Annotated in this window: 180 protein-coding genes, 1 tRNA gene, 1 other RNA gene, 2 pseudogenes and 1 riboswitch; of the genes and pseudogenes, 75 read left to right on the top strand and 109 right to left on the bottom strand. The window is 61.8% G+C overall.

The features are described 5' to 3' along the window. Positions 1 to 141, top strand: a pseudogene (locus tag Q7V31_RS11345) (IS5/IS1182 family transposase); the annotation flags it as partial. 100 nt (positions 142 to 241) lie between these two features. Here the strand turns inward: Q7V31_RS11345 and Q7V31_RS11340 are convergent. The 8 genes from Q7V31_RS11340 to Q7V31_RS11305 all read right to left on the bottom strand — a co-directional run bounded on the left by Q7V31_RS11340 (position 242) and on the right by Q7V31_RS11305 (position 8,886). Then, entirely contained in the window at positions 242 to 1,933 is a 1,692-nt protein-coding gene (locus Q7V31_RS11340; RefSeq protein WP_304734355.1) for an FAD-dependent oxidoreductase, read from the bottom strand. 112 nt (positions 1,934 to 2,045) lie between these two features. Beyond that, positions 2,046 to 2,501: a DUF3237 domain-containing protein gene (locus tag Q7V31_RS11335; RefSeq protein ID WP_304734353.1), complete on the bottom strand. Its 456-nt coding sequence runs from the start codon at positions 2,499 to 2,501 to the stop codon at positions 2,046 to 2,048. An 85-nt stretch (positions 2,502 to 2,586) separates the two neighbouring features. Next, positions 2,587 to 3,378: a 2-keto-4-pentenoate hydratase gene (locus tag Q7V31_RS11330; protein WP_304734351.1), complete on the bottom strand. Its 792-nt coding sequence runs from the start codon at positions 3,376 to 3,378 to the stop codon at positions 2,587 to 2,589. Positions 3,379 to 3,381: 3 nt separating this feature from the next. After that, positions 3,382 to 4,146, bottom strand: coding sequence for an HpcH/HpaI aldolase/citrate lyase family protein (locus Q7V31_RS11325; protein ID WP_304734350.1), 765 nt, complete (start codon positions 4,144 to 4,146; stop codon positions 3,382 to 3,384). 11 nt (positions 4,147 to 4,157) lie between these two features. Beyond that, the gene (locus tag Q7V31_RS11320; protein WP_304734348.1) at positions 4,158 to 4,991 is read right to left on the bottom strand and encodes a fumarylacetoacetate hydrolase family protein; all 834 of its coding nucleotides are present in this window, start codon (positions 4,989 to 4,991) and stop codon (positions 4,158 to 4,160) included. A gap of 41 nt (positions 4,992 to 5,032) precedes the next feature. After that, a complete protein-coding gene (locus Q7V31_RS11315; protein WP_304734346.1) occupies positions 5,033 to 5,935 on the bottom strand; it encodes a VOC family protein in 903 nt (300 codons plus the stop codon). Positions 5,936 to 5,947: 12 nt separating this feature from the next. After that, on the bottom strand, positions 5,948 to 7,405 hold the full coding sequence (locus tag Q7V31_RS11310) for an aldehyde dehydrogenase (RefSeq protein ID WP_304734343.1): 1,458 nt from the start codon (positions 7,403 to 7,405) through the stop codon (positions 5,948 to 5,950). Continuing rightward, entirely contained in the window at positions 7,405 to 8,886 is a 1,482-nt protein-coding gene (locus tag Q7V31_RS11305; RefSeq protein WP_304734341.1) for a 4-hydroxyphenylacetate 3-hydroxylase family protein, read from the bottom strand. The genes Q7V31_RS11310 and Q7V31_RS11305 overlap by 1 nt, the downstream gene beginning before the upstream one ends. A 168-nt stretch (positions 8,887 to 9,054) precedes the next feature. On the opposite strand from Q7V31_RS11305, the gene Q7V31_RS11300 reads away from it, so the two are divergent. Next, positions 9,055 to 9,873, top strand: a complete 819-nt coding sequence (locus Q7V31_RS11300) for a TetR/AcrR family transcriptional regulator (RefSeq protein WP_304734339.1) — start codon at positions 9,055 to 9,057, stop codon at positions 9,871 to 9,873. 223 nt (positions 9,874 to 10,096) lie between these two features. On the opposite strand, the gene Q7V31_RS11295 is transcribed toward Q7V31_RS11300, so the two are convergent. From Q7V31_RS11295 to Q7V31_RS11270, 6 genes are all read right to left on the bottom strand, one after another. Then, entirely contained in the window at positions 10,097 to 10,423 is a 327-nt protein-coding gene (locus tag Q7V31_RS11295; protein ID WP_293510573.1) for a 2Fe-2S iron-sulfur cluster-binding protein, read from the bottom strand. A 107-nt stretch (positions 10,424 to 10,530) separates the two neighbouring features. Next, positions 10,531 to 11,784 carry a cytochrome P450 gene (locus Q7V31_RS11290; RefSeq protein ID WP_304734332.1) on the bottom strand — a complete coding sequence of 418 codons (1,254 nt, stop codon included), beginning with the start codon at positions 11,782 to 11,784 and terminating at the stop codon, positions 10,531 to 10,533. 132 nt (positions 11,785 to 11,916) lie between these two features. Continuing rightward, the gene (locus tag Q7V31_RS11285) at positions 11,917 to 13,551 is read right to left on the bottom strand and encodes an NAD(P)/FAD-dependent oxidoreductase (RefSeq protein ID WP_304734329.1); all 1,635 of its coding nucleotides are present in this window, start codon (positions 13,549 to 13,551) and stop codon (positions 11,917 to 11,919) included. Positions 13,552 to 13,707: 156 nt separating this feature from the next. After that, the gene (locus Q7V31_RS11280) at positions 13,708 to 14,154 is read right to left on the bottom strand and encodes a PaaI family thioesterase (protein WP_304734327.1); all 447 of its coding nucleotides are present in this window, start codon (positions 14,152 to 14,154) and stop codon (positions 13,708 to 13,710) included. A gap of 51 nt (positions 14,155 to 14,205) precedes the next feature. Further along, the gene (locus tag Q7V31_RS11275; protein ID WP_304734324.1) at positions 14,206 to 15,339 is read right to left on the bottom strand and encodes a nitronate monooxygenase family protein; all 1,134 of its coding nucleotides are present in this window, start codon (positions 15,337 to 15,339) and stop codon (positions 14,206 to 14,208) included. 115 nt (positions 15,340 to 15,454) lie between these two features. Further along, positions 15,455 to 16,258 (bottom strand): FadR/GntR family transcriptional regulator, encoded by an 804-nt coding sequence (locus tag Q7V31_RS11270; protein ID WP_304734322.1) that lies wholly within the window; start codon positions 16,256 to 16,258, stop codon positions 15,455 to 15,457. Between the two features lie 166 nt (positions 16,259 to 16,424). Here Q7V31_RS11270 and Q7V31_RS11265 point away from each other — a divergent pair, with 166 nt between their 5' ends. Together Q7V31_RS11265 and Q7V31_RS11260 are read left to right on the top strand one after the other, a co-directional pair. Then, a complete protein-coding gene (locus Q7V31_RS11265) occupies positions 16,425 to 17,303 on the top strand; it encodes an alpha/beta fold hydrolase (protein ID WP_304734320.1) in 879 nt (292 codons plus the stop codon). Between the two features lie 88 nt (positions 17,304 to 17,391). Further along, a complete protein-coding gene (locus Q7V31_RS11260; RefSeq protein WP_304734318.1) occupies positions 17,392 to 18,132 on the top strand; it encodes an enoyl-CoA hydratase/isomerase family protein in 741 nt (246 codons plus the stop codon). Positions 18,133 to 18,198: 66 nt separating this feature from the next. Here the strand turns inward: Q7V31_RS11260 and Q7V31_RS11255 are convergent, their stop codons facing one another. From Q7V31_RS11255 to Q7V31_RS11225, 7 genes are read right to left on the bottom strand one after another with little or no spacing between them, the layout of a single operon-like run. Then, complete coding sequence (locus Q7V31_RS11255; protein WP_304734316.1) at positions 18,199 to 19,464, bottom strand: cytochrome P450; 1,266 nt, start codon at positions 19,462 to 19,464, stop codon at positions 18,199 to 18,201. A 46-nt stretch (positions 19,465 to 19,510) separates the two neighbouring features. Beyond that, positions 19,511 to 20,626, bottom strand: coding sequence for an LLM class flavin-dependent oxidoreductase (locus Q7V31_RS11250; RefSeq protein ID WP_304734314.1), 1,116 nt, complete (start codon positions 20,624 to 20,626; stop codon positions 19,511 to 19,513). A gap of 28 nt (positions 20,627 to 20,654) precedes the next feature. Further along, positions 20,655 to 21,833, bottom strand: a complete 1,179-nt coding sequence (locus tag Q7V31_RS11245) for an SRPBCC family protein (protein ID WP_304734312.1) — start codon at positions 21,831 to 21,833, stop codon at positions 20,655 to 20,657. A gap of 11 nt (positions 21,834 to 21,844) precedes the next feature. Next, positions 21,845 to 22,633 carry an enoyl-CoA hydratase/isomerase family protein gene (locus tag Q7V31_RS11240; protein ID WP_304734310.1) on the bottom strand — a complete coding sequence of 263 codons (789 nt, stop codon included), beginning with the start codon at positions 22,631 to 22,633 and terminating at the stop codon, positions 21,845 to 21,847. A 10-nt stretch (positions 22,634 to 22,643) separates the two neighbouring features. Further along, complete coding sequence (locus Q7V31_RS11235) at positions 22,644 to 23,801, bottom strand: acyl-CoA dehydrogenase family protein (protein WP_304734308.1); 1,158 nt, start codon at positions 23,799 to 23,801, stop codon at positions 22,644 to 22,646. An 8-nt stretch (positions 23,802 to 23,809) separates the two neighbouring features. After that, a complete protein-coding gene (locus tag Q7V31_RS11230; RefSeq protein WP_293507204.1) occupies positions 23,810 to 24,601 on the bottom strand; it encodes an enoyl-CoA hydratase-related protein in 792 nt (263 codons plus the stop codon). A gap of 11 nt (positions 24,602 to 24,612) precedes the next feature. Further along, positions 24,613 to 25,374 (bottom strand): SDR family NAD(P)-dependent oxidoreductase, encoded by a 762-nt coding sequence (locus tag Q7V31_RS11225; RefSeq protein WP_304734364.1) that lies wholly within the window; start codon positions 25,372 to 25,374, stop codon positions 24,613 to 24,615. 167 nt (positions 25,375 to 25,541) lie between these two features. Here Q7V31_RS11225 and Q7V31_RS11220 point away from each other — a divergent pair, with 167 nt between their 5' ends. The 5 genes from Q7V31_RS11220 to Q7V31_RS11200 all read left to right on the top strand — a co-directional run bounded on the left by Q7V31_RS11220 (position 25,542) and on the right by Q7V31_RS11200 (position 30,779). Then, complete coding sequence (locus Q7V31_RS11220) at positions 25,542 to 26,177, top strand: TetR/AcrR family transcriptional regulator (protein ID WP_304734302.1); 636 nt, start codon at positions 25,542 to 25,544, stop codon at positions 26,175 to 26,177. Positions 26,178 to 26,202: 25 nt separating this feature from the next. Beyond that, positions 26,203 to 27,069 (top strand): SDR family oxidoreductase, encoded by an 867-nt coding sequence (locus Q7V31_RS11215; RefSeq protein WP_304734299.1) that lies wholly within the window; start codon positions 26,203 to 26,205, stop codon positions 27,067 to 27,069. Between the two features lie 37 nt (positions 27,070 to 27,106). Beyond that, positions 27,107 to 28,747 (top strand): cyclohexanecarboxylate-CoA ligase, encoded by a 1,641-nt coding sequence (locus Q7V31_RS11210; RefSeq protein WP_304734297.1) that lies wholly within the window; start codon positions 27,107 to 27,109, stop codon positions 28,745 to 28,747. A 210-nt stretch (positions 28,748 to 28,957) separates the two neighbouring features. Beyond that, positions 28,958 to 30,223, top strand: coding sequence for a cytochrome P450 (locus tag Q7V31_RS11205; protein ID WP_304734362.1), 1,266 nt, complete (start codon positions 28,958 to 28,960; stop codon positions 30,221 to 30,223). 88 nt (positions 30,224 to 30,311) lie between these two features. After that, on the top strand, positions 30,312 to 30,779 hold the full coding sequence (locus Q7V31_RS11200; RefSeq protein WP_304734295.1) for a MaoC family dehydratase N-terminal domain-containing protein: 468 nt from the start codon (positions 30,312 to 30,314) through the stop codon (positions 30,777 to 30,779). A gap of 18 nt (positions 30,780 to 30,797) precedes the next feature. Here Q7V31_RS11200 and Q7V31_RS11195 read toward each other — a convergent pair whose 3' ends face one another. The 11 genes from Q7V31_RS11195 to Q7V31_RS11145 form a co-directional block, all read right to left on the bottom strand. Continuing rightward, a complete protein-coding gene (locus Q7V31_RS11195; RefSeq protein ID WP_304734292.1) occupies positions 30,798 to 31,787 on the bottom strand; it encodes a PdxA family protein in 990 nt (329 codons plus the stop codon). A 12-nt stretch (positions 31,788 to 31,799) separates the two neighbouring features. Then, positions 31,800 to 32,294 carry an aromatic-ring-hydroxylating dioxygenase subunit beta gene (locus Q7V31_RS11190; RefSeq protein ID WP_304734290.1) on the bottom strand — a complete coding sequence of 165 codons (495 nt, stop codon included), beginning with the start codon at positions 32,292 to 32,294 and terminating at the stop codon, positions 31,800 to 31,802. Continuing rightward, complete coding sequence (locus tag Q7V31_RS11185; protein WP_304734288.1) at positions 32,291 to 33,703, bottom strand: Rieske 2Fe-2S domain-containing protein; 1,413 nt, start codon at positions 33,701 to 33,703, stop codon at positions 32,291 to 32,293. Before Q7V31_RS11185 ends, Q7V31_RS11190 begins: the two co-directional genes overlap by 4 nt. Positions 33,704 to 33,766: 63 nt before the next feature. Next, positions 33,767 to 34,648, bottom strand: coding sequence for a VOC family protein (locus tag Q7V31_RS11180; RefSeq protein ID WP_304734287.1), 882 nt, complete (start codon positions 34,646 to 34,648; stop codon positions 33,767 to 33,769). 12 nt (positions 34,649 to 34,660) lie between these two features. After that, positions 34,661 to 35,488 (bottom strand): 3-(cis-5,6-dihydroxycyclohexa-1,3-dien-1-yl)propanoate dehydrogenase, encoded by an 828-nt coding sequence (gene hcaB / locus Q7V31_RS11175; RefSeq protein WP_304734286.1) that lies wholly within the window; start codon positions 35,486 to 35,488, stop codon positions 34,661 to 34,663. A gap of 54 nt (positions 35,489 to 35,542) precedes the next feature. After that, positions 35,543 to 36,112, bottom strand: coding sequence for a 3-phenylpropionate/cinnamic acid dioxygenase subunit beta (locus tag Q7V31_RS11170; protein ID WP_304734285.1), 570 nt, complete (start codon positions 36,110 to 36,112; stop codon positions 35,543 to 35,545). Beyond that, complete coding sequence (locus tag Q7V31_RS11165; RefSeq protein WP_304734284.1) at positions 36,112 to 37,491, bottom strand: SRPBCC family protein; 1,380 nt, start codon at positions 37,489 to 37,491, stop codon at positions 36,112 to 36,114. The genes Q7V31_RS11170 and Q7V31_RS11165 overlap by 1 nt, the downstream gene beginning before the upstream one ends. 75 nt (positions 37,492 to 37,566) lie before the next feature. After that, positions 37,567 to 38,319: a glucose 1-dehydrogenase gene (locus Q7V31_RS11160; RefSeq protein WP_304734281.1), complete on the bottom strand. Its 753-nt coding sequence runs from the start codon at positions 38,317 to 38,319 to the stop codon at positions 37,567 to 37,569. Between the two features lie 59 nt (positions 38,320 to 38,378). Beyond that, positions 38,379 to 39,989, bottom strand: a complete 1,611-nt coding sequence (locus tag Q7V31_RS11155) for an acyl-CoA synthetase (protein ID WP_304734279.1) — start codon at positions 39,987 to 39,989, stop codon at positions 38,379 to 38,381. 151 nt (positions 39,990 to 40,140) lie between these two features. Beyond that, entirely contained in the window at positions 40,141 to 40,533 is a 393-nt protein-coding gene (locus Q7V31_RS11150; protein WP_304734278.1) for a Zn-ribbon domain-containing OB-fold protein, read from the bottom strand. Continuing rightward, the gene (locus tag Q7V31_RS11145; protein WP_304734277.1) at positions 40,530 to 41,705 is read right to left on the bottom strand and encodes a thiolase domain-containing protein; all 1,176 of its coding nucleotides are present in this window, start codon (positions 41,703 to 41,705) and stop codon (positions 40,530 to 40,532) included. The genes Q7V31_RS11150 and Q7V31_RS11145 overlap by 4 nt, the downstream gene beginning before the upstream one ends. A gap of 146 nt (positions 41,706 to 41,851) precedes the next feature. Between Q7V31_RS11145 and Q7V31_RS11140 the strand changes: the two genes are divergently transcribed. The 7 genes from Q7V31_RS11140 to Q7V31_RS11110 all read left to right on the top strand — a co-directional run bounded on the left by Q7V31_RS11140 (position 41,852) and on the right by Q7V31_RS11110 (position 49,288). Further along, the gene (locus Q7V31_RS11140) at positions 41,852 to 42,598 is read left to right on the top strand and encodes an enoyl-CoA hydratase/isomerase family protein (protein ID WP_304734276.1); all 747 of its coding nucleotides are present in this window, start codon (positions 41,852 to 41,854) and stop codon (positions 42,596 to 42,598) included. A 17-nt stretch (positions 42,599 to 42,615) separates the two neighbouring features. After that, the gene (locus tag Q7V31_RS11135) at positions 42,616 to 42,954 is read left to right on the top strand and encodes a hypothetical protein (RefSeq protein ID WP_304734273.1); all 339 of its coding nucleotides are present in this window, start codon (positions 42,616 to 42,618) and stop codon (positions 42,952 to 42,954) included. Positions 42,955 to 43,021: 67 nt separating this feature from the next. Continuing rightward, positions 43,022 to 44,185 (top strand): acyl-CoA dehydrogenase family protein, encoded by a 1,164-nt coding sequence (locus Q7V31_RS11130; RefSeq protein ID WP_304734271.1) that lies wholly within the window; start codon positions 43,022 to 43,024, stop codon positions 44,183 to 44,185. Further along, positions 44,182 to 45,414 (top strand): CaiB/BaiF CoA-transferase family protein, encoded by a 1,233-nt coding sequence (locus Q7V31_RS11125; RefSeq protein ID WP_304734270.1) that lies wholly within the window; start codon positions 44,182 to 44,184, stop codon positions 45,412 to 45,414. Before Q7V31_RS11130 ends, Q7V31_RS11125 begins: the two co-directional genes overlap by 4 nt. 176 nt (positions 45,415 to 45,590) lie before the next feature. Beyond that, positions 45,591 to 47,165 carry an AMP-binding protein gene (locus tag Q7V31_RS11120; RefSeq protein WP_304734269.1) on the top strand — a complete coding sequence of 525 codons (1,575 nt, stop codon included), beginning with the start codon at positions 45,591 to 45,593 and terminating at the stop codon, positions 47,163 to 47,165. A gap of 18 nt (positions 47,166 to 47,183) precedes the next feature. Next, complete coding sequence (locus Q7V31_RS11115; protein ID WP_304734267.1) at positions 47,184 to 48,083, top strand: SDR family oxidoreductase; 900 nt, start codon at positions 47,184 to 47,186, stop codon at positions 48,081 to 48,083. 74 nt (positions 48,084 to 48,157) lie between these two features. Then, a complete protein-coding gene (locus Q7V31_RS11110) occupies positions 48,158 to 49,288 on the top strand; it encodes an acyl-CoA dehydrogenase family protein (protein WP_304734264.1) in 1,131 nt (376 codons plus the stop codon). Positions 49,289 to 49,363: 75 nt separating this feature from the next. On the opposite strand, the gene Q7V31_RS11105 is transcribed toward Q7V31_RS11110, so the two are convergent. The 7 genes from Q7V31_RS11105 to Q7V31_RS11075 all read right to left on the bottom strand — a co-directional run bounded on the left by Q7V31_RS11105 (position 49,364) and on the right by Q7V31_RS11075 (position 57,058). Further along, positions 49,364 to 50,563 carry an acyl-CoA dehydrogenase family protein gene (locus Q7V31_RS11105; protein WP_304734263.1) on the bottom strand — a complete coding sequence of 400 codons (1,200 nt, stop codon included), beginning with the start codon at positions 50,561 to 50,563 and terminating at the stop codon, positions 49,364 to 49,366. A gap of 91 nt (positions 50,564 to 50,654) precedes the next feature. Further along, a complete protein-coding gene (locus Q7V31_RS11100) occupies positions 50,655 to 51,842 on the bottom strand; it encodes an acyl-CoA dehydrogenase family protein (RefSeq protein ID WP_304734262.1) in 1,188 nt (395 codons plus the stop codon). Positions 51,843 to 51,949: 107 nt separating this feature from the next. Then, positions 51,950 to 53,035: an acyl-CoA dehydrogenase family protein gene (locus Q7V31_RS11095; protein ID WP_304734260.1), complete on the bottom strand. Its 1,086-nt coding sequence runs from the start codon at positions 53,033 to 53,035 to the stop codon at positions 51,950 to 51,952. 11 nt (positions 53,036 to 53,046) lie between these two features. Next, positions 53,047 to 54,240 carry an acyl-CoA dehydrogenase family protein gene (locus Q7V31_RS11090; protein WP_293507220.1) on the bottom strand — a complete coding sequence of 398 codons (1,194 nt, stop codon included), beginning with the start codon at positions 54,238 to 54,240 and terminating at the stop codon, positions 53,047 to 53,049. A gap of 44 nt (positions 54,241 to 54,284) precedes the next feature. Beyond that, complete coding sequence (locus tag Q7V31_RS11085; protein WP_304734257.1) at positions 54,285 to 54,701, bottom strand: Zn-ribbon domain-containing OB-fold protein; 417 nt, start codon at positions 54,699 to 54,701, stop codon at positions 54,285 to 54,287. 2 nt (positions 54,702 to 54,703) lie between these two features. Beyond that, a complete protein-coding gene (locus Q7V31_RS11080; RefSeq protein WP_304734255.1) occupies positions 54,704 to 55,873 on the bottom strand; it encodes a transporter in 1,170 nt (389 codons plus the stop codon). A 90-nt stretch (positions 55,874 to 55,963) separates the two neighbouring features. Next, positions 55,964 to 57,058, bottom strand: a complete 1,095-nt coding sequence (locus Q7V31_RS11075) for a zinc-binding dehydrogenase (RefSeq protein WP_304734252.1) — start codon at positions 57,056 to 57,058, stop codon at positions 55,964 to 55,966. 146 nt (positions 57,059 to 57,204) lie between these two features. Between Q7V31_RS11075 and Q7V31_RS11070 the strand changes: the two genes are divergently transcribed. The 4 genes from Q7V31_RS11070 to Q7V31_RS11055 are packed head-to-tail and all read left to right on the top strand — an operon-like array spanning position 57,205 to position 61,625. Beyond that, positions 57,205 to 57,774: a carboxymuconolactone decarboxylase family protein gene (locus Q7V31_RS11070; RefSeq protein ID WP_304734251.1), complete on the top strand. Its 570-nt coding sequence runs from the start codon at positions 57,205 to 57,207 to the stop codon at positions 57,772 to 57,774. A gap of 39 nt (positions 57,775 to 57,813) precedes the next feature. Then, a complete protein-coding gene (locus tag Q7V31_RS11065; protein ID WP_304734248.1) occupies positions 57,814 to 58,662 on the top strand; it encodes a MaoC/PaaZ C-terminal domain-containing protein in 849 nt (282 codons plus the stop codon). A gap of 19 nt (positions 58,663 to 58,681) precedes the next feature. Further along, a complete protein-coding gene (locus tag Q7V31_RS11060; RefSeq protein ID WP_304734247.1) occupies positions 58,682 to 60,727 on the top strand; it encodes an NADPH-dependent 2,4-dienoyl-CoA reductase in 2,046 nt (681 codons plus the stop codon). A gap of 58 nt (positions 60,728 to 60,785) precedes the next feature. Then, positions 60,786 to 61,625: an IclR family transcriptional regulator gene (locus Q7V31_RS11055; protein WP_304734245.1), complete on the top strand. Its 840-nt coding sequence runs from the start codon at positions 60,786 to 60,788 to the stop codon at positions 61,623 to 61,625. Here Q7V31_RS11055 and Q7V31_RS11050 read toward each other — a convergent pair whose 3' ends face one another. From Q7V31_RS11050 to Q7V31_RS11040, 3 genes are read right to left on the bottom strand one after another with little or no spacing between them, the layout of a single operon-like run. Then, complete coding sequence (locus tag Q7V31_RS11050; RefSeq protein ID WP_304734243.1) at positions 61,626 to 62,519, bottom strand: alpha/beta hydrolase; 894 nt, start codon at positions 62,517 to 62,519, stop codon at positions 61,626 to 61,628. 15 nt (positions 62,520 to 62,534) lie between these two features. After that, positions 62,535 to 64,217, bottom strand: coding sequence for an amidohydrolase family protein (locus Q7V31_RS11045; RefSeq protein WP_304734239.1), 1,683 nt, complete (start codon positions 64,215 to 64,217; stop codon positions 62,535 to 62,537). Positions 64,218 to 64,275: 58 nt separating this feature from the next. Then, positions 64,276 to 65,379 carry an amidohydrolase family protein gene (locus Q7V31_RS11040; protein ID WP_304734237.1) on the bottom strand — a complete coding sequence of 368 codons (1,104 nt, stop codon included), beginning with the start codon at positions 65,377 to 65,379 and terminating at the stop codon, positions 64,276 to 64,278. Positions 65,380 to 65,535: 156 nt separating this feature from the next. Here Q7V31_RS11040 and Q7V31_RS11035 point away from each other — a divergent pair, with 156 nt between their 5' ends. Next, positions 65,536 to 66,348, top strand: a complete 813-nt coding sequence (locus Q7V31_RS11035; RefSeq protein WP_304734235.1) for an enoyl-CoA hydratase-related protein — start codon at positions 65,536 to 65,538, stop codon at positions 66,346 to 66,348. A gap of 39 nt (positions 66,349 to 66,387) precedes the next feature. Beyond that, positions 66,388 to 67,476, top strand: coding sequence for an LLM class flavin-dependent oxidoreductase (locus Q7V31_RS11030; RefSeq protein ID WP_304734234.1), 1,089 nt, complete (start codon positions 66,388 to 66,390; stop codon positions 67,474 to 67,476). Between the two features lie 269 nt (positions 67,477 to 67,745). Here Q7V31_RS11030 and Q7V31_RS17360 read toward each other — a convergent pair whose 3' ends face one another. Then, positions 67,746 to 67,946 (bottom strand): DEAD/DEAH box helicase family protein, encoded by a 201-nt coding sequence (locus Q7V31_RS17360; protein WP_370690656.1) that lies wholly within the window; start codon positions 67,944 to 67,946, stop codon positions 67,746 to 67,748. 264 nt (positions 67,947 to 68,210) lie between these two features. Here Q7V31_RS17360 and Q7V31_RS11025 point away from each other — a divergent pair, with 264 nt between their 5' ends. The 8 genes from Q7V31_RS11025 (at position 68,211) to xerC (ending at position 73,658) form a co-directional block, all read left to right on the top strand. Next, positions 68,211 to 69,128 (top strand): PD-(D/E)XK nuclease-like domain-containing protein, encoded by a 918-nt coding sequence (locus Q7V31_RS11025; protein ID WP_304734233.1) that lies wholly within the window; start codon positions 68,211 to 68,213, stop codon positions 69,126 to 69,128. A 231-nt stretch (positions 69,129 to 69,359) separates the two neighbouring features. Then, positions 69,360 to 70,058 (top strand): hypothetical protein, encoded by a 699-nt coding sequence (locus Q7V31_RS11020; RefSeq protein ID WP_370690652.1) that lies wholly within the window; start codon positions 69,360 to 69,362, stop codon positions 70,056 to 70,058. An 11-nt stretch (positions 70,059 to 70,069) separates the two neighbouring features. Continuing rightward, positions 70,070 to 71,014: an AAA family ATPase gene (locus tag Q7V31_RS11015; protein WP_304734230.1), complete on the top strand. Its 945-nt coding sequence runs from the start codon at positions 70,070 to 70,072 to the stop codon at positions 71,012 to 71,014. Between the two features lie 39 nt (positions 71,015 to 71,053). Beyond that, positions 71,054 to 71,497, top strand: coding sequence for a single-stranded DNA-binding protein (locus Q7V31_RS11010; protein ID WP_304734229.1), 444 nt, complete (start codon positions 71,054 to 71,056; stop codon positions 71,495 to 71,497). A gap of 59 nt (positions 71,498 to 71,556) precedes the next feature. Then, a complete protein-coding gene (locus Q7V31_RS11005) occupies positions 71,557 to 71,742 on the top strand; it encodes a hypothetical protein (RefSeq protein WP_304734228.1) in 186 nt (61 codons plus the stop codon). Between the two features lie 325 nt (positions 71,743 to 72,067). After that, positions 72,068 to 72,379 (top strand): hypothetical protein, encoded by a 312-nt coding sequence (locus Q7V31_RS11000; RefSeq protein WP_304734227.1) that lies wholly within the window; start codon positions 72,068 to 72,070, stop codon positions 72,377 to 72,379. Between the two features lie 23 nt (positions 72,380 to 72,402). Beyond that, complete coding sequence (locus Q7V31_RS10995) at positions 72,403 to 72,630, top strand: hypothetical protein (RefSeq protein WP_304734226.1); 228 nt, start codon at positions 72,403 to 72,405, stop codon at positions 72,628 to 72,630. Then, positions 72,621 to 73,658, top strand: coding sequence for a tyrosine recombinase XerC (xerC, locus tag Q7V31_RS10990; RefSeq protein WP_304734223.1), 1,038 nt, complete (start codon positions 72,621 to 72,623; stop codon positions 73,656 to 73,658). The genes Q7V31_RS10995 and xerC overlap by 10 nt, the downstream gene beginning before the upstream one ends. Positions 73,659 to 73,754: 96 nt before the next feature. Here xerC and Q7V31_RS10985 read toward each other — a convergent pair. Both Q7V31_RS10985 and Q7V31_RS10980 read right to left on the bottom strand, forming a co-directional pair. Further along, positions 73,755 to 73,829: transfer RNA gene (locus tag Q7V31_RS10985), tRNA-Glu, on the bottom strand. Positions 73,830 to 75,193: 1,364 nt separating this feature from the next. After that, entirely contained in the window at positions 75,194 to 75,589 is a 396-nt protein-coding gene (locus tag Q7V31_RS10980) for a hypothetical protein (RefSeq protein ID WP_304734222.1), read from the bottom strand. Between the two features lies 1 nt (position 75,590). Here Q7V31_RS10980 and Q7V31_RS10975 point away from each other — a divergent pair, with 1 nt between their 5' ends. The 11 genes from Q7V31_RS10975 to Q7V31_RS10925 all read left to right on the top strand — a co-directional run bounded on the left by Q7V31_RS10975 (position 75,591) and on the right by Q7V31_RS10925 (position 85,757). Then, entirely contained in the window at positions 75,591 to 76,649 is a 1,059-nt protein-coding gene (locus Q7V31_RS10975) for an RluA family pseudouridine synthase (RefSeq protein ID WP_370690655.1), read from the top strand. A gap of 209 nt (positions 76,650 to 76,858) precedes the next feature. Beyond that, positions 76,859 to 77,821, top strand: a complete 963-nt coding sequence (locus Q7V31_RS10970) for a DNA cytosine methyltransferase (RefSeq protein ID WP_304734217.1) — start codon at positions 76,859 to 76,861, stop codon at positions 77,819 to 77,821. A gap of 151 nt (positions 77,822 to 77,972) precedes the next feature. After that, positions 77,973 to 78,767, top strand: coding sequence for a NaeI family type II restriction endonuclease (locus Q7V31_RS10965; protein ID WP_304734214.1), 795 nt, complete (start codon positions 77,973 to 77,975; stop codon positions 78,765 to 78,767). 2 nt (positions 78,768 to 78,769) lie between these two features. Then, positions 78,770 to 79,204, top strand: a complete 435-nt coding sequence (locus tag Q7V31_RS10960; protein ID WP_304734213.1) for a very short patch repair endonuclease — start codon at positions 78,770 to 78,772, stop codon at positions 79,202 to 79,204. Next, positions 79,204 to 79,536, top strand: a complete 333-nt coding sequence (locus Q7V31_RS10955) for a DNA-binding protein (protein WP_304734212.1) — start codon at positions 79,204 to 79,206, stop codon at positions 79,534 to 79,536. The genes Q7V31_RS10960 and Q7V31_RS10955 overlap by 1 nt, the downstream gene beginning before the upstream one ends. A 127-nt stretch (positions 79,537 to 79,663) precedes the next feature. After that, the gene (locus tag Q7V31_RS10950; RefSeq protein WP_304734210.1) at positions 79,664 to 80,083 is read left to right on the top strand and encodes a helix-turn-helix domain-containing protein; all 420 of its coding nucleotides are present in this window, start codon (positions 79,664 to 79,666) and stop codon (positions 80,081 to 80,083) included. A gap of 10 nt (positions 80,084 to 80,093) precedes the next feature. Further along, positions 80,094 to 80,471, top strand: coding sequence for a hypothetical protein (locus tag Q7V31_RS10945; RefSeq protein ID WP_304734209.1), 378 nt, complete (start codon positions 80,094 to 80,096; stop codon positions 80,469 to 80,471). A gap of 309 nt (positions 80,472 to 80,780) precedes the next feature. Next, positions 80,781 to 81,683 (top strand): RNA polymerase sigma factor RpoH, encoded by a 903-nt coding sequence (gene rpoH / locus Q7V31_RS10940; protein ID WP_370690654.1) that lies wholly within the window; start codon positions 80,781 to 80,783, stop codon positions 81,681 to 81,683. Positions 81,684 to 81,785: 102 nt separating this feature from the next. Further along, positions 81,786 to 82,022, top strand: a complete 237-nt coding sequence (locus tag Q7V31_RS10935) for a hypothetical protein (RefSeq protein ID WP_304734205.1) — start codon at positions 81,786 to 81,788, stop codon at positions 82,020 to 82,022. Positions 82,023 to 82,302: 280 nt separating this feature from the next. Further along, the gene (locus Q7V31_RS10930; RefSeq protein WP_304734203.1) at positions 82,303 to 83,472 is read left to right on the top strand and encodes an AI-2E family transporter; all 1,170 of its coding nucleotides are present in this window, start codon (positions 82,303 to 82,305) and stop codon (positions 83,470 to 83,472) included. A 50-nt stretch (positions 83,473 to 83,522) separates the two neighbouring features. Beyond that, positions 83,523 to 85,757, top strand: a complete 2,235-nt coding sequence (locus Q7V31_RS10925; RefSeq protein ID WP_304734202.1) for a spermidine synthase — start codon at positions 83,523 to 83,525, stop codon at positions 85,755 to 85,757. A 15-nt stretch (positions 85,758 to 85,772) separates the two neighbouring features. Here Q7V31_RS10925 and msrA read toward each other — a convergent pair whose 3' ends face one another. From msrA to Q7V31_RS10890, 7 genes are all read right to left on the bottom strand, one after another. Further along, entirely contained in the window at positions 85,773 to 86,420 is a 648-nt protein-coding gene (gene msrA, locus Q7V31_RS10920) for a peptide-methionine (S)-S-oxide reductase MsrA (RefSeq protein WP_304734200.1), read from the bottom strand. Between the two features lie 84 nt (positions 86,421 to 86,504). Continuing rightward, the gene (locus tag Q7V31_RS10915) at positions 86,505 to 88,052 is read right to left on the bottom strand and encodes a phospholipase D family protein (RefSeq protein ID WP_304734199.1); all 1,548 of its coding nucleotides are present in this window, start codon (positions 88,050 to 88,052) and stop codon (positions 86,505 to 86,507) included. A gap of 129 nt (positions 88,053 to 88,181) precedes the next feature. Then, the gene (locus tag Q7V31_RS10910) at positions 88,182 to 89,924 is read right to left on the bottom strand and encodes an inverse autotransporter beta domain-containing protein (RefSeq protein ID WP_304734197.1); all 1,743 of its coding nucleotides are present in this window, start codon (positions 89,922 to 89,924) and stop codon (positions 88,182 to 88,184) included. Positions 89,925 to 90,048: 124 nt separating this feature from the next. Then, complete coding sequence (locus Q7V31_RS10905) at positions 90,049 to 90,582, bottom strand: mismatch-specific DNA-glycosylase (RefSeq protein WP_304734196.1); 534 nt, start codon at positions 90,580 to 90,582, stop codon at positions 90,049 to 90,051. Between the two features lie 15 nt (positions 90,583 to 90,597). After that, a complete protein-coding gene (thiC, locus tag Q7V31_RS10900; protein WP_304734195.1) occupies positions 90,598 to 92,469 on the bottom strand; it encodes a phosphomethylpyrimidine synthase ThiC in 1,872 nt (623 codons plus the stop codon). 14 nt (positions 92,470 to 92,483) lie between these two features. Further along, the gene (locus Q7V31_RS10895) at positions 92,484 to 92,870 is read right to left on the bottom strand and encodes a hypothetical protein (RefSeq protein ID WP_304734193.1); all 387 of its coding nucleotides are present in this window, start codon (positions 92,868 to 92,870) and stop codon (positions 92,484 to 92,486) included. 27 nt (positions 92,871 to 92,897) lie between these two features. Next, a complete protein-coding gene (locus Q7V31_RS10890; protein WP_304734191.1) occupies positions 92,898 to 93,272 on the bottom strand; it encodes a hypothetical protein in 375 nt (124 codons plus the stop codon). Positions 93,273 to 93,324: 52 nt separating this feature from the next. Then, positions 93,325 to 93,450, bottom strand: a riboswitch (TPP riboswitch). A gap of 62 nt (positions 93,451 to 93,512) precedes the next feature. Here Q7V31_RS10890 and Q7V31_RS10885 point away from each other — a divergent pair. The 3 genes from Q7V31_RS10885 (at position 93,513) to Q7V31_RS10875 (ending at position 95,500) form a co-directional block, all read left to right on the top strand. Continuing rightward, positions 93,513 to 94,577 carry a nitronate monooxygenase family protein gene (locus Q7V31_RS10885; RefSeq protein ID WP_304734189.1) on the top strand — a complete coding sequence of 355 codons (1,065 nt, stop codon included), beginning with the start codon at positions 93,513 to 93,515 and terminating at the stop codon, positions 94,575 to 94,577. A 19-nt stretch (positions 94,578 to 94,596) separates the two neighbouring features. Further along, entirely contained in the window at positions 94,597 to 95,013 is a 417-nt protein-coding gene (locus Q7V31_RS10880; RefSeq protein ID WP_304734187.1) for an MAPEG family protein, read from the top strand. Positions 95,014 to 95,098: 85 nt separating this feature from the next. After that, positions 95,099 to 95,500: an MAPEG family protein gene (locus Q7V31_RS10875; protein ID WP_304734185.1), complete on the top strand. Its 402-nt coding sequence runs from the start codon at positions 95,099 to 95,101 to the stop codon at positions 95,498 to 95,500. A gap of 74 nt (positions 95,501 to 95,574) precedes the next feature. On the opposite strand, the gene Q7V31_RS10870 is transcribed toward Q7V31_RS10875, so the two are convergent. Continuing rightward, a complete protein-coding gene (locus Q7V31_RS10870) occupies positions 95,575 to 96,867 on the bottom strand; it encodes an adenylosuccinate synthase (protein WP_304734183.1) in 1,293 nt (430 codons plus the stop codon). A 188-nt stretch (positions 96,868 to 97,055) separates the two neighbouring features. Between Q7V31_RS10870 and Q7V31_RS10865 the strand changes: the two genes are divergently transcribed. Further along, positions 97,056 to 97,727: a pentapeptide repeat-containing protein gene (locus tag Q7V31_RS10865; protein ID WP_304734182.1), complete on the top strand. Its 672-nt coding sequence runs from the start codon at positions 97,056 to 97,058 to the stop codon at positions 97,725 to 97,727. Between the two features lie 10 nt (positions 97,728 to 97,737). Here the strand turns inward: Q7V31_RS10865 and Q7V31_RS10860 are convergent, their stop codons facing one another. Together Q7V31_RS10860 and Q7V31_RS10855 are read right to left on the bottom strand one after the other, a co-directional pair. Next, positions 97,738 to 98,223, bottom strand: coding sequence for a PAS domain-containing protein (locus Q7V31_RS10860; RefSeq protein ID WP_304734179.1), 486 nt, complete (start codon positions 98,221 to 98,223; stop codon positions 97,738 to 97,740). Positions 98,224 to 98,257: 34 nt separating this feature from the next. Continuing rightward, complete coding sequence (locus Q7V31_RS10855) at positions 98,258 to 98,749, bottom strand: PAS domain-containing protein (RefSeq protein ID WP_304734177.1); 492 nt, start codon at positions 98,747 to 98,749, stop codon at positions 98,258 to 98,260. Between the two features lie 156 nt (positions 98,750 to 98,905). Here Q7V31_RS10855 and Q7V31_RS10850 point away from each other — a divergent pair, with 156 nt between their 5' ends. Beyond that, entirely contained in the window at positions 98,906 to 99,490 is a 585-nt protein-coding gene (locus Q7V31_RS10850; RefSeq protein WP_304734175.1) for a hypothetical protein, read from the top strand. Positions 99,491 to 99,538: 48 nt separating this feature from the next. On the opposite strand, the gene serA is transcribed toward Q7V31_RS10850, so the two are convergent. Beyond that, positions 99,539 to 101,116, bottom strand: coding sequence for a phosphoglycerate dehydrogenase (gene serA / locus Q7V31_RS10845; RefSeq protein WP_304734174.1), 1,578 nt, complete (start codon positions 101,114 to 101,116; stop codon positions 99,539 to 99,541). Positions 101,117 to 101,192: 76 nt separating this feature from the next. Beyond that, positions 101,193 to 102,368: a phosphoserine transaminase gene (locus Q7V31_RS10840; protein ID WP_304734172.1), complete on the bottom strand. Its 1,176-nt coding sequence runs from the start codon at positions 102,366 to 102,368 to the stop codon at positions 101,193 to 101,195. A 224-nt stretch (positions 102,369 to 102,592) separates the two neighbouring features. Between Q7V31_RS10840 and Q7V31_RS10835 the strand changes: the two genes are divergently transcribed. Then, the gene (locus tag Q7V31_RS10835; protein WP_304734171.1) at positions 102,593 to 103,498 is read left to right on the top strand and encodes a DMT family transporter; all 906 of its coding nucleotides are present in this window, start codon (positions 102,593 to 102,595) and stop codon (positions 103,496 to 103,498) included. Here the strand turns inward: Q7V31_RS10835 and Q7V31_RS10830 are convergent. Together Q7V31_RS10830 and Q7V31_RS10825 are read right to left on the bottom strand one after the other, a co-directional pair. Beyond that, a complete protein-coding gene (locus tag Q7V31_RS10830; protein WP_304734168.1) occupies positions 103,495 to 104,088 on the bottom strand; it encodes a LysE family translocator in 594 nt (197 codons plus the stop codon). The genes Q7V31_RS10835 and Q7V31_RS10830 overlap by 4 nt on opposite strands. Positions 104,089 to 104,117: 29 nt before the next feature. Next, positions 104,118 to 104,915, bottom strand: coding sequence for a PhzF family phenazine biosynthesis protein (locus Q7V31_RS10825; protein WP_304734167.1), 798 nt, complete (start codon positions 104,913 to 104,915; stop codon positions 104,118 to 104,120). Positions 104,916 to 105,055: 140 nt separating this feature from the next. On the opposite strand from Q7V31_RS10825, the gene Q7V31_RS10820 reads away from it, so the two are divergent. Then, positions 105,056 to 106,486, top strand: coding sequence for a PLP-dependent aminotransferase family protein (locus Q7V31_RS10820; protein WP_304734165.1), 1,431 nt, complete (start codon positions 105,056 to 105,058; stop codon positions 106,484 to 106,486). Here Q7V31_RS10820 and thiD read toward each other — a convergent pair. From thiD to Q7V31_RS10800, 4 genes are all read right to left on the bottom strand, one after another. Then, a complete protein-coding gene (gene thiD / locus Q7V31_RS10815) occupies positions 106,475 to 107,302 on the bottom strand; it encodes a bifunctional hydroxymethylpyrimidine kinase/phosphomethylpyrimidine kinase (RefSeq protein WP_304734164.1) in 828 nt (275 codons plus the stop codon). The two genes, Q7V31_RS10820 and thiD, sit on opposite strands and share 12 nt — an antisense overlap. A 31-nt stretch (positions 107,303 to 107,333) precedes the next feature. Beyond that, the gene (gene glmM / locus Q7V31_RS10810) at positions 107,334 to 108,680 is read right to left on the bottom strand and encodes a phosphoglucosamine mutase (protein ID WP_304734163.1); all 1,347 of its coding nucleotides are present in this window, start codon (positions 108,678 to 108,680) and stop codon (positions 107,334 to 107,336) included. 161 nt (positions 108,681 to 108,841) lie between these two features. Further along, on the bottom strand, positions 108,842 to 109,651 hold the full coding sequence (folP, locus tag Q7V31_RS10805) for a dihydropteroate synthase (RefSeq protein WP_304734161.1): 810 nt from the start codon (positions 109,649 to 109,651) through the stop codon (positions 108,842 to 108,844). 42 nt (positions 109,652 to 109,693) lie between these two features. Next, positions 109,694 to 110,314 (bottom strand): TetR/AcrR family transcriptional regulator, encoded by a 621-nt coding sequence (locus Q7V31_RS10800; RefSeq protein WP_304734160.1) that lies wholly within the window; start codon positions 110,312 to 110,314, stop codon positions 109,694 to 109,696. Between the two features lie 168 nt (positions 110,315 to 110,482). On the opposite strand from Q7V31_RS10800, the gene Q7V31_RS10795 reads away from it, so the two are divergent. Further along, positions 110,483 to 111,751, top strand: a complete 1,269-nt coding sequence (locus tag Q7V31_RS10795; RefSeq protein WP_304734159.1) for a cytochrome P450 — start codon at positions 110,483 to 110,485, stop codon at positions 111,749 to 111,751. 11 nt (positions 111,752 to 111,762) lie between these two features. After that, entirely contained in the window at positions 111,763 to 112,086 is a 324-nt protein-coding gene (locus tag Q7V31_RS10790; protein WP_304734158.1) for a 2Fe-2S iron-sulfur cluster-binding protein, read from the top strand. A 66-nt stretch (positions 112,087 to 112,152) separates the two neighbouring features. On the opposite strand, the pseudogene Q7V31_RS10785 reads toward Q7V31_RS10790, so the two are convergent. The 20 genes and pseudogenes from Q7V31_RS10785 to Q7V31_RS10690 form a co-directional block, all read right to left on the bottom strand. Next, positions 112,153 to 112,592, bottom strand: a pseudogene (locus Q7V31_RS10785) (aquaporin); the annotation flags it as partial. 76 nt (positions 112,593 to 112,668) lie between these two features. Continuing rightward, positions 112,669 to 114,576: an ATP-dependent zinc metalloprotease FtsH gene (gene ftsH, locus Q7V31_RS10780; RefSeq protein ID WP_304734157.1), complete on the bottom strand. Its 1,908-nt coding sequence runs from the start codon at positions 114,574 to 114,576 to the stop codon at positions 112,669 to 112,671. A gap of 175 nt (positions 114,577 to 114,751) precedes the next feature. Next, positions 114,752 to 116,083 (bottom strand): tRNA lysidine(34) synthetase TilS, encoded by a 1,332-nt coding sequence (gene tilS, locus Q7V31_RS10775; RefSeq protein WP_304734156.1) that lies wholly within the window; start codon positions 116,081 to 116,083, stop codon positions 114,752 to 114,754. 40 nt (positions 116,084 to 116,123) lie between these two features. After that, the gene (ybgF, locus tag Q7V31_RS10770; protein ID WP_304734153.1) at positions 116,124 to 117,041 is read right to left on the bottom strand and encodes a tol-pal system protein YbgF; all 918 of its coding nucleotides are present in this window, start codon (positions 117,039 to 117,041) and stop codon (positions 116,124 to 116,126) included. Between the two features lie 161 nt (positions 117,042 to 117,202). Beyond that, positions 117,203 to 117,697, bottom strand: coding sequence for a peptidoglycan-associated lipoprotein Pal (pal, locus tag Q7V31_RS10765; protein WP_370690651.1), 495 nt, complete (start codon positions 117,695 to 117,697; stop codon positions 117,203 to 117,205). A gap of 341 nt (positions 117,698 to 118,038) precedes the next feature. Further along, positions 118,039 to 119,313, bottom strand: a complete 1,275-nt coding sequence (tolB, locus tag Q7V31_RS10760) for a Tol-Pal system beta propeller repeat protein TolB (RefSeq protein ID WP_304734358.1) — start codon at positions 119,311 to 119,313, stop codon at positions 118,039 to 118,041. Positions 119,314 to 119,495: 182 nt separating this feature from the next. Then, positions 119,496 to 120,305, bottom strand: coding sequence for a hypothetical protein (locus Q7V31_RS10755; RefSeq protein ID WP_304734152.1), 810 nt, complete (start codon positions 120,303 to 120,305; stop codon positions 119,496 to 119,498). A gap of 9 nt (positions 120,306 to 120,314) precedes the next feature. Beyond that, a complete protein-coding gene (gene tolR / locus Q7V31_RS10750; RefSeq protein ID WP_304734149.1) occupies positions 120,315 to 120,773 on the bottom strand; it encodes a protein TolR in 459 nt (152 codons plus the stop codon). 3 nt (positions 120,774 to 120,776) lie between these two features. Beyond that, positions 120,777 to 121,502 (bottom strand): protein TolQ, encoded by a 726-nt coding sequence (tolQ, locus tag Q7V31_RS10745; protein WP_304734148.1) that lies wholly within the window; start codon positions 121,500 to 121,502, stop codon positions 120,777 to 120,779. Between the two features lie 250 nt (positions 121,503 to 121,752). Next, on the bottom strand, positions 121,753 to 122,226 hold the full coding sequence (locus tag Q7V31_RS10740; RefSeq protein ID WP_304734147.1) for a YbgC/FadM family acyl-CoA thioesterase: 474 nt from the start codon (positions 122,224 to 122,226) through the stop codon (positions 121,753 to 121,755). Next, positions 122,223 to 123,272, bottom strand: coding sequence for a Holliday junction branch migration DNA helicase RuvB (gene ruvB, locus Q7V31_RS10735; protein ID WP_304734145.1), 1,050 nt, complete (start codon positions 123,270 to 123,272; stop codon positions 122,223 to 122,225). The genes Q7V31_RS10740 and ruvB overlap by 4 nt, the downstream gene beginning before the upstream one ends. After that, positions 123,269 to 123,880, bottom strand: a complete 612-nt coding sequence (ruvA, locus tag Q7V31_RS10730) for a Holliday junction branch migration protein RuvA (protein WP_304734144.1) — start codon at positions 123,878 to 123,880, stop codon at positions 123,269 to 123,271. Before ruvA ends, ruvB begins: the two co-directional genes overlap by 4 nt. Further along, positions 123,877 to 124,404, bottom strand: coding sequence for a crossover junction endodeoxyribonuclease RuvC (ruvC, locus tag Q7V31_RS10725; protein ID WP_304734143.1), 528 nt, complete (start codon positions 124,402 to 124,404; stop codon positions 123,877 to 123,879). The genes ruvA and ruvC overlap by 4 nt, the downstream gene beginning before the upstream one ends. Positions 124,405 to 124,504: 100 nt before the next feature. Then, positions 124,505 to 125,251, bottom strand: a complete 747-nt coding sequence (locus tag Q7V31_RS10720) for a YebC/PmpR family DNA-binding transcriptional regulator (RefSeq protein WP_304734142.1) — start codon at positions 125,249 to 125,251, stop codon at positions 124,505 to 124,507. A 206-nt stretch (positions 125,252 to 125,457) separates the two neighbouring features. Beyond that, a complete protein-coding gene (locus Q7V31_RS10715) occupies positions 125,458 to 125,601 on the bottom strand; it encodes a hypothetical protein (protein ID WP_304734141.1) in 144 nt (47 codons plus the stop codon). Continuing rightward, positions 125,598 to 126,413, bottom strand: coding sequence for a TIGR00282 family metallophosphoesterase (locus Q7V31_RS10710; protein ID WP_304734140.1), 816 nt, complete (start codon positions 126,411 to 126,413; stop codon positions 125,598 to 125,600). The genes Q7V31_RS10715 and Q7V31_RS10710 overlap by 4 nt, the downstream gene beginning before the upstream one ends. Positions 126,414 to 126,415: 2 nt before the next feature. Next, complete coding sequence (locus Q7V31_RS10705; RefSeq protein WP_304734139.1) at positions 126,416 to 127,006, bottom strand: 5-formyltetrahydrofolate cyclo-ligase; 591 nt, start codon at positions 127,004 to 127,006, stop codon at positions 126,416 to 126,418. A gap of 27 nt (positions 127,007 to 127,033) precedes the next feature. Then, positions 127,034 to 127,190: non-coding RNA, 6S RNA (ssrS, locus tag Q7V31_RS10700), on the bottom strand. Between the two features lie 69 nt (positions 127,191 to 127,259). Then, the gene (locus Q7V31_RS10695; RefSeq protein WP_304734137.1) at positions 127,260 to 127,619 is read right to left on the bottom strand and encodes a cell division protein ZapA; all 360 of its coding nucleotides are present in this window, start codon (positions 127,617 to 127,619) and stop codon (positions 127,260 to 127,262) included. A gap of 25 nt (positions 127,620 to 127,644) precedes the next feature. Next, positions 127,645 to 127,911, bottom strand: coding sequence for a DUF4164 family protein (locus Q7V31_RS10690; protein ID WP_304734135.1), 267 nt, complete (start codon positions 127,909 to 127,911; stop codon positions 127,645 to 127,647). 288 nt (positions 127,912 to 128,199) lie between these two features. On the opposite strand from Q7V31_RS10690, the gene tkt reads away from it, so the two are divergent. The 11 genes from tkt (at position 128,200) to Q7V31_RS10635 (ending at position 139,478) form a co-directional block, all read left to right on the top strand. Next, positions 128,200 to 130,248 (top strand): transketolase, encoded by a 2,049-nt coding sequence (gene tkt, locus Q7V31_RS10685; RefSeq protein WP_304734133.1) that lies wholly within the window; start codon positions 128,200 to 128,202, stop codon positions 130,246 to 130,248. Positions 130,249 to 130,275: 27 nt separating this feature from the next. Then, positions 130,276 to 131,283: a type I glyceraldehyde-3-phosphate dehydrogenase gene (gene gap, locus Q7V31_RS10680; RefSeq protein WP_304734132.1), complete on the top strand. Its 1,008-nt coding sequence runs from the start codon at positions 130,276 to 130,278 to the stop codon at positions 131,281 to 131,283. Between the two features lie 18 nt (positions 131,284 to 131,301). Continuing rightward, positions 131,302 to 132,510 (top strand): phosphoglycerate kinase, encoded by a 1,209-nt coding sequence (gene pgk / locus Q7V31_RS10675; protein ID WP_304734131.1) that lies wholly within the window; start codon positions 131,302 to 131,304, stop codon positions 132,508 to 132,510. Positions 132,511 to 132,546: 36 nt separating this feature from the next. Then, complete coding sequence (locus Q7V31_RS10670) at positions 132,547 to 133,566, top strand: class I fructose-bisphosphate aldolase (RefSeq protein WP_304734130.1); 1,020 nt, start codon at positions 132,547 to 132,549, stop codon at positions 133,564 to 133,566. A gap of 61 nt (positions 133,567 to 133,627) precedes the next feature. Next, positions 133,628 to 134,299: a thiamine phosphate synthase gene (gene thiE / locus Q7V31_RS10665; RefSeq protein ID WP_304734129.1), complete on the top strand. Its 672-nt coding sequence runs from the start codon at positions 133,628 to 133,630 to the stop codon at positions 134,297 to 134,299. Further along, entirely contained in the window at positions 134,296 to 135,378 is a 1,083-nt protein-coding gene (locus Q7V31_RS10660) for a tetratricopeptide repeat protein (protein ID WP_304734128.1), read from the top strand. Before thiE ends, Q7V31_RS10660 begins: the two co-directional genes overlap by 4 nt. Positions 135,379 to 135,519: 141 nt before the next feature. Continuing rightward, positions 135,520 to 136,083, top strand: coding sequence for an elongation factor P (gene efp / locus Q7V31_RS10655; protein WP_304734127.1), 564 nt, complete (start codon positions 135,520 to 135,522; stop codon positions 136,081 to 136,083). 19 nt (positions 136,084 to 136,102) lie between these two features. Next, positions 136,103 to 136,906 carry an inositol monophosphatase family protein gene (locus tag Q7V31_RS10650; RefSeq protein ID WP_304734126.1) on the top strand — a complete coding sequence of 268 codons (804 nt, stop codon included), beginning with the start codon at positions 136,103 to 136,105 and terminating at the stop codon, positions 136,904 to 136,906. 132 nt (positions 136,907 to 137,038) lie between these two features. Further along, positions 137,039 to 137,446 (top strand): OmpA family protein, encoded by a 408-nt coding sequence (locus Q7V31_RS10645; RefSeq protein WP_304734125.1) that lies wholly within the window; start codon positions 137,039 to 137,041, stop codon positions 137,444 to 137,446. 37 nt (positions 137,447 to 137,483) lie between these two features. Beyond that, complete coding sequence (locus tag Q7V31_RS10640) at positions 137,484 to 138,449, top strand: flagellar motor protein MotA (RefSeq protein ID WP_304734123.1); 966 nt, start codon at positions 137,484 to 137,486, stop codon at positions 138,447 to 138,449. Positions 138,450 to 138,455: 6 nt separating this feature from the next. Next, positions 138,456 to 139,478 (top strand): peptidoglycan -binding protein, encoded by a 1,023-nt coding sequence (locus tag Q7V31_RS10635; RefSeq protein ID WP_304734121.1) that lies wholly within the window; start codon positions 138,456 to 138,458, stop codon positions 139,476 to 139,478. On the opposite strand, the gene Q7V31_RS10630 is transcribed toward Q7V31_RS10635, so the two are convergent. Both Q7V31_RS10630 and Q7V31_RS10625 read right to left on the bottom strand, forming a co-directional pair. After that, the gene (locus Q7V31_RS10630; protein ID WP_304734119.1) at positions 139,479 to 140,582 is read right to left on the bottom strand and encodes a strictosidine synthase family protein; all 1,104 of its coding nucleotides are present in this window, start codon (positions 140,580 to 140,582) and stop codon (positions 139,479 to 139,481) included. It abuts the gene before it with no gap. A gap of 25 nt (positions 140,583 to 140,607) precedes the next feature. Then, the gene (locus tag Q7V31_RS10625; RefSeq protein WP_304734118.1) at positions 140,608 to 142,476 is read right to left on the bottom strand and encodes an ABC transporter transmembrane domain-containing protein; all 1,869 of its coding nucleotides are present in this window, start codon (positions 142,474 to 142,476) and stop codon (positions 140,608 to 140,610) included. Between the two features lie 290 nt (positions 142,477 to 142,766). Here Q7V31_RS10625 and rpmE point away from each other — a divergent pair, with 290 nt between their 5' ends. Continuing rightward, a complete protein-coding gene (gene rpmE, locus Q7V31_RS10620) occupies positions 142,767 to 142,991 on the top strand; it encodes a 50S ribosomal protein L31 (RefSeq protein ID WP_304734117.1) in 225 nt (74 codons plus the stop codon). A gap of 72 nt (positions 142,992 to 143,063) precedes the next feature. Here rpmE and Q7V31_RS10615 read toward each other — a convergent pair whose 3' ends face one another. Both Q7V31_RS10615 and Q7V31_RS10610 read right to left on the bottom strand, forming a co-directional pair. Next, positions 143,064 to 143,651: a DUF1465 family protein gene (locus Q7V31_RS10615; protein WP_304734115.1), complete on the bottom strand. Its 588-nt coding sequence runs from the start codon at positions 143,649 to 143,651 to the stop codon at positions 143,064 to 143,066. 324 nt (positions 143,652 to 143,975) lie between these two features. Further along, on the bottom strand, positions 143,976 to 144,176 hold the full coding sequence (locus Q7V31_RS10610) for a DUF1192 domain-containing protein (protein WP_304734114.1): 201 nt from the start codon (positions 144,174 to 144,176) through the stop codon (positions 143,976 to 143,978). Between the two features lie 91 nt (positions 144,177 to 144,267). Here Q7V31_RS10610 and Q7V31_RS10605 point away from each other — a divergent pair, with 91 nt between their 5' ends. The 3 genes from Q7V31_RS10605 (at position 144,268) to Q7V31_RS10595 (ending at position 146,943) form a co-directional block, all read left to right on the top strand. Further along, entirely contained in the window at positions 144,268 to 145,266 is a 999-nt protein-coding gene (locus Q7V31_RS10605; protein WP_304734113.1) for an NAD(P)H-quinone oxidoreductase, read from the top strand. A 179-nt stretch (positions 145,267 to 145,445) separates the two neighbouring features. Further along, positions 145,446 to 146,006, top strand: coding sequence for a lipid-binding SYLF domain-containing protein (locus tag Q7V31_RS10600; RefSeq protein WP_304734112.1), 561 nt, complete (start codon positions 145,446 to 145,448; stop codon positions 146,004 to 146,006). Positions 146,007 to 146,205: 199 nt separating this feature from the next. Then, complete coding sequence (locus Q7V31_RS10595) at positions 146,206 to 146,943, top strand: DUF1013 domain-containing protein (RefSeq protein ID WP_304734111.1); 738 nt, start codon at positions 146,206 to 146,208, stop codon at positions 146,941 to 146,943. A gap of 259 nt (positions 146,944 to 147,202) precedes the next feature. Here Q7V31_RS10595 and Q7V31_RS10590 read toward each other — a convergent pair whose 3' ends face one another. The 3 genes from Q7V31_RS10590 to Q7V31_RS10580 form a co-directional block, all read right to left on the bottom strand. Beyond that, complete coding sequence (locus tag Q7V31_RS10590) at positions 147,203 to 148,012, bottom strand: SDR family NAD(P)-dependent oxidoreductase (protein WP_304734110.1); 810 nt, start codon at positions 148,010 to 148,012, stop codon at positions 147,203 to 147,205. Between the two features lie 240 nt (positions 148,013 to 148,252). Further along, positions 148,253 to 150,154, bottom strand: coding sequence for a propionyl-CoA synthetase (locus Q7V31_RS10585; protein WP_304734109.1), 1,902 nt, complete (start codon positions 150,152 to 150,154; stop codon positions 148,253 to 148,255). Between the two features lie 71 nt (positions 150,155 to 150,225). Then, on the bottom strand, positions 150,226 to 150,681 hold the full coding sequence (locus Q7V31_RS10580) for a hypothetical protein (protein ID WP_304734107.1): 456 nt from the start codon (positions 150,679 to 150,681) through the stop codon (positions 150,226 to 150,228). 571 nt (positions 150,682 to 151,252) lie between these two features. Between Q7V31_RS10580 and Q7V31_RS10575 the strand changes: the two genes are divergently transcribed. After that, the gene (locus tag Q7V31_RS10575; RefSeq protein WP_304734105.1) at positions 151,253 to 152,878 is read left to right on the top strand and encodes an acyl-CoA synthetase; all 1,626 of its coding nucleotides are present in this window, start codon (positions 151,253 to 151,255) and stop codon (positions 152,876 to 152,878) included. Positions 152,879 to 153,195: 317 nt separating this feature from the next. Here the strand turns inward: Q7V31_RS10575 and Q7V31_RS10570 are convergent, their stop codons facing one another. After that, positions 153,196 to 153,375 (bottom strand): YdcH family protein, encoded by a 180-nt coding sequence (locus tag Q7V31_RS10570; protein ID WP_304734103.1) that lies wholly within the window; start codon positions 153,373 to 153,375, stop codon positions 153,196 to 153,198. Positions 153,376 to 153,483: 108 nt separating this feature from the next. On the opposite strand from Q7V31_RS10570, the gene Q7V31_RS10565 reads away from it, so the two are divergent. Then, complete coding sequence (locus Q7V31_RS10565; protein WP_304734102.1) at positions 153,484 to 154,119, top strand: UbiX family flavin prenyltransferase; 636 nt, start codon at positions 153,484 to 153,486, stop codon at positions 154,117 to 154,119. Then, a complete protein-coding gene (locus tag Q7V31_RS10560; RefSeq protein ID WP_304734101.1) occupies positions 154,116 to 154,322 on the top strand; it encodes a YdcH family protein in 207 nt (68 codons plus the stop codon). Before Q7V31_RS10565 ends, Q7V31_RS10560 begins: the two co-directional genes overlap by 4 nt. Before the next feature lie 206 nt (positions 154,323 to 154,528). Here Q7V31_RS10560 and Q7V31_RS10555 read toward each other — a convergent pair whose 3' ends face one another. Continuing rightward, a complete protein-coding gene (locus Q7V31_RS10555) occupies positions 154,529 to 155,248 on the bottom strand; it encodes a GGDEF domain-containing protein (RefSeq protein ID WP_304734100.1) in 720 nt (239 codons plus the stop codon). A gap of 163 nt (positions 155,249 to 155,411) precedes the next feature. On the opposite strand from Q7V31_RS10555, the gene Q7V31_RS10550 reads away from it, so the two are divergent. The 4 genes from Q7V31_RS10550 to Q7V31_RS10535 all read left to right on the top strand — a co-directional run bounded on the left by Q7V31_RS10550 (position 155,412) and on the right by Q7V31_RS10535 (position 159,018). Beyond that, entirely contained in the window at positions 155,412 to 156,533 is a 1,122-nt protein-coding gene (locus Q7V31_RS10550; RefSeq protein ID WP_304734099.1) for a pectin acetylesterase-family hydrolase, read from the top strand. A 133-nt stretch (positions 156,534 to 156,666) separates the two neighbouring features. Beyond that, entirely contained in the window at positions 156,667 to 157,206 is a 540-nt protein-coding gene (gene purE / locus Q7V31_RS10545; RefSeq protein ID WP_304734098.1) for a 5-(carboxyamino)imidazole ribonucleotide mutase, read from the top strand. Further along, entirely contained in the window at positions 157,203 to 158,306 is a 1,104-nt protein-coding gene (locus tag Q7V31_RS10540; protein WP_304734097.1) for a 5-(carboxyamino)imidazole ribonucleotide synthase, read from the top strand. The genes purE and Q7V31_RS10540 overlap by 4 nt, the downstream gene beginning before the upstream one ends. Before the next feature lie 94 nt (positions 158,307 to 158,400). Next, positions 158,401 to 159,018, top strand: coding sequence for a PAS domain-containing protein (locus Q7V31_RS10535; RefSeq protein WP_304734096.1), 618 nt, complete (start codon positions 158,401 to 158,403; stop codon positions 159,016 to 159,018). 1 nt (position 159,019) lies between these two features. On the opposite strand, the gene Q7V31_RS10530 is transcribed toward Q7V31_RS10535, so the two are convergent. Further along, on the bottom strand, positions 159,020 to 159,706 hold the full coding sequence (locus tag Q7V31_RS10530) for a COQ9 family protein (RefSeq protein ID WP_304734095.1): 687 nt from the start codon (positions 159,704 to 159,706) through the stop codon (positions 159,020 to 159,022). Then, entirely contained in the window at positions 159,696 to 160,289 is a 594-nt protein-coding gene (gene def, locus Q7V31_RS10525) for a peptide deformylase (RefSeq protein WP_304734094.1), read from the bottom strand. The genes Q7V31_RS10530 and def overlap by 11 nt, the downstream gene beginning before the upstream one ends. A 178-nt stretch (positions 160,290 to 160,467) precedes the next feature. Between def and rpsU the strand changes: the two genes are divergently transcribed. Continuing rightward, on the top strand, positions 160,468 to 160,698 hold the full coding sequence (gene rpsU, locus Q7V31_RS10520; RefSeq protein ID WP_304734093.1) for a 30S ribosomal protein S21: 231 nt from the start codon (positions 160,468 to 160,470) through the stop codon (positions 160,696 to 160,698). A 66-nt stretch (positions 160,699 to 160,764) separates the two neighbouring features. Here the strand turns inward: rpsU and Q7V31_RS10515 are convergent, their stop codons facing one another. Both Q7V31_RS10515 and Q7V31_RS10510 read right to left on the bottom strand, forming a co-directional pair. Further along, positions 160,765 to 161,769, bottom strand: a complete 1,005-nt coding sequence (locus Q7V31_RS10515) for a carbon-nitrogen hydrolase family protein (protein ID WP_304734092.1) — start codon at positions 161,767 to 161,769, stop codon at positions 160,765 to 160,767. Positions 161,770 to 161,781: 12 nt separating this feature from the next. Then, positions 161,782 to 162,162, bottom strand: a complete 381-nt coding sequence (locus tag Q7V31_RS10510; RefSeq protein WP_304734091.1) for a hypothetical protein — start codon at positions 162,160 to 162,162, stop codon at positions 161,782 to 161,784. A gap of 150 nt (positions 162,163 to 162,312) precedes the next feature. Here Q7V31_RS10510 and Q7V31_RS10505 point away from each other — a divergent pair, with 150 nt between their 5' ends. After that, positions 162,313 to 163,050: a TrmB family transcriptional regulator gene (locus Q7V31_RS10505; RefSeq protein ID WP_304734090.1), complete on the top strand. Its 738-nt coding sequence runs from the start codon at positions 162,313 to 162,315 to the stop codon at positions 163,048 to 163,050. 3 nt (positions 163,051 to 163,053) lie between these two features. Here Q7V31_RS10505 and Q7V31_RS10500 read toward each other — a convergent pair whose 3' ends face one another. The 12 genes from Q7V31_RS10500 to Q7V31_RS10445 all read right to left on the bottom strand — a co-directional run bounded on the left by Q7V31_RS10500 (position 163,054) and on the right by Q7V31_RS10445 (position 173,381). After that, positions 163,054 to 163,530 (bottom strand): GNAT family N-acetyltransferase, encoded by a 477-nt coding sequence (locus Q7V31_RS10500; RefSeq protein ID WP_304734089.1) that lies wholly within the window; start codon positions 163,528 to 163,530, stop codon positions 163,054 to 163,056. Between the two features lies 1 nt (position 163,531). After that, complete coding sequence (locus Q7V31_RS10495; protein ID WP_304734088.1) at positions 163,532 to 163,882, bottom strand: DUF6614 family protein; 351 nt, start codon at positions 163,880 to 163,882, stop codon at positions 163,532 to 163,534. A gap of 73 nt (positions 163,883 to 163,955) precedes the next feature. Then, a complete protein-coding gene (locus Q7V31_RS10490; RefSeq protein WP_304734087.1) occupies positions 163,956 to 164,333 on the bottom strand; it encodes a DUF4345 family protein in 378 nt (125 codons plus the stop codon). Positions 164,334 to 164,424: 91 nt separating this feature from the next. After that, positions 164,425 to 165,828: an NAD(P)(+) transhydrogenase (Re/Si-specific) subunit beta gene (locus tag Q7V31_RS10485; protein WP_304734086.1), complete on the bottom strand. Its 1,404-nt coding sequence runs from the start codon at positions 165,826 to 165,828 to the stop codon at positions 164,425 to 164,427. Positions 165,829 to 165,841: 13 nt separating this feature from the next. Beyond that, entirely contained in the window at positions 165,842 to 166,255 is a 414-nt protein-coding gene (locus tag Q7V31_RS10480; RefSeq protein WP_370690653.1) for an NAD(P) transhydrogenase subunit alpha, read from the bottom strand. After that, positions 166,159 to 167,292, bottom strand: a complete 1,134-nt coding sequence (locus Q7V31_RS10475) for a Re/Si-specific NAD(P)(+) transhydrogenase subunit alpha (RefSeq protein ID WP_304734084.1) — start codon at positions 167,290 to 167,292, stop codon at positions 166,159 to 166,161. Before Q7V31_RS10475 ends, Q7V31_RS10480 begins: the two co-directional genes overlap by 97 nt. Positions 167,293 to 167,438: 146 nt before the next feature. Continuing rightward, positions 167,439 to 167,588 (bottom strand): aa3-type cytochrome c oxidase subunit IV, encoded by a 150-nt coding sequence (locus tag Q7V31_RS10470; RefSeq protein ID WP_304734083.1) that lies wholly within the window; start codon positions 167,586 to 167,588, stop codon positions 167,439 to 167,441. A 151-nt stretch (positions 167,589 to 167,739) separates the two neighbouring features. Beyond that, complete coding sequence (locus tag Q7V31_RS10465) at positions 167,740 to 168,720, bottom strand: alpha/beta fold hydrolase (RefSeq protein WP_304734082.1); 981 nt, start codon at positions 168,718 to 168,720, stop codon at positions 167,740 to 167,742. Continuing rightward, the gene (locus Q7V31_RS10460) at positions 168,717 to 169,160 is read right to left on the bottom strand and encodes a PaaI family thioesterase (RefSeq protein WP_304734080.1); all 444 of its coding nucleotides are present in this window, start codon (positions 169,158 to 169,160) and stop codon (positions 168,717 to 168,719) included. Before Q7V31_RS10460 ends, Q7V31_RS10465 begins: the two co-directional genes overlap by 4 nt. Positions 169,161 to 169,210: 50 nt before the next feature. After that, entirely contained in the window at positions 169,211 to 170,605 is a 1,395-nt protein-coding gene (locus tag Q7V31_RS10455; protein ID WP_304734079.1) for an AarF/ABC1/UbiB kinase family protein, read from the bottom strand. Continuing rightward, positions 170,602 to 172,380, bottom strand: a complete 1,779-nt coding sequence (locus Q7V31_RS10450) for a M3 family oligoendopeptidase (protein ID WP_370690650.1) — start codon at positions 172,378 to 172,380, stop codon at positions 170,602 to 170,604. Before Q7V31_RS10450 ends, Q7V31_RS10455 begins: the two co-directional genes overlap by 4 nt. A 158-nt stretch (positions 172,381 to 172,538) precedes the next feature. Continuing rightward, positions 172,539 to 173,381 (bottom strand): OmpA family protein, encoded by an 843-nt coding sequence (locus Q7V31_RS10445; RefSeq protein WP_304734076.1) that lies wholly within the window; start codon positions 173,379 to 173,381, stop codon positions 172,539 to 172,541. Between the two features lie 339 nt (positions 173,382 to 173,720). Here Q7V31_RS10445 and Q7V31_RS10440 point away from each other — a divergent pair, with 339 nt between their 5' ends. Next, positions 173,721 to 175,253, top strand: a complete 1,533-nt coding sequence (locus tag Q7V31_RS10440; protein ID WP_304734075.1) for a sigma-54 dependent transcriptional regulator — start codon at positions 173,721 to 173,723, stop codon at positions 175,251 to 175,253. 390 nt (positions 175,254 to 175,643) lie between these two features. On the opposite strand, the gene Q7V31_RS10435 is transcribed toward Q7V31_RS10440, so the two are convergent. After that, on the bottom strand, positions 175,644 to 177,384 hold a 1,741-nt coding region (locus tag Q7V31_RS10435; protein WP_304734073.1), incomplete at its 5' end, for a type I restriction endonuclease subunit R.

Below are 177,384 nucleotides of genomic sequence, written 5' to 3'. Positions count from 1 at the left end.
CTGGTCGAGCGCTTCTTCAACAAGCTCAAGCACTTCAGGCGCGTCGCCACGCGCTTCGACAAGCTCGCACGCAACTTCCTCGCTGCGGTCGCCATCGTTTCAATCCGGATATGGGCCCGTGCTTATGAGTCCACTACCTAGACGCCGCACAGCTTCAAGTCGGCGCACGTGCGTCTTTGGGCTTACGCCAACCTTGGACCATGCGGGTTGGCAAATTCCAGGTCAAACAAACCGAAAAACGTCAGATGTGTCCGGCGCCTTTCATGGCAGCAATGTAGCCAAATGTCATGGCCGGGCCGATGGTCGCGCCAGGTCCAGGATAGGAATTCCCCATGACGGACGCCGTGCTGTTCCCCGCCGCCCACAGACCCTCGATAACTTCTCCCGACTGCGAGACAACCTGTCCGAACTTGTTAATAACAAGCCCACCGCGCGTGCCGATATCGCCGGGATAGAGTCGTATGGCGAAGAAAGGAGCTTTCGTCAACGGTGCCAGATTCGGATTTTTGAAAAAGGGATCGCCGTACATCCGATCATGCGCGCTGTCGCCTCTATGATAATCCTCATCAACGCCGGTCTCGGCGAGCTTGTTGAATCGCTCCATTGATTTTACGAGACGGTCCGCCGGAACGCCTATCTTCTCCGCAAGTTCTGCAAGGCTTGGTGCCGAAACCACGTCACCACTCTCACTCCACCGCTTCGGGAGGGGCTGGCGCGGCATATTCGAGGCGATCATATAGTAATCCTTGTACGCCTTATCGAGGATGAGCCATACCGGCACGCAGGACGTGCCTGCCCCGTTGTGCATTTCGTAAATCCTGGTGACCACGTCGCAATAAGGTGCCGCCTCGTTTACGAAGCGATCACCTGAGGAATTCACGATCATGGATCCCGGAAGCGAGCGCTCGAGAACGCAGAAATGTGGATTCTCGTTGGCGTTTACGTGACTGACCGGCCCCCACCAGGCATCGTCCATCAGATCGAGCCGGGCACCAATGCTCTCGCCGGCGCGAATGGCATCGCCCGTGTCGCTTTCGGCGGCAAGCGACCATTTCGAGCTTGTGGGATGCGGAAGATAGCGATCGCGCATTTCCTGATTGTGGGCGAAGCCGCCGGCGGTCAGCGCCACGCCGCGCCGCGCCTTGTATCGAAGCGTCTTGCCGCCCTTCGACACCTCGGCGCCGACGACGCGACCGTTCTCCATCACCACCGACGTCAGGCCCGTATTCACTTCGAATGGAATGTTGGCACGCAATATAGAGTAAAAGAGCCGACCGGCGGTGCCCTGTCCCGCCGTCATCACTTTTTTGCCAAGCAGCCTGTTCGCGATCGTGTTGAAAGCCGCCTTCATGAACTTGCGTTTTCCGTCCCAATGGTGGCGCATCCGGGCGACCGAAAACAACTCGAACAGCAGGAGGCCTGCGTAATGGGTGCCCGACAGAACCGGCGGGCGGAAATATTTCTGATTGGCGCCAAGCAAAGTCCCGTTGAAGGGAACGGCTTCCAGGGCGCGGCCTTCGGAGAAGCCGCCAGGCGCTTCGGGATAATAGTCCGAGTATCCCTTGCTCCAGATGAAGCGCGTTTCAGTGTGATCGCGCAGGAACTCGATCATTTGCGGACCGTATTTCACAAACGATTCCTGAACTTCCGAGGGCACGCGATTGCCGACCGTGCTGGCCATGTAGGTCCTGGCGCGTTCCTCCGAGTCCGGCAGCCCGCCCTCGTGCACCAGGTAATTGTTGGGAATCCAGACCACGCCGCCTGATCGCGCCGTGCTGCCGCCCATATAGGGCGACTTTTCGATCACCAGCGTATCAAGACCCAGATGCTTGGCCGTCAGGGCTGACACCATTCCGGCACCGCCGCCGCCCACGACCAGCCAGTCCACCTCTTTGTCCCAGCGAATGCCGGCTCCCGCTCCATTGTCAGCCACAAGTGTCCTCCCTCAATTTGTCCGACGCACAGAAAGCCGATGCCACCCGCATTTCCCGGCACCGCATGAAAGGCTGGCGGGGGAACCCGCCGCCTCGCTCCGGGCGCATGTTTCAATCGTGCGCCTGCTCGTAAACCTGATACTCGATGCCGCCCGGGTAAACGCGCCCCTCGCCGACACCCAAAACCCTGTTCAACCATTTGTATTTTTCGGCACCCGTCTCGAAACGCAGCTGGCTCAAAAAATACGAGTCGCCGATTTTCGTTTCGCCGCCACTGAGTGCCGCAGTCACAAATTTTTCGTTGTAATCAAGAAAGCCGGTATAATGAACATAGATGTGTGCGCCATCGTTCGTCTGCAGAACGATACGCACGTCGATATGCCCCAAATTCTCGGAATCGATAAGGATCCAGTCGGCACCACTGCTGCAAACGGTGCCCGTGAGTCGCTTGCCCTCGAACGCGCCCCCCGTAATGTTGGCGACAAGCCGCTTGCCTTGCGTCGTGTCGCCGATATCGAATGGCGAGGCGACAAGAACGTGAATTTTCATCAAAGGGACCAGCTTCATGTGGTTTTAATCCTTATACAGATTTATATAACCCGGACTTGCGCGACACTTTTTCTATTTTGGACAGTGACCGGCCGTCCACAATTCAGATAAAACTCGCGGACAGATCGCCCAATCCCTGGTCGAAGCGGCACAAAACATCGTCGCCGGCCTTAACGGGAATTGCCCGCACAAAAGACCCGGTAAGCACCACCTGACCCGGCTCGAAAACAACGCCGAATTCGCCGAGCTTGTTCGCAAGCCAGGCGACGGACGTTACGGGATTGCCCAGAACCGCCGAGGCTTCGCCCTCGACTTCCGGCTTGCCGTTCAACTTCAACTCGCCATGCACGCGCCGCACGTCGATCGCGTCAAGCCTCCTTGGGTTGGCACCCAGCACGACACCGCCGCAGGCTGCCAGATCGGCCACGGTGTCGATGATGCCGAAACCAGGCTCCGGCATTACGCGGAAATCGACAATCTCGATCGCCGGGACAACAAAATCGGTCGCCCGGAGCACGTCTACGGGCAGCACACCCGGCCCCTCGAGCGCGTGCTTCATGACGAATGCGATTTCGATTTCGATCATCGGGCGGAAAAACCGGCCAGCGTCGATCGGCGTCGCTTCGGGCAGGAACATGTCGTCGGTTATCGCGCTGAAATCCGGCTCCGAAGATCCTGCCATTTCCTGCATCGGTTTCGACGTAAGCCCAACCTTGTAGCCCCTCACCTTGGCACCCGCATCAACCTTGCGGCGCACGAACTCTTCCTGAACCAGATAGGAGTCCTCGACGGTCAAGCCAGGATAGGTTCCGGTCAGCCGCGGCAGCGGCTTGCGTGTCTTGTAGACGTCGAAAAGCTTGTCGACGATTTTTGTTCTTGTCGCGCTATCCAGCATTTCTCATTCCAGTTTTTTCACGATTCTGAGGCTTGCCATGCTCGCCGAAGTGAGCGCCGCAATGTCTGTCGTAACCGAGACCATCTGAAACCCTTGCGTGACGCGTAGCGGCGCGACGGCCGCATTCGACAGGACGGCTACCGCCTTGCCGTGCCGCCGACAGGCGGCGACAATGGTCTTTATGGCGTCGTCGAAAATCGGCTTTCCGTCATTGTCTCCCGGCGGCAGGCCAAGCGCGACCGAAAGATCGAAGGGCCCCACCAAGACGGCGTCCACACCCGGCAAGCTGACGATTTCATCGACCTGATCAAGCGCGGAGCGCGTCTCGATCATCGGAATGACGACAACACGGTCGTTGGCAGTCAAGGCATAGCCCGCGCCGTCGCGCGTTCCGACACGTACAGGCCCGAAGCTGCGGCGCCCAACTGGCGGATAGCGGCAGGAGTCGACCAGACTCCTCGCATCGTCGGCCGTCTGAATCATCGGAGCGACGACACCAAGGGCGCCCGCATCCAGAACGCGACCGACGATGCCCGGCTCGTTCCAGGGCACCCGTACAATCGCTGGAATTCCGCGAATGTCGGCGGCGCGGATCATATCAAGCGCCTGTCCATAGTCCATGCAGCCATGCTGCATATCGACGAGTATCCAATCGAAGCCAAGCGACGAAATAGCCTCGACGCCGAGCGCGCCGGGCATCATGCACCAGGCGCCAAACGTCACCTCTCCAGCCGCCCAACGCGATTTCAGAGACAAGGCTTCCGCCATTTTTATATCCCTCAGAACTGCCCGAGCGCGACGCGGCGGACGGCGTCGGTGTCCGTCGGCTCGTGCCCGACCTTGTGGGTGGGCGCCGGCACTTCCTGCACCGTGTTGGTGATCTTACCGATACCCGTCACCTCCACTTCGACGACGTCGCCGGGGTTCATCGGACGCGAATTGGCGGGCGTGCCGGTGAGCACGATGTCGCCGGGCAGGAAAGTGATGTGGCGGGAGAGATCGGCGAAGATGTAGTCGATCGGGAAGGTCATTTCGCTTACCGGCCCGTCCTGCACCACCTTGCCGTTGATATAGGTGCGGACGCTTTCCTTCCGAATATCGACACCGCGCACGATGCCCGGACCGACGGGGCAGAAGCCATCCTGGCCCTTCACGCGGAGCATCGAGCCCGCATCCGTGTCGCGGAAGTCCTGTGCGCCGACATCGTTGGCCGGGGCGAAACCCGCAAGGCAGTCCCACACTTCATCGGGCGCGACATTGCGCATGGGCTTACCGACGATGGCCGCGATCTCTCCTTCGTAATTGAGATACTGGCAATCGGCGGGCCGGTTGAGGAAACCGCGATGCGAATTGAGTGTCGTCAGCGGCTTCTGGAAGTAGGTTGGCGTGACGAGCGGCGGCGCCTTGAACTCGACGCGGCGCGAATCGTAGTTCAGATGGATGCATATGATCTTCGTCGGATCGCAGGGCGGCAGATAGGTCGCGCTCGCTTCATCCACCGTTCGCCCGTCGCCGAGACGGAGCGTGCCGCCTTCCTCCGGTTTAACCCATACCGGCGTTCCCTGATGCAGGATGCGCCGCCATTCCCCGCGCGGACCTTCGAGAACCGACATATCTTCCTCTCCTGTTTTCTTTTCTGTTTCGAGTTCGCGCGTCAGACTTCCATCAGGCCCTTCTTCATTACGGCCTCGTCAGGTTCGTGGCCGTAAGTATCGCGCTGGTAGTATTCCGATTGGTGCGTCGCTTCGCGCGCCCCCCAGCCCACTTCGCACATCCAGCCGGACGGGTTCATGAAATAGAAAGAATACATATGGTCGTTGGCATGGCGGCCCGGTGCCATCGGGACGGGAATACCCGCCTTGCGCACGATCTCGTAGGCAAGACCGACATCGTCCAGACTCTCGACTTCGATCATCAGATGATTGATGCGCTTTTCGCCGGGCGGGCCGAAAGCCACCGTATGGTCGCGCGTATTGCAATGCATGAACATGAGGTCGAAAGGCTTGTCGAGGCCGGGAAAGGGAATCCGGTATTCGATGCCGCCGCGCATGCCGAGCAGCTTGTAGAACTCGTAGGTCTTTTCGAAGCCGACCGTTTCCTTCTGGATCAGATGGCCGAGGCCGCCGTCGCCCGTCTTGAAGCGGCCATGCATGCGGCGGCCCGGATGGAAGGGCTTGTCCGCCTGGACCTGGGGGCCATGAAAAATCTCGATCGGAAACCCGCTCGCATCCTTGAGCTTCATGATCTCGAGAACGCGGCGGTCTGCCGCTTCCGCCTCGGAACCGATACGCACCTCCACTCCCGCGCCGGTGAGCTTCCTGTGCATCTCGCGGAACTCCTCGACACCGGCGACGCGGAAGCCGAGATAGTTCAGATCGTCCGTTCCATCTTCCTCGAGAATGAAGCGGTGATGCCAGTAGTCCATCCGCAGATAGCAGCGGCCTGGCTCTCCCTCATCTACGACTTCGAGTGCCAGGATATTCGTGGCGTAATCCTTCCACGCCTCGAGGCTTTTGACCCCGAGGCCCATATAGCCGAGCTCCGTAACCTGAACCATGATTGCCTCCCCTCAGGCGAACGATCCCTTGCGGACCGATATGTTTTTTATGTCGGTGTAGAAATCGAAGCTCCAGACGCCGCCTTCGCGGCCGATGCCCGAGTCCTTCGAGCCACCGAAAGGTGCCGCGAGGTCGCGGATGAAGAAGCAGTTGACCCAGAAGGTTCCGGCGACGACCCGCGAGGCAATATCCATCGCCCGTTTCTCGCTGCGGCTGAAGAGTGTGCCTGCGAGGCCGTAGCGCGTGTTGTTGGCAAGTGCGACAACCTCGTCGTCGGAGGAAAAACTCTGCCAGGTGAGTACCGGGCCGAAGACTTCGCGCTGCGCGATTTCCAGTTCGGGGCTCACACCGGCAAAGAGCGTCGGTTCGAAATAAAGCTCGCCGAAATTCGCGCGGTTCCCGCCCCAGAGCGGCACCGCGCCGTCCGCCTTCGCGCGCTCGACGAAGCCCGCGACGCGCTCGAAATGCTCCTTGTGGATCAGGGGCCCGACGCGCGTATCCTTGTCGCGCGGATCGCCCACCACCATGTGGCTTGCCGCACTGCGCACCTTTTCGAGAAATTCCTCCTCGATCTTCTTTTCCACCAGGATGCGCGTGCCCGCGAGGCAGACCTGACCCGCGTTCATGTATTGGGCGGCGACCGTCTGCGCCGCCGCGTCCAGATCGGCATCGGCGCAGACGATGAAAGGCGACTTGCCGCCCAGTTCCGCACTCATCGGCGTGATCGAACGCGCTGCCGCCTGACCGATGAGTTTTGCCGTATCGGTCGAGCCGGTGAAGCTGATGCGGTCGACATCGGGATGGTTCACCAGCGCGTCGCCCGCAACCTCGCCGATCCCCTGCACGACATTGAGAACTCCCGGCGGCAGGCCCGCTTCATGCGCGATGTCGGCCATGAGCGAACAGGTGAGCGGCGCCCATTCCGGCGGCTTCACGACGATGGTGTTGCCGGCGGCAAGCGCCGGGCCGACTTTCCATGTCGTCAGCATCAGAGGCGCGTTCCACGGCGTGATCAGCACTGCGACGCCCGCCGGATCGTATTTCACATGGTTCACGACTTCGGGCGAGTCGATCGTATGGCCATCCAGCGTCGTCGCCCAGTCGGCGAAGAACTCGATGTTCTGCGCCGCGCGCGGCACCACGCGATGAACGTTGCCCATGAGGAGCGAGCCATTGTCCATCGTCTCGACGGCCGCGAGTTCGTTTGCGCGCGCCCTTATGCCTTCCGCGAATTTCTTCAGGATCGGCAGCCGTCCCTTGGGACCGAGGGCCGCCCATGCCGGAAAGGCTTTCCGTGCCGCGGCCACCGCCGCATCCGCCTCTGCCTTGCCGCCCGCCGAGATGTCCGCGAGATGCGAGCCGTCGATGGGAGAGAAGTCGGCGAATTTCCGCTTCGAAGCGACGCGCTTTCCGCCGATCCAGTGATCCGCCGAAACCTCGACGCCTGCAACTTTCACGATACCGGCCATCACACCGCCTCCACGAGACGACTTCCGGATTTTTTCCCGACTTCGATGTCTTCCGTCAGGAAGCGGTCCACCAACTCGTTGGCGCGCGCGCGGTCCCCAAACAGATGGGCCATCTGATAGTTGCGGGCCGAAGAACCGAGATAGAAGCGTTCGTACTGAAGATTCCGACCTGCAAGACCCGTACCGACGAAATCCCAGGCGAGCCGGAAGACGCGCGCGCGCTGCTCGGCACCCACGTCGCCGGCACCGCGCAGATAATGATCGATGAGCGGACGGAGACCGGCATCGTCGAGCTGAGCGCGGCTCGGCGCAGCGAAGACATTATGCGATCCGATGAGCTGGATGATTTCGCTGACCCGCGCCATCCATCGCGGCATCGATGCGCGAAGGGCGGAAAAGGGCTGGGCGTCCGGCAGCCAGACGCCATTGCCATAGTCGGTAGCCCCGTCTTCGGCGGCCTTCAGACAGGCGCGCGTCAATTCGGCATAGCTCCAGATTTCGCCGAGCATCTCCCATGTCTGCGGCTTGACGTCGTTGATCACCTCGGTCATCCGCGAGGCGAGACCCCAGGCGAATTCCAGTTTCGTCAGTGCCCGGACCGTCGTCTGCTGCATGACGTTCGGCCACCAGCTGCGCATCATGACCGAGTTGTAGACGGCAGTGTTGCAGTTGACGTGTATCCGGTCGCGCGGCACCTCGACATTGTCGAAGATCACGAAGGCGTCCTGCTCGTCGAACCGGGTCGAGATCGGATGATCGAAAAAATTTCCGCTTTTGGAAAATGAATCCCGGCAGATGAATTTGAGACCCGGGGTGGACATCGGAATGCAGAAGGAGATCGCGTACTCGTCGCAATCGGGCGGCAAGGGATGAGACGGATAGACCGCGATCTCGTCGGCGAAGGGCGCGAGCGTCGCGAGGATGCGCGCACCACGCACGACGATACCGTGTTCGGTTTCGCCGACCTTGCGAAGGGCCACATCGTTGCCGGGTTGCGGCGCGTCGCCCTGCGCCTTGTCGATGGTCGGATTGACGATCGTATGCGTCAGCGAAATATCATTGCGGCGCAGGAACTTCTGATAGTTGACGAGATTTTCCGCGCCTTCCTCGTTGCCGTTGACGGCCCATTCCTCGGCGCGGCCCGCGAAGCCCGCATAGGTCACGTTCATGTAGTCCGGCGTACGGCCCATCAGGCCCACCGAATAGGCGGCGATTTTCTCCAGCCCCGCGCGACGGCGCGCCAGATCCTGCCTCGAGCGGGGGATCATATGGCTGACATTGATCTTCTCGCCCGTTTCCGGGTCCGGCATCAGGCAGGCGTCGGCCTCCTTGTGCTGGAGATCGTAGACAGCGGCGACACCGCGCGCCGCGCCCGCGAATGCGGGATCGCGGGCGACGTTCTCGATCTTGCGGTCATCGACCCAAATCTCCCGGGGTTGCTTGAGGCCTTCCAAAAACTGCGCGCCCGTACGTGCCGGCATGGCTTCCTCCCTTTATACTTGTCTTGACATCCGGCCGGAATGGCATGGCCGGCACATCCGCCAGCAGCCACCCATATTTTATATACACTCATTTATGAGTAGAGTCATATATTCCATGCATTGCACAAACCTGTCAACCGGCCCGGTTTGCCGACGAATGGCGCATGAATGGTCAAGATACTTGCCGCGCCGCCAAATACTCTGGCAGAAAGGGCCTGGCAGCAGTTTGGCGCAGCCTTGCTACAATCAGGACATGCGATGGACACATCTTCAAAAGCAGGCAAGCAAGCCGGTGCCAAATCCGCAAAGAGGGAACATCCGCAGACGGGTGGGCGAAGAGACCGCAACAAGCGGGAAAAGGTCGCGCGCATCACGGCGGCGGCCCGCACTCTGTTTCACGCCAAGGGTTATACGAAAACGACCACGCAGGAAGTGGCGGAAGCTGCCGATATCGGAGCTGGTACGCTGTTTCTCTATGCCAAATCAAAGGAAGACCTCCTCATCCTGGTTTTCAAGGATGAAATGAGCCAGCTGATAGAGGAAGTGTACGGAACAATTCGGAAGAATGCCTCGTTGCTCGATCAAACGGAGTCATTGTTCGACGGGTTTATTGAATATCACAGGCGCGATGTTGTCATTGCCCGCGCGCTAATTCGCGAACTCAGCTTCTCCGGCAACCCCGGGCGCCGGAAAGACGTGCTCACCATTCCAGAAGCGATTATCGAAAAGCTTGTCCATTTCGTCTCAGCGGCTCGGGCGCGCGACGAAATTCGCGCCGATATCGATCCGGCCGAAGCAGCGCGATGCCTGTTTGCTATCTACTATCAGCAGCTGCAAACCTGGTTGGGGACCTACGTCAGCCACAGCGCCTTCAAACAAAACATGCATGTACTTCTCAAATTCGTGATCGACGGAATGTCCGTAGGCGTCATACGCAAAACAGAACCCTCGCGAAATAAGCGAGCGTCGCGGACCGGGAAAAGATGAGAACAGGCTCGTCGTACCGACGCTGTTAACCCAGGAAAACCAGCACCGCCGAAGGCGAATGAGTTTGGCGAATTCAGCGTTCCAATTCTGCCGACTTTCGGGATCAGCGCGAAGACGAGGTTTGGTTCGGAGGACCACTCTCGACCCAAGGTGCAGTCGACGCCCGTCTTTCAAGGGCGGAGGATCGGGGGGAGAAACCTCGAAACCCGCGCGCCGACTGCGACTAGTGCTGACCGTCAGGTATTCTCAACGTGAGACCGTCGAGATCGTCGGTCATGGCAATCTGACAGGCAAGGCGGCTGTTTTCCGTCGAACCTTCGGCAAACTGCAACAGGTTGTCTTCCATGCCGCCGGGCTCGGCCATGCCGGTCCGGTCGATCCACGCGGCATCGACATGCACATGGCAGGTCGCGCAGGCGCACTCGCCCCCGCAATCGCCGTCGATGCCCGGCACACCGTTGTTGACCGCCGCATCCCTCGCGGTCGTGCCGCTCTTGACCGCGATGGGAAATTCGGTGCCGTCCGGCTCGATGAAAATGACTGTGGGCATTTTTTACTCTTGTCGATCATGCTGGATGAAACAGCGGGTGGATCCTTTCCGTGACGAAACGTAGGCGCCGTTTCATCGCGAAATAACGCGCCAGACCGGACCCGGCTCTAATGCGCGTGCAGTTTCACCGGCAAATGGGTGAACCCGCGGATGAAGTTCGACAGTGTCCTCTCGGGCGCACCGACAATCTCAACCTTGCTGAAGCGCTTCAGGACTTCTTCCCAGATGATGCGAAGCTGCAGTTCCGCCACGCGGTTCCCCATGCAGCGATGCACGCCGAAACCGAAGGAAAGATGGTGACGGGAATTTGGACGGTCGATGATGAATTCGTTCGGGCGGTCGATCACCTCGTCGTCCCGGTTGCCCGACAGGTACCACATGACGACCTTGTCGCCCTTCTTGATCTTCTTGCCGCCGATTTCAGCGTCCATGAGCGCCGTCCGCCGCATATGCGTCAGCGGTGTCTGCCAGCGGATGATCTCGGGGATCATTTTCGGGATGAGGCCCGGATCGGCCATGAGCTTACGATATTCCGCCGGGTTCTGATTGAGTGCGAGCACCCCGCCGCTAATCGAATTGCGCGTGGTATCGTTGCCGCCGACGATCAGAAGCATCAAATTCCCGAGAAACTCAAGGAATGGCATGTCCCGCGTCGCCGGCGCATGCGCCATCATCGAGATCAGATCGGACTTTGCCGGCTCGTTGATGCGTTTGTCCCACAGATCCTTGAAATAGTACGCACATTCGAGAAGTTCCTCGCGGCGCTGTTCCCAGGACGAAACCACGCCTGTTTCAGGCGTGGCCGTTGCCACGTCCGACCAGCGGGTGAGCCTGCGCCGTTCCTCCCAGGGAAAGTCGAACAACGTCGCCAGCGTCATCGTCGTCAGCTCGACGGACACCGTGTCGACCCAATCGATCTCTTCGCCGATGGGAAGCGAGTCGAGAATAAGCCCCGCGCGCTCGCGGATGATGGGCTCCAGCAGAACAAGATTGGACGGCGCGACCGCCGGGCTCACCGCCTTGCGCTGCGCATCGTGCTTGGGTGGATCCATCGCAATGAACATTTCGAGTTCAAGTGCGCTCTCACCTGTTTGCATGTCCTGGATGGCGATGCCGCCTATCTTGGCTTCGGAGGAGAACGTCTGGTGGTTCACCTCGACCTGCATGATGTCGTTGAATTTTGTTATCGACCAGTAGGGGCCATAGGCGCTCTCGGGGCAATAGTGGACAGGGTCCTCCCGCCGCAGCCGCGCGAAGTAGCTCCCGATCGTGTCGTTTTGAAAGAGCTTCGGATCGCTGACATCGATCTGAGACAGCGGGACCGTCGAAACCGGATCGCGCACCAATGTGTCAGTCGTCATCTCTCTGTCCTCCCGGTCGGCGTCTGTGCGGCATCCATCCGTCATGGCGCATGCGATGTCTTCATATGAATTTATTATAATAGATAATGGGCAATTCGGTGTCAAACGCTCTTGGTCGCCGCTGCGGTTCCGTTAATCCAAGACGAATCCCTCATAACCCTTGGACGCGGCGGCATTGCACTGGTCCATATAAATGGGCATGCCGGGGAAATTCAGAAGCTGTCGCGGCTTTCCCGGAATGTTGGCGCCCATATACCAGGAATCGGCGCGGGGAAAGAGCGTCATGTCGGCTATGGAGTTCAGGAGTTGCGTCCATCCCTCCTCCGCCTGAGCGGTCGCCTCGATCCGTCTCCTGCCCTTTTCGCGCATATACCTGAGGCAGTCGACGACCCATTCGCCCTGCACTTCGGCGCATGTCGGGCCGTTGCAGAATCCGGAGGGACTCTGCGGACCGTAAAGAAAAAGCATATTCGGAAATCCCGACGTCGCGAAACCGAGATAAGTACGCGCTCCTTCGGTCCATTTTTCCTTGAGCGTCACGCCGTCCGTTCCGCGTATATCGATCTGGGTCAATCCGCCGGTCACGGCGTCGAACCCCGTCGCCAGGACGAGCATGTCGAGTTCAACCAGGCCATCCTTCGTGCGCACGCCTTCGGGAACCACTTCCTCGATCGGCGTCTCGCGCACATCGACCAGGCTGACATTCTCCCGATTGAACACTTCGTAATACCACTGCTCCAGCGAGGGACGTTTGACGCCGAATGGGTGGGGCGGCTCCATCGGCGCAAGTTTGTCAGCCAACGCCGGATCCTTGATCCGGGCGCGAGTCTTCTCGCACCAGAAATCGTACATGGTACGGTTTGCTTCCTCATCCGTCAGGATGTCGGCAAATCCGCCGATCCAATAGTGGAAGCCGCCTTTTTGCCAGAGCTTTTCGTAGAGCGCTCGGCGCTCTTCTGGCGGCACTTCCAGTGCAGACCTTTCGTCCCTGAGAATGTCGAATCCGCCGAACGTTTCGCGCCGCATGCGGAATATCTCCGGATAATCGGCCTTCATCCGCTGCTGCGTCTCGACGTCGAGCTTTCGCTGCTGCATCGGCAAAGCGAGGATCGGCGTGCGCTGGAACACCGTCAGGTGCGCCGCGTCCTTGCTGGCTTCCTGCACCACCTGAACCCCACTCGCTCCGGTTCCCACGACACCAACCCGCTTGCCTGCAAAACTGGAACCTTCCTGGGGCCACAATCCTGTGTGCCACGATTCTCCAGTGAAGCTTTCAAGACCCTTGTAGTTCGGAATATAGGGCTTCGATGCAAAGCCGGTGCAAAGAATGAAGAACCGGGCGCGCACGACGTCGCCGTCGGTCGTACGGATAACCCAATGATTGCGCGTCTCGTCGAATTCCGCCGCGCTGACGCGCGTGCTAAACCTTATGTCGCGGCCGAGGTCGAGTTTCTTGTCGACGTAGTGGAAGTAGCGGCGCAGTTCATCCCAAGCAGGAAATCTCTCGGTCCAGTTCCAGTCACGCCACAATTCCTCGATCGAATATTCATAAATCGGAATATGGGAATCGACGCGCGCGCCGGGATAGCAGTTCCAGTACCAGATGCCGCCCATGTCGGCGCCGGCCTCGAACAGGCGCACCTTAAAACCTTCCTGGCGCAAGCGATGCAACTGGTAGATGCCGTTGAATCCCGCTCCGACAATGAGCGCATCCAATATTTCGGCATCGTCATTTTTTTGCGTCTGGCCGGATTGCACCAAACTCATGGAAACCACTTCCCTTCATATCTATCGAATGCTGCCTGGACCTGCGGCGACCTTCCCCGCCGCGAAGAGGCCGGGCTCGTCCCAGAATTTGTCCGGCGAGCAATCTTCCTCACGGCGCCGGGACCGGAAAAAAGCAAGGCTCCCTGCAGGAGTTGTCTATGCAGGCCTTGGATCACGAATGAGAACGGTACCCTGAGCCGCACAACAGGCACGGCCTTCGTTCGTCACGTCGATCCGGACGACGGCTGTAGATTTTGTCATCGCGATCAGCTCGGCCACCGCTATCACCTTGCCCGATGATACCGGCGCCAGCAGATTGAGCTTGAACTCCGTCGTCGCCGCCCATTGTCCTTTCCGCATATGCGGATAACAAACGCAGCCCAGAACATGGTCGCACATCGCAGCCAACACCCCGCCATGCATGTTTCCGATCGGCGTCAGCAACCGGTCGGAGACGTCCATCTCGGCGGTCAGCTTGCCCGGTTCGATATGCGTAATACGAACCCCCAGAAACTCCGGCAACCCCTTCATTGAATTGCTGGCGTTGATGAAACCCCGTGCGATTTCCTGGTTGAACTCCGGCAGCTTTGCAACAATTGTCATCTCGTTTTCTCCGAAACCTTCAATGGTACCCAAGGCGCGCGCAGCCGAGTCTTACAGATAGATATTTGCCCTGCCCAGTGAGCTTTCGGCGCTTTTCACGAGATCGGCCATGACTTCCGCAGCCGGCCTCACCTTGTGAATGAGACCCATGCCCTGCCCCGCGAAACCGGGAGCGATATCTTTCCGCTTTACCGCCGCCGCCGCCGCCAGCACCGGCATCGCAACCATGGGCTGGAAGGGCATGGGCAGCGGCTCCAGACCTGCCTCGGCAAAAGCCTCGGACCATTTGTTGCGAATGATGCGGGCCGGCTTTCCGGTGACGGTCCGGGAAACAAGCGTATCGCCGTCACCCGACTCGACAATCGCGTCCTTCTGGAAATCCTCGATGCCGGCCTCATCGGTCGCGAGAAACGCCGTACCGATCCAGGCGCCTTCGGCGCCGAGCATCATGGCCGCCGCGATGCCGCGCCCGTCGGAAATGCCGCCCGCGCCGAGTACGGGAATGCGACCCGCAATCGCATCGACAACCTGCGGGATGAGCGCCATCGTTCCGATGGGTGAATTGTGCCCGCCCCCGTCATGGCCCTGCGCGACGATCAGATCGATGCCGGAATTGACCACCTGCAGGGCATGCTTCACCGCGCCGACGACCGCCATCACCTTGGTGCCGTTGGCGTGGAGCCGATCAAGCCAAGGCCCCGGATTGCCGAGACCCGCCGCATAGACAGGAACCCGCTCCTCAACCACAACTTCCATTTGCGCTTCGAAGAATTCTTTCGAAAACAGCGGCGCGTTCGATTTGGACGAACGGTGAGCTTCCTCGGATGCCCGCGCCCTGGATTTCAGCGGCGGTATGTTTTCCTTCTTCATGAAATCTTGCGCGAATTTCTGGTACTCAGGCAGCAAATCCATCGGAGACGGACCAGCCTTGCCCTTATAGGCTTCCCTGCGCACGGAGGCTGGCAGCAGGGTGTCCACACCAAACGGCTTGTCCGTAAGCGACCGCGTTTCCCGAATCCATTCACGCAGTTGATCGGGAGAGCAAGCAGCCGCGCCGAGCACACCAAGGCCACCCGCATTCGATACCGCCGCCGCAAGCCGTGGAACGCTCGCGCCGCCCATACCGGCCAGCAAGATCGGGTATTTGATGTTCAGAATATCGCATACTCGGCTATGCAGGGTCACAGCTATCCTCCCATCCGGCGGCTTCATTGGCCGCGTTATTTATGATCATAAATTATCGATGTCCGGGGAGCGGCGCAAGTGTCGCAAAAACGACGTTGGCATCGCGAACACTCGCCTAGCATTTCCGTCGGGGAACCCGCGGCATACTCAGGTCGTCAGCATCCTGCCAACGCACGATTTTGGACATGATGTCGGGATGATGAGCCTCCAGATACTTGTCGGATCGGCTTATGAATCGGGACATTTCGGTGAAAGCGAGGTCTGGATTGCGATCTTCAATCGCCTTGAGAAGCCGCCCGTACGCCTTGATCTGATAGTCGCGCTCACCCTCCGTATAAGTTATGCCGACTTCCGACGCATTCGTGATGTTGTGAAGCGAACCGATCAAGAATCCGATCAAGGGGTTGCCGGACGCCCAGGCAAGCAGGTCGTGAAAACGCCTGTTCTCCTCCGCATAGGAGTCACAAGAAACAGACAACGTCTTCAATGTGGCCAATGACGTATTCAGCTTGCCGATATCCTCATCGGACGCACGCTCTGCCGCAAGCGACGCCATGGTCGGGCCCACCGCCTGCCTCACTTCAATCAGTGAACGGAACGTGGTGCCGAGAAACTGGAGCAGCAACGCCATCGTGCTGGCAAAATCTTTCGGCCGCGGCTCCTGAACGATCGGCCCGCCGCCGGGACCGGGCCGCAGGAAAATGATTCCCTGCAATTCGAGAAACCTGAGCGCCTCCCGCAAGGTCGCGCGGGCCACTCCATAGCGCACGAGCATCTCCTGTTCAGGCAGCAAGCGATCTCCGATCTCGGCGCCTTGCTGCTCGATGTCTTCGACGATCCGCCGCGCAACTGTGAGGGCACGCTTGCCGGACCCTTTCGGAAACCGGCTGGTTCGTGAAACGGACAAGGTCGCTTTCATTTCAGATACCCACAATCTTCATTATCAAGGACAATCGCCTCCGATCAAGGAACGGCTGGTGAGAAACCCGCCTACAACACCATCGTCCGTGTTTGCAACACGCCATTGATTCATCATAATGGATTTCGACCCTTAGTACACATACGAAACCATTGGAATAAAGCATATGACGTCCGCAAACCGGACCTTGTTCACCCTTGTTCAGAATCTCAAAATCGCGGCGGAGGCATTCGGTCCCGACCAAGGGCGTCCGGTTCTGCTCGCCCATGGCGGCGGGCAGACACGCCATGCATGGCAAGCCTGCGGCAAAACATTGGGAGAAAACGGTTATTACGCCCTCGCCGTCGATTTGCGCGGGCACGGCGAAAGCGACTGGTCTCCGGATGGAGACTACAGAATGGAGCGTTTCGCGGAAGATATCCTCGACATCGCGGACGGTTTCCGTGTGCCCCCCATCCTGGTCGGCGCGTCTCTCGGCGGCATCGCGGGCATGATCGCGCAGGGAGAATATGCGAAAGCCGGACGGCGCGGGTTTGCGGCGCTGATCCTCGTCGACATCACCCCTCAGATGAACATGGAGGGGGTTCAAAAAATTATCGGATTCATGTCGGAGAATCTGGAAGAAGGCTTCGCCTCGCTTGAGGAAGCAGCCGATACGATCTCGCGCTACATGCCCGGCCGGACTCGCCCCAAAGACCTGAGCGGACTGGCGAAGAACCTTCGCCGCAGGGAAAACGGCCGCTACTACTGGCATTGGGACCCGCGTTTCATCACCGGCACGCAAAAGCCACAAGGCAGCCGAGAACCCGAACGCCTCGAAATAGCGGCGCGTTCCCTGAAAATACCGACGCTCCTCGTCCGGGGCCGCGACAGCGATCTGGTGACGGTCGAAGCGGCGCGGCAATTCGCCGAAATTGTTCCTCATTCCGAGTTTGTCGATGTCGCAAATGCGGGCCATATGGTCGCGGGCGACAAGAACGACATATTTACAAGCGCCGTTCTGGATTTTCTGACGCGAATGGCACCCGCCGCGAGCGCATCGTAGCCAACCCAAGCGGGCTCATTCACGCGTGTGCGTCTTCGACAGATGAAGACGCCATAAAAAAGATCGAGAAGAGGAAGGGAGAAAGCCTATGTCGAATCTGGTTCTTCGCAAGGACAGCGGGCGCATTTGCACGCTGACACTCAACCGTCCGGAAACCTTGAACGCACTCAATGTCCCTCTGTTCGAAGAATTGCGCGGGCATGTCGATACGCTTCGCGGACAGGTTCACGAGGTGGCATGCGTCATCATCACGGGCTCGGGTAAGGCTTTTTCAGCCGGCCACGATCTGAAGGACATCCAGAAAGGCGAGCGCCCGCCGGAGCCGCATTTCCAGGCGAAGACCATTCAGGCGCTGGCCGAACTGCCGCAACCGGTCGTCGCCTGCGTCCGCGGACATTGCTACACCGGCGGACTCGAACTTGCGCTCGCGGCCGACATCATTATCGCCGCGCGCTCCGCCAAGTTCGGCGACACGCATAGCAAGTGGGGGCTGAGCCCGCTCTGGGGCATGACGCAAAGACTGCCGCGTCGCGTCGGGCTGTCGAGGGCCAAGCAGATGATGTTTACCTCCGATATTTTCGCGGCGGAGACGGCGGAGCGCATGGGACTGGTCGACATTTGTGTCGACGATGCCGAGCTGGAACAGGCGACAAACGACCTTGCTCAGCGTATCGCCGCCAATTCGACCTACAGCAATCAGGTCAACAAAGGCCTGCTGGACGCAACCGACGGCATGACCGGCCAGGCAGGGCTGGCCTACGAACTCGCGCACAGCCCCGGCGCCTGTTTCGACGCACGCGAACGGGTCGCCTCATTCGGAAAAAAATGACGGTGGGCCACTCGCCGCGCCGCCAGCGACCTTATCGACGGGTGGAAGTTTTCCACCCGTCTGGGTTCAGCCCGGGATTCTTACCGGCAAGGCCTCATAGCCCTTGATGAAGTTGGAAAAGACCCGCTTTGGTTCGCCAACCACTTCGATCGGCCTGTCGGGCCAGCGTTTCAGGATTTCTTCCCAGACGATGCGGAGTTGCATTTCCGCCAGCCGGTTGCCGACGCAGCGATGGATGCCGAAGCCGAAGGACAGGTGCTGGCGCGGTCTTTGACGATCGATGATGAAGCGGTTCGGCTCATCGATCGCTTCCTCATCCCGGTTACCCGAGACATACCACATGACGACCTTGTCACCCTTCTTGATCTGCTTGCCGGCCAACTCGGTATCCTGGAGCGCGGTGCGGCGCATATGGGTGAGCGGTGTCTGCCAGCGAATGATCTCTGGGACCATAGTTTCGACGAGTGCGGGGTTGTCCCGCAATTTTTTGTATTGGTCCGGATTCTCGTGAAGCGCGAGCAGACCGCCAGTGATTGAATTGCGGGTCGTGTCGTTGCCGCCCACGATCAGGAGAAAGACATTCCCCAGATACTCTGTCGGGCTCATGTTTTTAGTCGACTCGCCCTGAGCCAGCATTGTAATGAGGTCACTGCCCGGATCGGTCGCGTTGACACGCTGGTTCCACAACTCAGTGAAACATGCACCACACTCAAGAAGCTCTGCTGCGCGCGCCGCCTCTCCTTCCGGAGTTTTGAAAGCTTCCTCCGAGGTTGCGACGTCAGACCAGCGGGTGAGTTTTCGACGATCTTCCCAAGGGAAGTCAAATAGGGTGGCGAGCATTTGCGTCGTCAGTTCGATAGACACACGGTCCACCCAGTTGAAGGTCTCATTGATCGGTAGCGCGTCGAAAATCCTACCAACACGCTCGCGGATCGTCCCTTCAAGCTTAGCCAGATTCGCCGGCGCAACAATTGGACTCACAACCTTGCGTTGCATATCGTGCTTGGGCGGATCCATCGCAATGAACATTGGAAGCCCCAAGCCGGCATTGCCGTCGCGCAACGTTATTCCGCCAAGCCCAATGTCGGACGAATAAGTGCTGTGGCTCGTCTCCACCTGCATAATGTCCTTGTACTTCGTCACGGACCAGAACGGCCCATAGTCACTCTCGGCGCAGTAATGCACAGGATCCTCACGACGCAGCCGTTCGAAATACGGCCACATCCGATTGGACCTGAAGAGCTCCGGGTCGCTGACGTTGATTTTGTCGAGCGGAACGGCATATGGATCGTCCGGGGATTGGATGCTCTCGGCTACGTTTACACTGCTCATGATCTTATCCTCGCTTGTGGATGAATATTCACCGGCGTAATCACTCCTATTCAGCCGCGACCGACACGCGGTCACGAATGCCGCCGACGCTTCCGTTGACTTCCTGACGCTTCAGACGCGGCAAAATCTTTTCCGCGAAAAGTTTCATGTTTTTGGTGGCAAGCTCCTGTGGCATGCCGCCATAGCTGAAAATGGAGATCAGCCCGGCCGCATCGACCCGCTTCTGGTTTTCCATGATCTGTTCAAAGACCTGATCCGGTGTCCCCCAGATTTGAAGCTTCGCCAGGAAATCAACAAACTCGTCGACACCGTGTTTCTCAATGTTGTTGGCAAGAGCACCGTAATACTCATAGCCCTTGATGTCCGCGAGCCCCTTGTTATGAAATTCATAATGCTTCAGGGCCGAACGGCTGTATCCCCTTATGTATTTTTCGTACATCTCCCGAGCGACCGATGCGTCCTCATGACAGGCGATGAAACTGGCGATGATCGGCTTGGGCGCCTCGGCCCCGTTTATCTCCCTGTAGATTTCCCGATAGTTGTTGAGTTCGGCGACCGTCGTTTCCCAAGGCTTCTGAGCGATGATCAGAATGCCGATGCCGAGCCGCGCCATGATGCGCGCCGACTCCGGCGAAACCGCCGCCGCATAGGTCCGGCCGCGGAAACTCTGGAACGGAAATGGCCTGATGGCCGTTCGCGGCTGTTTGTAAAACTGTCCGTTCGCCTCGATATAACCCGTTTCGAAGGCGTTCAGAATTGCCTCCGCGTATTCGACGAAGCGTTCGCGGGATTCGCCCATGTTGATGCGGAATCCCTCGAACTCGATCCGACCGAGACCACGACCGACGCCCAGAATAGCGCGGCCTTTCGAAACATGGTCGAGCACCAGCACTTCTTCCGCGAGACGGACGGGATCGTGCCAGGGCAGCACCATCACCATCGAGCCGAGACCGACCCTGTTGGTGCGGCCAGCCATGTAGGTGAGGAACTGCGCCACGTTCGGGCACATTGTGTATTCGTCGAAATGGTGTTCCGCCGCCCAGATGGAATCGAAGCCAAGCGGCTCGGCCATGTCGGCCATCGCGATTTCATGGGCGTAGACGTCCTGGTCGGTATAACCGCCAGCGAGGTTCTGGAAGAACGTGCTCATGCCGACATGCATGGGAATCCCCTTTTTGTTCAATTCCGCTTCACGCGGCGTCGATCCCGAGCGTTTTCTTGATCGACCTGTGGAAATGCGCGAGAGCCGGCTCGTTGGCGCCGAAAGTCACGAACTCTTGTGCGCCCGAGTGAAAATCGCGCTGGATATTTTCCGCCAGCGGAAAATCCTCCTGCTGCACCGTCGCCATCAGCAAGTCCATGTTTTTGGTCCAGTACTTTCTGGCCTTGTCGGTGACGGCGGGTTCGGGCGTATAGAGAGAGACGTGCATTTTCGATTCATCCACGCTGTCGCCCGGATAAACCCGCCACGTCTCCAGATGATCGCCCTGCATGATGAAGACCGTATTCGGAAAGAGCACGTATACGAGGGCGGAGTGGCGAATCAGATCCCACTCGCTTTCCGGTCTCTGGCGCAACGCATCGATCGTCTTGCGGGCGCCAATCATGCGCAGATTTCGCGCCATGCCGTCGAACGTGCCGAGGTTCGAGTGCAGGATCGGCGCGATCGTGTTCTTGTGCAGCGTACTCAGATGGTAGGTTTCGAGAAACGTGTCGATCACGAGCTTCCAGTTAAGGCGGGCCCGGAGAACGCGCGTCTCGTAGTGGCTGTAGCACACAAGACCAAACGCGGCGAGATCGTCCGCCATGCCCGCTAGGTGGCTGTCGATGTCGATCGACCCGCCGGGCGCCGGCATGACCCAGATCATGCCGTATTTCTCCACCACCGGCAGAGACCTCAAGCCGTTGCTCGTTTTGTCGACGCTCTCGAAGCCCCGCTCGAACGGTATCGACCTCAGCCTGCCGCTCCGGTCGTAGGTCCATGCATGATAGGGACACCTGAACACGGCCTTGCCGCTGCCGCAGCCCGACGCGACGCGCGCGCCGCGGTGACGGCAGACATTGATGAAAGCATTGACCTGCCCCGCTTCATCCCGCACCGCCAGGATCGGCACGCCTGAAAAATCGTCGGTTACATAGTCGCCGGGATTGGGCAATTCGCAGCTCAACCCGATCAGGAGTGGCTCATTCCGGAACAGCACCTCCTGTTCTCGGCCAGCCTGGTCCGGACTGGTGTAGTCGCTGACATGATGATGATACACAGCATCGCCCATCGCGGTCTCACCCGCGTCAAGATAGCCGAAAATCTTCCGCAACTGTTCGACCTGGGCTTCGTGTTTCATAATCACGCATCTCCCGACGATGTCCACTTGATTGTCCGTTAACGGAATAATGGTTTCCGACGCCCTCGGAACGCCGCCAGACCTTCCGAAACATTTTCGCTCATCAGCGCGTCTACGACCACGCTCCGTTCCATATCCAGACCCTCCTGGAGTGATCCATCGAGCCCGTTCCTGCAAAGCTGCTTCATGGCGGCAAGGCCGTCCGGATTTTTTTTGGCGAGATCGGCGCAATAGGCTTCCGCCTCTCTGACAAGCGCACCGTCGTCAACGACATTGTTCACAAGCCCCCAAGCCAGCGCCTCATCCGCCTTGAGCCATCGGCCGCTGAACATCAGATCAAGGGCACGCCGCGAGCCGACGATGCGCGCGAGACGCTGCGTGCCGCCCCAACCCGGTACGAGACCGTAACGAGCATGCTGGCATCCCACCTGCGCTGACTGACCAGCAAAAACCACGTCACATGCCATCATCAATTCAAGCCCGCCCGCAAGACACAGACCGTTCACCGCGGCAACAATCGGCAGAGGCGAGAGTTCAAATCGGCGCAGGACTCGCTGACCGTCAGTGATAAACGCGCCCAGCCGACCCCGCTCCCTGCGGACGTCGAGCACCTCGTCGAGATCGGCGCCGGTGCAGAAATGCTTTCCACGCGCAAGCAACAGTACGGAACGAACCTTCCTGTCGTCCTCGAACCTTGCGAGAGCCTCGTCGAGACCGGCGATGACGGCCGATGAGAGGCAATTGAACCTGTCGGGCCTGTTGAGCGCCACGATTCCGATGCCGTCTTGTATCCCGGTCTGAACCGGGGCTTCCGTGGCGCTGGTCATGTAGCCTTCCTCACGCATAAGGCACGGCCACTCGACCGACTTTCTCGCGCGAAATGATCATCTTCTGGATTTGCTCGGTACCGTCGCCGATCTGCAGCCCCATCACATCGCGTAATCTCTGCTGATGGGGCAGATCAGTGCTGTAACCGCCATGCCCGTGCGTTAGCAGGCAACGGTGGATGACCTGGAAAGCCGTCTTGGGCGCCCACCATTTGCACATCGCGGCTTCGGCGGTGTGCGGCAAATCATTGTCGCGAAGCCAAAGCGTCTTGTAGCAAAGCAGACGCGCTGCCTCGAGCAACGTCTGAGCTTCGGCCAACGGTTCCGTGACTCCCTGATATTTAGCCAGCGGATTGCCGAAGGCTACGCGCTCGGTCACATATTTCCAGGTCTCCTCCAGCGACGCGAAGGCGGGAGCCAGACATTGCAGGCCGATCAGCGCACGGGAATAGTCGAACCCCTGCATCACCTGCCGGAAGCCCTCCCCCTTCGTGCCGACCATATGACGCGCCGGCACCTTCACATTATCGAAGAATACCGAGCCGCGGCCAACAGCCTTCGAACCCACATCGTCGAAACTCGAACACGTGATGCCGGGCGCGTCGAGCGGTGCGAGAAAGGCCGACACGCCGCCGGCGCCGGGATTGTTTTCATCCGTGCGCGCGAGCACAAGAATGTGATCGGCCTGCTCGGCCATCGAGATCGAGGTTTTTTCCCCCGACAGGACGTAGCCGTCACCGTCGGCGCGCGCCTTCGTCTGCAGATGTGCCGCGTCGGAGCCGCCTCGCGGCTCCGTCAGACCGAGCGCGACGATCGCCTCGCCCGAGCAAATCCGCGGAACGATTTCATCGGCGACTTCAGGTCTTGCATGCGCTGCGACGATCGATCCCATAAGCGAGCCAAGGAGCTGGACATAACCGACGCTAATGTCGCCGCGCGATATTTCCTCGATAATAATGCCGGTCGTGACGCTATCGAGACCGGGCGCACCAAGCTCTTCGGGCAGGTCGGCGCCGATCAGACCCAGTTCGCCCATCTCCCGGATGAGCGCACGGTCGATCTTTCCGTCGATCTCGCGCGCCCTGTAGCCGGGCGCAAGCCGCTCACGCGCAAATCGTGCCGCGGTGTCGCGAATGGCTTCCTGGTCGGACGTGAATGCAAAGTCCAAGATGCCACCTATTTCATATGCTTGCGGAATTCCGGCTTGCGCTTTTCATTAAGCGCCTTGACGCCCTCTTTCGACTCCGCCGAGTTGTAGTAGAGGCGGAGCGCCTGCATGCCGAGACCGCCAATGCCGCGAATATTGTCGCTGTCGGCGTTGAACGATTTCTTGGCGATCGCAATCGCCGTCGGGCTGCGCTCCACAAGCTCGGCGCACCAGGCGTCCACTTCCTCATCCAGCTTGTCGTCGGGAACGACCGCATTGACGAGACCCATCGCCAGCGCCTCGCGCGCCGGGTAACGCCGGCACATGTACCAGATTTCGCGCGCCTTCTTCTCCCCGACCACGCGGGCGAGATAGGCGGTACCAAAGCCCGGATCGACGGAGCCCATCTTGGGGCCCACCTGTCCGAAGACTGCGCTCTCGCCCGCAATCGTCATGTCGCACAATGTCGCCAGAACATTGCCGCCACCGATGGCATAACCGCGCACCTTGGCGATCACTGGTTTCGGCACGTCGCGTATGACCGTGTGCAGTTCCTCGACCGGCATGCCGATGGTTCCGCGCGTCTCGCCGTCGCCATAGGCGCCATCGTGATCCGATTGATCGCCGCCGGTGCAAAACGCCTTGTTGCCCGCCCCGGTCAATACAATCGCGCCGATTTCTTCGTTCCAGCCCGCTTTCAGGAAAGCATCGATCAGTTCAACGCAGGTGCGGGGGCGGAACGCGTTATAGACCTTCGGACGGTTGATCGTAATGGTCGCGACGCCATTTTTTTCTTCGTAAAGAATGTCTTCGTAGTCCATGGAAATCCCCGTTAGCCGTGCATGGAGAGACCGCCCGAGACGCTGATCGTCTGGCCAGTGATGAAACTCGCATCGTCGCTCAGAAAAAACGCGACCATGCCCGGATAATCGTCCGGCTGCGCCAACCGGCGCATCGGGATCGCCTTGGTGAGCGCCTCGGTCAGACGTCCGCCGCCCGATGCGTCCACGGATGCGAGCAGCGGCGTGTCCGTCGGACCCGGACATATCGTGTTGAACGTAATACCCTTCTTGGCGAATTCTCGCGCCATCGTCTTCATGAAGGCGATGATGCCGCCCTTGGCCGCGGAATAAACCGCCTCGCCAGACGAGCCAACACGGCCCGCATCCGATGAGATGCTGACGATCCGACCGGCACCTTGCTCAGCAAGCTTGCGTGCAACGACATGAGTGAGGTTAAGCGGCCCGTACAGATTGATGTCGATCACTTTTTTCCAGAAATCGGGCTCTGTCTGGATAAAGGGTCTTGCCTCGTCCCATCCGGCATTGTTCACCAGCCCATAAATCGGACCAGCAGCTCCTTCAAACGCGTCGACTGCCCGCGCCACGGTCGCATAGTCGATGATATCGACCTTATATGCCCAGGCTGCGCCGCCCTTTTTACGAATTGCTTCAGCGGTGGCCTCGGCGCCCTTCCCGTTCATGTCGAAGATGGCAACTTTGGCACCCTCCTCGCCAAGCCTGAGTGCAATTGCTTTTCCGATACCGCTCGCGCCGCCGGTGACGATGACCGGTTTCAGATCGAGTCCTCGCATGTTTCCCTCCTCCGTCACTGCGACGCTTCAGACATAAATTTATTATGTCATGGCAACGGCAGTGCATTTTTTCTAACACTAGTTCGATTTTAAATGGGGTGCAATATGTTTCGAACGCATGTTAGATTTTAGACCATTACCACCAAGCAAGCCTTGATGGAGCATTCGTGACGACCGAGCAGAGTAAATCCGACATAAGCCGCGCGAGAATACTGGACGCCGCCGCAAAGACGTTTCGTCAAAAAGGCTATGCGGCGACGACCTTGATCGAAATCGCCAGAGCCGCCGATATGCAGGCGGGAAGCCTCTATTACCATTTCGGTTCGAAGGACGAGCTCCTCGAAGAAGTTCTGGACATTGGCATGAGGCGGGTTCACGAAGCTGTCGAGGAAAGCCAAGAGCACCTACCCCCAGGCTCATCGCACCGCGACCGAATTCGCGCTGCCGTCGAAGCGCATCTCACCACGCTGCTGAAACTCGACGACTATACATCCGCGAATATTCGCATCTTCGGACAGATCCCCGAAGACGTGCGGCGACGCCACATCAAACTGCGTGACGCCTACGCCGAACTCTGGCGGCGCATACTTGCCAAAGCTCAGAAGTCGAGAGCGCTGCGCAGCGACATCGACCTTGGTCTCGTGCGCATGCTGCTCATGGGTGCGCTCAACTGGTCGGTTGAATGGTACCAGCCGGGCAGGACGTCCATACAGACGATGGCAGACCATATGTGTCTAATGCTGTTCAGCGGAATCGGAATAGACGAAACGGCACGAAGCAGTGAAGACGAAACTATTGCGTGACGGAAGTTTTCGAGGGACGACGCACATGGAAGCCCAAAACACCCATTTCGGTTTTTCCGATGATGAACTGAAGGCTCTGCCTACGGTCTATCGCGCAGATCTCTTCTCCGGAAAAACGGTAGTGGTTTCCGGTGGCGGAAGCGGCTTCGGCAAGGCCATAGCCTGCCTCTTTGCACGGCTGGGCGCGAACGTCGCTATATGCGGACGCAACGAAGAAAGGCTTGCCGCGACGGTTGCGCTTCTGGAAAGAATGGGTGCTCGCGTTTTCAGCGCCTCGCTGACCATACGGGATCCTGATCAGGTCAACCATTTCATCGACGATGTCTGGAACAAGTTCGGCGCGCTTGACGTTCTCATAAACAATGCCGGCGGCCAGTTTCCGCAAATGGCCCTCGACTTCAAGGTCAAGGGCTGGAATGCCGTCATCGACACGAACCTCAACGGTTCCTGGTACATGATGCAAAGCGCCGCGCGGCAATGGGTCGAAAGAAAAAAACCCGGCTCGATCGTGAATATCGTCGCCGACATATGGCGCGGAATGCCCGGCATCGCGCACACCTGCGCGGCGCGCGCTGGCGTTATCTACCTCTCCAAATCGGTTGCAGTCGAATGGGCGCCCTATCGCATCCGCGTCAACTGCGTCGCGCCTGGCGTCTGCGAGACGAGCGGCTTCAAACAATATCCTCCCGAAGGCCTGAAGACATATCCGGAATCGAACCCCATGCTGCGCGTTGGGGACGCTCATGATATCGCAGAGGCGGTCGCCTACCTCGCAGCGCCCAGCGGTAAATTCATCACCGGCGAGGTACTTACAGTCGATGGCGGCGAACAGCTTTGGGGCGATCCGTGGCCTCCCGGGCGGCCAGATTATTTCCAGCCGAAAAGCACTTAAAGATTCCTAACAGGCTTGCCCAAGGGGAAAGACGACGATGTTCAATCCAATTCTGCCCGACGAGCGCGTCAAGGCAATGAATATCGGCAGATTTTGGCCAGGCAAGCTCATCACCGACTATCTGGATCGCTGCATCGCTGAAGTGCCGGACAAGACAGCGGTCGCCGATTTTAATTCAACGACAAACAAGGAAACCCGCCTCAACTATCGCGACTTCGGAAAGATCGTCGATCGCATCGCCATCGGCCTCGCAGAGCTCGGTGTGGAAAAAGGCGATGTCGTGTCCTGCCAGCTTCCGAACTGGTGGCAGTTCACCGCACTATATCTGGCTTGCGTGCGGATCGGCGCCGTGATCAATCCGTTAATGCCGATTTTTCGCGAACGCGAACTGTCCTTCATGCTGGGCCTTGCGGAAAGCAAGGTGCTCGTCATCCCGCGCGCCTTTCGCGGCTGCGATTACCCTGCCATGGTGACCAACATCCGAGCCGACCTGCCGTGGCTGAAGCATGTGCTCGTCATCGGCGGCGACGGCGAAACCAGCTTTGAGAAAGTCCTTCTCGATACGCCGTGGGAGCAGCGGCGCGACGCCGGCCGTCTCTTCGCGGCGCGACGGCCAGATCCCGACGACGTAACGCAATTGATGTATACGTCCGGTACGACCGGCGAGCCGAAAGGCGTCATGCATACGTCGAATACACTGCTCTCCAATATCCTCATCTGCGCCGAGTGCCTCGGGCTTGGCAGGGACGATGTGATGTTCATGGCATCGCCGATGGCGCACCAGACAGGCTTCATGTACGGACTGGTAATGCCCATTCTGGTCGGAGCGACCGCCATTCTGCAGGATGTGTGGGAGCTGAAGCGCGCCTCCGCGTCAATCGCCCGGGAAGGCATCACCTTCACCATGGCGTCAACACCATTCCTGTCTGATTTGACCGAAACGGTGGCGGCGGACGGGAGCGACGTATCCCGTTTGCGCATCTTCCTGGTGGCAGGCGCGCCCATCCCCCGCGCGCTTGTCGAGCGGGCGCGGCAAATCCTCGGGACGAATATCGTGTCGGCCTGGGGCATGACCGAGAATGGTCTGGTAACAACGACGCGCCTCGACGACCCGGACGACAAGGCGATCAATACCGACGGACGCGCGCTGCCCGGTATGGAAGTCCAGGTGGTCGACAGCGATAACAGGCCCCTGCCCGCCGGCGAGGAGGGCATGCTCAAGGCTCGCGCCTGTTCGACTTTTGTCGGTTATCTCAAAAGACCGGATTGGTACAATCACGACGCGGAGGGCTGGTTCGATACAGGCGACCTCGCGCGCATCGACGGCGAGGGCTATATCCGGCTGACCGGACGCTCCAAGGACGTCATCATCCGCGGCGGCGAGAATATTCCTGTGGTCGAGATCGAAGGCCTGCTCTTCCGTCATCCCGACATTCAGGATGTGGCGATTGTCGGCGTACCGGATGAACGGCTGGGCGAACGGGCATGTGCGTTCATCGTACCGAAGCCCGGCCGCGAGGTTGGCTTGCGCGAGGTGGTCGCCTTCCTCGAAGAGCACAGGATGGCGAGGCAATATCTGCCGGAGCGGGCGGAAATCGTCGGCGAACTGCCTCGAACGCCGAGCGGAAAGGTGCAGAAGTTCAAACTGCGCGAGATCGCCGTCGCCCTGCCGGCCTGACATTCCACAGGCAGCCGAGGCGGAAGGCCGGCAACATGCGTGTGACGGACTGTTCGGAAAGTTCCTGCCGACCCCGCATCGCCGCCCGAAGAATGCAACCTGACAAGCCGTGGGAATATGCTTATAATGAATCGACAGGAGCAAAGTCGGCCAACCGGCCCCATATGTCACGCATTCGCAGGCTTCTGGAAACGCAATGGAGACGCCGTCATGAGTGAAACTCTGGTTGCCGCTCGAGATAAGTCGATTGCAGATGCCTACGCGATCCCGCTTGAAAAGATCAATGTCAGCAATCCGGAACTCTTTAGGGCGAATGCGATCTGGCCGTATTTCGAGCGGCTGCGCCGCGAAGATCCGGTCCATTACTGCAAGGACAGCGAATACGGCTCGTTCTGGTCGGTGACAAAATACAAGGACATCATGCATGTCGACACCAACCACGGCATCTATTCATCCGAAGCAACATTGGGCGGTGTTGCCTTGCGAGACCAGGAAGAAGGGTTTTTCCTGCCCATGTTCATCATGATGGACCCCCCGAAGCACGACGCGCAGCGCAAGGTGGTGAGCCCGATCGTCGCGCCCGGAAATCTGGCAAAACTCGAAGGCACGATCCGCGAGCGCGCCGGCAAGATTCTCGATTCGCTGCCGATCAACGAAACGTTTAACTGGGTGGACCGCGTGTCGATTGAGCTGACGACGCAGATGCTCGCCACTCTTTTCGACTTCCCTTGGGAAGAGCGCCGGAAGCTCACCCGCTGGTCGGATGCCGCCACCGCCGGCACCGCCTTCGGCGACGAGGAGGCCGAGAAGGCCCGCAGGAATGAATTGCGCGATTGCGCCGCCTACTTCACCGAGTTGTGGAATCAGCGCGTCAACGCGACCGAGCCAGGCAACGATCTCATCACCATGCTGGCCCAAGGCGAAGCGACGAAAAACATGGGGCCGATGGAGTATCTGGGGAATATTCTTCTCCTGATCGTCGGCGGCAACGATACGACCCGCAACTCGATCACCGGCGGCTTACTGGCACTGAACCGGAACCCGGATCAATACAAGAAGCTGCGGGACAACCCGGCGCTCATCGAAACCATGGTCCCCGAAATCATCCGTTGGCAGACACCCTTGTCGCATATGCGTCGTACCGCGCTTCAGGATACAGAGCTTGGCGGCAAGCAGATCAAGAAGGGCGACAAAGTCGTCATGTGGTACGTCTCTGGCAACCGGGACGAAGAGGCAATCGAAAACGCCAACAGCTTCATCATCGACCGCAAGCGTCCCCGCCAGCACCTGTCCTTCGGCTTCGGCATCCATCGCTGCGTCGGCAACCGGCTGGCAGAAATGCAACTCCGCGTCGTCTGGGAAGAAATCCTGAAACGCTGGCCCGACAAACCGATCGAAGTGATCGGCGAACCCGAGAGGGTTTTTTCAAATCTGATCAATGGCTACTCGAGCATGCCGGTCAGAATTCCAGGCTGAAGCAAAACATCGGAACGCATTTTCCGGCATCAGTCACAGGATTTCGCGGGTGGGACCGTGTCACCGCCGCTACCTGCAAGGAGAGGGCATGCGAAAGATAGGCCTCGGCATGTGCTGGAACGACCTCACGGTCGGCGAGGAATTCCGCACCATCGGCCGGACGATCACCGAAACCGACCTGGTCAATTTCATCAACACGACGGGCATGGTGGAAGTGCTCTTCACCGATGTCGAATATCTCAAGGCTCACGGCCCCATGAACGGTCGCGTGGTGCCCGGCGCGCTGGTCTATTGCATGGCCGAAGGTTTACTCGTCCAATCAATGATGCAGGAAACGGGCCTCGCCTTTCTGCACATGGAATTCAACGTCAAGGGACCTACCTTTGTCGGCGACACAATTCATGTAGAATGCGAAGTGCTTCAAGCGCGAGCGACATCCAAGGGGCGCGGTCTGGTGCGCACCAGCAACCGGATCGTGACCCAACGGAACGAAACGGTGATTGAATATACGCCCTTGCGAATGATAGCTGGCCGGTCCGACGCCTCCCGAACATAAAATCCGGCGTCCGGCCCGTCAGCGTTCTTCGGGAAATCCCCGGCCTGCGGCGAGAGAGGCCGCCGTGCGCATGGCGCTTAGCATCATCGCCGGATCGGCTGTGCCCTTGCCGGCAATGTCATAGGCTGTTCCATGCGCGACCGTCACATGCAGGTAGGACGGCCCGAGGATGATGGCACAATTGCCGGAAAAGCCCCATGTCTTGACCGCGATGTGTCCCTGATCGTGATACATGGCGAGGACGATGTCGTAGCGACCTTCGACGCATTGCCGGAACACGGAGTCGGGACTTACGGGCCCTTCGACATCGACGCCTTCCGCCCTCGCCCGCTCGACGCCGGGCGCGATGGCTTCGCGGTCTTCTTCTCCCATCGCGTGAGGGTTGAGGCCCGCGACGACAATCCGTGGGCGGGCAATCCCCCAGTTCCGCATCGCGCCATCTATCTGCCGCAAGGCAAGCGCCACGAGATCGGGGCTGATGATGTCGCAAACCCGCCGGAGCGGAATATGGTCGGTCAGATGCGCGACGCGGAGCGGTCCTGTCAGCAGGACAAGATAGCTTTCGCCCGGTGTCGGGCTAACGATGCCCGGCACCTTGCGGGCAAGTTTGAGGGAGGTGGAGCTAATGGGTCCCATGACGCCGGCTGCGATGGCACCGCCGGATGCAAGGGCGCCCATTTCGTCGAGCCACAGCGCCGACGCCTCCCCGCCGCGTACAGTATCCTCCGCGAGGGGCAGTTCGGACGCTTTCAAGGCGCCTGAATCGATAATGTCGACGATGGCGGGGTCATCGCTCAGATCGTCGATCGAACGGGTCACCCGCACGCTGCACGGCACGCCGGTGATTTCGATCGCGCGCTCCATTGCAGCCGCGCTGCCGATCAGGACGGGAATGGACAGTTCATGCACATGGCCGGTCGCGAGGGCGCGGGCAATCACCTCGGGACCGACCCCTGCCGGATCTCCGATCATCGTGCCGATAATGGGTCGCGCTTGCTTGCTGTTCACGTCCTGCTGTCCTCAGACGTTGTAGACATCGATCATCGTGTCGGCGAGGTCGTTCAGAACGACGGTCTTCTTCCGGGCGATAAGCCAGGCATCGCCGTGTTCCGCCAGATCGTAGTCCGCCCATCCGTAGTAGGCGAGGGTCCGATCCTCGCGTACCGACTGAACCGTCCAGGAGGTCCGCGCATGGACACCGCCTTCCCGCCTCTCGACGGATAGCAGCGTAAACATGTGGCAGGTCCGCATGAGCGGCATCGTCGCGGATGACCTGCGCGATCGAATGCGGTAGATGCGATCCTCCAGACCGGCTCGGCTTGGATAGTAGATCAGCGAGATTTCGTTTTGCGGATCGACTGTAAGTTCTCCGTCATCGTCCCATGCCGGCAACCAGTATTCGGCGTCCTGGCGATAAAGCGCCAGCCACTCGTCCCATTTCCGCTCATCGAGGTAAAGCGCTTCCCTGCCAAGAAATCGCTCCACCGAAATCCAGCACCGCTCGCCGCTCGTCATTCGGCGGCCTCCGAATAATCGTTTTCGCGTGTGAGGAACGCTTCCACTCGCTCCTGTGCGATCGCGCGTTTCATTCGCTCGATCCATTCCTTGTGCATGGTCACGAAAAGTCCTTCATCGGCGACATTGACGCTGCTCATGGTCGCGTCGACGTTAAGCCCCTTGCCAAACTTCCCCGGCCCTTGAACGCCTCTCGTCGCTCCGCGCGACAAGTCGTTATAGCGGCCGCCATCGCGGCCATATGCGATCTGGCAATTGTTGAACTCCGTCAAATCGTCAGGCGTGGCCATGCCGCTGGCATTGAAAAAATCTTCATACTGTCGAATGCGCATTGCGCGCGCCCGCGCGCTTTCGCCGACCGGCGCGATGCAATATGTCGTGATTTCCGTTTCATCGACCGAGATCGGACGCACGATGCGGACTTGCGTGCTGACCTGGTCCATCAGGAATACATTCGGAAACAAAAGAAGATTTCGCGTGGCTTCGGTCATCCACCGGGTGCGCTCCTCGCCGAATTTCCGCTTGTACTGATCGACAAATTCAAAATTGGGCCGGGAGGCAGAACTGGCAGACGCGTTCCAGATCAAAGCGTGTCCGTGATCGAATGAGAAAAAACCGCCCTGATCCGTCTTCATCCACGCGGATACGTTTGCGCTCTTCGTAGGGTTCGTTGAACCGCCCGTCATCCGGTTTGTGACGGTCAACAGGTAGTTGGAATGCACGGTCGGCACGTGATACCCGTCGAGACCGTTCTCGGTCTGCATCTTCCAGTTGCCACGATAGGTATACCGCCCGACCCCCCGCACGATTTCGAGCTTCCCTTCCGGCGACTGGTCCACCATGAGGTCGATGAAGGTCTTCGCGCCCGCAAGGTAATCGTCCAGCGGAGGCACGTCCGCCGAAAGGCTGGCGAAAACGAATCCCTTGTAGGATTCCAGGCGTCCGACTTCGCGGAGGCCCAGATCGCTCCGGTCGAAATGTTCCGGATACGCCCCATTTTCCTCATCGGTGACATTCAGCAGCGTGCCATCGTTGCTGAATGTCCAACCGTGAAAAGGGCATGTGAACGTCGTTCGTCTGCCCCGTTTTTCCCGGCATAGCCGCGCCCCTCGATGCGTGCATGCATTTATAAAGCATTTCAATTCGCCCGATCGGTTCCGGGTCAGAAGCACGGGTTGACGACCGATTGTCAGGGTTAGAAAGGCGCTTTCGTTGGCAAGCTGACTTTCATGGGCGAGAAACACCCAGTTGCGCTCGAAGATGTGCTTCATCTCGAGCTCGAACAACTCAGGATCGGTGAATATGGCGCGGTCGAGCATGAAGCGCCCGGTCGACGTGTCCTCGACAAGCCACGAATCGAGGCCGTGGCAAATACGATCGAATGAGTTACTCACACCGGACATACTCATAGCGCTTCCTCCCTCGCCGTTTGGCCGGTCGTGAGACCGGCACGCGATTGTCTCTCCGCTCCGTCAGGCCACCGGCACATGGCCCCAGGTGCTGATCTTTTCGTGCGACACCACGCTCCAATCTTCGTCATCGACCGTGCGGGCGCCGGTGCCGAACTCGACTTCGAACCCGGAAGGCGTTGCCGCGTAAAACGAAACCATGTGATCGTTGGTGTGTCGGCCTAGCGTGTTGCGCAAAGGGACGCCGTAGCGCGTCACCCGATCGAGGGCGAACCCCACATCGTCGAGCGACGCGACCTGAAGCATGAAGTGGTGGAGCTTCTTGCCGCCCGGACCCATCGTGGGGCCCAGCGCGACAGTATGGTGACGCCGGTTGCAATGATAGAATTCGAGGCTGATGGTCAGTTCGCCCGAAATGGGAATGTCGATCGTGTCGGACAGCTTGAAGCCCAGAATGCCGGAATAGAAGCCACGCATTCGGGGCAAATCCGGCGTCATCAGAACGATATGACCGAGCCCCTGATCGCCGGTGACGAATCCCGAGGCGACACAGCCCGAACGGAAGGGCGTGTCGAACTTTTCCAGCGGACCGTAGAAGATTTCAACCCGCAGCCCATCGGGATCTCGACAAACAACCAGGTCCTTGACGCCGCGCTGCTTGCGCAAATCTGCCGTCGCCTCTTCAATGGCGACACCGCCTTCTTGCAGCTTGCCGCGGATCGCCGCCAACGCGTCCGCATTCGCCACTTCGAATCCGGCATAGGCAATGTCGTCCGCATCGCCGCGGTGAGCCGCGATGCGCCAGGCCCGGTCGTCGTTGCGGAATTTAATCGTGTCGGCGTCTTCGGACGCAACCCCGAGACCGAGGAAATCCGCGCCGAAACTCTTCCAGCGCGAAAGGTCGCTGACACTCAATCCAAGATAGCCAAAAGACGAAACCTGCATCGGACGATCTCCTCAGATATATTTTTCGACCAGAGCATGACCAGCAGCGGCGGCCCCGATCCCGCGTATGCCAATGCCGCAATCGGTCATGAGAATTCCGCCCGTCGAGGGAATCGAATCCGAGCGTGACGCGAAATGGACATAGGAGCCGGCATATTCTTCCGGCGTCGGCACGCTTCCTATCGCCATCATCGCGGCGGCGTTGGCCGGCAGGTCAAGTTGGTCGATGGTCATAGTGTCGAGCCCCAGGCTCCGTGGGCCCCTGAGTTTGGTGTGAATGGGGCCCGGTGCGACGCCGTTGACCCGAACCGCCGGTGCGAGTTCGAAAGCAAGCTGATGGATCAACCCGACGACGGCATGTTTCGATGCCGTGTAAAGCGGCCCGCCGCCGCCCGGATAAAACCCTGCATTGGACACCGTGAAAATCAGCGACCCCCTCGATCGGACGAGGGACGGAAGCGCCGCCTTCGCCAGATTCAGATAACCCTTGACGTTGACGCCGAAGATTTCGTCGAAGGCGCCGCTCAAGCTTTCGGTCGGTATGTTGTCGAGCGGCGTCGAATAGTCCCACAACCCCGCATTGCCGATGGCGCAGTCGATCTTGCCGAAACGCGCAAGCGCCTGCCCGGCAGCCCTCTGCATGTCCTCGATGTTCCGCACGTCGCCCGATACGCATTCGAGCATGTCGCGGCGGCCGTTCTGCATCTCCGCGAACTTGTCTTTCGAATTGTCCACAACGGTGACCAACGCGCCTTCGGAAATGAACCGCTCGACGATCGCGCGCCCCAAGCCGGTTGCGCCGCCGCTGATGAGAACGCTTTCGCCGGCGAGCCTCTTCATCGAAAACACCGGCGCGATGTTGACCTGCGATCGCTCATGATTTTCCGCGCTCCGCTAAAAAATGTTGCTGAGGTTGGGCGAAAGCAGCACGGTCTGCTCCAGATAGATATGCCGCTTCGCCAATCGGAATTGCGAGCCGACCCGCCGCAAGACATCCTGCCTGCGTCCTCTCCAGCCGTCTTCCTCCGATTCAAGCCGTGTGCGGTAGAGATGGAAGTTGGCTTCGACGGTGATGTCGTCCCCGTGCATGGCGATCAGCCGCACATTGGTGACGAAATGCCGAGTGCGGGAAGGCGGGTCTTCCGACCACGCATAACCCACCGCCATTTTCCGCACCCGCGCGGTCAGCAGTTCCTTGTCATCGTCGAAGAACGCCATCTGGCCGATTTCGGTAAATTCGTTTTCGGTATCCTTGGCCGTCGTCGTGCGGCGGATCGGCATCCAGTAATGAATGTCGTCGGTCAGCAAATCCAGCCACTCGGCAAACCGGCGCTCGTCCAGAAGCGCTGCCTCCTCGTAGAGGAACTGCTCGACTTCGTATTGCAGCCGCACCTTCGCGTCGAGGCTTTCGGGCAACCCGTCGGGATTGCGAGTTCCGGCGTTGCTTTCGCTTGCGATCCGCATCAGATCCTCCCACGCGGTTCGGCCGCATGATTGGCGATCAGAGCCGGCCAGTCTTCCGCTTCCATCCAATCCGCCCAGGAGCGGTAGAGCCAAAGCTGGGCGTGCTCGTTGATGACCGTCTCGACGCGAGACTGACCGGAGGGGTCCACTTCCACCATGTCCTGCCCCTTGCCCATTGCGAAGTTCAGGGGGCGGCGGCTGCTCGTCATCGTTTCGCGGCAGGTGCGTGTGCTGTGATTCCAGTTTTCTCCATCGTCCTGCTCCAGCAGGCCCGCGGGGCCGAAGAAATGCGTGGCCATGCGGACCACTTTGCGCTTTTGCTCCTCCGGTGCATTCTTGTCGACGAAAGTGAACCACCAAAGCTCCGTGACCGCCGGGCCGCGGGGCACGCGAAGGCAAAGCTGCGTTCCGCCGGTCGATACCCAAAGGTTCGGAAAAATATTCGGGTGGCCGCGGGATTTTATCCCTACCGGGCCAAGCGTCTCGGCGGCGCTTTCCGTGAAGCGCCATGACTGTCCGGGCAAAGAGTCGAACACGGCTCTTCGTTCACTGTCAGAGAGAGCGGCGAGCGCCTCTTCTTCCGCCATCGTAATCTTCGGACCGCTCACCGCGTGCCCATATTCGCCGAGCATCACCATCTGATCGGCGGGATAAAGAAGTTTTTCGTCGAAGAAGCCCGAACGGATCGCCGAGGCATGACTGATCTTGGGATGATACCAGTCGAACAGGTTGTCGACCGCGAGCTTCCAGTTGCAACGAATGCGGTTCTTCTGAACCCCCGGCACCGCCACAAGCTCGCGATCAGTGCCCATGAGGTCGAGACCGAGCTTGCCAACCCAACCAAGATAATCGTCGAGATCGGGCGACTGCGGATCGAGCGTCGCAAAAACAAAGCCCTTGTAGCTCTGGACTTTTGCCGCTTTCGATATACCCCATTCCTCGCGCTTGAGGCCACCGCGATAGAACTCGTCAAGGCCCGGCACGCCGATCAGATCGCCGTTCAGGTCGAAATTCCACCCGTGATAGGCGCACATGAACGAGCGTGTCTTGCCCTGTTCGGCGCGGCAGACTGTGTTTCCGCGATGCGGGCAGGTGTTTATCAGCACCTGGATAACGCCTTCCCGGTCGCGAACGGCGATCACCTGATCCTCGCCGATGTAGTTCATGAAGAAGCTGCCGACTTCCGGCAACTGGGACTCATGACACATGAAATTCCAGGCACGCCCGAAGATACGCTTCAGCTCATCCTTGTAGATCGCCTCATCGGTGAAAATCTTGCGGTCGACCAGACCGTGCTCGACGTCGATGAAATCAGACGGCGATCGGGCTTTTTCGACTGCCCGCAGGCCGGTTTCCTCGCGCCATTTCTCGTTCTTCATCAAACTCCCTCCCCGTTTCAGCGACAAACCCGCCTCGACATTCAATGAATTCAGAGTCCATCGCGTCGCAATGCATCACATGGTCGTGTAGCCTCCGTCGACGACAACCTCGGAGCCGGTCATGTAGGACGACTCGTCGGATGCCAAAAACAGGACCGCATAGGAAACCTCGACCGGTTCGGCGGGCCTGCCAATAAGCGTGGCGCTCAGGACCTGTTTGGCGACATCCGCATCGCCGAGAAGATCCTTTGTCATATTCGTGCGAATGATTCCCGGATGCACGGAATTCACGCGAATCTTGAAAGGCGCATAGTCCACAGCCGTCGATTTCGTCAGCAAACGAACGGCGCCCTTCGATGCCTGATACGCCGCCGTGGCGGGCGCACCGATCAGTCCGTAGATCGAGGAAATATTGACGATCGAGCCGCCACCGGCCGCCTTCATCGCGGGCAATATGTATTTTGTGCCATAGAATACGCTTTTAACATTGACGTCGAGAACACGTGCGAAGTCTTCATTCGAGGTATCCTGCACAGCAGAAAAAACGAGGATGCCGGCATTGTTCACGAGGATGTCGACGCGTCCGAAAGTGGACATAGCCTGCTGTGAAATCCGCTCCCAATCCGACACGCTCGACACATCGTGCCTGAAGAATCGTGCCTGCCCACCGTGATCGTTGATCTCCTCGACCACGGCGTTGCCGCCCTTCTCGTCCATGTCGGTCACGATCAGCGTTGCGCCTTCGCGCGCAAGCAGCAAGGCGTGGGAACGCCCCATGCCATTGGCGCCGCCCGTCACAAAGGCGATTTTCCCGTCTACCCGTCCCATGTAGTCCTCCCGTTGCGGATGCCGCGCGCCGTCTCCGGCACCGTCACTCAAATCGTCGTCTAGGCAATCCCAAGCTCGCGTTTCGCGAAATCGGTAACGCCCTTGTAGTCGGCCTTGCCGTTCGGCGCGCGAAGAGGTGCGACGCCCACCAGAATGCGCTTGGGCGTTTTGTAACCGGCGAGGTGCGAGCGGACGTGCTTGCGCAAATCCTCTTCGTCAAACTTCGCGCCGGTCGCCAGCATAACGATGCCGGTGACGGCCTGACCCCATTTCTGATCGGGCACGCCGACGACAAGCGCATCCTCGACGGCGGGATGTGTCTTCAGAACTTCCTCGATCTCCTCCGGGTAGACCTTCTCGCCCGCCGTGTTGATGCAGACGCTGCCGCGTCCCAGCAATGTCAGGCTCCCGTCCTTTTCCACAACGCACCAATCGCCGGGAATGGAATAGCGGGCCCCGGCGATGGTCTTGAAGGTCTTGGCGGTCTTTTCCGGATCCTTGTAATAACCAACGGGAATCGGGCCCCCCATGGCGATGATGCCCGGCTTGCCGCTGCCGGGTTCGACCGGCTGATCGTTTTCATCGAACACGCGGCACCGGCCGCCGATCTGGAACTTGGCGGTCTTGACCTCGCCGGCGCTGGTCATGATCGAACTGCCGAAACCGAGCCCCTCCGAGGCGCCGAAGGAATCCATCAGAATGACATTGGGTAAATGTCTGAGCAGACCGCGCTTCACTTCCGTGCTCCACATAACGCCGGAAGAAACGATCGAGACGACGCTGGCCAGGTTGTATTTTCCGGGCGCCTCGTCGAGCGCCGCCAGCATCGGCCGGGCGAAAGCGTCACCGACGATCGCCAGAGAATTGACGCCACGGCGCGAAACCGCGGACCAGAGTTCATGCGCGTCGAGAGTGGGGCTCTCCAGCGTGACGATGCAGCCGCCGCTCATCATATTACCGATAGCCGTAATGAAGCCGGTGCCGTGCATCAGCGGGCAGGCAGGCATCGACTTGGGGCCAGGACCGGAAGTCTTGATAAATTCGACCAGTTCGGGGAGCGTCTCCGGAATCGGACCCAATGCGCGAAGCGTGGTGAGTTGAGCCTCCCGCATGTCGTCGTGACGCCACATCACGCCTTTGGGCATGCCCGTCGTGCCGCCCGTATAGATGAACAGCAGATCGTCCGGCGAACGCTCGATGTCAAGCGGCGCGCCATCTCCGCCGGTGACGACCTTTTCGTAATTTTCCGCGAAGGGGGCAGAGGATCCGTCTTCGTTCACCTCGATGAAAGTGGCGACTTTCGTCAGCCGGTCCTTCAGTTCGACGATGATGTCCCGGAACTCGGAACCGTACACGACCGTTTGCGCGTCGGAGTCATTGAAGATGTAAAAAACTTCGTCCGCCTTGTAGCGGTAGTTGATGTTGACATGGACAAGACGGCTCTTGAAGCAGGCCGCCATGGTCTCGACATATTCGGGCCGGTTTCGCATATAGAACGCGACCTTGTCGCCGGGTCTGGCGCCGCGCGCGATCAGCGCGCGCCCGAGATTGTTGGATCTCCGAGTCGTTTCCCCCCATGTGATCACCCGATCGCCATGAATAAGGGCGGGCGCATCCGGCGGCAAAACCGGCGCGATACTGTCAAGAATATCACCGAAATTCCACGTCATATAATCCTCCCTGAAAAATCCGCTCCTCGCGGGTCGGCTTCTTGCAATCGAGCCGTTCCGTCCTTAACCGTCCCTGTCTCAACCGGCCCGTTGCCGAATGTTCCGGCGAGGGATCGAGCCCGCCGGAATGCCGGTCAACGAAAACGCCGCATCATGCGGACGTGAACACCGGCAGCGCGTATCCGTCACCGGCCTCGGAGAATTTAACCCTGACTTTCTGTCCAATCCGAATCCTGTCGATTTCGCAGTCGACGATATTCGTGAGCATCGTGACCCCTTCGTCGAGCGTAACATAGGCGATGACATAAGGCGGCTTGGCTTGCCGCGTGACCGAATAGCTGTAGATCACGCCATTGCCCGATGCCTCGACAAACGCCGTGTCATCCGAGAAGCAATGCGGGCAAATAGTCCGCGGATAGTGGTGCGCCTTGCCGCAGGCGTTGCAGGTCCGGATCAGGAGCTGCCCCTTGGCAGCGCCTTCCCAGTAGGGCTTGCTCTCGGAATTGACTACAAGGTTAATCTTGCTTTTCTGGTCGGTGCTCATGCGTCTTCACTCCCGAGAACAACGGTTGCGCTGCCCATACGCGATCCCAGAAGCCCGCCGGTTCCATGCGCCAGTGCAATATCGCAATTGCGAACCTGAACCTTCGGATGAGCCTCACCGCGAACCTGGCGGACTGCTTCAAGAACCTTGGTCATGCCACCGCGATTGCCCGGGTGATTGTTGCACAATCCTCCGCCATCCGTGTTGAAGGGCAACTTGCCGACGCCGGAAATCAAGTTGCCGTCCGAGACGAACTTCCCGCCCTCACCTTTTTTGCAAAAACCCAGATCTTCGAGCGTTTCCAGCACTGTAATGGTGAAGGAATCGTAGATAGAGGCGTATTTAATGTCGGTGGGCGTGACGCCGGCTTCAGCGAAAGCTTTGGGCCCGCTCCAACACGCGCCGGAATAGGTCAGATCGACCTGGCCCGCCGCGAGATGCTTGGGCGCCTCACCGGCGCCGAGAACCTTGACGCGGGTACGCTTCAGCGACTTCGCCACTTCCGGGCTCACCATCACAATGCCGCCGCCACCGTCGGTGATGACGCAACAGTCGAGCCTGTGCAACGGATCGGCAATCATCGGTGAATTGACAACATCCTCCACGGTCACAACGTCGTGGAGCCTGGCTTGTTCATTGTGCTGGGCGTGGTGGGATGCGGCGACCTTGATCCATGCGAGCTGCTCGCTGGTGGTGCCGTATTCGTACATATGCCGCATCGCACACATGGCGTACATATTTGTGACGTTGGGGCCATAAGGCATTTCGAACGGAAAGTCCGGCGCTTGCTGGTTGTAGTAACGGACGGGCTTGCCTTCTTTCGCATCGGCAACCGGCCGGCCGGCCAGCGTGATCAGCGCCACATTGCAATGCCCCGCAGCGATGGCCTGCGCGGCGTGATTGACATGGACGATGTAGGAAGACCCGCCGGTCTCCGTGCTGTCCATATGACGCACATTATTGAGACCCATATATTCGATCATGTTGATCGGGCCCAACCCGGGCGCGTCGCCAGCGCAGAAATATGCGTCAACATCGTCCTTTGAAAGACCTGCGTCCGCCAGCGCGCCCTTCGCGATCTCGGCGTGAAGTTGCGGCAGTGTCTTGTCCAGCGCCGCGCGGCACGGATGCTCGTAGATGCCGACTATGTAGGATTTTCCGTTGATACCCATCCCTATTCCCTTATCATGATTTCCCTATTGCTTAGCGCATTCATGAGGGAAACGTCCAGCCCGTCCACGAAAGGCGGAAGCGGCGGTTACGGCCGATCGGAAGAACAGGTCGAGCGAGCGAGGGAAGGAGAAACGGATTGGGGACGGTGAAGATTGAAAACGCGGGCGGCGTCAGGACCATCACGCTTGCACGCGCCGACAAGCGCAATGCCCTTGACGGAGGAATGCTCGAGGGCCTGACCGCCGCCTTTCGGAAGACGCCGGCCGAGGAAGAACGCGTCACCGTTATTCGCGCCGAAGGCTCCGTGTTCTGTTCTGGCCTCGATTTGCGCGTGCGAGACGCGGGAACGCTCGGGGCGGTATCCATCGAAACGATGCTGCACGCGATCGAGACCTATCCCTTGCCCGTGGTCGCAGTCGTTCAGGGCGATGCGATCGCAGGCGGCAATGAACTTGCGCTGCACTGCGATTTTGTCATCGCCAGCACGGACGCACGATTTGGCATGTCGCTCGCCAATATCGGCCTCGCCCCCACCTGGTTCTTGGCGAAGAAAATTCTCGAAGTCGCCGGGCCGGTCGGTGCGCGGGAAATGCTGTTGCTGGGCGACCTGCTGACCGCGCACCGGATGTACGAACTCGGACTGATAGCCCGAATCGCGCCTGCCGCCGGACTGGAGGAAGAGGCCTCGAAGATCGTCTCCCGACTGGCCGCCAATGCGCCTCTTTCCTTACGGGCCATGAAGGCGGTGCTGGTGCGCGCCATGACTTTCCGCGATGGCATACCGCATGAGGATATAGACCGGCTTGTGCGCGCCGCGGGAGACAGTGCCGACACGCGGGAGGGCATTACCGCCCTCCTCGAGCGCCGGACGGCGGTTTTCAAAGGCCAATAGAAAAGGCGACAAGACTCATGTCCGTTCGAATGAAAAAAGCCTGGCAGGAACTTACGGCCGCCAACGTCGCGGCGCTCGGCGGCGAGCTTGGCATCTACCAGATCGCCGACGAAAATGAACATGTCTTCCGCATCGGTTTCGCAGGCGGGCGTTCCCTTTTCGGGTTGCGGGGTGAACTCCTCAAGGCGCTGGAAGAACATCGCGGCCGCCGCACTTTCTTCCGCGTCGAAATAAATTGCCAATACATGAGCCGTTACGAGGAACTTCTGATGGTCCATATGGCCGACTACGGATCGCTGCCGGCGGGAAACGCCTTGGAAGGCAACCGCAAAATCGGCCGGCTGAGCATTGGCTGAGGGATCCGAAACGACGCGAGAAAGTACAAGGCCGCGAAGGCCGGACGACAGCAAGGGAAGGAAGATCATGGATTTTGCCATGACGGACGAGCAGCGGCTCATCGTCGAACAGGTACGGCGCTTCGTGCGCGAGGAAGTCGCTCCCCTTGAAGACAAGCTCGATCCCGACGAGAGTCGGCTCGGTCCCGACGATTACGCGCGCCTCGTCGCGAAGGTGAAGGACATGGGCCTGCACGGCCTCGGCGTTCCTCCCGAATACGGCGGCCCAGACATCGATACCGTCACCATGACGCTGATCGCGATCGAGATTTCGCAGCATCGCGCAGGCCTATATTCGCCCTGCTACGGAAGTTTCGGCGGCGCCGGGCTCGCCCACCTTTACGAGGCGAGCGAGGATCTGAAAAAGCGTTATCTCTATCCGACGCTGAATGGCGAGAAACACGGCTTTTTCGGACTGACCGAACCGTCCGGCGGCTCCGATCCGGCGCGCGCCATACAAACCCGGGCTGTCAAGGACGGCGATGACTGGGTCATCAACGGCGCGAAGATTTTCATCTCCGGCGCGGACAAGGCAGAATACGGCATCGTTTTCGCACGGACCGATGCGGGCAAGGGCCGCAACGGCATTACCTGCTTCATCGTCGATACGGACACGCCCGGGTTTCACGTCCGCCGCGTCGTCCACACGCTTCGATCCGCCTATTATGCGACGGAGCTTCAGTTCGAGAACATGCATGTGCCATCAGCGAATGTGCTGGGCGAGGTGAACAAGGGATTCGCAATCGCCAACGACCGGCTGAGCCGACAGCGCATTCCTTATGCGGCCAGTTGCATAGGCATCGCCATCAAGGCGCAAGCAATGTGCGTCGAGTACGCCAAACTGCGCGAGACTTTCGGGGCGCCTCTCGCCACACGGCAGGCCGTGCAATGGATGGTGGTGGATAACGAAATCGACATACGCACCGCCAGGTGGGCAACGCTGGACGCCGCCTGCAAGGCGGATCGCGGCGAGCCCTTCCGCACCGAGGCCGCGATGGCAAAACTTCTCTCCACGGAAGGCGCCAGCCGCGTCGTCGATCGCGCCATCCAGATTCACGGCGGCTACGGCGTCACCAAGGATCTGCCGCTGGAGCGCTGGTACCGCGAGATGCGGATCCGGCGCATCGGCGAAGGGCCGAGCGAGGTGCAGCGCCTGGTCATGGCTCGCGATCTTTTCGGCGCATCGCTATGACGACGGCGGACCCGGCCATGGACGACGATGAAGCGAGACCGCAGCCGCTGCAAGGCGTGAAGGTGATCGATCTGGGTCAGGTCTATCAGGGTCCCTACGCCGCCTTCCTGATGGCGAAAGCCGGAGCCGATGTCATAAAGGTTGAGCCGCTCCACGGCGAGCCGGTGCGAATACGCGAGGCGCTGGGCGGCGGGGCGTCGCTGCCGATGGCCATGCTCAATTCCAACAAGCGCGCCATCACGCTCAATCTGAAGAGCCCGCGGGGATGCGACCTTCTCAAGGCTCTCGTCAGCCGCAGCGACGTCCTGATCGAGAATTACGCTCCGGGTGTCATGGACCGCCTCGGCGTGGGCGCGAAAACGCTGTTCGAGGTCAATCCGCGCCTCGTATACGCCTCGGCGACGGGCTACGGCCTGTCAGGGCCGGAACGGGACAGCCTCGCCATGGACCTTACCGTTCAGGCGGCATCCGGCATCATGAGCGTGACGGGATTTCCGGACGGACCGCCCCTGAAAGCCGGCCCCGCGGTCGCCGATTTCATTTCCGGCACCCATCTTTACGGTGCGATCATGACGGCGCTGTTCGAACGCGAACGGACGGGTCGCGGCCGTATGGTAGAGGTAGCGATGATCGAAACCATCTATCCGGCGCTTGCCTCCAACCTCGGCATGATCCAGTCCGATCCAGGGCCGCCGCCGCCGCGCACCGGCAACCGGCATGGCGGCCTCGCGATCTCGCCCTACAACGTCTACCCCTGCAGGGACGGACATGTCGCGATCATTTGCCTGGTCGAAGCCCACTGGACGAACCTGCTCAAGGCCATGGGGCGCGGGGAACTGAAGGACGATCCGCGCTTCATCGACAACGCCGCCCGCGTCACGCATATGGACGAGACGGACGCCGTCGTCGAGGAATGGACGAGAAACCTGACGCGCGCCGAGATTTTCGAGGCATCGCGCGCGTATCGCCTGCCCACCGCGCCGGTGCGCAATCTCGTCGAAGTGATGAACAGCCCGCACATGCACGAACGCGGCATGCTGCAATGGATCGACCACTACAGTCTGGGACACATCGTGGTACCGAACAGCCCCTTGCGGTATCACGGCACGCCGCAGATGATGGGCGCCTCCAACGCGACGCTCGGCGAGCATAATCGCGAAATTTACGGCGGCGTGCTGGGGCTCAGCGACAGCGAAATCGACGCCCTGGTGGCCGGCGGCATCATCTGACGTCGAGGCAAGCTGATCTTTCGCATCAACGCGCGGGAGATTTCACGGCTGCTTTCAGACCATCGACAGCATCCCGCAAAACATTATAATGGTTTAAAAAGCCAATCGGATGATTGAACCATCCGAAGCTGGCCTCTCGTGCCGGCAACCGGGGATGAGCGCTTCAGGGAGGAACCATGACAGCCGCGTCAAGCCTGTCGTTCGAGAATGCCGCATCGAAGGGAATGATCGTCGCCTGGCACGCAGCCCAGGCGCCGGATCGGCTCGCGGTTTCATCCGAAAAAGGCAATCGCAGTTTTTCAGAGTTGAATGCACAGGCCAACCGGCTCGTCGGGGCGTTGCGGGGCGCCGGCCTCCAATCCGGCGACGGTGTAGCGCTTCTTTGCATCAACCGTCCCGAATTCGTCGAGACTGTCATGGCCTGTCAACGTGCCGGCTTCCGGATGACCCCCGTCAACTGGCATCTCACGCCAGCGGAAGTCGCCTATATCGTGGACAATTGCGAGGCGAAGGCTTTTATCGCGGATATATGGCTTGCATCCTCGGCGACGCAGGCCGCCACTGCGGCATCCGGTCTGCGCATCAAGCTCGCCGTGGGTGGACCAATCGAGGGTTTTGCCTCTTACGACACGCTGGTCGCGCGCGAGTCCGGCGCGAATATCGACGATCCCATCATCGGCAGCCAGATGCTCTATACGTCGGGCACGACCGGTCATCCGAAGGGCGTCTACCGGGGCAGCGCGCCGACGGCCTCGTCGCTTTTCAGCAAGATGATCGAGACGGCGCGGTTCAACAACGCCACGGACCTGGCGGTTGTGACGGGGCCGCTCTATCACGCTGCGCCGCTGTCCCTCAATCTCCTGCTTCCGCTCTCGGCCGGCGTCGGCGCGATACTGATGGACAAGTGGGATGCGGAGGAAATGCTTCGGCTGGTCGATAGGCATCGCATCACGCATACGCATGTCGTGCCGACCATGCTTCACCGCATTCTCCTTCTTCCGCCGGAGGTCCGGGCCAAATACGACATCTCGACGCTGAGGTGGATCCTCCACGGGGCGGCACCCTGCCCCGTGCATGTGAAGCGGGAGACGATCGAGTGGCTCGGTCCGGTTGTCTTCGAGTATTACGGCGCGACGGAAGGCGGTGGCGTCTTTATTCATCCGGACGAATGGCTGGAAAAGCCAGGTTCGGTGGGCAGGCCGACGGAGGGTGTCGTTCTGCAGATTCAGAACGAGAACGGCAAGGAATTGCCGCGGTGCGAGATCGGCACCGTCTATTTCAAGGCGCCGGAAACCGGCCGGTTCGAGTATTTCAAGGCACCGGAAAAAACCGCGAGTGTCTATCGAGGCGATTTCTTCACCATGGGCGACATGGGCTATGTCGATGAGGACGGATTCCTGTTCCTGACCGGCCGCAGCGCCGAGGTCATTATTTCCGGCGGCGTCAACATCTATCCCGCCGAGATCGACCAGGAGATCCTTCAGCACCCCTCTGTCAAGGACGTGGCCACGGTCGGCGTGCCCAACAAGGAATGGGGCGAAGAAGTGAAGGCGGTCGTTCAGCTCAATGAAGGTTACGAGCCGGGCGAGGCGCTGGCCAAGGACATACTCGATTTCGTCGCGACGCGGCTGGCGGCCTATAAACGCCCCCGGTCCGTCGATTTCGCGGATGATCTGCCGCGGCTGACGACGGGCAAGATCGTGCGGCGGACGGTTCGCGACAGATACTGGCAAGGCGAAAAGAAAATATAACGGGACGGGAGAAAGCTGATGGCTGGATTGTGCAAGGACCGCGTCGTCATCGTGACGGGCGGCGCCAGAGGTATCGGGCGGGAGCATTGCCTGGAATTCGCGCGTCAGGGCGCCAAGGTGGTGGTGAACGATCTCGGGGGCGAGCGGACAGGCGAGGGCCGCTCGAGCGAACCCGCCGAGGCGCTGGCGAAGGAAATCCGGGCCATGGGGGGCGAGGCGGTCGCCAATGGCGATGACGTGTCCGACTGGGACGGCGCCAAACGGATGGTCGATCAGGCGATCTCGACCTTTGGCGGCCTCGACGTGCTCGTCAGCAATGCCGGCATTTTGCGCGACCGCATGCTGACCAACATGACGATCGACGAATGGGATGCGGTCATCAAGGTTCATCTGAGAGGCACGTTTTGCCCGGCCCACCATGCCGCGAACTACTGGCGGGCGCAGGTAAAGGCCGGCAAGACGGTCGACGCCCGCATCATCAACACAACCTCCGTTTCGGGCCTGCTGGGCAATCAGGGACAATGCAATTATGGCGCGGCCAAGGCGGGCATTGCCGCTTTCACGATCACGTCGGCGATGGAGCTTGCGCGCTACGGCATCACCGTGAATGCGATCTCGCCGGGCGCGCTTACCCGGATGACGGAAGACCTCGGCTATGCCGTGGCGGTGCCCGAGGGTGAGTGGAACCCTCGCGATCCGGCCAACATTGCGCCTATCGTCGTCTGGCTCGGAAGCAGTGAGTCGAAAGACGTAACCGGCCAGGTCTTCGAATCCACGGGCGGGCGGCTGACGGTCTTCGAGCGCTGGCACCGCGGGCCGGCCATTAACCCGAAGCGCCGTTTCGATCCGGCCGAGCTTGGTCCGGTTGTCAATGACCTCCTCAGCAAGACGAGACCGCCGGACGCGATCAGCGGCTGACGGCGATACCAGCAACCATATCGAACCGGGCCGTCAGGCCAAAGACAAACACCAAGCAAGGATGAATACCGACAATGGATTTTTCGTTCAGCGAGGAGCAGACCCTGCTGCGCAATTCGGTGCAGAGCCTGCTCGCCGACAAATATGACTTCGACACACGCCGCAAGATCGTGAAGTCGGCCGAAGGCTGGTCGCCGGCCATGTGGAAGCAGTTCGCCGAGCTCGGCCTTCTGGCCGCGCCCTTCTCGGAAGAGCTTGGCGGCCTTGGCGGCGGAGCGATCGAGACCATGATCCTCATGGAGGAGTTCGGCCGTCACCTTGTCGTCGAGCCTTTCGTCGAGACGGTCGTCCTCGCCGGTGGCTTCCTCCGCGAAGGCGGCTCGAAGGCGCAAGCCGAGGCGCACATTCCCGGCATCGTCGACGGCTCGACGGTCTGGGCCTTCGCCTATGCCGAGCCGCAGGGCCGCTACAACCTCGCCGATCTCGTTACCACGGCGAAGAAGGACGGCGCCGGCTACGTCATCAACGGCTACAAGGCGGTCGTCATCGCGGCACCCTGGGCCCAGAAGCTCATCGTCACCGCCCGCACGTCCGGCGGCCAGCCCGACCGCGACGGTGTCTCGGTCTTCATCGTCGATAAAAACGCCGCTGGTGTTTCGACACGCGACTATCCGACGGTCGATGGCCGCCGCGCCTCGGAGATCACCTTCGAGAACGTCAAGGTCGGCCCTGACGCGCTGATAGGCACCGAAGGCAAGGGTCTCGCCCTCGTCGAGAAGGTGACCGATCAGGCGATCGCGGCACTTTCGGCCGAAGCGGTCGGCTGCATGGGCGAATTGAACAAGGCGACGGTCGAGTACTGCAAGACGCGCAAGCAGTTCGGCGTGCCGATCGGCAAGTTCCAGGTGCTGCAGCACCGCATGGTCGACATGTTCATGGCTTATGAGCAGTCCGTGTCGATGACCTATATGGTCAATCTCAAGCTTTCCGAGAGCGAATCCGAACGCGTGAAGGCGGCGGCGGGCGCCAAGGTGCAGATCGGCAAGGCCGGCCGCTTCGTCGGCCAGCAGGCCGTGCAGCTTCACGGCGGCATGGGCATGACCGACGAGCTCAATGTCGGTCACTACTTCAAGCGCCTGACGATGATCGACACCCAGTTCGGCAATGTCGACCACCAGCTCAGGCGCTACTCGCAGGCCGCCTGAGCCCGAAGGATTGGCGGACTGACATAAAAAAGGGCCGCATCCCGGATGCGGCCCTTCGCATGTCCGGATGGTCCGTCAAAGTCCCAGGACGGCCTTTGCGATGACATTGCGCTGGATTTCGTTCGAACCGCCATAAATCGAAGCGGCGCGACCGAAATTATAGGCGCTTGTCACGCTCACCGCATAGGCGGGCCCGACGGGTGCTTCATTGGCGATTCCAGTCAAATGTTCCCTCTGGAATGGCATGGCGTAGAAGGCGGCGGCTTCGACGGCAAGCTCCGACAACGCTTGCTGAACTTCGGTCCCTACAATCTTCAAGGTCGAGGAAGAGGGGCCAGCGGGACGGCCCGCCACCTCCTCCGCAACGATCCTCAGATTGGTATATTCGAGACCCGTGAGCTTCACCTCGATTTCGGAGAGCCTCGTCATGAATGCCGGTTCGTCCGCCAGCGCCGCGCCATCGCCAAGCCTTTCCTGTCTCGCGATTTTCCTGAGGTGCGCGATCTTGCGCTTGGACTCGGGAACACCTGCAATGCCAGTGCGCTCGTTGACGAGCAAGAACTTGGCGTAGGTCCAGCCCTTGTTTTCATCGCCGATGCGGTTCGTCACCGGTACCTTGACATCAGTGAAAAAAACTTCGTTCAAGTGATGCAGGCCGTCGATGGAAATGATCGGCTTCACCTCGATGCCGGGCGTCTTCATGTCGATCAGAAGGAACGAGATGCCTTCCTGCTGTTTGGCGGTCTCATCCGTTCGCACGAGACAGAATATCCAATCGGCTTCATGGGCATAGGAAGTCCAGATTTTCTGGCCGTTGACTATATAATGGTCGCCTTGACGCACAGCCCTGGTCTTCAGCGAAGCCAGATCCGATCCGGATCCCGGCTCCGAATAACCTTGGCACCACCAGACATCGCCGGTAAGAATGCCCGCCAGATGCTGCTTTTTCTGCGCTTCGTTGCCGAAGGTGTAGATCACCGGCCCCACCATGGACAGGCCGAATGGAGAAAGCCGCGGTGCATTGGCGAACGCCATTTCCTCGTTGAAAAGGAACTTCTGCATCGGCGTCCATCCGGTGCCGCCATACTGCCTGGGCCAATTGACCGCTACCCAGCCTTTCTCGTGGAGGTCCTTCTGCCAGCGCCTGAGCGCACCGCGCTCGCCAGACGCGCCCACTGTGTCTCTCTCCGCGAGTTCCCTGGGCAGGTTTTCCGAAATAAATCGACGGACTTCCACGCGGAAGGCTTCGTCCTCTTTCGTAAGCTCGACATCCATCTACTGACCTTTCGCGGCAACGATCCGGGTGTTTACATTTTCATTATAATGAATTTATCCGAACGGGCAAAAACCGAATTGTCCACCGCTTTCAAAGATTAAGGATCACCCTGGCGATGACGTCGCGTTGAATCTCATTCGATCCACCATAGATGCTCGCGGCGCGGCCGTAGCCGTAATCCGCCCACACGTTCCTGGCATGGGCAGGGCCTATACCCCGTGCGTTGACGTCGCCAGGCGGGGCTCCTTGCTCGAACGGTTCGATATAATAGCCGACGGCTTCGACGGCAAGTTCGCCCAAAGCCTGCTGAACCTCGCTACCGACGATCTTCAGCAGGGACGATTGCGGTCCGGCCGCCGCATCGGCGAGAATCCGCAGATTCATGTATTCGAGACTGGTGAGCTTGACTTCTATCCCAGCGAGTTTGCGCTGGAACGCGGTATCGTCCATCAGCGCCTCCCCATCCGCGTTCCGCTCCGCTCGTGCTATCGCCCTGATATGCGCAGCCTTCTTCTTGGACTCGGAGACGCCGCCGATACTCGTTCTTTCATGGACAAGCAGGTACTTGGCGTAGGTCCAACCCTTGTTTTCCTCGCCTATGAGATTTTGTACCGGCACCTTGACGTCGGTAAAAAACACTTCGTTGAGATGGTGCAGACCGGCGATCGAGATAATCGGACGCACTTCGATACCGGGTGTCCTCATGTCGATGAGCAGGAAGGAAATCCCTTCCTGCCGCTTGGCGCTCTGTTCGGTGCGCACCAAACAGAAAATCCAGTCGGCCTCATGCGCATAGGACGTCCATATTTTCTGGCCGTTGACGACGTAATGATCGCCGTCGCGCACCGCCATCGTTTTAAGCGAAGCGAGATCGGAACCGGCGCCCGGTTCGGAATAGCCCTGGCACCACCAGACATCGCCCGAAAGTATGCCCTGCAAGTGGCGGCTCTTCTGTTCGGCGTTGCCGAAGGTGTAGATGATCGGGCCAACCATGGTCAGCCCGAAAGGCATCAAACGCGGTGCATTGGCTCTGGCGATTTCCTCGTTGAATATAAACCGCTGCGTCGCGTTCCATCCCGTGCCGCCATACTCCTCGGGCCAGGCGGGCGCGGCCCAGCCCTTTTCGTAAAGCGTCTTGTGCCAGCGCTTGACCACGCTTTTGTCGGTCATCACACCCAGGGTCGGCGAATCCGCACATTCCGGCGGAAGATTCGCCGCGATAAACCCGCGAACCTCGTCGCGAAATGCCTCATCCTCCGGTGTGAAGTCGATATTCATGCGTATCTTCTTATTGCCGGGCCGGTGGAAATATTCCCGCGCCGCTGTGCGTCGCGGCAACACGCATCGACAGCTGGATCTATGCTTCCCAATATCCTGGTCGCGATCTAGGCAGCCCAGCCCTGCAAGCGCGCGGCTTCAAGACGAACCAACTCCGGCCCGCCCAGCAACTGCCGGTCGAGCCCAATCCGCTTGAACCAGTAATGCAGGCCCAGCAAATCGGTGAAGCCCATGCCGCCATGAACCTCCGTTGCGGTGCGCGCGACGAAGCGGCCCACTTCCGACAGGTGGCTCTTGGCATGACATGCCATGAGGCGCGCGTCGCCGGGCACTTCATCCAGCGCATGGGCCGCATACCACACCAGCGAACGCGATGGTTCGAGAGCGGCCGCCATCTCGGCGCAGAGGTGCTTCACGGCCTGAAACGACCCGATCACACGGCCGAACTGCTTGCGCTCTCCCGCATAAGCCACCGCCTTTTCGAGCATCATCTGACCCGCGCCGAGAGTGTCGGCTGCAAGCATGACCCTGCCGGCATCTATCATCCGCGCTACCGCGTCGGCGCTGGATCGTGGCAAGGGCTCGGCCGCAACCCGATCGAAGACAAGCTCGCCAACCGATCGGGTCTTGTCGATGGTGTTGAGCGCCCGCCGCGACAACCCCTTCGCATCGGGCAGAACGAGATGGAGTCCATGGTCGCTGTCGGCCACGATGTAGAAATCGGCCTCAGCCCAGTCGATCACGAAGAGGGACTTGCCCGTGAGCTTTCCATTCAGGGCTTTCACGCCCGCATCTTCGCGGATGCCGATTTTTTCCGTGATGGCCACGCCTGCGACAATCTCACCCGCAGCGATCTTCGGAAGCCACTTTTCCTGTTGAGCCTCGCTGCCGGCGAGCATCAGCGCGAGCGGCGCCATGACGGTGGTCCCGAGAAAGGGCAGAGGCGCCACATGCCGTCCGATCATCTCGTAAACGATCGCCGCATCGAGAAACCCCAGACCCATGCCGCCAAAATCTTCCGGGATCAGCATTCCGGGGATGCCCAGCTCGCTGGCGCCCGCCCACAGGGACCGCTGAACGGTATGCGTGTTTCCGGCGGCAAGGCGCACCTTGTCGAGCGGCGCATTCTGTTCGAGAAAACGGCGGACGCTGTCCTGCAACAGGCGCTGCTCTTCCGACAATGCAAATTCCATCGGATGAATTCCTATTTTGCCAGCTTCGGTTCGCGCGGCATACCGAGCCCACGTTCCGAAATAATGTTTTTCTGAATCTGCGCCGTGCCGCCGCCGATGATGAGCCCAAGCTGAAACATGTACCCCCACTGCCACGAGCCGTGACTGCGCAGATAGGGGCTGTCGTCGTAAAGAACGCCAAACTCTCCCATGACGTCGATCGCGAGCGCCGATATTTGATGGGTAAGTTCGCAGGATTGAAGCTTCACGATCAGACGCGCCAAGCCGGGGTCCTCACCCCTGCTCGCGCTGGTCAGCAGCCGGAGCCCATTGAACTTCATGGCGGCAAGTTCCGCCTGAAGCCTTATCAGGCGGTCCCGGAAAATCGGATTGTCGATGGCCCGCTGCCCGTCGACGGTCTCCTCGCGCATCAGATCGACAAGGGCCTGGAACCTTGTTTCCATGGCGGCCGGATCGCCCAGCATTCCGCGCTCGTATTTCAGCGTTGCGTTGGCGACGAGCCATCCCTGCCCGCGCTGGCCGACGATCTGCGTCTTCGGTACGCGCACATCCGTGAAGAAGACTTCATTGAATTCGGCATGGCCCGTCATGGTAGTGAGCGGACGGACTTCGATTCCCGGCGTCTTCATCGAGAAGATCAGATAAGAAATGCCTTCATGCTTGGGTTTATCAGGCTCCGTGCGTACCAGACAGAAAATCATGTCCGCCTCGTGCGCGGTGCTGGTCCATATCTTCTGGCCGTTGATGACGAAATCGTCGCCATCTTCAGTCGCCTTGGTCTGAAGGCTGGCGAGGTCTGAACCTGAACCCGGCTCGGAATATCCCTGGCACCAGACCACCTCGCCGCGAAGCGTCGGCTTCACCCATTTTTTCTTTTGCTCCTCGGTGCCAAGTTCCAGAAGCGTCGGCACCAGCATGGAGATACCCTGGTTCTGCAACGCAGAAGGTACACGAGCGCTGGAAAATTCCTCCGCGATGATACGCGATTCCAGAATGTCCGGCTTGGCGCCATAGCCGCCATAGTCTTTCGGAATCGTCCGCGCCGCATAGCCGTGCTGGATCAACAGTTGCTGCCAGGAACAGGCTTCAGGAGACGGACGCCCGGCGGCGCCAAGGCCCCTCGGCGCCTGATCCTTGTGTTTTGTCAGGAACGCCCTGACCTCTTCCCGGAAAGCCTCGTATTTGGGGCCGTATGCTAGATCCATTCCAGATCTCCGATGCGTCGATGGCGATTGGCTCTACTTTTATTTCAGGCAGGCTTGAAACACGGAAGCTTGAATCCGTCGCCGATGTCCTTGAAGACAAGGGTCACAGGCATGTCGAGTTTCACCGCCTCCGGGTCGCAGTCAAGCAAGCGCGTCGCCATGCGGACGCCTTCGTCCAATTCCACGACCGCAGCTATATAGGGCACGTCGCGGGCGAAAGCCGGATGAAAGGGCTGGTAGGTCACCGTCCAGGAAAAAATGCGGCCGCGCCCGCTGCTCGGCTTCCACTCGTAATTCGGCGAGCTACATTTTGCGCACATGTAACGCGGCAGGAACCGCCATGTATCGCAATAGCTGCATTGTTGAAAACGCAGGACGCCGTCCTGGCAAAGCTTCCAGAATTCCGCGTCGACCGGATCGACAGTCGCGGGCTGAGGATATTTCGGTTGCTGAATTTCCATTTTTACCTCCTCAAAATCGCGAGGCTGCCATCGCCCAGATCACCCCATCCGGTCACGAGTCCGATTTCAGCGTCCGGAATTTGCCGCTTGCCCGCATCTCCGCGCAATTGGCGTGTCGCCTCAAGTACATGATTGAGGCCCCACACATGCGCCTCGCTCAAAAGACCGCCATGCGTATTGAGCGGAAAATTGCCGCCGAGTTCGATCTGTCCATCCTTGACGAAATCGAGTGCGCCGCCCGGCTCGAAATAGCCCAGGGCTTCGAGTTGCAGTAGCACGACATAGGTGAAGCAGTCATAGACCTGCAGAAAGTCCATGTCCTTCGGCGTCACACCGGCCATGGCGAAAGCGCGCGGCGCGGCATAGCTCAAACCGATCTTGAAGGGGTCCGGCCGCGACGGAATATCGTCGGCAGGATAAGGATGGCCCTCGGCCGCGCCGGAGATATAGACTGGCCTGTGAGGCAAGTCCTTCGCCCGCTCGGCGCTCGTCACCACGACGGCGCAGGCCCCATCCGTTTCGAGACAGCAATCGAATAAACGGAACGGGGAGGACACCATGCGCGACCGCATGTAGTCATCCATCGTCATCGGTTGGCCGCAGGTCAGGGCGCGGTCGTTGAGCTGGGCATGCTTGCGGCACGCCATCGCGATCCAACCCGTCGCCTCGGGGCTGACGTTGTAAAGTTTCGAGTGCCGCGTCGCGAGCCAGGCATACATCTGCACCGGCAACAGAACGCCATAGGGAAGATAGTAACCCCGGATGGTCGAAGTCAGCGTGTTCATATTCATCGGCCGGCTTGGCGGCACCCCCGCCTTGGGACGCAGCGCCGAATAGCCGTTCCAGCCGAGCGTGACCAGCACGTTGTCGCAGACGCCGGAGGCCACGGCCATGGCGGCATTCTGCAACGCCGTGGTCGGGCTCGCGCCTCCCATGTTGACCGTCGAGGCATATCGCAGCACATCGACGCCGAGGTTGGCGGCCAATTCCTCCGACGTTGTATAGACGGGCGGCGGCACCATGCCGTCAATGTCCCTAGGCTTCAGCCCCGCATCCGCGATGGCCCGCCTGGCGGCATCGAGCATCATGGCCACGGCCGTCTGGTCCGATCCCTTTACATAACTGGTCTCGCCGATCCCGACGATCGCGGCCTTGTCGCTGAAATTCTTCACGAATCTGCCCTCATCATCCTTGTTCCCCGCACGCGGCTTTTTCGATGAGCGGCCGCCGGCCTTCCATTTGAAAAATATCCTGTGGACTGATCAAGTCACCGGAATGAGACATGAATGGACGGATTCCTGTCCCTCGATCTGGCGCGCCAGCGTCTTGATCGCCAGTTCAGCTTCCTCAAGCTCGAAATTATGAGTATGCATGAGTTCAAGAGGATATTTGCGGCGCTCGATCATCTCGATCGCCTTCTTGTATCCCGACGACGTAACGCCGATTGCGCCTTTGATGGTGATTTCCTTCATGACGATAAGGTCGGACACGAAGTCGGAGACAGGCTTAAATCCCTTGACGCCGGCAAGGACGACCGTTCCGCCCATACGTACACAATCCAGCGCATCACGAACCGGCTGAGTCGCGTAGGACGTGACTTCAACGATGACGTCCGCGCCCTTTCCGTTTGTCAGCGCCCGCACGCGATCGACAACATTTTCGTTCTGCACATCGATGATGTGATCGGCGCCAAGAGCGAGCGCCATCTGGAGCTTGTTTGAATCGGCCGCAAGTCCTGTGACTATGATCTTTCCCGCGCCGGCTTCACGCGCGGCAACGACGCTCGCGAGCCCGCGCTGTCCGGGCCCAAAAATCAAAACGGTATCGCCAACCTGCGTCTGCGGAATCTCCACCGCCCAGCGAAAGCCTGCGCCCAGCGGATTGAACATGACCGCCAGCTCCGCCGGAAGGTTCTTGTCCATCTTGTGAAGGATCGTGTTGGGCGCGAGATACATATATTGCGAATAGGCGCCCCAGAGACCCGGCGCCTCCGTAAGCGGAATATATGAGTAGATCTGGCGGCGGTCGCAGAGGTGATAATGTCCGCCGACACAGGTGTCGCAGCAATGGCATGACAACATCGTCTCGATGGCGACCCGGTCGCCGACATCGACACCCCAGCGCCTGGCAGCCTTGTCGCCGATCGCCTCGATGATTCCGAGAGGTTCATGCCCCGGAATCACCGGCATCGGAGTCCGCAAGGCCCCTTCGTATTGTTCGTAATCGCTGCCGCAAATGCCGCAAGCTTCGATACGGAGGATAGCGCTGTCGTCGGCGATCTGGGGGATGGGCAAATCGCGGGCTTCGAGTTTGCGCGGAGCCGTCTGCACCATCGCCATCGATTTTTTCGGCAACATTTTCAACTCCCCGTTTCGTGTCGGCACCGACAATGCGTCGATAACACATATATATTTTTTAATGCCTGTATGTGTTATACAGGTTCAAAAGCAAGATGCGAAGACCTAAACTTCCGGCTTCGCCAAATTTGGGAGGATTAAAAATAATGGCTGACGAAACACCCAGGGTTCCCCTGCTGTCTGTGGCGGATGCGGCAGCCGCGGCAGCGAAAGCCGGCATATCCGAACAAATGGCGCCACTCAGCGTCTTCCGGGTTTTGCTCCGACATCCCGATGTAGCGCGCGAGCTTGCTTCGACGCTGACCACCCTGCTTTTCCAAGGCAACAAGCTCGATGCGAGACTGCGGGAACTCATCATCATGCGCATCGGCTGGAAAACGAAATCACTCTATGAATGGACACAGCATTGGCGGGTCGCCCGTATGCTGGACATTCCGGAAGCGGATCTGGTCGCGACGCGGGACTGGAAAAATGCCTCCTGCCTGTCCGACGCCGACCGCGCCATTCTCGCCGCGACCGACGAGACGCTCGACGGCGGCATGATTTCGGACGCCACCTGGGCCGCATGTGCCGCGCACCTGAAAACGGCCGAAGAACGTATCGAACTGGTTGTCGCCATCGGCAACTGGACGCTTTTCTCGCAACTGCTCAAGAGCCTGAAAATCCCGCTTGAGGATGGCGTCGTCGCCTGGCCGCCGGATGGCAAGAAGCCTTGAGCGCAGGAGAAATAACAATTCAAGAGCAGGATCGGGACAATGAGCGGAAAAAAGACGATTTCAAAGGATCTGGTCGGCATGACGTTTCCGGCCGTCGATGTGGAGTGGTCTGACAAGGACACGATACTCTATGCACTTGGCGTCGGCGCTCGTCCCGCCGACGGGCTTGATTTCATTTACGAAGGCCGGGGACCGAAAGTTTTGCCGACTTACGCCGTCATCCCCGGCGGGCGAGGGCTCGCCGGGCTGATGAGTGGCGTCGAGATGAAGTTGGAAATGCTGCTGCATGGCGAGCAATCCGTCGAGTTGCTGCGTCCCTTGCCCTCATCGGCCAAGATCAAGATAACGGGACGCGTTTCCGAGGTTTGGGACAAAGGCAAAGCGGCCGTCATCGGGGTTGAGAGCACAGGTTCCGACGAAAGAGGACCACTCTTCAAAACTCATGCGACGCTATTTGTGCGCGGTGCCGGCGGATTCGGCGGAGAGCGCGGGCCGTCAGGCGTCGACTCGGCACCGCCGGCCCTGACGCCTGACGCCGTCGTCGAGGACGTGACGCGCCCCGAGCAAGGGGCGATCTACCGCCTCTCGGGTGACCGCAATCCGATCCACATCGATCCGGATTTCGCCAAGTTGGGCGGCTTTGAAAAGCCCTTTGTTCACGGGCTTTGCACATATGGCTTCGTCGGCCGCGCGGTCCTGAGCGAGCTTTGCGGCAACGATCCCGCCCGCTTCAAATCTCTCAGCGGGCGCTTTGCCGCTCAGGTCCATTTCGGCGACACCATAATAACGAAAATGTGGAAAGCGGGCGACGGCATCGCTATCGTGCAGGCCGAAACCCAAAACGGCAACGTCGTCCTGTCTCAGGCCAGGGCGACATACAAGTCCTGACGGACGGAAATTGGTCAAAGTGAAAAAGATATCAAACCACTTTGCTCATCTGCTTGAGCCGCTCGATCTGGGGTTTACGACACTCAGAAATCGCGTGTTGATGGGATCGATGCACACCGGCCTCGAAGAGATGCCGGACGGCTTCGAGCGGCAGGCCAGGTTCTTCGCAACACGGGCCAGAGGCGGCGCCGGAATTCTTGTCACCGGCGGCATTTCGCCGAACAGGGCGGGAAGGCTCGCGGAGCGCGCGTCGGTCATGACTGAAGACCTCGTTGAGGGTCATCGTGTGATTACGCACGCCGTCCACGACGAAGGCGGAAAGATCGCTCTCCAGCTCCTGCATGCTGGCCGCTACGGCCGGCACGCAGAACTGGTGGCGCCCTCCGCAGTCAGATCCCGCATCAACCCGCTTACGCCCCGCGCCCTGAGCGATGAGGAAATCCTTCAGACTATCGAGGATTTCGGCACCGCCGCGGCGCTCGCCCGCGAAGCCGGATACGACGGCGTTGAAATCATGGGTTCGGAGGGCTATTTTCTCAATCAGTTCACTGCGGCGCGTACAAATCAGCGCACAGACGACTGGGGCGGTTCGGCTGAGAACCGGCGACGCTTGCCGGTTGAGGTCGTGAGGCATGTCCGCAAGCATTGCGGCCTGGACTTCATTGTCGTCTACCGGATATCCGTCCTCGATCTCGTCGAGGGGGGAAATTCCTGGCCGGACGTCGCCGCCCTTGCAAAAGATGTCGAGGGGGCCGGAGCGAACATCCTCAACACCGGCATAGGCTGGCATGAATCGCGTGTGCCGACGATCGCTCATATGGTGCCACGCGGAGCTTTCACCTGGGCGATCAAGCGGCTCAAGGCGGAAGTCGCGATACCTGTGGTCGCTTCCAACCGGATCAATACGCCCGAGCAAGCGGAGCAACTGATTGCGGACGGACAGGCCGACATGGTTTCGCTCGCGCGTCCGCTATTGGCCGATCCCGATTTTGTCGCGAAGACGGCATCAGGCGCATCGTCGAACATCAATACTTGCATCGGCTGCAATCAGGCCTGCCTCGACAATGCCTTCACCGGACGGCTGACAACCTGCATGGTCAATCCTGCGGCATGCCGGGAAGTTGAATTCAAGATCGTGCCAGCAGCCAGAGGAAAGCACATCGCGGTCCTTGGCGGCGGCCCGGCGGGTCTTGCCTGCGCTGTGACCGCAGCCAAACGCGGCCACAAGGTGGCGCTATTCGAAGCCGACATCGAAATCGGCGGTCAGTTCAATCTGGCGCGACGGATTCCCGGCAAGGAGGACTATGCCGAGACCATCCGCTATTTCAGGAACCGGCTCGACGAACTGGGCGTCGAGGTTCGTTACGGTCGGCCGGCTTCGCCCGCCGATCTGGAGAGCGGAGGATTTGACGAAATCGTCGTCGCAACCGGCGTTCGCCCACGCCGTCTCGACATTCCGGGTGCGGATCACCCGTCGGTCCTGACCTATGTAGAGGCAATCACAAATCCCGCACACGTCGGCGCCGAGGTTGCCATTATCGGTGCCGGCGGCATCGGCTTCGACGTGGCGGCGCTCCTCTCGCACCCGCATGGCGCGCACGATCCGTCACAGCCCGATATCGAGAGATTTTCCTCCGAGTGGGGAATTGATTTGAGTTATACGCAACCGGGCGCATTGCTGGCCGCCAATCATCAATGGCCGTCTGTCCGCAAGGTTCATCTTCTCCAACGCAAGGCGCGCGACAGTTTCGGCGCTGGCCTGAGCAAGACGCGGGGATGGGCAAACTTCCTGGAGGTGATGTTCCGCGGCGTTACGATGACCGGCGATGTAACCTATCTGAAAATCGACGACGCCGGGCTCCACATCGAAGCAGGCGGCAAACCGCAGACGTTGAAAGTCGACACGATTGTCGTCTGTGCCGGACAGGAATCGGCGGACGACGCGTTGTCGTTCGCACGGTCCCTAGGCAAACCCGTTCATGCAATCGGCGGCGTCGACAAGCCGCAGCAACTTGATGCGGTCAGGGCGATTGAGGACGGCACGCGCCTCGCGCTCTCTCTTTGAGGAAACAAATGAAAAAACGAGGGCGCGGCAAGAGACCATATGAAATCAGAGTTGTCGCATGAACACTAACATCCTCAAATCCGAACTACCCTCGGCGGCAACGGTAAAATCCGCGACCCGCGTTCTGGAGATTTTCGAGTATTTCGACGAAGTCAGACGCCCGGTGACGATTCAAGACGTGGCGCAGGCGCTGAGTTATCCTCATTCCAGCACCGCAGCTCTTTTGAAGAGCCTTGTCAGCCTCGGTTATCTGGAGCACGACGACCGGGGCAGGACTTTTTTTCCGAGCATCCGGATATCTCTGCTGGGAAACTGGGTGGAGGCCGAGGCGTTACCGATCCGGAATGTTCAGCGCCTTATGAGACGGCTTTCGGCCGATACGGGGTGCACGATCATCCTTGCTGCGCGTCTGGGAAACCATGCTCAATATGTAAAGGTGATTCAAGGCACGTCGCCCATCCGCTTTCATGTCAAGCCAAGCACCAGGCGAATGCTCGCTTTTTCGACGATTGGCCGCGTTCTGCTCAGCGAACTTCCCTTGCTCGAAGCGAGACGTTTGATTCAGGACGCCCTTGCCGCCATGCCGGAGCGGCGGGCATCGACGCAGGAGATCGAAGACGAACTGCAAAGAATCAGAAAACGCGGCTTCGCGCTTTACAGCGATCTCGTGACTCCGGGGGCCACCATGCTGGCGATGCCCATTCCGACGGGTCCGTCCGGACGTCCGGTCGCCATCGGAATAGCCGCTCCCAAAGAGTATTTTCGCAGTCGCAAACAAACATTCGCAGAGTTATTGAAAAACGCCATCGCCGAGCACATTTCACAAAACGGTCAAAGCCCTAAGGAGACCCTCGGCGACGTGGACCAGCTCGAAGGCGACGATGATATAGCGCCGTAATCATCCGAGCTTTGTATTCAGGAAGCTGGCCATCTCGTCGATCGCCGCCCGGCCTTCGCTCAAGACCGGCGCAAACCAGTGCCAGACATGAATCATGTTCGGCCAGACATGGAGATCGGCGGATACGCCGACTTCTTTCAATCTATCGGCCAGTAAATGGCTATCCGAGAGCAAAACCTCCGAACTGCCGACCTGAATCAGGAATGGCGGCAATCCCTTGAGATCGGCGTATACTGGCGATGCTAGAGGCATCCTGCGCGGGGTTGAAGTACCCAGATAGGCCGCCGTCCATAGCTCAAGATCGGCATGGCGCACCATCGGGTCCACATTCGCCTTCGCGCCGTAAGATGCGCCTTTATTTTCAAGATTGGCCCAAGGCGAAATACAAACGGCTGCGGCCGGAAGTCTGAGACCGGCATCGCGCGCCGCAAGAAGCGTGGCGACCGTCAGACCGCCGCCAGCCGAATCTCCTGCCACGGCGAGCTTCGCCGGATCGACACCCGTCTCGATTAACCAGCGATAAGAAGCAAGTGCATCATCGACCGCAGCCGGAAATGGATGCTCTGGCGACCGTCTGTAGTCGATCAGCAGAACCCGGCCATTCAGGGCAAGAGCTATATGCGCCGCAAGATGGCGATGCGAGTCGAGAGAACCAAGCGCATAGCCCCCTCCATGCAGATAGAGCAAAACCCGCTTGCCGGCGCCGGCAGCCGGTGCCAGCCATTCGCCGGGAACCCCGCCGGCGGAAACCGGCGTGACTGTCACGCCTTCGGGAAGACCGAATGCTTTTCCGGCCTCGTCATACGAGGTACGAAAATCCTCAAGAGAACGAGCCTCCTCGGTCACAAGGCCCGTAAGCAGCTGACGAACGATAGCAAGTTCCTCAAGACTCATTTTTGCACGCCCTCCTCAGGCCGCCGCGCCATGTCGCAACAGGCGGCCTGGCAAACGACCTTCGGCGCCCAACACGTCGACGCCATTGCGCCGGACCAATGTCCCGTTGACGACGACGGCCGAAATGCCCGAAGCATCGGAAATCAGCCGGTCTTCGCCAGCAGGCAGGTCGTAGACTCTGCGAAGGGAACTTGCGCCAACCGTTTCGGCGTCGAAGATCAGGACATCGGCGGGCATTCCCACAGCAAGGCGACCGCGATCCTTGATGCCGAACACCTCGGCGGGCCGCGATGTCAGCATCCGCACCGCCTCCTCCAGCGTCAAGACGTGCTTTTCACGGACCCATCTCCCGAGAAGATGGGTGGAAAAACACGCATCGCAGAGTTGGCTCGCATGCGCGCCTGCGTCCGAGAGGCCAAGCACCGTGCAGGAATCGCGCAGCAACGTTGCCACCTCATCTTCGTCCGCGTTCGCGACAGGCAGACGGAACCGCGCTTGCAGATCGCTTTGAATCGAAAGATCCAGCGCAAGATCGATCGAGTTGCATCCTAGTTCTGCGGCTACGTCGCTCACCAGCCGTTCCCCGAACTCCGGCCGATCCGGACAATGAGCGATGACCGCTTTGTCCCATGCATTGAGCATCGGGCCACGCATCGCGTCCCGGAATCCCGACCGGAAAGAGTTGTCGGCGTAAAGCCTCAGTTTTTCCGCGCGGTCGGCTTTGTTCACCGGCGCGAAGACCGGCATGCTCTGGAACAGAAACGGCTGTTCGAATCGAAATTCAAAATTGAGCGGCCTGCAGGTGACCTGCGGAAATACTGCGTAACCAGCCGATTGAAGTTCGTTTGAGCGCGCCAACTGCTCGGCTGCCGAGCCGACATTCAGCACACCGCCACCGCCCAGCAACGCCGTCCAACTGACATGGCGGCCGGAAACGCGGTTCAATTCCGCGAATTCGTCGAACGACAACTCCTTGCCGACGGTGGCCTGTATCACGCCTTCGCCCGCCTCGCCCAGCGCCGACGCGATCTCCCGTATCTCGCTGAACTCCGCCAGCCGGCTTGGAACCGGCCGCCCCTCATAGCCTACATGCGTCGGCGATTTCGAAGTCGCATAGCCGAGCGCGCCTGCCTCCAGTCCTTCACGCATGATGCCCTTCATGCGCCTGACCTCGTCCGGCCGCGCCGCCCGTTCGGTGGATTCAGGTCCGAGGGCATAAAGGCGCAGCGGCGTATGCCCCAGAAGAACGGCCACGTTGATCAACGTACCCTTCTTTTCCACGACATCGAGATATTCGGGAAACGTCTCGAACCCCCAATCGTCGCCGAGACCGGCCTCAAGCGCCTTGACGCTCATGCCCTCGACATTCTCGAGCGTCCGCAGAATAAGGCTGCGGTGCTCCTTGCGCGTCGGTGCGATGCCGAAGCCGCAATTGCCCACCACGACCGTCGTCACACCGTGCCACGGCGAGATCGACAGCTTCCTGTCCCAAAGAAGTTGCGCATCGTAATGCGTATGGATGTCGACGATGCCGGGAGCAACCACCTGCCCCCGGGCATCGATAGTCGTCCTCGCACCGGCGGGGGCGTGTCCCATGGCCACAATTTTGCCGTCGATAATACCGACGTCTCCGGCATAACCCGGAGAGCCGGTGCCGTCCACGATGAATCCGCCCACGATCTTCAGGTCGTAGTCCATGAAAACGCTCTTTCTATGAATCGCAAATCATCAAGCCAGCACGTCCGTATACGGAGCGTCAAACGGCAAGCTTGTAGAGTTCCGCGACGTTGTCGTGGCATATCCAGTTGCGTTCCTGCACACTCAGATCTTTCGTGTGCTCTTCGAGCATCGCTTGCGACCAGGGCCAGGTCGAATCCGAATGCGGGAAGTCGTTTGCCCACATCAGGCGGCGAACGTTGCACATATCCTTCATTCTGAAGGCAACCCAGTCGTCCTGGAACGTCACATAGATGTTGTCGCTGAAATATTCGCTCGGCATGCGCTTGAGCGGCGGCGCCTTCATCCAGTAGCGATGACGCTTGTAGGCATGGTCCATGCGATACATGTAGTGCGGAACCCAGCCCGCATCGGCCTCGACGCAGACAAGCTTGAGGTTGGGGAAGCGATCGAAGACGCCGCCGAATATGAAGGTACCCATCACGTCCTGGCAGCCGCGAATGATCGACAGGAAGCCGTTGATACGCGGTCCCCGGACCTGACCCGAAAGACTGTCCGATTTGCCGGTCAGGATGTGGAACGAGAGCGGCATGCCGCACTCGACAGCGGTCGCCCAGACCTTGTCGTATACAGCCGAATCATAGTCCTCGACGGCGGGGTTTCCGGGCATCATCACGCCCTTGAAGCCCATCTCCTTCGCATGCCTGATCTCCGCAACGCCATCTTCCGGCGACCGCATGGAAACCTGCGCAAGACCGTAAAGACGGTCAGGCGCCTCCGCGCAGTATTCCTGCAGCCAACGATTATAAGCGTCGAAGCAGGCTTTCTTGTAGTCGAAGTCGGGATGGTTGCAGATCACCATTCCGACCGTTGGATAGATGAATTCGGCCGCAACGCCGTCCTTCTCCTGGTCCGCGACGCGGAACTTGGCGTTCCAGCCGCTCTTCCATAGATCTTCGAAAGCGACGCCCTCTGTCGTGATCTCCGCCGGGTCCTTGCCGGCGGCGGCCACCAGCCCCATTGGAACCGGAGACCCCATGCCATCGACGATGAAAGCGTCGCCGACCTTGTCGATCCGCTTGATGCGCGGCGCGCGATCGCGGAATTTGGGATCAATGTAGTCAACATAGCAATGCGGAGGTTCGGTGATGTGCGAGTCCGCGGATATGGGCTTCTTGATCATTGGCTCTCCCCATGTCGCATCTGGCTTCGAGGCCGCGACTTTTTAATCTTGAAATTCCTAATCATGAATATTCGCTAGCCGATTAACCCCGAGTCAAGATAAATTCATATCTATGCGATAAACAACACATATGTGTTATTTGGAGGAGGCACGAACATGACGGCCGAACCGGCCTTGCTCGAAAAAAGAGGCCACATCGCCCTGGTCACACTCAACCGTCCGGAAGCGCGCAACTCGTTCAGTCCGGAAATGCTGGTCAGGCTTGCCGGTCATTGGGAAGATGTGCGCGACGATGTGAATATCCGCGTCGCTATCGTCACCGGCGCCGGAGACAAGGCGTTTTGCTCCGGCGCGGATCTCGGTCAACTCATCCCGCTCATAAATGGCGCACGCAAACCGCAAAACGAATGGGACCGGAAAATTCTGGATGACCCGAATATCCTGGCCAAGGGCTTGTTGCGCACATTCGATGTGACTAAGCCGGTCATCGCCGCGATCAACGGCTTTGCCGTCGCGGGCGGAATGGAGCTGGCGCAAGGAACTGACATGCGTATCGCCGCGGATACCGCGAAGCTCGGTGTGCAGGAAGTCAAATGGGCGATTTTTCCAGGCGGCGGCTCAACGGTGCGCCTTCCGCGCCAGATACCTTATGCAAGGGCGATGGAACTGCTGCTCACCGGCGATCTGATCAGCGCACAGGAAGCCTACGATCTGGGATTCCTGAATCGCGTCGTTCCCCAGAAGCAGGTGCTCGACGCGGCATTCGAACTCGCGGAGAAGATCGCCGCGAATGGGCCAATCGCCGTTCAGGCGATTCGCAAATCCGCCCGCGAATGCCTGGGACGCCCTGAGAACGAGGCGATGGGTATGGAGTCGCGTTTCGCAGCGCCCGTGTTCAAGACCGAGGATGCGCGCGAGGGGCCCAAGGCATTCATGGAGAAGCGCAAGCCGAACTATAGAGGCCGCTAATACCAAAAATAGAAATCATAACAAGAGGGAGACACTCCGATGCAATTCGGCGTTCAGATGGTGTTTCAGAATTTCGACAGGGCCAACTCCGGCGTAACCGACGGCCAGGTCTATGACGAGGAAATCCGCTTGGGGCTTTTAGCGGAAGAACTCGGCTTCGACGCATTGTGGCCCGTCGAGCATCATTTCGAGGACTATTCGTTTTGTCCCGACAACACCCAGTTCCTGAGCTACATGGCGGCGCGCACCAAACGTATCAAGCTGGGAACCGGCGCCGTCATCCTTCCCTGGAATGTGCCCGTTCGGATCGCGGAAAAGGTTGTCCTGCTGGATCACCTTTGCCAAGGCCGAACACTCTTCGGGATGGGGCGCGGCCTGGCGCGCAAGGAATATGCCGGCATGGGCGTGAACATGGACGAAGCGCGCCAACGCTTCGATGAAGCAAGCCCGATGATCATCGACGCTCTCGAGACAGGTTTCATCGAAGGGAGCGGCCCCTTTTATCCGCAGAAGCGGATCGAAATCCGTCCCAATCCGCGCGGCTCCTTCAAGGGGCGCATCTATCAGGTCGCCATGTCGCCGGAATCCGTTCTTCAGTGTGCGAGGGCAGGCGCGCGGATGGTGATCTTCGCTCAAAAGCCATGGGAGGCTCAGGCCGAGGCCGTCAAGGAATACAAGGCTGCGTATAAGACGCAGCACGGCAACGACGCACCGCCGATCATGATATGCGACTTCACCTATTGCGACACCGATCCGGCTCGCGCCAAGGAGCTGGGACAGAAATATGTGACCAACTATCTGCTTTCGGTACTCGATCACTATGAACTGGCCGGCGAGCATTTTAAAGACGCCAAGGGCTACGAGTCCTACGCTCAGGCCGTCGACGCCATTCGCGCACTCGGCAAGGAGGGAATGGCCAAAACCTATCTTGATGTCACGGCCTGGGGGACGCCCAAGGAAATCGTCGAGAAGTTCGAATATCGCAAATCGCTTCTGGGCGAATTCGACATCAATCCCTGCTTCCTTTTCGGCGGCATGAGCTACGAGGAGGCAGCCGAAAGCATGCGTTCGTTCGCCAGACACGTCATACCGGCGCTGAAAAAGAGCAGCAAACGCAAGGTGGCTTGACGCGATTGTTTCCGGAGGTCGCCCCCGTCTCGGGGAGTTGATGGACTTACGTGTTGGTCCCGCTATGACGCCATTGCGGAGAACATGACGGTTAACGGACTGGCACAGCAATTCTCAACGCCGTGAGATCGTGATCCATCCACTTCCTATCGATTGGTTTTCATCGTATGCCCGCTTTGGTCTTGCGATGCTTCTTAGCAACGTAGAGCGGCCTACGGCGAGCGCGACATCCTCCCGCTTCCAGTCGCCGGCCCGCCGGTCGGCCGCGCTCAATATCCGGCCGCTGCGACGCCCCGCTCTATGCCGAGCGCCCCCAGGCGATTTGAGACTTTCCGGACCAGCTCTTTCCTATGCACGACGACAAGCACCCGCCCGTCGCACTCGACCGCAAGCTGACACATAGCAGCAGGGAGCATCGTTCTTCCTGATCCGGTCGACGGGACATAGCACACACGCCGTGAGCTCCGGATTGCATCCCGACATCGCGCTCTTGACAGTCGTGAAGCACGATAGCCGACCTCCCGACCTCCCCGGATTTGAAGTGACCCTCCGCAGCAGCAGGATCGACCGCGCTGGATATCGCCCGGCTCCGGCGGGAAGTACCAGCTTGGGGAAACACGCTTCCAGAGCAGACATGAGTTCGGGTGCGACGGTCCACTACGAACGCGCGCTCGTGAGCGAGCGCGTTCGAGCGGACCCTAGTCCCCCGGCGAAAACGAAATGGGAGTTCAGAAATGCAGAAGATCATCGAAACGTCAGGGATGAAAACTGTGTCTGAGCCCGGCGTCTATGCCGGCCTGGATGCTGCGGACTATCACTCGCAGCTCACGCCAGAGCCGTCACTGTCGAGCTCAATGGCCCGGACGCTGGTCAACGAATGTCCTGCCAAGCTTTGGCACGGCTGCTATCTGAATCCGGACCACCAGCGCGAGGAGAAGGCACACTTCGATATCGGACAGGCCGTCCATCTTCTCTATCTCGAAACGGAGAAATTCGCAGCCGCCGTCGACGTGATCGACGCCGACGACTGGCGCAAGAAGGAAGCCCAGACACAGCGCGACGAAGCGCGCGCCGCCGGCAAAATCCCGCTGCTGGCCAGAACGGCGGCGGAAATTCGTACGATGCGCGCGGCGATTCTGGCACATCCCATCGCCGGGAAGGCGTTCGCGGGAGAAGGTCACAGCGAGCTCTCGCTCGTTTGGCGTGACAAGGAAACCGGAGTTTGGCTAAAGGCCCGTCCCGACTGGACGCCAGTGAGCTTCTCGTTCATCGCTGACTTGAAAACGAGCACGACAGCCAACCCGGCCGACTTCTCTCGCAAGGCGTATGGGCTTGGCTATCACATGCAAGCGGCATGGTATCTCGATGCCTGCGAAGCCGTGATCGGCACGCGGCCGAAACACTTCTGGTTTGTTGTCCAGGACAAGAGCGCACCGTTTCTCTGTAGCGTCGCCGCGTTCGACGAAGACGCGATCGCCGCCGGTCGCGCCCTCAATCGACAGGCGGTGAGGCAATTCGCTGATTGTGTCGAGCGCGACGACTGGCACGGCTATCGACAGGACGCCACGCCTGACCGGGACACGGCTTTCATACTCACGCTCCCCGCATGGGCGCAGCGCGACGTCGACAGCACGCTTCACGCGGCCGATTGACGATGACGGTCCTCATCAACACCCCCACATGGCTTGGCGAGTTCGAGGCAGGGGCCTTCTTCCTCACGAGTCGCGAGACCGGCCTGACGCTGGCCATGAGGAAAAGGGGGATCGCGGGCGAGGTGCGTGAGTGTCTTTTGACTCACGCACCCGACCGCGTCGCGGAGACATATAGCCGGATCCTCGGTCCGGCCGCGAGATGGGAGCGTGTCTACAAGCGGATTCCAGCGCATGGAGAGACACATGAAGGTTCTGATCGGCTGCGAAACAAGCGGTCGGGTCCGCCGCGCCTTCGCCGCGCTCGGACATGATGTCTGGTCTGTCGACATCCTCCCCAGCGAAGACATGAGCAATCGCCACATCGTCGGCGATGTCCGTGATTATCTCGACGACGGCTGGGACCTTTTGGCCGTCCTTCACCCGCCCTGTACGAGGCTCTGTAACTCGGGCGTGCGCTGGCTTTCCGTTCCGCCGCCGGGGCGAACTGTTGAGGAAATGTGGGATGAGCTTGCCGAAGGCGCGGCACTGTTCTCAGCATGCTGGAACGCGCCCATCGAGCGTGTAGCGGTCGAAAATCCGGTCATGCATCGGCATGCGAAAGAGCGGATCGAGAATTTCCAGCCGGCCGCGCAGACAGTCCAGCCCTGGTGGTTTGGCGATCCCGCCTTCAAGGGAACCGGCCTCTATCTCCGCGGCCTCCCGAAGCTCAAGCCGACCAGAAAACTGACGCCGCCGGCACCCGGCACAGCGACCCACCGCGCTTGGTCCCATATCCATCGTGCGGCACCCGGACCGGATCGCTGGAAAGAGCGCAGCCGAACCTTCCCCGGCATCGCCGCGGCCATGGCCGAGCAGTGGGGCGGCTATGCGCTCGAAGCAGAGGCAAGCAGAGCGCAGAGGAAACACGAAGCCGCCACGGCGGCATACTAAGGGAGTTCGATATGACGTTCGAGAAAGCTACGCGGCAGTCCACACACCTGATCGTCTCATTCTCGGGTCCGAGTGGATACGGCAAGAGCCTTTCCGCCCTCCGCTTCGCCCGCGGCCTGGTCGGCCCCGAGGGGAAGATCGGGTTCATCGACACCGAGTCCGGGCGCAGCGGGATGTATGCCGACGAGTATGACTTCCATGTCTCACATCTCCGCGCTCCCTTCACGCCCGATCGCTACATCGAGAAAATCAGAGCGGCCGAGGATGCCGGATTCGATGTCCTGGTCATCGACCAAGCATCGTTCGAGTGGGACGGCGATGGCGGCATGCTGGAGTTCGCGGATGGTCAGAAGACAAGCGGTGGCCGCGCATTGTCGGGCGAGCTGAAATGGCTCGAGCCGAAGAAGCGGCACAAGAAGTTCATCAACGCCCTCCTCGATTCGCCCATGCATATCGTTGTCTGTCTCCGTGCGAAGCCGGAATACGAACGCGTTGTCCTGAACGGCAAGGAAAGCATCGTCTTCAAGTGCTGGGCACCGATCCAGCAGCCCCATTTCCTTTTCGAAATGACCGTCTCCGCGATGCTTCACGACGGCGGTTTGCCTGACCTCGCAAAATGTCCAGGATCGCTGCGCCACGCTTTCGACGCTGCGGCGCCCATCGACGAGGAAACCGGCCGCAAGGTCGCGGCGTGGCTCGGAGACGTTCAACGCGATCCGGAGCTGGAGAGGCTCACGCGACATGCCGGGGATGAAGCCGAGAGGGGTATCCAGGCGCTTCAGGAATATTGGGGGACGCTGACGAAAGAGCAGCAGCTCAAGCTGAAGCCGAGGCTTGAAGACTACAAAGCCCGTGCCAGGGAGGTCGACGGCGGCGCCGAACAGGCGGCGAACGAAAACCGCCCGGATCTGGAAGATCCGTTCGGAAACGCAGGGCGTGCGGCGGCGGCTGAATGAAATTGAAGCCACCGCTCTCAAATAGAAAAGGAATGCGAAATGTCAGGCAGTGTTAACAAGGTAATTCTGGTCGGCAATCTGGGCGCGGACCCGGAAATCCGCCGCACGCAGGACGGTCGCCCGATCGCCAATCTGCGTCTCGCGACGTCGGAAAGCTGGCGCGACAAGACGAGCGGCGAACGCCGCGAAAAGACCGAGTGGCACCGCGTCGTCGTCTTCAACGAAGGCCTCTGCAAGGTCATCGAGCAGTACGTCAAGAAGGGCTCGAAGGTCTATCTCGAAGGCTCGCTGCAGACCCGCAAATGGACCGACCAGTCGGGCCAGGAACGCTACGCGACGGAAGTCGTGCTTCAGGGCTTCAACGCCGTCCTGACGATGCTCGACAGCAAAGGTACCGGCGGTGAGGCACCGCAGCAGTCTGGCGCACCGGCGCATGACGAAGCGCCCGGGAGTTTCGAAATGGAAGACGAGATTCCGTTCTGAATCAGATGGTCCCGGGAAACCGGGACCATATCCTTTGTATGAAACAGGGAGATCGCATCATGGAAGAATTCTGCTGGAAAGAAGAGCACGCGGCGTTCATCGAGACGCTCGCGCCGGGGCTTCGGCCGCTCGGCAGCGATGACCGCATCACGCGATGCATCAGGCTTCTTGGCGAGGCGTTGAGCGAGCACACAGAGATCGCAGCGATGCGCCGCGGCGGTTTCGTATCTCTACAAGAGGGCTGAAGACCCTTCGACAGAATACGATTTGGCCGCTGTCTATCAACGTGCCGCCCGCGTAACGGACAGGCAGCTACAGCTGCTCGCGGCGGAGCGTGGGCTCGAACTGCAGGCGCAGAAAAGCGCGCGAAGCAGGTCGCGAAGCTCGGCAAAAAGTCTTTCAAGCGCTTGGAAGCGTCATCAACTCGCTATGTATCGAGATCGAGCTGTCCGCGCGTTAAGCAGAAGTTAACCGCGAAACAACCGGGGCCTGATTTTTCTTCATCACTTTTCTGAGTGTCGGATCCATATGTTTTTCTCCACCGTTGACCCACCGTTGAAGGAGAAGAAGATGGGTATCACACAGGGCAACAAAGAGTTGCTGAGCATCTACGACCACGTCTGCTTTGAACTGCTCGGGAATCTGAGGCAGGACGATCCGTGGGAACTGATCGTGAAGACAGACAACTACGCGATGGCCTTCGACTCGTCGAGCCGACGCGAGCTCTTTCTGGCAATTGGCATTGTGCTGCCGCAGCTTCCGCCTCGTTCGGTCGCAGCCATCACGATTCACTGCGGCATGCAGCTGGGCACAGACCCGCAGGATTTTCATGACGTATGCCTTGCCGAGGTCAGGGCGGCGATCTCACCGGCAGCAGAGTAAATCGAGGCGCGCGGAGGTATCACATGAGCACGAACGCATGGACTCCGCGCGGCCTTCGGGCGCCAGAAGCTGCGCTCTACATCGGGGTCGGCAAATCGAAGTTTTTCGAGCTTGTCGCGGCTGGGAAGCTTCCGAAGGCGAAGAAAATCGACGGCTGTGTCGTCTGGGATCGGCTTGCTCTCGACGCCGCATTCGATACGCTGGGCGAGGAAAGCTCTTCAGAAAATCCTTGGGATAGCTTATGCGCGTGAAACTGAAATATGTCCTCTGCGACAAGGACCGGCACGGCAACCGCCGGTATTATTTCCGCCGCGATCGCTCGCGACCGATGGTCCGGCTCCGCGGCGAGCCTGGGTCTGACGAGTTTCTTCGCGCATATAACGAGGCCCTTGCCGGTAACTCGGCAGTGAAGAAATCGGCGGAAAGACTGCCGACAGATTCTCTCGAATGGCTGGTCAGGAAATACTACGGCAGCGCAGAGTTCGAACAGCTCGATCCGGGCACGCAGCGTACCCGCCGCAGGATACTGGAGGCAGTTTGCCGGCAGCACGGAAGCAAGCCCTATGCGCGGATCGAGCCGAAGCACATCCGTGCGCTTCGCGATGAAAAGAGCAAGACGCCCGAGGCGGCGAACAGCCGTCTGAAGGCCTTGAAGCAAGTTTTCAAATGCGCGCTGGCGGAAGGCCTGGTTGAAAAGAATCCGGCGGCCGAGATCCCAAAACTGAAAAGCAAGGGCGGCGGCTGGCACAGCTGGACGCTCGAGGAAGTCGAGCAGTTCGAGGCCCGGCACCCTGTCGGAACCAAAGCCCGCCTTGCCCTGGCATTGCTCCTCTATACGGCACAGCGCCGATCGGACGTGGTGCTGATGGGCCGGCAACATGTGAGGGAAGGCTGGCTTACCCTCACGCAGAGAAAAAATCACAAGCGGGCACCGGTGACGATCTCGATACCAGTCATTCCGGACCTGCAACGGATTTTAGACGCCTCGCCGACGGGGCGCCTCACGTTCCTTGTCACTTCGTTCGAGAACGGCTTCACCGCAGCCGGCTTCGGCAACTGGTTCCGCGAGCGATGCGACGAGGCCGGCTTGCCCCGTTGCTCGGCGCACGGGCTTCGTAAAGCTGCGGCCGCTCGCTTAGCGGAAAATGGCTGCTCGGCGAGCGAAATCATGGCGATCACGGGCCACCAGACTCTGGCCGAGGTGCAGCGCTATGTCGCCGCCGCGCAGCAAAAGGTCATGGCGAAAAGCGCCATGAAGAAGTTCAGTCGCGGGGAATAGCGAGAACACAGCGCGAAGGAAAATGGTCGCACCAGATTTTGAGTGCGACCATTTTCATTCTGAAAGGCGCAGAAAACAACGAGTTTTTGGATTGGGTGGTATCCCCTAGGGGAATCGAACCCCTGTTTTCGCCGTGAGAGGGCGACGTCCTGACCGCTAGACGAAGGGGACGGAGCAGGCGGCGCTCCTTCTATGACGGTTCGGAAAGCCGCGCAAGCCCTCCCCAAAAAAGCCTAGGGCACCGACCCTAATATCACCCGCTTGCACTGCGTCATTCGACCGCACCCGGCGATAAAACGCGGATTTTCGCTCCGCATTGTTCCAAATTACGCAGGGTATATCAATGACTTACGGTGCGTTTCAGACGCATCGCAAGCTATGTGAATTTATTGCAACGCACAAAAAATCCCGTTGACAATCTGTCACGGAAGTCCGATATTCAACTCACGAAACGCCGGTCGACCTCCTCCCCGACCGTCGTCTTCAGATTACCGCCAGCGCCATCCTCCCTCCTCCCCCGGCGCTGGCGGTCCCTCCCCTCCCCCGAAAATCCGAATGATTTCAGACGCTTGACCGCAGAATGCCGGCGCTTGCGCGGCACAATCTGGCGGCTGACTGTCATCGTTCTGTCACAAATCTCCCCCCGCGCCGGAAAACCGAGCGCGGCCAAAGGCTTGCGGCCGATTCCGCGGCGCGCGCACACAGCGGCGCAGCCGCAGACCCCCCCTCTGTCACGGAACTGTCATAAAACTGTCACAAATGCCGATGCGGGGCCGGCCGAGGGCGCGCGAAAAAAAGTAATCCCCGGTTTCGGAGGCACTTATCCCCGGGGGGGGCGGATGCGGGGTGCGGCGGACGGCGAAAAAGATATCCCCGGTTTTGACGACCATGCCGCTTTGGCCGCCGCGACCGCGATGCGCGCGGGCGGCGAAAAAACTTATCCCCGGGGTTCGGGGTGGCCGCGAAGAAGAGGAAGAGAAGGGACTCACGCAGAGGCGCAGAGACGCAGAGGGGTCGAAGGCGCGGACCGGATGTCGCGACACCGCAAGCGCCGGCTGTGCGGCGCCGCCGAGAAATTTGCACGCGGAGACGCGGAGGCGCGGAGAAGAAGAATTTCACGCGAAGGCGCGAAGACGCGAAGAAGAAAGAAGGGACTCACGCAGAGGCGCAGAGACGCAGAGGTGCTGTGCCCTTGAGTCCGGCTGTGCCGGTATCGTTTCAATGATTGCGCCTGCGGCGCGAAGAATCTTCCGGCGCGAAGCGCCATCAAACCTTCTTCGCGTCTTCGCGCCTTCGCGTGCAAAATTTCTCAGCCGTGTCGCACAGCCGGCGCTTGCGGTGTCGCGACATCCGGTCCGCGCCTTCGGCACCTCTGCGTCTCTGCGCCTCTGCGTGAGTCCCTTCTTCCTTCTTCTCTTTCCGCGCCTCCGCGTCTCCGCGTGCAAAATCTTTCAGCCGCGCCGCGCGCTCGGCGCTTCCGGCTTGCTCCCGCCTTCACTCGCAATGACGGTTGTTTCTTCTCGCCGTCGCCTCGCCTACTCCCGCGAGGCGAAGCCGGATTGGGGAACGAGGTGGATGCGGCCGAGCTCCTGGCCGCTGCGGGCATGGAGGATCAGAATGCTTTCGGCGCGCTCCGACGCCAGGTGAACGGCCAGCCGGTCGCCATCGAGCGGCACGATTTCGCGGACGCGCTCGCCCGGCGCGACGGCGACCTCCGAGACGCCGAAGCGCCCGCCCGAAGGCGCGGCCACGCGCTCCTCGCCGCCGAGCGTCGAGGCCCGATTGGCGATGGTGACCACGACGACAAGGAAGCCCAGCACCATCAGCGCCCCGAGGCCGGCGACCACGAATTTCAGCCGCCGGATGTTTTCAGGCGTGTTGAGGCCGGTGGGCGGCGGCAAATCGCGTCCCGATGTTGTATCCTCGCCCATGATGAAAAACGCTCCTGACCTCGAAGACATGCATGTGGTGACCGTGGCGGCCGAAGCGGCCGGCGCGCGGCTCGACAAGTATCTTACCGACACATTGCAGGACAAGGAAGGAAGCGCCGCGCCTTCGCGCGCGCGCCTGCGGCAATTGATCGAGGAAGGCCATGTGACGCTGGAAGGCCCCGGCGCCGGCGCCAGGCCGGTGGCCGAGCCGGCGCGACGGGTGAAGGAAGGCGAGCGCTGGCGCGTGGTGCTGCCGCCGCCCGTGGCAGCAAAGCCGGAGGGACAGGCGATCCCGCTCGAGATCGTCTATGAGGACGACGCGCTGATCGTGGTGATGAAGCCGGCGGGGCTTGTGGTGCATCCGGGGCCCGGCAATGCCGACATGACGCTGGTGAACGCGCTGGTCGCGCATTGCGGGGAAACGCTTTCCGGCATCGGCGGCGAGCGGCGGCCCGGCATTGTCCACCGGCTCGACAAGGAGACGAGCGGGCTGATGGTGGTGGCGAAAACCGACCGCGCGCATAAGGGCCTCTCGCTGCAATTCGCCGCGCATGGCCGCGACGGCAAGCTCGCGCGCGCCTATACCGCGCTCACCTGGGGCGTGCCGGCGCCGAAGCGCGGCACGGTGGACGCCAACATCGCGCGCGCCGCGCATAACCGCGTCAAGATGGCGACGGTGACGCCGCGCGATGCCGAGCAGAAAAACGACAAGCGCGGCGGCCGCATCGCCATCACGCATTACGCGGTGAAGGCGGCATATGCCGGCGGGCTGGTGGCGCAAGTCGAATGCCGCCTCGAAACCGGCCGCACCCACCAGATCCGCGTCCACATGACCGCGATCGGCCACCCGTTGCTGGGCGACCCGACCTATGGCACGGGGATGAAAAGCCGCAAGTCGAAACTCTCCGTGGACGCACAAATCGCGCTGGAGCGTCTCGGGCGCCAGGCGCTGCACGCGCATCACCTGGGCTTCGAGCATCCGGTGACGGGGGAGAAGATGAGCTTTGATGCGGAACTGCCGGCGGATATGCGGGCGTTGGTCGAGGCGTTGGAGGGGTGAGGGACGGTTTAATCCGTTCACAGAGTTCTGCTTTGGCAAGATATGGAAGGAGCAGTAACCTTGGCGCCCCTCACAAAATTTTTCTCTCCCGCCCCATAAATCGATGTTGCATTCTCGGCAAAGAAAGAACAAAATAAGAACAAATTTCGCCGGTGACTCTGTTCTTCATCACCTCTAGATTTAGCGGACACGAGGGGAAAACATCCAACATGTTGACATCGATCGAGCTATGCGCAGGCGCGGGCGGCCAAGCCCTCGGTCTTGAAATGGCGGGATTCGAGCACGAAGCATTGGTCGAGATTGATCCTCATTGCTGCGCAACCCTCCGGCACAACCGGCCTGAATGGAACGTGCAGGAAGAGGATTTGAAGCTCTTCAAGGAACGGGCGTCTGACTACAAAGGTGTCGATCTGGTCGCTGGCGGGCTTCCCTGCCCGCCCTTCTCGGTAGCAGGCAAGCAGCTCGGCGCACGCGACGAACGCAATCTGTTTCCGGATGCGCTCGATATCATTGATGCCGCACGCCCCAGAGCCGTCATGATTGAGAATGTTCGCGGATTCTTGGATCCGGTATTCAAGGAATATCGTGAAGAACTGAGAATCCAACTCAAGAAACTCGGTTACGTCACGGACTGGAAGCTGTTGAACGCGTCGGATTTCGGCGTCCCTCAGTTGCGGCCCCGCGTTGCCATCGTTGCGATTGAAGCAAACCGTTTCGAGGCGTTTGAATGGCCCGGGATCATGCCACACAGGGCCAAAACCGTCGGCGAAACACTGGTTGACCTGATGGCGGCGGGCGGGTGGCGGGGCGCAAAGACATGGGCGGCACGTGCCAGCGAGATTGCGCCGACCGTCGTTGGCGGCTCGAAGAAACACGGAGGGCCGGACCTTGGCCCCACCCGTGCCAAGAAGGCATGGGCCGCGTTGGGCGTGAACGGCATGACGATTGCCGATACGGCGCCAGAGCGGGATTTTGTCGGCATGCCGCGTCTCACCGTTCCGATGGTGGCCCGGTTGCAGGGCTTTCCGGATGACTGGCATTTCGTTGGCCGGAAAACGGCTGCCTACAGGCAGGTTGGAAACGCTTTTCCGCCGCCCGTCGCTCAAGCGGTTGCCGGAAACATACTGGCTGCATTGCAAAGCAATAGCCGCGCCCGGCGCCGCACTGCTTAAGCAAGCCCGTCAGGAACCGCTGGGATTCCTCTTTTGCGCCATATAGCTTTGGCGCATGAAGAATGTCCCTCCGAGCTTGGTCCAGCGAGGCCACCCCGACCATACAAAGCTGAGCGCCGTTGCAGAGGAGATTTTGCAACGGGCAGGAGGCTTGGATGCACTGAAAATCGAAATTCCGAAGATGCTACGGGGCTGCATCGACGACGTCATTCAGACGCCCAAGACAGGCCGGAGATCATACGAAGAGCTCGAAAAGACCGAAAAGACTTATATCGGCACTCGTGTGGAGATCATGCTCCGCGCGCTTCTGAGTCTACCGAGAGGGCGCCTAGATACGGTGGTCGCCGGATACGACGCCGACATCAAGCATACGATGGGTCCCAACTGGATGATCCCATCGGAAGCGGTAAATCACATATGCATCCTGGTCGCTGCCGACGAAGTGCAGGCTAAGTGCTATTTGGGGCTGGTCGTAGCCAAGCCTGAATACCTGACCGCCGGCGGCAATAGAGACGCAAAGAAGAGTCTTTCGAAGGTGGGATTTTCGCACATTCTGTGGCTCCTCTGCGGAGAACCCTATCCCAAGAATTTCTGGCGGACGTTGTCACCGAAGACAGCGACCGAAATCTTTTCCGGCGCAAGCGGCAATGATCGTGTTGTCGCGCTCTTTCGCGCAGTTCAAGAGACGGCAATTTCACGCGATGTAGTCGATGCCGTGGCACGGCAGAAGGACTTCACACGGCGAATCCGGGCCGATAGCGGCCGGGGTGCTCGCGACCGCCTCGCAGATGAAGGCATTCTACTTCTTTGCGGAACGATGAAACCGCAAAGAGATCTGATTGCCCGCTTAGGGCTACGCCTGAACAGTAGAGGCGACTACATCTCATACCGGGTTACCAGCAAAGAAGAGAAGGCGGCTGCAAGGAAGGCTGGCTTCAAGGTCTGATTATGGCGGACAAGATCAGCCCCGAACGCCGCAGCGAAAACATGCGGCGGATTAGAAGCAAGGATATGAAGCCGGAAATGGCCGTCCGGCGCCTCGTTCACGGGATGGGCTACCGCTACCGGCTTCACCGGAAAGACCTGCCGGGAAAGCCCGATCTTGTTTTTCCCTCACGGAAGAAGGTGATCTTTGTACACGGATGTTTCTGGCACCAGCATGATGATCCAAAGTGCTCTGATGGACGGCCGCCAAAGTCGAACACGTCGTACTGGCATGAAAAGTTCAAGCGAAATGTGGAACGAGACGCTGAGCACAAGAAGTTGCTTCGGGCTGAAGGCTGGAAATGCCTCATAGTGTGGGAGTGTGAAACAAAGAATCTCGACAAGCTTCGTAAAACCGTCAAACACTTCCTTGGCGCCATTCTTCGTCGAGATCAATGATGAGACCAAATTTGACCTGCGATGCCAGCGAAACGATCGTTGCGCGGCTGCGCCGCGAGCCCGCTTTCGCGCGCGGGGCTCTCGCGGAAGCGGTGACGGTGTTTCTCGGCGGCGAGCCGGAAGTGGCGCGGCTGATGCTGCGCGACATCGTCAACGGCACATTGGGCTTCGAGAAACTTTCCGACCTCACCGGCATCCCGCCGAAAAGCCTGCACCGCATGCTGTCCGCCCGGGGCAACCCGGGCATGGACAATCTCGCCGCGATCTTCGAGGCGATGACGGGGCATTTGCGGGTGGATGTGGAAGCGCGGGCGAAGAAGAAGGCGGCGTGAGGGGCAGCCGCGTGCAGGCGCTGGCGGATTTGGATTCGGCCGTCTGGATTGCTTCACTTCGCTCGCAATGACGCCGATGGGTTGATAGAAAGTCGTGGATGGCCCGCATAAAGCGGGCCATGACGAAATGGGGAGAGATGCCCTGACAAAACGAAACGCCGAACGGCGCAAAGCCGAGAAAGTGCTGCGGATCGGGATTGCCTCGCGTGCCGAAATGCGGGCGCGAACGCTGGCCATTGCGCGGGGCACGCTGAAGCCCGCGCCGTCCGATCCGAAGGTCTGGTTCAGCTCGCTTGAATCGCTGGCGCAGGTGCTCTCGAGCAAGAATCAGCTTCTGCTGGAAACGATCCGCAAGGCGCGGCCGGGCTCGTTGAAGGAACTGGCCGAACTGTCGGGCCGCGCCGAGGGCAATCTCTCGCGGACGCTGCGGACGATGGCCCGCTACGGGCTGGTGCGCCTCGACAAGGCCGACGGTCGGCGGATCGTGCCCGAAGTGCCGTGGGACCGGGTGGCGCTCGATATGGCGCTGGAGCGGAACGCGGCGTGAGGAGAACAGAATGGCTTTGACGCATCTCATCGATTCATATTGCGCGGCCTGGTCCGATGCGGATGCGGGGCGGCGGCGGGCGTTGCTGCTGCCGGTCTGGAGCGACGGCGCAACCTACACGGACCCGACCGTCCATGCCGTTGGCGCGGAAGAACTGCTCGCGCATATCGCCGGCGTTCAGGACAAGATTCCCGGCGCGCGTATTTTGCGGACAAGCGACGTGGATGTTCATCACGGGATCGCACGCTTCGCGTGGAAATTCACGATGCCGGATGGATCGTCGCTGCCCGAGGGTCTGGACATCGCCTTCCTCGATGCCGGCGAGAGCCGCATTACGCGCATCATCGGGTTTTTCGGTCCGTTGACAGGGTCGCAATCCGCACCATGACCGGACCCGGCCGTGGGCCCGGCGTGCGGCCCGGGCGCCCCTTTCCGGCCTGAAACCCCCCTTTTATTCGCCGCCGCCGCCCCCATATGACTTTTCCGCGGGCGTTTTGTCGCGGGCTGGCCGGGGGGTCTTCACATCAACTTGTCCCCGGGTACCTGAGCGATTTGCTATGATATTGGCTTGGCAGAGCCGAGAGACACGAGACGAAGGGGTTCGATGATGGCCGAGGACAAGGCGACCAAGGCGGAAGGCAAGCTGCCCGCCAAAACGGCGGCCAAGCCGGCCGCCGGCAAGGTGCCGGGCAAGGCCGTGGCGCGGCTGGCGCCGGCGCCCAACCCCGAGGGCTCGCTGTCGCGCTACCTGCAGGAAATCCGCAAATTCCCGATGCTGGAGCCGCAGGAGGAATACATGCTGGCCAAGCGCTGGCGCGAGCACGAAGACGCCGAGGCCGCGCATCAGCTGGTGACTTCGCATTTGCGCCTCGTCGCCAAGATCGCCATGGGCTATCGCGGCTATGGGCTGCCCATCGGCGAGGTGATTTCGGAAGGCAATGTCGGGCTGATGCAGGCGGTGAAGCGCTTCGAGCCCGAGCGCGGCTTTCGGCTGGCGACCTATGCGATGTGGTGGATCCGCGCTTCGATCCAGGAATATATCCTGCGGAGCTGGTCGCTGGTGAAAATGGGCACGACGGCGGCGCAGAAGAAGCTTTTCTTCAACCTGCGGAAAGTGAAGGGCCAGATCCAGGCGATCGAGGAGGGCGACCTCCATCCCGACCAGGTGAAGACGATCTCCGAGCGCCTCGGCGTCACCGAAGACGAAGTGATCTCGATGAACCGGCGCATGTCGGGCCCGGACAATTCGCTGAACGCGCCCTTGCGGCAGGACTCGGAGACCGGCGAGTGGCAGGACTGGCTGGTCGACGACACGGCCGACCAGGAAACCGTGCTTGGCGAGGAACAGGAACTCGACCAGCGCCGCGAAATGCTGGCCGCCGCGATGGAAACGCTGAACGAGCGCGAGATGCATATTCTGACCGAGCGGCGGCTGAAGGACGAGCCGGCGACGCTGGAAGACCTTTCGCAGGAGTACGGGATTTCCCGCGAGCGCGTCCGCCAGATCGAGGTGCGCGCCTTCGAGAAGCTGCAAAAGGCGATGAAGGCCGCCATGCGCGCCGAAGCCGACGACCGCCGCGAGGCGCTGGCGGATTTTTGATCCGCGGGCGGGCCTTTCGCTCTTTCTCCGGGCGATGTCCGTGGCACATGGCAAAGTGAAGATTTTGCACGCGGAGACGCGGAGCCGCAGAGAAGAAAGAGATTGGTTCACGCGAAGACGCGAAGACGCGAAGAAGAAAGCGATTGCGCCTTCGGCGCGAAAAAATCAAATCGTCATTGCGAGCCCACGGGTATCGCCTTTGGCGATCCCGAGGACAAGCTCCGCGAAGCAATCCAGAAAGCCACAAACTCTGTGTTTGACGCTTTCTGGATTGCTTCGTCGCTGACGCTCCTCGCAATGGCGTCCTTGTTTATGGGATTCCATACCGCTGACGCGTAGCAGCTTCTTAGGCGCGCAGCGCCAGATTCTTCCCTTCTCTGCGGCTCCGCGCCTCCGCGTGAACCCTTCTTCTTCCCTTCACCCCGCGCCATCCACCGTGAGCGGAGAACCCCTCCCCAAACGGACTTCGTCCGTTTGACCCTCCCCCTCTGCTTGTTCGCCTTGGCGGACAAGCCGCCAAGGATGGGGGAGGGTGGAAGAGAAAGCCGCGCCGCCGTTAATCGCGCCGTGCGCCGCGAATTGCGCTATGGTCGCCCCGGGGCGGATTGAGGACCGAGGGATGACGGAACAGGATCCGCAACGCGGCCGGGAGGCCGGGACCGCCCTGCCGGGCGGCGCGGCGGCGCGGGCGCTGACCATGCAGCCCGAAACCTCGCTGGCGGTGCTGGCGGTGCTGGCCCTTCTCTACACGGCATATCTGGCGCAGAACCTGGTCGCGCCGGTCGTCGCGGCCGTGATCGCCAGCTTCATCTTCATGCCGCTGTTGCGGGCCGCGCCTTTCCGCTTCCTGCCCGAAGCCGTCTCGGCCGCGCTCGTCGTGCTGGCGCTGACCGGCACCTTTGCCGGCGCCGTCTACATGCTGGCCGAACCCGCCGTCGAATGGGCGACGCGCATTCCGGCCGCGATCGAGGAGGCAAAGCAGCGCGCGCCCGAACTGTCGAAGCCGGTGGAGGCGATGCGCGAGGTCTCGCGCCAGGTCGAGGAGTTGACCAAGGATGTCGACGCGCCACAGGAAGTCGTCATGCGCCAGCCCGGCCCGATGGCGCAGATCATCGACGTGGCGAGCCAGAAGGGCACCTCCTTCGTCATCTTCATCGTGCTGCTCTATTTCCTGCTGGCGACCGGCGAGATGCTGCGCGACCGCATCATCCGCTCGGCCCGGCGCCTGACCGACAAGGAAAGGGCGCGCCGCCTCCTGCTCAGCATCGAACGCGAAATCTCGACCTATCTGCTGTCGATCACGCTGATCAATGCCGGCCTCGGCCTCGCCGTCGGCCTGGCGCTATGGGCGCTGGGGATGCCGAACGCGCTGCTCTGGGGCGTGGCGGCGATGCTGCTCAACTATATTCCCTATGCCGGGCCGCTGGCCGGCATCGCCCTGATGGGTTTTGCCGCTTTCATCACCTTTGACAGCCTGTTGCAGGCGCTGGCGGTGCCGCTGATCTATTTTCTCTGCAACCTTGTCGAGTCGCAATTCGTGACGCCCTCGGTGCTGGGACGGCGGCACACGCTCAACGCGGCGGTGGTTTTCATCTCGATCGTGTTCTGGGGCTGGATGTGGGGCGTGATCGGCGCGGTGCTGGCGGTGCCGATCCTGGTCATTCTCAATACCGGCTTCGCGCAGGTGGAAGGCTTGCGGAAGTTCAGCCATTTCATCGATGGCCGCCCGCAGCCCTCGCCGCTGCCGCTGCCGGACACCGACGAAATCACGGCGGCCGGCGGGCTTTAAGGCCAAATTAACAACGTTTTGTTCAGTTTTGGGCCGCAGAATCGGCGGCCATGAACATCGCCGCCGCCTTTCTGCCGCGCCTTGCCGCGCCCGCCGCCACGACCGCGCTTTATGCCGCGACGCTGGCGGGCTCGGCCGTGCTGATTTTCTGGGTCCAGCCCTTTTTCGCCCGCGCCCTGCTGCCCCATGCCGGCGGCGCCGCGGCGGTCTGGCTGGTGGCGCTGGTGTTTTTCCAGGGCGCGCTGCTGGCGGGCTATCTCTACGCGCATCTGCTGCGCCTCTATGTGCCGCTGAAGGGCCAGATGGCGCTGCATCTGCTGCTCATCGGCATCGGCGCCGCGTGGTTTCTGCCGCCGGGGATCGGGCCCGATTTCGCCCTCGATATCGCCGCCGCGCCGGCGCGCGCGCTGATCGTCACGCTGATCCTTCATCTCGGCCTTCCCTTCGCCGTGCTCGCGGCAACGGCGCCGCTGCTGCAGCACTGGTTTGCCAGCCGCGACCATCCGCAGGCGGACAATCCCTACTGGCTTTATGCGGCAAGCAATGCCGGCTCGCTGGGCGCCCTTCTCGCCTATCCCTTTCTGATCGAGCCGGCGCTGACGCTGGGCGCGCAAGGCCGGCTCTGGAGCGCACTCTATTTCGCCGTCGCGGCCGCAACCGTGCTGGCCGGGCTGGCCGCGCTGGCCGCGCCGCGCGGCGCGGCGCCGGAGGTCGTGGCGGTGGCCGAAAACCGCCGCGGGACCTCAGCCGAACGCGCCGGCTGGCTTGTCCATGCGGCGCTGCCGACCGCGCTGCTGGCCGCCGTGACGACGCATCTGACCACCGACATCGCCGCCTTCCCGCTGCTCTGGGTGCTGCCGCTGGCGCTTTATCTCGCCACCTATATCGCCGCCTTTGCCGGCTGGCCGGCGCGGCTCGCCCATGCGCGGTGGGCGGCCGGCCCGGCGCTGGCGCTGCTCGTCGTCTCGACGTGGTTTGCGAAAACCGGCCTCGGCTGGCTGCTGGCCGCCCATCTGCTGGCCTTCACGGCGCTGGCACTGTGCTGCCATGCGGTGCTTTATGCGCGCCGCCCGGCGCCGGCGCGCCTCACCGAATTCTACCTGTTCCTGGCGCTTGGCGGCGTCTGCGGCACCGCGGGTGCGGTTTTCCTGCCGCCGCTGATCTTTTCATGGCCGCTCGAATATCCGCTGCTGATCGCCGCCGCCTGCCTGTTGCTGCCGGACCGCATGACGGCGGTGCTGACCAGCCGCAAGGGGGCGCTGCGGCTGGCCGGTGCGCTGGGCGCCACTGCCCCCGGCATTCTCGCCATCGCCGCGCTGCCCGATCCGGGAGGGCTCGAGGCGAGCGGAAGGACGCTGCTCTTTGCCGCCATTGCCGCGATTGCCGGCCTCTGCTTCCTGCTGCTGTCGCGCTTTCCGCCGCTACTGGCGGCCGTGCTGCTGGCCGCCTGGTTCGCCGGCCCCGATCGCGGCGCCGATACCGGCACGACGGTGTGGAGCGGGCGCAGCTTTTTCGGCAGCTACACGGTGACGGCCGACCGCACCCATGGCGGCTTCCATTTTCTGAGCGGCACCACGGCGCATGGCTTCGAGCGCCAGGACCGGACGCGCGAAAGACCCGAACCCGCCACCTATTACCACGCGCGCGGACCGCTGGGTCAGGCGATGCTGGGGCTCGGCCCCCGCTTCGGGACGATCGGCGTTGTCGGCCTCGGCATCGGCAGCATGGCCTGCCATGCGCGGCCCGGACAGGACTGGACCTTCTATGAAATCGACCCGCTGGTGGCCGAACTCGCCCGCGACCGGCGCTTCTTCCACGCGCTCGAGGCCTGCACGCCCGAGGCGCGCATCGTCATTGGCGACGGAAGGCTGAAAACCGCCGCCGAACCGGCGGGGCATTTCGACCTGCTGGTGATGGACGCCTTTTCGTCGGACGCCGTGCCGGTGCATCTGCTGACGCGCGAGGCCTTCGCGATCTACGGACGAGCGTTGAAAGAAGACGGCGTCATTCTGGTCCATGTCTCGAACCGCTATCTCGACCTCGCGCCGGTGGCGGCGCGGGCGGCGGCGGAAGCAGGCTTCGCGGGCCTCGAACAGGATTTCGACCCCGGCCCGGCACGCGCGGGCGAGGTCATGGCCGATGCCTCACGCTGGCTGGCGCTGGCGCGCAACGCCGACACGCTTGACGCCCTCGCCGCCACGGGGCCATGGACGCAAGTGCGCGGGCGGGACAAGGCGCCGCTCTGGACCGACGACCATGCCAGCCTTTTCGGGGCGCTTTACTAGCAGTGGAAGACGCGCTTACGCCGTAATCCCGACCGGACAGGAAATCCCGAGGCCGCCCAGGCCGCAATAGCCATTGGGGTTTTTCGCCAGATATTGCTGGTGGTAGTCCTCGGCGAAATAGAATGCCGATGCGTCGAGGATTTCGGTAGTGATGCCGGGGAAGCCGCGCTTTTGAAGCTCGGCCGCGTAAGCCGCGCGCGAGGCCTCGGCGGATTTGCGCTGCACTTCGCTCGTCACATAGATGCCGGAGCGATATTGCGTGCCGACATCATTGCCCTGACGCATGCCTTGCGTCGGGTTGTGGCTTTCCCAGAACAGCTTCAGCAGCGCCTCGTAGGAAATTTTCGTCGGGTCGAAGACGACCAGCACCACCTCGTTGTGGCCGGTGCGGCCCGAACAGACTTCCTCATAGGTCGGATTGGGCGTGAGACCCGCCGCATAGCCCGCCGCCGTCACGAGGACGCCCGGCGTCTGCCAGAATTTGCGTTCGGCCCCCCAGAAGCAGCCAAGACCGAAATACGCGGTCTCGCTGCCCGCCGGATAGGGGCCTTTCAGCGCCGCGCCATTGACGAAATGGCGGCTGGCGGTCGGGATTTCGAAGTCGCGGCCGGGAAGTGCCTCGCCGGGCGCGGGCATTTCGGTCCTCTTGCGCAGATTGAACATCGGCAAACCTCCCTTCAGGGGGCGGAGATGGGGCAGGCTTATGATGTAGGTCAGCTTAAGGCTGCCGGCCAGCCCTGTCAGCCCTCAGAGCAAATGATCGATCGGCAGGAAATAGCCGATCCAGGTCAGGATCTGCGCCATGATGCCGGCATTGGGCTCGCTGTCGTGGCGAAGCGGCGGGGTTTGATCGTCATCGTACCAGACGAGGCGGCGCGGCGGTTCGAGCGCAACGCGCCAGCTGTTGACCGGCGCCATGTCCCAGGCGATCGCCTCGAGCACCCGCGCGGCCAGCAGCGGGCTGTCGATCAGGATGCCGATTTCCGAATTGTAGAGAATGGAGCGGTGGTCGAGATTGAACGAGCCGAGAAAGACATAGCGCCGGTCGAAGACCAGGGTCTTGGGATGCAATGTGGTCTTTTCGGGCACGATGCCGAGCTGGGCCATGCCGCGGGCGTTCTGCGGCACGTTCTTCAACTCGTAAAGCGCGACATCGTGGCGGAGGAAGCGCCGCCGGTCGCGTGCGTAGCCGTAATGGACGATCGAGGAATCCGTCGAGGCGAGCGAATTGGTCTGCAGCACCATGCGGACGCCGCGCGCCCTGGCTTCGGCCAGCGCCGCCTCGCGCGGCTCGGTCAGCATCACATAGGACATCTGGACGACAACCTCTTCCTGCGCCGCGCCGAGCTGTGCCAGCAGCACCGTCTCGATTTCTGCCACCGGCAACTGCGCCGGTTCGGCAAAGACCGGGCCCGGCGATGTCAGGGCCAGCATCGCCGGCGCCCAGACGAAGCGGCCGCGCAGATCGTTGAATTTTTCGGCAAGCGCCGCCCCGTCGATGCGGCGCGGCAGCGGAAATTCATCAAGCGTCAGGTCCGGCGCCTCGGCCCAGACCGTGCCCGCATTGACGGAGGAGGCATCGTCGCGGGCAAAATCGCGGGCCGGCACCGCATGCGGATCGTTCCAGAAGGCGTCGAAGCTCGCCGAGATATCCCGCGTCAGCGGACCGGCGACGACGACATCGCGGTCGAGAAAATAATGGTCCGCGTCGAGACCGAAATAGGCATCGTTGACATTGCGCCCGCCGACAATGGCAAGCGTGTTGTCGACCGCGACGATCTTGTTGTGCATGCGCTGGTTGAGGCGCGAGAAGTCGAACACGAGTTCGGTGTAGCGCCGCAGATTGGAGCGGAAAGAGCTGCGAAAGGCATTGTAGATGCGCACTTCGACATTGGGATGGCGCGCGATCCGCTTCAGCGGCGCGGCCGCCTCGTCGATGTGAAAGCCGTCGACCAGCGCCCGCACGCGCACGCCCCGATCGGCCGCACGCAGCAGCGCCTCGCTGATCGCCCGCCCGCTGCCATCGAAATGCCAGATGTAATACTGGATGTCGACGGTGCGCGTCGCCGCCTCGATGGCGGTCAGCCGCAGGTGATAGGCGTCAAGCCCGGTTTCGAGAAAGAAGAAGCCGGAACGCCCCGCGGCCGCTTCCTCCGGCACCACAAGCGTCTGCCAGAGCGGCGTTGTCTCAGGCGCGGGGAGCGCCGTCACCGGCGTGTCGAGCGCCCGCATCGGCGCTGCCGCGCAGCCGCCGAGACCGAGTGAGATCGCGATCAGAAAGCCGGCAAACCTCATTCATTTCCCTGCGGTCCGGTGACGTCCTGCCGACTATGGCAAGCCTAGACCGGCAGCAGGGCCCTGTCAGCCCTGGTCGGACGGCGCGCCCGCTGAATTCGGCGAGCGCGCCGGCGTAAGGCTTTCCCGCTACGGGAAGATCGATACGCAATCCGGCAGAGACACGCCGGCCGGCAGGACAGACCCGAAGCTGGCACAAATTGCAGGTGGCGGACCTTCATTGACGCCCAACATAATCTGGATCATGCCGGGATCGAGGTCGATCGTTGGAGCGAGGTCAAGCCCATTCAACGTTACGCCATCGACATCCGGGGTTTCCACAAACTCCAAAGGCGTCGTAAGGGAAGTTACCGTCGCATACCTGGAGAAATGGCTTCCGGAGAGATTAACGTTGTCGACGGCCAGCCCATCGAACACAACATTCTTTGCCACGAAATCCGTGATAACGGAAACAATCAAAGCGCCGCCGTAGGAGATATCGACATCCTCGAAGCGGAAATTCGTTATCCGCACACCATCTGGACCCAACAGGAAAAGACCATAAATCTGGCCGGCATTCGCACCCGGATCGAAATTACTGCCCGTGATCGTAACATCCGTAATGGCGATATTCTGAACGGGTGCGGGATCTGACGGAAACAGGCCACCGTCCAATTCCGTATAGATGGAACCGCTGTCGATCGTGACGTTCTCGAGAACGGTGTCGGTCCGCATACCGACAACGACCCGATCGAGGGTCGGCCGCGTGCCTGACGGTGTCCATGTGATAACCGAACCTGTCGTCGGATCGACAAGATTGATCGTGCCGCCGCCAGCGCCGAGAAGCGTCTGGCCGGTTTGCAGGATGGCATCTGCGGAACTGCCGATGAAGCCGGCCGAGCCGTCGGCCACTACGACCGAATCGGCACCGGCCGCGACAAGCTCTGCTGCGAGATCGTCGCCCGCGCGAACCACGATACCGGACGCGACAGAACGACCTGTTGCCTGATTGACGGCGACGACTGGCGCACCCAATCCGCCGCCGGTAACAACATCAATGTCACGGAACACCGGGTCCGTCATCCTATTGGCAAACTGGCGCCCCGAGGACCGGTCCGACCACCCTCCCAACGGGATACGAAGGCGAACGCTGAAAAAACCTTGGGAGCCGCGAACATTGTCGTCTTGAACTTCCGCACCGAACCACAGTTCGGTCGACGCCGGAAGGAAGGCTCCCATATCGAGGACACGCGCTTCCGCGCGCGCGCGCGGTCCCGAGACGTTTCCATAGCCGTTTTTCTCGAAGTGGAAGCCACCCGCAAAGGCCCGCAACTCCAGATTATCAAGGCCGAGCGGAAGTTTGACGCCCACCTCTCCGTCGAAGCCCGACAAGGCCGCCTCGAGATTGGACCTCACCAAGAGCTGAGATCCGGAGATCGACGCAACGCCACCGCTCGTCGCCTTCTCCGCACTGTCCGCGATATAGGCGTTCGCGCGCATATCCCAATGTTCCGACAAATATTCGGCACCGACGACAAACTGGTTGAAATAATTGTCGGTCGGAGATCGCCGCCTGTCGAAGAAAGCATAGGCGCCAACGAGGCTATCCGAAGTCAGCAGATGGCGCACGCCACCGCCAATGTTTGCTTCCCTGCTATCCTGATCGTCGAGACGCGTAATGAGATTGCCGAAGATGAGCGTGTCGCTGGATTGCCAAAGCGGCGCGAAGATACTCACCTCGCCAAGCGACCGATCGGTTCCGAGCTTGCCTTCGGCGTCCACCCAGCCGCGCCATCTTGAGGATTCTGTCTCGTCAGCTATAGCGACATCCGCCGTCGCGACACACGCCCCCAAAATCGCAGCAACCCACGCCGCGCAACGCACCCGCTCCATCTTATTAGCTCCCCCCGATTACAATCCCCATTTTACCTTTGACAACGACAGCGCAGATGTCAACCGATAACCTCGGAACGACAATCCTTGCCGTCATTGCCCGCCGGGACCCGCGCTCAAGGCCCTATCCCGCCCGCCCCAGAAACGCCGCCAGTTCCTGCCATGGCTCCACCGACCAGTAACGCGTGGCGGCGCCCGACGGCGAAGTCAGGACGAAGATTTCCGAGCGCTTGTGGGGGCGCGGTTGCCGGCCGAGCGCGAGGCGCCCGGTGGGCTGACCCAGAAAAACGCTCGCTGCCTTCTTGCTGGTGAAGGCGATGGCGCGGGGGCGGCAGCGGTCCATCGCCGCTTCGAACCGCGGCACATCGAACTGCTCGGGGTCGATTTCGTGATCCATGCCGGAAGCGAGCTTGGCCATGTCGGTGAAACCGATGCCGAGTTTCACAAGGTCGGAAAACTCGTGCGGCGCAAATAGGCGCGGCGTCAGCCCGACATCGAAGAGCGTGCGCCAGAAGCGGTTGCCGGGATGGGCGTAATAGGCGCCGACCGCGGCCGAGCGACGCCCGGCCGCGGTGCCGACAAAGACAAGGTCGAGGCCGGGCATCAGAACGTCGGGCAGCTTTTCCCGGCTGATGGTTTTTCGCCAGCGATTGGGCATGGGCGAACCAGCCCCCTACTCCGCCGCCTTGCCCGACAGCGACTTGTTGGCGGCCTTGTTCGCAACGTCGGCTTCCTCGAGATAAATCTCGCTTCCCGAATTGCGGAACTCTGACGCCTTTTCCGCCATGCCGCTTTCGGCATAGTCGCGCACTTCCTGCGTGATTTTCATCGAGCAGAATTTCGGCCCGCACATCGAACAGAAATGAGCGACCTTGTGCGCTTCCTTGGGCAGCGTGCGGTCGTGGAACTCCTTGGCGCGTTCGGGATCGAGCGCGAGGTTGAACTGGTCCTCCCAGCGGAATTCGAAACGCGCGCGGGAAAGCGCGTCGTCGCGCAACTGCGCCGCCGGATGGCCCTTGGCGAGATCGGCGGCATGCGCCGCGATCTTGTAGGTGATGACGCCGTCCTTGACGTCCACCCTGTCCGGCAGGCCGAGATGTTCCTTCGGCGTCACGTAGCAAAGCATCGCGCAGCCGAACCAGCCGATCATGGCGGCGCCGATGCCGGACGTGATGTGGTCGTAGCCCGGCGCGATGTCGGTGGTGAGCGGCCCGAGCGTATAGAAAGGCGCACCGCCGCAATGCTTCAATTGCTTGTCCATATTGACCTTGATCTTGTGCATCGGCACATGACCCGGCCCTTCGATCATCACCTGGCAGCCTTTGGCCCAGGCAATCTGCGTCAGTTCGCCCAGCGTTTCGAGTTCGGCGAATTGCGCCTCGTCATTGGCATCCGCAATCGAACCCGGGCGCAAGCCGTCGCCCAGCGAGAACGACACATCGTATTGTCGCATGATGTCGCAGATCTCGGCGAAGTGCTCGTAGAGGAAACTCTCCTTGTGATGCGCAAGGCACCATTTCGCCATGATCGAACCGCCACGGCTGACGATGCCGGTGACGCGCTTCGCGGTGAGCGGCACATAAGCCAGCCGCACGCCCGCATGGATGGTGAAATAATCGACGCCCTGCTCGGCCTGCTCGATCAGCGTGTCGCGGTAAACCTCCCATGTCAGGTCTTCGGCAACGCCGTCGACTTTTTCCAAGGCCTGATAGATCGGCACGGTGCCGATGGGGACCGGCGAATTGCGGACGATCCATTCGCGTGTGTTGTGGATGTTGCGACCCGTGGAGAGGTCCATCACATTGTCGGCGCCCCAGCGGATCGCCCAGACCATCTTGTCGACTTCTTCGGCCACCGACGAAGTGATGGCCGAGTTGCCGATATTGGCGTTGATCTTGACCAGGAAATTGCGGCCGATGATCATCGGCTCGAGTTCCGGATGATTGATGTTGGCCGGAATGATGGCGCGGCCGGCGGCAACTTCAGCGCGCACGAATTCCGGTGTGATGAATTCCGGGATATTTGCACCGAAGCTCTCGCCTTCGGCGAGCTTGTGGGCGGCATTGGCGAGTGCCTGCTTGCGGCCGATATTCTCGCGTTCCGCGATATAGGCCATTTCGGCGGTGACGATGCCGGCTTTCGCGAACTCGTATTGCGTCACCGGTTGGCCGGGAAGGCCGCGGCGCGGACGGTTGGCGACCGGGAAGGCGCGGGCGAGATGCTTTTCGCCAACATTGCCATTGTCTTCGGGCTTCACCTCGCGGCCGTCATAAAGCGCCGTGCCGCCGCGCGCCTCGATCCAGCTTTCGCGATGGCGCGGAAGGCCTTTTTCGACGTCGATCTGCGCCGTGGGGTCGGTGTAGGGCCCCGAGGTGTCGTAGACGCGGACCGGCGGTTCCTTGGCGGAAGGGTGCAGCGCGATTTCGCGAAGGGGGACTTTCAGATCGGGAAAGCCGTCCGGCGCGGTGAAGATTTTGGTGCTGGCGGGAAGCGGGCCGGTGGTGACGTCGGGGCGCGCATCCTTGCGGGGGGCTTGAATGTTCATTGGGATACCGTTGTTCAGGCGACGTAGCCGAAAAAGGAAAGAATGGAGCCGAGGACGATCGTGACGGCACCACCCACGGTGAGCGAGGCCGGGTTGGCGAGCATGTGCGTGCCGAGCCGCGTCACCTCCTGTGGAAAGAGCAGCCGGAAAATGCCGCCGAGAAGCGCAATCCAGCCGAACAGCGTGACGATGACCGGCCAGCCCGCCACCCAGACATTGTGCGTCAGCACGATGGCGAGACCGGGCACGAAAGCGAGAAGGCCGGCGATATAGATGAGCGCGCGGCTGGCGATGAACTCCTGCGCCATGGTCCGGTAGGCGTCACGGTTGACGATCATGCCGATGCCCATCACGAGCAATGTGGGGCCGAGAAGCTGGGCGAGAAACACCGAGGTCCGCATGGGGTTGCTCCTTTCGTGTTGCAACGTTCAGGCAACACGTTGCTTAAGCGCGACGCTGGCGACGAGACCGGCGAGCGACAGCGCGAAGATGACGCCGATAATGGCGGTCAGGAAATCGAAGGGAATGTTGGTCGTGGCCGCCGCTTCCGCCGTCGGCTCGATCAGCTTGCCGAAAAAGCTCGGATAGAGCATGCCGGCGGTGGCGCCCCAGGCGCCGGCAAAGGCGGCGCGGCGCGCGATCGTATCCTTCGCCATCAGAAGCGCGGTAACGACCAGCGGTATGCCGATGAAGAAATCGTCGAGAACGAAGACCAGCGGGCGGCCCATGCCCCAGCTTCGGAAAAGCTCGCCGCCCATCAGCAACAGCCCGAGGAACGCCGCCAGAAAGCGCCAATAAATCATCTTCTCCCTCCCTCAAACTGAAGGGCCATGAGAAAAAGGGCGGAAACGCGAATGGCGACAAGGCTCCCGTCCCTTCGCCGGCATGACCCGGATCAGGTTCTAAGGGTCCGGCTGTGTGCGCCATCTCAGCCCAACCCCCATTTTACGCAAACCGGGTTGGACACCCCTCGGAATGGATCGAGTGTGACTCCGCGGGCGTTTAAGGTAAAGGGTAAGCGGGGCCGAAATCGGAGAAAGACCATGAGAAGCGCCGACCGCCTGACACACCTTCTCGAAATCGACCTGCCGATCCTCCAGGCGCCGATGGCCGGCGCCTCGACGGCGGAACTGGCAGCCGCCGTGTCGAATGCAGGCGGGCTCGGCGCGCTCGGCACCGCGATGATGACGCCCGCGCAGGTGCGCGAGGCGGCGGCGGCGCTGAGATCGCTGACCAACAAGCCGTTCAACCTGAATTTCTTCGTCCATGCGGAGCCCGACCTCGTCGACTATGACGGCGCGGCCATGCGCGGCGCGCTGGCCCCCTACTTCGCCGAACTGGAACTCGGCGAGGTGCCGGAACCGGCCTCGCCGGCGCCCGCCTTCAACGACGAGCTGCTGGAACTGGTGCTGGAACTGCGGCCCCGCGTCGCGAGCTTCCATTTCGGCCTGCCCTCGGCCGACGCCGTGGCAGCGCTGAAGAAAGCGGGCATCGTCATCCTCGGCAGCGCAACGACGGCGGCCGAAGCCCGTGCCCTCGAGACAGGCGGTGCCGACGCCATCGTCGCGCAGGGACACGAGGCCGGCGGTCATCGCGGCACGTTCCTCGATCATGTCGATCTCGGCACGGTCGGCACCATGGCGCTGGTGCCACAGGTTGTGGACGCCGTGGGGTTACCGGTGATCGCGGCGGGCGGCATTGGCGATGCACGCGGCGTGGCCGCCGCCTTCATGCTGGGCGCCGCCGGCGTGCAGCTCGGCACGGCCTATCTGGCCTGCCCCGAGGCAAGCGTTCACCCCATTCACCGCAAGGCGCTGGCCGAGGCCTCCGATCACTCAACCGTCGTGACCAAGCTCTTTTCTGGCCGCCCGGCACGCGCCATCCGCAACCGGCTGACGGAGGAACTCCGGCCGCTCGAAGGAAGCGCCGCGCCCTTTCCGGCGCAACGGCCGCTGGTGGCGCCGTTGACAAGCGCCAGCGCCAGGACAAATCGTGCCGAATTCATGCAACTCTGGTCGGGACAGGCGGCGGCCCTTTCCAAACCCGAACCTGCCGCCGAGAAGACGGCCCGCCTGATGCGCGAGGCGCGGACGCTTATGCGCGAATGACGCAGAGGAGTTGATACCCATGACCGTCGAAATCGCCATGCTTTTCTGGGCCGCCGTGCTGGGCCTGGTGCAGGTCGGGCTGCAAAGCCTCACCTTCAAGAAACAGGTGGGCAACGCCTATACGGTGGGCGCCCGCGATGAGCCGCTGCCACCGACCGGGCTTGCGGGCCGCATGGAACGGGCCCTGCGCAATTTCCTCGAAACCTTCCCGATATTCGCGGCGGTGATTCTCGCCGTCTACGCGACCGAACGCTCGAATCAGTGGAGCGAGATCGGCGCACAGATCTATTTCTGGGCGCGGTTGGCCTATGTGCCGGCCTATGCCGCCGGCCTGCCCTGGGTCCGGACCCTTATCTGGCAGATCGCCACCATCGGCATTGTGCTCTGCATGGTGCCGCTGTTCGACCGGGCGCTGCTCACGGTACTGATGGAGTAGCCTCCAAAACGGGCGTCTCGCCCCGACTCACTTTCATCGCTAGGATTCGCCCCGGTGGCAACACAACCAACTGGGGAGGAAACCCATGACGGTGGAACTCTGGTCGCTCGTATGGGGCGGCGCGCTTCTTTTCATTCTGATCGCACTTTCGGCCAACGCCAATGTGTCGGCGATGGGGATGCCCTGGGGCATCGGCAATCGCGACCAGCCCGCGACGACGACGGGCTGGGGCGCACGGGCGCGGCGCGCCTATCTCAACCATCTCGAAAACCTGCTGATCTATGCCTGCTTCGCGGTGCCCGCGCATCTGGCCGGCATCAGCACCGAACTGACGGTGCTCGGCGCGCAAATCTTCCTGATCGCGCGTATCGCCTATGCGGTCATCTATGTCGCTGGATGGACGGTGTTGGGCATCCGCACCATCGCCTGGCTCGGCGGCGTGGTCGGCTACGCAATGGTCTTCATCGCGCTCTTGATGAACGCCTGACGCAAGACCGTAGACGGAAAAAAGAAGGGCGCCGGAAATCCTCCCGGCGCCCTTTCTCTTTTGTGCGGCCCCGGTCAATCCGCAAACGGATCGGTCATCAGGATCGTGTCCTCACGGTCTGGCGAGGTCGAAAGCAGCGCCACCGGCGCCTCGATCAGCTCTTCGACGTAACGCACATATTTGACCGCGGCGGCCGGCAACTGCGCCCAGGATCGCGCGCCCTGCGTGCTGTCGCTCCAGCCTTCGAGCGTTTCGTAGATGGGCGTGACCTTTGCCTGCGCGTCCATGCCGGCCGGCAGATGATCGACGCGCTTGCCGCCGATTTCGTAGGCCGTACAAACTTTCAATTCGTCAAAACCGTCAAGCACATCAAGCTTCGTTAGCGCGATGCCGGTGATGCCGCCGGTCTTGATCGCCTGCCGCACCATGACCGCGTCGAACCAGCCGCAGCGTCGCTTGCGCCCCGTGACGGTACCGAATTCATGTCCGCGCTCGCCAAGACGCTGGCCGACGGCATCCGTCAGTTCGGTGGGAAACGGCCCCTCGCCGACGCGCGTCGTATAGGCCTTGGTAATGCCAAGCACATAGCCGATGGCGCCGGGGCCGACGCCGGAGCCGCCGGCGGCCTGACCGGCAATCGTGTTGGAGGAGGTGACGAAGGGATAGGTGCCGTGATCGACATCGAGCATGGTGCCCTGCGCACCCTCGAACAGAATGCGCTGACCCTGGCGCTTGGCCTCGTCGAGAACGCGCCAGACCGGCGCCACAAAAGGCAGCACGCGCGGCGCGATTTCCATCAGCGCCGCAACGATCGGCGCGGCTTCGAGCTCGTCGAGGCGGTTGCCGCGGCGCAGCGCGTTGTGGTGTGCGAGCAGGCCCTCGACCTTGATGGCGAGCGTGGCCGGATCGGCAAGATCGACGACGCGGATGGCGCGGCGGCCGGCCTTGTCCTCATAGGCCGGGCCGATGCCGCGCTTGGTCGTGCCGATCTTCACGCCGGAATTCGCCCCTTCGCGCATCTCGTCCAGCTCGCGGTGAACCGGCAGGATGAGGACGGCGTTTTCCGCGATCTTGAGGTTGTCGGGCGTGACGACGACACCCTTGGAGGCGATCTCGTCCACTTCCTTCGCAAAGGCCCAGGGATCGAGCACCACGCCATTGCCGAGAATGGAAAGCTTGCCCTTGCGCACAATGCCCGAGGGCAGCAGCGAGAGCTTGTAGGTGACGCCGTCAATGACGAGCGTATGGCCGGCATTGTGCCCGCCCTGGAAACGCACCACCACATCGGCGCGCTCCGAAAGCCAGTCCACGATCTTACCCTTGCCCTCGTCGCCCCACTGGGAGCCGACAACCGCCACATTTGCCATTTGATTCAATGCCTTAGAGAGTGGGTGCCCGGTCCGGCGCGGCCGCTTGCGCGACCCCCCAGACAAGCCGAAAGCCCCCTTGACCTTTCGGGCCGGGGGCTTTGGCATTGTCTAGCGGATCGGGCGGCGGAAGGCTAGAAAGAAAGCACATTCACGCAGCACATGCGGATTCATCCAGACTGGTATCCATGAGCATTCTCTCAACGACAAGGCGCCTCGCCGCCAGCCTCGCCCTTGTGGCTGGCATCGCGTTTCTCCTTCCCTCCGCTATGGCACAGCCGACAGCGGAGGTCGAAGCGCGCGCGGCCAAGATCATCGCCGACCAATACAAAGTCATCATCAACTGCGAGGGCTGCAACCTTGCCGGCGCCAATTTCGACGGGCAGTTCCTGCGTCTCGCGGCGCTCGAAGGCGCGAACATGAGCGGTGCGACCTTCCGCGACGCCGACCTGACCGGCATCCACCTGACCCGCGCAAATCTCGCCGGCGCCGATTTCAGCGGCGCCAACATGGCCGGCGCGGTGCTGACCAATGCCGATCTTCGCGGTGCGAACCTCTCCGACGCCAGGCTCGATGCGGTCCGCGTGCACGGCGCAAACTTCACCGGCGCCAATCTCCAGCGTGCCAATCTGCGGATGCTTGAGTATGTCAAACGTCTGACCTTCGCGGGCGCTGACGCGCGCGACGCGATTTTTCGTCATGCCTTTCTGGGTGGCGTCGACTTCAACGGCACCGACCTGCGCGGCGCCGATTTCACCCGCGCCACCGGCCTCACAAATGCGCAACTTGCCCGCGCCTGTGGCGACGAGCGCACAATATTGCCGCCCGGCCTCTCAATTCCGCGTTGCGGCGGGAGCTAGGCGGCGCGCCCTAGACCGCCAGCGGCCGATAATCGAGGCGTTCGGGCAATCGCTCCGAACGCGCGATGAAAATCGCGCCGCGCAAGATCATGTTGATCGTACCATCAGGCCCCAGAATCGGCATCTCAATCGCTTCGGTGGTCAGCCAGTGCTGTTTGTACCAGTCAAGCCGGGCGCGGCGGCGGTAGGGCCGGACTTCGGTGACAACGGTGCGAAGTCCCTCGAATATGTCGGCGGCGGCCTCGCCATAGAGGTCGGCATCGACCCAGCGGCCCGTCACATCGCGGCCCATGCGCTCGGCGAGTTCCGTGCCGACAAGCCGATGACGAAATCCCACCGGTTCCGAAAACACATCGATCAGATTGACGATCGGCATCAAGGTAAAGAGTTCCGTCGGGTCGAAGTCGGCGCGCGACGGCGCAGGGCGGTCGCCTTTTTTCTCGCGCCAGATACCGTAGAGTTCGGCCAGACGGTTATCCCAGAAGAGTTCGTCCATCGGCTTCTCTTTTCGTGTCGCTGTGTCAACGCGTTCAATGTAGCGGCAGAGGCGCGATGACATAGTGATCGGGCGGCGGATTCTTCGGCGACGAATAGCTGACGCCGCGCAGGATCATGTTGACCCGGCCGTTCTCGTCGACAAGCGGCAGCTCCATCGATTCCATCGTCAGCCAGGATTTCGAATGCCAGGTCATCGGCGAGCGGCGGCGATAGGGCCGGGCCTCACGCGCGACCTGCAACAGCGATGCGAAGACGCGATCCGCCGCTTTCCCGTAGAGGTCGGCATCGACCCAGCGCCCGGTCGCGTCGCGACCCAGATATTCGACAATTTCAGTGCCAACAAGGCGGTGGCGAAAGCCGGGAGGATCCCAGTTCACATCGAGGAAATTGACGATCGGCAGGAAAGGTTTGATCTCGGCCGGATTGAAGTCGGCGCGCGTGGGCGCGGGCCGGCCGCCCTTTTTTTCGAGCCAGTAGTCGTAAAGCCGAGAAAGCCGCCTGTCCCAGAAAAGGTCCGCCGTCACTATTACCCCCCGATCCCGATACGCGGGAAATCAGAATACCCTTGTATAAGTCTTGGACCGCTATGGTTAAGGGAGAGTTACCGGATACGCTCGGGTTCGCCCGGGACAGGCCGGACCGAAACGGAATTTGTGACCGGGCATGTCTGGGAGGGCGTTTTGGGCGAGAAAATCGACGAACTGACCGGGCGCATCCGCGCATTGGAACTCGAGCTCGAGGCGGAAATCGCACGGCAAGGTGCCGCGCTTCGATTTGGCCTGGAACACGGGCGCGCCGTCTTCGAGGAAGAAGTCCTGCGCCGCCATCGCGAGCTTCGAACGCGCCTGCTCCGCTACATTCTCAACGCGAAGCCGCTGACCGTCCTGACGGCACCGGTCATCTATTCGCTGATCGTGCCGCTGGTGCTGCTCGACATATGCGTCAGCATCTATCACGCCGTCTGCTTTCCCGCTTATGGCATCGAGAAGGTGAAGCGCAGCGATTACCTTGTCTTCGACCGCGGCCACCTCGCCTATCTCAACGCGCTCGAAAAGCTGAACTGCGCCTATTGCTCCTATGCGAACGGGCTTATTGCCTATGTGCGCGAGATCGCGGGCCGCACCGAAGCCTATTGGTGCCCGATCAAGCACGCGAAGAAGGCGGCAGGCGCGCATGAAAAATATCTCGGCTTCGTCGCCTATGGCGACGCCGAGGCTTATCGAAAGCGGATCGAGGAACTCGATAACGCCATAAAAAAGAAATAGGCGGCGCCCTGGAAGGTGCCGCCTGGTCTCTTCGCCGGAGCGAATTCCTCAAAAGCTCAGCGACTTCACCTGCACGACATGCGGCAGGGCCTGGATTTCGGCGAGGACTGACGGCGTGACGTCGGCATCGACCTCAATGAGGCAGATGGCATCGCCACCGGCCTTTTCGCGGCCAAGGTTGAAGTTCGCGATGTTGATGCCCGCCTTGCCGAGCAGCGAGCCGAGCGCCCCGATGAAGCCGGGCTTGTCCTGGTTGGTCACATAAAGCATATGACTGCCCAGCGCGGCTTCCATGTTGACGCCCTTGATCTGGATGAGGCGCGGCATACCACCCGAGAACACGGTGCCCGCGACCGAGCGTTCCTGACGCTCCGTCTTCACGCTGATCTTGATATAGGTTTCGTAGGCGCCCTGCTGCTCGCGCTTCACTTCCGTGACCTTGATGTCGCGGTCTTTCGCGATGACCGGCGCCGAGACCATGTTGACGTCTTCGAGCTGCGGCTTGAGCAAACCGGTCAGCGCCGCGTTGGTGAGAACGCGCGTGTTCATCTCGGCGACATCGCCCGCATATTCGATGGTGACGGCCGAAATGCCCGTCTCCGTGAGCTGGCCCGCGAAAGAGCCAAGCTGCTGCGCGAGCGTGAGATAGGGCGTCAGCTTCGGCGCTTCCTCGGCCGACACCGCCGGCACGTTGATCGAATTGCTGATTGCGCCGGTGAGCAGGTAATCAGCCATCTGCTCGGCAACCTGAAGCGCAACGTTCTCCTGCGCTTCATTGGTTGAAGCACCGAGATGCGGCGTGCAAATGATCTGCTCCATGCCGAAAAGCGGGTTGGATTTTGCGGGCTCTTCCTCGAACACGTCGAGCGCCGCGCCGGCGACATGGCCGCTCTCGATCGCCGATTTGAGATCCGCTTCGACGATCAGGCCGCCGCGCGCGCAATTGACGATGCGAACGCCCTTCTTGCACTTGGCGAGGTTTTCGGCGTTGAGAATGTTGCGTGTCTTGTCGGTCAGGGGCGTGTGCAGCGTGATGAAGTCGGCACGCTTCAGAAGCTCGTCGAGCTCAACTTTCTCGACACCGAGATCGCTGGCGCGCTCGGGTGTCAGGAACGGATCGAAGGCGACGACCTTCATGCGAAGGCCAAGCGCGCGGTCGGCGACGATGGAGCCGATATTGCCGCAACCGATGATGCCGAGCGTCTTGGCGGTGACTTCGACGCCCATGAATTTCGATTTTTCCCACTTGCCGGCATGGGTGGAGGTGTTCGCCTGCGGAATGTCGCGCGCAAGCGCGAACATCATCGCAATCGCATGTTCGGCTGTCGTGATCGAATTGCCGAAGGGCGTGTTCATGACGATGACGCCGGCGGCGGTGGCGGCCGGAAGATCGACATTGTCGACGCCGATGCCGGCGCGGCCGACGACCTTCAACTTCTTGGCGGCCGCAAGCACCGGCGGTGTCACCTTGGTCGCCGAGCGGATCGCGAGACCGTCATAGTCGCCGATGATCTTGATCAGTTCGTCGCGGTCGAGGCCGGTCTTGACGTCAACTTCGACGCCGCGATCCTTGAAAATCTGCACGGCAGCGGGAGAAAGCTGGTCGGAAATCAGAACCTTGGGCATGAATGCCTCCTGGTTGAATGGCCGTCCGGCCCGCGAGCATGGCTCACCGGACCGGCAGCTCAATGAACGAAATTGGTCAGGCCGACGACTGCAGCGACGCCTTGGCCTCGGCATAGGCCCAGTCGAGCCATGGCATCAACGCGCGCATGTCGCTCGTCTCGACGGTCGCCCCTGCCCAGATGCGAAGCCCGGCTGGCGCATCGCGATAGCCGGCGATGTCGTTGGCGACGCCCTCCTTGTCGAGCAGGTCGGCGATCTTCTTAGCGAAGGCAACCTGATCGTCATCGCTCAGCGCGGTCACCTTCGGGTCGACAATCTTGAGGCAGACGGACGTATTGGAACGGGTGGCGACATCCTCGGCGAGAAACTCCGCCCAGGGTGTGCGGTTGACCCAGTCGGCGATGACCGCCGCATTGGCATCGGCGCGGCCCATCAGCGACTTGAGGCCGCCGATCGACTCCGACCAGTTGAGCGCATCGAGATAGTCCTCGACGCAGATCATGGACGGCGTGTTGATCGTCTCACCCTTGAAGATGCCTTCAATGAGCTTGCCGCCCTTGGTCATACGGAAAATCTTCGGCATCGGCCAGGCGGGCGTGTAGCTCTCGAGACGCTCGACGGCACGTGGGCTGAGGATCAGCATGCCGTGCGCCGCTTCGCCGCCCAGCACCTTCTGCCAGGAATAGGTGACAACATCGAGCTTCGGCCATACGAGGTCCTGCGCGAAGGCAGCGGACGTTGCATCGCAAATCGTGAGGCCCTTGCGGTCGGCGGGAATCCAGTCGGCATTCGGCACGCGAACGCCGGATGTGGTGCCGTTCCAGGTGAAGACGACGTCATTGTCAAAATTGACCTGTGTAAGGTCGGGCAGCTTGCCGTAGTCGGCCTTCAGCGTGCGCGCGTCCTTCAGCTTGAGCTGTTTCACGACGTCGGAGACCCAGCCTTCGCCAAAGCTCTCCCAGGCGAGGAGGTCGACGCCGCGCGCACCCAGCAGCGACCAGAGCGCCATTTCAACGGCGCCGGTATCGGAGGCGGGCACGATGCCGATGCGATAGTCGGCGGGCACACCGAGGATCGCACGCGTCTTTTCGATCGCGTCGACCAGACGGGCCTTGCCCGGCTTGGAGCGATGGCTCCGGCCGACGAGGGATTTTTCAAGATTCTGGATGGTCCATCCGGGGCGCTTGGCGCAGGGGCCGGAGGAGAAGTGCGGATTGGCCGGACGCACAGCCGGACGCTCAGTGGCGGTCATTTGCAACCTACCCTTTCAGATAGCTGCCCCTCGGTGGGGAGGGGTGTCCCGCCGCCGCGTATAGGCTTGTCCCGACGCGAAGTCAAATGACGGCCGGGTCGGGATGCTGCGGCCGAAAATCGCGGCAGACCCCTGAAAAACGCAGAATATCCTGCAATTGACAGCAGCGGCCATGCCCGCGAAGAGTGAAACGGCTATCCCTTTCCGTCTTGAGGATGCACGCCTTGCCCGCCCACCGCCTGTCTCACTGGCTGCTTCTGACCTGCCTCGTGATCCTTTGGGGCTCGGCCTTCGCCTTCGCGAAAATCGCGGTCGAGACCGTGGCGCCTGAATGGACCATGGCCGGGCGGCTTTTGACCGGCGCGGCGCTGCTGCTGACCTGCCTGCTCGTCGCGGGGACGCGCCTGCCGCGGAACGGCCGCGCCTGGGGCTGGCTCATTGCGCTGGCGCTTGTCGGCAACATTGCCCCCTTCTTCACAATCAGTTGGGGCCAGCAGCACATCTCGTCGGCGCTGGCGGGCATCCTGATCGGCTTCACGCCGCTGGCGACGCTGTTGATTGCGCGCGCTTTCGTGCCCGGCGAATTCATCACGCCGTTCCGGCTCGCGGGCTTCATCGTCGGCTTTGCCGGCCTTGCGATCGTGGTCGGGCCGGGCGCGCTGCTCGACGTCGTGACGGCGTCGGGCGGCGACGCGCGTCTTGCACAAGGGGCCGTGCTGGCCGGTGCATTCTTCTTTGCCTGCAACAACGTGATGGCCCGTCTCGTGCCCGACATGCCGCTGCTGGCGAAATCTTCCGGCGTGATGCTGGCCGGCGCGCTGATGGGCACGGTGATCGCGAGCACGATGACACCGCCCACCGCGTTGCTGGAGGCGAGCGCCGCATCGCTGCTCGGCGTTGCGGGGCTCGGCATCTTCTCGACCGGCCTTGCCGCCATCGTCTTCTTCCGCCTGATCGACCGTGCCGGGCCGACATTCGTGTCGCTGACGAACTATCTGGTGCCGGTTTTCGCGGCGCTGACCGGCTATCTCGTCTTCGGCGAGGAACTGCGCGCCGGCGTTCTCGGCGGCTTTGCGCTGATCCTCGCCGGTATCGCCTTGAGCGAGTGGCGGCACAACAACGGCCGCTAGACCAGGAACGCCGCCGCGACGCTTGCGACCATCAGTAGCGACGCGGCAAGAGCAGTCATGCGCATGACGCGTTCGCTGCGCACATAGGTTCGAATCGCATCGCCGCCGAGACCCCAGAGAGATGTCGCCAGCATCATCGCGGCCATCGAGACGGCACCCAGCGCCGCTGCCTGGGGCGCGTAAGGCGCGGCCGGCGAGACAAAGGCGGTGAAGACCATCACATTCTGCACATAGGCTTTCGGATTGACGGGATGGAGCAGAAACCCAACCCAGAAGGATGGCGCGGCCTCAAGCACCGCCCCGCCGAATCCTGCCCGCGCAAGCTTCCAGCCAAGCCAGCAGATATAGGCGAAGCCGAGAAACTTGAGCGCGAGAAAGACCTGCGGAGCGGCGACGAACAGTGCGCCGAGACCAAGTGCACCCGCACCAATGACGAAAAATCCGCCTGCCCAGATGCCCAGAAGGTAAGGCAGCGCACGGTCGAGGCCGACCGACGCGCCGACGGAGAGAAGACTGAGATTGGCCGGGCCCGGCGTGAAACTCATCGTTGCGATGAAGAGCGCGCCGAACAGCAGAGCTTCAGTGAGCATGACTGGACCGCCATGAGAGGAAAAATGGATCAGAAGGAGATTTCGGCCTTCATGTAGTCGGCGCAGCGGCCACGAATGATGACGCGCTCGCCGGCATCGAGGCAATAGAGTGTGCCGCCGCGTTTCGAGATTTGCCGTGCAACGAGATCGCTCTTGCCAAGCTTCTTCGCCCAATAGGGCACCAACGTGCAATGCGCCGAACCTGTGACCGGATCCTCGTCGATGCCCTGCGCAGGCGCGAAATAGCGCGAGACGAAATCGGCTTCCGAGCCTTCCGGCGCCTGTGCGGTCGCGATAATGCCGGTCTTGATTGGCGCCATGATACGGCCAAGCGCAGCAAAATCGGGAGTAAGCGCGGCGACCTCTTCGACCGTGGCAAACACGGCCATCAGCTTCGAGGTCTTGAGCCAGACCAGCGGCTTGCCACCTAGCGCCAGGGAGATGTCCGCGGGCGCGGGATAGGGTTTCGGCATTTCGCCAGGAAAATCCATGGCGAGAAGATCGCCGTCGCGCACGACGGTGAGCCGTCCGCTCAGCGTTTCGAAATGCAGCTCCGGCTTCACATGGCCGAGATGCGAAAAAAGGACATGCGCCGAGGCGAGCGTCGCGTGGCCGCACAACGGCACCTCGACCGCCGGCGTGAACCAGCGCAGGCGGTAACTATCGCCTTCCGGCACAAAGAAAGCCGTTTCGGAGAGATTGTTCTCTGCGGCGAGCGCCTGCAGCATCGCGTCGTCCGGCCAACTTTCAAGCGGCACGACGGCCGCCGGATTGCCTTCGAACACGCGGTCCGCGAATGCATCGACTTGATAGAGAGCTGCTTTCATCGTCTTTGTTCCGTATTGTATGGGTACAATTTGAGCCAGATGAACCAAAATCTTGCTTTTTGACTCAAAAATGCCGATATTGTGACTGATTTTGGAAGATGATCCACGTCCTATATGGATTCAATGAGTTTATTGTACCCATGACAATTTCGTTTTTCGCTCCAGCCGACATCGCCGCCCGTCCCGGCCCCCGCTACAAGGCCATCGCCGACGCGCTGAGCGAAGCCGTGAAGATGGGGAGGGTCACGCCCGGCACCAAGTTGCCGCCGCTGCGCGATCTCGCCTATCGGCTGGGCGTGACGGTCGGCACTGTATCGCGCGCCTATGCCCTGGCCGCTCAACGCGGCGAAGTGACCGGCGAAGTCGGACGCGGGACCTATGTACGCAAGCGCAACGCAAGAAACGACGCGGCGGGGGGCGTCGGCGCAGCAACGTTTCACACCGTACCCGATGAGACGCAGGCGGCGATGAAGGCGGCGCTGCCCGCGCCTGTCGGCCAGAAGGAAATTCTCGGCGTGGCGATGCGACGCTTGCTTGATGCGCTGCCGGACATGCCCGGGCGTTCGCCATTCAACAGCTACCCGCCCGTCGGCGGCGCACCGCATCAGCGCGCGATGGCGGCGAAGTGGGTCGCGCATGGCGATTTCGCGCCCGATGCCGACGAACTGATGATCTGCTCGGGTACGCAACAGGCAATCCTGACGGCGGTTCTTGGCACGACAGAATCCGGCGATACAATTCTGACCGAAGCGCTGACCTACACCGCGATGGCAAACCAGGCGGCGTCGGTGGGACGGCGCGTCGCGCCGGTCGACATCGATGAAGAGGGCCTTGTGCCGCAATCCCTCGACCGCGCGGCGCGCGAGACGGGCGCGCGGACGGTCTTCGTCGTGCCGACGCTGCACAATCCGACCAGCGCCGTGATGAGCGAGCGGCGGCGGCGCGACATTGCCGATATCGCGGAGACGCGTGGCCTCGCCGTCATCGAGGACGATATCTACGGCAAGCTGGTGGACGACCGCCCACCGCCCATCGCCCGTTTTTATCCGGAAGGTACCTGGTATGCGACGAGCCTCGCCAAGACCGTGGCCTGCGGGCTGCGGGTCGGCTTTCTGAAACCGCCCGTCGCACACATCGAACGTGCCCGTGCCATCCAGTACGGCTTCGGCCAGACTGTACCGCCGCTGATGGCCGACCTTGCGGCCATGCTGATCGAAAGCGGCGACGCCGACACCCTCACGATGCGTCAGATTGCGGAAATGCGCGCGCGCCATACGATGCTGCATGAAGCGCTGCCGGGCCACGACATCGCGACCCGCGACACCGCGCCCTATGCCTGGCTCGCCCTGCCCGACGCATGGCGCGCGCATGCCTTCGTTGAGGCGGCGCGAACGCGCGGCCTCGCGCTCGCCGCCGGGGAGGATTTTATGGTCGGGCGGACGGATCGTGCCTCGCGGCATGTGCGCCTCGCGCTCGGCCAGCCGCTGACACGACAGGAACTCGCCATCGGCCTTGGCATAATCGCGGAGCTGCTGGCGGCCGGCCCGATCTCAAGCTCGCTAGTGGCGTGAAGGCTCGGCGTCCTCGCCGAACGCAGCATGGAAATTGAGCGGGCCGTTGCCGCGGCCGAAGCCGGGTGCGGTGCGGATCGCCTCATGCACATAGTCGCGCGCCGTTTCGACGGCGAGCGAAAGTTCGATACCCTGTGCCAGCAAGGCCGCGATGGCCGAGGCAAGCGTGCAGCCCGTGCCATGCGTGTGCCGCGTCTCGATCCGCGGCGAGGAAAAGACCTGGATCGTCTCCTGCGTCGCCAGCACATCGAAAAGCGTTGCGCCTTCGAGATGCCCACCCTTGACGAGCACGGCGTCGCATCCGAGCCCCAGCAGAGCGTCCGCCGCCGCCTTCTGACCGTCCAGATCGGCGATGCGGCGGCCGGTCAAGGCTTCGGCCTCCGGCACATTGGGTGTGACGAGCGTTGCAAGCGGGACAAGCATTTCCTTCAACGCCGCAATGGCGGAACCTTCGAGCAGCGACGCCCCGCCCTTCGCCACCATGACCGGATCGACAACGAGGAACGGCACTTCGGCATGTTCGCCAAGTTCGGCGGCCACCGCCTCGACGATTTCCGCGCTGTGCAACATACCGGTCTTGACGGCGTCGGCACCAATGTCGTCGAGCACCGCCCTCATTTGCGCCCGCACGATGTCGACCGGCACCTCGTGGATGCCGTGCACGCCGAGCGTGTTCTGAACCGTGATCGCGGTGACGGCCGTCATGGCAAAACCGCCCATCGCCGTGACGCTCTTGATGTCGGCCTGGATGCCGGCGCCGCCGCCGGAATCAGAACCGGCCACGATCAACACGCGGCCTTGAGGAAGTGAACCCATGAAAAGAACGTCCCGCTAATGCCAGCTGCCGTCAGGCGGCATTATGCTCGATCGCGGAGACAATGTCGTTGACGACGGCCCTGACCAGCCCTGCGTCGTCGCCCTCGCCCATAACGCGGATCAAGGGCTCGGTACCCGACTTTCGAATAACGAGGCGTCCGGTCTTGCCAAGGCGCGCCTCGCCGTCGCGGATTGCCTCTTCCACTTCCTTCTCCCGAAGCGGTTCGCCGTGCTTGAAGCGAACATTCTTGAGGAGCTGTGGCAACGGATCGAACAGATGGCAGAGCTCACTCACGGGCTTGTTGCCGGCCTTCAGGACCGCCAGCACCTGCAAGGCCGCAATGAGCCCATCGCCGGTGGTCGAGAAGTCCTTCAATACGATATGGCCGGACTGTTCGCCGCCGACATTGTAGCCATGCTCGCGCATATATTCGACCACATAGCGGTCACCAACCTGTGTGCGCACAAGACCGAGGTCGAGCGACGCAAGGAAGCGTTCGAGACCGAGGTTGGACATCACCGTGGCAACGACGCCGGGTGCCGAAAGCGTACCCATTTGCTTCCAGTGTCGCGCGATCAGCCCCATGATCTGGTCGCCGTCGATGATCTTGCCGTTCTCGTCGGCGACGATCAGACGGTCGGCGTCGCCGTCGAGCGCGATGCCAATATCCGCCCGGCGTTCGCGCACGGCGGCACACATGCGGGCAGGTGCGGTCGAACCACAGTCGTCATTGATGTTGAAGCCGTTGGGATCGGTGCCGACCTGCACGACTTCCGCGCCAAGCTCCCACAGAACGGCAGGCGCAACCTTGTAGGCCGCGCCATTTGCGCAATCGATGACGATGCGAAGCCCCTCCAGCGTCTGCTGCTTGGGAAAACTATGCTTCACATGCTCGATATAGCGCGCCTGCGCATCCTCGATGCGCTTGGTGCGGCCGAGATCGCGCGAACCTGCCAGATTGTCAGCAAGGCCATTGTCCATGTGATGCTCGATCGCAAGCTCGACCTCGTCGGACAGCTTGAAACCGTCGGGTCCGAAGAGCTTGATACCGTTGTCCTCGAAGGAATTGTGCGAGGCCGAAATCATTACGCCCAGATCAGCGCGAAGCGAGCGCGTCAGCATCGCGACGGCCGGCGTCGGCAGTGGCCCGAACAGAAAGACGTCCATGCCCATCGATGTAAATCCGGCAGTGAGCGCCGGTTCGATCATGTAACCCGAAAGCCGCGTATCCTTGCCGATCACGACACGATGGCGATGGTCGCCGCGCCGGAAAACACGGCCCGCGGCCATGCCGATGCGCAACGCGGTCTCCGCGGTCATGTGACCGGTATTCGCCTTGCCGCGAATACCGTCGGTACCGAAATACTTGCGCGACATCAGTCGAATGGTCCTTGCGCCTTGTCTCTTCAATTCCGGCCTGCCAGCGCCCCCCAATTCGGACCCCGACATGCCCCCTCAATAACCGCAATACGCAGCATATGTGGCGGATATTAGAATTCTATGAGCCCATTGCAGTTAACGTTTTCTTGCCAAATCTTTCATCCTTGGCCTTTCAGGGCACCATAGACAGTTAATGCGTCAGCCAAGGGGCGCGGTTCATGCGTCCGGATGTAGTCTGCGCCGCCGATCGCCGCGAGCAATTCGGCCGCGAGGCTGGCGGGTCCCGCCTCCTGCGGCGCCCGGCTGGTGACGGCGCGCAGGAAGGATTTCCGCGAAACCGAGACCAGCAGCGGCAACCCGAAGCGGGATTTGAGCTCACCGAGCCGCGCCAGCACCTCAAAAGACGTCTCAGGCTTCGGCCCAAGGAAGAAGCCCATCCCGGGATCAAGGACCAGACGGTCCCGTGCAACGCCGGCCCTTTCGAGCCGCCCGATCCGCTCCTCGAAGAAGCGGCAAATGCGCTCGACAATGTCGCCCTCTGGCGCGGCGCGCCGGTCCGCATTGCCGCGTTCCTGAATCGAATGCATCAGGATCAGGCGTGCGCCAGATACCGCCAGCGCCGGGTGAAAATGCGCGTCGTCGAAGCCCTGAATGTCGTTGAGGTAGCGCGCGCCATGCGCCAGCGCATAGGCCTGCGTTTCGGGCCGGAAACTGTCGACGGACAGCACAAGCTCTTCATTCGCCAAGGCCTCTATGACAGGTGCGATGCGGCGGATTTCCTCTTCGGCCGGCACGGGCGCAGCGTCGGGATTGGACGAGGCAGGCCCGATATCAATGACATCAGCGCCATCGGCGATGAGCTGCCTTGCGTGAACGATGGCGGCGTCGGCGGCGAAATAGCGGCCGCCATCGGAAAAGCTGTCCGGCGTAATGTTTAGAATGCCGAATATCTGTGGGCGCTGGAACATAGCTGAGTTCTAGCACGGGCTATCATGGCCCGCGAGCGGCGCTCAAACGGGCGCTGCCTCAACGCCCATACCCATCGCCGCTCGAACAAGGTGATCGATCACCGCCTCGAATTCGCTGGATGTTGCATCCGAGAACTGCATGAGCGCCACTGTGTGCCCGCCGCCGAGATAGACGCGCGCCGCCGCTTTCACATTGAGACCCTGCGGAATGACCCCTTCCCGCTTGCCGCGCTCCAGAACCTTTCGGGCAATACCGTGCAGCCGCTCCAGCACATCCATGTAGCGCGGCCAGACATCCGCACGCACGCCGGTGCTCCAATCGAGCCAGACCTTGATCATGTCAGGCTTGTCCTTCGCATCGCGCGCGAAATTGACGGCGAGCTCAGTCAGCGCCTCAGACACGGACTTCGGTCCACCAAGTGACCGCGACACGATCTCGATGAGATAGGTCTCGACCTCGCCCAGAACCGCCGTCACCAGATCCTCCCGTGTGCGGAAATAGGAATGAACGGCCGGCACCGAGACCCCCGCCCGCTCCGCGACATGGGAATGGGTGGCACGGGCGACACCATGTTCGGCAAAGGCCGCAAGCGCACATTCGAGAAGTTGTGAGCGGCGGACCTCCGGCGCAAGCCTGGTGCGTGCGGATCTGGCGGTTGTCACGGCGGGCAGTCTCCTTCGGGAATCGGCGGCTTTCCAAGGCAAGTATAGACGGATCGGGCCGGAGCAACCCGCTGGCGGATAGGTCATATCAACTCATATTGACTCTTTGCTCAATTGTTATTGATATTATACTCAATAACAAGGATGAGGCCACCGGGAGGAAACGCCATGACCGCACTTGCATCCGCGACCACCACTGCGACGGAGGCCGACAGCCTCCCCCTCGACCGGATTGACGTGAGCCGGGCCGACCTTTTCGAACGCAATGTCGAGGGCGACTATTTCCGCCGCCTGCGCCGGGAAGACCCGGTGCATTATTGCGCCGAAAGCACCTATGGGCCTTATTGGTCGGTGACGAAATACAACGACATTATGGCCGTCGACACAAATCACCAGGTCTTCTCCTCAGAAGCAGGCTATGGCGGCATCGTCATCGACGACAACATCCAGAAAGGTGGCGATGACGGGCTTCAGCTGCCGAACTTCATCGCCATGGACCCGCCGCGCCACGACGAACAGCGCAAGGCGGTAAGCCCCATCGTCGCGCCAGGAAATCTGGCGAAGCTGGAAGGCACGATCCGCGAGCGGGTCTGCCGCGTTCTCGACAACCTGCCGGTCGGTGAGGAATTCGATTGGGTGGACAATGTGTCGATTGAATTAACGACGCAAATGCTGGCAACGCTGTTCGATTTTCCTTTCGCCGAGCGTCGCAAACTGACGCGCTGGTCGGACGTCACCACCGCCGAACCCGGCGGCGGTATCATCGACAGTTGGGGACAGCGCAAAGGGGAACTCCTCGAATGCGCCGGTTACTTCCAGAACCTGTGGAACGAACGCGTCAACCTGACGGAACCCAAATCCGATCTGATTTCGATGCTCGCCCATTCACCTGCGACGCGGAACATGAAGCCCGAGGAATATCTTGGCAACGTGCTGCTGCTGATTGTCGGCGGCAATGACACGACACGGAACTCAATGACGGGTGGCGTCTATGCGCTCCACCAAAATCCCGCGGAAGATGCAAAGCTTAGAAACAACCCCGCGCTGATCGACAGCATGGTACCGGAAATCATCCGCTGGCAGACGCCGCTGGCCCACATGCGCCGCACGGCGGTTGCAGATGCCGAGCTCGGCGGCAAGACCATCCGCAAGGGCGACAAAGTTGTAATGTGGTACGTCTCCGGTAATCGCGACGAGACGGCGATCGACCGGCCAGATGAGTTTATTATCGACCGTCAACGGCCGCGCCAGCACCTCTCCTTCGGCTTCGGTATTCACCGCTGCGTCGGCAACCGGCTCGCGGAGATGCAACTTCGCATTCTGTGGGAAGAAATCCTGCAACGCTTTAGCCGCATCGAAGTGTTGCGCGAACCGGAGCGAGTCCGCTCCAACTTCGTACGCGGCTATGCAAATCTGCCCGTGCGGCTGCACGCCTGAAGGAGACGGAAATGACTGTCGTCAGATACATCGAAGCAAACGGAACCGAACACAGGGTCGAGGCCGAAAACGGCATCTCGGCGATGGAAGCCGCGGTGAAGCACAGCGTGCCCGGCATCGACGGCGATTGCGGCGGCGCCGCTGCCTGTGCCACCTGCCACGTCTATGTCGACCCCGAATGGCTTGCAAAAACAGGCCCCGCGGCAGACGGCCTCGAAAAGAGCATGCTCGAATTTGCCGAAGACGTGCGGGAGACGAGCCGCCTCGCCTGCCAGATCGAGGTCACCGGCAAGCTTGATGGACTGGTGCTGCGATTGCCGGACAGACAGCACTGAACGATCCGCAATGGACGCAAAAAAGGGAGGCCGGCGGCCTCCCTTTCCATTTCGATGTGGGCGAACCTAGTCCGCCTTGCCGAGCCATTTGTAGACGACGCCTGCCAGGATCGCGCCCGCGATGGGCGCTACCCAGAAGAACCAGAGCTGATCGATCGCGACGCCGCCTTCAAGGATTGTCGGACCGGTGCTGCGCGCCGGATTGACCGAGGTATTCGTGACCGGAATGCTGATCAGATGGATCAGCGCCAGCGCAAGGCCAATCGGAATGCCCGCAAAGCCGGCAGGGGCGCGCTTGTCCGTCGCGCCCAGAATGACGATCAGAAAACCGAAGGTGAGCACGACTTCGATAATGGCCGCTGATTGCAGGTTGTAGCCGCCGGGAGATTTCTCCGCATAGCCGTTGGCGGCGAGCCCATTGACGCCGATGTCGTAGCTCGCCTTGCCGACGCGATGAGATAGAGAATCGCCGCCGCCATGATCCCGCCCAGCAACTGAAAAACGATCTAGGGCGCGCGGCAAACAAAAAAGGGAGGCTCAAGCCTCCCTTTCCGATCTCCATTCAACGTCCGGCGGCCCGGCTCAGGTTCCTTGCGGCGCCGGCGGCGCCCCGATGGGACCCGTTGTCGGCACGGAAGAAACCGGGCCCACATCGGCTTTTTCGGGTTCACCGCGCTCGCGCACCGGCAACTCACCCTTCAGAAGGCCGATGATCTCGTCGCCCGAAAGCGTCTCGAATTCGAGCAGACCCTTGGCGATCGTGTGCAGATCGTCGATACGTTCGTTCAGGACCTTTTTCGCTGTCTCGTAACCTTCTTCAACGATGCGGCGTACCTCGGCGTCGATCTGGCGCTGCGTCTCCTCGGACATATTCTGGTGGCGCGCCACCGAGTGACCGAGGAACACTTCTTCCTCGTTATCCTGATAGGCAAGCGGCCCGAGCTTGTCGCTCATGCCCCAGCGCGTGACCATGGCTTTCGCCAACTTGGTCGCCATCGAAATATCGGACGAAGCGCCGGACGTCACCTTGTCATGACCGAAGATCAGCTCTTCGGCAATACGGCCGCCCATGGCAACCGCGAGGTCAGCCTTGAGTTTGGCGCGCGTAACCGAAAGTTGGTCGCGTTCCGGCAAGCGCATCACCATGCCGAGTGCACGGCCGCGCGGAATGATCGTCGCCTTGTGGATCGGATCGGAGTCCGGCATGTGCAGCGCAACCAGCGCGTGGCCGCCCTCATGATAGGCCGTGAGTTTCTTTTCCTCCTCGGTCATCACCATCGAGCGGCGCTCGGCGCCCATCATCACCTTGTCTTTGGAGTCCTCGAAATCGGCCATGGTGACAAGACGCTTGCCACGCCGAGCCGCCATCAGTGCCGCCTCATTGACGAGGTTGGCAAGGTCGGCACCCGAGAAGCCCGGCGTCCCGCGCGCGATGGTGCGAGGCTCGACATCCGGCGCCAAAGGTACCTTCTTCATATGGACCTTGAGGATCTTTTCGCGGCCGATGACATCCGGGTTCGGCACCACGACCTGCCGGTCAAAACGGCCGGGGCGCAGAAGTGCCGGGTCGAGAACGTCCGGGCGGTTGGTCGCCGCGATCAGGATGATGCCTTCATTGGGCTCGAAACCATCCATTTCGACCAGCAGCTGGTTCAGTGTCTGCTCGCGTTCGTCATTGCCGCCGCCGAGGCCGGCGCCGCGATGACGGCCGACCGCATCGATTTCGTCGATGAAGATAATGCAAGGTGCATTCTTCTTCGCCTGCTCGAACATGTCGCGCACACGGCTGGCGCCAACGCCGACGAACATCTCGACGAAATCGGAGCCGGAAATCGTGAAGAACGGTACATTCGCTTCGCCGGCGATCGCGCGCGCCAGAAGCGTCTTGCCGGTGCCGGGCGGGCCGACCAGCAGCACGCCTTTCGGAATGCGGCCACCGAGGCGCTGGAACTTGGCCGGATCGCGCAGGAAGTCGACGATCTCGGTGAGATCATCCTTGGCTTCATCGATACCGGCGACATCGTCGAACATGACGCGGCCGTGGCGCTCGGTCAGAAGCTTGGCCTTCGACTTGCCGAAGCCCATGGCCTTGCCGCCACCGCCCTGCATCTGGCGCATGAAGAAAATCCAGACGGCGATAAGGAGCAGCATCGGGAACCAGGAAACGAGAACCCCGAGAAGCGACGGAACGTTCTCGTCAGATGGTTTGGCGGTGATCTGAACACCCTTGCTGTGCAACCGTTCGACCAGCGCCGGATCGGCCGGCGCGATCGTCGAGAAGCGGCGACCGTCGGCATATTGGCCCGTAAGCTTGTCGCCCTGAATCGTAACCTCGCGCACCGTGCCCGCTTCAACGTCGGACAGCAGTCGCGAGTAATCAATCGCGGTTGACGTGCTGCTCTGCGGCGCCGGACCCTGAAAAAGGTTAAAAAGCGCGATCAACAGCAGCGCACCCAGCACCCAGACGGCGAAATTCTTGAAATTGGACAAAGGTCTTACCTTCTCTACCTGACGACAGGCTCAGCGATGCAGAGGATGTGCCAAAGACAACCCTGCCCTCGACCGTTTCTAATCTATGAGAAACATAGTGACCATATAAAGGTTTACCAAGGCCTTTGGACTGATTTCCCGGATGTAGCATCAACCGCGCCAGGGATGGCAAGCCTCAGACTTGGGCAAAAAATTCGCAAGACGCCAAGGATGCACGCGCCTTCACTTCAGCAGCGAGCGTCCCCAGATGGGGCGCGGACACAAGCGATTCCCCGGCCCAAAGCGCCGGCAAGGCCATCAGCACAGCTTTGGGAGCGAGCGGCGGCACCCAACCTGCCGCATCCAGCGCCGAAAGCCCTTCGATGCCGAGCGCGCGCACATCAAGGTATGGATGCCCTCCCCCGGCCTCCAGCCCCACCTTGAAACGGTTGTCCCATGTGCCGCCCTCGCCCGGCGCAAGCCGCAGGGTCGGTGTCTTCCGCACAGCCGCCATTTCCCGCACGGCCAGAAGCCGCCCGCGCGTCAACGCAAATTTGACGCCATTGAGCGTCCGTCCCCGGCCCAGCGTCCGGTCGAGCAGCGCCGCCTCAATTGCCGCCAAACCTTCCATGCGCGGACCATACGCACGCCCGCTCACGGCTTTTAGAATGGCGGCAAGCGCCCGCAGGCGAGTTTCGGACGGCGCAGCGGCGAGCCCCGCCGCATCCGCCTCGACATAGCCAAAGGGGAAGAGAACCGCATGCGTGGCCAGCAGCGCCTGAACCTGCGTCTCAAGCACCTCTCTCGCGCGCGCCATCCGTCGCGCCGTGCCGGCAAGACCGGCAGCATCGAAGCCAAGTGCCTCAAGGACATGCATTGCCTGACGGATTTTGACGCGATCAAAACGGTCGTTCTCGTTACTTGGATCGAGAATGGGCTCAAGCCCGCTCTGGGCCACGGTCGCAGCAAGGCGGCCGCGCGGCAGATCGAGCAGCGGCCTCAACAGACGCACCGGTGGATCGCCCGCATCAAGCACCCGCGCCGACGGCATGGCCGACAATCCATCGACGCCGCTGCCCCGGCGCAGGCGCAGCAAAAACGTTTCGGCTTGATCCTCGAGATGATGGGCAACGAGGAGGTCGCCACACCCCCGTTCGCGACATGCCGCTGCAAGCAACCGGTAGCGCGCCTCACGTGCCGCCGCTTGAATACCGCTTTCTGGCTTGTCTCCTCCCCAGTGCACAATGTCGTGCGGAATGCCAAGTGTGGACGCCAGCCGACCGGCCGTCTCCGCGTCGACCGCTGAACCAGCGCGGAGGCCGTGGTCGACAGTCAGTGCAAAAAGGCGCACCCAGGGATGACTTCGAACCCATCTGGCGGCGAGGATCAGCAGCGCCAGCGAGTCCGGCCCTCCGGAAAACGCGACCGCAATGGTATTTGACGGATTGTGCGGGAGCAACCGTTCGGCAAACTCGCCAAGCTGGATCGGAAGGTGACCAGACGACGCCAGATCTTCTTGAACGCGCATCGGGCTTTTTCCTTCTGCGAGTTGATCTCCGGTCGGCAACTCAGCAGCCAGCCTTCTCACGCTCCAGCTTGTTGCGCGCAACAACGGCAGGCGAGGCTTGCGGGAATCGCGAACCGAGCTCGCTCCAGACCGTGCAGGCGGCGTCCTTGTTGCCGAGCGCGGCGAGGCTCATGCCGAGCTTGAGCAGGCTATCAGGCGCCTTGTTGCTCGACGAATAGGTCGTATAGCCGGTCAGAAAGGCATCGCCCGCCTCCTTATGCCGGTTCTGCGCGTAATAGGTCTCGCCGAGCCAATACTGCGCATTGCCCGCCAGCGTGTCGTTCGGGTGAAGCCGCAGAAATTCGACAAACGCGGCGCGCGCCTGATCGTACTGGCCGCGCTTCATCAGATCGATGGCAAAATCGTACTGCACCTGAGGCGTTCCATTGGGAAGCACGGCGGCAGCAGGTGTCGATACCACGGGGGTGGCACCCAGCGAACCTTCGGCCGAGGCCGGTCCGGATCCGGCCGCACCCTCATCGCCGCCGGATGCCGTGGCGGCACCTGGCGCCGAACCGCCACCCTGCGCATCCTGAAGGCGCAAGTCCATATCGGCCTTGAAGAGCTGCAGTTCCCGATTCATCTGTTCGAAGCGATGTCCCATCTCTTCAAGGCCACCGTTGAGCCGGCGAACCTGTTCTTCGAGCTCGAAAATTCGCGACTGAGCGTCGGCCGATCCGGCGGCGCCACCGCTGAGCGGCGTGGGAGTGCCTGTGGAGGTGCCGCCGCCATAATTCTGCCGCTGCAGATCGGTGATTTCACGCTCGATCCGATCGAGCCGATTGCCGACCGCGCGCATGTCGACATCGCTGCCCGACTGGGCGACCGCCGCATCGGCGGCAAGCAGGGAAAGGCCGATCAGCGCGGACGCCGAAATGGTCCAAAGGACGTTATTTGTCCGCCGAATACCAGGATGCAATCGAACCTCCAGCGCCTGTCTCACTCCACCCTCCGCATCCTAGCCGCAACTAAGACAAAATTGGGGCGCCCTCACCCGGGCGTGGAAAACAAGGAAGCGCCCTTCCGCAATCGGCGGAAGAGCGCTTCCAGGAACTTAGCCGCTTTCGACGATAACGCCGACTAGCTGCCGACGCCGGAGGCAACGACCGTCACAGCACGACGGTTCTGGCTCCAGCAGTTGTCGTTGGAGTCGAGGCAGACCGGGCGCTCTTTACCGTAGGACACGGTGTTGATGCGACCGCCATTGACGCCGAGGCTCACGAGATAATCCTTCGCGGCGTTGGCACGACGGCCACCGAGCGCGAGGTTGTATTCGCGCGTGCCGCGCTCGTCGGCATGACCTTCAAGCGTGAAGGTCAGGTTCGGGTAGAGCTGCATCCACGCCGCCTGACGCTGCAGAGTGGCGCGGGCTTCGTCGCTGAGCGACGAACGGTCGGTGTCGAAGAAGACGCGGTCGCCAACATTCGCGACCAAATCTTCCGGCGAACCGGGGGTGATGGTGCCGGCGCCAGAGGACGATCCGCCGGTATCCGTGGCGGTCGAGCTGCAAGCGGCCAACATGAAGAAAGCAGCGGCCACAGCGGCAATCCGCAGGCCAGCGTTCGGGGACTTCATTCGGGTGATCTCCTTTTGATCTCAGCGGCCATGGCGCCTCAGCGCTCAATCGATTTGCTACTTTTGCACGAGACACCCCGCGACAAAACAGGCGATGCCCGATTTATCCAGAGAAAACCGCGTGCAACTTATCACTGGTTCCAATAGCCCGGAAGCAGCTTGCATCGCCCACAATTGGCCGACGCTGGGGGTTGCTGTACCGCAACACCCTGTGTGCCACAGCCCTGATAATGACGCAATAAGGGCCAATCACTCTGCGACTTTTCGGTCAAGCTTACGTGACATTTTTGCATCATATTTTAAGCGCCGGGGCTTCGCAGCGCATTAAATCCATTCCTCGATCACTGGATACGGGGAGACCAGGCCGGATCGGAGGCAAAGGTCGGGGTCGGCACCGGACGTTCGTTGTGACCCGTCACATCGACCGACCAGAGGCTCGGCCCGCCTTGCGCGCCCCGCGTCTCGCGGAAGAACATCAGCACGCGCCCATTGGGCGCCCAGGTTGGTCCTTCATTGTGAAAGCCCTCCGTCAGCACCCGATCGCCTGTTCCATCGGGACGCATCACCCCGATCACAAAGCGACCGCCCGAGATTTTGGTGAAGGAAATAAGATCTCCACGCGGCGACCAGACCGGCGTTGCATAGCTGCCCTGACCAAAACTGATGCGCCGCTGGTTGGAACCATCCGCATTCATTACGTAAATCTGCTGCGAGCCGCCGCGGTCGGACTCGAACGCAACCTGACGACCGTCCGGCGAATAGCTGGGCGACGTATCGATGGCGGCTGTGTTCGTGAGCCGCGTCACCTGCCGGCTACGAAGATCCATCGTGTATATATCTGCATTGCCGCCACGTTGCAGGCTCATGATGATTTTTTGACCATCCGGCGAGAACCGCGGCGCGAAAGTCATGCCGGGGAATTCGCCGACGACTTCCTGCTGGCCGGTCTCAATATCAAGCACATAGACGCGCGGCGCATTGTTGCGATAGGCGAGATAGGTGATTTCCTGCGAGTTGGGACTGAAGCGCGGCGTCAGCACAAGTTCATTGCCCCGCGTCAGCATGCGCGGGTTGTGGCCGTCCTGATCCATAATGGTCAGGCGTTTGACTCGATTGTTCTTCGGTCCTGTCTCCGAAACATAAACGATGCGCGTATCGAAATATCCATCCTCACCGGTCAGGCGTTTGTAGATGGCGTCGGATATCAGATGCGCGACACGCCGCCAGTTGTCGGGCGTCGTAAAGAACTGAAGACCGGTCAGCTGTTGCTCGGCGTAAACATCCCAAAGCCGAAATTCAACACGGAGGCGGCCATCGGATTCCATGCGCGCCTGTCCGGTGACGAGTGCCTGTGCCTCGATAATGCGCCAGTCACCGAAGCGCGGCTGAACGTTGATATCGTCGAGTTTCTCGATGAAGGATGCCTTGGGCAACGGCCGGAAAAGACCGGACCGTTCAAGATTGTTTGTCACAACGCCGGCGATATCCGCCCCGACCGAACCCTCCTGTCCGGGTGTACCCAGGAAATCGACAATCGCAATCTTCAGGGGATCGACGGTCCCCCTGTCGATGTCGATCTCGAGCGCTGCATGAGCGGCACCGAACGGGAGCGCCATTGCCAATACGAATGCGAGCGAACGTGCCGCGATGAAACGGACGGCCCTTGCCCAGAGCAAGACACGGTCAGCATTGCGAAATTCATACATCGCGGTTTCTCCTGAAAAAGGAACGTTCATTCGGCGTCTCGTCGTTCCGTCAATGATCACCGACGGTCGTCTCCGCCCTGCTTGCGCTGGCGTCACATCATTCCGCTCAAATTGAAGTTCAGATTCATCTCACGCCAGTTCTGGTACTTGTTGAGCGGCAGAAAAGCATAGGGCGCGCACTGCAATACCGCGCCGACCGCACGTTCGGCGAGCACCCGCGAACCGGCACCACCTCCGGCGCGCACAACCTGCGGACGCCCGACAACCGAACCGTCCTGGTTGAAATTGGCGCGCACAGTCGCAAAAAGCTTGTCGGCATCCGCACTTCCAACGAGATCGCCCACATTATAGCAGCGCGACACGGCTTGCCTCACGGCATCCATCTCGCTGAGCGAGATTTGCATTGTCGGGTCGTCCGTATAGTCCGCCGTCACACTCTCCTCAACCTTCGGCGCAGGCTGCGGCTTGGCTGCCGCCTCAGGTGCCTTGTTGAGCAGGGCCGCAATTTGCGTCGGATCGAATTTGCGCTCCGGCGGCTTCGGCGGCGCCGGCTTCTCGACCTTCTTCTCAACAGGCTTCGGCGGCTCTTTCTTTTCCACGATCTTTTCCGGCAGAGGCTCCGGTTCCTGCTCAGGGGGCGGCGGCGGCGCGGGCGGCGGCGGCGCGGGCGGCGCATCGGCCTTCGGCCGCTCGATCTCCTTCGGTGGCTCGGGCTCGTCGACCGGCGGCTTTTCGACCTTCGGAAGACGCTTGAGGTTTGTCAGCTCATCCACAGTAATGAGGTCAACAGGCAGCGCGCGCGTCTCCACCGTGGGCAATTCCTCGGGGGACGGAAGGGTCGCCAGCGCGATTGCCACTACAAGGCCATGCGCAGCAACCGAAAAGAATACCGAATTGCGCATTCTCGCCGTTTATCTCTCACCGGCTCCGCGCGCCGGCTTGGTTTCAGACTCCGTAACAAGAGCAACGCGGGAAAATCCAGACGAACTGATGACGCCCATAACCTTCATTACCTCCCCATAGGGAAGCGAACCGTCGGCGCGCACAAAAATGCGCTGCTCATATCCGTTCTCCGCAATGGCCAGCAGCTGCGGCACCATGGCGTCGATCTCGGTCGGCGTCTCCTGCACAAAGATCGCGCCGCTGCCATTGAGCGTGATCGTCAACGGTTCATTGTCGCCCGAAATCGGTGCCGCCTGCGTTTTCGGCAAATCCACCGGTACGCCGACGGTCAATAACGGTGCCGCGACCATGAACACGATCAGCAACACCAGCATGACGTCGACAACCGGCGTCACGTTGATCTCGGCCATCGGCGCTCTGGCAAAACGGCCGCGCCGCGCGCTCTTGTTGCCAACCGACATGCCCATGGCTCAGCCTCGCTCGTCGAGCTGCCGCGACAGGATCGCGGAAAACTCGTCGGCAAAGCTCTCCAGGCGCCCGCCAATGCGCGACACCTGATTGGAGAAGCGATTGTAGAAAATAACGGCCGGAATGGCGGCCAGCAGACCAAGCGCCGTCGCAAAAAGCGCTTCGGCGATGCCCGGCGCCACAACGGCAAGATTTGTATCGCGGCTGATCGCAATCGACTGGAAGGCATTCATGATGCCCCAGACGGTGCCGAAGAGGCCGATAAAAGGCGCCGTCGCGCCGACGGTCGCCAGAAACAGAAGCCGGCCTTCGAGATTCACCATCTCGCGACTGATCGTCACCTGCATGACCTTGTCGACACGTTCCTTGAGGCCGATGAACGAACTTGCGGCAATATCCTGCGAACGGCGCCATTCACGCATCGCGGCGATGAAAAGCACGGAGAACGGATGCTGCGGCCGATGCCCCATTTCCTGATAGAGGTCGTCGAGCGATCGCCCCGACCAGAAGATGCGTTCGAACTGATTGGCGCGCCGCTCGATGCGGGCAAATCGCCACCACTTGTCGAAAATGATCGCCCACGACCAGATCGAGGCGAAGAGAAGGCCCAGCATCACGAGCTTGACGACGATGTCGGCCCGCAGGAACAGTCCCCACATGGAGAAGTCCATGGCGGCGGTATCGACCGTCGTCTCGGTGATGATCTGGGCAGTGGTGACGGGATCCATCGGATTGCCTCTCCGTGCTAGCGAACTCGATGCAGGAAGCGGCACATCGCAGACGCGGCATCCGCATCCGGGCATCTATGCCCGCCGCGCCTCGCCGTTGAATGTGTGCCCCCGAATTGAGGCCGAAGTTAGTCTGTCAATTATGTCATTACCGTGGCGCGTTTCCGGATTACGACTGCCCCCTCAAGAGGTTAGCGACGCGGTGTTGCGGGGCGACAACATCTTGGGCAGGTAACTATTACAGTCAGGTTTAATTGTCTTCGGCGGCAACAAACGGCGCCAGTGCCTGTTGCACTTGAGCCGGCAGGCGGCGGGGCCGGCCACCGCCATCGAGACAGGCCGCGACGACCCGCGCCCGCCAGATCGGCTCCGGTTCGGCACCCTCGAAAAATCGCAATATCGTCTGCTCGGCCTCAATTCTCGCGCCGCTGGCTCGCACATATCGGGTCCGCACTTCAAGTCGGTCATCAATGCGCGCCGGCCTCAGAAAGTCGATTTCCATACGATAAACCGCGAAGGCAAGTGGCTCCGCACCATCAAAAAGGCTGGCGTGGTGAACGCCTGCAAGCCGAAGAAAATCGGATCGGCCGCGCTCGGCAAAGCGCAGATAGTTGGCGTGGTAGACAATGCCCGAAAAATCTGTGTCCTCGTAGTAGACCCGGACAGGCAGGCGATGCGTCTGGCCGTCGATCCGGCCGGCGAGGTCTGGCCACTCGTTTGTCATTTACCGCCACCGCTCTCGCCGCTGTCGAAAAACGCCCCCTGCCCCACCGGTCCTGACGGCGGCGCAATGCCGAGATGAGCGAACGCGGCAGCAGTCAGCATCCGGCCGCGGGGTGTCCGGTTCACCAATGCCTGCTGGATGAGATAGGGCTCGATGATTTCCTCAATGGCGTCGCGCGGTTCGGAAAGCGCGGCGGCAATCGTCTCGACTCCGACAGGCCCGCCCGAAAAACCGACGGCAATGCAACGGAGATAACGGTGATCGAGAGCATCAAGCCCCAGCTCATCGACTTCGAGGCGTCGTAATGCCTTGTCGGCCGCTTTCGCGTCGATGGACGCAACCCCTTCGACAGCGGCGAAGTCGCGGACCCGGCGCAGGAGCCGGCCGGCGATACGCGGCGTCCCGCGCGCACGGCGCGCGACCTCATGTGCACCGTCGGACGTCATTTCGATGCCCAGCACGCCGGCGCCACGTCGTACAATGCTTTCAAGCTCGGATATCTCGTAGAAATTCAGCCGCACCGGAATACCGAAGCGGTCGCGCAACGGTGTCGTCAAAAGCCCGGTACGCGTCGTTGCGCCGATCAGCGTGAACGGCGCCAGTTCAATCCGGACAGAGCGTGCGCCGGGACCTTCGCCAATGATCAGATCGAGTTGAAAATCCTCCATTGCCGGATAGAGGATTTCCTCTACGGCGGGCGCCAGCCGGTGGATTTCATCGATGAACAAGACATCGCGAGGTTCAAGATTGGTAAGGAGCGCGGCGAGATCGCCAGCCTTGGAGATGACCGGCCCTGATGTCGCCCGGAAATTGACACCAAGTTCGCGCGCCACGATCTGCGCCAGCGTTGTCTTGCCGAGGCCCGGCGGGCCGGCGAAGAGCACATGGTCGAGCGCCTCGCCACGCGCCCGCGCTGCTTCGATGAACACCGAGAGGTTCTCTCTGGCCCGTGCCTGCCCGACGAAATCGGCGAGCACTTGCGGTCGGAGTGAGCGCTCAAGCTCATCTTCCTGCCGTTTGGCAGCGCCAAGAATGCGTTCCGTCATCGCGCCAGCTCCTTGAGGCCCTGCCGGATCAACGCTTCGGCACTGGCATCCTCGTCAAGGCGCCGCGCCGCCGACGAAACCGCGCCAGCTGCCTGCGCTTGCGGATAGCCCAGATTGACGAGCGCCGACACCGCATCACGCATCGGTTCGGAGGCAGACGCTACATCGCCGCCAGCACCGTTGAGAACAGCGGCAAGTCCCGTCCCCGCCGGCGTCTTGTCCTTCAACTCGGCCACGATACGCGCCGCGACCTTTGGACCGACCCCCGGCGCGGCCGACACCGCCTTCTTGTCGTCCAGCGCAATCGCGCGCGCAAGGTCGGCGGGAGTCAGCGCCCCAAGAACACCAAGCGCAACACGCGTCCCTACACCTTGCACGCCCAGCAACAGCCGGAACCATTCACGTTCGTCGTCAGTTGAAAATCCAATCAGGCGGATGGCTTCGTCGCTCATCTTGGTCTCAATGGAGAGCGTCAAGGGACCACCGCGCGCCGGCAACGTGGAGAGCGTCCGCCGCGAACAGGTGACATGATAGCCGACACCACCAACGTCGATGACGACCCAGTCCTCGCCCGTCGAGTCGACAATGCCTTTGAGTTTGCCGATCATCGAGAGGCTCCGGCTCGCAGAAGCGCCGCCGCAATACGCTCGTCGGCGCCACCCCAATGCGCATGGCATATGGCGATCGCAAGCGCATCGGCGGCATGTTCGGTGTTCGGCTTCGCGCCGGAAAGAAGCATCTCGACCATTAGTGCAATCTGCATTTTTGTGGCATGGCCGGCGCCGACCACCGATTTTTTGATCCGGTTTGGCGCATATTCGGCGACCGGCAGCCCGGCCCGAGCGACGACCAGAAGCGCAATGGCCCGAGCCTGGCCAAGCTTCAGTGCCGCCGCCGCATCGCGCGCCACAAACGCCTGTTCAACTGCCGCCGCAGTTGGCGCATGGTGAACAAGCACATCCAGCAGACCTGTCTCAATCTCGACCAGCCGCTGCGCCAGCGACGATCTGGCATTTGAAACGATGGTGCCATTGGCAAGGTGGACGAGCCGAGATCCGGCAACCTCGATCACGCCCCAGCCGGTTGCGCCGAGGCCCGGATCGATACCGAGGATTCTGAGCGATGCCGACATAGGCGGCTGTCCTCCAAACAGACAAGCAGCGAGCGTCTGCCGGGTTCATATCCGCGACGGGAGCAGGAATGAATGCCTTGAACCAATCCCGGGGGACGACTTAGGCCGACATCTTCTCCAGCACCGAATCGGACATCTCGAAGTTCGCATAAACCTGCTGCACATCGTCGTTGTCGTCCAGCGCTTCGAGCATCTTCAGCACCGTCTCGGCCTTCTCATCGTCAAGGCCTATGGTGTTTTGCGGTTTCCAGACGATCCGGGCAGAGCGCGGTTCGCCAAACCGAACCTCAAGGGCCTTCGCGACCTCATGCAGTGCATCGGGGGCACTGTAGAGTTCATGGGCGTCGTCGCTCGACTGACAATCGTCGGCGCCAGCGTCGATAGCCGCCTCGATCATGTCGTCGGCGCTGGCAACGCCGGCTGGATATTCAATCAGGCCGAGCCGGTCGAACATGAAGGACACCGAGCCGGTTTCGCCGAGATTGCCACCGTTTTTGGTAAAAATCGCCCGCACCTCACCGGCCGTCCGGTTGCGGTTGTCGGTCAGGGTTTCGACAATCACGCCGATGCCGCCCGGCCCGAAGCCCTCGTACCGGACTTCTTCATAGTTCTCGCCGCCCTGGTCCGAACTACGTTTGACGGCCCGCTCGATATTGTCCTTGGGCATGTTTTCGACCCGTGCCGCTTGAATAGCGGCGCGCAGGCGCGGATTATACTCAGGATCCGGCAAGCCCATTTTGGCCGCCACGGTGATTTCCTTGGCAAGCTTGGCGAACATCTTGGCGCGCTTTTTGTCCTGCGCGCCCTTGCGGTACATGATGTTCTTGAATTGTGAATGGCCGGCCATTCCGTCTCCCAATATCCGTCGATGCAAGCGGGATTCGGGCGCACTTATAGAAGCCGCCTCGATCAAAATCCACTGCCCGTCCAAATGATAAAATACACCAATAAACTGTTTTTTGGCGACACACACCATCTGAGTGTATTCGGCGCCCGTATCCCGTCACGAATTCCCGCGCTGCGGATCCCGGGGCCGCTCGCCCGTCTGATGGCTCAATCCATGCCCGGCGCCACGCGGCATGCACCAGCCGCGAATTTCGCTCGGACGCACATGGCCACCGGACAGCGCATGATTACATGGAAATTGGCGCTGGCACGCTTGTCGTTGTCGGCCAGGACGACCCACATCTTTGTCACATCTCCGGCACGACGGAACGAAGACGGCCGCCAATGCGAACCGGGTCAACCCGACGCGCAAGACCCGTCGCCGCATCGGTCTCGACAAATACACCGCACAACGTCGCAGGCCCCAGCGCGGGCTGAAACCGTCCGCTCGGAATCTTCGTAACAAACCGGTTGAGCGGCTCGTCTTTTTCCATTCCGATGACCGAATTGTAATCACCGCACATGCCGGCATCCGTCTGATAAGCCGTCCCACCGGGAAGTATCTGCGCATCGGCAGTCGGCACATGGCTATGCGTCCCGACAACGAGCGATGCGCGGCCATCGCAGAAATGTGCCATCGCCATCTTCTCCGACGTGGCCTCGGCATGAATGTCGATCACAATCGCATCCGCTGCTTGCCCCAGCGGGCAAGCCTCAAGCTCCCGATCGACCGCCGCAAACGGACAATCAAGAGACTCCATGAAGACGCGCCCGAGCGCATTCACAACCAGTACGCGTGCGCCCGACGGGCTCTCAACGAGAGTCGCACCGCGACCAGGCGTGCCAGCAGGATAGTTGACCGGACGGATCAGGCGCGGTTCCCGCTCGATATGCACAAGCGCTTCGCGTTGGTCCCAGGAGTGATTGCCGAGCGTGATGACGTCTGCGCCGGCATCGAAAAACTCGTCGCAAATCGCACCGGTGATTCCAAACCCACCGGCGGCGTTCTCGCCATTGACGATCACAAAATCAAGTTGCAGATCGCGGCGCAGCTTCGGCAATTCGGCGACCAGCACATCGCGGCCGCTGCGGCCGACAATATCGCCAAGAAAAAGAAACCTCATTCTCACACTCCGGAAGACGCGACAGCAAAAGCCCGCGCGCCCACTTCGGTCACAATCCAGTCAAGTCGGGCATCGAATTCCTCTTCCGGCAACTCATCTGCCTCTTGCGCGGAAAAGGCAATGCCGACCGCAACAACGCCTGATTTCTGCTGCCGGAGCACTGCAAGCGTGCGGTCGTAATAACCGCCACCATATCCGATACGCCGGCCCACCCGGTCGAATGCCAGAAGCGGCACGAGCACGATGTCGGGCCAGCACTCAGGCGCACCGACATTGGGCTCCCTTGTACCGTGGGCCCCCGCGATAAGCGCGTCGCCAGGCTTCCACCGGAGAAACGCCAGCGGCGCGGCCTTCCGCACAACACGCGGTAGTGCGCAAACATGGCCCTTCGCCGAGGCGCGCGCGAGCAGTTCAGCAGGGTCAGCCTCGCTCCCGATTGCCGCATAGCCCGCGATAGAGGCATCGGATCGCATGGGAACCGAGTCAAAAAAATGGTCGGCAAGGCGGGACGCGATGCCTGAACCGGCCTTGGCGCATGCCACATCCCGGCGCAGAACCGCCGCGGCACGCGCCGCCTGCTTTGCCGCGTTCATGACGCCGACCCCGGAAAATGTCGGAAAGGTGGGGCCACCTTGGCCGTTGGAACTTCGTTCCCCGGAGACCTACTAACGTAGGTGGGCGCCGTATGAAGAAGACCACGGTCTCCCTCAGGGACAGCTCCCTTGAGGACCGTAAGGCCCCGAGAGTATGTGTTCCTGACGCACCAGGCAGCACCCGGCTCTATTCTATCGGCCTTCAAGGCCCCCCGGGTCAAGCACTCAGCGTCACGACCGAACGGGGCGAGGTTCACGCCGCCTCGATGCGCTTGGCGAGATCCTCGATGCGGCGCGCCGCATGGTCAAGCACATCGGCAAGCGCGTCCTCCGCCTCTTGCGACCGGTCCAGCGCCGACGTGCGGGCTCCGGAGAGGTTTTCGATTTCCTGATCGAGCATTTTCGCCTTTTGCAGCGCTTCCGACAGTTCGTCGGTAATCAGCAACCCTGCCATCAAAAGCAGGCGGGCATCGCCAACCTGCCCGACCTCCTGCGCCAATGCCGTCATGTGCTTGTTCATGTAGGCCGCTAGTTCGCGGACATGATCTTCTTCGCCATCGCCGCAGGCCACCGTATAGGTGCGATCGTTCAGCGAAACCTTGACCTGCCCCATCGAAATCCCCTTGAAACGCCGCGTTTCAGGCCTCGGCCAGCACCTCGCGGATGCCTTCGATGGCGTCCGCCAGTGTTTCCGACGCCCGTTCATTGAGCTCATTGAGTCGCCGCGCTTCCGACCGCATCTGATCGAGTTCTTCGGCAAGGCCGGCCCTGTCTTCCTTCAGCGTATCGACTTCTTCCTGCAAGCGCTTTGCCGCCTGCGCGCGCACGACCTGCCGGTTGATCGTCGCTTCCAGCTTGTCGGCCGCGCTTGAGAAGCGCTCCATCGCCGAATCGAGTTTGGTCATGCTTTTGTCCGGCTTCGAGGCGCCATGCGGCCTCGCCACCCAAGATAGGCGCGGCAGGGAAACGAGGTCAACGGCAGCCCTGCGAATAGCAGCGCAGGCGATATGTAAAAAAGCAGAGGGATGTGCCTGAAAACCGCCACTGGAACGCCCATTCCGGCATTGACTCAACGGGGTCCCGTGGTCATTGTGGCGCCGCTCTCGGGAGGGCCCGATCCGAGCCAGACCTGCGGTTCTTGAAGCCCGCGACCTCCATGCCCGCTCAGGCCCGCCTGGGCTACAGAGTGACAAATGACAACAACCGAAAAATCCGCCCTCGCCAGGAAGGCGGAAGCCTCAGCCGGGAAGACACCGGCAGCTTCCCATCAGTCCCTCGCCAATGCCATTCGCGCACTGGCAATGGATGCGGTGCAACAGGCGAATTCCGGGCATCCGGGCATGCCCATGGGCACCGCCGACATCGCCACGGTCCTCTTCACCCGCTTTCTGAAAATCGATCCGCGAGCGGCCGAATGGCCCGACCGGGATCGTTTTGTGCTTTCGGCCGGCCATGGCTCAATGCTGCTTTATGCGGTGAACTATCTGCTCGGCTATGAAGATATGACCATCGAGCAAATTCGGAACTTCCGCCAGCTCGGCTCCATCACTGCCGGACACCCGGAATACGGCCACGCGGCGGGCGTCGAAACCACGACGGGCCCGCTCGGCCAGGGCATTTCGACCGCGGTTGGCATGGCGCTCGCCGAACGCCTGCTCGCGGCACGCTTCGGCGGCAAGATCGTCGATCACTTTACCTATGTACTGGCTTCGGACGGCGATCTGATGGAAGGCGTCAGCCACGAAGCAATCAGCCTTGCTGGCCATCTGAAATTGTCGAAGCTGATCGTCCTCTATGACGACAACGGTATTACAATCGACGGCGCGCTTTCCCTTTCAGAATCGGGCGACGCCCTGAAGCGTTTCGACGCTGCCGGCTGGAATGCAACCCGTATCGACGGCCACAATCCCGACGAGATCGCCGCCGCCATTGAGAAAGCGCAGAAATCCGACCGCCCGACCTTGATTGCATGCCGCACGGTGATCGGCTACGGCTCACCCAACAAGCAGGGCAAGTCCTCATCCCATGGCTCGCCGCTCGGCGCCGATGAGATTGCCTTGGCGCGCAAGGAACTCGGCTGGTCGGCGGAGCCCTTCACCATCCCCAGCGAGACGCTCGATGCCTGGCGCATTGCCGGACTGCGCAATGTAAAGACGCGCAAGGCATGGGAAGAACGCCTCGCCGCGCTCGACGCACCGACCCGCATTGACTTTGAACGGCGCCTCGCCGGCGATCTGCCGGCAGAGCTCGGCAAGGCGATTTCGGCCTTCAAGGAGAAACTGGTCGCCGACAAGCCGAAATGGGCGACACGCAAATCTTCGGAGGAAGCACTGAACGTCATCAACGCAGTGCTGCCCGAAACGATCGGCGGCTCCGCCGATCTGACCGGCTCCAACAATACGCGCTCGAAAGAACAGAAAGTTGTGACGGCTGAGGATTTCTCGGGCTCCTTCATCCATTACGGCATTCGCGAACACGGCATGGCCGCCGCGATGAACGGCATGGCCCTGCATAAAGGCCTCATCCCCTATTCAGGTACCTTTCTCGTCTTCACCGATTATTGCCGTCCGGCGATCCGCCTGTCGGCGCTGATGGGTCAACGCGTCATCTATGTGATGACCCATGACTCGATCGGCCTCGGCGAGGACGGCCCGACGCATCAGCCGGTCGAACATCTGGCAAGCCTGCGCGCCATGCCGAACCTGCTGGTCTTCCGTCCGGCCGACGCGGTCGAGACGCTCGAATGCTGGCAACTGGCGCTCGAAGCGAAGGATACACCGTCGGTGCTCGCCCTGACGCGCCAGAACCTGATGCCGGTTCGGCTCGAGAATTCCGAGAAAAATCTCTGCGCACGCGGCGCCTACGAGCTCGCACCGGCCTCGGCCAAGGCGAAGGTTTCGCTGCTGGCAACCGGATCTGAAATCGAAATCGCAATGGCGGCACAAGCCATGCTCGAAAAGGACGGCATTCCGTGCCGTGTCGTTTCGATGCCCTGCCTCGACCTCTTCGAACGGCAGTCCCGCGAATTTCGCGACGGGATGCTGGGCGAAGGCACTGTGAAAATCGCTATTGAAGCCGCCATCCGTTATGGCTGGGACCGTTATATCGGCGCCGACGGCGACTTCATCGGCATGGAAGGTTTCGGCGCCTCGGCGCCTGCGCCCGATCTCTACAAGCACTTCAACATCACCGCTGAGGCGGCTGTCGCTGCGGCCAAGGCAAGACTTGCGGAAAAGCCGTAAGAAATCACACGTTTCGGGAGACAGAAAATGGCTGTGCGCGTTGCGATTAACGGATTCGGGCGGATTGGACGGCTGGTGCTGCGCGCCATCGCGGAATCAGGCCGCAAGGACATCGAGATTGTCGCGATCAACGATCTCGGCTCTGTCGACGCCAATGCGCTGCTGCTGAAATACGACAGCGTTCACGGCCCCTTCCCCGGCAAGATCAAGACCACGAAATCGTCGATGGATCTGGGCCGCGGGCCGATCAAGGTGATCGCCGAGCGCGACCCGGCAAAGCTGCCGTGGAAGGAACTCGGCGTCGACATCGCGCTCGAATGCACAGGCCTCTTCACGGCACGCGACAAGGCCGCCGCGCATTTGAAGGCAGGTGCGAAAAAGGTGCTGATTTCCGCGCCCGGTGAAGATGCCGACCTCACCGTGGTTTACGGCGTCAATCACAAGGACCTCAAGAAGTCGCACAAGATCGTTTCGAACGCCTCTTGCACCACCAATTGCCTCGCACCGGTGGCGCAGGTGCTGCACAAGTCCTGCGGCATCGAACAGGGCTACATGACGACCATCCACGCCTATACGGGCGACCAGAACACGGTCGATACGTTGCACAAGGATCCGCGCCGGGCGCGCGCCGCCGCCGTCTCGATGATCCCGACCTCGACGGGCGCCGCCAAGGCCGTCGGCCTCGTGCTGCCGGAACTGAAAGGCAAGCTCGACGGCACGTCGATCCGCGTCCCGACCCCGAACGTCTCGGTGATCGACCTTGTCTTCACGTCGAAAAAGAAGGTGACGGCGGAAGAAGTCAATGCGGCGATTATCGCCGCTGCCAAAGGCCATCTCAAAGGTATTCTGGCCACGACCAACGAGCCCAATGTGTCGATCGACTTCAACCACAACCCGGCCTCCTCGACCTTCGACCTGACCCAGACGCAGGTCATCGACGGCAAGCTGGTGCGGGTGTTGAGCTGGTACGACAACGAGTGGGGCTTCTCCAACCGCATGGGCGATACCGCCGTCGCGATGGGCAAGCTTCTCTGATCGGAGCCTGAACCCCAGATGGCCGGTCACAAGACGCTCGACGATCTTTTTGCAACGACTGACATCAAGGGTCGTCGCGTGCTTGTCCGCGCCGATCTCAACGTGCCGATGCAAGACGGAAAAGTGGGTGACGCCACCCGGCTTGAACGCGTGGCGCCGACGCTGACCGAACTGGCGGCGCGCGGCGCGAAGGTCGTCGTGCTGTCGCATTTCGGGCGCCCCAAGGGCAAGCCGGACCCCAAATATTCACTGAAGCCCGTCGCCGAAGCACTGTCGGCCTTCGCCGGCGGCAATGTCGCCTTCGGCGAGGATTGCATCGGCGACGCCGCCGCGCGTGCCATCGAGGCACTCGCGCCGGGTGGCATTTTGGTACTCGAAAACACACGCTTTCATGCCGGCGAGGAGAAGAACGATCCCGACTTCGCCGCCGCGCTGGCAAAAAACGGTGACATCTACGTTAACGACGCTTTTTCCAGCGCCCATCGCGCGCACGGCTCGACCGAGGGCATAACCCGGTTCCTGCCGTCTTACGCAGGCCGCGCGATGGAAGCTGAACTGACGGCGCTCGAGGCCGCGCTCGGCACACCGAAACGCCCGGTGGTCGCCGTCGTCGGCGGCGCGAAAATCTCCACGAAAATCGCGCTCCTTGCCAATCTCGTCAAAAAGGTCGACGCCCTTGTGATCGGTGGTGGCATGGCCAACACCTTCCTGGCCGCGCAGGGCAAGAAGATCGGCAAGTCGCTCTGCGAACCCGATCTGCTCGAAACCGCCCGCGAAATCCTCGAAAGCGCGCGCGCCGCGAAATGCGATGTCGTGCTGCCCTCCGATGTCGTTGTCGCCGCCGAGTTTAAAGCCGGCGCCGCGGCGCACACGGTTTCGGCGGATGCTGTGCCGGACGATATGATGATCCTTGATGTCGGACCCGATACGCTGAAACATCTGGCCGGCCGCTTCGAAACGGCGAAGACGGTGGTCTGGAACGGGCCACTCGGCGCCTTCGAGGTTCCGCCTTTCGACCGCGGCACCGTCGAGGCCGCGCGCCTCGTCGCGATGCGCAGCAAACAGGGCGAACTTGTGTCGGTCGCCGGCGGCGGCGACACGGTGGCGGCGCTCAACGAAGCGGGCGCGGCCGAGGATTTTACCTATGTATCCGCCGCGGGCGGCGCCTTCCTCGAATGGATGGAAGGCGTGGAACTGCCTGGCGTTGCGGCGCTGGCGAACAAATAAGCCGCAAGGCAGGACTGGATCGAGAGGGTTAAGGACATGACTGAGACACTTGAATCGATTGCACAGGCCATGGTGGCGTCGGGCAAAGGCATTCTCGCCGCCGACGAAAGCTCGGGCACGATCAAGAAGCGCTTTGACAGCATCAACGTCGAATCGACGGCCGACAGCCGCCGCGACTATCGCGAAATGCTGTTCCGCACCGAAGAGGCGATGAAGAAATACATTTCGGGCGTGATCCTCTATGACGAGACGATCCGCCAGAAAGCCAAGGACGGAACGCCGCTCGTCGACCTCATCAGGAAGGCCGGCTCGATCCCCGGCATCAAAGTCGATACCGGCGCCACGGACATGCCCGGTTTCCCCGGCGAGAAGATCACCGAAGGTCTCGACGGTCTCGGCAAGCGACTGGCGGAGTATTATGACCTCGGCGCGCGCTTCGCGAAGTGGCGCGCGGTGATCGACATCGCGGCCGGCATCCCGACCCGCACCTGCCTCGAAGCCAATGCTGAGGCGCTGGCGCGCTACGCAGCACTGTGCCAGCAGGCGAAGATCGTCCCGATCGTCGAGCCCGAAGTGCTGATGGATGGCGGCCACGACATCGACCGCTGCTTCGAAGTCACCGAGGAGACGCTGCGCATCCTCTTCGGCCGCCTCGCGGCCCATCGCGTCCGCCTCGAAGGCACGGTGCTGAAGCCCAACATGGTGATTGCCGGCAAAAAATGTGGCAAACAGGCGAGCGTCGAGGAAGTGGCGGAAAAGACCATCGCCTGCTTCAAGCGCACCGTTCCGGCATCGATCCCCGGCATCGTCTTCCTGTCCGGCGGCCAGTCGGATGAGGACGCGACCGCGCATCTCAATGCGATGAACGCGATCGGCGGTTTCCCGTGGAAAATGTCCTTCTCCTATGGCCGCGCGCTTCAGGCCGCGCCGCTGAAGGCCTGGAGCGGCAAGACCGAAAACGTCGCCGCCGGCCAGAAGGCGTTCCTGCACCGCGCGAGGATGAACGGCCTCGCCACACTCGGCACCTGGAAAGCGGCGCACGAAAAGGCGGCCTGAACGGGACGCGGCTCATGAAGGAGCGTGCGCGGGCCGCCGCTTCACGCTACAAGGCGGGCCCATGACCGACCTGAACGCCGAAACGGCCTGCCGCCTCTACCTCATCACGCCAGCGCGCCTTGAGCCGCACGCCTTCGCTGATACGCTGAAGGCCGCGCTCAACGCGGGCGATGTCGCGAGCCTGCAACTCCGTCTCAAGGGCGAAAATGAGACGCCACCCGCCGCCGACGACATCCGCCGGGCGACCGAAGCGTTGATGCCGCTGGCCCATGCGCACGACGTCGCCTTCATCATTAACGACCGGCCCGACCTCGCGGCGGAGCTTGGCACCGACGGTGTCCATGTAGGCCAGACGGACGCGAGCTATGCCGAGGCCCGGAAAATCGTCGGCGCCGACCGTATCGTCGGCGTTACCTGCCATGCGTCGCGCCATCTGGCGATGGAGGCGGGCGAGGCCGGCGCGGACTATGTGGCGTTTGGCGCCTTTTACGAAACCGACACAAAAACGCCTATAAGTAAGGCTGAACCGGAGATCCTGACCTGGTGGTCGGAAACTTTCGTGGTGCCTTGCGTGGCGATCGGCGGCATCACGGTTCAAAATGCCGCAGCGCTGGTGCGTGCCGGGGCGGATTTTCTGGCCGTATCATCCGGCGTCTGGGCCCATGCCGAAGGGCCGGCCGCCGCAGTGCGTGCGTTCGACCGAATTATGGCCGAGGAAAGCAAGTCCCGATGAGGCATCTACTCGTTGCGTTGAGTTTGGGCATGGCGCCGATGCTGGCCACGGTTCCCGAAGCAACTGCGCAGAATTCGCCCTCTCCGCGCGCCGCGCAGGCAATACCCGCCGCGGATGCAATGGCGTCGGCAATGGACGCCTACAGGGCGCAACGTTACGGAGAAGCGCGGCTCCTTGCCCTGCCGCTTGCCGAAAAAGGCGATGTCGCCGCGCAACTGATGCTCGGTTCGATCTACAACAACGGCGAGGGCATCGCATCCGACCGGAACGAAGCGGCCAAATGGTTCGGCATGGCGGCCGACCGCGGCGACGCCAGCGCCCAATACGCGCTCGGCATGCTGATGGAATATGGCCGCATCGCCGGCGCCACCCCGGAGGCGGCGCGCAAGCTCTTCCAGCAGGCCGCCGATCAGGACCATGCCGGCGCCGCCACCGAACTCGGCATGATGTACACAACCGGTCATGGCGGACCGCGCGACATCGGCAAGGCGGCATCGCTCTTCGAAAGCGCCGCAAAAACCGGCCATGCCGACGCGCAATACTATCTGGGGACGCTCTTTGCCGCCGGCCGCGGCAAGCCGCAAAATCTGGACGAGGCGGCGCGCTATTTCCGGCTGGCAGCCGATCAGGGCCAGCCTGAGGCCAGCTACCAGCTCGGCCTGATGCTGCAGGATGGCATTGGCATGTCCAAGAGCCCCGCCGAAGCGGCAAAACGCTTCACTATTGCCGCCGAAAGCGGCCTGCCGGAGGCCCAGACAGCGCTGGCCTTCGCCTATCTCGACGGCGCCGGCGTGGAGCGCAACGACACACTGGCTGCCAAATGGTTTACCGAGGCCGCGATGCGCGGCGAACCGTTGGCACAGGATCGTCTGGCCCGCCTCTATTTTCTGGGTCAGGGCGTGGCCCGCGACGTCGGGGCCGCGTTGCTCTGGCTGACCTTGGCCGAAAAGGGCGGATACGAAGACGAGACGCTGAGAAGCGCCATAGAACCTGAAGTCACGCCCGAAATCCGCGCCCGTGTCGCCGACCAGATCGCCAAATGGGACCGGGCCGCCGACAGCCCCCCTACGGCGGACTGAACGGAAGATCCGCACCCGCCACGGGGCAATCGATGGAAAGCCTCTGTCCAATGCCGGCACATGGTGTTATCAGAGCGCCGGCTGCCGCATCTCCGGCGAGCCCCTATCCAGATTTGACCAGTCCCCGAATTCGAGCATCCCATGAAGATCAACGGCAATGAAATCCGCCCCGGCAACGTCATCGAACATGAGGGCGGGCTCTGGGCCGCTGTCAAGGTTCAGCATGTGAAACCCGGCAAGGGCGGGGCATTTGCGCAGGTGGAACTGAAGAACCTCGTCGATGGCCGCAAGCTGAACGAACGTTTCCGCTCCGCCGAAACGGTTGAGCGCGTGCGCCTTGAGCAGAAGGACTACCAGTATCTCTACGAAAACGATGGGATGCTGACTTTCATGGACAACGAGACCTACGAACAGATCGAGCTGTCGAAGGAATGGGTCGGCGACCGCGCCGCCTTCCTGCAGGATGGCATGAAGGTTACGGTCGAAAGCCATGAGGGCAAGGCGCTCGGCATTTCGCTCCCCGACCAAGTGGTCCTCGCAATCACCGAGACCGAACCCACGGTAAAGGGGCAGACCGCCGCAAGCTCCTACAAGCCCGCCCTGCTCGAGAACGGCGTGCGCGTCATGGTGCCGCCATTCGTTACGACCGGCGAGAGGATCGTCGTCGATACGAACGAAGTCACCTATCTGCGTCGCGCCGAATAACGCCCGGCCGGTAGAACCCATGTCCCGCCACACACCCTCGATGTCCGTCATGGTCGCCGCCGCCCGCAAGGCGGCGCGCGGCCTGCAGCGCGATTTCGGCGAGGTGGAAAACCTTCAGGTCTCGATGAAAGGCCCGGCGAATTTCGTCACCGCCGCCGACAAGAAGGCCGAGAAGGTCATCTTTCAGGAACTGTCGAAGGCGCGGCCGGGCTATGGCTTCCTGATGGAGGAAGGTGGTGTGGTCGAAGGTGCCGACAAGTCGCACCGCTGGATCATCGATCCGCTCGACGGCACGACGAACTTCCTGCACGGCATCCCGATGTTCTCCATTTCGATCGGCCTCGAACGCGAGGGTCAGATTGTCGCCGGCCTCGTCTACAACCCGATCTCCGACGAAATGTTCATTGCCGAAAAGGGTCAGGGCGCGTTTCTCAACGACCGCCGCATCCGCGTCGCGGTGCGCCGCGAACTGGCGCAAGCGGTGGTCGGCACCGGCATTCCGCATATCGGCCGACCTGGCCACCAGCGTTTCTCGGCCGAACTCGGCGCTGTGATGAACGAGGTCGCCGGCGTCCGCCGCATGGGGTCGGCGGCGCTCGACCTTGCATGGGTCGCGGCGGGCCGTCTCGACGCTTACTGGGAGGCGAACCTCGCCGCTTGGGACGTGGCCGCCGGCATCATCCTCGTGCGCGAGGCGGGCGGCTTCGTCACCGACCTCAATGGTCGCGACGCCATGCTGGACACAGGCGGCATCCTTGCCGGCAATGAAGCGCTGCACCGGCAACTCGGCGACGTGCTGAAAAAAGCGCACAAGCCCGCCTGACCCGGGCCGCATTTCTGCCCGATTCCCTCCATACTTCTCATTCGGCCGAGGCCTGTTCGCGCCATGCGAACAGGCTTAGACTGTCGCGAAGCGTATCGATACACCCGCTCACGACCGCCCACGGATGACCGCATGATCTTTCACAACAGGATTGGCTTTGCGGCACTTGCCATCCTCCTTGCCGGCGCTCTGGCAGCCGCAGCTGCCGAGGCCCCCCTGCCTCCTCCTGAATCGGCCCTGCTGCGCATCGACTTCGCGCCCGGCGAATCCGCCCTGAGCGCGGCTGCGCATGACGACATCGCAGTTTTTGCCACAAATATCAGGCGCCAAAGCGGCCGTCTGCTGATCAAGGCCTATGCAGGACCGCCGCGCGATGTCTCGTCGCCGGCACGCAAGCTGTCGCTCCGGCGCGCCCTGTCGGTCAGGTACAAGCTGATTGATGAGGGCATTGTGGCAGACCGCATTCACGTCCGTGCTCTCGGTGGAACGTCTGACAGCGGTCCGCAAGACCGCGTGGATATTGTGTTGGCCGGCGGTTGACACCATCCGGTCGAACTTGAGAAGGGATTGACGACGTATGGCGAAGGAACACAAGGACGGCATTGGGCTTTCCCGGCCGCGCCCCTATGTCACCCGGATGGTGCTTTTCGTCGTGCTGGTGGGGTTTGCCGTGGCGATCCTGTTCCCGCAAATTGAAGCGGCCTTCATGGCCAATCCGCTTCTGAACGGCCTGATCGTCTTCGTCCTCGCCGTCGGCATTCTTTATGCGTTCCGCCAGGTGCTGAGCATCAATCCCGAAGTGCGCTGGGTGAACGAATTTCGGCGCGCCGATCCCGGCCTCACATTTCCCGCCGCGCCGCACTTGCTGGCGCCGATGGCCACCATGCTCGGCGACCGCAAGGGACGCATGCAGCTCAACGCCATGTCGATGCGTTCGATCCTCGACTCGCTCGGCTCCCGTCTCGACGAACAGCGCGAGATTTCGCGCTATGTCATTGGCCTGCTGATCTTTCTCGGCCTGCTCGGAACCTTCTGGGGCCTGCTGACCACGGTGGCCTCGGTCGCCGGCACGATTCAGAGCCTTAATGTCGAAACGGCGGAAGCCGCCACCGTTTTCGCAAATCTGAAGGCGGGACTCGACGGACCCCTGCGCGGCATGGGCACGGCGTTTTCCTCCTCGCTGTTCGGCCTGGCCGGCTCGTTGGTGTTGGGCTTTCTCGACCTGCAAGCAGGTCAGGCGCAGAACCGTTTCTATAACGAACTCGAGGAGTGGCTCTCCACCGTTACGAGCCTCTCCGAGACAAATCCCGACGCCCCTTCAATGCTGGGCGAAACCTCGCGGCGGCTCCGCAACATCGAACAGGCGCTCACGGGCGGCGGCGAAGGCGCCAATGCGACACTGATGGCGCTGGCCGGCCAGATATCGGCCCTGACAGAGCAATTGCGGGGCGAGCAGCAGCTTGTAAGGCAGCTCGCACAAAACCAGGAGGCGTTGAGGCCAGTGCTCGAAGAACTGGCCCGCCGCCTCGACGGTCGGAGCTGACGCAGGATGGCGCTCGCCAACAGACGCATCCGTGGCCGCGCCCCGAGCAGCGATTACTGGCCGGGCTTTGTCGACGCCATGTCGAGCCTGCTGCTGGTACTGATATTTCTGCTGACCATTTTCATGATCACGCAATTCTTCCTCAGCCTGCTGGTGAGCGACAAGGATTCGGCGCTCGACAGCTTGCGCAGCCAGATTGCCGAACTGGTGAACCAGCTGGCGCTGGAGCGGCGCGAAAAAGCCGATCTCGAAGTCACAATCCTGTCGCTGCAGGATTCGCTCGCCGCCGCTTCCGCCGAGAGTGCACGTCTCGCCGCGATGGCCGACGAGGGCGCCGGCGCCGGCTCGCGCATCGCAGAACTTGAAAGCCGGCTTTCCGACGAACAGCGTGTCTCCAGCGAGGCCCTGTCACAGGTCGAATTGCTGAACCAGCAGATCGCCGCCTTGCGCCGCCAGCTCGCGACGCTGGAGGCGGCGCTGGAGGCATCCGAGCAACGGGATCGTGAATCGCAAACCCAGATCGCCGATCTCGGCCGCCGCCTCAACGCGGCGCTGGCCCAAAAGGTCCAGGAACTGGCCCGTTACCGCTCGGAGTTCTTCGGCCGCTTGCGGACCATTCTGGGCGACCGCACCGACATCGAAATTGTCGGCGACCGCTTTGCCATGCAGTCCGAAATCTTCTTCGCGTCGGGCTCCGCCGACATCAACCCGTCCGGGCAGGAGCAGCTCGACAAGATCGCCGTCGCAGTGCGTGAAATCGCCGCCGAAATTCCGAACGACATCCCCTGGGTCCTGCGCGTTGACGGGCATACCGACGCCAACCCGATCGCCACACCGCAATTCCCGTCGAACTGGTACCTGTCAAGCGCCCGCGCCATCGCCGTCGTGGACTACCTGACCGCGCAAGGCGTGCCCGCACAAAATCTGGTGGCGGCAGGATTCGGCGAACATCACCCGCTGACAGCAGGTCGCACGGCAACCGACAATACGCGCAACCGCCGCATCGAATTCAAGCTGACCGAGCGCTGATCAATAAGCTTTCAGCTCTTTCGATTGCGCGCAGACCAGAACTTGCGGCTCGAAAACCTGACCGAGCAGCATCACGTCGCCATAGCCGGCGGCCACGCTGATGCCCGATATCTCCGCGCCGAGATTGAGATAGATCGTGCCGGCCTTGCCGCCGCCGTTTTTGTCGATCTCAACGCGCACGACCTGGCTCGGCGAAAGCGCGGCGGGGTCGCCAGCATGGGCGATGAAATCGATCAGATTGGGATGCGCGCCGATCAGCAGCGAGCCGTCGGGCTGCACATCGATATTGTCGATGCCAGTGCCGAGCCGCGCCATGTCGACACCGCGGAGATCGCCGCTCGCGGCGTCGCGATCAAACACATGCAGGGTCATACTCATCAGGTCGGCGACATAGATCCGGCTACCGTCGGTGCTGGCATTGATGCCGTTGGCGTAGCCAAAGCGGTCGGCGGCGATACGCGTTGCCGTCCCGTCGTGATAGACAACATTGGTGTTTCGCAGCAGCAGTATATTGCTGAAAAGCTGGTGCAACCCGTTCTTCGAGGCATGGTCGTTGGTCGCATAGAAGCTGTCCGGCCCTACCGCCACGACGTCATTGAGCGACACGAACAGCGGATCGGTGACGCTCAACGCATGGCTCAGCGTTCCATCAGCTGCAATATCGAAGATCTCGACAACCTCATGCCCCGCGGCCGGGTGACTGACCGCGAAAAGCCGCCGCGCGCCATCCGGCCCGACATAAAGGCTGATGCCATGGGGCCGGAAATCGGCCGGCATGTTGGGCGTCACCGGATAGAGCGACCAATCGGCCTGCGGCGCCGTCAGATCGATCGCATAAAGGCCGCCGCGGACGGCTTCGGAGCCCGGCGCACCGGCCTGCACCGCGCGGCGATCATAGGCCGACACATAGGCAATGCCGCGCTCGTGGTCGATAACGATGTCTTCGGGCCCCGGCACCGCCTCGATCGCACGGCAGTCGGCGGCGATCTCCTGCCTGATGCCGGTGAAATAGCCGGCAGCGGCAAGGAAGCGCCACGCCAGCACACTGCCGACAACGACAAGTGCCAGTCCGACATAGACGACAATCTGCAAGCGCTTCGACATGGATTTTTCCCCTGAGGAGTTTCGTTCAACCAATGACCGCGCTGACCGGTCCGGACAATGGCTCGGTGGCCTCGCCCGAAAGATCGCCGGTAAACTGCAACCGCGCCAGCCGCGCATAAAGCCCGCCCTGCCGCAAAAGTTCTTCATGCGTGCCTGAGGCGACGACACGGCCCTCTTCCATGACGATAATCCGGTCTGCCTTGAGCACGGTCGCCAGACGATGCGCGATCACAAGCGTCGTGCGATCCCGCATCAGCCCTTCAAGCGCCTGCTGGACGGCCGCTTCGCTTTCGGCATCAAGCGCGCTGGTCGCTTCGTCGAGCAACAGGACCGGCGCGTCGCGCAGGATCGCGCGCGCAATTGCCAGGCGCTGGCGCTGACCGCCCGAAAGCGTCACCCCGCGCTCACCAACCTGGGTGTTGTAACCATCCGGCAGGCGGGCAATGAAATCATCAATGCGGGCGGCCCGTGCCGCGGCTTCGATCTCGGCAAAGCCGGCCTCGGGTCGGCCATAGCGGATGTTTTCGGCAATCGTTGTGCCGAAGATGACCGTCTCCTGCGGAACGACCGCGATGCGCGCCCGCACGTCGCGCGGGTCGGCGTCGCGCACATCGGTACCGTCAAGCGCAATATGCCCGGATTGCGGATCGTAGAAGCGCAGAAGCAGCTGGAAGACGGTACTTTTTCCGGCGCCAGACGGGCCGACCAGCGCCACTGTCTCGCCGGGATTGACGCCGAGCGTAAAACCCCGAAGGGCCGAGATGCCCGGCCGGGCCGGATAGGCAAAGGTGACGGCATCGAAACGGATCTCGCCGCGCGATGGCGCCGGCAGGGAAACGGGAATGGCCGGCGCCGCGATCTGCGGCTCGACATCGAGAAGCTCCATCAGGCGCTCGGTGGCACCCGCCGCCATCTGCATGTCGCCCCATATCTCCGACAGCGCCGCCAGCGCACCTGAGGCAAAGAGCGCATAGAGAATAAACTGCGCCAGCGCGCCACCCGTCATGTCGCCGGCGATAACATCCTTCATGCCGAACCAGATGACGCCGACGACGCTGGTAAGGCCGAGGAAGAAAATCAGCGCCGTCAGCACCGAACGGGCAACGATGCGTGCCCGCGCCGTATCGAAGGACTGCTCGACCGTGTCGAAAAACTGTCGCCGGTCATGGTCCTCATGGGTGAAGGCCTGCACCGTCTGGATGGCATTGAGGCTCTCGGTACCGAAAGCGCTGGTATCGGCCAGCCTGTCCTGCGCCGAGCGCGACAGCCGCCGGACCCAGCGCCCGAGAAAAACCAGCGGCAGAACGATCATCGGAATGGCGAACAGAACGAGGCTCGACAATCGCGCGCTGGTGACAACCATCATCGACGATGCACCGGCGAAAAGGAAAAGATTGCGCAGTGCGATCGACGCCGAAGAACCGACCACGGTTTTGATCAACGTCGTGTCGGCGGTCAGTCGCGACAGCACTTCGCCGGTGCGCGTCAATTCGAAAAATGCCGGCGAGAGCTTCAGCACATGCGCATAAACCGCCTGCCGAAGATCGGCCACCACCCGCTCGCCGAGCCAGCTGACGAAGTAGAAACGCGCGGCGCTGGCGATACCGAGCACCAGTGCGACGGCGATCAGCGCCAGGAAATACTGGTCGATAAAGGCAGCTGTGACCGTATCGTCGGCGTCGTTGAGGAGATCGACGAGCCGGCCGCCGGCCATCGGAATGGCGAGCGTCGCGAGCGTCGCCAGAACGAGTGCAAGAACCGCCAGCGCCACCATGCCCCGATAGACCGCCAGGAAGGGCAGCAGCCGCAGGATCGGCCGGACCCGTTTGGCGGGCTTGCGCCGTTGCGCTTCTTCCTCAATGGCCTCGATGACCGGATTCGATGTATCGCTCATGCATGTCTGCCGGTTCTTCGTTGCGGGACCGGCCACACTAGCCGCTCGGGGGGACCCCGGGTATAAGTTCCGCGCTGGTATAGCAATCAGGTCCCTGCCGCCGCAACGCCGCCCCGCACCGCCCGCTGCGGCATGAGCGCGCAAAATCCTGGATAGATGGCCCCAAAACAGCCTTTGTATCTCGGCTTGCATGGGCATCGCCCGTTCGCTATAAGCCCCCATTCCGGCAGCGCGGCATCCCCGATGGGGCAGCCCCGGCGCGCCGTTTTCAATGCGGGAAGGCGTGAGCCATGAAGAAAGACACCCATCCGGACTACCACTTCATCACCGTGACGATGAATGATGGCTCCACCTTCCAGACACGCTCGACCTATGGGTCGGACGGCGCCACGCTGGTGCTCGACATCGACCCGACGACGCACCCGGCCTGGACCGGCGGTGGCCAGCAGCTTCTCGACCGTGGCGGCCGTGTCAGCCGGTTCAAGAAGAAGTTTGGCTTTATCGGCAGCAACTGAGCCTTCCGCGACAAGCCCGGAAATGAAAAAGCCCCGCATTGCGGGGCTTTTTTGTCGATGAGGTCGGCGAAGTTACTCGGGCCGGCGCGTGCGGCGGCCGAATTGCGGGCGCGGAAAATCGGCGGAAAGGCTCTCGCGGAAAAACGCCTCGACGCGCTGCATCTGTTCGGCCAGCGGGTGGTTGAGCGCCGGCCCGGCGACCGGTTCCCTGAGCCGGGTATCGAGGCGCTCGACCCGCGCATAGAGCCGCTCCGACCGTTCGATCAGCTCCAGAAGGCGCTGCGGCAGAGCGTCGGCCCCGGCAAAGCGCGGCTGGCGGGCGATTTCCTTGGTGGCGAGGCGGTATTTCTCGGAATTGGCTTCCTCGGCCGTCATTTCGCCCTCATGCACCGCCTTGCGGACCAGAAGCCATGAGGCGACCTGCATCAGCCGCGTGGTCAGGCGCATGCTCTCGCCGGCATAGGCGAGCGAGGCCTCGCGAGGCAGAGTCTTTGCCGCCGCCCGGCCGTCACCGTCGAGATAGGCCGAGGTTTCCTCGACCAGCCGCATCCCTTCGCCATAGGTGCGCTGGAAGAGGCCTGAGGCCATGAATTCGCTCAAGGTGACGCATTCGGCTTCCGCGAAGCCAATCTCGTCGCCGGTGATCTCGTGAACACTCATCCCACAAACCCCTGAAATCGCGCCATTGCGGCACAGTCAGGGTCTGAGGGATCAATATCCGTGCCAGCGAGGGGTCAACGGACAAAAAAGAGCCGCGGGAAAGCCCGCGGCTCAAGTTCTAACAGGGAGGCGTCAAACAGAGTGGATAGGAGCCACTCAGAAATCCAGAGAACTGGATTACGCAAGGTCACCCTAGCGAGATCATTCCTAACAGGAAGTTAATCTTGTGGCAATTTGACGCGTCAACGACAAGATGAAAGGCACCCGAACATTGTGATACCGCAACTAAAAGCGCTGTATTTCTAATGCCTTAACTACGAGTGTCTATTTTTTGAACAATGCTTCGGCAGCCGACAGCGAACCGCGCTTTTTGACCATTTCGTTACGGATTCGCGCAATTTCGGCTTCAAGCGCGGTGATTCGTTCCTCCAGCTCTTCGAACCCGAGAAGGCTCAGATCCTCCTTGGCAAGCGCCGCCAGTGCCTCATTGCGGCGCTTGCGCGGCTCCAATTCGTCCCGTTCCATAACGCTCCGCCTCCAAGATCGTCCCCGGTTGCCAGTCTGGGGACAGCGGGCTAGACCTGCAAGCCGATCCGCCGACGAAGAGGTGCGCCCCTTGCCGAACCTGCCCGCGACCATGACGGCCATCGCCATCCGCGAGCCCGGCGGCCCGGACGTACTGGAAACCCGCCAGATTTCGCGCCCCGAGCCCGGCCATGGCGAAATCCTGATCAAGGTCGCGGCAGCAGGCGTCAACCGGCCGGACACGATCCAGCGCATGGGGCTCTATCCGCCGCCGCCCGGCGCTCCCGAAACACCGGGCCTCGAAGTTGCGGGCGAAGTGGTGGCAACAGGGCCGGGCGTCACGCTGTGGAAAGCGGGCGACAAGGTCTGCGCGCTGGTCGGCGGTGGCGGCTACGCCGAATACTGCCTCGCGCATGAAGCGCATACCCTGCCCGTGCCGCAGGGACTTTCGCTGACGGAAGCAGCGGCGCTGCCTGAAACCTTTTTCACCGTCTGGACCAATGTCTTCGAGCGCGGCGCGCTCAAGGCCGGCGAGACGCTGCTGGTGCATGGCGGCTCGAGCGGCATCGGCACGACGGCAATTCAGCTCGCCAGCATCTTCGGCGCCCGCGTGCTGGCAACCGCCGGCTCGGCCGAAAAATGCGCGGCCTGCCTGAAACTCGGCGCCGAGGCGGCGATCAATTACCGGACGCTGGATTTTGTCGCCGAAACGAAACGGCTGACGGAAAACCGCGGCGCCGATGTGATCCTCGACATGGTCGGCGGCGACTACATCCCGCGCAACATTCAGGCTGCCGCCACCGACGGCCGCATCGTCTCGATCGCCTTCCTCAACGGCCCGACGGCCGAAGTGAACTTCCTGCCGGTGATGCTGAAACGGCTGACGCTGACCGGCTCGACATTGCGGCCGCGCAGCATCGAGGAAAAGGCCAGCCTCGCCCGTGCCTTGCGCGAAAAAGTCTGGCCACTGATCGAAGCCGGCCGCGTAAAACCCTTGATTGACACGGTTTTTCCGCTGAAAGACGCCGCAAAGGCGCATGCGCTGATGGAAAAAAGCAGTCATATCGGCAAGATTATCCTGACGATCTGAGCCATTTTCCGGGTGCGGCCACATTCGCGCCTGAAATGATCACAGTCTGCCCCACATGTCGCCACAGGCGGCGCCGAAGGTCGGTACGTCGACGGCGTCGCCCGTCGCGCGTCGTTGCCTCGCGCGATGCCGCTTCCGGTCGAACAGACCTGCATTCCCATGACATGAAGGAAACTCCGATGAAAAACCTCAGACGATTCATTCTTGCGGCCGTCTTCGCCGCGGCGACGTCGGTTTCACTCGGCGCATATCAAGGTGCCCACGCGGCAACGGCCGAAGACCTCAACAAGGAAGCCGAACTCGCACTCGACAAGCTCTATGCGACAAGTCCGGTCGCCAAGGAGATTGGCGGAAAGGCACAGGCCGTGCTCATTTTTCCGAACGTCGTGAAGGCCGGCCTGATCTTCGGCGGCGCCTATGGCGAGGGCCTGCTGAAACAGGGCGGTGAAGTGACCAATTACTACAACTCCGTCACCGGTTCCTGGGGCCTGCAGGCGGGCGCCCAGTCTTACGGCTATGCGGTCTTCCTGATGAACGACGCGGCTGTGAACTATCTGGCCGAAAGCCGCGGTTGGGAAATCGGCGTCGGCCCGACGGTTGTGGTTGTCGACGAGGGCGTGGCCAAGAACCTCTCCTCCTCCACGCTCAAGGATGATGCCTATGCCTTCATCTTCGACCAGCAGGGTCTGATGGCCGGCGTCAGCATCGAAGGCACCAAGATCACCGTGATCAACCGCTAGGACCACGCGACCGCGCAAGACAGAGGCCGGAATCCCAAGGATTCCGGCCTTTTTGCGCTCCGCAGCCATTTCGCGGCGGCCGCATCATTCCGCTTTCATTGGCGTCTTTTTCGCCCTATATAACGCCCTAACTCATTCTTCGATGGACACGAAAAGCGGTTTATCCGGCGGGCTCGCCGGGTGGATCAGAGGAACCGACATGATTCAGCCCCTAATGCCCAAGGCGACCGCTGTCTGGCTGGTCGAGAATACCGCGCTGACCTTCGACCAGGTGGCCGATTTCTGCGGCCTCCATGTGCTTGAGGTGAAGGGCATCGCCGATGGCGACGTGGCACAGGGCATCAAGGGCATGGACCCCGTGGTCTCCGGCCAGTTGACGCGCGCCGAAATCGAGCGCTGCCAGAACGACCCGGACGAGCGCCTGCAAACCGCTGAAAGCAAATACAAATTGCCGCCCATGCCGGCGCGCAAGGGACCGCGCTACACGCCCGTCTCGCGCCGCCAGGACCGCCCGGACGCCATTGCCTGGCTGTTGCGCAACCACCCGGAACTGACCGACGCGCAGGTGGCGCGCCTCGTTGGCACCACCAAGCCGACAATCCAGAGCGTGCGCGACCGCAGCCACTGGAACGCGCCCAACATCAAACCGGTCGATCCCGTAACCCTCAGTCTCTGCTCGCAAATCGAGCTCGACGCGGCGGTCAACAAGGCCGCCCGCAAGGCCGAACGCGAACGCAAGAAGGCCAACAAGGCGGCCGGTATTTCCGAAACGCTGCTGCCGGCGAGCGAAACCGCGCCCCAGCCCGCCGAACCGCTGCACGCCACCATCGCCGCGCCGGAAAAGAAAGCGGAAGACGAGGAGCGCAAGAGCTACGACGCCGACAGCGTGTTCGCGAGCCTCAAGGACGTCAAAATCGACAGCGACGACGAGGCGTAACCCCCCCCCTCTGTCACGAAACTGTCATAAAACTGTCACAAACACCCGGAATTTTCATCCGTCTACGGATGATACGGGTTTTTTGAAAAAACTTATCCCCGCTTTTGCGCGACCCCGCCGGATGACGGCGGGGTTTTCGTTTTTGCAAAGCAGGTTTTGCAGGGCGGGGATAAGTGCCGGCGCACGATGCGCTGAGCGTCGCGCGACACGAAAGCGGGGATAAGTCGACTTATCCCCTCCCCTTCATCCGCCTGTCGTCCTACCGCTTCACCGGCGGCTGGGCGAGGTAGTTGAGGGAGAGGCGGCCGCCATCGGCATAGATGGTCTGACCGGTCATGTAGCTGGCGGCGTCGGAGGCGAGGAAGACGGCGACGGAGGCGATTTCCTCCGGCTGGCCGACGCGGCCCAAGGGCGTGCGCGACATCATCACCTTCTGGGCTCGTTCATCCGTGTTGACGGCGCCGGCCATCGGCGTCGCGATGGTGCCGGGGCCGATCGCGTTGACGCGGATGCCGTAAGGCGCCAGCGACAGCGCCATCGCCTCGGTCAATTGCTTGACGCCGCCTTTCGACGTCACATAGGCGGTCTGGTCGGCGATGGCGAGAACGGCGTTGATCGACGACATGTTGATGATGGTGCCGGGCGGGCCGCCCGCCTCGATCTGCTTGACCATTTGCTGCGCGGCGGCCTGGCCGACCAGGAACTGACCCTTGAGATTGATGCGGATGACGCGGTCGAACTCTTCTTCCTCGAGCGTCAGGAAACTGGCACCCTTCGAAACCACGCCGGCATTGTTGACGAGAATGTCGAGGCGCTCGAAAGCATCGGTCGTCGCGCAGACGAGATTGCGCACGTCGAGCCGCTCGCCGACATCGCAATGGCGGAACACCGCCTCGCCGCCGCGATCGACGATGTCGGCCGCCACCGCCGCGCCGGCTTCCTCGTCGATATCGCAGACCATCACCTTGGCGCCCTGATCGGCAAAGGCATGCGCGACCGCGCGACCGATGCCGCTGGCACCGCCGGTGACGATCGCCACCTTGCCCTTGAGAGTTTCGCCTGCGGCCATGGGAATGCTCCGGTTTCGGGGACGCCGGTTTGGGAGGGGGCGTTATAGCACCTGAGGGATGTGAGGGGGAGAGGCAAGAGGGGCGGCAGGTTGCGCCTTTCACGTCCCTCTCTTGCCGTCATTGCGAGGCCCGAAGGGTCGAAGCAATCCAGAAGCGGCATGTACGGTGCTTGCCGCTTCTGGATTGCTTCGCTGCGCTCGCAATGACGTTCATGAAGACAGAGGAAAGTCCGCCGCCCCTTACCTCCCCAGCCCCGTCTTCAGCGCCGCTTCGATTTCGCCGAGCACGGCCGGGTCGTCGATGGTGGCGGGCGTGTCCCATGTCTCGCCGTCGGCGATCTTGCGCATGGTGCCGCGCAGGACCTTGCCGGAGCGGGTTTTCGGCAGGCGCTGGACGATGATGGCGGTCTTGAAGGCGGCGACGGGACCGATCCGTTCACGGATCAATGACACCGCCTCGCGCTCGATCTCGCCCGCCGGCCGCGCGACGCCCGAATTGATGACCAGAAAGCCGACCGGCACCTGGCCCTTCATCGGATCGGCGATGCCGATGACGGCGCATTCGGCGACGTCGGGGTGCGCAGCCAGCACTTCCTCCATGCCGCCGGTCGACAAGCGGTGGCCGGCAACATTGATGATGTCGTCGGTGCGGCTCATCACATAGAGATAGCCGTCCTCGTCCATGAAGCCGGCATCGGCCGTCTTGTAGTAGCCCGGATAATCGGCGAGGTAGCTTTCGCGGAAGCCCTGTTCGTTCTGCCACAGCGTCGGCAGGCAGCCCGGCGGCAGCGGCAGCTTGACGACGATGGCGCCTGTGGTGTTGGGCCCCACCTGTTTGTTGGCCTCGTCGACGACATGGATCTCGTAGCCCGGCAGCGGCACCGAGGGCGAACCGTATTTGACCGGCAGGCGCTCGATCCCCATCGGGTTTGCGACCATCGGCCAGCCGCTTTCGGTCTGCCACCAGTGATCGATGACCGGGCGGCCCGACAGTGCCTTCTCGGCCCACTGGATCGTGTCGGGATCGGCGCGCTCGCCGGCGAGATAAAGCACCTCGAATTTCGTGAGATCGTATTTGCCGACAAGCGCGGCCTGCGGGTCTTCCTTGCGGATGGCGCGGATGGCGGTGGGCGCGGTGAACATTGCCTTGACGCCATGCTGCGAAATGATGCGCCAATAGGTGCCGGCATCGGGCGTGCCGACCGGCTTGCCCTCGAAAAGGATCGTGGTGCAGCCATGCACCAGCGGGCCGTAGACGATGTAGCTGTGGCCGACGACCCAGCCGACATCGGACGCCGCCCAGAACGTGTCGCCGGGATTTATGTCGTAGACATTCTTCATCGACCATTTCAGCGCCACCATGTGGCCGCCATTGTCGCGGACGACGCCCTTGGGCTTGCCGGTGGTGCCCGAGGTGTAGAGCACATAAAGCGGATCGGTGGCGGCAACGGGGACGCATTCGGGCCGCGCATTGGCGGCCGCGGCCTTGTCCATCTCGGATTTCCAGTCGAAATCGCGTCCGGCAACGAGCGTGGCCTTCTCCATTTCGCGCTGGAAGACGATGGTGGCCGAGACCTTGTGCGTGCTCATCTCGATCGCCTTGTCGAGCAGCGGCTTGTAGGCGAGCACCCGGCCGGGCTCGAGGCCGCAGGAGGCCGAGACGATCAGCTTCGGCGTCGCATCGTCGATGCGGGTTGCCAGCTCCTTCGGCGCGAAGCCGCCAAAGACCACCGAATGGATCGCGCCGAGCCGCGCACAGGCGAGCATGGCGACAGCGGCCTGCGGCACCATCGGCATGTAGATCAGCACGCGGTCGCCTTTCTCGATGCCGCGGCGCTGCAACACGCCGGCAAAGAGCGAGACTTTCTCGAGGAGTTCGGCATAGGTGAATTTCTTGACATGACCGAGCATGGCCGAGTCATAGATCAGCGCGGTGCGCGCGCCATGGCCCGCCTTGACGTGACGGTCGAGCGCGTTCCAGCAGGTGTTGGTTTCAGCGCCGACGAACCAGCGCGAGAGGCCATCTTTGACTTCAAGGATTTGCGTGGCCGGCTTGAACCAGTCGATCTCCTTGGCCGCTTCGGCCCAGAAGCCCTCAGGGTCCTTTTTCCAGGCGTCGTAGGTGTCCTTGTAGCTGGCCATCGCGTGGCGTCTCCCCCGTGAGTTTCTTGTTGGGGCGGTTTTAGCACGGGTGGCGCGATTTCGGGAATGCGTCAGCGCCGTGGCCGATCGGCGACGGCACCGCGCCAGAAGAGGAGGGTGAGATAGAGAGCTACAGTGGCGAGGACCGGGACAAAGATAGCGGCCAGAAAGAGTGCATCTGCAAATGTTCGGGGGTTGGGATAGGCGAGAGCCATACCCAAAATCAGCATGCCGAAAAGAGCCGCGAACAGAATGAACATGCCGGTCGAAAGATGAAGCAGCATCCGACCGGGCATCGATCGGGGTTTCGAACCCCGAAGAAGATGATAGCCACAGCAACCGGTAGCCGCCGCGCCGCTCGCCGGAAATAGCATCAGAGCGAGATGGTAGAAGTATCGATCAAAACCGTATGAACGGCCGGAGAGGCTCAACAGCTGGGGTCCGTGGACGTAGATGCTTGCGACTGCTGCGAGGCACATCAGCCCGGCGAGAAGGATTCCGGCGATGCCGAGTATGCGCCTTGTCATCCGAAGCCGTCCGTCTGCGTTGGGTCCGTGAAGAGACTAGCACAGCGGGTTTCGGGGTCGAGGGCCGAGGGTGGGGGCGGGCGTATCCCACTCTCGTCACCCCCGGGCTTGACCCACTGCTGTCCGGTTAAGAGGAGTAGGTTTTGATTCAAACCGCTTGTGGCACTTTGCCTTCTCCCCTTCATCGTCATGACCCGGCTCGTCCGGGTCATCCACGTCTTTCTTTCTTCCTTTCTTCCTTTCGGCTTTTCCATGACGCAAAGACGTGGATGGCCCGCATAAAGCGGGCCATGACGGTTTTGGGTTGTGAAAAATGCAGCGCTCCAGCAACCGAGTCCGCTTAACCGGACAGCAGTGGGTCAAGCCCGGCAAAGACGAATTGGGGGTTGGGGAGTAGAAAAAAGCTGATGCAACAAGTGCCGGGGTGACACTTCTACTTTTGGTTTGTTCAGTGCTCATAAAATGCGCAGGCGGCAAACACGCAAGTCTCCCCCTCGCCCGCCTTGCCGCTGCCTCACCCCCTTAGTAACGTCGGCGAAACATCCCCTCCCCCGCGCGCCACGAGGCTCCCATGACCAATCCCTATGAAACCGGTCTCGACAAGAACCCGGCCAATCACCAGCCACTGTCGCCGCTGAGTTTCCTGAAGCGGGCAGCCGAGGTTTATCCCGGGAAAGTCGCGGTGGTGCATGGGAGCCTGCGCCGCGACTATGCGACGCTTTATGCGCGCTGCCGCAAGCTCGCCTCGGCGCTCAGCGAACGCGGCATCGGGCTTGGCGACACGGTGGCCGTGATCGCGCCGAACATTCCCGAAATGCTGGAACTGCATTACGGGCCGGCGATGACGGGCGCGGTCGTCAACACCATCAACACGCGGCTCGACGCCGCCGCCATCGGCTTCATGTTCGATCACGGGGAAGCAAAGGCGCTGTTCGTCGACCGGGAATTTGCGGGGCTGGCCAAAGAGGCGCTGGCGCTGGCCAAGGTCAAGCCCTTCATCATCGACATCGACGATGCGTTTTACGACGGGCCGGGCGAGAAGATCGGCGAGACCGATTATGAAAGCTTCATCGCCGCGGGCGATCCGCATTTCAACTGGCAATTGCCGGCCGATGAATGGCAGGCGATCAGCCTCAACTACACCTCGGGCACGACGGGGAACCCCAAAGGCGTCGTCTATCACCATCGCGGCGCTTACCTGCTTGGCATGGGCAATATCGTGACGGCCGGGATGACGGGTTCGTCGGTCTATCTCTGGACGGTGCCGATGTTCCATTGCAACGGCTGGTGCTTCACCTGGTCGATGAGCGTGGTCGCGGGGACGCATGTGTGTTTGCGCCGCGTGACGGCTGAAAACATTTTCAACGCGATTGCCGACCACAAGGTGACGCATATGGCCGGCGCGCCGACCGTGATGGGGTTTCTGATCAACGCGACCGCGGAAGAGAAGAAGCCGCTGCCGAATGTCGTGAACTATTTTGCCGCCGCCGCGCCGCCGCCCGCCGCGACCATCCGCAAGCTCGAGGCCGAAGGCTTCAACGTGATCCATGTCTATGGCCTGACCGAAACCTACGGGCCGGCGGTGGTCAACGCCTGGCATGACGAATGGGACGAGATGGAGACCGGCGCGCGCGCCGAAGTGAAGGCGCGGCAAGGCGTCAACTACGTGGTGCTGGAAGGGATTTCGGTGCGCGACCCCGAAACGATGGAGGAAGTGCCGCGCGACGGCGCGACCATGGGCGAGGTGATGTTTCGCGGCAATGTGGTGATGAAGGGCTACCTCAAGAACCCGAAGGCGACGAGCGAAGCCTTCGCGGGCGGCTGGTTCCATTCCGGCGATCTCGGCGTCTGGCATGCCGACAATTACATCCAGCTCAAGGATCGCTCGAAGGACATCATCATTTCGGGCGGCGAGAATATTTCCTCGATCGAGGTCGAGGACGCGCTCTACAAGCATCCGGATATTCTGGAAGCCGCCGTCGTGGCACGGCCGGACGAGAAATGGGGCGAGACGCCTTGCGCCTTCGTGACGGTGAAGGCGGGCGCAAGCCTGAGCGAGAAAGATGTGATCGACCATTGCCGCGCCAATCTCGCCCATTTCAAATGCCCGAAGACGGTGATCTTCACCGATCTGCCGAAGACCTCGACGGGCAAGGTGCAGAAATTCAAGCTGCGCGAGAAGGCGGAAGGGCTTTAGGAAGGAAGAATTTTCACGCGGAGACGCGGAGGCGCGGAGAAGAAAGCAAAGTGAAGAGTTCGCACGCGAAGACGCGAAGACGCGAAGAAGAAAGGGTGATTGCGCCTTCGGCGCGAAGATTCTTCCGGCGCGAAGCGCCAACAATTTCTTGCCGTTCGATAAAATCTTCCTTCGCGCCTTCGCGTCTTCGCGTGACCAATCCTTCTCTTCTCCGCGCCTCCGCGCCTCCGCGTGCAAAACCTTCCTTAAGACCCCCGAAATGCAAAGCGCCGGGCTTGGGAGCCCGGCGCCGGTATGATTTATCTGCTGTCTGGGGGTCAGGCCGCGGATCGTTCGCCGCTCAGCCTTTCGATTTCCTCTTTCAGTCGAAGCCTCTGCTTTTTCAACTCCGCGATATGCAGATCGTCGCTGCTCGGGTGGTGAATCTCGGCCTCAATCGCATCTTCCAGCGTCTTGTGGCGGTCGCGAAGCTCGGCAATGTGAGACTCCAGAGCCATTCCATTCCGTCCTTTCGTTAAGCCTCAGATGCCCAAAGTCTGACTCTTTTCACTGTCCTTGTCGAACCCCACTCGCAAAGAAACGGCAGGCATTGTAAACGTGAGGTTATGGACATAACCGGCAAAACCCCGCCCCGCCTTGTCGTGGGAATCTCCGGCGCCTCGGGCGTCGCCTATGGCGTGCGCCTGCTTGAAATGCTCGGTTCACTGGGCGTCGAGACGCATCTGGTGATGACAAGGGCCGCCGAGATGACGCTGGGCTATGAAACCGGCCTGAAGCCGAAGGATGTCGAGGCGCTGGCGCATACCCGCTACCGGCTGGACGATATCGGCGCGGCGATCGCGAGCGGTTCGTTCAAGACGCTCGGCATGATCGTCGCCCCCTGTTCGGTCCGCACCATGTCGGAGATTTCGACCGGCGTCACATCGTCGCTGCTGACGCGGGCCGCCGACACGATGCTGAAGGAACGCCGCCGGCTGGTGCTGATGGTGCGCGAGACGCCGCTCCATACCGGCCATCTGCGGACGATGACGCAATTGTCGGAAATCGGCGCCATCATCGCCCCGCCGGTGCCCGCGCTTTATACGCAGCCCGGCTCGATCGACGAGATGGTGACGCAGACCGCGGCGCGCATGCTCGACCTGTTCGGCCTCGAAGCGCCCGAGACGCAGCGCTGGGGCGAGGACCTGAAACAGGGCCGCCGCGCGCCGGTGCGCAAGCCCCAAGGCAAGACGCGCAAATGACCGAGCGGGAAGAACGGGAACTCCGGGAGCTGCTGGCGACGCTCAGGGAAGAGCATCGCGATCTCGACATGGCGATCTTTGCGCTGGAAACGACGCCGCGCCCCGACCATTTGCAGATCAAGCGGCTGAAAAAGCGCAAGCTGCATCTGCGCGACCGCATCCAGGAAATCGAGGACATCCTGCTGCCGGATATCACGGCCTAGGACATATTCCAGCATCCCCACCCTCCCCTTGAGGGAGGGTCGAAAAATTCGAGCGGCACGCGAGAGTTTTTCGGGGAGGGGTAAGCGTGGAACTTCAGCGCATAATCGGCAGCGCGCCATTTGCCGTCAGCGGAGCACCCCTCCCCAAACAAGCTGCGCTTGTTTGACCCTCCCTCAGGGGGAGGGTGGGAAGAAAGAGCGGCCGCTCACTCTTCGCGGCGCTTGGCCTCGTACATGGCCTTGTCGGCACGGGCCAGCGCCTGATCGGCTTCGTCCTCGCCGGTGAAGGAGACCGCACCGACCGAAATCGTCAATGGCAGTTCCTTGCCCTCGAATGGCAGCGGGCGCGAAGCAACCAGCTTTGCCAGACCGGCCGCCTTGGCTTTGGCCATTGCCTCGTCGGCCCGCACCAGAATGACGCCGATCTCGTCGCCGCCGAGACGGCCGACAATGTCGGTCTCGCGGATATTGTCGAGCACCAGCTTGGTCAGGTGATGCAACGCCGCGTCGCCGGCCAGATGGCCATGCACGTCGTTGACCTGCTTGAAATTGTCGATGTCGAAATAGACGAGGCCGGCCGGCTCGCCATAGCGCCGCCCGAAAGCGATGACGCGGCTGAGTTCGCGCACAAAGGCGCGGCGATTGAGGACGGGCAGCAGGGGGTCGTGATCGGCAAGCTTCTCGGCTGCCCGCAGGCGGTCCTGCATCACCGTCATGTCGCGCCGGAGGCGGTCGACCTCGCCCATCAGCGCCATCAGCGCGTCGCGCACGGCAGGCGTGATCTCGGCCTCGGGGATGCCCATGATGCTGGCCGTGTCGCTGACCATGCGCCCGCCCGCCGCCGCCGCGGCGCCGCGCGCCTTCTCCCGCTCGCGCGCCGTGGCGGAGCCGGTGTTGCTGACGGGTTTGGTGTCGCCGATCTTCATGGGCGGTTTGCCTGCTTGCCGCGATTCGCCATCGAAAATGCCATCTTTCGACCGCAAGCGCCATGCGAACCGGCACCGGCGGGCCGCAGGACGGGGCTAGGCCGGTGGCCCCGGCCCCGCCATAATCGGGCCGACAACCGCCCCTTTTGAGGAATGATTCGCCATGACCGCATCGACCCCGAAAAACACCGGCGGATTTGCCCTCGGCCTGATCGCCATCGCGCTGGTCGCCTGGGGCGCCTTCACGACGATGCGCGGCGGCCCGGCAGACGCGCTGCCCAAACTGGCGGCGCTCGCACCCGGCTGGACCACCATCGCGCCGGGCGGTGAAACCTCTTGCGCGCATGGCACGCCGTTCGAGTTTCATGTGAAGCCCGGCCGCGAAGACCGGCTGTTCGTCTTCTTCAATGGCGGCGGCGCCTGCTGGAACGGGGCGCAATGCGCGCTCGAAGAAGAGCCGACGCCCTATATCCCGACATCGCAGATCGACCACAACGACCCGCGCAAACTGAATGGCGTCTTCAACGCCGAGCACGCCGAAAACCCGCTGACGGACTGGACGCAGGTTTTCGTCACCTATTGCACCGGCGATGTGCATCTGGGCAATCGGGACGTCACCTATGACAGCGGACAAGAAGAATTCACGATCCGTCATCGCGGCCGCACCAATGTCCGCGCCGTGCTCGACTGGGTCTACCGCAATGTGAAGGCGCCCGAACGCGTCTTCGTGGCCGGCGGCAGCGCCGGCGCGATCGCCGCGCCCTGGTATGCGGTCGAAATCGCCGAGCAATATCCGGATGCGGGCATCGCGGTGCTGGGCGACGGCGCCGGCGGCTACCGCGATCCGGGCGTCGCAGCGCTGATGGAGAACTGGGGCTTTTTCGACGACGCCCCGGTCTGGGTGAGCGATGGCGGCACGCCCGGCACGTTCGAGGAGATCTGGCGCCGCGCCTCGATCGCCGCACCGAACCTGACGCTGGCGCAATTCGACAATGCCTATGACGACGTGCAGGAGATGTTCCTGAAACTGCTCGGCACCGAGGCGCGGCTGCACCGGCTGATCGAGGCCAACCGCAACGACCTCGCCGCCACCATCCCCGGTTTCCGCTCCTATGTCGCCGGCGGCACCCCGCACACGCTGATCCGCTTCGACCGTCTTTATGCGTATGAAGTGGAGGGCGTGCGGGCGGTCGACTGGGTGCGCGACCTCGCCGAAGGCAATGAAGGTGGAAGCGTCAGCTGCGGCAGCGCAACGGCATGCGCGCGCGAGCCGGGGGCGCAATAGGGCCGGAATCTGCCGGTTTCCGCCCCCTCCCCGCCTTCCTTGCCAAGTCGCCGCCCATGCCTATACTGCCCCGCTTTCCGAAACCGGCGGGCCCCTCTGGCGCCCGCCAGATCGTGGAGCGCGCGGACGACGGATGGCAGCGAAGAAGCCCGGCGCAAAGGGGCCGAAAACCCCGGCGAAATCCTCAAAACAGCCGCTGGTCGGCATCATCATGGGCAGCCAGTCGGACTGGCCGACCATGAAGCACGCCGCCGAGGCGCTGAAGGCGCTGGGCGTGGCGCATGAGACGCGCATCGTCTCGGCCCATCGCACACCCGACCGCATGGTCGACTATGCGAAGTCGGCGCGCGACCGGGGTCTCAAGGTCATCATCGCCGGCGCCGGCGGCGCCGCGCATCTGCCGGGCATGACGGCATCGCTGACCGCCCTGCCGGTTTTCGGCGTGCCGATCCAGTCGAAGGCGCTGTCGGGACAGGACAGCCTGCTTTCCATCGTGCAGATGCCGGGCGGCATTCCGGTCGGCACGCTGGCGATCGGCGAGGCGGGCGCCAAGAATGCCGGTCTGCTGGCCGCCGCCGTGCTGGCGCTGTCGGATGCGGGCCTGGCCAAGCGCCTCGATGCCTACCGCGCCGCGCAGTCGGCCGCTGTCGGCACCGCGCCCGAGGGCAAATGATGGCACCGGTCGCGCCGGGCGGCACGATCGGCATTCTGGGCGGCGGGCAGCTTGGCCGCATGCTGGCCATGGCGGCCGCCGAACTCGGCTTCAAATGCCACATCTATTGTCCGGACACGGAAGTTCCGGCCGCCGACGTCGCCGCGGCGCTGACCCGTGCGCCTTACGAGGATGCGGCAGCATTGGCCGCCTTCGCCGATGGCGTCGATGTCGTGACTTACGAATTCGAGAATGTGCCGGCCGAAACGGCGCGCATCCTGGCCGAACATGCGCCCGTGCGCCCCGGCCCGCAGGCGCTGGCCACCGCGCAGGACCGGCTGACCGAAAAGAATTTCCTCGCCGCGCAGGGCATCGCCACCGCGCCCTTCGCCGATGTGGCGTCAGCCGCCGATCTCGACGCGGCGCTGGCACAGATCGGCACGCCTGCCATCCTGAAGACGCGGCGCCTGGGCTATGACGGCAAGGGCCAGGCGAAAATCGGCCGCGCCGAAGAGGCCGCCGCCGCCTGGGATGCCATCGGCCGGATGCCGGCGATCCTCGAAGGCTTCGTGCCGTTCGAGCGCGAAATCTCGGTGGTGGTGGCGCGCGGGATCGACGGCGAGACGGCCGCCTATGATCCGGTCGAGAACATCCACAAGGATCACATTCTCGACCGGACATATGCGCCCGCCGCGCTCGACGCGGCGCTTGCCGACGCAGCCCGCGCCATCGCCGCCCGGATCGTTTCCGCGCTCGACTATGTCGGCGTGATGGGCGTCGAGATGTTCCTGCTGCCGGCCGGTGCAACGCCGCGACTGGTCGTCAACGAGATCGCGCCGCGCGTCCACAATTCCGGCCACTGGACCATGGACGCCTGCGCGGTGAGCCAGTTCGAGCAGCATATCCGCGCCATTTGCGGCTGGCCGCTCGGGCACCCCGACCGCCATGCGGACGCCGTGATGACCAACCTGATCGGCGACGCGGCCGGCCAATGGGCCGTCCTTGCCGCCGAACCGGGCGCCAAGCTTCATCTCTACGGCAAGGCGCAAGCCCGGGCCGGCCGCAAGATGGGCCATGTCAACCGGCTTTTCCCGCTGGGAACGCGCCCACCGGTTACCTGACGTTAATAAGCGGCCTTCACCCTGTCGGTGGATGAAACGGAAGTTTCGGTTCCACATGCCCGGAATGGCAGGGACCGGACGGGAGAGGCCACCGATGGACTGGGCCGGGACGGAGAAGTGCGCCGACGGCGATATGCGCTGGCAGCGTCTGATGGCGGAAACGGCGCCGAGCGCCGGCCGGGCAACGGATGCGCCCATATTCGGCCCCGCAGCGCTGGCCGATCTCCATGCCTACTGGTCCACGCTCCCCCGCAGCGGCGGCGCGCCCGCCGACGCCGCTTTCGATCCGCTCGAAATCGCGCAATGGACGCCCGACATGACCATCATGTGCCTGCTCGGCCCGGACGATATCCGCTTCCGGCTGGCCGGCACCCGCGTCGCCGAGCGCATGGCGCATGACCCGACCGGCACCAACATACTCGACCTGCTGGCCGATGCCTCGCGCCTGCAGGTCTGCCGGGATATGCATGAAATCGCCTTCCGGCCCTGCGGCTATCATGCCCGCTACATGAACGTCTACGGCTCGGGCCGCGTGTCGCATGTGCAGAGCCTCTATCTGCCACTGCAGCCGCCGCCGGGCCAGCCGCCGCGTCTGATCGCCGTTCACGCACCGGAAGAAGCGCTGGAATATCAGCAATCCGCCGAGCGCTCGGTCTGCGCCACCTCGATCGACGAAATCGTCTGGATCGATACCGGCAGCGGCACGCCCTGAGCTATTCCCGGTAACGCAGACGTCCGAGCAGCGCAAAGGGATCGGGCAGTTTTTCGACCATGCCGAGAACCGACGCCTTGGCCTTCTCGAAACGCATCACGTCCTCGATGCGGGCGTCGAGAAAGGCCCATGTGTCAGCAAAGCCGTCCGAATGATCGGACAGCCAGCGCAGCGTGACCGCCGAGTAGACGCCGGCCAGCGTTGCCCGCTTGGTGTAGAAATTGAAATCGGTGGAGGTGTCGCCGGCGGCGCGCCAGATCGCATCGACCGTGCGGTAGAGCGCGCGGGGGCCATGCGTGCCGGATGTCGGCAGCGCCAGCAAGGTGATGGCGCGGCGCAGCGCCTCGCGATGCGGCACATCGGCCTCGATGCGGGCGCGCACGGCGCGCGTGATACGCTGGCGGACTTTCATCGCCGCGAGATCTTCTTTCGCCAGCGCTTCTTCCATGCGCCGGTCGCCATCGGCCAGGAAATAGTCGACAAGATCGAGCGTGCCGCCCGGAAAGGCCAGCCGCATCTCGTTGTGACCGATGCCGGCCGCCGCCGCCGCTTCGCGCATCAGCCGCGGCGTCCAGCCATCGAAAGCGACATGCGGCAGGGCGGCCGCCAGCAGCTTCGCCCGCGCCGCTTGCACATGGCTTGCCCGGCCGGTGCGCGTGCCGGGACGGGCCGTGGTCTTATCGGCCATCGGTTGCCTCCTTGTCTTCCGCTTCCGCCGCTTCGATCTGCGCGGCAAGCATGGCACGGGCCTCGCTTTCGAAAATCAGTTCGCCGAGATCGTCCATCCGCTGCGGATAGAGAATGCCGTCGAGATGATCGCATTCATGCTGCACGACGCGGGCATGAAAGCCGCGCGCCCGGCGCTCGATCGCCTCGCCCTCGGGCGTCACGCCACGATAGCGGATATCGGTCGCGCGCCGAACCGCGCCCCTGAGACCCGGCACCGAAAGGCAGCCCTCCCAGCCTTTTTCGGTTTCATCCGTCAGGATTTCGATTTCGGGATTGATGAGGACGGTGAGCGGCGCCGTGTGATCGAAAATCTCGGCTTCGTCGACCGCCTCGCCGGCCCGCTCGGCCGGGGCCTGGAAAATGACGATCCGCCAGGGCTCATAGACCTGGGGGGCGGCGAGCCCGGCACCATTGGCGTCGATCATCGTCTCGATCATGTCGCGCACCAGCGCCTTGACCGCCGGCGCGGTGGGATCGGGGACGGGACGGGCGATGCCTCTGAGCACCGGATGCCCCATGCGGGCGATTTTGCGTATGGCCATGTCGGCAATATGAGGCCGTGGCCCGGCGGCGGCAACGGGGCGGAATGCCTCGCTTTTCAGGGGTCGCCGGTGGGGACGCAGTGGACAAAACCCTCATCCTTTGCTAGACAAGCGGCACTCTTGCGGGGGGCGCTGTCCCGTCCGCACTTAACCCATTGAAACTAGACAGGTTTTTCTCGTGCAGGTACTCGTTCGCGACAACAATGTCGATCAGGCCATGAAGGCCCTGAAGAAGAAGCTTCAGCGTGAAGGCGTGTTCCGCGAAATGAAGCTCCGCAACTTCTACGAGAAGCCCTCCGAGAAGCGCGCCCGCGAAAAGGCCGAAGCCATCCGCCGCGCCCGCAAGCTGGCCCGCAAGCGCGCCCAGCGCGAAAGCGGCGTCCCGGCCCCCGTCGTCGTCAAGAAATAAGTCCGGTCTTTCAGAGACCGACAGCAACGCCCCCGGTTTCCGGGGGCGTTTTTGCTTTTGGGGGGCCTAGAGAGCCTCGTCCGGCGTCTGCGCGTTGCGCGCGCCATCCCATGTCCTGAGGCGGCCGGTGCGCTTGGCCCAGCGATAGGCAGACTTGCCCGCCACGTTCTGATGATACCACTGGGCATAGAGCATCACGTTGAACTTCGGAATCCAGAAACGTGGCGGCGCCTCGGCGCGAGGTGCAGAGGGACCGAGCACAATATCCGCGGTAACGACACCGGCTCCCTCCTGATAACGGCGTCGTTGCAGCAGATTGCCTTCGCCGTCGATCATCTGTGTTTCGCCCATCAGTTGCGTTCGCATCGGCGCGGCAAGGCGCGAGCCCGGCAGCACCAGCAACCCGCCTTCGATGACACCCGCATGGCCGGCATGCAGCAGTGGTGCACCGACCAGACCGGCAAAAATGCCGGGCGTCCGGGCCATCATGCGGCCATTGCCCTCGTGAAAGCGGCGCCAATAATCGCGCGGCCATTTCCAGCCCGGTTCGCTCCACCAATGGCTGCCGGTCATCAGAAGCCCCACCTTGCCGCGCAGCCGCTTGACCGTTTGCGTGCGCACGGTCTCCCAGCAGACCGCGGCACCGACAGCTCCGAGCGTGGTTTGCATCAGCCCGGCATCGCGCCCGCCGACATAAAAGGCATTCTCGACCATGGTCGGCAGATCCTTGTCGTGGCGATGGACCGTGCCGTCAGGCTCGACGAAGACATAGGTGTTGTAGACATCGCCATCGCGCATTTCGAGATAGGAACCGCCAATATGGATGCGGTGGCGCCGGGCCTTGTCCTTCAGCATGTCGAGGGCGGGATTGTCCGGCGGCAGAGAGCAGCCGAAGACGCGCTCGTCATAGATGATGCAGGTGGTGAAGAATTCCGGCAGCGCGACAAGTTCCGCGCCCTGCTGGACCGCCGCGTCGACGAGACGGCTCGCATGCTCGATATTCCACGGAATATCGGCGACGCGGGCCTCGACCTGGATGGCGGCGGCACGAACTGACTTCGGACTGGTCATGGCCGCACCCCCTCAGGCCGTGAACCAGGCATAGAGCAGCCAGGGATAAGCAACGCTCAGCAAACCGAAGGAGATCATCGTCGCGATGTCGATGATCCGGTGCTTGATATAGCCCTCCTTCGAAAATGCATGGACCATGAAGAGCTGCGCATTGGTCCATGAGCCGACCACGAGCAGCCAGCCCGCGACTTCCGGGATCGCCGGATGAACCGCCGCAATGGCGAATTGCAGCAGCGCCATCAGGATGTTGTCGATATGGCACTGGAGCACGCGCTTGGCATGCACCAAGGGGCCGAAGCGCTTGCGCGGGCCGTACATCGCCACCATCACCCAGCCGAGCGCGACGGCGAAGGTGATCTGGATGAGCCCCGAGGAAATCAGAATCGACTGCACCTGCGCCCCCTTTTGTCGAATTATTACGACTTGTTTAGGCGGCCGGACACGGCGGCAACCCTGATTTATTGACGATATATCTATCTCTGTTGACGCCGCACCCGTCAATATGGAGACTATCAGAAATTCTGTCGAAAAATTCAGACACTCATGGAACTTGAAAACAAACTGGCCGCTCTCGGCCTCACCGGCAAGCGGGCCCGCTTCTATCTGGCGGCGCTGGAGCTCGGCGACGAGACGGTGACGGCGGTGGCGCAACAGGCCGGCATCGAACGAACGACCGCCTATGCGCTGTTCGAAAAGCTGCTGGAGGACGGGCTCGTCACGCAGGTCGAGCGCGGCGGGCGCACCCATGTGGTGGCGGAAGACCCCGATGTGCTGGCGCGGAACCTGGCCGAAAAACAGCGCACGCTCGACGAAATCCTGCCCGATCTGCGCGCCATCCACGCCCGCACGCATGGCGCACCGCGCTTCCGCCTCTATGACGGCGCCGAGGGCGTGCGCACCGTGCTGCATGCCGTGCTTGCCGTGCCGCTGCCGGAGATCCTGGGCATCCTCTCGATGCGCGAGCTGCTTGCCGTGCCGGGCCCGAAGGTACTCCGCCGCTTCATCGCCGAGCGGGTGAAGAGCGGAACGCGGCTTCGCGTCATCCGGGCGCAAAGCGAGGAGACACACCGCATCTGGCAGGGAGGCGAGGAGGAACTGCGCGAAGTGCGCTTCGCGCCGTCATCCGATGCCTTCCGCATCACGACGTTTATCTTCGGCAGCAAGGTGGCGCTGATCTCATCGCGACGGGAGAATTACGGCCTGATCGTCGACAGCGAGGAATTCGCGGGACTGCAGCGCGCCCTGTTTGAGACGATGTGGCAGACGAGCACTCCCGCCTGAAACTCACAGCCGCTTCGCCATCAGCCGTTCGTAGTCGCGGTAGCCGGCTTCCGCATAGATCCGGCGCGCTCGGGCATTTCCTTCAAGCACATACAGTCTGATCTCGCCGATGCCGGCGGCTTTCGCCTGCGCTTCCGCCGCATCGAGCAGCGCCCGGCCGATACCCTGCCCGCGCGCCGCCTCGTCGACGCTGATATCCCAGATCATCGCATGGCGGCGGTGTTCCGGCCGCACGAAGGTGCCGGGATCCTCCTCGATGGCGAAACTCAGAAAACCGACGACATGGCCACCGCTTTCGGCAACGAGCGTCACACCGCCTTGGGCGGCGATCTCGCCGCTCACCCAGTCGAGATGGCTTTCGGCGGCCGAGGCATCGGCGCGATTATCTTCGATCGTCGTCTCGAATTCGTTGAGCACCCCCATGAGACGGATAAGCGCCGGCCGATCTTCCGGCCGCGCCTCACGGATAGTCGGCTTCATCTCAGAACCGCTCCTCACCCTGTTCGCGTACGGGATCGGGGAAGTCGCGATAAAGCGCGAACTGGATATCCGTCACCAGCGAATTGACGTTGAAATGTTCGGTTTCAACCGGATCGGCCCGCGTCGCCACCCAGTTGAATGCCGAATCGAGCTGGGTGAGATCCGTTACCTCGATCATGAAATGGAACTCGCCGAGATGCGCCGGTCCGAGCCCCAGCTTCTTGCGCGTCAGCCGCCAGCCCTCGATGACGCCCTCGCGCTCCAGAAGCTCCATATAGCCGGTGAAGGCCTCGACGAAATCAATATCCCGCACGCCGGGCTTCAGGTTGAACCAGCCGTGATAGATGTCCATGCCTCTCTCCCCCCAAAGAAAACGGGCAGCGCGCATGTGAGCACTGCCCGCCCGTTTCGTCCAGAGAGCAATCTCAGCCGCGCGCCAGCCCCTTCGCGGCGAACACGGAAAGCACCACCATCGTGAACTCGACGACGAGCGGCTGCACGATGCCTTCCGGCACGCCATCGACAACAATGCCGAGGATACGACCGAGAAAGGCGAGGCCGTAAAGCACCGCCGCACCGAGAATCCAGTGCGGCCGGCCGCCGAAAAGCGCCGCGACGGCGGCCACCGCGCTGGCAAGGAAGAACGCGCCGATATCGGCCCGTAGCGCATTGAGCCCAAGCGGCGACAGCGCACCAAGACCGAGGCTCTCGCCCATTTCCGCGGGCGACATAATCACCATCGCGCCAACCGCCAGCGAAAACAGCCCCACCAGCGCCGCGGCGATGCGAGCAATCCAGATCATCAATCCCCCTACCTTTTAATTCCCGCCTCAATGAAAACGGGCGGCGCTCGTCATGAGAGCACCGCCCGCCGATTCCGTCCAGTATGGAGGCTCAGAGGCCCTTGACGATTTCCTCGACCATCTTCTTGGCATCGCCGAACAGCATCATCGTGTTGTCGCGGAAGAAGAGTTCGTTCTCGACGCCGGCATAGCCCGAGCCCATGCCGCGCTTGACGAAAAGAACCGTCTTGGCTTTTTCGACATCAAGCACCGGCATGCCGTAAATCGGGCTCTGCGGGTCGGTCTTGGCCGACGGGTTGGTGACGTCGTTGGCGCCGATGACGAAGGCAACGTCGGCCTGGCTGAACTGATTGTTGATGTCTTCAAGCTCGAAGACTTCATCATAAGGCACATTGGCCTCGGCCAGCAGCACGTTCATGTGACCCGGCATGCGTCCCGCCACGGGATGAATGGCATAGGAGACTTTCACGCCTTCGGCCTTCAGGATGTCGGCCATTTCGCGCAGCGTGTGCTGGGCCTGCGCCACCGCCATGCCGTAGCCCGGCACGATGATGACGGAGCCGGCATTCTTCATGATGAAGGCCGCATCGTCGGCCGAGCCCTGCTTGACCGGCCGCGTTTCGACGGCGCCGCTCGCGGCAGCGACATCGCCGCCAAAGCCACCGAGGATGACGCTGAAGAAGGAGCGGTTCATCCCCTTGCACATGATGTAGGAGAGGATCGCGCCCGACGAGCCGACCAGCGCGCCGACAATGATCAGCGCGAGGTTGCCGAGCGTGAAGCCGATGCCGGCCGCCGCCCAACCCGAATAGGAATTCAGCATCGACACGACGACGGGCATGTCGGCGCCGCCGATCGGGATGATGATCAGGAAGCCGATGACGAAAGCGAGCACCGTGATCAGCAGGAAGAGCTCGGTCGTCTGCCGCGACACGTCGGAAACGAGCCAGCCGATGCCGCCGACGATGGCGATGGCAATGGCCGCGTTGATGACGTGCCGTCCCGGCAGCATGATCGGCGCGCCCGACATGTTGCCGTTGAGCTTGGCAAAGGCGATGATCGAGCCCGAAAAGGTGATCGCGCCGATGGCGGCACCGATGCCCATTTCGATCAAATTGGCGGCGTGGATTGCGTGATAGCTGCCGATGCCATAGGCCTCGGGCGCCAGAAACGCCGACCAGGCGACGAACACGGCGGCAAGGCCGACCAGAGAATGGAAGGCCGCAACAAGCTGCGGCATCTGCGTCATGGCGATGCGCCGCGCGATGACGGCGCCGATACCGCCACCGATGGCGACACCGACAAGGATCAACGTCCAGGTCAGCGTGTTCTGCGCCTGCAGCACCGTCAGCGTCGTGACGATCGCGATCGTCATGCCGATCATGCCGTAGGTATTGCCCTGGCGCGCCGTCTCGGGCGAGGAAAGACCGCGCAGTGCCAGAATGAAGAGCACTGCCGATACGACGTAGAGAAGGGCCGCTATGTTCGCTGACATGTCCGGGGTCCCCTCAGCGCTGCTTTTTCTTGTACATGGAGAGCATTCGCTGGGTGACCAGGAAGCCGCCAAAGATATTGACCGACGCCAGCACCACGGCGACAAAGCCGAAGCTCTTGGAGAGCCAGCCGCCCTCGCCGGCCTGCGTGACATCGAGCCCGACCGCGATCAGCGCGCCGACGATGATGACCGACGAAATGGCGTTGGTGACCGACATCAGCGGCGTATGCAGCGCCGGCGTGACGCTCCAGACGACGTAGTAGCCGACGAAAATCGCGAGCACGAAGATCGCAAGCCGGAAAATGAACGGATCGACTGCGGCCGCTTCCATCAGTTGCCTCCCTCGCGAAGTGACGGATGCACAATCTGACCGTCCCTGGTCAGGCAGGTACCCGTAATGGTTTCGTCGTCCCAGTTGATCGCCAATGCCCTGGTTTCCTTGTCGATCATGGGTGTGATGAAGTTCAGGAGATTCTTCGCATAGAGCGACGAGGCATCGACCGCGAGCTGGCCGGCAACATTGAGATCGCCGATCAGCGTGACGCCGTGCTTCGTCACGCGCTTTCCGGCTTCCGAGAGCGGGCAATTGCCCCCGCGCTCGACCGCCAGATCGACGAGGATCGAACCGGGCTTCATCGTCTTGACCATTTCCTCGCTGACAAGTTCCGGTGCCGGACGGCCCGGAATGAGCGCGGTGGTGATGACAATGTCCTGCTTCTTGATGTGCTCGGCGACAAGGGCGGCCTGGGCACGCTTGTAATCGTCGGACATTTCCTTGGCATAGCCGCCGGCGGCATCGCCGCTTTCTTCCGATTCGACCATCACGAAGGTGCCGCCAAGGCTTTCGACCTGTTCCTTGGTAGCTGAGCGCACGTCGGTTGCCGAGACGATGGCGCCGAGGCGCTTGGCGGTTGCGATCGCCTGCAGGCCGGCCACGCCGACGCCCATGATGAAGACGCGCGCCGGTGCGATGGTGCCGGCCGCCGTCATCATCATCGGCATGGCCCGGGTGAAGGCCGCCGCGGCGTTGATAACCGCCTTGTAGCCGGCCAGGTTCGACTGCGAGGACAAGACGTCCATCGACTGCGCGCGGCTGATGCGCGGCATCAACTCCATCGCGAAGGCATTGACGCCGGCCGCCGCATATTTCTGGAAACGCGCCTTGTCGTCGTAAGGGTTGAGAATCGCGGCGAGCATCGCCCCGCGCTTCATCATCCCCAGTTCCTCGTCGGTGGGCGCGCGCACCTTGAAAACGATGTCGGCATCTTTCAGCGCCTCGGCAGCGCTCGCCGCAATATCCGCGCCGGCCTCGCGATAAAGCGCGTCGGAAATCGAGGCGCCGGCGCCGGCGCCCGCTTCGACCGTGACCTGAAGGCCGAGCGCCGTCAGCTTCTTCACCGTCTCGATCGACGCCGCCACGCGGGATTCGCCGTCGAGTCGTTCCTTCGGGATCGCAAGTTTCATGGATTGTCGCCTGTTCCTCGAACGGCCCCGGCCGATATGCCGGTACTGCTCAAGTGAGAATGAGAATTATTCCAACATTTAGCGCTAGCGGATCGTTTCAAGCTGCAATCTTGCAAGAAACATCCGGGTCGCTCGTGAACGCGCCGTCAGAGAAGGAAAAACGCCATCAGGATAAGGACGACGGCAATGGCGACGCTGCCCCATTTGCTCATCGCAATGAAGGCCTCATAGGTCGTGAGATGGGCCTTCGCATCCATCTCGCCGCTCCAGCCGTCCTGCGCCTTGTTCTCAGCCATGCTACCTCGCCCGGTTTCTGCTTCGCCCAAGCCCGTTTTGAGCGAGGCGGACTATAGCAAACGAACCGCCAGCGGCAAGCGCTCAGACCCCCGCCCCTTGCTCCCGAACGGGGTACCGGATGTGCAGATCCGAACGGCTATCCGGTGCGCTCTATTCGCCGAATGGCGATGGCACCGGACCGGCCGCCTTGCGCGAGGGCGCGGAATGGTCCCAGTCGGCCAGAAGCGCGCGCAAGGCCGCCACGAAAGCCAGCGGCTGGTCGAGCATCACATGATGCCGCGCCTGCGGGATCTCGATGACAGGTGCCGCACGGCCGAGCAGATTGAACATATATTCGCCGATCTCGGCCGGCAGCAGCGCCGAGAACTCGCCGCGCATGATGGCGATGCGGCAGCGCGTGGCGGCAAGCCGCGCGCCCATGTCGCCAATATTGAAGCGCTGCCAGATTGCCGGATCGAACTTCCAGGTCCAGCCATCGCCACCTTCGGGATTGGCAACCGGCTTCAGCGAATGCCGCGCAATATAGTCGACGATATAGCGGTTCTCGCAAGGCTGCGGCGGCGCGAGACGAAACCGGCCCATCGCTTCCTCGAGCGTCGGATAGATACGATGCGGCCTGAAAGCGCGGTCGGGCGGCCCGCCCGGCCGGTCGGGCGGATTGACCGGGCTGTCGACGATGACGGTGCCGGCCAGCCTGTCGCCATAAAGCGCGCCGGTCAGGATGGTAATGAAGCCGCCGAATGAATGACCGACGATGATCGGCGGCTCTTCGCCGGCAAAGAACCCGGCATCCTCGCAAACCGCGATCTGCTCCTCGGCGAAAGTCTCGATCGTGTAGCGCTCGCGCCAGCCGCTATCGCCCATGCCACTGACATCGATGGCGGCCACCGAATATTCGCGCGCGAGAAACGGCGCCACGAACGACCACCAGCGCGCATGCGCCCCATTGCCATGCACCAGCAGCAGACCGGGCTTCGCCGGATCGCCCCAGCGCAGATAGTGAACCTGCGTGCCTGCCACTTCGACGAAGCGGCTTTCGGGCACAACAGCGACCGCGCGCGTGAACCAGCCCGGCGCCAGTGTGACGGCGGGCCCTTCTTCATCGCCGGGGGCCATAGGAAATTCGGTCACTTCGGGGGCCTCTCGCTCAGAGCCTTGAAAACGCCCGTGCCTGTCATGATCGTGCGGTCGCCGCACCAGATACGTCCCTGCACGGTGAAGAAGTCGTCTTCGCGGCCGACGACCTCCGCCGTGCCTTCGACCCACTCGCCGATCTTCGCACCGGACAGGAAATCGGTCAGCAATCTGACCGTCACCCAATAACGATGCACGGACATGGTGATCGCATGCCCGAACGCCATGTCGGCAAAAGCCATCAGCATCCCGCCATGGCAGTTGCCCATGCCGTTGGTGTGGTGCTCCTGCACCAGAAAAGCGCGTGTATAGCGGCCATCCGTCTCGATCTTCTCGTAGAGCGGACCGATCTGCCGCCCGAATCCATGGAACCAGTTGAGGTTCTGGTAGCCATCGGGCAGCACGATGGAATTTTCTTCCAGCAGGTCGTCTGTCATGGCCGGGAACTCTGAAGGAAACGTGGAACGGGAAACGGAAAGGCGCGCGCTCAGGCGGCGAGCGGCACGCCCGCCTTCTTTAGCGCGGCGCTCTGCCGCTTGTCGAGCGCCTGCGTATCGAAGGCTTCAATGGCCTCATTGAACAGTCGATGGAAATTGAGCTCCGCGCCGAGATGCAGAAACACCGAACCGAGACCAATGGCGGCGCGGTCCATGAACACGAATTCGCGCGGCGGCGTAACCGGGCCGAGCTCACGCAGACGCTTGTGTACCGCGAAGGCTTCCTTGCGGCCGTATTCGCCGGGCCTGACGCCGTCGGCGACCGAACGCACCCGATCATCGAGCATCGGCGCGTAGATGAACCCGGCCCAGACGTTGAGCGTGTCGATCAGTTCGCCGGAAAGATTGCGAAAGCCCCAGTTTTCATAGGCCGCCGCCGCGCGGTCGCGGTCGTTCGTTTCGAGCGCGCGATAAAGTTCGACGACACCGGCGACGAAGGCCGGCGGAAAGATGCGGATACAGCCATAATCGAGCAGGTTGATGCCCCAATCTTCGCCTGCACCACCGGATCGAACCGTGTAGTTGCCGAGATGCGGGTCGCCATGAATGACGCCATAGCGGCTGAACGGCGCCCACCAGGCGGCAAACATCGCTTCGGCAATGGCATTGCGCGTCGCCATATCGTGGTCGCGGAAATCGAGCAGCGGCGCGCCATCGAGCCAGCCCATGGTGAGAAGGCGTTTGGTCGAGAGCTCGGCATGGACATCCGGCACGGCAACGCGTGCCTCATCTGCGAATATATGCTTGTAGAGCCGCATATGCGCGGCCTCGCGCTCATAGTCGAGTTCCTCGCGCAGCCGCGCGCCGATTTCGGCATACATTTCGCGCGTGTCGATGGCGCTATCGATGCGGCGATGGATCGAAAAGATCAGACCGAGCTGATTGAGGTCGGCATCGACTGCCGATTGCATGTCGGGATATTGCAGCTTCACGGCAAGCAAGGTGCCGTCGAGCGCCGTGGCGCGGTGCACCTGACCGAGCGATGCGGCAGCGGCCGCTTCCCGCTCGAAACTCTTGAACCGCGCCTCCCAGCCCGGTCCGAGTTCGGCGCGCATCCGCCGCTTGACGAACGGCCAGCCCATCGGCGGCGCTGCCGACTGCAATTCCGCAAGCTCGGCGGCAAATTCGGCCGGAACCGCATCCGGAATGGTCGCGATCATCTGCGCGACCTTCATGATCGGCCCCTTGAGACCGCCCAGCGCCGATTTCAATTCGCGCGCCGTTCGTTCGTTGAACGTATTGACGCCGAAGAGCCGCCCGCCCGCGGCCCGCGCCGCGATGCCGCCGACGCCGGCGCCGACCTGGGCATAGCGGCGGACGCGGCGACCGAGACGGTTGGCTTCGTCGTCCTTCGGCGGTCCGCCGCGCGGCGGCTTGTCGGTCATTCCATCGCCTCAAGTTCGTCGATGAAACCGCAGATCACCGAAAGCCCCTTGTCCCAGAAGGCGGGATCGGAGGCATCGAGACCGAACGGCGCCAGCAGTTCCTTGTGACGCAGCGTACCACCGGCCTCCAGCATCCGCAGATAGCGCTCGGCAAAACCCTCCTGCGCCTGCTCGTAAACCGCATAAAGCGAATTCACCAGGCAGTCACCGAAGGCATAGGCATAGACATAGAAGGGTGCGTGGATGAAATGCGAGATGTAACACCAGTAGGTCTCGTAGCCTTCGCCGAGACGGATCGCCGGCCCGAGACTCTCACCCTGCACATCGAGCCAGATGCGGCCAATCTCGTCGGCCGTTAGTTCGCCGTCGCGCCGCGCCGTGTGGATGCGCCGTTCGAACGTGTAGAACGCCGTCTGCCGCACGACGGTGTTGAGCATGTCTTCGACCTTGGAGGCGAGCATCGCCTTGCGCCGACGGGCATCGGGTGCAGACGCCAGCAGCTTGCGGAAAGTCAGCATCTCGCCGAAAACACTGGCGGTCTCGGCAAGCGTCAGCGGTGTGTCGGCCATCAACGCACCCTGCTTCGCCGCCAGCACCTGATGGACGCCGTGACCGAGCTCATGCGCAAGCGTCATCACGTCGCGCGTCTTGCCCTGATAATTGAGCAGCACATAAGGATGCGCGCTCGGCACTGTCGGGTGCGAGAAAGCGCCGCTGACCTTGCCCGGACGCGTCGGCGCATCGATCCAGCCTTTATCGAAAAACCGCTCGGCAATCGACGCCATTTGCGGCGTGAAGCCGCGATAGGCGTCGAGCACCGTGTCGCGTGCTTCCGTCCATGAAATTGAAGCGTCGTCGGCCTGCGGCAGCGGCGCGTTGCGGTCCCAGTATTCGAGCCTCTCGAGACCGAGCCACTTCGCCTTCATCGCATAGTAGCGATGCGAAAGCGCCGGATAGGAGCGTTGCACCGCATCGGCCAGCGCCGCGACGACTTCGGGCTCGACACAATTGGCGATGTGCCGGGATTGGGCAATATCGGTGAAGCCGCGCAACCGGTCTTCGATCTCCTTGTCCTTGGCCAGTGTGTTGGTGACGAGTGCGAAAAGCGGGGTATTCGCCTTGAAAGTCGCGGCAAGCGCCTGTGCCGCCGCCGCCCGCTTTCCCCTGTCGGTGTCCGAAAGGAGATGCAGCGCACCTTCCAGCGTCAGTGTCTCGCCTTCGACCTCGAACGAAAGACGCGCCATCGTTTCGTCGAAGAGCCGGTTCCACGCCGCATGACCGGTGACGCTCTTTTCGTGAAGCAGCGTTTCAAGCTCGTCGGAAAGCTGGTAGGGGCGCATGACCCTGAGATCGCGCAGCCAGGGCCCGTAATGCGCGAGCGCCACGTCCACAAGCGCCTGGGCCAGCACCTCGTCTTCCAGCCGGTTGAGTTCGAGCGTGAAGAACAGCAGCCCCGTCGAGATCGTCGTCACACGTTCCTGCATGTCGCCATAGAATTTGGCGTGGGCCGGATCGGTGTTGTCCTGCGCATAGAGGAGGCCGGCGAAGGACATCAGCCGACCGAGCCGGTCCTCGATCTTCTCGTAAGCGCGGATCGCTTCGGCAAGCTGCGCGCCCCCATCGGGCGCCGAGGCCAGTGCCGCGATATGTCCGCGATAGCGCGCATTGAACCTTTCCACGTCCTGCGCCGCCGCCGCGAGGTCGGCCTTCACCTCGGGCGCATCCGGCGCCGCATAGAGGTCGGCGAGATTCCAGGTCGGCAGGGAAACGGACATCGTGCGGCGTTCCTTCGAGGGAATTTGAGGGGGTGTTGTCATCTATATCGCGCGGGCGGGTCCGCCGTTCAACGCGCCGGACGCCGATTTTTCCGGCGCACAAAAGAAAAGGGCCCCGGTCTTGCGACCGGGGCCCTGATCTTGTCGATCGTCAGGCTTTAGCAGCCACCAACAACCGCACGGCGGTTGAGCGGCTCACGCACGCCGTCGCCCGTCTGCACCGCCAGCTGGGTTTCGCCAGCCGAGGAGGCGCTGCAGAGCGACTTGCCCTGCGCGGTCAGCGCATTGGACACCGTGTTTGCACGACGCTGGCCAAGAGCCTGGTTGTAGGCATTGCTGCCCGACGTATCGGTGTGACCGACAACCGAGAGCGGACCGGACGTCTCGGCGACGATCTGATCGATCACCGACTGCGCTTCCGGCGTCAGGTTGTACTTGTCGAAACCGAAATAGATGGTCCACGGACCCGCGGCGGCCTGCAAAGAGCAAGCGGTCAGGGCTTCGTAGAAGGCTGCCTTTTCGGCTTCCACGCGATCCGGCTGCACCGGGCCGCCAGGGCCACCGAAGTAGGAACCGCCGACACCGAGCTTGTTGTCGCTCGCCTGTTCGACCCAGCCGTCGTAATAGCGCTGCGCCTTGGCACAGGCGCAGGCCCGATCACCGGTGCGGCCGCCATCGTCAAGCGCGGCCATCAGCTTCGCACGAGCGTCCTGCAGTTCGGGCAGATCGCTCGGCAGAACCCCACGCGTGGCGGGGTCGAAAGGAAGAACGGTTTCGCCAGCGGCCGCAGCGCGACCCTTGGCAACGATCACTGCCGTATCGACCCAGTTGCAATCGACATAAGCTTCCGAAGTCGCTCTGTCCTGATATTCGCGAGCCAGGCACGCGTTGAAGGAATCGCCCTGGATGTCTTGATGCAGGTACGACTCAGCTGTCCACGTGCCGCAACCAGCCAGCACCAGGAAAGAACCCAACGCTATCAGCCGGGATATCATTTTCATCCCAATCTCCGTCGTTATTTCGCTCTGCCCCCCGACAACACGACGGGTGGCCCGGACCCCACCGGTAAGCCCTCATAAGTCCAATTTCATCGCACGGATGTGCCGAAACCATCAACCCGAATTGGCGGAATCCGGAAAGTTCTGGCGAATGCGTCACATGAGAGCAACACTGTTGCCGCGGGGAATCGCCCGGAATCGTCCCACACCTCCCGCCAGCCGCAAAAACCGCGATAGGACGACTAATAGCCGGCGGATTAAGGCACCCTTTACCAATCCGCCCCAATATGGGGCAAACGGGCGCTTTATTTGCGCTTTTGACGGTAGACAATCGAGGCCGACATGACCCAGGCGATCCTTATCGTCGACGACGATCCGGCGCAGCGACGGATTCTGGAGGAAGTGGTTAACCGTGACGGTTACCGCGCCATTCCGGTCGACGGCGGCGCCGCCGCGCTCGAATATCTCGAAGGACCGGCCGGCGCCGACATTTCGCTGGTGATTCTCGACCTGGTGATGCCGGGCGTCGATGGGCTGGAAGTGCTGAAGCGCACCCACCCGTCAAAGCCCAACCTCCCCGTCATCGTGCTGACGGCGCATGGCGGCATCGAGACGGTGGTCAATGTGATGCGCGAAGGCGCGGCCGACTTCGTCGTGAAGCCGGTCAGCCCCGAGCGGCTGCATGTCTCGATCCGCAACGCGCTGAAAGTCAACGCGCTGACCGGCGAGATCAGCCGCCTGCAGAAACGCCAGCACGGCCGCCTGACCTTCGGCGACCTGATCGCGCGCAGCCCGGCGATGGACCAGGTGATCCGGCTGGGCAAACGCGCCGCGCAATCCAATATCCCGATCCTGATCGAAGGCGAGTCGGGCGTCGGCAAGGAACTGATCGCCAGCGCCATCCAGGGCGAAGGCGAACGCGCCGGCAAACCCTTCATCACCGTCAATTGCGGCGCCATTCCTGAAAACCTGGTCGAGAGCATTCTCTTCGGCCATGAGAAGGGCGCCTTCACCGGCGCCAGCGACAAACACGCCGGCAAATTCCAGGAAGCCTCGGGCGGCACGCTCTTCCTCGACGAGATCGGCGAACTGCCGCTCGACATCCAGGTCAAGCTCTTGCGCGCGCTGCAACAGGGCGAGGTCGATCCGGTCGGCTCGAAAAAGCCTGTAAAAGTCGATATCCGATTGATCTCGGCGACCAATCGCGACCTGTTGCAGATGGTCAAGGAAGGCAGCTTCCGCGAAGACCTCTATTACCGCCTCAACGTCTTCCCGATCCATGTGCCGCCGCTCAGGGCGCGCAAGGAGGATGTGCCCGACCTGATCGCGCATTTCATCCGCCGCCTCGCGGCCGAAGAGGGAAAGGACGTGGTCGGACTTTCGCAGACGGCGCTCGACATGCTGTGCGCCTATGACTGGCCGGGCAATGTGCGCCAGATCGAGAACACGGTCTTCCGCGCCATCGTGCTTTGCGACGGCGAGACGCTGCAGGTCTCCGACTTCCCGCAGGTCGCCAGCATGGTGAAGGGCTATGAGGACGAGGCGATGCCGCGCGCCCACGCGCCGGCCGCGCCCGCCGCGCCGGCCTTCGCGGCGGATGATGACGGCACGGTCTCTTTCGTTTCGCGCAACCACGCGCCGGCACAGACGCATACGCTGGCCGACTTCGCGCGCTCGAACTTCGCCGACGGCATCTCGATCACCGACGAGGCCGGCAATGTGCGCAAGCTCGAGGACATCGAGGCGGAAATGATCCGCCTCGCCATCGACAAGTACAAGGGCCACATGACCGAAGTCGCAAGACGGCTGGGCATCGGCCGCTCGACGCTTTATCGCAAGGTGCGCGATCTGGGCCTTGAAGTGCGTGAGAACTGACGGGGAAACCCGATCCTTCGTTGAGACGGAAACGGCGCGGGCGCAAACCCCGCGCCGTTTTTCTTTGGCCCGCACGGGCCCCGGACATATCATCCGCTCACGGATAAAACCGGCCGCCGGGGCGCCAGAACGGCAGCAAAAAACGGCTGCGGACCCCCCCCTCTGTCACAAAACTGTCATAAAACTGTCACAAACGCCCCCGGCGGACCCGAATCCGGCCGATCGCGCATTTTTGGCGGCGGGGATAAGTGAACTTATCCTCGTGTGGCAGAAAAACACGGGCGCCCCCCGAACTGTGGCGACCCGGCATCAGCGGGGATAAGTTCCGGTTACGGGAAGTCGTCGGGAGATTCGGAGGCGGGATGGGGGGCACACACCCGGCCCTTCCGCTCACTGCGCCCAATTGGCGGAGAGTGCTTCCGCTTGCCGAAGCACGGTTTGCACCGCCGCGTCCTGAAGATCGGGCGGATACCCATGCTTGCGCAGGATTCGCTTCACCAGCACGCGCATACGCGCCCGCGCACTTTCGCGATGCGACCAGTCCACCGAAACGCTGCCCTTGAGACTTTCGAGAAGTTCGTGCGCGATCAGCTTGAGGGAGTCGTTGCCCATCGCCGCGACCGCGCTCTCGTTTTCGGCGAGCGCGTCATAGAAGGCGATTTCGTCCTGCGAGAGTCCCTCCTCCTCGCCGCGCCGCCTGGCGGCGCGAACCTCTTTCGCGAGGTCGATCAGTTCCTGCATCACCTCGACCGTGCTGATCGCGTTGGTGTGATAGCGGGCGATGGCGGCTTCGAGGCGTTCGGAAAAACGTTTGGTCTCGACGATGTTGGTCTTGCTGCGCGAACGGATTTCGTCGTTGAGAAGCTTGCGCAAGGCTTCAAGCGCAAGGTTCTTCTTTTCGAGTTGCTGAACCTCGGCAAGGAACTCGTCCGACAGGATCGAAATATCGGGCGTCGTGATGCCGGCGGCAGCGAGGATGTCGACAATCTCGGTCGAGACGACGGCACGGTCGAGAATCTGCTGGATGGCGAATTCGCGATCTGCACCGGCAAGCCCCGTCGGATCGGCGGATTTCACCAGCGCGACGCGCACGGTCTGGAAGAACCCCACCTCGTCGCGAAGGGCACGCGCCTCGTCGCTGCCGGAGGCAAGAGCGAAGGCCTTGGAGAGCGCCAGCACGGCGTCCTGATAACGGCGGTTCTCCCTGCGCTTGCCATCCTCGCTGGTCTCGCGCGTCGATGCCTCATGCTGCTTTCCGAGAATCCAGTCGACCGCGCCTGCGAGCACGGCCAGCCGCTGGTGGCCCTTGCCGGCAAGGCCGCTTGCATAGTCGAAGCCGTGATACATCGCCTTCACGACATCGAACTTCTCGATCAGCGTCGCGACGGCCTCCGCTTCGTCGATGCCGGCCTGACGCTGGTCGTCGGCCGAATACTGGCTGAGGGCGCTTTTGAGGTTCTGCGCAATGCCGATGTAGTCGACGACGAGACCGGCCGGCTTGTCGCGGAAGACGCGGTTGACGCGGGCAATCGCCTGCATCAGCCCGTGACCGCGCATCGGCTTGTCGACATACATGGTGTGCATCGAGGGCGCGTCGAAGCCGGTGAGCCACATGTCGCGGACAATGACGAGCTTCAGCGAATCGCCAGAATTCTTGGCACGCTTGGCGAGAAGATCGCGGCGCGACCTGGTGCCGATATGCGGCTGCCAGTCATGCGGATCGGCGGCGGAGCCGGTCATCACGACCTTGATCATGCCTTCGGCGTCGTCGTCGCTGTGCCAACCGGGGCGCAACTCGACAATCTTCCGATAGAGCGCAACGCAGATGCGGCGGCTCATGCAAACGATCATGGCCTTGCCTTCGACGGCACCAACGCGCGCCTCGAAATGGCGGACCAGATCTTCCGCGACCATCGAAAGCCGCTTGTCGGAGCCGACCAGCGCCTCGACGGTCGCCCATCGCTGCTTGATCTTCTCCTGCTCGGTGACGGCCTCGTCCTCGGTCAGTTCCGCGATCTCGGCATCGATCCGGGGCTTCTCGTCCTCCGGCAGTTCGATCCGCGCGAGGCGGCTTTCGTAGTAGATCGGAACGGTGGCGCCATCCTCGACCGCACGGCTGATGTCGTAGATG

The sequence above is a fragment of the Parvibaculum sp. genome, from assembly GCF_030651915.1.
In the GTDB taxonomy this organism is placed as follows: Bacteria; Pseudomonadota; Alphaproteobacteria; order Parvibaculales; family Parvibaculaceae; genus Parvibaculum.
This window is presented reverse-complemented; position numbering and strand designations above follow the sequence as displayed.

What these genes read in the sequence shown, in the direction of transcription:
- Q7V31_RS11335 (WP_304734353.1), bottom strand. Translation starts at nt 2,501, where the DNA reads ATGAAGCTGGTCCCTTTGATGAAAATTCACGTTCTTGTCGCCTCGCCA.
- Q7V31_RS11330 (WP_304734351.1), bottom strand. Translation starts at nt 3,378, where the DNA reads ATGCTGGATAGCGCGACAAGAACAAAAATCGTCGACAAGCTTTTCGAC.
- Q7V31_RS11325 (WP_304734350.1), bottom strand. Translation starts at nt 4,146, where the DNA reads ATGGCGGAAGCCTTGTCTCTGAAATCGCGTTGGGCGGCTGGAGAGGTG.
- Q7V31_RS11320 (WP_304734348.1), bottom strand. Translation starts at nt 4,991, where the DNA reads ATGTCGGTTCTCGAAGGTCCGCGCGGGGAATGGCGGCGCATCCTGCAT.
- Q7V31_RS11315 (WP_304734346.1), bottom strand. Translation starts at nt 5,935, where the DNA reads ATGGTTCAGGTTACGGAGCTCGGCTATATGGGCCTCGGGGTCAAAAGC.
- Q7V31_RS11310 (WP_304734343.1), bottom strand. Translation starts at nt 7,405, where the DNA reads ATGGCCGGTATCGTGAAAGTTGCAGGCGTCGAGGTTTCGGCGGATCAC.
- Q7V31_RS11305 (WP_304734341.1), bottom strand. Translation starts at nt 8,886, where the DNA reads ATGCCGGCACGTACGGGCGCGCAGTTTTTGGAAGGCCTCAAGCAACCC.
- Q7V31_RS11300 (WP_304734339.1), top strand. Translation starts at nt 9,055, where the DNA reads ATGGTCAAGATACTTGCCGCGCCGCCAAATACTCTGGCAGAAAGGGCC.
- Q7V31_RS11295 (WP_293510573.1), bottom strand. Translation starts at nt 10,423, where the DNA reads ATGCCCACAGTCATTTTCATCGAGCCGGACGGCACCGAATTTCCCATC.
- Q7V31_RS11290 (WP_304734332.1), bottom strand. Translation starts at nt 11,784, where the DNA reads ATGACGACTGACACATTGGTGCGCGATCCGGTTTCGACGGTCCCGCTG.
- Q7V31_RS11285 (WP_304734329.1), bottom strand. Translation starts at nt 13,551, where the DNA reads ATGAGTTTGGTGCAATCCGGCCAGACGCAAAAAAATGACGATGCCGAA.
- Q7V31_RS11280 (WP_304734327.1), bottom strand. Translation starts at nt 14,154, where the DNA reads ATGACAATTGTTGCAAAGCTGCCGGAGTTCAACCAGGAAATCGCACGG.
- Q7V31_RS11270 (WP_304734322.1), bottom strand. Translation starts at nt 16,258, where the DNA reads ATGAAAGCGACCTTGTCCGTTTCACGAACCAGCCGGTTTCCGAAAGGG.
- Q7V31_RS11265 (WP_304734320.1), top strand. Translation starts at nt 16,425, where the DNA reads ATGACGTCCGCAAACCGGACCTTGTTCACCCTTGTTCAGAATCTCAAA.
- Q7V31_RS11260 (WP_304734318.1), top strand. Translation starts at nt 17,392, where the DNA reads ATGTCGAATCTGGTTCTTCGCAAGGACAGCGGGCGCATTTGCACGCTG.
- Q7V31_RS11255 (WP_304734316.1), bottom strand. Translation starts at nt 19,464, where the DNA reads ATGAGCAGTGTAAACGTAGCCGAGAGCATCCAATCCCCGGACGATCCA.
- Q7V31_RS11250 (WP_304734314.1), bottom strand. Translation starts at nt 20,626, where the DNA reads ATGCATGTCGGCATGAGCACGTTCTTCCAGAACCTCGCTGGCGGTTAT.
- Q7V31_RS11240 (WP_304734310.1), bottom strand. Translation starts at nt 22,633, where the DNA reads ATGACCAGCGCCACGGAAGCCCCGGTTCAGACCGGGATACAAGACGGC.
- Q7V31_RS11230 (WP_293507204.1), bottom strand. Translation starts at nt 24,601, where the DNA reads ATGGACTACGAAGACATTCTTTACGAAGAAAAAAATGGCGTCGCGACC.
- Q7V31_RS11225 (WP_304734364.1), bottom strand. Translation starts at nt 25,374, where the DNA reads ATGCGAGGACTCGATCTGAAACCGGTCATCGTCACCGGCGGCGCGAGC.
- Q7V31_RS11215 (WP_304734299.1), top strand. Translation starts at nt 26,203, where the DNA reads ATGGAAGCCCAAAACACCCATTTCGGTTTTTCCGATGATGAACTGAAG.
- Q7V31_RS11210 (WP_304734297.1), top strand. Translation starts at nt 27,107, where the DNA reads ATGTTCAATCCAATTCTGCCCGACGAGCGCGTCAAGGCAATGAATATC.
- Q7V31_RS11205 (WP_304734362.1), top strand. Translation starts at nt 28,958, where the DNA reads ATGAGTGAAACTCTGGTTGCCGCTCGAGATAAGTCGATTGCAGATGCC.
- Q7V31_RS11200 (WP_304734295.1), top strand. Translation starts at nt 30,312, where the DNA reads ATGCGAAAGATAGGCCTCGGCATGTGCTGGAACGACCTCACGGTCGGC.
- Q7V31_RS11190 (WP_304734290.1), bottom strand. Translation starts at nt 32,294, where the DNA reads ATGACGAGCGGCGAGCGGTGCTGGATTTCGGTGGAGCGATTTCTTGGC.
- Q7V31_RS11185 (WP_304734288.1), bottom strand. Translation starts at nt 33,703, where the DNA reads ATGAGTATGTCCGGTGTGAGTAACTCATTCGATCGTATTTGCCACGGC.
- Q7V31_RS11180 (WP_304734287.1), bottom strand. Translation starts at nt 34,648, where the DNA reads ATGCAGGTTTCGTCTTTTGGCTATCTTGGATTGAGTGTCAGCGACCTT.
- hcaB (WP_304734286.1), bottom strand. Translation starts at nt 35,488, where the DNA reads ATGAAGAGGCTCGCCGGCGAAAGCGTTCTCATCAGCGGCGGCGCAACC.
- Q7V31_RS11170 (WP_304734285.1), bottom strand. Translation starts at nt 36,112, where the DNA reads ATGCGGATCGCAAGCGAAAGCAACGCCGGAACTCGCAATCCCGACGGG.
- Q7V31_RS11165 (WP_304734284.1), bottom strand. Translation starts at nt 37,491, where the DNA reads ATGAAGAACGAGAAATGGCGCGAGGAAACCGGCCTGCGGGCAGTCGAA.
- Q7V31_RS11160 (WP_304734281.1), bottom strand. Translation starts at nt 38,319, where the DNA reads ATGGGACGGGTAGACGGGAAAATCGCCTTTGTGACGGGCGGCGCCAAT.
- Q7V31_RS11155 (WP_304734279.1), bottom strand. Translation starts at nt 39,989, where the DNA reads ATGACGTGGAATTTCGGTGATATTCTTGACAGTATCGCGCCGGTTTTG.
- Q7V31_RS11150 (WP_304734278.1), bottom strand. Translation starts at nt 40,533, where the DNA reads ATGAGCACCGACCAGAAAAGCAAGATTAACCTTGTAGTCAATTCCGAG.
- Q7V31_RS11145 (WP_304734277.1), bottom strand. Translation starts at nt 41,705, where the DNA reads ATGGGTATCAACGGAAAATCCTACATAGTCGGCATCTACGAGCATCCG.
- Q7V31_RS11135 (WP_304734273.1), top strand. Translation starts at nt 42,616, where the DNA reads ATGTCCGTTCGAATGAAAAAAGCCTGGCAGGAACTTACGGCCGCCAAC.
- Q7V31_RS11130 (WP_304734271.1), top strand. Translation starts at nt 43,022, where the DNA reads ATGGATTTTGCCATGACGGACGAGCAGCGGCTCATCGTCGAACAGGTA.
- Q7V31_RS11125 (WP_304734270.1), top strand. Translation starts at nt 44,182, where the DNA reads ATGACGACGGCGGACCCGGCCATGGACGACGATGAAGCGAGACCGCAG.
- Q7V31_RS11120 (WP_304734269.1), top strand. Translation starts at nt 45,591, where the DNA reads ATGACAGCCGCGTCAAGCCTGTCGTTCGAGAATGCCGCATCGAAGGGA.
- Q7V31_RS11115 (WP_304734267.1), top strand. Translation starts at nt 47,184, where the DNA reads ATGGCTGGATTGTGCAAGGACCGCGTCGTCATCGTGACGGGCGGCGCC.
- Q7V31_RS11110 (WP_304734264.1), top strand. Translation starts at nt 48,158, where the DNA reads ATGGATTTTTCGTTCAGCGAGGAGCAGACCCTGCTGCGCAATTCGGTG.
- Q7V31_RS11105 (WP_304734263.1), bottom strand. Translation starts at nt 50,563, where the DNA reads ATGGATGTCGAGCTTACGAAAGAGGACGAAGCCTTCCGCGTGGAAGTC.
- Q7V31_RS11100 (WP_304734262.1), bottom strand. Translation starts at nt 51,842, where the DNA reads ATGAATATCGACTTCACACCGGAGGATGAGGCATTTCGCGACGAGGTT.
- Q7V31_RS11095 (WP_304734260.1), bottom strand. Translation starts at nt 53,035, where the DNA reads ATGGAATTTGCATTGTCGGAAGAGCAGCGCCTGTTGCAGGACAGCGTC.
- Q7V31_RS11090 (WP_293507220.1), bottom strand. Translation starts at nt 54,240, where the DNA reads ATGGATCTAGCATACGGCCCCAAATACGAGGCTTTCCGGGAAGAGGTC.
- Q7V31_RS11085 (WP_304734257.1), bottom strand. Translation starts at nt 54,701, where the DNA reads ATGGAAATTCAGCAACCGAAATATCCTCAGCCCGCGACTGTCGATCCG.
- Q7V31_RS11075 (WP_304734252.1), bottom strand. Translation starts at nt 57,058, where the DNA reads ATGTTGCCGAAAAAATCGATGGCGATGGTGCAGACGGCTCCGCGCAAA.
- Q7V31_RS11070 (WP_304734251.1), top strand. Translation starts at nt 57,205, where the DNA reads ATGGCTGACGAAACACCCAGGGTTCCCCTGCTGTCTGTGGCGGATGCG.
- Q7V31_RS11065 (WP_304734248.1), top strand. Translation starts at nt 57,814, where the DNA reads ATGAGCGGAAAAAAGACGATTTCAAAGGATCTGGTCGGCATGACGTTT.
- Q7V31_RS11055 (WP_304734245.1), top strand. Translation starts at nt 60,786, where the DNA reads ATGAACACTAACATCCTCAAATCCGAACTACCCTCGGCGGCAACGGTA.
- Q7V31_RS11050 (WP_304734243.1), bottom strand. Translation starts at nt 62,519, where the DNA reads ATGAGTCTTGAGGAACTTGCTATCGTTCGTCAGCTGCTTACGGGCCTT.
- Q7V31_RS11045 (WP_304734239.1), bottom strand. Translation starts at nt 64,217, where the DNA reads ATGGACTACGACCTGAAGATCGTGGGCGGATTCATCGTGGACGGCACC.
- Q7V31_RS11040 (WP_304734237.1), bottom strand. Translation starts at nt 65,379, where the DNA reads ATGATCAAGAAGCCCATATCCGCGGACTCGCACATCACCGAACCTCCG.
- Q7V31_RS11035 (WP_304734235.1), top strand. Translation starts at nt 65,536, where the DNA reads ATGACGGCCGAACCGGCCTTGCTCGAAAAAAGAGGCCACATCGCCCTG.
- Q7V31_RS11030 (WP_304734234.1), top strand. Translation starts at nt 66,388, where the DNA reads ATGCAATTCGGCGTTCAGATGGTGTTTCAGAATTTCGACAGGGCCAAC.
- Q7V31_RS11025 (WP_304734233.1), top strand. Translation starts at nt 68,211, where the DNA reads ATGCAGAAGATCATCGAAACGTCAGGGATGAAAACTGTGTCTGAGCCC.
- Q7V31_RS11020 (WP_370690652.1), top strand. Translation starts at nt 69,360, where the DNA reads ATGGAGAGACACATGAAGGTTCTGATCGGCTGCGAAACAAGCGGTCGG.
- Q7V31_RS11015 (WP_304734230.1), top strand. Translation starts at nt 70,070, where the DNA reads ATGACGTTCGAGAAAGCTACGCGGCAGTCCACACACCTGATCGTCTCA.
- Q7V31_RS11010 (WP_304734229.1), top strand. Translation starts at nt 71,054, where the DNA reads ATGTCAGGCAGTGTTAACAAGGTAATTCTGGTCGGCAATCTGGGCGCG.
- Q7V31_RS11005 (WP_304734228.1), top strand. Translation starts at nt 71,557, where the DNA reads ATGGAAGAATTCTGCTGGAAAGAAGAGCACGCGGCGTTCATCGAGACG.
- Q7V31_RS11000 (WP_304734227.1), top strand. Translation starts at nt 72,068, where the DNA reads ATGGGTATCACACAGGGCAACAAAGAGTTGCTGAGCATCTACGACCAC.
- Q7V31_RS10995 (WP_304734226.1), top strand. Translation starts at nt 72,403, where the DNA reads ATGAGCACGAACGCATGGACTCCGCGCGGCCTTCGGGCGCCAGAAGCT.
- xerC (WP_304734223.1), top strand. Translation starts at nt 72,621, where the DNA reads ATGCGCGTGAAACTGAAATATGTCCTCTGCGACAAGGACCGGCACGGC.
- Q7V31_RS10980 (WP_304734222.1), bottom strand. Translation starts at nt 75,589, where the DNA reads ATGGGCGAGGATACAACATCGGGACGCGATTTGCCGCCGCCCACCGGC.
- Q7V31_RS10975 (WP_370690655.1), top strand. Translation starts at nt 75,591, where the DNA reads ATGAAAAACGCTCCTGACCTCGAAGACATGCATGTGGTGACCGTGGCG.
- Q7V31_RS10970 (WP_304734217.1), top strand. Translation starts at nt 76,859, where the DNA reads ATGTTGACATCGATCGAGCTATGCGCAGGCGCGGGCGGCCAAGCCCTC.
- Q7V31_RS10960 (WP_304734213.1), top strand. Translation starts at nt 78,770, where the DNA reads ATGGCGGACAAGATCAGCCCCGAACGCCGCAGCGAAAACATGCGGCGG.
- Q7V31_RS10955 (WP_304734212.1), top strand. Translation starts at nt 79,204, where the DNA reads ATGAGACCAAATTTGACCTGCGATGCCAGCGAAACGATCGTTGCGCGG.
- Q7V31_RS10950 (WP_304734210.1), top strand. Translation starts at nt 79,664, where the DNA reads ATGGGGAGAGATGCCCTGACAAAACGAAACGCCGAACGGCGCAAAGCC.
- Q7V31_RS10945 (WP_304734209.1), top strand. Translation starts at nt 80,094, where the DNA reads ATGGCTTTGACGCATCTCATCGATTCATATTGCGCGGCCTGGTCCGAT.
- Q7V31_RS10930 (WP_304734203.1), top strand. Translation starts at nt 82,303, where the DNA reads ATGACGGAACAGGATCCGCAACGCGGCCGGGAGGCCGGGACCGCCCTG.
- Q7V31_RS10925 (WP_304734202.1), top strand. Translation starts at nt 83,523, where the DNA reads ATGAACATCGCCGCCGCCTTTCTGCCGCGCCTTGCCGCGCCCGCCGCC.
- msrA (WP_304734200.1), bottom strand. Translation starts at nt 86,420, where the DNA reads ATGTTCAATCTGCGCAAGAGGACCGAAATGCCCGCGCCCGGCGAGGCA.
- Q7V31_RS10915 (WP_304734199.1), bottom strand. Translation starts at nt 88,052, where the DNA reads ATGAGGTTTGCCGGCTTTCTGATCGCGATCTCACTCGGTCTCGGCGGC.
- Q7V31_RS10910 (WP_304734197.1), bottom strand. Translation starts at nt 89,924, where the DNA reads ATGGAGCGGGTGCGTTGCGCGGCGTGGGTTGCTGCGATTTTGGGGGCG.
- Q7V31_RS10905 (WP_304734196.1), bottom strand. Translation starts at nt 90,582, where the DNA reads ATGCCCAATCGCTGGCGAAAAACCATCAGCCGGGAAAAGCTGCCCGAC.
- thiC (WP_304734195.1), bottom strand. Translation starts at nt 92,469, where the DNA reads ATGAACATTCAAGCCCCCCGCAAGGATGCGCGCCCCGACGTCACCACC.
- Q7V31_RS10895 (WP_304734193.1), bottom strand. Translation starts at nt 92,870, where the DNA reads ATGCGGACCTCGGTGTTTCTCGCCCAGCTTCTCGGCCCCACATTGCTC.
- Q7V31_RS10890 (WP_304734191.1), bottom strand. Translation starts at nt 93,272, where the DNA reads ATGATTTATTGGCGCTTTCTGGCGGCGTTCCTCGGGCTGTTGCTGATG.
- Q7V31_RS10885 (WP_304734189.1), top strand. Translation starts at nt 93,513, where the DNA reads ATGAGAAGCGCCGACCGCCTGACACACCTTCTCGAAATCGACCTGCCG.
- Q7V31_RS10880 (WP_304734187.1), top strand. Translation starts at nt 94,597, where the DNA reads ATGACCGTCGAAATCGCCATGCTTTTCTGGGCCGCCGTGCTGGGCCTG.
- Q7V31_RS10875 (WP_304734185.1), top strand. Translation starts at nt 95,099, where the DNA reads ATGACGGTGGAACTCTGGTCGCTCGTATGGGGCGGCGCGCTTCTTTTC.
- Q7V31_RS10870 (WP_304734183.1), bottom strand. Translation starts at nt 96,867, where the DNA reads ATGGCAAATGTGGCGGTTGTCGGCTCCCAGTGGGGCGACGAGGGCAAG.
- Q7V31_RS10865 (WP_304734182.1), top strand. Translation starts at nt 97,056, where the DNA reads ATGAGCATTCTCTCAACGACAAGGCGCCTCGCCGCCAGCCTCGCCCTT.
- Q7V31_RS10860 (WP_304734179.1), bottom strand. Translation starts at nt 98,223, where the DNA reads ATGGACGAACTCTTCTGGGATAACCGTCTGGCCGAACTCTACGGTATC.
- serA (WP_304734174.1), bottom strand. Translation starts at nt 101,116, where the DNA reads ATGCCCAAGGTTCTGATTTCCGACCAGCTTTCTCCCGCTGCCGTGCAG.
- Q7V31_RS10840 (WP_304734172.1), bottom strand. Translation starts at nt 102,368, where the DNA reads ATGACCGCCACTGAGCGTCCGGCTGTGCGTCCGGCCAATCCGCACTTC.
- Q7V31_RS10830 (WP_304734168.1), bottom strand. Translation starts at nt 104,088, where the DNA reads ATGCTCACTGAAGCTCTGCTGTTCGGCGCGCTCTTCATCGCAACGATG.
- Q7V31_RS10825 (WP_304734167.1), bottom strand. Translation starts at nt 104,915, where the DNA reads ATGAAAGCAGCTCTCTATCAAGTCGATGCATTCGCGGACCGCGTGTTC.
- Q7V31_RS10820 (WP_304734165.1), top strand. Translation starts at nt 105,056, where the DNA reads ATGACAATTTCGTTTTTCGCTCCAGCCGACATCGCCGCCCGTCCCGGC.
- thiD (WP_304734164.1), bottom strand. Translation starts at nt 107,302, where the DNA reads ATGGGTTCACTTCCTCAAGGCCGCGTGTTGATCGTGGCCGGTTCTGAT.
- glmM (WP_304734163.1), bottom strand. Translation starts at nt 108,680, where the DNA reads ATGTCGCGCAAGTATTTCGGTACCGACGGTATTCGCGGCAAGGCGAAT.
- folP (WP_304734161.1), bottom strand. Translation starts at nt 109,651, where the DNA reads ATGTTCCAGCGCCCACAGATATTCGGCATTCTAAACATTACGCCGGAC.
- Q7V31_RS10795 (WP_304734159.1), top strand. Translation starts at nt 110,483, where the DNA reads ATGACCGCACTTGCATCCGCGACCACCACTGCGACGGAGGCCGACAGC.
- Q7V31_RS10790 (WP_304734158.1), top strand. Translation starts at nt 111,763, where the DNA reads ATGACTGTCGTCAGATACATCGAAGCAAACGGAACCGAACACAGGGTC.
- tilS (WP_304734156.1), bottom strand. Translation starts at nt 116,083, where the DNA reads ATGCGCGTTCAAGAAGATCTGGCGTCGTCTGGTCACCTTCCGATCCAG.
- pal (WP_370690651.1), bottom strand. Translation starts at nt 117,697, where the DNA reads ATGAAGTCCCCGAACGCTGGCCTGCGGATTGCCGCTGTGGCCGCTGCT.
- tolB (WP_304734358.1), bottom strand. Translation starts at nt 119,313, where the DNA reads ATGGCGCTCCCGTTCGGTGCCGCTCATGCAGCGCTCGAGATCGACATC.
- Q7V31_RS10755 (WP_304734152.1), bottom strand. Translation starts at nt 120,305, where the DNA reads ATGCGCAATTCGGTATTCTTTTCGGTTGCTGCGCATGGCCTTGTAGTG.
- tolR (WP_304734149.1), bottom strand. Translation starts at nt 120,773, where the DNA reads ATGGGCATGTCGGTTGGCAACAAGAGCGCGCGGCGCGGCCGTTTTGCC.
- tolQ (WP_304734148.1), bottom strand. Translation starts at nt 121,502, where the DNA reads ATGGATCCCGTCACCACTGCCCAGATCATCACCGAGACGACGGTCGAT.
- Q7V31_RS10740 (WP_304734147.1), bottom strand. Translation starts at nt 122,226, where the DNA reads ATGACAAACGAGTGGCCAGACCTCGCCGGCCGGATCGACGGCCAGACG.
- ruvB (WP_304734145.1), bottom strand. Translation starts at nt 123,272, where the DNA reads ATGACGGAACGCATTCTTGGCGCTGCCAAACGGCAGGAAGATGAGCTT.
- ruvA (WP_304734144.1), bottom strand. Translation starts at nt 123,880, where the DNA reads ATGATCGGCAAACTCAAAGGCATTGTCGACTCGACGGGCGAGGACTGG.
- ruvC (WP_304734143.1), bottom strand. Translation starts at nt 124,404, where the DNA reads ATGTCGGCATCGCTCAGAATCCTCGGTATCGATCCGGGCCTCGGCGCA.
- Q7V31_RS10720 (WP_304734142.1), bottom strand. Translation starts at nt 125,251, where the DNA reads ATGGCCGGCCATTCACAATTCAAGAACATCATGTACCGCAAGGGCGCG.
- Q7V31_RS10710 (WP_304734140.1), bottom strand. Translation starts at nt 126,413, where the DNA reads ATGAGGTTTCTTTTTCTTGGCGATATTGTCGGCCGCAGCGGCCGCGAT.
- Q7V31_RS10705 (WP_304734139.1), bottom strand. Translation starts at nt 127,006, where the DNA reads ATGAACGCGGCAAAGCAGGCGGCGCGTGCCGCGGCGGTTCTGCGCCGG.
- Q7V31_RS10695 (WP_304734137.1), bottom strand. Translation starts at nt 127,619, where the DNA reads ATGGGGCAGGTCAAGGTTTCGCTGAACGATCGCACCTATACGGTGGCC.
- Q7V31_RS10690 (WP_304734135.1), bottom strand. Translation starts at nt 127,911, where the DNA reads ATGACCAAACTCGATTCGGCGATGGAGCGCTTCTCAAGCGCGGCCGAC.
- tkt (WP_304734133.1), top strand. Translation starts at nt 128,200, where the DNA reads ATGACAACAACCGAAAAATCCGCCCTCGCCAGGAAGGCGGAAGCCTCA.
- gap (WP_304734132.1), top strand. Translation starts at nt 130,276, where the DNA reads ATGGCTGTGCGCGTTGCGATTAACGGATTCGGGCGGATTGGACGGCTG.
- pgk (WP_304734131.1), top strand. Translation starts at nt 131,302, where the DNA reads ATGGCCGGTCACAAGACGCTCGACGATCTTTTTGCAACGACTGACATC.
- Q7V31_RS10670 (WP_304734130.1), top strand. Translation starts at nt 132,547, where the DNA reads ATGACTGAGACACTTGAATCGATTGCACAGGCCATGGTGGCGTCGGGC.
- thiE (WP_304734129.1), top strand. Translation starts at nt 133,628, where the DNA reads ATGACCGACCTGAACGCCGAAACGGCCTGCCGCCTCTACCTCATCACG.
- Q7V31_RS10660 (WP_304734128.1), top strand. Translation starts at nt 134,296, where the DNA reads ATGAGGCATCTACTCGTTGCGTTGAGTTTGGGCATGGCGCCGATGCTG.
- efp (WP_304734127.1), top strand. Translation starts at nt 135,520, where the DNA reads ATGAAGATCAACGGCAATGAAATCCGCCCCGGCAACGTCATCGAACAT.
- Q7V31_RS10650 (WP_304734126.1), top strand. Translation starts at nt 136,103, where the DNA reads ATGTCCCGCCACACACCCTCGATGTCCGTCATGGTCGCCGCCGCCCGC.
- Q7V31_RS10645 (WP_304734125.1), top strand. Translation starts at nt 137,039, where the DNA reads ATGATCTTTCACAACAGGATTGGCTTTGCGGCACTTGCCATCCTCCTT.
- Q7V31_RS10640 (WP_304734123.1), top strand. Translation starts at nt 137,484, where the DNA reads ATGGCGAAGGAACACAAGGACGGCATTGGGCTTTCCCGGCCGCGCCCC.
- Q7V31_RS10635 (WP_304734121.1), top strand. Translation starts at nt 138,456, where the DNA reads ATGGCGCTCGCCAACAGACGCATCCGTGGCCGCGCCCCGAGCAGCGAT.
- Q7V31_RS10630 (WP_304734119.1), bottom strand. Translation starts at nt 140,582, where the DNA reads ATGTCGAAGCGCTTGCAGATTGTCGTCTATGTCGGACTGGCACTTGTC.
- Q7V31_RS10625 (WP_304734118.1), bottom strand. Translation starts at nt 142,476, where the DNA reads ATGAGCGATACATCGAATCCGGTCATCGAGGCCATTGAGGAAGAAGCG.
- rpmE (WP_304734117.1), top strand. Translation starts at nt 142,767, where the DNA reads ATGAAGAAAGACACCCATCCGGACTACCACTTCATCACCGTGACGATG.
- Q7V31_RS10615 (WP_304734115.1), bottom strand. Translation starts at nt 143,651, where the DNA reads ATGAGTGTTCACGAGATCACCGGCGACGAGATTGGCTTCGCGGAAGCC.
- Q7V31_RS10610 (WP_304734114.1), bottom strand. Translation starts at nt 144,176, where the DNA reads ATGGAACGGGACGAATTGGAGCCGCGCAAGCGCCGCAATGAGGCACTG.
- Q7V31_RS10600 (WP_304734112.1), top strand. Translation starts at nt 145,446, where the DNA reads ATGAAAAACCTCAGACGATTCATTCTTGCGGCCGTCTTCGCCGCGGCG.
- Q7V31_RS10595 (WP_304734111.1), top strand. Translation starts at nt 146,206, where the DNA reads ATGATTCAGCCCCTAATGCCCAAGGCGACCGCTGTCTGGCTGGTCGAG.
- Q7V31_RS10590 (WP_304734110.1), bottom strand. Translation starts at nt 148,012, where the DNA reads ATGGCCGCAGGCGAAACTCTCAAGGGCAAGGTGGCGATCGTCACCGGC.
- Q7V31_RS10585 (WP_304734109.1), bottom strand. Translation starts at nt 150,154, where the DNA reads ATGGCCAGCTACAAGGACACCTACGACGCCTGGAAAAAGGACCCTGAG.
- Q7V31_RS10580 (WP_304734107.1), bottom strand. Translation starts at nt 150,681, where the DNA reads ATGACAAGGCGCATACTCGGCATCGCCGGAATCCTTCTCGCCGGGCTG.
- Q7V31_RS10575 (WP_304734105.1), top strand. Translation starts at nt 151,253, where the DNA reads ATGACCAATCCCTATGAAACCGGTCTCGACAAGAACCCGGCCAATCAC.
- Q7V31_RS10570 (WP_304734103.1), bottom strand. Translation starts at nt 153,375, where the DNA reads ATGGCTCTGGAGTCTCACATTGCCGAGCTTCGCGACCGCCACAAGACG.
- Q7V31_RS10565 (WP_304734102.1), top strand. Translation starts at nt 153,484, where the DNA reads ATGGACATAACCGGCAAAACCCCGCCCCGCCTTGTCGTGGGAATCTCC.
- Q7V31_RS10560 (WP_304734101.1), top strand. Translation starts at nt 154,116, where the DNA reads ATGACCGAGCGGGAAGAACGGGAACTCCGGGAGCTGCTGGCGACGCTC.
- Q7V31_RS10555 (WP_304734100.1), bottom strand. Translation starts at nt 155,248, where the DNA reads ATGAAGATCGGCGACACCAAACCCGTCAGCAACACCGGCTCCGCCACG.
- Q7V31_RS10550 (WP_304734099.1), top strand. Translation starts at nt 155,412, where the DNA reads ATGACCGCATCGACCCCGAAAAACACCGGCGGATTTGCCCTCGGCCTG.
- purE (WP_304734098.1), top strand. Translation starts at nt 156,667, where the DNA reads ATGGCAGCGAAGAAGCCCGGCGCAAAGGGGCCGAAAACCCCGGCGAAA.
- Q7V31_RS10540 (WP_304734097.1), top strand. Translation starts at nt 157,203, where the DNA reads ATGATGGCACCGGTCGCGCCGGGCGGCACGATCGGCATTCTGGGCGGC.
- Q7V31_RS10535 (WP_304734096.1), top strand. Translation starts at nt 158,401, where the DNA reads ATGGACTGGGCCGGGACGGAGAAGTGCGCCGACGGCGATATGCGCTGG.
- Q7V31_RS10530 (WP_304734095.1), bottom strand. Translation starts at nt 159,706, where the DNA reads ATGGCCGATAAGACCACGGCCCGTCCCGGCACGCGCACCGGCCGGGCA.
- def (WP_304734094.1), bottom strand. Translation starts at nt 160,289, where the DNA reads ATGGCCATACGCAAAATCGCCCGCATGGGGCATCCGGTGCTCAGAGGC.
- Q7V31_RS10515 (WP_304734092.1), bottom strand. Translation starts at nt 161,769, where the DNA reads ATGACCAGTCCGAAGTCAGTTCGTGCCGCCGCCATCCAGGTCGAGGCC.
- Q7V31_RS10505 (WP_304734090.1), top strand. Translation starts at nt 162,313, where the DNA reads ATGGAACTTGAAAACAAACTGGCCGCTCTCGGCCTCACCGGCAAGCGG.
- Q7V31_RS10500 (WP_304734089.1), bottom strand. Translation starts at nt 163,530, where the DNA reads ATGAAGCCGACTATCCGTGAGGCGCGGCCGGAAGATCGGCCGGCGCTT.
- Q7V31_RS10495 (WP_304734088.1), bottom strand. Translation starts at nt 163,882, where the DNA reads ATGGACATCTATCACGGCTGGTTCAACCTGAAGCCCGGCGTGCGGGAT.
- Q7V31_RS10490 (WP_304734087.1), bottom strand. Translation starts at nt 164,333, where the DNA reads ATGATCTGGATTGCTCGCATCGCCGCGGCGCTGGTGGGGCTGTTTTCG.
- Q7V31_RS10485 (WP_304734086.1), bottom strand. Translation starts at nt 165,828, where the DNA reads ATGTCAGCGAACATAGCGGCCCTTCTCTACGTCGTATCGGCAGTGCTC.
- Q7V31_RS10475 (WP_304734084.1), bottom strand. Translation starts at nt 167,292, where the DNA reads ATGAAACTTGCGATCCCGAAGGAACGACTCGACGGCGAATCCCGCGTG.
- Q7V31_RS10470 (WP_304734083.1), bottom strand. Translation starts at nt 167,588, where the DNA reads ATGGCTGAGAACAAGGCGCAGGACGGCTGGAGCGGCGAGATGGATGCG.
- Q7V31_RS10460 (WP_304734080.1), bottom strand. Translation starts at nt 169,160, where the DNA reads ATGACAGACGACCTGCTGGAAGAAAATTCCATCGTGCTGCCCGATGGC.
- Q7V31_RS10455 (WP_304734079.1), bottom strand. Translation starts at nt 170,605, where the DNA reads ATGACCGACAAGCCGCCGCGCGGCGGACCGCCGAAGGACGACGAAGCC.
- Q7V31_RS10450 (WP_370690650.1), bottom strand. Translation starts at nt 172,380, where the DNA reads ATGTCCGTTTCCCTGCCGACCTGGAATCTCGCCGACCTCTATGCGGCG.
- Q7V31_RS10445 (WP_304734076.1), bottom strand. Translation starts at nt 173,381, where the DNA reads ATGAAAATGATATCCCGGCTGATAGCGTTGGGTTCTTTCCTGGTGCTG.
- Q7V31_RS10440 (WP_304734075.1), top strand. Translation starts at nt 173,721, where the DNA reads ATGACCCAGGCGATCCTTATCGTCGACGACGATCCGGCGCAGCGACGG.